This is a genomic window from Klebsiella sp. D-Nf1, from assembly GCF_002810515.1.
Classification (GTDB): Bacteria; Pseudomonadota; Gammaproteobacteria; order Enterobacterales; family Enterobacteriaceae; genus Klebsiella; species Klebsiella variicola.
In genome coordinates this window covers 1-220,400 of sequence record NZ_PIOK01000007.1, presented here as the reverse complement: position 1 = coordinate 220,400, position 220,400 = coordinate 1, and the positions used below count along the sequence as shown (strand labels likewise).

The window sequence follows — 220,400 nt, the reverse complement described above, 5'->3', positions numbered from 1 at the left end:
AGCAAGCTCTCTGTGCTACCGCTCGACTTGCATGTGTTAGGCCTGCCGCCAGCGTTCAATCTGAGCCATGATCAAACTCTTCAATTTAAGTTTGATGCTCGTGAATTAAACTTCGTAATGAATTACGTATGTTCACTCAGAGACTTGGTATTCATTTATTGTCCGAAGACATTAAGAATCCATGTCACTTTGAGTGCCCACACAGATTGTCTGATAAATTGTTAAAGAGCAGTTGCGACGCGCTTTAGCGCTCTGTCGCGAGGTGGCGTATATTACGCTTTCCTCTTTCAGAGTCAACCCTGAATTTCAGGATTTTTCTCTTCAACCGAACCGGTTGTTTGCGTGAAGTGATTCACATCTGCCGTGTCGATGGAGGCGCATTATAGGGAGCTCTCCGTGAATGACAAGCGGAAAAATACAATTTTATTTCAACCGCTCATCTTTTAAACGCAACGCTTATTTTTGCTGCTTTTTAATCGCCGCGGGCAGCTCTGCCAGGCTATTTAGCACCCAGTCAGCCGCTTTTTCCGCCTCTTCAGTAAGGGGCTTACCGGTACGCACCAGCACTTTAGTACCGATATCCGCTGCGGCGGCGGCCTGCATATCTTCCAGTTTGTCCCCTACCATATAGGAAGCGGCCATATCGATATGCAGAAAATCACGTGCAGAGATCAGCATCCCCGGATGTGGTTTACGGCAATCACAGGTCTGGCGGTACTCCTCCACCGTACCCTGCGGATGATGCGGGCAATAGTAGATACCATCCAGGTCGACACCACGGTCCGCCAGAGACCAGTCCATCCATTCGGTCAGCGTTTCAAACTGAGCTTCGGTAAATTTGCCGCGAGCAATACCGGACTGGTTAGTGACCAGCACCAGCGCGTAGCCCATCTCTTTTAGTTCGCGCATCGCGTCAATGACGCCATCGATAAATTCAAAATTGTCGATTTCGTGGACGTAACCATGATCGATATTAATCGTGCCGTCACGGTCGAGAAAAATTGCGGGTACTGACTTTGCCACCGGTTTGCTCCTGAAAAAGGCTAATGCCGTTAGTATCGCATGTTTCGGCATGCAAGAAAGTGCTCATTATAAAGAGTCAGATTGATTTAGACGTCTGGATGCCTTAACATCCATTTCATTGACAGGCATCGCCTGGATACGGCAGAAGAAAATGCCACGGCAAACGGCTAAACGATAATAAATAACTGATGATTAAACTTTCCAATATCACCAAAGTGTTCCAGCAGGGGAATCGCAGCATTCAGGCGCTGAATGACGTCAGCCTGCATGTCCCTGCCGGACAAATTTATGGCGTTATCGGTGCCTCCGGCGCCGGTAAAAGTACGCTGATTCGCTGCGTCAACCTGCTGGAGCGCCCGACCGAGGGCAGCGTACAAGTTGACGGTCAGGAATTGACTGCTCTGTCGGAAAAAGAGCTAACCCGCGCGCGCCGTCAGATTGGCATGATTTTCCAGCATTTTAACCTGCTGGCTTCCCGGACCGTTTTCGGCAACGTGGCGTTGCCCCTGGAACTGGATAACACCCCGCAGGCTGAAATCAAACGTCGTGTCACCGAGCTGCTGGATCTCGTCGGCCTGGGTGATAAGCACGACAGCTACCCGGCTAATCTCTCTGGTGGCCAGAAACAGCGCGTCGCCATTGCCCGCGCACTGGCCAGCAACCCGAAGGTATTGCTGTGCGATGAAGCCACCAGCGCTCTCGACCCGGCCACCACCCGTTCCATTCTCGAACTGCTGAAAGACATTAACCGGCGTCTGGGATTGACCATTCTGCTGATCACCCATGAAATGGATGTGGTGAAGCGCATCTGCGACTGCGTGGCGGTGATTAGCAACGGCCAGCTTATTGAGCAGGACACGGTGAGCGAAGTCTTCTCCCATCCGAAGACGCCGCTGGCCCAGCAGTTCATTCAGTCGACTCTGCACCTGGATATTCCGGATGACTACCAGGCACGCCTGAAACCTACCGCCGCAGCGGACAGTGTACCGATGCTGCGCATGGAATTTACCGGCCACTCCGTCGATGCGCCGCTGCTCTCTGAAACCGCGCGTCGTTTCAATGTGAATAACAACATTATTAGTGCGCAGATGGATTACGCCGGTGGCGTGAAGTTCGGCATCATGCTGACCGAAATGCACGGTACACAGGAAGACACTCAGGCGGCCATCGCCTGGCTGCAGGAACACCATGTAAAAGTAGAGGTATTGGGATATGTCTGAGCCAATGATGTGGCTGCTGTTGCGCGGCGTATGGGAAACGCTGGCAATGACCTTTGTCTCCGGCTTCTTCGGCTTTGTCCTTGGTCTGCCGGTGGGCGTGCTGCTGTATGTCACGCGCCCTGGGCAAATTGCCGCCAATGCCAAACTGTATCGTACCTTGTCGGCGGTGGTGAATATTTTCCGTTCCATCCCGTTCATTATCCTGCTGGTCTGGATGATCCCGTTTACTCGCATAATCGTCGGTACCTCGATCGGCCTGCAAGCGGCGATCGTGCCGTTAACAGTCGGCGCCGCGCCGTTTATCGCCCGCATGGTGGAGAACGCCCTGCTGGAGATCCCGACCGGGCTCATCGAAGCTTCCCGCGCGATGGGCGCTACACCGCTGCAGATTGTCCGCAAGGTCCTGCTGCCTGAGGCGCTGCCGGGTCTGGTCAACGCCGCCACCATCACCCTCATTACTCTCGTGGGCTATTCCGCCATGGGTGGTGCGGTGGGCGCCGGTGGTCTGGGGCAGATTGGTTATCAGTACGGTTATATCGGCTACAACGCCACCGTGATGAATACCGTACTGGTATTACTGGTTATTCTGGTTTATCTAATTCAATTCTCTGGCGATCGTATCGTCCGGGCTGTGACTCATAAATAACGTTATTGGCAGACAACACTCATTCTTACAGGAAGGAAATAACATGGCCTTTAATTTCAAAACCTTTGCGGCAGTTGGCGCGTTAATCGGTTCTCTGGCGCTGGTGGGTTGTGGTCAGGATGAAAAAGATCCGAATCATATTAAAGTCGGCGTTATCGTCGGGGCGGAACAGCAGGTCGCTGAAGTTGCGCAGAAAGTGGCAAAAGAGAAGTATGGCCTCGACGTTGAGCTGGTCACCTTTAACGATTATGTGCTGCCAAACGAAGCGCTGAGCAAAGGCGATATCGACGTGAACGCCTTCCAGCATAAACCGTATCTCGACCAGCAGATTAAAGACCGTGGCTATAAGCTGGTCTCCGTTGGCAACACCTTCGTTTATCCGATCGCGGGTTACTCGAAGAAAATCAAATCGCTGGACGAACTGCAGCCGGGCTCGCAGATCGCCGTCCCTAACGATCCGACCAACCTCGGCCGTTCCCTGCTGCTGCTGCAGCAAGTGGGTCTGATTAAACTGAAAGAAGGTGTAGGCCTGCTGCCAACCTCTCTGGATGTGGTAGAGAACCCGAAAAACCTGAAGATTGTTGAACTGGAAGCGCCGCAGCTGCCGCGTTCTCTGGACGATGCACAGATTGCGCTGGCTGTCATCAACACCACTTACGCCAGCCAGATTGGCCTGACCCCGGCGAAAGACGGTATCTTTGTTGAAGGCAAAGAGTCTCCTTACGTGAACCTGATTGTGGCGCGCGAAGACAATAAAGATGCTGAGAATGTGAAAAAATTCGTTCAGGCTTACCAGAGCGATGAAGTTTACGAAGCAGCGAACAAGATCTTTAACGGCGGCGCAGTGAAAGGCTGGTAATCTTTTCTCACCGTAATATCATTCAGGACGGGCTTCACGCCCGTCTTGTCATTTATGCAAGCACCTGATTCAATAACGCCCTGTTTTTTATTCATTGAGGAAATACTATGCGTGCTTTACCGGTCTGTTTGTTAGCACTCATGTTAAGCGGTTGTTCCATGCTAAGCAGATCCCCTGTTGAACCTGTTCAAAGCACTGCAACCCCCCCGGTTAAATCTGAGCCGAGCAAACCACGCGTAACCCGTCCGGCGCCGGTACGTATTTATACCGATGCGTCAGAGTTGGTGGGAAAACCGTTCCGCGATCTGGGTGAAGTGACTGGTGAGTCATGCCAGGCCTCAAATCAGGATTCCCCACCGAACATCCCAACCGCCCGCAAGCGTCTGCAGGTGAATGCGGCACGCATGAAAGCCAATGCCGTCCTGCTTCACCGCTGCGAAGTGACCAGCGGCACGCCAGGCTGCTACCGTCAGGCGGTTTGTCTGGGCTCGGCGCTTAACGTTTCGGCACAATGAGTGCATTCCAGTTCGCGCAGATAGGCGTTATCCGCTCGCCGTATAAAGAGAAATTTGCCGTTCCTCGCCAGCCTGGGCTGGTTAAGCACGGCGGCGGAGAACTGCATCTGGTCGCGCCCTACAATCAGGCCGACGCCGTGCGTGGCCTGGAAAACTTCAGCCATCTGTGGGTCCTGTTTGTGTTTCATCAGACCATGGAAGGCGGCTGGCGTCCGACGGTGCGCCCTCCCCGACTGGGAGGCAATGCGCGGATGGGCGTCTTTGCCACCCGTTCGACGTTTCGCCCCAACCCCATCGGCATGTCGCTGGTTGAGCTGAAAGGCATTCGTTGTCAGAAGGATCAGGTGATCCTGGAACTCGGTAGCCTCGATCTCGTCGACGGAACCCCGGTAGTCGACATCAAACCGTATCTGCCCTTCGCCGAAGCCCTGCCGAGCGCCAGCGCCAGCTATGCACAGCTGGCGCCGCTGGCGGGTATGAACGTCAGTTTTACACCGGAAACAGAAGCACAGTTACTGACCCTGGAAAAACGCTACCCGCATATCAAAGCGTTTATTCGCGAAGTATTGGCACAGGATCCGCGCCCGGCCTACCGTAAAGAGGAAGAGGCAGGAAAAAATTACGCCGTCTGGCTGCTGGATTTCAACGTCCGCTGGCGGGTTATCGCTTCCGGTTTTGAAGTCTTTGCCCTCGAAGCGCGCTAATTTTATTTTCCTCTCTTTTGGCATCTTTGCCACACTGGTAAACTAAACCACTTTTTTTGTTTCAGGCTGGGCAACCAGCCTGTTCCGCTCGTTTAACTGGAACCGTTACAACATGCGTACTAGCCAATATCTGCTCTCCACTTTGAAGGAGACACCTGCCGACGCCGAGGTAATCAGCCATCAGCTGATGCTGCGCGCCGGGATGATCCGCAAGCTGGCCTCCGGGTTATACACCTGGCTGCCGACCGGCGTGCGCGTCCTGAAAAAAGTCGAAAACATCGTGCGTGAAGAAATGAACAACGCCGGTGCGATCGAGGTGTTAATGCCGGTCGTTCAGCCATCTGAACTGTGGCAGGAGAGCGGTCGCTGGGAGCAGTACGGCCCGGAACTACTGCGCATTGCCGATCGTGGCGATCGCCCGTTCGTCCTCGGTCCAACCCACGAAGAGGTCATTACCGATCTGATCCGCAACGAGCTGAACTCCTATAAGCAGTTGCCGCTGAACTTCTATCAGATCCAGACCAAATTCCGCGACGAAGTGCGCCCGCGTTTCGGCGTGATGCGCTCCCGTGAATTCCTGATGAAAGATGCTTACTCTTTCCATACCTCTCAGGAATCGCTGCAGGAAACCTACGACGCGATGTATACCGCTTACAGCAAAATCTTCAGTCGTATGGGGCTGGATTTCCGTGCGGTACAGGCTGATACCGGTTCTATCGGCGGCAGCGCCTCTCATGAATTCCAGGTGCTGGCGCAGAGCGGCGAAGACGATGTGATCTTCTCCGACAGCTCCGACTACGCGGCAAACATCGAGTTTGCCGAAGCCGTTGCGCCAAAAGAGCCGCGCGCAGCCGCCACCCAGGAGATGACCCTGGTTGATACGCCGAACGCCAAAACCATCGCCGAACTGGTTGAGCAGTTCAACCTGCCGATCGAAAAAACCGTGAAGACCCTGCTGGTGAAAGCGGTTGAAGGTAGCGCCTTCCCGCTGGTTGCCCTGCTGGTGCGCGGCGATCACGAGCTGAACGAAGTGAAAGCGGAAAAACTGCCGCAGGTCGCCAGCCCGCTGACCTTCGCCACCGAAGAGGAGATCCGCGCTCTGGTGAAAGCCGGTCCGGGCTCCCTGGGTCCGGTGAACCTGCCGATCCCGGTGGTTATCGACCGTACCGTTGCGGTGATGAGCGATTTCGCCGCTGGCGCCAACATCGATGGCAAACACTACTTCGGCATCAACTGGGATCGCGACGTTGCCACGCCGGAAGTCGCCGATATTCGTAACGTCGTCGCTGGCGATCCGAGCCCGGACGGCAAAGGTACCCTGCTTATCAAGCGCGGTATCGAAGTGGGTCACATCTTCCAGCTGGGTACTAAGTACTCTCAGGCGATGAATGCCGCAGTTCAGGGCGAAGATGGCCGTAACCAGATCCTGACCATGGGCTGCTACGGTATTGGGGTGACCCGCGTGGTGGCCGCCGCTATCGAGCAGAACTTCGACGATCGCGGGATTATCTGGCCAGACGCCATCGCGCCGTTCCAGGTGGCGATTCTGCCGATGAATATGCACAAGTCCTATCGCGTGCAGGAGCTGGCCGAGAAGCTGTACGCCGAGTTGCGTGCGCATGGCATCGATGTGCTGATGGACGACCGTAAAGAGCGTCCTGGCGTGATGTTCGCTGATATGGAGCTGATCGGTATCCCGCACACTATCGTGCTGGGCGATCGGAACCTCGATAACGATGATATCGAATACAAGTATCGTCGCAACGGTGAGAAGCAGCTAATTAAAACCGGTGATATCGTGGAATATCTGGTTAAAGCGATAAAAGGCTAAGCACCCACCTCAGGGCCCTGAACGGATGTCAGGGCCTTTTTTTTACAAGGACAGTACTCATGACTGCACCTATTCTTAGCAGCGGACTGCTTACTTCCGCCCTGCTACTGCTTACCGCCTGCACCGTAGACGTCGGCCGCAGCGCCCCTTCCGTATCCGCTACCGATGGCCGCTCCCCGCCATGGGCTGTCACTCTCCAGCGTCAAAGCTCGATTGCCGGCAGCGGGCTCCACGAAATTAGCGAAAGCGACCTCCGTTCCGGCGACCTGCTCTTCTCCTCCAGCCTGGGCGTCACTTCGCTTGGGATCCGCGCCTTCAGCGCCTCTTCCGTTAGCCACGTCGCGCTGTATCTTGGCGAGGGTCAGATCGCGGAAGCCACCGGCGCCGGCGTGCAGGTGATTTCTGTTCAGCAGGCGCTGGCGCACAGCGATAAACTCTTTGCCCTCAGGGTGCCCGACCTGACGCCGGACCAGGCAACGGCGATGAAAAGTTTTGCCTGGCAGGTCAAAGACAGCGGGTATAACTATCGCGGTATTATTCAGTTTATCCCTTATATGGTCACCAAACCGCTCTGCTCGCTCAACCCTTTCTCGCGTAACTTTCGTCAGCAGTGCGTGAGCGGCCTGGCCAAAGCGCAACTGGGCGATGCGGCAAGCGCCGACAAGAAAGCGTGGTTTTGCTCGGAGTTTGTCAGCGAGGCCTTCGTCAGAGCCGGGCATCCACTGACCCTGGCGCAGGCGGCGTGGATCAGTCCTTCTGATTTGCTGCACATGCGGGAAGGAGACGTCGCCACGTTTAAACCCGAAACGCAGTTGCAGTATGTCGGGCATCTGAAACTGGGCGTTTATCTTCAGGCCGGCAAGCTGGTGGGTCTGAACAAATCGAAGACAGATGCGGAGTGAAAAAACGATTTGCGCTTTTCCGCCAGCCAGACCCACGCTCACTCTTGATGTGACAGGGCGAATAGCAGGAGCAAGCTGGTGGTAGCAGGGGGGATCATCCCCTGCCCGCTCCCGGGCAGGGGCCTGACAATCAATGGCTGCAGTCTTTACCGGGAATAAATTTGCCGGCCTGGTCGGTCATCAGCGTCTTCATCATTTCGCCGGTGTCCGGGTTCGCCTCGAGGGTAAAGTGCCCCTCCATCACCAGCAGCACCGGTCGTGAATCATTGCCGCGGGCAGCGGCATAATCCCGCTCAAGCTGGGCATTGTTCGCCACCGCGACGCGTTTACCGGTCGCGCAATCGGTAAAGGTTGCCGCATCGGCCATATAGAAATACATGCCGCGCATCGCCATCGGGGTGGTCGGCAGGCTGGCCTTCACCGGCTCCAGGGTATAATTGAGAGGAGACTGAACGGGGCTCCCGCTGCGGTCAAGCATCTCCAGCTTGTCGCCCTTCGCGCGAAAATATGATTTCTCACCTTTGCTGTCGGTCAGCACCAGTTTATCCGCTGTGCGAGCCCAGGTGCCATAAGAGGCAAAAGATGACGGTTCACGACGAGCGCCCTGGTAGTGCTCGTTCATCACCCAGGTACCGTCTTTTTCCAGGAACAGCGAGGTTTCAATACCTTCACAATCCGCGCAAGGCAGCACCCCACGCCAGCTTTGCTGCATCGGCTTGAGCTCTTCCATCGCCGCTGGCTGTACGGTGTCAGTCTCGGCGCGATGGTTACAACCAAACAGCGCGAACAGCGAACAGGCCGCTATCACGGAGAATACGATTTTTTTCACTTTGCTTTCCTTATCATCCATTCCACCCGTTCACCATCGCCTTCACTGGCGAACTTTCCCACGCAGCGCTTTAACTGAGGACTTTTGTGCCTTGGAAGCAAGGCGTCGCTCTTTGGATGCCCGAGTCGGTCGCGTCTCCCGGCGACTTTTTTGCACTGCGGTTAATTCTTTTATGAGGGCCACCAGCCGGGCAATCGCCGCTTCGCGGTTCATCTCCTGGCTGCGGTATTCCTGAGCCTTAATGATAACCACACCGTCAGCAGAAATTAAGTGGTGGCTGGCGGCGAGCAGGCGCTCTTTGTAAAACTCCGGCAGGCTTGAAGCTTTAATATCAAAGCGCAGATGGATTGCCGTCGACGCTTTGTTCACATGCTGGCCCCCGGCTCCCTGGGCACGAATGCCTTCCAGCGTGACTTCATCATCGGCAATGGTCACGCTGCGGCTAATGGTAATCATGTTGATGCTTGCCAGGCCGTTAAATGAATTTCCAGATTATTCCGAGCGTCGGATAACCAGATACCGCCGTCCTGCAGAGTGGCCTGCAGCGTCATGGTGCGATCGGCAAAGGCGCTAAGCTGCGCCAGTTGCGCATCATCAAGATACCAGATGGTCAGCTTCGGGTACGCCGCAAGCTTGTTCTGATTCTGCTGCCACCAGATTTCAGCGGCCCGGCTATTATAGGCGAACAGCGCCACCGCCTGCGCCCGGGAGCAGGCTTTCTTGAGACGTTTCTCGTCCGGCAGCCCCAGTTCAATCCACAGATCGATGCCCAAATGGTCGTTTAGCTGCCACAGTTCCGGTTCATCATCCGAGGATAACCCCCGGGTAAACTGTAGCCGCTCATCGGCATATTTGATCCACGCCAGCAGGCGCAACATCATGCGCTCCTGGGTTTCCGAGGGGTGCTGCGCCAGCGTCAGGTTAGCATCCAGAAACTGGTTGCGATCCAGATCGGCTACATTTACCGCGGCTTTATATATCGTCGCTTTCAGCGCCATGAATAAACTCCTGAAAAGAATGGCGTACATTGTAGCGAAACTGGCGGCAAAAGGCTGTCGTCAATCGCAGCAACCTGTTTCATCCTGCTGAAATTGCTTAAATGACTATGATATAGTTCCCTTGCTAAACAGAGTTTATCTTCGTAGGCTTAAACTTGCATCCCACGGTTGAGTCAGAACGCTGACAGGAGGGCATGTGGACCACTATTGTGAGTTAATACGCAAGCGGTATGCGGAAATAGCCAGCGGAGACTTAGGGTATATCCCGGATGCGCTGGGTTGCGTGTTGAAAGTATTGAATGAGATTGCGGCGGATGAGGCCCTTTCGGAGTCAGTCAGGGAAAAGGCCGCTTATGCGGCAGCAAACTTACTGGTGAGCGATTATGTCAATGAATGATACTTATCAACCCATTAACTGCGACGATTACGACAACCTGGAACTGGCTTGCCAGCATCACCTGGTGCTGACGCTGGCGCTGAAGGATGGTGAACAGCTGCAGGCGAAGGCCAGCGATCTAATCTCGCGTAAAAATATCGAGTATCTGGTGGTCGAACTCGCCGGCAACGTCCGCGAGCTACGCCTGGATAAAATCGCCAGCTTCAGTCACCCGGAAATCGGCACCGTGGTGGTGAGCGAATCCTGAATCAAAACGGGCTTAACCGCCCGTTTTCCTCCATGCCAGCCTGACCCCTTCCCCTTCCATGACGGCACCTTCTTTGGCCACAAACAGATCGTCCGCTGCGGCAATCAGCGTTTCGCCGTAAAACAGCAGCGGCGTGGTGTCTCGTCGCCACGGAGCAACGCCCAGCTCCTGCCAGATCTTCTTCAGCTTACGTCCGCCGTGGCGCCCGACGATATGCAGGTGGCCGCTGGCGCGAAAGCGGATAGTGACCGGCTCATCCGCAGACGGCGGGCGCAACGTCCCGCCGGGCTGCAGCATCAGCTCGCCGAGACCGTCTGCCAGCCGCAGCGGCTGGCGCCAGTTGGGCCACTGCTGGACACTTTCCGTCTGGCCGGGAAGATACTTCACCCAGTACAAACGCTGTTGAAAACGACGGACGGTAAATTCCCCCAGCCGCAGACAAGGGCTGGCATCTTCCCGCGCTAGCGCCACCTCATGCCAGAGGCGCTCTGGCACCTCGCGGGCCGGCATCGGCGCCTGATGCCCGGCGAGCCAGCGACGTAGCAACGCCGCGCGACGGGGTGGGCTCATCGACGTCAGCGGCGTGATAGCCAGCGAGCCATCTTCAGCCACCAGCGACGCCAGCTCCGCCGCCAGCATCTCGTCCAGCAGTTGTTCCTGCTCGGCGCACAGGCTGGCGCTGCGGGCGACGGCCTCGCTAAAGTGCGGCCAGCGCTCGCGCAGGAGCGGGATCACCCGCAGGCGCAGAAAGTTGCGGTCATAGGTATCGTCCTGATTACTCTCATCTTCAATCCACGAGAGCTGATGGGCGAGTGCCCACTGGCGTAGCGATTCGCGGGTTTCATTGAGGAGAGGACGCAGTAGTCGGCTGCCGGCAAAGGCAGAGGATGCCGCCATCGCCGACAGACCGGTAGGACCGCTGCCGCGTTTTAACGCCAGCAGCAGCGTTTCGCACTGGTCATCCTGGTGCTGGGCGGTCACTAACACCTCGCCGGCGTTGAGCGTATCCTGAAAAGCCTGATAGCGCGCCGCACGGGCATGGGCCTCCACGCCCAGACCGCCCCGGGCTAACGTCACGTGATGCACCACCAGCGGTACCTGCCACTGCTGGCAAATCTGCCGACAATGCGCCACCCAGTCGTCTGCATGGGCGCTCAGGCCGTGGTGAACATGCACTGCCCGCAGCGTCAGCGAAGGATCCTGCTCCCGCAGCAGCACCAGCTGGTGCAGGAGAACCGTCGAATCCAGACCGCCGCTGAAGGCCACCAGCAGCTGGCGATGGGGATGAAGCGTATGCGCAATATCAGCCGTCATATCCACGAACATACCGAGAAGTGATGGCCCGGCACGTTACCGGGCCAGGGTCGCGCTGGCAAGGTTTACTGCTGATATATTTCCAGCGGCAGGTCGTCCGGATCGCTAAAGAAGGTAAAGCGTTTGCCGGTAAAGGGATCGACGCGAATCGCTTCGCACTCGACGCCATGGGCCGTCAGATGCGCCACCGCAGCGTCGATATCATCCACGCTAAAGGCCAGATGACGCAACCCACAGGCTTCGGGGCGACTGGGTCGGGCCGGCGGAAACGGGAACGAAAACAGCTCAATCACGTACTCGCCATTGAGCGCCAGATCGCCCTTCCAGGAGTCGCGCTCGGCGCGATAAAACTCACTTTGCAGCGTAAACCCCAGAATATCGCAATAGAACGCTTTACTGCGGGCGTAGTCCGTCGCAATGATGGCAATATGGTGAACCCGTTTCAAACCCAGCATGGTCAAACTCCTTCTGTTAAGCCAGCCACGTTACTCGTGCGCGCCGTTAACGCGCAAGCCTTTCGTCATTTTTTAAGACTCGTACCCGATACACGCCGTCCTCATCGCGCTTCGCACCGTGAATATCAGTCTCAAAGCCCGGGTAATGACGGCCGATGGAGCAGAGCATCAGCAGGAAATCGAGCACTGCCCGGCTTTCCTCCGTGATCATCTCTCCCGGCATCAGCAGCGGTACGCCCGGTGGATAAGGGAGGATCATGTTGGCCGAAATCCGGCCCACCAGGTTCTCCAGTTCAATGGTTTCCACCTCACCCTTGATCTGGCGCTGCCAGGCGTGATGCGGCGTCATTTTCATTTCCGGCAGGACGTCAAAGGCGCTGAGCATCAGCTGCGGCAACTGGTGCTGACGGATCAAGCGGTGGATCCCCTGCGCCAGGTCCTGGATCCGCATGTTGCGGTAGAAGTCGGGATCTTCCGCGTACAGATCCGGCAACATATTTTTCACCCGCAGATTGAGATCGTAGGCGCGTTTGAACTCTGTCAGACCGCGCAGCAGCCCCATCGCCCGGGTTTTATCAATACCGATGCTGAACAGGAACAGCAGGTTATAGGGGCCCGTTTTTTCCACCACCACGCCCCGCTCGTCGAGGAACTTCGCCACCAGCGCCGCCGGGATCCCCTCTTCATCCATATTCCCCTGCTCGTCCATGCCCGGCGTCAGAATGGTGACCTTCACCGGATCGAGATACATATGATCCGCATCGGCATCTTTGAAACCGTGCCAGTCTTCGCCAGGCGCCACCGGCCAGCACTCGGCTTTATCCACGGCTTCCGGCTGCCAGATATCAAAGAACCAGCCGTCCGACTCCTCGCGCAGTCGCTGCACCTCTTTGCGGAAGTCCAGCGCTCGCTCAATGGAGCGCTGGATCAGACGCTTACCGGAGTTACCTCGCAGCATCGCCGCTGCGGTCTCAATTGACGCGACGATGGGATAGCTCGGCGACGTAGAGGTATGCATCATAAAGGCTTCATTAAAGGTCTCTTCATCATAGTTGCCCTTAATGTGGATCAGCGAGGCCTGCGACAGCGCGGCCAGCATCTTATGCGTGGACTGCGTCTCGAAGATGACTTTCCCGGGGATCCGCTCACCGCTCATGCCGCTTTTCCCCTGATATATCGGATGGAAATGGGTATACGGCACCCAGGCGGAATCGAAATGGATCGACGGGACGTCGAGCGTCTCCTTAAGCCAGGTGGTGTTATAGAGCAGGCCATCGTAGGTGGAGTTAGTGATCACCGCATGCACGGGCCACTGCGCCCCGCCCGTGTCGCGCACTTTCTGGTGAATGCTGTCGCGGGTAAATTCGCGCCGGGGGATACCGCCGAGGATCCCCAGCGCGTTGCGGGTCGGCTTCAGCCACAGGGGAACCACATCGCTCATCATCAGCAGATGGGCCAGTGATTTGTGACAGTTACGGTCAATCAGCAGCGTGCTGCCGGCGGGCGCCGAGTACATACCGACAATTTTATTGGATGTCGAGGTGCCGTTGGTCACCATGTAGCTCTGTTCAGCGCCAAAGGCGCGGGCAATATACTCCTCCGCCTCCAGATGCGGGCCGGTATGATCCAGCAGCGACCCCAGCTCGGTTACCGAAATCGAAACATCCGCCTTTAACGTATTCCCGCCAAAGAAATCATAGAACAGGCAGCCCACCGGGCTTTTCTGATAGGCGCTACCGCCCATATGGCCCGGTGTACAAAAGGTATACTTCCCCTCCTGCACATAGTTGAACAGGGCGCGGGTAAACGGCGGGGTGATATTGTCCAGGTACTCGCGCGTGTACTGCCCGATGCGGGTGGCGATCTCTTCGGAGAGTCCCAGCGCATATTCGAAGAACCACAGCGTCATGCGCAGATCCTGACTGCTGACGTCCATCGTCGAGTGGGCGTTAATAAAGGCGTACAGGGGCAGATATTCATTGAGCTGATTAATGTCGCTGCACAGATCGACACTGTATTCATCCCAGTCGAAAATCACCCCACAGATGCGCGGGTTGTGCTCAATAAACTGCAGCAGGTCGGCGCTGTTTTGCGGCCAGATGGTCTGAAAGCCCTGGCGTTGCAGCGCCGCTTCCAGTTCTTTGATCGGTTCGTCTTTGTGATAGACGCCGTGAGGCCCCATGATGGCGATGATATTCACGCTTTCCTCCTGGTATTCACCTAAGTCAAGCATCATAGCAATCCCCTCGGCGCATCGCACATAAAAAAAGGGCCGGAAAATCCGGCCCTTAGTGTTTTGCGCTCGCGAAAAACTTAGGCGTAACCGTAGCTCATCAGGCGCTGATAGCGGCGGTTCAGCAGCTCTTCTTCGCTGAGCAGATCGAGATCGGCCAGGTCTGCCAGCAGCTGCGCTTTCAGGCTCGCTGCCATCACTTCCGGATTGCGGTGCGCGCCACCCAGCGGTTCCGGAACGATAGAGTCAATCAGCTTCAGCTCTTTCAGACGCGGCGCGACAATACCCATCGCTTCCGCGGCCAGCGGTGCTTTATCCGCGCTTTTCCACAGAATGGACGCGCAGCCTTCCGGCGAAATGACCGAATAGGTGCTGTACTGCAGCATGTTAACCTTGTCGCCCACGCCAATCGCCAGCGCGCCGCCGGAGCCGCCTTCACCGATCACGGTGCAGATAACCGGCACACTCAGACGCGACATTTCACGCAGGTTGCGAGCAATCGCTTCAGACTGGCCACGCTCTTCCGCACCAACACCCGGGTAGGCGCCAGGGGTGTCGATGAAGGTGATGATCGGCATTTTAAACCGCTCAGCCATCTCCATCAGGCGCAGCGCTTTGCGGTAGCCTTCCGGGGCCGGCATACCAAAGTTGCGACGGATCTTCTCTTTGGTTTCGCGACCTTTCTGGTGGCCGATGATCATCACCGGACGACCATCAAGACGCGCAATACCGCCGACAATCGCTTTATCGTCAGCGTAGGCGCGGTCACCGGCCAGTTCGTCAAACTCGTCGAACGCCAGGCGGACATAATCCAGGGTATAGGGACGACGTGGATGGCGCGCCAGCTGGGCTACCTGCCATGCACCAAGATCGGCGAAGATTTTGCGCGTCAGCTCTACGCTTTTCTCGCGCAGACGATGCACTTCTTCGTCGATGTTAATATCCAGTTTCTCATCCTGACGGCTTACCGCAGTCAGGGAATCGATTTTCGCTTCCAGCTCTGCAATCGGCTGTTCAAAATCTAGGAAATTCAGACTCATAGTATTCCTGTATTAGTCAAACTCCAGTTCCACCTGCTCCGAGCCGATAAGGCCACGCAGATCGTTAAGCAAACGATCGCTCGGAGAGACGCGCCATGTTGCGCCGAAACGCAACCGCGCGCGTGCATCCGCCCTCTGATAGTAGAGGTGCACTGGAATGGTTCCCGAACGGTGGGGTTCCAGAGACTGACGGAGTCGGTTTAAAAGCTGGTCATCAATTTGCCTGTCCGTCAGCGAGATAGCAAGCCCGCGAGCATATTTTTCCCGGGCTTCGTCAATGTCCATGACTTCGCGGGCGGTCATTTTAAGCCCCCCGCTAAAGTCATCAAAGCTGACCTGTCCGCTGACGATAAGTATGCGGTCTTTTTCCAGCAACTGCTGATATTTATCCAGCGCGTCGGTGAACAACATCACCTCCAGACGCCCGGAACGGTCATCCAGCGTACAGATGCCGATACGATTGCCGCGCTTGGTGACCATTACCCGCGCCGCAATCACCAGCCCCGCCGCCGTAGTCACTTTACCACGATCGGTCGGATGCATGTCTTTGAGCCGCACGCCACCGACGTAGCGCTCGATCTCTTTCAGGTACTGGTTAATCGGGTGCCCGGTCAGATACAGCCCCAGGGTTTCCCTTTCACCATCCAGCACCACCTGCTCAGGCCACGGCTGGCAGCTGGCGTAGGACTGTTCAATTTGCTCAGGCTCTTCCGCCAGCACGCCGAACATATCGGCCTGGCCAATGGCCTCCGCTTTCGCGTGCTGGTCGGCGGCTTTCAACGCATCGCCCAGCGAGTTCATCAGCGCCGCGCGATGCGGACCGAGACGATCGAACGCCCCGGACATAATCAGTTTTTCCAGCACCCGGCGGTTGAGCTTTTTAATATCGGTCCGCGCGCAGAGGTCAAACAGCTCGCGGAAATAACCGCCATTGTTGCGCGCCTCAATGATCGCTTCGATCGGCCCTTCGCCAACGCCTTTGATGGCGCCGATGCCGTAGACGATCTCACCGTCATCATTGACGTGGAAATGGTACAGGCCGGAGTTAATATCCGGGGGCAAAATTTTCAGCCCCATGCGCCAGCACTCATCCACCAGGCCAACCACCTTCTCAGTGTTGTCCATATCGGCGGTCATTACCGCCGCCATAAACTCAGCCGGATAGTGCGCCTTAAGCCATAGCGTCTGGTAAGAGACCAGCGCGTAGGCAGCGGAGTGCGATTTGTTAAACCCGTAACCGGCGAATTTCTCCACCAGGTCGAAGATTTTTATCGCCAGTTCACCATCAACACCGTTTTTCCTCGCCCCTTCTTCGAAAGTGCCACGCTGCTTGGCCATCTCCTCCGGTTTTTTCTTACCCATCGCACGGCGCAGCATATCCGCGCCGCCGAGGGTATAACCGGAAAGCACCTGGGCAATCTGCATGACCTGTTCCTGATACAGGATAATGCCGTAGGTCGGCTCCAGCACCGGTTTCAGGCTCTCATGCTGCCACTGTACGTCCGGGTAGGAAATCTCTTCGCGGCCGTGCTTACGGTCGATAAAGTTATCTACCATCCCCGACTGCAGCGGGCCCGGACGGAACAGAGCCACCAGCGCGATCATATCTTCGAAGCAGTCAGGCTGCAGACGCTTAATCAGATCTTTCATGCCGCGTGATTCAAGCTGGAAGACCGCGGTGGTTTCCGAGCGCTGCAGCATGTCGAAGCTTTTCTTGTCATCCAGCGGGATAGCGGCAATATCCAACGGCCCTTCGCCGTTCTTCGCCCGCCGCTTGTTGATCATCTCCAGCGCCCAGTTAATGATAGTGAGCGTACGCAGACCGAGGAAGTCGAATTTTACCAGCCCGGCGTATTCGACGTCGTTCTTGTCAAACTGGGTAACCGGATGCAGCCCCTGCTCATCGCAATACAGCGGCGCAAAGTCGGTGATTTTAGTGGGAGCGATAACCACCCCACCGGCGTGTTTACCGGCGTTTCGCGTCACCCCTTCCAGCTTACGCGCCATGTCGATCAGCGCTTTAACTTCTTCGTCCGCCTCGTAGATTTCCGGCAGCTGCGGTTCGGCTTCAAACGCTTTCGCCAGCGTCATGCCCGGATCGGGCGGCACCAGCTTGGAGATACGGTCGACAAAGCCGTACGGGTGACCCAGCACACGGCCCACGTCGCGGATAACCGCTTTCGCCGCCATGGTACCGAAGGTGATGATCTGCGATACCGCATCGCGGCCATACATGTCCGCCACGTGCTCAATAACCTGGTCGCGTTTCTCCATGCAGAAATCGACGTCGAAGTCGGGCATCGAGACACGCTCCGGGTTAAGGAAACGTTCGAACAGCAGATCAAATTCCAGCGGATCAAGATCGGTGATTTTCAGCGCGTAGGCCACCAGTGAACCGGCGCCGGAACCACGGCCCGGGCCAACCGGTACGCCGTTATCCTTCGACCACTGGATAAACTCCATGACGATCAGGAAGTAGCCCGGGAACCCCATCTGGTTGATGACCTGGAGTTCAATATCCAGACGCTCGTCATACGCCGGGCGCTTTTCAGCACGTACGGCAGGATCCGGGAAGAGGAATTCCAGACGCTCCTCCAGACCCTCTTTCGATTTCATGACCAGGAAATCTTCGGTGGTCATATCGCCCGTCGGGAACTGCGGCAGGAAATATTCACCAAGCCGCACGGTGACATTGCAGCGTTTGGCGATCTCAACGCTGTTTTCCAGCGCTTCCGGGATATCGGCGAACAGCTCGCACATCTCCTCCTCACTGCGCATATATTGCTGCGGCGAGTAGTTGCGCGGCCGTTTCGGGTCGTCGAGCGTGAAGCCGTCGTGGATCGCGACGCGGATTTCATGGGCGTCGAAATCGCTGGTGTCGAGGAAGCGGACATCGTTGGTCGCCACCACCGGCAGGCCACGCGCTTCCGCCAGCGCCACCGCGGCGTGGAGATAGGACTCTTCATCCTGACGACCGGTGCGGATCAGCTCAAGAAAATAACGGTCCGGGAAATGCTCTTCATAGAACGCGACGCACTGTTCCACTAACGGCATATTGCCGCGGATCAGGCTAACACCAACGTCGCCTTTACGGCCGCCGGAGAGCAGAATCAACCCTTCCTGATGTTCTACCAGCCAGTCGCGGTCAATCCACGGCCCCAGCGCGCCGTAGCCGCGCTGGTAGGCACGGGAAATGAGCAGCGTCAGATTCTGATAACCCGCATTATTCGCCGCCAGTACAGTCAGCTCGGTAAACTCGTCGCCGAGCAGGTCGCACTGCACGTGAAAGTCGGCGCCGACAATCGGCTTAATGCCCGCGCCGTGTCCCGTCCCGTAGAACTTCACCAGCCCACACAGGTTGGTGAAATCGGTGATCGCCAGCGCAGGCATGCCAAGCGAGGCCGCCTTTTTCACCAGCGGCCCGGTCTTTGCCAGCCCATCGATCATGGAATAGTCGCTGTGCACCCGCAGGTGTACGAAACGTGGTTCAGCCATCTTTAGATCCCGGTGACTTAGTTGGACGCCAGGCCCAGGGCACGCTTCACCGGGCCAAAACTGCGCCGGTGATGCTCTGTTGCGCCGTGTTCCTGCAGCTTCTGCAGGTGAACAGCGGTGGGATAGCCTTTGTGCTGGGCAAAACCGTAGTGGGGAAATGCGAGATCCAGCGTGGCCATTTCGGCGTCACGAGTGACTTTTGCCAGAATAGACGCTGCGCTGATTTCTGCCACCCGGCTGTCGCCTTTCACCACCGCCAGGGAGGGCATCGGCAGCGACGGACAGCGGTTGCCATCGATCAGGACAAACTCAGGAACAATGCTCAGGCCGGCGACGGCGCGCTGCATCGCCAGCATAGTGGCATGCAGAATATTCAGCTCGTCGATTTCGTGCGGCTCGGCGCGCCCCAGGCTCCAGCACAGCGCTTTCTCTTTAATCTCATCGCACAGCGCCAGACGACGCTTCTCGCTGAGTTTTTTGGAATCATTCAGACCCACAATCGGCTTCGCCGGATCGAGGATCACCGCCGCGGTCACTACCGCGCCAACCAGTGGCCCGCGGCCAACTTCATCAACGCCGGCAACCAGATGGGTATGCGGATAGACGAACTCCATCATTGTTTTGCTAACTCCAGTACGGCGTCCGCGGCCTGCTCATCGGCGTTGCAGCGGATCTGCTGATGCAGCGCGCGGAACGTCTCATGCATTTCGTGGCTGGTTTTGCCATCGGCCAGCAGCGGCTTCAGGGCGGCAGCCAGCGCCTGCGGCTCGCATTCATCCTGCAGCAGCTCTTTGACCAGCTCGCGCCCGGCCAGCAGATTCGGCAAGGAGACGTAGTCGGTTTTCACCAGACGCTTTGCCAGCCAGAAGGTGAACGGCTTCATGCGGTAGCCAACCACCATCGGGCACTTCGCCAGCATGCACTCCAGCGCCGCCGTCCCGGAGGCCAGCAGCGCGGCGTCGCTGGCGATCATCGCATCGCGCGCCTGACCATCCAGCATATGCACGATCATATCCGGCGCCGTCTCCGCTTTGATTCGCTCAAACTGCTCCCGCCGTTTGGCATTGACCAGCGGCACCACCACCTGCAGATCGGGATAGGTGACGCGTAACAACTGTGCGGTTTTCAGAAAGTCCGCGCTGAGCATTTCGACTTCCGCGCCGCGGCTGCCGGGCAGCAGCGCCAGACAGCGCACATTGTGCGGGATCCCTAACCGGTCACGCGCAGCGTTCTTGTCGGGATCCAGCGGCATCGCATCCGCCATGGTATGGCCGATAAAGCGGCAAGGGACGTTAAATTTGTCATAAAACGCTTTTTCGAAAGGCAGAAATGCCAGCACCAGATCGGTCGATCTGCCGATTTTGAAAACGCGTTTTTGTCGCCAGGCCCAGACCGACGGGCTGACGTAGTGAATCGTTTTGATGCCCTGCTTTTTCAGATTCCCTTCGAGGGTAATATTGAAGTCAGGGGCGTCGATGCCGACGAAGACATCGGGGCGCAGCTCGCCAAAACGGCGGGTTAAATCGGCGCGAATATGCAGTAAGCGGCGTAAGCGACCTAGCACTTCAACAATGCCCATCACCGCCAGCTCTTCCATTTCGTACCAGGCTTCGCACCCTTCCGCCTGCATCAGCGGCCCCGCCACGCCGACAAAGCGTGCATCAGGGATGCGCGCTTTGAGAGCCCGGATGAGGCCTGCACCAAGAATATCGCCGGAGGTTTCTCCGGCGACCAGGGCAATCGTCAGGGGACGCGGTTCAGCCATTAACGAATCAAGCCGCGAGTGGAACGGGCAAAGAAATCGACAAACGGCTGAACTTCAGGATACTGAGTCGCCAGTTCGGCGATTTCCGGTTTGGCTTCGTCCAGCGTTTTGCCGCTGCGGTACAGCAGTTTATACGCGTTACGAATCGCGGTAATCGCCTCACGGCTAAAGCCGCGGCGTTTCAGCCCTTCGATGTTCACGCCAAACGGGGTGGCGTGGTTACCCTGGGCAATCACGAACGGCGGAACGTCCTGCGCCACGCCGGAGCAACCGCCAACCATGACGTGTGCGCCGATGATGCAGAACTGGTGTACTGCAGTCATGCCGCCGATGATGACGAAATCATCCAGAGATACGTGACCAGCCAAGGTTGCGTTATTGGCCAGAATGCAGCGATCGCCAAGCGTACAATCGTGCGCCACGTGGGCGTTGATCATCAGCAGGTTATCGTTGCCCACCTTTGTTAATCCACCGCCCTGTACTGTGCCGCGATGAATGGTGACGCTTTCGCGGATGCGGTTGCGATCGCCAATTTCCACCCGGGTCGGTTCGCCAGCATATTTCAGATCCTGGTTAACTTCGCCGATGGAAGCGAACTGATAGATCTCATTGTCACGGCCGATTTTGGTGTGACCGTTAACGACGACATGAGACTTCAGTACGGTGCCTTCGCCAATTTCGACGTTAGCGCCAACAATACAAAACGGACCAATGTGAACGTTAGCGCCAATGACGGCACCTTCTTCTACAATGGCGGTAGGATGAACAAAAGCGGTTTTATCAATCACGTATCAGGCCTCCCGGCTACGCGCACACATCATCGTCGCTTCGCAAACCACTTTACCGTCAACCATCGCGACGCCCTTAAAGCGGGTCAGGCCACGACGGGTTTTCTCGAAAGTGACTTCCATAATCATCTGATCGCCTGGTACTACCGGACGTTTGAAGCGCGCTTCGTCGATGCCCGCGAAATAGTACAGCTCGCCTGGCTCCAGTTTCCCGACGCTTTTAAATGCCAGAATCCCGGTGGCCTGCGCCATCGCTTCCAGAATCAGCACGCCCGGCAAAATCGGCTTACCAGGGAAGTGCCCCTGGAAAAACGGCTCGTTTACAGAAACATTTTTTACTGCGCGCAGAAAACGACCTTCTTCAAAATCCAGCACGCGGTCTACCAGCAGGAACGGGTAACGGTGAGGCAGAAGTTCCAGAATCTCTTCAATGTGCAGAGTATGAGTGTCAGTAGTCAAAATACTCTTCCTGTCTAAATGTACTAAAAGGCAATAATAACACGGCCTGCGGCAATCTTTTAGCGAATGCAACAGGCCGGAAATGTCATGTGACCAAATGATGAATTAGTCTTGTTGATTAACCTTGCGCTCAATCGCTTTCAGGCGCTTGCTCATCTCGTCAATATTCATCACCAGCGCCGCAGTTTTACGCCACGCCTTGTTCGGCTGCAGCGGAATACCGGAGGAGTATACGCCAGGTTCAGAAATAGGACGCATAACCATCCCCATCCCCGTGACGGTGACTTTATCGCAGATTTCCATATGGCCATTAATCACGCTGGCGCCGCCAATCATGCAGTAGCGGCCAATTTTCAGGCTTCCGGCCATGATCACACCGCCGGCAACCGCGGTATTGTCGCCAATCACCACGTTATGCGCAATCTGACACTGATTATCGATAATGACGCCATTACCGATAAGGGTGTCATCCAGCGCGCCGCGATCGATAGTGGTACAGGCGCCGATCTCCACGCGATCGCCAATAATAACGCGACCAAGCTGCGGGATCTTTACCCAGTTGCCACGATCGTTAGCGTAGCCGAAGCCATCCGCGCCGATCACCGTGCTGGACTGGATCAGGCAATTCTCGCCGATCTCAATCTCATGGTAAATGGTCACGTTGGCCCACAAACGCGAGCCGGCACCAATTTTCGTATTTTTCCCAACGAAGCAGCCTGCGCCGATCACCACGTTATCGCCCAGCACAACACCGGATTCGATAACGGCGTTAGCACCGATCGCCACGTTGTTACCCAGCTTCGCCGACGGATCGATAACCGCGCTCGGCGCGATATCCTGTGCCGGCTGCGGCGTGGTATCAAGAATTTGAGCCATGCGCGCGTAGGTCAGGTAGGGATTACGCACTACCAGCGCGGCGCTATGGGCAAAAGGCAAATCATCCTGCGTCATGACAACGGCAGAAGCCTGACAAGCGGCCAGGTGTTCACGGTACTTAGGGTTGACCATGAAAGTGATTTGGCCCGTTTTCGCGCTCTGCATGGACGCAACGCCGGTGATGACGATATCGCCATCACCGTGTAATTCTGCATCCAACTGCTGCGCGAGATCAGCCAGTCGAATTGAAGGCATTACTTATTTAACCTGTTTCAGCACATCAGCGGTGATGTCTTTTACATCGCTGCTGTTGTATGCAACGGCATTTGCGTCAACCACCAGATCGATGCTCTGATCTTTCGCTACGCTCTGTACAGCAGTCTGGATGCGGGTAACCAGTTTGCCACGCTCTTCGTTAGAACGACGTGCGCGATCTTGCTCAAATGCCTGCGCTTTCTGGGAGAAGCTCTGGCGCTGAGCCATCACGTCTTTTTCCAGTTTGGTACGATCGGCGCCCGGCTTCATGGACTGCAGACGCTGCATTTTTGACTGCAGGTCGCCTTCCATACGCTGCAGTTCGCTAGCGCGGCCTTTGAACTCGTTTTCCAGCGTGTTGGAAACGCCAGTTTTCTGGGCAACCTGTTGGAACAGGCTGTTCATGTTCACCAGGGCAATTTTATCTGCCGCCTGAGCGGAAGTAACCATTGCCAAACCCAGACCTGCAGCTAATAACCACTTTTTCACAATAAACTCCTTACCATCCCATGAGTACCCAGGGGTACCGTTATTTGCGTGGCGAGGCGATAAACGCATTATCGCCTACAGTCAGCGCTATACTGCACTTGCATTCCGTTGCCACCTACAATTACCAGGTTTTACCAATGTTAAACTGGAACTGTTCGGCTTTGTCTCCATCGTACTTTTTGAACGGTTGGGCGTAGGAGAAGACCAACGGCCCCAACGGCGACATCCACTGCACGGCAATACCCGCAGACATACGGATGTTGCTCGGATCACTGTAATCCGGGTAGCCGCCATAGGCGTTCGAATCCCAGTGAGTATCCCATACGGTACCCATATCCCAGAAGAAGGAAGTACGGACCGAGTTCGCATATTTGTCACTAATAAACGGTGTCGGGGTAATCAGCTCCAGGCTGGCCACCGCCATTGCGTTACCGCCCACCGCATCATCAGATTTACACGGTGCGGATTCGGTGCTCTTACAGTCATTGGTATAACCGCTATCGCCATCATGACGGCTGCTCGACGGGAAGTATACCGCCTTCGGACCAATGGTGTTCGACTGGAAACCACGCACGGTGCTGGAACCACCGGCATAGAAGTTCTCATAGAACGGCATCTCTTTGCCGCCGATACCATCGCCATAGCCAAAGCGGGTACGCCCCAGCACTACCCACTGGTGATCGTTGTCGATCGGCACGTAGGTCGCCGTATCCAGCGTCGCTTTGTAGTATTCGTTGTCTGAGCCCGGAATGGTCACCTTACCGTTCAGGTTGACGCGCGAACCTTCCGTTGGGAAGAAGCCGCGGTCAAGCTTGTTATAGGTCCAACCGTAGTTGAAGGTGAAGTCATTCGCACTGAACGAGTTCCGGTCGTTGGTGTTGTCCGGATACTGGCCCATCGAGTTCAGGTAACGCCACATCGCCACCTGCGGCTGCATATTGGACAGGGAGTTATGGACATAACCGACACCGGCGCGCAGCGTATTGTATTCGTTGACCGGGAAGCCCAGCGTGACGTCTGTACCATAGCTTTTGTTGGTATAGTCAGACAGATCCGCATCGTTCGCATCAAAGTCATTATAGAAGATACGACCGCCGAGGCTCACACCGTCTACGGTGAAGTACGGGTTGGTCACCGACAGTTCGGTATAGGTCTGGTAGTCGTTTTTGGTGCCGTTGATCCCGACAGCATAACCCGTACCTAACCAGTTATCCTGCTGGACGCCCGCCTGGAAGCTGACGCCGCTTTCGGTACCGTAGCCGATACCGAAGTTGAAGCTACCGGTATTACGCTCTTTCACCTTGTAGACAACGTCGACTTGGTCCGGGCTGCCCGGCACGCGTTGGGTATCGGTATCCACCGTTTCGAAGAAGCCTAAACGGTTGAGACGGTCTTTACCCTGATCGACGAGATCGCTCCCCAGCCATGCGCCTTCCATCTGGCGCATTTCGCGGCGCAGTACGGCATCTTTGGAGGTGTCGTTGCCTTCGAAGCGAATTTTACGCACGTAATAGCGGTTACCCGCATCGACGTTGACGTGCAGTTTGACGGTCTTATCGCTGTCGTTGATTTCCGGCTGCGACTGAACGCGCGGGTAGGCGTAACCATAACGACCCAACAGTTTCTTGATGTCGTTTTCCATCTTGGTTACTTTCGCGCCGTTGTACAGTTCGCCCGGCTCGACTTTGGTCAGCGCTTCGATTTCGGCCGAATGGCCCGCGAGATCGCCCGTTACCTGCACCCCGGAAAGCTTGTACTGATCGCCTTCGGTGATGTTGACGGTAATGTAGATCCCTTTCTTGTCCGGCGTCAGGCTAACCTGAGTAGAATCGATGTTGAAACGGGCATAGCCGCGATCCAGATAGTAGCTGCGCAGGGTTTCAAGGTCGCCCGCAAGCTTCTGCTTCTGGTATTTACGGTCGCCGACCACGTTCCACCACGGTACCTCATCGCGCAGCTGGAAGTGGGAGATCAGTTCATCGGTCGAAAACGCATGGTTGCCGACGATATTGATCTGCTGAATTTTTGCGGAGACGCCTTCCTGGAAGACCAGCTTCAGATCGACACGGTTACGCGGCAGCGGCGTAACGACCGCTTTGACGCTGGCGCTGTATTTACCGACGCTGTAGTAGAAATCCTCAAGACCCTTCTCGATATCCGCGATGGTCGTGCGGTCAAGCGACTCGCCCACCCGAACACCAGAAGCCTCAAGGTTCTGCTTGAGCATGTCATCTTTCACCGACTTGTTGCCGGAGAAGGTGATGCTGGCGATCGTCGGACGCTCTTTCACCTGCACCAGCAGGGTATCACCGTCGCGCAGGACGCGAACGTCCTCGAAGTTGCCAGTGGCAAACAGCGCGCGAATAGTGTTACTGATATCATCGTCGGTCACCGTATCGCCAGGACGCACTGGCATACTGAGGAGGGCCGCACCAACAGCGACACGCTGCAAGCCTTCGAAATGAATGTCCTTCACCACGAACCCTTCAGCACCGTATACAGTCGCGCTGCTAAACAGCAGCGACGCTATGAGCAACTTTTTCATCGCCATCGTTATTATGCGTTCTTCCTAACAAACTCTCTTATAACCGAGAGAAATCATTGAAAAGTGCAAGCCCCATTAACAGCACCAGCAATATTGAGCCAATGCGATAACTAAAGTCTTGAACTCGCTCGGATACCGGCCCGCCCTTCAGCTTTTCAATCGCCAAAAACAGCAGATGTCCCCCATCCAGTACGGGCAGTGGGAACAGGTTGATGATTCCGAGGTTCACGCTAATCAGCGCAAGGAACATCAGATAATAAATCAACCCAAACTCCGCTGACATTCCAGCCCCCTGAGCGATAGAGATCGGCCCACTGAGGTTGTTCAGTTTGACATCACCGGTTATCAATTTACCCAGCATCCTGACCGTCAGTGACATCAGCTGCCAGGTTTTATCCGTGGCTTCAGCGATGGCGGCAAACGGTCCGTACTGACGTACTGTCTTGTATTCCTCAGGTAGCGGGATGACCTTTGGCACCACCCCTGCGAACCCTTCTGCCTTACCTTTTACCGTTTTCGCATCCGGCGTCAGGGTTAACGGCAGCGCACTCCCCTGCCGTTCAATCTCCAGCGCCAGCGCTTTGCCCGGATTATCTCGCACCAGATTAACAAACGTCATCCACTGCGTTAACGGTTGACCATCGACTTTAACGATCCGGTCGCCCGCTTGCAAACCCGCTTTCTGGGCCGCCGAGCCCGCCTGGACTTCCGCCAGCACCGTATCTATCTGCGCGCTGCGCGGCTGGATCCCCAGCGAGGTCACGGGATCTTGCTTATCTGGCTCAAACGCCCAGTGCCGCAGATCGACGATTTTATCCTGGCGCTGATTGGTCCCGAAAGGGGCGACGGTAAGTATTGTTTGCGAGTTGCCGATTTTGGCCACCAGCTGCATACGCACCGCATCCCAATCAGGCGTTTCGATACCATCTATCGCTTTAAGTTCCGTTCCTTTTGCAATTTGTGCTTGCGCGGCAACCGAATTGGGCGTTATTTCACCCACCACCGGCCGCACGCCGGGAACGCCGATGATAAAGACCAGCCAGTAGGCAAAGATTGCGAAAAGGAAGTTAGCGATGGGGCCTGCGGCAATCACCGCCGCACGCTGGCCGACGGTTTTATTGTTGAAAGCGTAGTGGCGCATCTCCGGCGCTACCGCCTCGACGCGCTCGTCCAGCATCTTGACGTAGCCGCCCAGCGGGATCAAAGCAATGACGAACTCCGTGCCCTGCTTATCCATCCGCCGCCACAGCGCTTTGCCAAAGCCAATAGAAAAACGCTCAACCCGGATGCCGCAGCGGCGCGCCACCCAAAAATGGCCAAACTCATGCACCGTAATCAGTACGCCAAGCGCAATGATAAAAGCTGCCAGATTCCAGAGCACGCTCAGCATATAACCTTCCGTCAAATCGTCCTGAAGACCAACAGTAGCAGACAGGCGAAGACCGGTACCGCCGCCGTCAGGCTGTCGATACGATCGAGAATACCGCCGTGTCCGGGAATCAAGTGCCCGCTATCCTTAATGCCGGCCTCGCGCTTAAACATACTTTCCGTCAGGTCGCCCAGCACGGAAGCCAGGGCCGCCACCACGGAACAGACCAGTAGCACCGTCGGCGTGACGTCAAGATGCGCCCACACCCCGTAAGCCCAGGAGATCACGGCCGCCGTCAGCAAACCGCCAAAAAAACCCTGCCAGGTTTTTCCCGGTGAAACCTTCGGCGCCAGCTTATGCTTACCGAACATTTTACCAAACATGTAGGCGCCCGAGTCGGCACCCCAGACCAGGATCATGACGTACAGCAGCCACACCGCACCGCTGTAGTGGTTATCGGTATAGTGCCAGGCGCGCAGCGCCAGCATGCCCCAGAAAAACGGGACGATGGTCAATATGCCGAAGATAAGGCGCAGCACTTTGGAATGGCGCCAGAATGCCGCCGACGCTGGGTACGATAACACCAGCAACAGGGCGACGATCCACCAGGCGAACGAGGCCCAGAGTGAACCTTCAACCATCGGTTGATGAACGTCATAATGGTATTCAGGCAGCAGAAAAAGCATGGCAGCCAGCAGAAGGCCGCACAGCACCGCCAGCCAGACCCGCTGCGACGTTGAGTTGAAACCGCTCAGTTGCCCCCACTCCCACGCGGCGAGCATACAGACCACGAGGGTCACGATAGCAAACCCCATCGGCGGCAATAAGAACAGCGCCGCAATGACGACGGGAATTAAGACGAAAGCAGATATCAGGCGATACTTCAGCAAAAGTGACCCCCATCAGGCATGACTGCCACCCGGCTCAGTGCCGCCGAAACGACGCTCTCGATTAACAAAGGCATGGAGTGCACCTTCAAAGTCCTGTTCAGCAAAATCGGGCCAAAGAACATCCGTAAAGTAAAGTTCGGCATAGGCAATTTGCCAAATCAAAAAGTTACTTATTCGGTGCTCTCCCCCGGTCCTAATAACTAAATCAACGGGAGCCAGTTCATGCATGCAGACCTGCTGACTCAGCATCTCTTCCGTGATCTCTTCAGGCAGCAGCGTCCCGTCCTGCACTTGTTTGGCCAGCAGACGAACGCCCTGGGTAATATCCCAGCGACCACCGTAATTTGCCGCAATGTTCAGCGTTAAGCCGGTATTGTTTGCGGTCAACGCTTCCGCTTTGCGGATGCGTTCCTGCAGGCGTGCATTGAAGCGCGTGGTGTCGCCAATCACCCGCAAACGCACATTGTGTCGGTGCAGACTTTTGACTTCGCTATCCAGCGCCCAGACGAACAGTTCCATCAGCGCGCTGACTTCCTGAGCCGGACGGTTCCAGTTTTCGCTGCTGAACGCGTATAACGTTAACGCCTCAATTCCATTATTCGCCGCAAAGGAGACCGCACGACGCACGGATTTCGCACCGGCCTTGTGCCCGAAAGCGCGAATTTTACCTTGCCGTTTCGCCCAACGGCCGTTGCCATCCATAATAATGGCGACATGACGGCAGCCATGTGTTGGCGATATTTCGCTGACAGTTTGATTAGCAGACAACATCACGCGTTTTAAGTCCATAATAAGGATTAACTAGCCACCAAACAGAGGCCACCGGGCCGCGCTGGATACGCATTTTTATCCGATGCCGGGGCTGCAGCCAATCGCAGAGAACAACCAAAAGCTTTACGCAAAAAAGCCGTGTTTTGCCACGGCCACCGTAATCTTTAACAACAAAATGCAACGATCGGGTGGCGCAGACTATATCACCGAAGCCTTTCGCCCACAAATACCACCGCGTTACGCCTGCGCGCCCAAACGCTTCAGCTGCTGGTGAGCTACCGCACGAGCGTCAGCGTCGATAACCAGAACGTCATCAATGCTTTGCGGCTCCTGCAGGTTCATCTTATCCAGCACCGCCAGATTCACCGCCGCAATATCGGTAAAGCGGATATCGCCATGCAGAAACGCGGCAACCGACTCTTCATTGGCCGCATTCAGCGCCGTGGTGGCCGCCTGGCCGACATCAAACGCGTCCATCGCCAGCTTCAGGCAGGGATAGCGGGCGTAGTCCGGCGCGGAGAAGCTCAGGTTGCTCAGCTGGCAGAAGTCCAGCGGTTTGGCCCCGGAGGTCAGGCGCTGCGGCCAGCCCATGGTATGGGCAATCGGCGTGCGCATATCCGGCTCCCCAAGCTGGGCCAGCACGCTGCCGTCCTGATAGCGAACCATCGAGTGGATCACCGACTGCGGGTGGATCAGCACTTCCATCTGCTGCGCCGAGGCATTGAACAGCCAGCGCGCTTCAATATACTCCAGACCTTTGTTCATCATCGTGGCTGAGTCGACGGAGATCTTACGTCCCATTGACCAGTTTGGATGGCGGCAGGCCTGATCCGGGGTCATCGCCGACAGTTCAGCCACGTCCGTCTCGCGGAAAGGGCCTCCTGAACCAGTCAACAGAATCGACGAAACGCCATTCTGGGTGAGGTCAGCGTATCCCAGATGCTGTTGAATTGTCTCCGGCATACTCTGAAAAATAGCGTTATGTTCGCTATCGACCGGCAGTAATCGCGCCCCCGACCGCTGAACGGCCTCCATGAACAAGCGACCGCAGGTCACCAGCGATTCTTTATTCGCCAACAACACCGTTTTCCCGGCGCGGATCGCCGCCAGCGTCGGCACCAGTCCCGCCGCGCCGACGATAGCCGCCATCACCTGATCGACCTCATCCAGCGCCGCGACCTCAGCTGCCGCCTGCTGGCCGCTCAACACCTCGGTACGGCAGCCATGCTCATGCAGACGGGTGCGCAACTGCTCAGCGCTTTGCGCATCATCCATCACCGCGAAGCGAGGGGTAAATTCCAGGCATTGTTCAACCATGCGGTCAACGTTTTTCCCCGCGACCAGCGCGGCGACGGAAAAGCAACCAGGGTTATGGCGTACCACGTCCAGCGTGCTACAGCCAATGGATCCGGTCGAACCGAGAACGGTTAATTGCTTCATGAGACGTCCAGAAGAAAGGAAACAGAATAAAAAGCAAAACGCCGCCAGCAAGCCCCTACGCGACAACTATCGGGGATAAGACGGCGGCATCAGGCCTTCAACTTAGCGCTAAAGGCTACAAGGCCAGCCGTCTCAACGCAATCCCGAGAATTGAGCGTACAGTCTTCTGTACGGCGTTTCAGATTTTACTCAGGCCAGGAAGTGTCGGCCCGAGCAACAGCAGAGCATCAGAACTGCATCAGTTCCGCTTCTTTATCTGCCAGCGCCGCGTCAACTTTCTTGATGGCGGCGTCAGTCATTTTCTGCACGTCGTCCTGAGAACGGCGATCGTCATCTTCGCTGATCTCTTTCTCTTTGAGCAGAGCTTTAACTTTGTCGTTCGCATCACGGCGAACGTTACGCACGGCGACACGCGCCTGCTCCGCTTCGCCACGCACGATCTTGGTCAGATCTTTACGACGTTCTTCGGTCAGCGGCGGCAGCGGAACACGAATATCGCTGCCGGCAGAGCTTGGGTTCAAACCGAGGTCGGACGCCATGATTGCTTTTTCAACGGCCGGGCTCATGGAGCGGTCAAAGACGTTGATTTTCAGCGTACGGGAGTCTTCTACCGTAACGCTGGCCAGCTGGCGCAGCGGGGTCGGGGTACCGTAGTATTCAACAATAATCCCGTCCAGCAGGCTTGGAGAAGCACGACCCGTGCGAATTTTGCTGATTTGGTTTTTGAATGCTTCAACGCATTTTTCCATGCGGATTTCAGCATCTTTTCTGATATCGCTAATCACGTTACGAATCCTTGAAAACTTGTCTCAGTCAGACCAGACGGGGCACCCGTCGGAAAATGAGCTAAGTATAGTCAGATTTAATGAAAATCACCGGGCAATATCCCCGCGAAAGTAAAGCGGAATATTACCCGGATTTGGCGCTGACGGGAATTATTCCGTGATCAATGTGCCTTCTTTTTCGCCCATCACCACGCGACGCAGGGCGCCGGGTTTGTTCATGTTGAAGACGCGAATCGGCAATTTGTGGTCACGCGCCAGGGTGAAGGCCGCCAGATCCATCACTTTCAGCTCTTTATCCAGCACTTCGCTGTAGGTCAGCTGATCGTACATGGTGGCAGAAGGATCTTTTGCCGGATCCGCGGTAAACACACCGTCAACCTTGGTCGCTTTCAGCACCACGTCGGCTTCAATTTCAATACCACGCAGGCAGGCTGCGGAGTCGGTGGTAAAGAACGGGTTGCCGGTACCCGCGGAGAGGATCACCACGCGGTTGTTGCGCAGCAGGCTGATCGCCTCTGCCCAGCTGTAGTTGTCGCACACGCCGTTCAGCGGGATGGCGGACATCAGACGAGCGTTCACATAGGCGCGGTGGAGCGCATCACGCATTGCGAGGCCGTTCATGACCGTTGCCAGCATGCCCATGTGGTCGCCCACAACGCGGTTCATACCCGCTTTCGCCAGACCAGCACCACGGAACAGGTTACCGCCACCAATTACTACGCCAACCTGAATACCCAGCTCAACCAGCTCTTTGATCTCCTGAGCCATGCGGTCAAGTATGCTTGCATCAATACCGAAGCCTTCTGAGCCCTGCAGCGCTTCGCCACTTAATTTCAGCAGAATACGTTTGTAGACGGGTTTTGCATTGGTAGCCATGTTTCTTTCCTGAGACTGTCAACGAGTGAGATATGAGAATTCTGGCGACATTGTATGTCGCATTTCAGCGCGGTCACTATACGCAGTTGGCTGAATTTACAAAATGGGCGCAAAAAGAAGCCGCCCTCAGGCGGCTCCTTGTAAAAATTAAGACTGCTTGGACATCGCAGCAACTTCTGCTGCAAAGTCAGTCTCAACTTTCTCGATGCCTTCGCCCACTTCAAAGCGGATGAAGCCAGTCACGTCAGCATTATGCTCTTTCAGCAGCTGACCAACAGATTTGCTCGGCTCCATAACGAAAGGCTGACCCGTCAGAGAAACTTCGCCGGTGAATTTCTTCATGCGGCCTTCAACCATTTTCTCTGCGATTTCTTTCGGCTTACCAGACTGCATCGCGATGTCCAGCTGAACCTGGTACTCTTTTTCTACGACTTCAGCAGACACGTCTTCCGGCTTAACGAATTCCGGCTTGCTTGCTGCAACGTGCATTGCCAGCTGCTTAACCAGCTCTTCGTCAGCGCCTTTAGCGGCAACCAGAACGCCGATGCGCGCACCGTGCTGGTAGCTACCCAGAACGTCGCCTTCCAGAACAGCGATACGACGAATGTTGATGTTCTCACCGATTTTAGCAACCAGCGCAACACGTTCTTCTTCGAACTGCGCTTTCAGAACTTCAACGTCGGAGATTTTACCAGCAACAGCTGCGTCCAGTACTTTGTCAGCAAATGCCTGGAAACCACCATCTTTAGCAACGAAGTCAGTCTGGCAGTTAACTTCCAGAATGTAACCGTAGTTGCCTTCGATTTTGGTTTTGATCACGCCGTCAGCAGCCACGTTGCCTGCTTTCTTCGCCGCTTTGATCGCGCCGGATTTACGCATGTTTTCGATTGCCAGCTCGATGTCGCCATTCGCTTCAGTCAGCGCTTTTTTGCAATCCATCATGCCTGCGCCAGTACGTTCGCGCAGCTCTTTTACCAGGGAAGCGGTAATTTCAGCCATTCTAAAATCCTCGGGAGATGTGGATACTGCCCGGCCAGCGGCCAAACAGCGTAAATTGAAAAAAGGGGCCTGTAATGGGCCCCTATTCATACACGGTACTAATAAGGGCTTAAACCTTATTATTCAGCTTCTACGAAGCTTTCTTCCGCCTGAGAAGCCAGGTCCTGAGAGCGGCCTTCACGAACGGTAGCAGCAACAGCGCCCAGGTACAGGGTCACTGCGCGGATTGCATCGTCGTTACCCGGGATAACGAAGTCTACGCCGTCCGGATCAGAGTTGGTATCAACGATAGCAAATACCGGGATACCCAGGTTGTTTGCTTCTTTGATAGCGATGTGCTCGTGGTCAGCGTCGATAACGAACAGTGCGTCCGGCAGGCCGCCCATGTCTTTGATACCGCCCAGGCTGTTTTCCAGCTTGTCCAGCTCACGAGTGCGCATCAGCGCTTCTTTCTTGGTCAGCTTCTCGAAAGTACCGTCCTGGGACTGAGTTTCCAGATCTTTCAGACGTTTGATGGACTGACGAACGGTTTTCCAGTTAGTCAGCATACCGCCCAACCAGCGATGGTTCACGAAGAACTGGTCGCAGCTGTTAGCAGCTTCTTTTACCGCTTCGCTTGCAGCGCGCTTAGTACCAACGAACAGGATCTTGCCTTTACGGGCAGAGATTTTGTTCAGCTCAGCCAGAGCTTCGTTGAACATCGGTACCGTTTTCTCAAGGTTGATGATGTGAACTTTGTTACGCGCGCCGAAGATGAAAGGCTTCATTTTCGGGTTCCAGTAACGGGTCTGGTGACCAAAGTGAACACCAGCCTTGAGCATGTCGCGCATGGAAACAGTTGCCATGTTTAAAACCTCTATAGATTAAATTGGGGTTATGCCTCCACGTATCCCATATTACCGACCCCGAAGGGCACCCCGGAATATGTGCCGATACGTGTGTGTTATTTACACAATATGAGTATGTCGCTTACGTCCATCCTTGTGTATCTGAGATGGAACGGAAGTCCGGCGCGCTTTATACCACAAAATCAATCCAGACACCAACTCTTGTTGACGTCACGTGCTGTTAATGATTCTCAATTTGGCACCAGCCTGCCCGGACTGTTACCATTGGCAGGACTTACTCTATTATTGTCGAAAATATCGACACTGCTGGACATACTCCATGGCTATCTCTATCAAGACATCTGAAGACATTGAAAAAATGCGCGTTGCCGGCCGCCTGGCCGCTGAAGTGCTGGAAATGATCGAACCCTGGGTTAAACCGGGCGTCAGCACCGGCGAACTGGACCGCATCTGTAACGACTATATCGTTAACGAGCAGAAGGCCATTTCCGCCTGCCTCGGCTATCACGGCTATCCGAAGTCCGTCTGCATTTCGGTCAACGAAGTGGTTTGCCACGGTATCCCTGACGACGGCAAGCTGCTGAAAGATGGCGATATCGTTAACATCGACGTGACGGTCATTAAAGATGATTTCCATGGCGATACCTCCAAAATGTTTATCGTCGGTAAACCGACGATTCTCGGCGAGCGCCTGTGCCGCATCACTCAGGAAAGCCTGTATCTGGCACTGAAAATGGTGAAGCCGGGGATCAACCTGCGCACCATCGGCGCTGCTATCCAGAAATACGTTGAAGCCGAAGGTTTTTCCGTGGTGCGCGAATACTGCGGTCACGGTATTGGCCGCGGCTTCCATGAAGAGCCGCAGGTGCTGCACTACGACTCACCGGAGACCAACGTTGTACTCAAACCCGGCATGACCTTCACCATCGAGCCGATGGTCAACGCCGGTAAAAAAGAGATCCGCAGTATGAAAGACGGCTGGACGGTGAAAACTAAAGACCGGAGCTTGTCTGCGCAGTACGAGCATACTATTGTGGTGACAGACAACGGCTGCGAAATTCTGACGCTACGCAAGGATGACACCATCCCGGCGATAATCTCGCACGATGAATGATGAAAAGCCGGCGCCCGCCGGCTTTTTTATTAGATAGTTTTTTCTTATGGTGACGCGATGAGCAACTCATTACCTGACACAGCCTCCCCTCTTCTGCCCGTCCCGCCGGAACATCCGGTGAGCTGGCCGCAGGGCGATCTGAACTGTGCTGCAATTAAGGCGCACATCGATACCTTCCAGCACTGGCTGGGTGAGGCGTTTGACTCCGGCATCGCTGCGGAGCAGCTCATTGCGGCGCGCACCGAATTTATCGACCAGCTGCTGCAGCGGTTGTGGATAGCCTGCGGCTTTGAATCCGTCTGCGATCTGGCGCTGGTCGCCGTCGGCGGCTATGGCCGCGGCGAGCTGCATCCGCTCTCTGACGTCGACCTGCTGATCCTCAGCCGCAAAAAGCTGCCGGACGACCAGGCGCAAAAGGTCGGCGAACTGCTGACGCTGCTGTGGGACGTTAAGCTGGAGGTGGGCCACAGCGTACGTACCCTCGAAGAGTGTCTGCTCGAAGGCCTCTCGGATCTCACCGTCGCCACTAACTTGATTGAATCGCGCCTGCTGATCGGCGACGTCGCGCTGTTCCTTGAGCTACAAAAACATATTTTTAGCGACGGCTTCTGGCCATCGGAAAAGTTCTTCGCCGCCAAGGTCGAAGAACAGAACGTCCGTCATCAACGCTATCACGGCACCAGCTATAACCTGGAGCCGGACGTGAAAAGCAGCCCCGGCGGCCTGCGCGACATCCATACGCTACAGTGGGTAGCTCGCCGCCATTTTGGCGCCACCTCGATGGATGAGATGGTCGGCTTCGGCTTTCTGACCGAAGCCGAGCGCAATGAGCTCAACGAGTGCCTGCACCAGCTGTGGCGCATCCGTTTCGCGCTGCATCTCGAGCTCACGCGCTATGACAACCGCCTGCTTTTCGACCGTCAGCTCAGCGTCGCCCGCCGGCTCGGCTATGAAGGCGACGGCAACCAGCCGATTGAGCATATGATGAAGGACTTCTTCCGCGTCACCCGCCGGGTGAGCGAGCTGAACCAGATGCTGCTTCAGCTGTTTGAAGAGGCTATTCTCGCCCTGACCGAGGATGAAAAACCGCGCCCGATAGACGATGACTTCCAGCTGCGCGGCACCCTTATTGATCTGCGTGACGACACGCTGTTTATTCGCGAACCGCAGGCCATTCTGCGCATGTTTTATATGATGGTACGCAACAGCACCATCACCGGCATCTACTCCACGACGTTGCGCCATCTGCGCCATGCCCGGCGCCATCTGACCCAGCCGCTGTGCTATATCCCGGAGGCGCGTACGCTCTTTCTCAGCATGCTACGCCATCAGGGGGCGGTAAGCCGCGGACTACTGCCGATGCATCGCCACAGCGTGCTGTGGGCCTATATGCCGCAGTGGTCACATATCGTCGGCCAGATGCAGTTCGACCTGTTTCACGCCTACACCGTCGATGAACACACCATCCGCGTGATGCTGAAGCTGGAGAGCTTTGCCAAAGAAGAGACCCGCAGCCGCCACCCGCTGTGCGTGGAGCTATGGCCGCGCTTAACGCACCCGGAGCTGATTTTAATTGCCGCCCTGTTCCACGACATCGCAAAAGGGCGCGGCGGCGACCACTCGATCCTCGGCGCGCAGGATGTGCTGAAGTTTGCCGAGCTACATGGGCTGAACTCCCGCGAAACGCAGCTTGTCGCCTGGCTGGTGCGTCACCATCTGCTGATGTCGGTCACCGCCCAACGGCGCGACATTCAGGATCCGGAGGTGATTAAGCAGTTCGCCGAGGAAGTGCAAACGGAAAATCGCCTGCGCTATCTGGTGTGCCTGACCGTCGCCGATATCTGCGCCACCAACGAAACGCTGTGGAACAGCTGGAAGCAGAGCCTGCTGCGCGAACTCTATTTCGCTACCGAGAAGCAGCTGCGTCGCGGCATGCAAAGCACCCCGGATATGCGCGAACGGGTGCGTCATCATCAGCTGCAGGCGCTGGCCCTGCTGCGGATGGACAATATTAATGAAGAGGCGCTGCATCAGATCTGGAACCGCTGCCGCGCCAACTATTTCGTGCGGCATACGCCGACGCAGCTCGCCTGGCACGCCCGCAACCTGCTGCGCCACGATCTGAATAAGCCGATGATCCTGCTGAGCTCGCAGGCCACCCGCGGCGGTACGGAGATTTTTATCTGGAGCCCGGATCGCCCTTATCTGTTTGCCGCGGTGTGCGGCGAGCTGGACCGCCGCAACCTCAGCGTCCACGACGCGCAGATCTTCACCACCCGTGACGGCATGGCGATGGATACCTTTATTGTCCTCGAACCCGACGGCAGCCCGCTTTCCGCTGATCGCCACGAAGCGATTCGCCACGGTCTTGAACAGACGATAACTCAGCGCAGCTGGGAGCCTCCGGCCCCACGTCGTCAGGCGGCAAAACTGCGTCACTTCTCCGTGGTCACCGAGGTGAATTTCCTGCCAACACACACCGACCGAAAATCGTTTCTGGAGCTGATTGCGCTCGATCAGCCCGGGCTGCTCGCCCGCGTCGGACAGGTGTTCGCCGACCTCGGTATTTCGCTTCACGGGGCGCGAATTACGACAATTGGTGAGCGAGTAGAAGATTTATTTATAATCGCCACCGCCGACCGGCGTGGCCTTAATAATGAGCTACAACAAGAAGTGCAACAACGGTTGACAGAGGCCCTCAATCCAAACGATAAAGGGTGACGTATTTTTTTTAGTGAATGGAAAGAAACAATGCAGCAGTTACAGAACGTTATTGAGTCCGCCTTCGAGCGTCGCGCCGACATCACGCCGGCCAATGTGGATACCGTGACCCGCGAAGCGGTAAACCAGGTTATCGCCCTTCTGGATTCCGGCGCGCTGCGCGTCGCTGAGAAGATCGATGGTCAGTGGGTGACGCATCAATGGCTGAAGAAAGCGGTACTGCTCTCTTTCCGTATTAACGATAACCAGGTTATCGATGGTGCGGAAAGCCGCTACTTCGATAAAGTACCGATGAAATTCGCTGACTATGACGAAGCGCGTTTCCAGAAAGAAGGTTTCCGCGTGGTGCCGCCGGCAGCGGTACGTCAGGGCGCATTCATCGCCCGCAACACCGTGCTGATGCCGTCCTACGTTAACATCGGCGCCTACGTTGACGAAGGCACCATGGTTGATACCTGGGCTACCGTCGGCTCCTGCGCGCAGATCGGTAAAAACGTTCACCTGTCCGGCGGCGTCGGCATCGGTGGCGTACTGGAGCCGCTGCAGGCGAACCCGACCATCATCGAAGACAACTGCTTCATCGGCGCGCGCTCTGAAGTGGTTGAAGGGGTGATTGTTGAAGAAGGCTCCGTGATCTCCATGGGCGTCTACCTGGGTCAGAGCACCAAAATCTACGATCGCGAAACCGGTGAAGTCTTCTACGGCCGCGTACCGGCTGGCTCGGTGGTCGTGTCAGGCAACCTGCCGTCGAAAGATGGTAAATACAGCCTGTACTGCGCGGTAATCGTTAAGAAAGTCGATGCCAAAACCCGCGGCAAAGTCGGCATTAACGAACTGCTGCGCACCATCGACTAAAGCAAATAAAAAGCGGGAGATATCCCGCTTTTTTTATATTTGATGCTGGCGAAAATGGATTTTTTCGTTAATTATTCAATGGTTATGATGCTATCAAAGGTACCGTTATGTACGATAATCTGAAAAGTCTTGGCATTACCAACCCTGATGAAATCGATCGCTATAGCCTGCGGCAGGAAGCTAACAACGACATCCTGAAAATCTATTTTCAGAAAGACAAAGGCGAATTCTTCGCCAAGAGCGTGAAGTTCAAATACCCGCGTCAGCGCAAAACCGTCGTCGCCGACGGCGTCGGCCAGGGCTACAAAGAGGTCCAGGAGATCAGTCCGAACCTGCGCTACGTCATCGATGAACTGGATCAGATCTGTCAGCGCGATCGCACTGAAATCGATCTCAAGCGTAAAATCCTCGACGACTTACGCCATCTGGAAAGTGTGGTCACCAACAAGATCAGCGAAATCGAAGCCGATCTGGAAAAGCTCACCCGTAAGTAACAGCGTTCCCGGCGGCGCACCGCCTGACCGGGCAAACGATATAATCTGCCGCTTACGCCATGCATCCTCCAGGCCGGGTAAGGCGAAACCGCCTCCCGGCATTTTTATCTCAATTCCCTATCGTTGTTCATCCAGCTGCAGGGCAATATAGAGCAGCAGCCGATCGTCAAAGCTGCCGAGATCCAGACCGGTCAGTTCCGAGATACGGTTTAACCGATACTCCAGGGTATTGCGATGAATAAACAGCGCTTTTGACGTCGCCAGCGGCTGCACGTTATGGCGAAACCACGCCTGCAGCGTACGTCGCAGCAAACCGTTGTTATCCATTGCCTTCAAACGCGCCAGTGGACGAGCCAGTTCATTGGCCTGCCAGCCGCCGCGCAGGCTGTCGAGCAGCACCGGCAGCATCAGATCCTGATAGAAATAGCTGCGGCTCTCCGGCATCCGCTGCTTACCCACCATCATTGTCGTCCGTGCGGTACGGTAAGAACGGGCGATGCTCCCGGGGCCGGTGAAGAAGTTGCCCAGCGCCACGCGAAAGCGGAGCTGGCCATTCTCTTTCATCCTGGCGATAAGCTGCTCGACGCGCCGGACGTGATCGTCGGCATCCCAGCGACCAAAGCTGTTCAGCGCCGGTTTTAGCACCACCATTTCCGTGAGTGACACAATGGCCACCAGGTTATTGCGATCGGGGGTGGTCAGCGCGTTCTGCAGCTGCTGCAATTCAGCCATCGCACTGTCCACACCGAGCTGGCCGCTGTCCACCTCAATCATCGCCACCACCCGCGGCTGATTGAGATCGATACCTAACCGCTGAGCCCATTCGTTCAGCGCCGGGGTATGCTCTTCCGCCTGAATCAGGTTCATCACCAGCTCTTCGCGCAGTCGGCTGTCCTGCGCCAGGAGATGCATCAGTCGCGACTGCTCCAGCATCATCTCTGCCGTCATGCACACCAGCTCGCCATATTTTCGTAACGATTCAGGCTCGCCCGTCAGGCCGATCACCCCGACGATTTCACCTTCGAGACGCAGCGGCAGGTTGATCCCCTGGCGCACTCCGTGCAGATGGCGAGCGACCGCGTCGTCGATATCCACTACCCGCCCCTGGGAGAGCACCAGCAGCGCGCCTTCGTGCAATTCACCAATCCTTTCGCGATCGCCGCTGCCGATAATCCGCCCGCGGGCATCCATCACGTTGATGTTGGTATCGATGATGCGCATCGTCCGCGCCACAATATCCTGCGCCATTTTGGTATCAAGATGCCAGCCAGCCATGTAATCCTCCCCTATGCAGGGGACCAGCATAAAAGAGTCATCGCCCTGCTGCATTGTGCATATGCCCGAAGGCGGGGCGAGATATGCGGAGTTGTGGAAGCGGTCACAGAACGAAAAAAAGCCCCTGCCCTCGACGAGGGAAGGGGCTATGGTGCTCGCGCTGACGATTACTGCAACAGCAGGTAGATAGAGGCGTCGCCGCGCTGAATGTTCAGCGCCAGTACTGACGGTTTGGCGTCGAAGATTTTCCGCAGATCGGCGATATTTTTCACCGGCTGCTGGTTCGCCCCGACAATAATATCGCCTTTCTTGAGGCCAATCTGCGCCGCCGGAGTACCGGCTTTCACATTATTGACCACCACGCCCTTGTCCTGACCCTTGTTGCTCATTTCCGCCCCTTCAATCCCGTTGAAGATGGTGCTGGAATCAACCTGGGTCTGGTTGCTCTGCTGCAGTTCGACGGTAACGGTGACCGGTTTGCCGTCGCGCAGCAGGCCAAGCTCAACTTTGCTACCGATAGGCATAGTGCCGACCTGAGCACGCAGCGCGGCGAAGCTGCTGATCGCCTTGCCGTTGAGGGTAGTGATCACATCGCCGGCTTTAATACCCGCTTTCGCCGCAGCCGAACCTGGCATCACCTGGCTGACGAAGGCGCCGCGCTGGGCGTCGACTTTCATCGCTTTCGCCAGTTCAGAGTTCAGTTCGGTACCCATGATGCCGAGCTCACCGCGTTTCACCTGGCCATATTTCACCATCTGCTCGGTCAGGTTTTTCACCATGTTGCTCGGGATAGCAAAACCGATACCGATGTTGCCGCCGTCCGGCGCCAGGATGGCGGTGTTAATGCCGATCAGCTCACCGTTGAGGTTCACCAGCGCACCGCCGGAGTTCCCGCGGTTAATCGCCGCATCGGTCTGGATAAAGTTTTCGTAGTTTTCCACGTTCAGGCCGCTACGGCCCAGCGCGGAGACAATCCCGGAGGTCACGGTTTCGCCCAGACCGAACGGGTTACCGATAGCCACGGTGTAGTCGCCAACGCGCAGCGCGTCAGAATCAGCCAGCTTAATCGCCGTCAGGTTTTTCGGATCCTGAATCTGAATCAGCGCGATATCGGAGCGCGGATCTTTACCCACGACTTTGGCATCAAACTTACGGCCATCGCTCAGTTGAACCTTAATCGTGGTGGCGTTGTCCACAACGTGGTTGTTGGTCACCACATACCCTTTGGCCGCATCAATGATGACGCCGGAGCCCAGCGCCATAAATTTCTGCTGCTGGCCGCCGTCAGGCTGACCGCCCTGTCCACCGCCCTGGCAAAACGGTGAACTTTGGAAAGGAGAACCATCCTGGCAGAACGGCGAGTTATCGCCAAAGAACTGCTGGAAGTTACGCGGCATCCGTGGGGTATTAACGGTGGTGCTACCTTCAACGTTAATGCTCACCACCGATGGCATCACCTTCTCCAGCATCGGGGCCAGGCTTGGCATCTGCTGCGCATTAGTCGCCGAAGATGCCGTTTCTGCCGCGCTCGCAGAGAGCGGGGACAACGCCAGACCTAAACTCAGAGCCAGTGCACTCATTGCTAACGTGGTTTTTTTCATCAGTTTCAATCTCAATATCAGATAACGAAAGTTGCTGTGTACGTGACTATCAGAGTCATTTTATAGCGCTAAGTTCCGGAATTAAGTTTCTGGAAAAAGTAAAAATTTATTGTCCATCTTTACAAAACTCCAGCCTATTCCACCGCCATCAATCGCCGATATTCATCCCACGCATACAAATCCGTCATTCCGCTGATATAATCCTGGATCAGACGGCAGCGATAATAGTATTCCATCAGCGCAAATTCGGGCGCCGTGCGCACCAGCTTATTTACTGCTTCAACATAGGCCAGCCGGTGACGGGTTGAAAGTTTCTGATACAGCCGGGAGGCAATGGGTAACCGCCGTACCCGCTCCTGCGCCACTAATTCGCTGAAATCCTCCAGCGATAATTTCAGCAGCGGCTGATAGATATCCAGCAGGCCGCTAATCACCCGGTAGCCCTGCAATTCCAGCTGCTCGACATCCGGATGGCTAAAGACCTGTTTCATCGCTACATTTTTATAGAGTTCCAGCAGCTGGCTGCAATCGCTATCGTCCTCGAGCAGCGCATGATTAAAGTCGCCAGTGAAGATGGCCGGCAGGTTATCAATAAATCGGCGCGCCGCGTAGGGCACCAGCTTATTCAGCGTGTTTACCCGCAAATACATAAAGAACTGATCTTCCGCGCTCTGTCGCAGGTAATTAGCTCGCGATTTTTCCCAGGCATTTTCCACCACCTGAGAGAATAACGATCCTTTTTCATGGTTGCCCCAGGCATCGTAAAGATGCTGATAAAGCTGCTCGGCGCTGAAAATACGTTTTTCAACCGCGTCCTCGAGATCCGCGACGCAATATGAGATGTCATCCGCGGCCTCCATAATCCAGGTTAATGGGAATCGATTGTAAGGTGCCAGATCCAGTTCTTTACGCAGGCGCGCGACATACTCTTCTTCGGCTAAATAATAGCCAGGCTTCTTCATTAAATAACTGTGACTGGCTGGCGTCGCCTCGAACCACCACGCCGGTCGGGTATATTTCAGGATACAGCCCACCTGCGCCCAGGTCAGATTCATCCGCATCAGCGTGTGGACCAGACGAATCCCCTGCGCGTTGCCCTCAAAGCTGCAGAGATCCTGGCGCACTTTGCGCCGCAGCGCATTCAGCGCCGTTTCCCCTTCATGCAGGCGTAACGCCTGCACCTCGCAGCGATCGTCGGTCAACGGCTGGCCGAGCGCATCGCCGGGGGCCAGGCGCTGGCGAAACCAGTCGTTAATCGCTGCCTCGCCAAAGTGGCCAAACGGCGGGTTGCCAATGTCGTGCATCAGGCAGGCCATCTCTACCACGCTCTCGAATGGCCCGGTCAGCTCTTCGAGACCATACTCTTCCAGCAGCTTCTGCTCTTTCAGCCGGCTCAGCACCTCTTTGGCGATATAGCGCCCCACCTGCTGCACCTCCAGCGAGTGGGTCAGGCGGGTACGCACCGCTGCATTGCGCTCCAGCGGGAAGACCTGAGTTTTTTGCTGTAAGCGGCGGATGGCCGGCGAGTTGACGATCCGTCCCCGATCGCTTTCGAAGATCCGCAGGATGTCGCGCTCCGTCTCCACCCGCGGCGGCGAACGGAAGCGTCGATGCCAGTTTATCTTGTTGCGAAAATCAATCTTTGCCATAGCCTCTCCCGCGCGAGCAATACGCTTCCCCTTAAGCGCATGATAGACTATGCAACTAAACCTGACACATCGCGAGTAAATCTATGAAAATTGGCATTATTGGCGCTATGGAAGAGGAAGTTACCCTCCTGCGCGACAAAATCGAAAACCGCCAGACCATCACCATTGGCGGCAGCGAAATCTATACCGGCCAACTTCACGGCGTTGACGTCGCTCTGCTGAAGTCTGGTATCGGGAAAGTGGCGGCGGCGACGGGCGCGACCCTGCTGCTGGAGCGCTGCCAGCCAGACGTGATCATTAATACCGGTTCTGCCGGCGGCCTCGCGCCGACGCTGAAGGTCGGCGATATCGTCGTCTCCGATGAAGCGCGCTACCACGATGCCGACGTCACCGCCTTCGGTTATGAGTATGGCCAGCTGCCTGGCTGCCCGGCGGGCTTTAAAGCGGACGATAAGCTGGTGGCCGCCGCCGAAGACTGCATTAAAGCGTTAGATCTCAATGCCGTTCGCGGCCTGATCGTCAGCGGCGATGCCTTCATTAACGGCTCCGTCGCACTGGCGAAGATCCGCCATAATTTCCCGCAGGCAATCGCCGTGGAAATGGAAGCGACCGCCATCGCTCACGTCTGCCATAACTTCAAGGTTCCCTTCGTGGTGGTTCGCGCCATCTCCGACGTGGCCGACCAGCAGTCCCACCTCAGTTTTGAGGAGTTCCTTGCGGTCGCCGCCAGACAGTCCACCCTGATGGTGGAGAATCTGGTACAGAACCTGGCACGTGGCTAAGTCGCTATCCTTCGCGCTTGCCGCGCTGCTGTTACTCGCCCCGGCGTGGCTACTGGCCGCGCCGCGGGTGGTCACCCTCTCCCCCGCCAATACCGAACTGGCCTTTGCCGCCGGGATCACGCCGGTCGGCGTCAGCAGCTATTCCGATTATCCTCCGCAGGCCAAAACCATAGAACAGGTTGCCAGCTGGCAGGGGATGAACCTGGAGCGCATCGTGGCGCTAAAGCCAGACGTGGTGCTGGCCTGGCGCGGGGGCAATGCCGAACGCCAGGTTAACCAGCTGCAGTCGCTGGGTATTCACGTCCTCTGGGTGCAGACCTCGACGATAGAAGAGATTATCGCCACCCTGCGTCAGCTGGCGCAGTGGAGCCCGCAGCCGGAAAAAGCGCAGCAGGCGGCACAGGCGATGCAGCAGGAATACGATGCGCTGAAAGCGCGCTATGCCAATGCGCCGAAGAAACGCGTCTTCCTGCAGTTCGGATCCACGCCGCTGTTCACCAGTGGTCCCGGTTCGATTCAGGATCAGGTGCTGAGGCTGTGCGGCGGCGAGAATATCTTTGCCACCAGCCGTGTTCCCTGGCCGCAAGTGAGCCGCGAACAGGTGCTGGCCCGCCAGCCGCAGGCGATCGTGGTGACCGGCGACGCCAGCCGCATTGCCGAAGCGCAGCGCTTTTGGCAACATCAGCTCACCATTTCGTTGATTGCGTTACACAGCGACTGGTTTGAACGCGCAAGCCCACGTATTATCCTCGCCGCCAAACAACTTTGTGCGGCGCTTGACCAGGTAAAATAATCATCCGGCACACCGGATGTTCAGTGGGAATCAACGATGCTTGTCTATTGGCTGGATATTATTGGCACGGCTGTCTTCGCGATCTCCGGCGTTCTGCTGGCGGGAAAATTACGCATGGACCCATTCGGCGTGCTGGTGTTAGGCGTGGTGACGGCGGTGGGCGGCGGAACCATCCGCGACATGGCGCTGGCGAATGGCCCGGTATTCTGGGTCAAAGATCCCACCGATCTGGTGGTGGCGATGGTCACCAGCATGCTGACCATCCTGCTGGTCCGCCAGCCGCGTCGGCTGCCGAAATGGATACTGCCCGTTCTTGATGCCGTCGGTCTGGCGGTGTTTGTCGGCATCGGCGTCAATAAAGCCTTTCTCGCCGGCAGTGGTCCGCTGGTGGCGGTCTGCATGGGGGTGGTCACCGGCGTCGGCGGCGGGATTATCCGTGACGTGCTGGCGCGCGAAATTCCCATGATTCTGCGCACCGAGATCTACGCCACCGCCTGTATTGTCGGCGGCATTGTCCACGCTACAGCGCACGACACCTTTCATCTCCCGCTGGAGAATTCGGCGATGATGGGCATGGTGGTGACACTGGTGATCCGTCTGGCGGCGATCCGCTGGCACCTGAAGCTGCCGACGTTTGCCCTGGACGATAACGGAAGGTAATAAAAGCAAAACGGTAACCGTAAGGTTACCGTTTTTCGCGTTGACTCCCTCTCTCTGTGGGAGAAGGCAATCGGCCGTACTCTCGTTAAACGCTGAACGAGGACCCGCAGCCGCAGGTGCTTTTCGCATTCGGGTTGGTCACGATGAAACGCGAACCTTCCAGCCCTTCGGTATAATCGACGGCGCCGCCAACCAGATACTGCAGGCTCATTGGGTCGACCACCAGGCCGACGCCCTGTTTCTCGATGGTCATATCGCCTTCGTTGATCTGATCGTCAAAGGTGAAGCCATACTGGAAACCGCTGCAACCGCCGCCGGTGATATACACGCGCAGTTTCAGGTTCGGATTATCTTCATCCGCAATCAGGTGTTTTACTTTGTTGGCTGCGGCTTCGGTAAACTCCAGCGGCAACGCTACGTCATCACTCATTTTTTGCTCCCATTGATACTTCCGGCCGGTTAAAGAATAACCGGACCTTTTGAGCCATTATCTAATACCCTGGTAAATCGTTCAAGTATTCTCCCGGGGTGGCTGCTGCGCTTTTGCCGCCTGCTCGGCCTCCTGCTTCGCCAGAGTACGTTGCAGAATGGTCGAATACAAAGGCTTACCGCCGAGGAATTGCGCCAGTAGTGTTGCGCCAAGGCAGGTAATAATCATTGGCAAAATGAGCTGATAGTTATCCGTCATCTCCAGCACCAGCACAATTCCGGTCAGCGGCGCGCGCACCGAGGCGGCCAGCAGTGCCCCCATCCCGGCGATAGCGAAGGTGCCAGCATCCAGATGGTAGGCCGGAAACAGCGGAATAGCCGCCATGCCGAACGCCGTGCCCAGCAACGTGCCCAGCGCCAGCATCGGCGCGAAAATGCCCCCCGGCGCGCCGGAAGAGAAGCAAATCAGCGTAGTCACCACGCGGGCGACAAAGATAAACAGCAGCAGACCGACGGAGAAGTTACCGGCGGCAGCGATAGGGATCAGGTTAAAGCCACCCCCCACCGCGGAAGGCTGCATCAGCCCCAGCAGGCCGCAGATCCCACCGATTACCCCGCCCATCAACACCCATTTTTTGATATTGCCGCCGTGGATGCGTTGGAACAGATCCTGGGTGCGCAGCACCAGAAAATTAAACAGTGGGCCAAAGCAGCCAAAAAGCATGCCCAGCACCAGATACAGCCACAGAGTATTCACCGGGGCGTTGCTCAGCTTGCCCACCTCAATGATCGCCGCTTCGCCATTGAAAATACGAAACACAATGCTCGACATGATCACGCCGGTAAATACCGCTTTAATGGAGATCAGGTTGTAGCGAAACTGCGGGCGCATCTCTTCGATGATAAACAGAATACCGGCCAGCGGCGCATTAAAGGCCGCCGAGAGCCCCGACGCCGCACCGGTCGCCAGCAGCGTGTGCCGCGCTTCCGCACTGCGCATGCGGAAGATATCCAGCACCATGCGTCCAATGTTGCCGCCAAGCTGCACCATCGGCCCTTCACGTCCCAGCACCATTCCGGCGCCCAGGGTCCCCATGCCGCCGATGAATTTCACCGGCAGCACGCGCCACCAGCGCACCGGCCGCAGCTCCTCCAGCGCCCCTTCGATTTCCGGGATCCCGGAGCCGCCCGCCTCTGGCGCAAAGCGGCGCACGAGGAAATAACCGACCATTGCCAACAGCGCCGACAAGATAAACGCCAGCGGCCAGACCAGATACCAATGATCGGCCACCTGCGCCAGCGCGCCGATCCGCTGGTTCTGCACCCAGTTCACGCTCTTTTCAAACGCGACGCCCACCAGACCGGCCAGCGTGCCGACCACCGCCGCCATAAACAGGACCGCCAGCGGCGTTTTATCGCGCTGAATCAAACGGCGCACCGCATCGCCGCGACGCACCCGCACGAACTGATGTGCTTCAAAAGAGGGAGTATCTGCTTTCATGCCATTATCAATTATTGGTAATACAAATGAAGAGAGAGGCATTTTAGCCGCCCCGGCGCGCTGCGTCGTCAAAAAAATGCCCTTGCGGCACATTGTTTCAATTGGGCAAAACTTTCATAACCATCCTGGAATAACTTAGAATAGCCGATAAAACATTTTTCACGAACCAGGACCCTGGCCATGAGCAAATCTGAAAATCTGTACCATGCTGCGCGCGAACTGATCCCCGGCGGCGTTAACTCGCCGGTCCGCGCCTTCACCGGCGTCGGCGGCACGCCGCTGTTTATTGAACGCGCGGATGGCGCCTACCTTTATGACGTGGATGGGAAGGCCTATATCGATTATGTCGGCTCCTGGGGTCCGATGGTGCTGGGCCACAACCACCCGGCTATCCGCAATGCGGTGATCGAGGCGGCGTCCCGCGGCCTGAGCTTTGGCGCGCCGACCGAAATGGAAGTGAAAATGGCGGCGCTGGTGACCGAACTGGTACCGACCATGGATATGGTGCGGATGGTGAACTCCGGCACCGAAGCAACCATGAGCGCCATTCGCCTGGCGCGTGGCTTCACCGGCCGCGACAAGATCATTAAGTTCGAAGGTTGCTATCACGGCCATGCCGACTGTCTGCTGGTGAAAGCCGGTTCCGGCGCGCTGACCCTCGGCCAGCCAAATTCGCCGGGCGTGCCAGCCGATTTCGCCAAACATACCCTGACCTGCACCTATAACGACCTCGCCTCGGTACGCGCGGCGTTCGAGCAGTATCCGCAAGATATCGCCTGTATCATCGTCGAACCGGTGGCCGGCAACATGAACTGCATTCCGCCACAGCCGGAGTTCCTGCCGGGCCTGCGCGCGCTGTGCGATGAGTTCGGCGCGCTGCTGATTATCGACGAAGTGATGACCGGCTTCCGCGTGGCGCTGGCGGGCGCCCAGGCTTATTACGGCGTGGAGCCGGATCTGACCTGCCTCGGGAAAATTATCGGCGGCGGGATGCCGGTGGGCGCCTTCGGCGGCCGCCGCGAAGTGATGGACGCGCTGGCGCCGACCGGCCCGGTGTACCAGGCTGGCACGCTCTCCGGTAACCCGATCGCCATGGCCGCTGGCTTCGCCTGCTTAAGTGAAGTGGCGCAGCCGGGTGTGCATGAAACCCTGACCGATCTGACCAACCAGCTGGCGGATGGCCTGCTGAACGCGGCGCGCGAAACCGGGATCCCGCTGGTGGTCAATAACGTTGGCGGCATGTTCGGCATCTTCTTTACCGATGCCGAAACCGTCACCTGTTATCAGGACGTGGTGAAGTGCGATGTCGAACGCTTCAAGCGCTTCTTCCACCTGATGCTGGAGGAAGGCGTGTACCTGGCGCCGTCGGCGTTTGAAGCCGGCTTTATGTCCATCGCCCATAGCGAAGAGGACATTAATAACACCATCGACGCCGCCCGTCGGGTGTTTGCCAAACTGTAAGGTGCTTGAATGCCTGGCGGCGCAGGGATTTTCCCGGATGCGGCGCATTGCGCCTTATCCGGGCTACCAAATCGCACAGCGCTGTAGCCCCGGTAAGCGATAGCGCCACCGGGGAGTTTCCCGGAGGCGGCGCATTGCGCCTTATCCGGGCTACCAAATCGCACAACGCTGTAGCCCCGGTAAGCGGTAGCGCCACCGGGGATATTGAAACCATCCAGGATCGTTAACGGCTCTGCTTTCTCAGCAAATAGATAAAGTACGGCGCGCCGATAAAGGTCGACAACAGCCCTGCCGGGATCTGGTAGGGGAACATAATCATTCGCCCGCACCAGTCGGCAAAGACCAGCAGCATCCCGCCCGTCAGCCCGGAAATCACCATATGCGGCATCGTCCGGCGGAATCCCAGCATCCTCGCAATGTGCGGCGCCATCAGGCCAACGAAACTTAACGGCCCAATGGTGAGCGTCGCCGTCGCCGTCAGGCTCGCCGCCAGCAGCAGCAACCCGATACGCGATGGCGTCAATGCCATTCCCACCGCCCGCGCCGCCTCGCCGCCCAGCGGCAGGATGGTCAGCCAGCGGCGGCAGAGCGGCGCCAGCGCCAGCAACGCCAGCATCACCACACCGCTACGCAGCACCATCTCCGGCGTCGCGCTATAGGTCGAACCGGACATCCACGTCAGGATCTGCGCCATGCGCGGATCGCCGCTGGCCTGCAGCATCATCAGCAGCATGGTGAAAGCGGTACTCAGCGCCATCCCCGCCAGCAGCATCCGGTGCGGCGAGAAACCACCGCGCCCGGCGGCGATCAGGATAACCAGCAGCGTCGCCGCCGCGCCAAGACTGCCGGCAGGCAGCAGCCAGACAAAGGCGTTGCCCGGCACGAAGAACAGCATCAATACCACGCCAAATGCCGCGCCAGAGCTGATGCCCAGTACTTCCGGGCTGGCCATTGGGTTGCCGGTCAGGCGTTGAATGATGCAGCCCGCGACCGCCAGCATCACCCCGGCGAACAGCGCCGAGAGCACTCGTGGCCAGCGCCAGGGCATCAGTTGCGCCAGCAGATCGCCGCTGGCCCATTGCCAGCTATGGGCATCGCGGCCAAAGGTTAGCGCGGCGGTTATCGCCAACAGCAGCAGCGCTAAGCCGCCCAGCGCGAACCACGGCACGTGGCGGCGCTCGATCAGCGCTTTATCGCCGCCGTTCATCACCGGGGCGCTGATGCTGCGCAGCCGCGGCAGCAGCCACAGCAATAAAGGCGCGCCAATCAGCGCAGTGACCGAACCGGTCGAGACTTCCCGCCAGACCCGGCTGAGCCAGAGAATAATTTGGTCAGAAAGCCACAGGATCAGCGCGCCGATCAGCGCCGCCAGCAGCAGCCGCGGCAGCAGGCGGCGGGCGCCGAGCATTTTCGCCAACAGCGGCGCGAACAGACCGATAAAGCCGATAATGCCGACCGCGTTAACCAGCAGCGCGCTAATAACAATCGCCAGCGTCAGCACGCCAAGCCGCGCCAGAGACAGCGCCAGCCCAAGGTTACGCGCCACGCCATCATCGAGCCCCATCAGGGTTAACGGGCGTAGCAACAACAGCGTCAACATCGCGCCGCCGAGCAGCTGCGGCCACAGACGCTGCACCACACTCCAGTCGGTCTGCGTCAGGGTGCCGGTACTCCACAGGAACATGCTTTGCAGCTGGTCATGATGGAAAATCACCATCAGCTGATTGACCGCGCCGCAATAGAGACTCACCACCAGACCGGCCAGAATCAGCGTCACCGGCGACAAACGTTTGCCCCACGAGACGCCGAACACCAGCGCCCCCACCAGACAAGCCCCAGCCAGCGCGGCAAACTGCGATGCCAGCACGCCGGGGATCGCCCATAATGTGGTGACCGTCATTCCCAACTGCGCGCCGGTGGCGACGCCAAGCGTGGTCGGCTCCGCCAGCGGGTTACGCAGCACCTGCTGGAACAGCACGCCGACGAGGCCCAGCCCGGCGCCGACCAGCAGCGATATCGCCAGCCTCGGCAGCAGGCTGTAATGGAACAGCATCTGGGCGATATTATCGATATCCGGCTGCCACAGCGCCTGACGCCATTGCGCGTAAGGTAAAGCAACATTGAGGTTGACGATGCTCAGCGCGAAAGCGGCAACCAGCAGCCCGGTTAGCAGGAGAATGGCTAACGGCGAGAGACGTGCGCTCATACCGCCCTCCCCTGCGCATCGGCCAGCACGCGGGCGAAATGCATCGCCGACAGCGTCGCGCCATAGAACCACACCGCCGGAACCCGCTGGAAACGCCCCGCGCGCACGAACGGCATCGCCTGCCACAGCGGAGTCGCCAACAGCTGGGCCATCTCCCGATCGTTGCCATGATCGAAACAGATCACATCGGCCTCGTTAAATGCCGCCAGCCGGTCAATACCGACGGTGATGCTGCCCCAGAACGCCGCTTCGCCGCGCCAGGCGTTTTTAATGCCAAAGCGATCGAGCACTTCCTGGAACAGGCAGTTCTCACCGAATACCAGTACGTGGCGGGCATCGAGCAGCGAAATCATCAGCAGTGGGCGATCAGCACGCCCGGCAAAACGCGGACGCAGGTTCTCCATCAGCGCGTCGAACTCCGCCAGGTGGTGCTTCGCCTGCTGTTGTTTACCCAACAGGTCGGCCATTTCCAGCAGCGAACGCTGGGCCATCGCCAGCGGCCGTTTGCCGTCGCTGAAGGTGAAGCCGCGGCCGGGCGCGATACGCGCCAGCTTTTCCGGCGACGGGCCATAGCCTGCCGACCAGACGATAAACGACGGTTTCATCTGCGTCAGCAGCTCAAGATTGGGTTCGGTGCGCAGGCCGACATCGATCACCGACGCGGGCAGCTCGGGTTCGTTCACCCACAGGCGATAGTTGGGAATGTCGGCCACGCCGTAGGGCGTGACGCCAAGCGCCAGCAGCAGTTCGGCCGGCAGCCACTCCAGCGCGACGACGCGCTGCGGATCAATGTTCGCCGCCTGCGCGCCGCGCATCTGCCACAGCAGCGGCGAGAGCGCCATCGCCGTCAGCAGGCGGCGTCGGGTTATCAGAGTTGGGTTCATCATCAATAGACAAAACTTACCGGCGCCGCGCCCGCCGGGTGCGGCAGGATCCCCATCGGGATGCCGTAGATTTGTTCCAGCGTTTCGCTGCGCATCAGTTCTGCTGGCGTCCCCTGGGCGATCATCTCCCCACCGCGCAGCGCGACCAGATAATCGCAGTAGCGGGCAGCCATATTGATATCATGCAGGACCGCGATCACCGTCAAGCCACGCTGCTGGCTGAGACGATGCACCAGCGCGAGCACATCAACCTGATGGGCGATATCCAGCGCCGAGGTCGGTTCATCAAGCAGCAGGCAGCGGCTATCCTGCGCCACCAGCATGGCGATCCACGCCCGCTGACGCTCGCCGCCGGAGAGGCTGTCCACCAGCCGCTGCGCCAAAGGCTTCAGCCCCACCAGCGCGATCGCCTCTTCCACCTTTTCGCGATCCGCCGCGCCGAAGCGCCCCAGCGCGCCGTGCCACGGGTAGCGACCTATCGCCACCAGCTCGCGAACTGTCATCCCTTCCGCCGCTGGCAGCTGCTGCGGCAGATAGGCCACTTTGCGGGCAAACGCCTTGCTGCTCCAGCTCTCCAGCGGCTGGCCGTCCAGCAGCACATCGCCTGCGGAAGGCGGCTGATGGCGGCCGAGCATTTTCAGTAAGGTGGATTTGCCGGAACCATTATGGCCTATCAGGCCAGTCACTTTTCCTGCCGGGAAGGTTAACGAAAGGGGGTGAAGCAGCGTGCGACCTGGTACGCGAAAGGTCACGCCATTTAACGCAAAGGTGGTCTCAGAGTGCGGAGTCTGTTCCTGCATAGCAACAACCTGATGTTGGGCGCGGCGAACCGCGCCCGTGAGTAGTTAGAAGCGGAAGGTTGCGGTCGCGACAACCTGACGTCCCGCACCCCAGTAGCAGGCGTATTCGCTATAGCAGCTGGAGACATATTCGCGGTCAAACAGGTTGTTGACGTTGACGCCGACCGAAGAGCCCGGCAGGCCAAAGCGCGCCAGATCGTATTTCACCGTCGCATCCATCAGCGCATAACCGGCCACATTGAAGGCATCATTTTTGTTACCGGTGCTGGTGTCGTTTTTGTAGTAACTGACCGTTGAACCGATATAGCGTGCCCCGGCGCCGACCGTCAGACCGCTGAGCGCGGTTTCGTGGAAGGTGTAATCCGCCCACAACGACGCCATGTTACGCGGCACTTCCGCCGGACGCTTGCCGTTGAATACCGTATCGTGAGTGTATTCCGCATCGGTGTAGCTGTAGGCCGCGGTGACGTTGATATTAGCGTTCACCGCCGCTTTCGCCTCCAGCTCAAGGCCGCGGGAGCGGATCTCGCCGGTCTGGATGCTGAACGCCTGGTTAGCCGGATCCGCCGTCAGGTTCTTATCTTTGGTCAGCTGATAGACCGCCGCGGTGACCACCACCGGCATGTCTTTCGGCACATATTTCACGCCAGCTTCATACTGCTTGCCACGCGACGGATCGAACGGCTGGCCGTTAAGCCCGGAGCCCGATACCGGCTCGAAGGATTCGCTGTAGCTGAAGTACGGAGAGATGCCGTTATCAAACAGGTAATTGATACCGCCGCGCCAGGTGAACTGCTGGTCGTGATTCTCCGCCAGGCTGTTACTGGAGCGAGTTAACGTTGAGGTGGTGGCGTAATCGTAACGGCCGCCCAGGGTCATGACCCACTTATCCCACTCCATCTGATCCTGCGCGTACAGGCCCGTCTGCTCCATTCGGTTGAGGACCGCGTACGGGAAAGTTACCTGAATATTCGGGTTGCCGTATTGCGGGTTGCTCATGCTGATAGGATCTGCCGTCCCGTAGTCGGCATCCACATCGTTGCGCATCCGCGAGTAATCCACGCCGGTCAGCAGCGTATGGCTGACCGCGCCGGTGGCGAAAGCAGACTGCAGCTGGGTATCGACGGTAAAGGTGTTCAGGTGCTCATCAGAACGCACATAGGCGCGATTCATGTAGCCCGGGGCGACATAGCCATTCCCGTACACCGAGCGATACAAGGTATCGACTTCGGCATAGCGCAGGTTCTGCCGCACGGTAAAGGTGTCATCAAACTGATGGGAGAAGCTATAACCCACCATCTTTTGGCGGCGCGAGATCTTATTATCCGCCTCGCCTTCGTTGAAATCGGTCGGCAGCTTGTGCGCCTTCCCGTTGGCGTCGTAATACGGCACCACGGTGCCTTCGCGTGGCAGCCAGCCGTAGTAGCCCGCATCCGGGTCATTCTGGAAGTTGCTCAGGAAGGTGAAGTCGGTTTTATCGTCTGGGCGCCAGCTAAAGGACGGCGCCACCGCATAGCGGGTAGACTTCGCCATCTGCTGCTGGGTATCCTGGCTGCGGCCCAGGCCAGTCAGGCGATAGGACCAGACGCCGGCATCATCAATGGCGTCGCTGAAGTCAAACCCGGTCTGCCACAGGTTGTCGGTGCCCATCTTGAACTGCACTTCTTTCAGCGGCTCAGTGGTCGGGCGTTTGCTGACCATGCTGACGATACCGCCCGGGTTGCTGTTGCCATACAGCACCGAGGTTGGCCCGCGCATCACTTCCACGCGCTCGAGGAAATACGGGTCCATGGAGACTTCAGAGTAGTTATTTCCCTGCAGCTTCATGCCGTCCAGATACTGGTTGGTATTGACGGTCGTCGAGGTAGTGAAACCGCGGATGGTGACCACATCATAGGTGGTCGAGCTACCGCGGGTGGAGAAGACGCTCGGCGTATAGGAGAGCGCCTCTTTTACCGTGGTCGGCTGGCGCATCTCCATCTCCTGGCGCGTGACCACCGAGACAGACTGCGGCGTTTTTTCAATCGGGGTATCGGTTTTCGTCGCCGTGGCAGAGCGTTTTGCCGCGATGGTCGGCGCCGGTCCCCAGGCGCTTTCCTGGGCGGCCGGTGCCGCAACGACGGTGATAGTCTCTTCTTGTTTCGGTTGTTCCGCAGCCTGTGCATAGACAGACATGCCGCTAACCGCCGTGGCTACTACAACTGCGATTTTACGCAGCGAGTGATTTGGCTGAGCAGTTTTTGGACGCGCCATGGGTATATCTCTGATGAAAGTGAATGATAACGTAAACGATAATTATTATTATGACGGGCGATATAATAGGCGAAACGCCGAAGGCAAGGCAAGCGATATGCCCGCCTGGAGAAACCGAAGGCCGAATTAATAACCAGATAGTTATTATGGAGTTAAAGAGGCGTTAACTTTTTTACAGGTATAAAAAAACCCCTTAATACTTTCGTACTAAGGGGTCGGGTCATGCGGCCGAAATCAGTTACTACCGAACATATCCTTGATCCAGCCCGCGACGCCGTCGCTCTTTTCCTGCTGCTTCGGCGGCTGTTGCTGCTGTTGTTGCTGCTGCTGCGGCTGCTGTTGCCCGGACTGATTAAACGGGTTGTTCGCTTCCTGCTGCTGCAACTGCTGCTGCTGCATCATCTCGCCCTGGCGGCACAGCGCATCCGGCTGCGTCGTCCAGACCGGCAGCGAACGCACGCCACCGCTGCAGACGAGGTTGCCGTTGCTGTCCACGCCCATGTCGACCACGTCTTCCGGCGCCGTCAACGCCAGCGGCGTTGGCGTCTGGTTCGCCAGATAGCGCTGGTAAATCGACATCGCGCCGCTGGCGCCGTACAGTTTGGTCGGCTGGTTGTTGTCGCGGCCCACCCAGGTAATGGTCACCTGGCTACCGTCGATGCCGGCGAACCAGGTATCGACGTTATTGTTGGTGGTCCCGGTTTTCCCCGCCAGATGCAGGCCCGGATACTTCGCGCCCAGCTGACGCCCCGTCCCGCGCTGCACCACCTGCTGCATGGTCCACAGCGTCATGTAGGCCGCCTGGGCAGGCACAGCGCGTTCCGCCTGCGGGTAGCTCTGATACAGCACCGTGCCATCTTCCGCAATCACCGAACGCAGCGCCGACAGCGTCGCGCGGTTACCGCCGCTGGCAATGGTCTGGAAGGCCTGCGCCACTTCAATCGGCGTCAGGTTCAGCGCGCCAAGCAGCATCGCCGGTACGGCGTTGAGCTGATCTTTCGGCGCGCCCAGCTTCGTCCAGGTATCGACCACCGCCGGCAAGCCCAGCGCCATCCCAAGGTTAACCGTCGGGACGTTCATCGAGCGGGTCAGGGCATCCACCAGCATCACCTGACCGCTGAAGCGACGATCGTCGTTCTGCGGAGACCACGTCTGGCCGTTGGACAGGCGAATGGTCACCGGCGCATCGGCGATCCAGGTGTTCAGGCGATACTGATTCGGCTGGCTCAGCGCGGTCAGATAGGTCGCCGGCTTGGCCAGAGAACCAATTGACCGGCGGGCCTGCATCGCGCGGTTGTACCCCGCGAACTGCGGCTCCGCGCCGCCGACCATTGCCCGCACTTCGCCGGTGAAGCGGTCAACCACTACCATGGCGGTTTCCAGGTCTGCCAGCTTGCGCTGTTTCTTCAGTACCGGGATCCCTTCAGAGGCCGCTTTTTCCGCCGCATCCTGGGCTACCGAGTCGAAGGTAGTGAAGATCTTCACGCCGGAGAGATCTTTCATTTTATCGCCCAGCTTCGCCTGCAGCTCCTGACGAACCATCTGCATAAACGCCGGCTGCGGTGAAATCACCCCACCGCGCGGCTGCACGCCCAGCGGACGCGCGCTCAGCATGTCGTACAGCTCCTGGTCGATGACCTGCTGCTGCTGCAGCAGACGCAGTACCAGATTGCGTCGCTCAAGGGCCAGTTTCGGGTTGCGCCACGGGTTATATACCGACGCCCCTTTCACCATCCCCACCAGCAGCGCCTGCTGATCGAGGCTCAGCTCTTCCACCGGACGGCCGAAGTAGTACAGGCTCGCCAGCGGGAAGCCGCGAATTTCGTTATCGCCGCTCTGGCCGAGGTACACCTCGTTCATATACAGCTCAAGAATGCGATCCTTGCTGTAGCGGGCGTCGACGATCAGCGCCATATACGCTTCGTTGGCTTTACGCCAGTAGGAGCGCTCGCTGGAGAGGAACAGGTTTTTCACCAGCTGCTGGGTCAGGGTACTCGCCCCCTGCACCGTACGACCTGCCGTCAGGTTCGCCAGCACGGCGCGGCCGATGGAATACAGGCTGATACCATCGTGCTCGTAGAAGTGGCGGTCTTCGGTCGCCAGCAGCGTATCCACCAGCAGATCCGGGAAGCCACTGCGCTTCACGAAAAGACGCTGCTCACCGTTCGGCGACTGCAGCATGGTGATAAGCCGCGGATCGAGGCGGAAGAAACCGAACTGGCGGTTATTATCCATATTCTCGATGGTATCCAGATGATCGCCATCGAAGGTCAGACGCGCACGCACCTGCCCTTCTTTACTGTCCGGGAAATCGAACGGACGACGGATCATCTCGATGCTGTTGGCCTGCACGGTGTATTCGCCCGGGCGCGTCATCGCGCTGACCTGACGATACTGGGTGGCATTCAGCAGACGCACCATCTCGTTTTTGCTGATCTGCATGTCCGGCTCAAGGTTCACCATCCGGCCATAGACCGCGGCCGGCAGCTCCCAAACTTTACCGTCAATGCGGCTACGGATTTTCTGATCGAGGTAGACGCCATAGGCGGCAATTAGCACCGCAAAGACAATCCCCAGCTTGACCAGCAGCCACAGCCAGCGGCGCTTACGACGAGGTTTGCTGCCGTTGCCTTTTCCTTTTCTCGGCACCGGTTTCTCATCCTCATAATCATCGTCATCATACTCGTCGTCGTAGTCCTCTTCCCGGACCCGGCGACGGGTGACTTTTTGTTTTGTCGGACGCGAGGGTCTCCCCTTACGTCCGATAGGCTCGCGGTCATCTCCCGCCATGCTTTTTCTCCGCAACGTTCAGGCGCAAAGGCCTGATTCTCAATACTTCCCCTGCACAGAGGAAGAAGAAATCTCTCAAATTAACGTCCAGGCTGCTTATCCTTCGGACGACAACCTGCTGGCAGGCAGGACATGCCGCCAGCCTTTCATGAGGTTGGTTTGCTTCGTTTTACATGATATTAACAATAAAAATTCACCATAAAATCATTATGTTAAACGCATCACCAGCAGAAATGGTCAGAACATAGCACGTAATGTTCAGGGCATACAGGATAGCACTAAAATGCGACATTCTTAACCAGCATTTTACCTCCTGCGCACGTAACAAGATGGGAAAGAGTATGTTTTTTAATAACATAAAAAATGACGCTCGCCATGATGCCAAACGCACTGGCCTCATCTCCGACTGAAAATATATTTCCCGGACGAAAGCATTTATTATTGAGAGAAGTAAAGGGGTTTAACTGATTTTCTGCTGATAAAAATGCGAGCCTGTTAACATTTATGCCGAATAATATTTTATGATGACACCAGGGGAATATTTGTTAAACTAGCGGCCAGTGATTCATTATTTTGATTACTCTACTATGCGCATTCCGTTTATATTTTCGCTTTGCGTGGTCGCCATGCTCTCTGGCTGCCAACAGAAACCCGCCTCAACGCTCAGCCCGGCCATCAGCAGCCAGGCGCAGCTGGAGCAGCTCTCGTCGGTAGCGGCCGGGACGCGCTATCTCAAGAATAAATGTAATCGTAGCGATCTGCCCGCCGATGAAACGATATATCGGGCAGCGGTGAATGTCGGCAAAGCGCGCGGATGGGGAAATATTGACGTGGCGACGTTAAGCCAAAATAGCGACCGGCTTTATCAACAACTTTTGCAGGACAGCACTCCGGAAGCCACACAGTGTAGTCAATTTAATCGCCAGCTCGCTCCCTTTATTACCAGTTTGCGCAGCGACTAAGCAAAATATTCTCAACGCGCATATTATTGCGCGTGCCCCTTATTCCCCTTTCGGCTCCTCGTCAATTTTCCCGCCGGGCCAGTCATCCAGCGCCGCCAGGGTAAATGTTGTGCCGTTGAAGCTAAAAATCGTCACATCCTGCTGGATCTGCTCCACCACCAGATTGGGCAGCGGGGAATCGCCCTCCGACCACGCTTTGCCGTTTAACACAATGCTGCGCTTTTCCGGTAGCGAGGCGTAGACATGGGCGCTGTAGCGCAGGGGCGGCAGCGTATCGCTGTCCACTACCGGCGCCGCAGGCGCGCTGGGTTTTACCGCCGGCGACGGTTTTTTTGGCGCGGTCTCCCCGGCGGCGGTTAACGGCAAAAGCGCCGCATGAGCCACCGGCAGAGGCAGCGTTTGCGGCGGTGACGGATGGCGCCACTGCTCGCCGCCAAACCAGCCGAGCGCGATAAATAATCCGGCGTACAGCGGGATAATCCAGCCGGGGACCTGCACCATCCGGCCGCAGCTTACCGGCGCGTCTGCCTGCGCGGACGGCGGCTGATGCGCCACCAGCGACGGGATCCCTCTTTCACTATCATCACGAACAATCACAACCGTCTCCTGTTCCCCCACGGTGCAGAGAAGGCGCCCTTACGGGCACCCCACGTCACCTTATTTACTGCTCACCGGCAGGCCAGCGCCCTGCGATTCGCCCTGCGGCAGCTCGAGGACCGCTACCGACCAGGCTGGCAGCGTGACCGAGCCGTCAGCGGCAACCTGCACGCCGCTCGCCAGCGAACGGTCGCCTGCCGCCTGCTGGATGGCGCTCAGCTGCAGCGATGTGCCGGCGAAGTCCTGCAGCGTCCGGCTTTCCGGTGCGGCGTTGATCGCCACCACGATGGCGTCGACACGGCTGTCCAGACTGGCGCCAGCCTGCATCCCGTCATCGATGGTCATCACCAGCAGACCCGTCTGCTGATCGGCGCCGGTGTTGCGGAAGTCCACGCGCTTCATCACCGTCGCGCCGTCACCGAGGGTAAACAGCGGAGACGATTTACGCAGCGCGGTCAGCTCCTGATAAAACGCGGTCATCTGCTTGAGCTCCGTTTCACCCGGAGTAGCCACCGCGTCTTTCACCCGGGCGATAATGTCATAGTTGCTGCCATCATCGCTGCTGCGCGGCATACCCACGTTGTAGTTGTTGTCCTGCAGGGAGTAATCCACGCGGTTAAACCAGTCACCGGAATCATACGAATCGCGGGTAAAAGATTTAGAGCGCAGCAGCTCCGAGCCCTGCTGGTCAAAGGCGATCCCCTGGCCGAGCATCACCGTCGCCAGCGACACCGCCTGCATCCGGACGCGGGTATCGAGATCCGCCTCCTGAGCAGCTTTGTAGCTGATCATGTCCCACAGCGTTTGGTTGTCGTGTTTTGACACATAGTTCACGACTTCCGTCGGGTCAGCCGCATAGCCGCCAGGCGCGCCGTTATAGTCAATCTCGCTGCCTTTCTTCACCGCGCCGTCTTTGTCGATCAGCACGAAGTCCGCAAGGTTACCGGCCATGCCCAGACGGGTCAGATCGGCGAGGTGGCGCGCCTGATCGTCGGTCATGCTGGTCAGCTCATTCGGCAGAACGCCGGCGCCGCTGCCCACCCCCTGATTCTGGCGCAATGCATCGCCGGAATCGAACGGCCCGCCGCCGCGCACGGCGTCACGCAGACGATCGGAGAACGTGCCGATCCCGGTGCCTTTCAGATTGATTTGCGAGGCAATTTCAAAGCGATCGCTCTGGTTGGAATCCCAGCCTTCACCAAAGAAGTAAATGTCCGGGTTCAGCGCTTTAATACGCTCCCAGGCCGAGAGGATCTGCGCTTTCGGATGGTAGCCCATCAGGTCGAAGCGGAAGCCATCGATCTTATAATCGGTGGTCCATACCGCCAGTGAATCGGCGATAAGCTTGGCGAACATCCGGTGCTCTGGCGCCGAGTCGGAGCAACAGGTAGCCGATTCCACGCTGCCGGTGGTTTCATTCAGGCGCTGATAGTACCAGGGGACGATCTTATCCAGCACCGAGGTGCGGTCGGTCGGGCCGGCGGCGTTGGTGTGGTTATACACCACGTCCATGATGACGTTCATTCCCAGATCCTGCTTGATCGCCTGAATCATGGTGCGGAACTCTTTAATGCGCGCCGTGCCTTCCGGATCGGTGGCGTAGGATCCTTCCGGCACCGTGTAGTGGAACGGATCGTAGCCCCAGTTATAGGAGTCGGTCTGCGCCACCAGCGTATTCAACGCCTGCACCTGCGGGTTATCCTTGCTGTCGTTCTGCTTCAGCTGGGTCAGCACCTCTTCGACCGTCGAACCGCTGTCGCAATAGCCCGCGAACTCGCTGCTCTTCACCGCGCTGTTGATCTCGCACAGGCGACTGAACGGCTGCTGAATATCGGCGACTTTGTCGCTGAACTCATTGACCGTCGCCAGATCGAAGACCGGCAGCAGCTCAATATGCGTCACGCCCGAGGCCGACAGCTGTTTCAGATGCTGGACCATATTGCTCTCCTGGGCGGTGAGCGCCAGATATTTACCGCGCAGTTCAGCGGGAACGGTTTGATCCCAGGCGGAGAGATCGCGAATATGCGACTCGTGGATCGTCATTTTCGCCAGGTCGGCTTTGGTTTTCTGCGCGTGCGGCATCGTCAGCCCGTCCCAGCCTTCCGGCTTCAGCGCGCTGTCGTTGAGATCGACCACCTGGCTGTACTCCGAGTTGGTCGACAAACTATGGGCGTAGGGATCGGTCACTTCGTACTGCTCGACTTTACGCGACTGCGGGTGGTAGACCGTCATCGCGTAGCGGTAGAACGCGCCCTTCAGGTCGCTTCCCCCCTGCCATGACCAGGCGCCGGAGGCGCTGTCGCGGGTCATCGGATGGCTGGCCACCACTTTCTTGTCGGCGCTGTAGACCACCAGTTCGACCTGCTGCGCCGTGGGTGCCCAGACGCGGAAGGTCACGCCGCTATCGGTTAGCTGGGCGCCGTAGCTCAGTGCCTCGGCGGCGGCGGCATAGGTATCGTCCAGCACGCCAGCGGTCTGCACCTGGGTGGCGGAGCTCAGGATCCCATCGCTTTCCGCAGATATCGCCACCGCCTCGCCCTGCAGCAATTCATCGACGTTGACATCATCCGGCAGCTTAAAGGCAGGATAGCTGGCGAGATGCGGGAAGCGCATGCTCACCTGCTGACTGACAGTGGTGGGGGTCAGCTTGACATATTTATCGGTAAATTCGCCCTTGCTGTCGGCGGCCACCTTACTGCTGTGGCTGTAGTAGAGACGAACAATCGGTTTATTCTCTCCGCCCGACCACAGCAGGGTGGTTTTATCGACCCAGTGCGCATCGGCCAGCGCCACGCCAAAGGCGGCGCGGAAAGCGTCGGCGCGGGAGTCATAGACCGCGCTGTTGCCGGCGATGACCGATACCGTGCGATCGGTGAAATCGCCAAAAGAGACGCGCAGGTCGCTGTCGATCAGCTTATTGGTGCCATCGCGCACGATAACGTTGATACATCCGCTCTCTTTAGTCAGCGGGATCACCCAGTAAGGGCCATATTTGTCGCTGCCGGTCGGCGTGGTGCTGACATCATTCCAGTCCGCCACCGGCGCGCTCAGCGCATTACAGGTTTCGTTATTCCACAGATAGAGGTTTTTAGTCGCATAGTCGGCCGGCGTGCTGCTGGTGATGCCGGCGATATCGACAAGGTGAATGACAGCCTGGTTGGCGGAAGCCTGCACCGCTTCGCCAGGGACGGCAACGTCCGGTAAGCGGACGACCACATCCTGCGGGTCGGGCGTGCCGGGAGTACCTGGGTTGCCAGGATTGCCTGGTGAACCCGGTGAGCCAGAGGGTGAAGAGGAAGAGCTGTTATCACAGCCACTCAATAATACTAACGATCCAAGAAATAGGGCATGACAGGTATATCTGAGCATTCGATAGTCCCTAATATGCTTATTAAATTATAAAAGGTAAGAAAGGATGAATATCTTTACAGCGCGCTAATTAGATATTTTTGCTTTCCGGGGCGCAATCATCCCCCACAAATGAGAGGGGGGCGTAGGAAGCCGGGGGAGTAAATCAATAAAGGGAATGACGACCCGAAACCGCAAACTGATTATGATTCGCCACGCTTATCGCCACTCTCCGGCAATAAATAATTCAAAAGCCAATAATCACCTACCTGTTTCGGTAGGGTATTACGCCAACGTGCAGAAAAATAAATTAGCAAAGGAATTAAAATGCCAGTTTCTGTGATGGGGTTAACAAATATAAATAAAGGGATAATTAAATTATTACCACAAATTGTGACGCTCATCATATTAATAACCGCTATCCCCCAGTTGGCGAAATTAACCTGGCGCGTGGTATTCCCTGTCAGTCCTGAGGATATTTCTGCCCTGCCATTAACCGCTTCTCCAATGGCGGAGTCGGAATTAAAAACCGAACGGCCCGTATTTACCCTGTTTGGTCTGGCGGCAAAAAACAGCCCTGCGCCAACGGATGCAACCCACCTCAATCAGGTGCCGGTTTCCAGCCTGAAACTACGCCTTACGGGTCTGCTCGCCAGCAGTAACCCGGCGCGATCCATCGCCATTATAGAAAAAGGAAATCAGCAGGTTAGCCTTAGTTCCGGCGATACTGTCCCGGGGTACGATGCGCGGATCGTCGCTATTCTTCCCGACCGGATCATCGTTAACTATCAGGGACGCAAAGAGGCCATTTTGTTATTTAACGATACCCGCGCGCCGTCGTCATCGCCCGCTACAGCGGCCACTCCGCCTCTTGTGAAGCAACTCCGCGAACAGCCGCAAAATATCCTCACTTATTTATCTATTTCGCCGGTGCTCAGTGGCGACAAACTGCAGGGCTATCGCCTTAATCCAGGCAAAGACGCCGCGCTATTTCGTCAGTCTGGCCTGCAGGAAAATGATTTAGCCATTGCCCTAAACGGCATTGATTTGCGCGATCAGGCGCAAGCACAGCAGGCGCTGCAACACCTGAATGAACAGACCGAAATAACGCTGACCGTTGAGCGAGAAGGTCAACGACACGATATCGCTTTCGCGCTGGGGGATGAATAATTGCCAACCATAAAACGACTGCGGAAAATGCTGACTGTTCTGCTGATATTAACGCCGCTGCTATTTCGCCCGGCCATCGCAGAAGAATTTTCCGCCAGCTTTAAAGGCACCGATATCCAGGAGTTTATCAATACCGTTAGCAAAAACCTGAATAAAACGGTGATTATCGATCCCAGCGTGCGCGGCACCATTACCGTACGCAGTTACGATATGCTCAATGAAGAGCAATATTATCAATTCTTCCTTAGCGTGCTGGATGTGTATGGCTTCGCCGTGATCAATATGAATAACGGCGTACTGAAGGTGGTGCGTGCTAAAGATGCGAAAACCTCGGCCGTCCCGGTCGCCAGCGAGGCTGCACCGGGCGAAGGCGATGAAGTGGTCACCCGGGTGGTGCCCCTGACCAACGTCGCCGCCCGCGATCTCGCCCCGCTGCTCCGCCAGCTGAACGATAACGCCGGCGCCGGCAGCGTGGTCCATTATGAGCCCTCCAACGTGCTGCTGATGACCGGCCGCGCAGCGGTCATCAAACGCCTGCTGACCATTGTCGAGCGCGTCGACAACGCCGGGGATCGCAGCGTGGTGACCGTTCCCCTCTCCTGGGCCTCCGCCGCGGAGGTGGTCAAGCTGGTTACCGAGCTCAATAAAGACAGCAGCAAGTCGGCGCTGCCGGGCTCGATGGTGGCGAACGTGGTGGCCGATGAGCGCACCAACGCGGTACTGGTCAGCGGTGAGCCGAACTCGCGCCAGCGCATTATCGCCATGATCAAACAGCTCGACCGCCAGCAGGCGGTACAGGGCAACACCAAAGTCATCTACCTGAAGTACGCCAAAGCCGCCGATCTGGTGGAGGTCCTCACCGGGATCAGCAGCTCGCTGCAGAGCGATAAGCAAAGCGTCAAGCCAGTGGCCGCGATCGACAAAAATATCATTATCAAAGCCCACGGCCAGACCAACGCCCTGATCGTCACCGCGGCGCCGGACGTGATGAACGATCTCGAGCGGGTGATCGCCCAGCTCGATATCCGCCGCCCGCAGGTGCTGGTGGAGGCGATTATCGCCGAAGTGCAGGATGCCGACGGCCTCAACCTCGGTATCCAGTGGGCCAATAAAAACGCCGGCATGACCCAGTTCACCAACAGCGGGCTGCCGATCTCCACGGTTATCGCTGGCGCCAATCAGTACAACAAAGACGGTACCGTCAGCAGCTCGCTGGCCAGCGCTCTGGGCTCGTTTAACGGTATCGCCGCTGGCTTCTATCAGGGGAACTGGGCGATGCTGCTCACCGCCCTCTCCAGCAGTACCAAGAACGATATTCTGGCCACCCCCAGCATCGTGACCCTCGACAACATGCAAGCCACCTTTAACGTCGGCCAGGAAGTTCCGGTATTAACCGGCTCGCAAACCACCTCCGGCGACAACATTTTTAATACCGTCGAGCGCAAAACCGTCGGCATTAAGCTGAAGGTGAAACCGCAGATTAACGAAGGCGATGCCGTGCTGCTGGAAATTGAGCAGGAGGTATCGAGCGTCGCCGACTCGGCCTCCAGCACCAGTAGCGATCTCGGCGCGACCTTCAATACCCGGACGGTGAATAACGCCGTGCTGGTCGGCAGCGGTGAAACGGTGGTGGTTGGCGGGCTGCTGGATAAAAGCGTCACCGATACCGCCGACAAAGTGCCGCTGCTCGGCGACATCCCGGTGATCGGCGCCCTGTTCCGCTCCGAGAGCAAGAAAGTGTCGAAACGCAACCTGATGCTGTTTATCCGCCCGACCATCATTCGCGATCGTGATGAGTACCGTCAGGCCTCTTCCGGCCAGTACACCGCATTCGACAATGCGCAAACCAAACAGCGGGGCAAAGACAGCAGCGAAGCGACGCTCAGCAACGATCTGCTGCACATCTATCCCCAGCAGGAGACCCAGGCCTTCCGCCAGGTCAGCGCCGCCATTGACGCCTTTAACCTCGGAGGCCGCCCATGACGCCAGTCGCCGAACGCCGTCCGCTGCTACCCTTTGCCTGGGCCCGCGCGCATCATCTTGTGCTGCTCAGCGACGGCGAACGCTGCGAAGCGCTGTGCCGCGCTGATACCGCCGCCCGGGCGCTGCTGGAAGCGCGTCGCCTGGCAGACGGGCCGATGAGCGTCAGCCGTCTGGCGCCGGACGCGTTCGAGAAAGTGCTGGTGCTCAGCTATCAGCGCGACTCGGCGGAAGCGCACCGCATGATGGCCGATATCGGCAATGAGCTCGACCTCTATACCCTCGCCGAAGAGCTGCCGGACACCGACGATCTGCTCGACAGCGAGGACGACGCGCCGATCATCCGCCTGATCAACGCCATGCTCACCGAGGCCATCAAAGAGAAAGCCTCGGATATCCATATCGAAACCTATGAGCGCCATCTGCAGATCCGCTTTCGCGTCGACGGCGTGCTGCGCGAAATCCTGCGCCCGCAGCGGCGGCTGGCCGCGCTGTTAATTTCGCGTATCAAGGTGATGGCCAGCCTGGATATCGCTGAAAAACGGATCCCTCAGGATGGGCGGATGGCGCTGCGCATCGGCGGGCGGGCGATCGACGTCCGCGTCTCCACCCTGCCCTCCAGCCACGGCGAACGCGTCGTCCTGCGCCTGCTGGACAAAAACAGCGTCAACCTGGATCTGCTGACGCTGGGCATGCCCCCGGCCCTGCTCGATCGGGTCGACGCGCTGATCGCCCGGCCACACGGCATTATTCTGGTCACCGGGCCGACCGGGTCGGGGAAAAGCACCACCCTGTATGCCGCCCTCAGCCGCCTCGACGCCCACGAACGCAATATCATGACCATTGAAGATCCGGTGGAGTATGAGCTGGAGGGCATCGGCCAGACTCAGGTCAACGCCAAAGTCGATATGACTTTCGCCCGCGGCCTGCGCGCCATACTGCGCCAGGATCCGGATGTGGTACTGGTGGGGGAAATCCGCGATGGCGAAACCGCCCAGATCGCCGTCCAGGCCTCGCTGACCGGACACCTGGTGCTGTCGACCCTGCACACCAACAGCGCGCTGGGCGCCATTTCCCGTCTGCAGGATATGGGCGTAGAGCCCTTTTTACTCTCAACTTCGCTGCTGGCGGTGATGTCGCAGCGGCTGGTGCGCCAACTGTGCCCGCACTGCCGTCAACCCACGCAGGCGGATGCCGACACCGCCCGGCAGATGGCGGTCCCTACCGGCACGCCGCTGTGGCAGCCAACAGGCTGCGCGGAGTGTAATTTCACCGGCTATCGCGGGCGTACCGGGATCCATGAACTGCTGCCCATCGACGACCGCGTCCGCGCCGCCATCCACCGCGGCGAGAATGAGATCACCCTGATCCAGCAGCTGGGGCCAGCCTGGCAGACCCTGCGTCATGCCGGACGTGACAAAGCGCTGGCGGGGATCACCAGCTGGGAGGAGGTGATGCGGGTCACCGAACAGCAAACGACGGAAAGCCTCTGAGATGGCCCTGTTTCGCTATCAGGCGCTGGACCCGCAGGGTAAAACCCGCCGCGGCGTTCAGCAGGCCGACTCCGCCCGCCACGCCCGCCAGTTGCTGCGGGACAACGGCTGGCTGGCGCTGGAAGTGACCGCCGCCGACCCGGCGCGCTGGCTGTGGCGCAGCGGTTCCCTCACCCGGCGTACCAGCGCCGGTGATTTAGCCCTGCTCACCCGCCAGCTGGCCACCCTGGTCGCCGCCGGGATCCCGCTGGAAAAGGCGCTCGATGCCGTCGCCCAGCAGTGCGAAAAGGCGCCGCTGAGAACGTTAATGGCCGGGGTGCGCAGCAAAGTACTCGAAGGCCATTCGCTGGCAGAGGCGATGCGCGGCTATCCCGCCTGCTTCGACGGGCTGTTCTGCGCTATGGTGGCGGCTGGCGAAACCTCCGGCCATCTCGACGGCGTGCTGAACCGGCTGGCGGACTATACCGAGCAGCGCCAGCAGCTTCGCACCCGCCTGCAGCAGGCAATGATCTATCCCATCGTGCTAACGCTGGTCGCCATCAGCGTGATCGCTATTCTGCTCTCCACTGTGGTCCCAAAAGTCGTTGAGCAGTTTGTTCATCTGAAACAGGCCCTGCCGTTCTCCACCCGGCTGCTGATGAGCCTGAGCGATATCGTGCGTAGCGCGGGGCCCTGGCTGGTGCTGCTGTCGCTACTGGCGCTGCTGACGCTGCGTTATCTGCTGCGCCAGCCCGCCCGGCGGCTCGCCTGGGACCGGATGCTGCTGCGCCTGCCGGTCATCGGCCGCGTGGCCCGCAGCGTGAACAGCGCACGCTACGCCCGCACCTTAAGCATTCTCAATGCCAGCGCGGTGCCGCTACTGCTGTCGATGCGCATCAGCGCCGGCGTCCTCAGCAACGCCTGGGCGCGCAGCCAGCTGGCGGCGGCCAGCGAATCGGTACGCGAAGGCGTCAGTCTGCATCGGGCGCTGGAATCCACCGCCCTGTTCCCGCCGATGATGCGCTACATGATCGCCAGCGGAGAGCAAAGCGGCGAGTTGACCGCGATGCTGGAGCGCGCGGCGGAGAACCAGGACCGGGAGCTGAGCGCGCAGATCCAGATGGGCCTCAGTCTGTTTGAACCCCTGCTGGTGGTCACCATGGCCGGCATGGTGCTGTTTATCGTGCTGGCCATCCTGCAGCCGATCCTGCAACTGAACACCCTTATGAGTATGTAACTGTATTAATGGAGAAAACTATGCAACGGCAACGCGGTTTCACGTTACTGGAAATTATGGTGGTGATCGTCATTCTCGGCATTCTCGCCAGCCTGGTGGTGCCCAACCTGATGGGCAACAAGGAGAAAGCGGACCGCCAGAAAGTCGTCAGCGATCTGGTGGCGCTCGAGGGGGCGCTGGATATGTATAAACTGGACAACAGCCGCTACCCCAACACCGAGCAGGGACTGCAGGCGCTGGTGACCGCCCCGGCCGCCGAGCCGCACGCCCGCAACTACCCGGAAGGCGGCTATATCCGCCGCCTGCCGCAGGACCCGTGGGGAAATGAGTATCAACTGTTAAGCCCGGGTCAGCATGGCGCCATCGACGTCTTCAGCGTCGGTCCGGACGGGATGCCCGACACCAATGACGATATCGGCAACTGGACCCTCGGGAAGAAATAGTGTCTCAGCGCGGTTTCACGCTCCTTGAGATGATGCTGGTCCTGCTGCTGATTGGCGTCAGCGCCAGCATGGTGCTGCTGGCGTTTCCCTCCGCCCGCACCCAGGAGGCCACACAGATCCTGGCGCGCTTTCAGGCGCAGCTGGATTTTGTCCGTGAGCGCGGGCAGCAAACCGGTCAGCTCTTCGGGATCGTCATCCACCCTGACCGCTGGCAGTTTATGCGCCTGCAGCCTGCCGACGAAGACGCTCCGGCGGCGGCTGACGACCGGTGGGGCAACGCGCAGTGGCTGCCGCTGCAGGCCGGACGCGTCACCACGGCGGAAACCCTCCCCCGGACCAGGCTGACGCTGCGCTTTCCCGACGGCCAGGCGTGGACGCCAGGCGAGCAGCCCGACGTGCTGATCTTCCCAGGCGGCGAAGTCACACCGTTTCAGCTGCGGATTGACGCCGCGACGGGCATCACCATCGACGCCCAGGGTGACAGCCAGCCGCTGGCGGCGCGGGAGCAGCCATGAAACGCCAGGCCGGGATGACGCTTATCGAAGTGATGGTCGCGCTGGTGATTTTCGCCCTCGCCGGTCTGGCGGTGATGCAGTCCACCCTGCAGCAGACGCGCCAGCTTGGGCGTATGGAAGAGAAAATCCTCGCCAGCTGGCTGGCGGATAATCAGCTGGTGCAGCTGCGGCTGGAGAAACGCTGGCCCGCCCTCAGTTGGTCCGAAACCACCGTGGAAGCCGCCGGAACGCGCTGGTTTGTCCGCTGGCAGGGAGTGGAAACCGCGCTGCCGCAGCTGCGGGCGCTGGACGTGGAGGTCCGGCGGCAAAAAAGCGATCCCGCGCCGCTGGCGACCCTGCGCACCTGGGTGACGCCGCCATGATAACCAGGATGCGCGGTTTCACCCTGATTGAAACGTTGCTGGCGCTGGCTATCCTCGCCGTCCTTAGCGCCGCCGCCGTGATGGTACTGCAGAACGTCATCCGTGCCGATGGCCTGACCCGCGAGAAGAGCCAGCAGATCGCTGCCCTCCAGCGCGCCTTTCGCCAGATCGCCGACGATGTCACCCACATCATTCCCCGTCGCGCCAGAAACAGCGACACGCTTTTCTTCGCCGGACGTTTCCAGTTGCAGAGCGACGACTGGGGGCTGGCCTTCAGCCGCAGCGGTTGGCCGAACCCGCTGGGGATCCTCCCGCGCTCGGAGATCCAGAACGTCAGCTACCGTCTGCGTCAGCAGCAGCTTGAGCGACTGAGCTTCGATCAGCAGGATCCGCTGACCGGCAGCCAGCCGACGGTTCGGGTGGTATTGCGCGAGGTGACAGCGTTTCGCCTGCGGTTCTACGCCGACGGACGCTGGCAGGAGACCTGGGATCGCTCGCAGACGCTGCCGCAGGGGCTGGAGATCACCCTGACGCTGGCGAAAAGCGGGGAGATCACCCGCCTGTTTTTACTCACCCCGGGAGGCAGCCAGTGAAAAATCGGCAACGCGGCGTCGCGCTCCTGATGGTGCTGTTCATCCTCGCCCTGATGATGATCCTCGTCAGCGCCATGACCGAACGCACCGCGGTCATGTATCAGCATACCGCCGTGACCCTCGATAATCTGCAGGCCAGATGGTATGCCCTGGCGGCGGAAAATATGGCCGCCGCGCTCCTGCAACGCGACGCGCTGGACTCACCCAGTCAAACGAACCTGGCGCAAAGCTGGGCGCAGGAGGGGCGCCGCTTTACCCTCGACGATGGCGAAATCCTCGCGACGATCCGCGACGGGCACGCCTGCTTTAACCTCAATGCCATCAATCATCGCGCGGATGAAACCAGCAGCGGAACGCCCTACCCGACCGACGTCTTCGTCCGGCTGCTGGCGCTGCTCGGCGAGTCACCGCTGCGCGCCAGCCAGATCGCCGCCGCCCTTGGCGACTGGACGGACAGCGACGGCCAGCCGCGGCTGAACGGAGCAGAGGATGAGGTCTATATGGCGCAAACCCCAGGCTATCTCGCCGCCAACCAGCCGATGCAGGATGTCAGCGAGCTGCGCCTGCTGGCGGGTATGGACGCCGCGCTCTATCAGCGCCTGCTCCCCTTCGTCTGCGTCCAGCCGGATGACGCGCTGCAGGTCAATGTCAACACCCTGCGGCCCTCCCAGGCCGCTCTGCTGGTGGCCCTCTTTCCCGGCGAGCTGACGCTGCAGGAGGCGCAACAGCTGCTGCACAACCGCCCACGAACCGGGTGGAGCAGCGTCGCTGCGTTTCTCGCGCAGCCGACGCTGCAGAAAACCGATACCACGCTTGCCCGCCCCTGGCTGACGGTGCACAGCACGCGCTTTATCGCCGCCTTTACCGTGGTGACCGGCAATCTTCGCTTTCAGCTGCACAGCGTCCTGCAACAGGAGGGGCGCACGTTTACCGTCGTCCAGCGGCGATATGGACTTTCTATGGTGGTCGATGAATAAGTTTAACGCTTCTCCCCAGGCCACGCTGATCGTGCGCTTCGCCCCCGGGCAGGCGCCGCTGCACTGGCAACTCTTCGCCCCCGGCGAGCCGCACCACGAGGCCAGCGGCCGGTGGCCGGCTGACGACGCCAGCCCTTTCCCGGCGCTGGCGGCGCACTACCCCGCCTGGGTGCTAATCCCGGCCAGCGACTGCGCGTTTCACTCGCTCACCCTGCCGGCGGGCTTGCGTAAACCGCCGCTGCAGGTCGCCCCATTCCTGCTGGAAGAGCAGCTGGCCGACGATGTCGAAGCCACCCATTTTGCCCTGCTCCACCGCCAGCAGGCGCAGTGCGAGATCGTCGCCGTACAGCGGCAAAAAATGCGTGACTGGCTGGCCCGCTGCGAGTCGCTCTCCCTTCGGCCCCTGGCGTTGACGCCCGACGTGCTGGCCCTGCCCTGGCATCCGCCCGCGTGGAGCGCGGTGCAGGTGGACGAACAGTGGCTGATCCGCCACCAGCAGTGGGGCGGCATGGCGGCGGAAAACGTCTGGCTGACGGAGCTGCTGCAGAGCGAGGCGGAAGAGCAAGTCATCGACAGCTATTCACCGCCGCCCGCAGCGCCGGGCGTCTGGCGGGCGCAACCTGCGCAGACATTGCTGCCCCTTGCCGCACGCCATCCGGCAGCGCAGAAGCTCAGTCTGCTGCAGGGGGAATTCGCCGTCCGTCGGCGGCGGCCTGCACAGGCGACCTGGCGTTCGGCGCAGTATGCCGCGCTGGCTCTGGCGTTACTGGTGGGGACAAACAGCGTGCTGGACCATCTCGATCTGGCGCGTCAGGCCGAGGCGGCGCAGCAGGCCAGCCGGGCCTTCTATCACCGCTGGTTTCCGACGGAGAAAAAGGTGATTAATCCGCGACTGCAGATGCAGCAACACCTGCAAACCCTCGCCCGTCAGGCGCAGCATGCCCCCCTCGTCGATCGCCTCAGCGCGCTGCAAAACATCCTCAGCGACACGCCGGGGATCCGCCTGCGGGCGCTGAGCTGGGATGCCGCGGGCAACCGTCTGCAGCTGGATATCGCCGCGGTCTCTTCCCGGGCGCTGGAGCAGTTCACCCAGCGGGCGCAGCCGCGGTTTCGCGTCCGGCCAGGCGACATGACCACGAAACCGGATGGCATTGAGGGACAACTGACGCTGGAGGAAAACAATGGCTAATCTGCTTATCTGGTGGCGGCAGCGCACGCCGTCCGAGCAGCGCCTGCTGCTGTGCCTCGCGGGGCTGCTGGTGGTATGCGCTCTCTGGTACGGACTGTGGCAGCCCTGGCGAGCCCGTGAGGCGCAGTGGCGACAAACCCTGATGAAAGAGCAGGCCAGCCTGCGCTGGATGACGCAGCAGACTCCGCGCCTGCAGCAGCTCAGCCAGCAGCCCACGCCGGCGGCAAAAGAGGCGCTCACCGCCCTGGTGATGCGCGAGGCGGCGAGCCACGGGCTGGCCGTCGCCCGCCTGCAGCCGCAGGGAAAACGTCTGCAGGTCACCCTCCAGCCCTGCACCTTCCAGGCGCTGATGGCGTGGCTCGACGCCCCGGCGATGCGCGGCGTCAACGCGATCTCCCTGTCCGTGACCAGGCAGCCGTCGCGGCCGGGCTGGGTCACGGTCAACCATCTGCTGCTGGAGCGCGACGATGAAAGCTAAAGGGATCGCGGTGGCGCTGCTGCTGGCGCTCTATCTGCTGTGGCTGGCTGCTACCGCCCCGGCGCGCCTGCTGGTCCCGATGCTGCCGCCCGGCGTACAGGTGGGCAGCCTTAGCGGCAGCGTCTGGCGCGGCGCGGCGCAGCCGGTCTACTGGCATGGCGAACGGCTTGAACGACTGGCGTGGTCGCTGACCTTGGCTGGCTGGCAGGTCTCTCTCAGCGATCCCCGCGGTGTGGAGGGTCAGGCCCGGCTGTGGGGCCTGCGCGATCTGCGCCTGCAGGAGGGGCGGCTCACCGCCCCCGCCAGCCTGCTCAGCCGCTGGCTGATGTCGACCATGCCCGTCAGCGCCGCGGGAGAGGTCACTTTCAGCCTGGCCGAAGCGCACTTCAGCGAGGGGCGCTGCCAGCAAATCACCGCCGGAGGCGCGCAGTGGCGGCAGGCCCGACTGCATTCCCCGGTCGGCAGCCTGGAGCTGGCCCAGGTCAATGGCACCTTCCGCTGTACGGCAGACGGCGCCGTGGCGCTGACCCTCCGCCAGGACTCTCATCAGCTGAGCCTCAGCGGTCAGGGCACCCTGTCGCCCGATGGCCGCTATCTGTTTCGCGGTACGCTGCAGCCCCGGCAGGGGATGCCGCCCCTGCTGGCGCTGCTGGTCACGCGCCCCGCCGCTAAAAACGAGTCGGGCCGCACACCGTGGCAGATTCAGGGAAAATGGTTACACCAGGAGTAAAAATGACGACATTAACGGCATTATCGCTGCATTTCCCTCTTATCTGGTATGGCTTCCTGCTGCTGTTCGGCCTGGCGCTGGGCAGCTTTTACAACGTGGTGATCTATCGCCTGCCGCGCATGCTGACCCAGACCGCGGACGACGAGCGGATAACCCTCAGCACCCCGGGCTCATCCTGCCCGCAGTGCCGCCAGCCGATCGCCTGGCGGGACAATATCCCGCTGCTCAGCTTTCTCTGGCTGGGCCGCCGCGCCCGCTGCTGTCAGGCGCCCATCGCGTGGAGCTATCCGCTGACCGAGCTGGCCACCGGCCTGCTGTTTATGCTTGCCGGGGCATTGCTCGCGCCGGGCCTGCCGCTGGCGGGCGGCCTGGTGCTGCTTTCGTTCCTGCTGATGCTGGCGCGGATTGACGCCCGGACCCAGCTGCTGCCTGACCGTCTGACTCTGCCCCTGCTGTGGGCCGGGCTGCTGTTCAATCTTAACGAGGTGTACATTGCGCTGCCGGACGCGGTCGCCGGGGCGATGGCCGGTTATCTGGCGCTGTGGTCGGTCTACTGGCTGTTCCGCCTGCTGACCGGAAAAGAGGCGCTGGGCTATGGCGATTTTAAGCTGCTGGCGGCGCTGGGCGCCTGGTGCGGCTGGCAGGTCCTGCCGCAGGTGCTATTGCTCGCTTCGGCCAGCGGACTGGTGTGGACCCTGCTGCAACGCCTGTGGTCCCGGCAGTCGCTGCAGCAGCCGCTGGCCTTCGGCCCCTGGCTGGCGCTGGCCGGAGGGGGAATTTTTCTCTGGCAGCAGATGGTCTAGCGGCTACGAATATTTTTTGCTGCGGCGGGTCGGGGCGGTGTTAGCCGGATCGTCCGGCCAGACGTGTTTCGGGTAGCGTCCCTTCATCTCTTTCTGCACCTCGCGATAGCTCCCCTGCCAGAAGGCGCTCAGATCGCGGGTGATCTGCAGCGGACGCTGGGCGGGCGACAGCAGCTCCAGCACCAGCGGCACCCGCCCTTCAGCGATAACCGGCGTCGCGGCCTCGCCGAACATCTCCTGCATACGCACCGCCAGCGCCGGCGGGTTCTCCGCATGGTAACGGATCGCCAGACGGCTGCCGGTCGGCACGGTATAGTGCGTCGGCAGCTCGCGATCCAGCTTCTGGCGCAGCGGCCACGGTAGCCAGTCCTGTAGCGCCTGACGCAGATCCAGCGCCTTCAGCGCCCGCAGCGAGTGAACGCCGTTCATCTGCGGCAGCAGCCATGCCTCCAGCGAGGCCAACAGCGAAGCGTCATCCACCGCGGGCCACGCCTCTTCCGGCAGCCACTGCGCCGCACACTGTAGCCGCAGGCGCAGCTGCTCAGCCTCTGGCGTCCAGTTGAGCACACTGAGGCCTTTCTCACGAATCCCGTTGAGCATCGCCTGATGCAGCTCCACCTCAGAGGGTTTCGCCAGCGGCTGGGTCTTGATCACCAGCTGGCCTATCACCGTCCGCCGCCAGGCTTTCAGGGTCCCCTGCGCTTCATCCCACTCCACCGTGTCGGAACTTTTCGCCAGTTCAGGACGGGCGGCGATCAGCTCACCGATATCCACTGGCAGAGCCAACAGCATGCGGGCATCCGGCGAGGCGCTGCCCTGCAGCAGCAACGGAGCGATCAGCCACTCATGGCGGCCCAGCGCGTCGTCGGCGTCCAGCATCGCGCCCATGCCGTTCGCCAGCTGGTAGCGCCCCTCCTGACCGCGGCGGCGGGCGATGCGATCGGCGAAGGCCGACGCCAGCAGCCCCGCTAATCGTCCGGCATCGGGCTGGCCGCTGCGGCGGGCCAGACGCTTCATCAGCTGCTGCGCCCGCTGCTGCCAGTTGGCCTGCTGACGGGAAAAGACGGCGCCCAAATCCGCCACCCCGCCGCGCGGCGGCTCCTCGAGGATCGCTGCCAGCTTTGCCGCCGTTGCCACCTCGTCATCGGTCTGCGCGGCGGCCAGCATCGCCGCCAGTCGCGGCTCGTTGCCAAGGGTCGCCATTTTGCGGCCAAACGCCGACAACCGATCGCCGTCCAGCGCCGAGAGCGCCGCCAGCAGGCGGCGCGCGGCGGCCAGGTTGACCGCCGGCGGCTGATCCAGCCAGGCCAGCGCGGACGGATCGTGGCAGCCCCACTGCAGCAGCTCCAGCAGCAGCGCCGACAAATCGCTGTGCAGGATCTCCGGCTCGCTCTGCGCCGCCGCCCGTTCGGCCTGTTCTTTGCCGAGCAAATGCAGGCAGATCCCCGGGGAGAGACGACCGGCGCGTCCGGCGCGCTGCGTCATTGATGCCTGGCTAATGCGCTGCGTCACCAGCCGGGTCAGCCCGGTGCGCGGGTCAAAGCGGGCGACCCGCTCCTGGGCGCTGTCGACCACCAGGCGGATCCCCTCGATGGTCAGACTGGTCTCGGCAATGTTGGTGGCCAGCACCACTTTGCGCTTCCCGACCGGCGCCGGGAGGATCGCTTTACGCTGCTCGCTTAAAGGCAACGCGCCATACAGCGGGCAGAGGATGACATCCTCCGCCACGCGCTCCGTCAGCTGGTCGAGAACGCGCTGGATCTCGCCGACGCCGGGTAGAAACAGCAGCATCGACCCCTGTTCATGACGCAACAGCTCCGCTGCCGCCACCGCCACGGCCTCATCAAAACGCTGGTGCGTGGGAAGCGGGTTGAAACGGCGCTCCACCGGATAAGCGCGCCCCTCCGAGACCACCACTGGCGCCTCAGGAAGCAGACGCTGCAGGCGATCGTTGTCGAGGGTCGCCGACATGATCAGCAGCTTGAGATCGTCACGCAATCCCTGCTGGACGTCGAGCAGCAAGGCCAGCGCCAGATCCGCCTGCAGGCTGCGTTCGTGAAACTCATCGAGGATCACCAGCCCCACGCCCGCCAGCTCCGGATCGCGCTGGATCATGCGCGTCAGGATCCCCTCCGTAACCACCTCAAGGCGGGTCTGCGGCCCAACGCAGGTTTCGGCGCGCATGCGGTAACCCACGGTCTCGCCCGGCTTTTCGCCAAGTACTTCAGCCAGCCGCTGCGCGACATTACGCGCCGCCAGGCGCCTCGGCTCCAGCAGGATAATGCGTCCCGCGATGTTGCCCTCGGCGAGGATCTGCAGCGGCAGCCAGGTCGATTTCCCGGCGCCGGTCGGCGCGTTAAGCAAAACCTGCGGCGCGTGCTGCAGGGCGGATAACAGTTCTGGGAGGACGGCGGCAACCGGCAATAAGGACACAAAAGGCTCCGGGGGTTAACATTCAGGGGCTCGCATTGTAGCATCCCCCTAATTCATTACCGAGTCTCTATCATGTCTGAGCCGAAAAGGCTGTTTTTTGCGATTGAACTGCCGCCTGCCGTCCAGAAACAGATTGTCCAGTGGCGGGCAAGCCACTTCCCCGAGGATGCCGGCAGGCCCGTCGCGGCGGATAACCTCCATCTGACGCTGGCGTTTCTCGGCGAGGTGAGCGCGGAAAAACAGCGGGCGCTGGCCGCCCTCGCCGGCCGCCTCCGTCAGCCGGGCTTTACCCTGACGCTGGACGATGCCGGACAGTGGCTGCGCTCGCGGGTGGTCTGGCTCGGAACCCGTCAGCCGCCGCGCGGCCTGCTGCAGCTCGCCAGTATGCTGCGCGCTCAGGCGGCACGCAGCGGCTGCTATCAAAGCCCGCAGCCGTTTCATCCACATATTACCCTGTGGCGCGATGCCCGCCAGGCGGTGCCGATCCCGGCCCCCGGCTTTCACTGGTCGTTTCCGGTGAACGAGTTCGTGCTCTATGAGTCCAGCTTTGGCCGCGGGCGCACGCGCTACACGGCGCTGGAACGTTATCCGTTTCATAAGGAAAGTTGATGCAGTTTGATCCGCCGTTACAACCCGCTATTTTGCTTAAACGTTACAAACGATTTCTTGCTGACGTGGTTACCCCCGATGGCCGTGAGCTGACGCTTCACTGCCCCAATACCGGCGCAATGACCGGTTGCGCCGCCCCGGGCGACACCGTCTGGTATTCCACTTCTGACAATGCGAAGCGCAAATATGCCCATACCTGGGAATTAACTGAAACGCAGCAGGGTGCGGTTATTTGCGTCAATACACTGCGCGCGAATTCGCTGGCAAAAGAGGCGATTTCCGCCGGAATAATCCCTGAGCTTTCAGGCTATAACCAACTGAAAAGCGAAGTGAAATATGGCGAAGAGAATAGCCGTATCGATATTATGTTGCAGGCAGATGACCGACAAAACTGCTATATTGAAGTGAAATCGGTTACGTTGGCGGAGAAAGAATACGGTTATTTTCCCGATGCGGTGACCACGCGCGGCCAGAAGCACCTGCGGGAGCTGATGGCCGTCGCGGCGAATGGCGACCGTGCGGTGATTTTATTTGCCGTTTTGCATTCGGCAATTGACCGTTTCTCCCCCGCGCATCATATTGATGCCAGATACGCACAGCTGTTAACAGAAGCCCGCGACAAGGGGGTGGAAATTCTCGCCTGGAAGGCGGAACTTTCTACGACGAAGATGACTCTGAATAAGCCGATTGCCGTGGTGTTAAACCCCGGTAAATAAGTGGCTAAATAGTGTTCGGGTCGCAAGCGCGAATACGCTTTTCTTCACAGGGTTGTCAAGTGTAACGTTTAGATAATTGCTATCCGGAAAAGCATCTGCTATTTATAGCGGCCTGATTTTCCCCCACATGGGGATCGATAGTGCGTGTTAAGGAGAAGCAACATGCAAGAAGGGCAAAACCGTAAAACATCGTCCCTGAGTATTCTCGCCATCGCTGGGGTGGAGCCGTACCAAGAGAAGCCGGGCGAAGAGTATATGAACGAAGCCCAGCTGGCGCACTTCAAGCGTATTCTTGAAGCATGGCGTAATCAACTCAGGGATGAAGTGGATCGCACCGTAACGCACATGCAGGATGAAGCTGCCAACTTCCCGGATCCGGTAGACCGTGCCGCCCAGGAAGAAGAGTTCAGCCTGGAACTGCGTAACCGCGACCGCGAACGTAAACTGATCAAAAAGATCGAGAAAACGCTGAAAAAAGTTGAAGATGAAGACTTCGGCTACTGCGAATCCTGCGGCGTGGAGATCGGCATTCGCCGTCTGGAAGCGCGTCCGACTGCGGATCTGTGCATTGACTGCAAAACCCTGGCGGAAATTCGCGAAAAACAGATGGCGGGCTAATCCCCTGCTGCCTCACTCTCTGGCGGGAGTCTCTCCCGCCTGGTTCTGTTGTCCGTAACATGACTGACTCACGCTATATTGGGCGCTTTGCTCCCTCCCCCTCCGGTGAACTCCACTTCGGCTCTTTGATTGCCGCGCTCGGCAGCTACCTGCAAGCCCGCGCGAACCAGGGTATCTGGCGCGTTCGTATTGAAGATATCGACCCGCCGCGCGAAGTCCCCGGGGCCGCCGACACCATTCTGCGCCAGCTTGACCACTACGGTCTGCACTGGGACGGCGACGTGCTCTGGCAGTCGCAACGACATGAAGCTTACCGCGAGGCGCTGGCCTGGCTGGGTGAACAAGGGCTGAGCTATTACTGCACCTGCACCCGCGCGCGGATCCATGCCGTAGGTGGGATCTACGATGGTCACTGCCGCGACCTCGGGCTGGGGGCGGAAAACGCCGCGCTGCGTCTACGCCAGACCCGTCCGGTGTTGCAGTTCACCGATCGCCTGCACGGTACGCTCATCGCCAATGAGCCGCTGGCGCGCGAGGATTTTATTATCCACCGTCGCGACGGCCTGTTTGCCTACAACCTGGCGGTGGTGGTTGATGACCACTTTCAGGGGATCACCGAGATCGTCCGCGGCGCTGACCTGATTGAGCCGACGGTCCGGCAGATTTCACTGTATCAGCATTTTGGCTGGCAGGCGCCGGACTACCTCCATCTGCCGCTGGCCCTCAATGCTGACGGGAATAAACTCTCTAAACAAAACCACGCACCGGCGCTGCCGGAAGGCGATCCGCGCCCCGAAATTGTCCGGGCGCTCCGGTTTCTTAATCAGGACATCGCCCAGGACTGGCAAGCCCTGAGCATTGACGATTTACTCAGTCAGGCCGTCGCCAACTGGCAGCCCGCAAAAATCGAGCATTCTCAAATGGCTCCCGCTGAGCTATGATTAGCCGCTATTTTTATACTGTACAGTTGATCTGAAGTCCGTCTGACACTACGAGGTGCACCATTTTTACCCGAGTCGCTAATTTTTGCCGTAAGGTGCTAAGCCGTGAGGAGCGCGAGGCAGAAGCCGCCGTCGAACCCATGCCTATGACGGTGATCCCGCGTGAGCAGCATGCTATTTCCCGCAAAGATATCAGTGAAAACGCCCTCAAGGTCATGTACCGCCTCAACAAGGCAGGCTACGAATCCTGGCTGGTCGGCGGCGGTGTCCGCGACCTGCTGCTTGGCAAAAAGCCGAAAGATTTTGACGTCACCACCAACGCCACGCCGGATCAGGTGCGCAAGCTGTTCCGCAACTGCCGTCTGGTCGGGCGACGTTTCCGCCTGGCACACGTCATGTTCGGGCCGGAAATCATTGAAGTCGCCACCTTCCGCGGCCATCACGAAGGGCACACCACCGATCGCGTGACCTCCCAGCAGGGCCAGAACGGCATGCTGCTGCGCGATAACATCTTCGGCTCGATCGAAGAGGATGCCCAGCGTCGCGACTTCACCATCAATAGCCTTTATTACAGCGTGGCTGACTTTACCGTTCGCGACTACGTCGGCGGCATGAAGGATCTGCAGGACGGCGTGATCCGCCTGATCGGCAATCCGGAAACCCGCTATCGCGAAGATCCGGTGCGCATGCTGCGCGCGGTGCGCTTTGCCGCCAAGCTGGATATGAGCATCAGCCAGGAAACGGCTGAACCGCTGCCGCGCCTGGCCACCCTGCTCCACGACGTGCCGCCGGCACGCCTGTTCGAAGAAGTGCTTAAGTTGCTGCAGGCCGGGTATGGCTACCAGACCTATATGCTGCTGCGGGAATACAACCTGTTCCAACCGCTGTTCCCGACCATCACTCGCTACTTTACCGAGCGCGGCGACAGCCCGATGGAGCGGATCATCAGCCAGGTGCTGAAGAACACCGATACCCGCATTCATAACGACATGCGCGTCAATCCGGCTTTCCTCTTCGCGGTGATGTTCTGGTATCCACTGCTGGAGACGGCGCAAAAAATCGCCCAGGAGAGCGGTCTGGCGTACTATGACGCCTTCGCCCTGGCGATGAACGATGTCCTGGACGAAGCCTGCCGTACGCTGGCGATCCCTAAACGCATCACTACCCTTATTCGTGATATCTGGCAGCTGCAGCTGCGCATGTCCCGTCGTCAGGGCAAACGCGCCTGGAAGCTGATGGAACATCCGAAATTCCGTGCCGCCTACGATCTGCTGGAGCTGCGTGCCGGGGCGGAAAACAACAGCGAACTGCAGCGCCTGACCAAATGGTGGGGCGAATTCCAGGTTGCCGCGCCGCCGGAACAAAAAGACATGCTCAACGACCTCGGGGACGATCCGGCGCCACGCCGTCGCCACCGCCGTCCGCGCAAACGCGCGCCGCGTCAGGGTAACGCATGACTCTGGTCTATATCGCGCTTGGCAGTAACCTTGCTTCTCCGCTGGAGCAGGTGCAGGCGGCCATCCGCGCGCTGGGCGATATTCCGCACAGCCGCGTGTTGAACGTCTCTTCGTTCTACCGCACGCCGCCGCTAGGCCCGCAGGATCAGCCGGACTATCTCAACGCCGCCGTCGCGCTGGAAACCACCCTGGCGCCCGATGCGCTGCTCGATCACACTCAGCGCATCGAGCTGCAGCAGGGTCGGGTGCGCAAAGCTGAACGCTGGGGACCGCGCACGCTCGACCTCGACATCATGCTGTTTGGCGATGAGGTCATCAATAGCCCGCGCCTGACCGTTCCGCACTACGATATGAAAAACCGCGGCTTTATGCTCTGGCCGCTGTTCGAGATCGCCCCGGATCTCCATTTTCCTGACGGCCCTGCGCTGCGCGCCGTGCTGGATAATCTGGGCGCGGAAAAACCCGCGAGCTGGTAATCCCCTCTCCCTTTTTTAGCATTTGCGGCGATCGTCGTAATCGGTTGCCCAAAATCATTGCCCCTCTGAATGCTGCTGTTAGAATGCCGGTTAATATGACTTTCATCATCAGGAAATGTTATGAAACCGACCACCATTGCCCTGCTGCAGAAATGCAAACAGGAAAAGAAGCGCTTTGCCACCATTACCGCCTACGACCATAGCTTCGCGAAGCTGTTCGCCGATGAAGGCATTAATGTGCTGCTGGTGGGCGATTCCCTGGGAATGACGGTACAGGGTCACGACTCCACCCTGCCGGTCACCGTGGAAGATATCGCCTATCACACCCGCGCCGTCCGCCGCGGTGCGCCGAACAGCCTGCTGCTTGCCGACCTGCCTTTCATGGCCTACGCCACTCCCGAACAGACCTTCGAAAATGCGGCCATCGTGATGCGCGCTGGCGCCAATATGGTCAAACTCGAAGGCGGCGCCTGGCTGGCCGATACCGTGAAGATGCTGGCGGAACGCGCGGTGCCGGTTTGCGGCCACCTCGGCCTCACGCCGCAGTCGGTAAACGTATTCGGCGGGTATAAAGTGCAGGGGCGCGGCGATGCGGCGCAGACCTTGTTTGAAGACGCGTTAGCGCTGGAAGCGGCTGGCGCGCAGCTGCTGGTGCTGGAGTGCGTGCCGGTAGAACTGGCGAAACGCATTACCGAAGCCCTGACCATTCCGGTGATCGGCATCGGCGCGGGCAACGTCACCGACGGGCAGATCCTGGTGATGCATGACGCATTCGGGATCACCGGCGGCCACATCCCTAAATTCGCCAAGAATTTCCTTGCCGAAGCGGGCGACATCCGCGCCGCGGTACGGCAGTATATTGCCGAAGTTGAATCCGGGGTCTATCCGGGCGAAGAACACAGTTTCCATTAAGGAGTCTTGTTGTGCTGATTATTGAATCCGTGCTGCTGCTGCGTCAGCATATCCGCCGTCTGCGTCAGGAAGGTAAGCGTATCGCGCTAGTTCCGACGATGGGCAACCTGCATGATGGTCATATGAAGCTGGTTGATGAGGCTAAAGCCAGCGCGGACGTGGTGGTGGTCAGTATTTTCGTCAATCCGATGCAGTTTGACCGCGCCGACGACCTGGCACGCTACCCGCGTACCCTGCAGGATGATTGCGAAAAGCTGAACAAGCGCCATGTCGACTTTGTCTTCGCACCGACGCCGGCGGAAGTCTACCCGCAGGGCACCGAAGGCCAGACCTACGTCGACGTCCCAGGCCTGTCCACTATGCTGGAAGGCGCCAGCCGCCCGGGCCATTTCCGCGGCGTGTCGACCATCGTCAGTAAGCTGTTCAATCTGGTTCAGCCGGACGTCGCCTGCTTCGGCGAGAAAGACTTCCAGCAGCTGGCGCTGATCCGCAAGATGGTCGCCGACATGGGCTACGATATCGAGATTATCGGCGTGCCGATCGTCCGCGCGAAAGATGGCCTGGCGCTGAGTTCGCGCAATGGCTACCTGACCGCCGACCAGCGCAAAATCGCTCCCGGCCTGTACAAGGTGCTGAGCACGGTGGCGGAAAAACTGGCCGCCGGCGATCGCCAACTCGACGAGATCATCGCTATCGCTGAACAGGAGCTGAATGAAAAAGGCTTCCGCGCCGACGACATTCAGATCCGCGATGCCGACACCCTGCTTGAGCTGACGGATGCCAGCCAGCGCGCGGTGATCCTGATGGCCGCCTGGTTAGGGCAGGCCCGCCTGATCGACAACCAGATCGTCACGCTCGGTCAGTAGACAGCGGGTAAAAATCGGGCAATACTTGCCCGGGCTTTTCTCAGGGCGGACGACCTGTCCGCTCTGCTACATTAAGGTTGAAGGGTAGAAGTTATGATGCGTAATATGCTGCAGGGCAAGCTCCACCGCGTAAAAGTCACGCAGGCTGACCTGCACTATGAAGGTTCATGCGCCATTGACCAGGATTTCCTGGATGCGGCCGGTATTCTGGAGAATGAAACCATTCACCTCTGGAACGTCACCAACGGCAACCGTTTCTCCACCTACGCCATTGCCGCCGAACGGGGTTCCAGAATCATCTCCGTCAACGGCGCCGCCGCGCACTGCGCCAGCGTCGGCGATATCCTGATCATCGCCAGCTTCGTCACCATGTCGGACGAAGAGGCGCGCACCTGGCAGCCCAACATCGCCTACTTCGAAGGCGACAACGAAATGAAGCGCCAGGCGAAAGCCATTCCGGTTCAGGTCGCCTGATGACCGCGGCGCTGCGCTCAGGCACAGCGCCGGTGTTACCCCTGCGGCTGGTTACTGATCAGCCGCGACATCGTCTCCAGCGAATCCGTCCGTAAGATATATAACCGCTTCAGCAGAAACGGATTGTCCCCCGGCTTCACCTTCCCCCGCACCGTCGTCACCGCCATATGAAACCCGGCGTCATTCGCCGCCTGCACCGCCGTGGCGTTATAGCCGCCGAAGGGATAGGAAAGGTAGAGAACATGCGGATTAAACTGGCTGAGCGCCCGGCGCGAGTGGGCGAAATCAAACAGAATATTATGGTAATTGCGGCTGAATAAAATCGGCCGGCGGCTGGCGTCAACCCGATGCAGGAAGTGGGTATGCGACTGAATATCAAAAACATCCTGGATCTGCCGTAGCTCAGAAATACTCATGAACTGCAGCGATTTCGGATCCCATTTCTGCGGATGGCGCTTAATACGCGAGGAGATAATAAATGCAGTGGCATGGAAGCCGTACTGTTTCAGCACCGGATAGGCGTAACGGTTTACCGACTTCAGGCCGTCATCGAAGGTAATGACCACTGCCCGCGCCGGAAGGTTGATTTTATTACGCACATAGCCTTCCAGTTGATACAAGGTCAGCGTGGTATAGCCCTGATCGCGCAGCCAGGTCATCTGGTTGTTGAAGGCGCGTACCGAGGTGGTGGTCGAGGTATGGCGGAAACGGGTGTTCTCTTCGTCGCGCAGAATGTGGTGATAGGTCAGCACGGGAATACCGTTATCTTCCTGCGCATCCAGACTGCTGACCCACGCCAGCCGGTCGCCAATGCGGATCTGAAACCAGGTCTGATTGAGCCGGTCTTTCAGCTTGCTGAGGATCGGATAGCGCAGATTAGTGGCCAGCGTACCAAACGGCACGCTGCTCACTGAAGGAGCATCATAGAGCGGAGTATCTTTCCAGGTGAGTAAATTCTGGTTACTCAACGGTTTATTGAGATCCCCCAGTCGGTCCTCCACTCGCTGTTTACCCTGTACCGGCTCGAGGTGGCCTTTATCAATAAACCCGGTGCCGAAGCCGAAGCGAAATTCATAATAGTCAGCCGCCGTCGGGACGACCGCGAGGATCTGCCCGGCACGCACATTGCCGACGCTGACCACACGGTTCCCCACCTGCGCCCAGATGACCGCATCTTCGGTAGTCTGCATATAGCGTACAGGCTTGCCCTGCTGGCTAAGCAGGCTGGCGGAAGCGCTGAGCGAGGTCAGTAAAAAAAGAAACGTAAAAAATCGGGCAAGCATGCGCATCGAACCGGTAAACCATAAACGGCAGCTATTGTAACAAAAGCAGCATCTGTCACGCTGCTTAATTTCCGAAGGTATCATGGCGCAAGCGGAACGGGGGATTCTTCTGCTGCTGATGCCACAAGCTGCTCACCATCGGCCCGCCCGCACTGACGATAGTCTGACGGAACGCATCGCTGCTTAACGTGCCCCGCAGCAGATACATTCGCTCAAGTAATGAATAGCTGACGCCGGAGATCACTTCGCAGTGGGTATGTTTGTGGCTCATCAGCGCCGCGGCCCGATAAGGCGCCGCGCCGGTTCTGTCGGTCAGGAAAATGACGCCATCCCCGGAGTCGGTGGCATGCAGCGCATCGCACATCATCCGGCTCAACATATTACTGCTGAGATTGCGCCAGTAATTGACCGCCCGGCACTGGGCCAGCGGACCAAATTTTCGTTCAAGACGATCCAGCATCTCCTGCGCCAGCTCATCGTGGCAGGTAATGACCCAACCAAGCATGCTTCCCTCCTTAGCCAGCCAACAATGTAGCAAGGGGAGGATGACGTATCGGTGATGGCGGTCAAAGATAAGCGGTTAGCGCTTCGCGTATTGGCATCAGGAAGCGCTAACCGTGATGAGCATCAGCTGCGCAGGCCGCGGCCGCGCTGGATTAACGACCAGCAAAGCAGATAGAAGGCGACGATGAAGACCACCAGCACCGCAAAGGTGGTCACCAGCGGCACATCGTTGATACCCAGGAAGCCGAAGCGGAAACCGCTGATCATGTAGACGATGGGATTCAGATGCGACAACCCCTGCCAGAACGGCGGCAGCAAGGTCAGCGAGTAGAACACCCCGCCGAGGTAGGTCAGCGGCGTCAGCACAAAGGTCGGGATCAGGCTAATGTCGTCAAAGGTCTTGGCAAACACCGCGTTCAACAGACCCGCCAGCGAGAACAGCACCGCGGTGAGGATCAGCGTCAGGGCGACAAACAGCCAGGAGTGAACCTGGAACGGCACAAAGAACAGCGATACCGCCGTCACCAGGATCCCCACGCACAGTCCGCGCGCCACGCCGCCGCCAACGTAGCCAGCGATGATCACATGCGTCGGCACCGGCGCCACCAGCAGCTCTTCAATATTGCGCTGAAACTTGGCGCTGAAGAACGACGAGGCGACATTGGCGTAAGCGTTGGTGATCACCGCCATCATGATCAGGCCCGGCACGATAAACTGCATATAGGTAAAGCCATGCATCTCGCCGATGCGCGACCCGATCAGGTTGCCAAAAATCACGAAGTACAGGGTCATGGTGATCACCGGCGGCACCAGCGTCTGGATCCAGATGCGCATAAAACGGTGGATCTCTTTGGTCCAGATGCTTTTCAGCGCGACCCAATAAAGCTGCATCATGCTGACTCTCCTTTTCGCTCATGCACCAGCGTGACAAACAGCTCTTCCAGGCGGTTAGCTTTGTTACGCATACTCAGTACCTGCACCCCCTGGGCGCTCAGTTGGGCAAAGACGCTGTTAATCCCCTGCTCGCGCAGAACCTCGACTTCCAGCGTCGAGGTATCGACCAGCTGGTACTGGTAGCCTTCGAGCTTCGGTACCGGGCTTTTTGGCGCGAGGTCGAGAATAAAGGTCTCAGACTTCAGCTTCGACAGCAGCGCTTTCATCGAGGTGTTTTCCACCAGCGCGCCGTGCTGGATGATGCCGATGTTGCGGCACAGCATTTCGGCCTCTTCGAGATAGTGGGTGGTCAGGATAATGGTGGTCCCGCGATCGTTCAGATCCTTGAGAAAGCCCCACATTGAGCGACGCAGTTCAATATCGACGCCAGCGGTCGGTTCGTCGAGGATCAGCAACTTCGGCTCATGCATTAACGCGCGGGCGATCATCAGGCGACGCTTCATCCCGCCGGAGAGCATCCGCGCGCGTTCGTTGCGTTTTTCCCACAGATCGAGCTGTTTTAGGTATTTTTCGCTGCGGGCGACGGCTTCTTTGCGTTCCACGCCGTAGTAGCCCGCCTGGTTAACGACAATCTGCTGCACGGTCTCGAACGGGTTGAAGTTAAACTCCTGCGGCACCAGGCCAAGCTGACGCTTGGCGTTGACGACATCTTTTTCCAGATCGTAGCCAAAGACATTGACCTGACCGGAGGTTTTATTCACCAGCGAACTGATGATGCCGATAGTCGTGGATTTTCCGGCCCCGTTCGGCCCCAGCAGGGCATAGAAATCCCCCGCCTCGACCTGCAGGTCGATTCCCCGCAGCGCCTGAACCCCGCCGGGGTAGGTTTTTTTGAGCTGTTTTAATTCCAGAGCAATGGTCATTAAATATCTCTTCTCGTGTCGTGACACGTCATTAACCCGCCTGACTCACGTTTGCATTCTACTGGCGCTGGCGCCGCCAACGCATCGGTAGCCTGAAGTATCACGGGTTAAGATGGTTTTAAAAAAGGTGAGCTTACCCTATATTAGCGCAACGCACTTACTTGGTTACAGGCCGATAACGTCCATGAATGATATAGATACACTCATCAGCAATAATGCACTATGGTCAAAAATGCTGGTGGAAGAGGACCCCGGCTTTTTTGAGAAACTGTCGCAGGCGCAGAAACCGCGCTTTCTGTGGATTGGCTGCTCTGACAGCCGCGTTCCCGCTGAGCGACTTACCGGCCTGGAACCAGGCGAACTGTTTGTCCATCGTAACGTCGCCAATCTGGTGATCCACACTGACCTGAACTGCCTGTCGGTAGTGCAGTATGCCGTCGATGTCCTCGAAGTCGAGCACATTATCATCTGCGGCCATTACGGCTGCGGCGGCGTGCAGGCGGCGGTGGAAAACCCGGAGCTGGGGCTCATCGACAACTGGCTGCTGCATATCCGCGATATCTGGTTTAAGCACAGCTCACTGCTGGGTGAAATGCCGGAGGAGCGCCGTCTGGATACCCTTTGCGAACTGAACGTGATGGAGCAGGTATACAACCTGGGACATTCGACGATTATGCAATCGGCGTGGAAGCGCGGACAGAAGGTCACCATCCACGGCTGGGCATACGGCATTCACGACGGGCTGCTGCGCGATCTGGATGTCACCGCTGTGAGCCGGGAAACCCTCGAACAGCGCTATCGCCACGGGATCTCCAACCTCAAGATCAAGCATATCAACCACAAATAGCCTTCAGGCTTAGCCACCCTGGAGAGCGCGGCGCGCGCTGTCCAGAGTGGGATATCTCTTACTCGTCCAGCAGGGTGACTTTGCCAATATACGGCAGATGACGGTAGCGCTGGGCGTAGTCGATACCGTAGCCCACCACGAACTCGTCCGGAATGGCGAAACCGACGAACTCAACCGGGACGTTGACTTCACGACGGCTTGGTTTATCCAGCAGCGTACAAATGGCCAGCGATTTCGGCTCGCGCAGGCTGAGGATCTCACGCACTTTAGACAGGGTATTGCCGGAGTCGATGATGTCTTCCACGATCAATACGTCTTTACCACGGATGTCTTCATCCAGATCTTTGAGGATTTTCACATCACGGGTAGTGGACATGCCGCTGCCGTAACTGGAGGCGGTCATAAAATCGACTTCATGCGGCACCTGCACTTCACGGCACAGGTCGGCCATGAACATAAATGAGCCGCGCAGCAGCCCCACCAGCACCATTTCGCTGCCGCTGTCCTGGTAATGTTCGTTGATTTGACGACCCAGTTCCGCGATGCGCGCTTTGATCTCGGTTTCCGGGATCATCACTTCTACAGTATGTTTCATAAGACTAACCATTTGATTCTAAATATAAATCATCAAAGCCGCTGCTTTCGCCCCGACGATGACCGGCAAGCCATCCAGTATACCAGCAAATAGAAATCTTCGGTGCAGGGATTAATAAAGCCATATTTGTGATTCCGATCACACTTGTTAAAACCTATAATTAATTGCAGTTAAAAAATTAACAAACATACGAGTAACTTTCTATGGCTGAAACAAAGTCTCAACAATCAAGGCTCCTGGTGACGCTGACTGCGCTATTTGCAGCGTTCTGCGGCCTCTATCTTTTAATCGGCGGAGCATGGCTGGTCGTGCTTGGCGGCTCCTGGTACTACCCCATCGCCGGTCTGGTGATGCTGGGCGTGACCGTGATGCTGCTGCGCGGCAAACGCGCTGCGCTGTGGCTGTACGCCGCGCTGCTGCTGGCGACCATGATCTGGGGCGTCTGGGAAGTCGGCTTCGACTTCTGGGCGCTAACGCCGCGTAGCGACATCCTCGTCTTCTTTGGTATCTGGCTGATCCTGCCCTTTGTCTGGCGCCGTCTGCCCTCCCCTTCCACTGGCGCCGTAGGCGCGCTGGTCGTCGCCCTGCTGATCAGCGGCGGCATGCTGACCTGGGCCGGCTTTAACGACCCGCAGGAAGTCAACGGTACCCTGAGCGCCGACGCCACCCCGGCCGCGCCGATCTCCACCGTCGCCGACGGTGACTGGCCGGCGTATGGGCGTAACCAGGAAGGCCAGCGCTTCTCCCCACTGAAGCAGATTAATGCCGACAACGTGAAGAACCTGAAGGAAGCCTGGGTATTCCGTACCGGCGACCTGAAGCAACCGAACGACCCGGGTGAAATCACCAACGAAGTGACGCCGATTAAAGTCGGCGACACGCTCTTCCTGTGTACCGCCCACCAGCGTCTGTTCGCGCTGGACGCGGCCACCGGTAAAGAGAAGTGGCATTTTGACCCGCAGCTGAACGCCGATCCGTCGTTCCAGCACGTCACCTGCCGCGGCGTCTCTTATCACGAAGCCAAAGCGGATAACGCTCCTGCCGACGTCGTCGCCGACTGTCCGCGCCGTATTATCCTGCCGGTGAACGATGGCCGCCTGTTCGCGGTGAACGCCGACAACGGTAAGCTGTGCGAAACCTTTGCCAATAAAGGTATTCTCAACCTGCAGACCAACATGCCGGTCACCACGCCGGGTATGTATGAACCCACTTCTCCGCCGATTATCACCGATAAGACCATCGTGATTGCCGGCGCGGTCACCGATAACTTCTCTACCCGCGAGCCATCTGGCGTGATCCGCGGCTTTGATGTGAATACCGGTAAACTGCTGTGGGCCTTCGATCCGGGCGCGAAAGATCCGAACGCCATCCCGAGCGATGAGCATCACTTCACACTCAACTCACCGAACTCCTGGGCGCCTGCCGCCTACGACGCTAAGCTGGATCTGGTCTATCTGCCGATGGGCGTGACCACCCCGGATATCTGGGGCGGCAACCGTACGCCGGAGCAAGAGCGTTACGCCAGCTCGATTGTGGCGCTGAACGCCACCACCGGTAAGCTGGCCTGGAGCTACCAGACCGTCCACCACGATCTGTGGGATATGGATATGCCCTCCCAGCCGACGCTGGCGGACATTGAGGTTAATGGTAAAACCGTACCGGTCGTCTATGCCCCGGCGAAAACCGGCAACATCTTCGTACTGGATCGCCGTAATGGCGAGCTGGTGGTCCCGGCCCCGGAAAAACCGGTTCCGCAGGGCGCTGCCAAAGGGGATTACGTCGCCAAAACTCAGCCGTTCTCCGATCTGAGCTTCCGTCCGAAGAAAGATCTGACCGGGGCGGACATGTGGGGCGCCACCATGTTCGATCAGCTGGTGTGCCGCGTGATCTTCCACCAGATGCGCTATGAAGGTATCTTCACTCCGCCATCTGAGCAGGGCACTCTCGTCTTCCCGGGTAACCTGGGGATGTTTGAATGGGGTGGTATCTCCGTCGATCCGAACCGTCAGGTGGCTATTGCCAACCCGATGGCGCTGCCGTTCGTCTCTAAACTGATCCCACGCGGCCCGGGCAACCCGATGGAGCCGCCGAAAGATGCGAAAGGCTCTGGCACCGAGTCCGGCGTGCAGCCACAGTACGGCGTCCCGTACGGCGTGACCCTGAACCCGTTCCTGTCGCCGTTCGGTCTGCCGTGCAAACAGCCAGCCTGGGGCTATATCTCCGCGCTGGATCTGAAAACCAACGAAGTGGTATGGAAAAAACGTATCGGTACTCCGCAGGACAGCCTGCCGTTCCCGATGCCGGTTAAGCTGCCGTTCACCATGGGGATGCCGATGCTTGGCGGCCCGATCTCCACGGCCGGTAACGTCCTGTTCATCGGCGCGACCGCAGATAACTACCTGCGCGCGTACAATATGAGCAACGGCGAGAAGCTGTGGGAAGCCCGTCTGCCAGCCGGCGGTCAGGCCACCCCAATGACCTACGAAGTGAATGGCAAACAGTATGTTGTCATCTCTGCCGGCGGTCACGGCTCGTTCGGTACCAAAATGGGCGACTACATCGTCGCCTATGCGCTCCCGGATGACGCAAAATAAAACGCAAAACGGCAACGAAAGTTGCCGTTTTTTTTGTGTTTATTCCTTCTCCCCATGGAAGATGGCAGCAGGCTGCAGAGCTCTAAACCGTGAATCCCAACATCATCCCGGTGTCTTCATGCTCCAGCAGGTGGCAGTGGGCCATATAGGCAAACTCCTTCGGCGCTGGATGATCAAACTTCACCAACACTTCACTGACGTCACCTTCCACGCGGACGGTATCTTTCCAGCCGCTGCGGTGCGCGGCTGGCGGCTTGCCGTTCTCGCTGAGGATGCGGAACTGGGTGCCGTGGATATGGAACGGATGCAGCATCATGTCGCCCTTACCCGATATCACCCAGCGCTCGTACTGGCCTCTGGCTGCGGCAAACATCGGCACATTCATGTCGAAGGCTTTGCCGTTGATGCGGTTGGCGTTATGGAAATCAAATCCCTTGCCTGACGACATGCCATGATCCCGACCAGCCCCGTGGTTCATATTGCTCATATCGCTCATGTCGCCGTGGTGCATATTGCTCATGTCGCCCATGCCACCATGCCCCATCATGCCGTGGTCCATTCCCGCCATCGCCTGGTCGCCATACTTCTCCATCAGCGCCTGCATGCCCATCCTGTCGAGCATCGGATCCATCGACAGCTGGAGCTGACGCTGCGTCAGCCCCGTCAGGGACGGTAGCGCTGGCAGCGCGGCCAGCGTATCCAGCAGTTTGCCGGAGGCGGGAATGACCAGTGGCTGAACGCGCAGCACCGGCTGCGGTTTATCAAAAGGCGCAATAGCCATGCCCATCTGGCTCACCGGCAGGGTCACCAGATCGAAAGGTTTACCGTCGCTGGTGTCCACCAGCACCTCAAAGCGTTCCCCCATCAATACCGGCAATTCATCGACCTTGACCGGCTCGGCCAACAGACCGCCGTCACTGGCCACCACGTACAGCGGACGCTTATCGCTGGTGGCAAAATTGAGGGAACGGGCATTACAGCCGTTTAGCAAGCGCAGACGGAGCCAGCCGCGCGGGGCGGCATGTTCGGGATAGAGAGCGCCATTGGTCAGCAGCGTATCGCCAAACCAGCCGACGGCGGCGCTCATCACATCCAGCTGGTAGTCGATCTCGCCGGCGGCGGTGAACTTCTTGTCCTGGACAATCACCGGCACATCATCAATTCCCCATTGCTTAGGCAGCAGCAGGCGTCCGCTCTCTTCATCCTCGATCAGCACCAGGCCGGCCAGCCCCATCGCCACCTGCCGCCCGGTGGTCCCGTGTTGATGCGGATGAAACCAGCAGGTGGCCGCCCGCTGCGTCGGCGTGAAGCTCACCGTACGGGTGGCGCCCGGGGCGATAACGCCCTGCGGCCCCCCGTCGACCTCGCCCGGGACCTCCAGACCATGCCAGTGCAGCGTGGTCTCTTCCGCCAGCTGGTTGGTAATGTCCACCGTAATGGCCTTCCCCTGCGTCAACTGTAGCGCAGGACCCAGCAGCGAACCGTTATAGCCCCAGGTGGTGGCGTGCAGAGCGCCAAACTGCGTTTTGCCCGCCTGGATCGTCAGGGCGATACGGTTGCGCGCATCGGCCGTCAACAGCGTCGGTATCGGCAGAGCCGGGCGACTGGCCGCAAAAACCGCACGGCTCCATAGCGGTAATGCACTGGCCACGCTGACCGCGGCGGTCAGTTTGAGGAAGTCTCGACGTTGCATATTCACATCCTTTTTATTCTGCGGGCGAATATTTGAGCTTAAACCCTACCGTAACGGGAAGGTCAAGCAGAAGAGTAAGAATAAAGATCGGCGCTGTGTAAAGAAGTATGCTAATTTGAAGCGTCGGTGATCTAATGGTAGAAAAAATGAAGACGCTTTTCAGAACAATGGTACTCGGCAGCCTGCTTGCTCTCTCCGCCAACAGCTACGCGCTCAGCGAATCAGAAGCAGAAGATATGGCTGATTTAACCGCGGTTTTTGTGTTTCTGAAAAACGACTGTGGCTACCAGAACCTGCCCAATACACAGATCCGACGCGCGCTGGTGTTCTTTGCCCAACAGAACCAGTGGGACCTGAGCAACTACGACAGCTACAACATGAAAGCGCTTGGCGAGGACAGCTACCGCGATCTCAGCGGTATTAACATCCCGACGGCGAAAAAATGCAAAGCGCTGGCCCGCGATTCGCTCAGCCTGTTGGCTTACGTCAAATAATCTCCTGCGCGGACAGTCACGCTCCGCGCTGTTACCGTTTCATTTGTCACCTATCAATATTTATATTTATTATTGTATATAAACAAATCTTATTTAATTGCAAACCCATCAATTCGCCAAATAAATTAAACCCCTAATAATGATGAATGACTAAAAAACTAATAAAATATCATTACTCATATATTGCAAAATAAAAAGCACCCTTCTAGAATCCGGTGAAAATATACCTACTTCATGGACTGAAATTGTGAATATCTCTCCGACTCTCCGTATTATCCCGCTCGCCGCACTTTTATTAGTGGGCTGTAGCAATACCTCATCTCGCCAGCAGGTAAAACCGATCACCACGCCGCTCACATCACAGCAGCAGGCTGAGCAGGAGCGAGCGGCCAGCGAACAGGAGCGTATTGAGTCCTGCCGAAAGGCGCTGGATTCACTTAAAGAGGTGAACCCGCAGCAGGCAACTAAACTCAGCAATGAGTTCAATGCCCTGGTGCGTTCGGCATCGCAATACAACAACGTGCGCGAGAAAGTGGCCGATCCCACCCGACTGGGCATTGACTCCATGTATCAGTTTAAATCCATCAAACTGTGTTCCGATATCCAGAAAACGCTGATCGATACCCTGGTACAGCGTGGTGAAAACAAACTGCCATGAACAAACCCGCCACGCTGACCCCTAAAGCACCACTGCTGATGCTCGTCGCGGCGCTGGCGCTTTCAACCTCATTCTACGCCGGTGCTACGCCGGCTTTTCTCGATTACGCCCAGCAGCAAACTCAGCAAGCTCAGGCGCAAGAAGAGAAAAGCTCTGCGGCCACAGCAAAGCAAGCGTCAGACGCTCGCCAGAACGCGGACAATAAAAAAACGACGGCCAATAACGCACAGTTGCAAAAAAGAATCGCCAGCCAACAGGCAACGATTGCGCAAAAAGATAAAATTATCCAACAATTAAAAAAACAGCTTACCGCCACACCAGCCACGGATACATCCATTGCGAATGAGCAAGCGGCGTTAAATAATAAAATAAAGCAATTACAGCTCGCCTTAACCGCCGCCACGGCGGAAAATGAGGCGTTAATTAAAAAGGAAGCGGTTGCCCAGAATAATACTCTGCAACAGAGCCAGGCTGCCGCACTTAAGCAGATCCAACAATTAACGTCGCAGCTTCAGAGCGTCGAAGCGGAAAATAAACGGCTCAGCGCCAGCCTCACCACGCTGAATACGGATAAACAAACGCTGACCACCCGGCTGGCCGCCACGGAAAAAGCACAGCAGACCGCGCTCGGCCAGCTCAAAGCCCTCGACACAGACAAGCAGTCACTCACCGCCCGGCTGATGGCTGCGGAAAAAGAGAAACAGACCGCCCTCGACCAGGCCAAAGCCCTTAACGCCGACAAACAGCCGCTGGCCACCCGACTGGCCGCGGCGGAAAAAGAGAAGCTGTCCGCTCTCGAACAGGTCAAAGCGCTGACCACCGATAAGCAGTCGCTGACTATCCGGCTCGACGCCGCGGAGAAAACGCAGCAGGCCGCTCTAGACCAGGTCAAGGCGCTAAACGCCGACAAGCAGTCGTTGACTACCCGACTGGCCGCCGCGGAAAAAGCGCCAACAACCCGCCCTGATCCAGCCGCAGCGCCAAAAAATGAGCCACCGGAGATGGCGGCGGTTGTTGCGGCCTACCGCCTGCAGGCGGACAAAGACAACGCCCAGCTACGGATGAAAGAAGATGAAATCCAACTGCTGAGAACACAGCTTTCTGTACAGTCCAAAACGCGTAGCGGCGAGAGCGCCAACATCAAACTCAGCGCATCCGGAGAACAGCAGGCTTATGCGATCGGCGCCTCGATGGGAACAGAAGCCCTTAACGTCCTCACCACCCGTCGCACTCAGGGGATTACCGTCGACGCCGGGCTGGTGCTACGGGGTATCGAAGATGCCTTTAGCGGCCAGCTTCGTCTCGGAGAACAAGAGCGTAACAAGGCGCTGTTTGACGTCTCACAGCAGGTTTTCCAGAACCTGAATAAAATCGAGCAGAAAAACATCAGTGCCGGTAAGAAATATCAGCAGACGTTTGCGCGCAAAAAAGATGTGGTCTTCAAAGATGGCGTCTACAGTCGTATCGATTATCCAGGCAAAGGAAAAATAAGCGGTAACGATCTGGTCACCGTAGTAATCAAAGAGATGCTGACGGACGGGACAGTGATCAACGATATGGAAGCGAAAGATCAGGCGCTCACCCAGAAGCTGGATGCCTATCCCCCGGTGTTTCGCGGACCGCTGCAACGTCTGCAGAACCATGGATCCTTGACGCTGGTCGTCCCGCCCGAAAAAGCCTATGGCAGTAAAGGATTGCCACCGAAAATCCCGCCTGGCGCCACCATGGTTTATTCCGTGCGGATAGTCGATACCCAACCCGCACCGGCGAAATAATCTCGTCCACCTCACCGCCCTCCCCGGGCGGTGGCGGTTATTCCTGCCGCATTGCTGCAATAACCGCCGTGCATCCTCATCTATAGTTGTCTATGATGTTGCACTCGTTTTACGGGTGTAACAGATGTTAACGAAGAGGAGCCTCACCGTGGCCGATAATCCACTGTGGCATGAAACGCTGCATGACCATTTTGGTCAGTACTTTAGCGTTGATAACGTGCTGTACCACGAAAAAACCGATCATCAGGATTTGATCATCTTCGACAACCGCGCCTTTGGCCGGGTGATGGCGCTGGATGGCGTCGTACAAACCACCGAACGTGATGAGTTTATCTATCACGAAATGATGACCCACGTGCCGCTGCTGGCCCACGGCAACGCGAAGCATGTCCTGATCATCGGCGGCGGCGACGGCGCGATGCTGCGCGAAGTCTCTCGTCACCGTAGCATCGAAACCATCACCATGGTGGAAATCGATGCCGGGGTGGTCTCATTCTGCCGTCAGTACCTGCCCAACCATAGCGCCGGGGCCTACGACGATCCGCGCTTCACGCTGGTGATTGATGATGGCGTCAATTTTGTTAACCAGACGACGCAAACGTTTGACGTGATCATTTCGGACTGTACCGACCCTATTGGTCCGGGCGAAAGCCTGTTCACCTCGGCTTTTTATGAAGGCTGCAAACGCTGCCTGAACCCGGGGGGCGTATTCGTTGCGCAAAACGGCGTTTGTTTCCTGCAGCAGGACGAAGCGGTCGGAAGCCATCGCAAGCTGAGCCATTATTTTCGCGACGTCAGCTTCTACCAGGCAGCCATCCCAACCTATTACGGCGGGATCATGACCTTTGCCTGGGCGAGCGACAACGAGGCGTTGCGCCATCTCTCCAGCGAAATCATTCAGGCGCGCTTTCACAAAGCCAACCTGACCTGCCGTTACTACAATCCGGCAATTCATACGGCGGCCTTCGCCTTACCACAATATCTGCATGATGCTCTGTCCGCACCGTGACGCGAAGTAAGGGGGTGAACTAAATTGAAAAAATTGAAGCTGCACGGCTTTAACAACCTGACCAAAAGCCTGAGTTTTTGTATCTACGATATCTGTTACGCCAAAACGGCGGAAGAGCGCGACGGCTACATCGCCTATATCGACGAACTCTATAATGCCAATCGCCTGACGGAGATCCTGACAGAAACCTGTTCTATTATTGGCGCCAATATCCTGAATATCGCCCGTCAGGATTATGAACCCCAGGGCGCCAGCGTGACCATTCTGGTCAGCGAAGAGCCTGTCGATCCCAAGCTTATCGACCAAACCGAACATCCAGGTCCGCTACCGGAAACCGTGGTCGCCCATCTCGATAAGAGCCATATCTGCGTGCATACCTACCCGGAGAGCCATCCGGAAGGTGGCCTGTGCACCTTCCGCGCCGATATCGAAGTCTCTACCTGCGGGGTCATTTCACCGCTCAAAGCGCTGAACTATCTGATCCACCAGCTGGAATCGGACATTGTGACCATTGACTACCGCGTGCGCGGCTTCACCCGCGATATCAATGGGATGAAGCATTTTATCGATCATGAAATCAATTCGATTCAGAACTTTATGTCCGATGACATTAAGTCGTTGTATGACATGGTCGATGTGAACGTTTATCAGGAAAATATCTTCCATACCAAAATGTTGCTCAAGGAGTTTGACCTTAAGCACTACATGTTCCATACCCGACCGGAAGAGTTGACCGCCGAAGAGCGCAAGGTCATTACCGACCTGCTGTGGAAAGAGATGCGCGAGATTTACTACGGCCGCAATATTCCTGCCGTGTAATATTGGAAATGCCCGGTGGCGCTTGTGCTTGCCGGGCCTGTGGTACTGCGCCGCCTGGTCGCCCGGGTAAGGCACCAGCCGCTACCCGGGGATTTCCCCTGCTCACGCTACGCTTAGCAGGGCTACGGTCTTGCACCACCCGGCATAATTAACGCTGCTGCATAAATTCACGATAAGCGGCAACGACCTGCAGGAAATCCTCCACGCCGCAGAGAGAGAGGCTTTCTTCGTCGTAGTAGCTCATCCCCTCCTCGATTTCATCGCCAGAAAATTCCAGCTGATTGGCGCGGATCATCACCTCTTCGCCATCCAGCCACAGCGTATATTCATGGCCAGCCCGCTGCCAGGAACGTTCACTGCCCTTCACGGTGCGTGCAGCCTGCTCTACTTCATCAAGCAGGGCAAGATTGTCTTTCACCTCTTCGTTGAACCAGTGGCCAATCGCCTCGTGATCCATCGACATTCGCACCTTTACCACTCCGGTAATATCGCGCAGAAATTCGTAGTCCATAGTCTTTTCCTCTGCAAGGGCAATGCGTCACCGCTGCACTGTACCCATGCAGTAATTATCGCAGCAGACAGAAAGAAAAAAAGCGTAACGGGCAGGAGGTTTGGAAATAAAAATGCCCGGTGATGCAATGTTCACCGGGCATTGGGGAGTTTGTCGCCAAACGGTCAGCCGGGCTGACCGAATGGTTTTACACCGCGGTCTGGAAGATCACGCCGTCAGCTTTTTCAGTGTACTGATCCAGCTGGTTGAAGTTCAGATAACGGTAGGTATCTTCCGCTGTCTTATCCACCTGCGCCACGAAGGTCTGGTACTCTTCCGGCGTCGGCAGTTTGCCGAGCAGAGAAGCCACCGCTGCCAGCTCGGCAGAGGCCAGATAGACGTTAGCGCCGGTACCTAAACGGTTCGGGAAGTTACGGGTAGAGGTGGAAACCACCGTTGCACCGTCGGCCACGCGCGCCTGGTTACCCATACACAAGGAACAGCCAGGGATTTCGATACGCGCTCCGCTCTTACCAAACACACTGTAGTAGCCTTCTTCGGTCAGCTGCGCGGCGTCCATACGGGTTGGCGGCGCCACCCACAGGCGAGTCGGCAGCTGGCCTTTGTGGCTGTCCAGCAGCTTACCGGCGGCACGGAAGTGGCCGATGTTGGTCATGCAGGAACCGATGAACACTTCGTCGATCTTCTCGCCCTGCACGTCAGACAGCAGGCGGGCATCGTCCGGATCGTTCGGCGCGCACAGGATTGGCTCTTTGATATCCGCCAGATCGATGTCGATCACTGCCGCGTATTCCGCGTCAGCATCGGCTTCCAGCAACTGCGGATCCGCCAGCCATTTTTCCATACCCTGGATACGACGCTCCAGCGTACGGCGGTCGCCGTAGCCTTCGGCGATCATCCACTTCAGCAGGACGATGTTGGAGTTCAGATACTCAACGATCGGCTCTTTGTTCAGCTTGATAGTACAGCCGGCAGCAGAACGTTCAGCGGACGCATCGGTCAGTTCAAATGCCTGCTCGACTTTCAGATCCGGCAGACCTTCGATCTCCAGGATACGGCCAGAGAAGATGTTTTTCTTACCTTTCTTCTCAACGGTCAGCAGGCCCTGCTTGATGGCATACAGCGGGATGGCGTGAACCAGGTCGCGCAGAGTGATACCCGGCTGCATTTTCCCTTTGAAGCGCACCAGCACCGATTCCGGCATATCCAACGGCATCACGCCGGTCGCAGCGGCGAAGGCCACCAGACCAGAGCCCGCCGGGAAGGAGATACCGATTGGGAAACGGGTGTGGGAGTCACCGCCGGTACCCACGGTATCCGGCAGCAGCATACGGTTCAGCCAGGAGTGGATAACGCCATCGCCCGGACGCAGAGAAACACCGCCGCGGTTCATGATGAAGTCCGGCAGGGTATGGTGCGTGGTCACGTCAACCGGCTTCGGATAAGCCGCTGTATGGCAGAAGGACTGCATCACCAGGTCAGCGGAGAAGCCCAGACACGCCAGGTCTTTCAGTTCATCACGGGTCATTGGACCGGTGGTGTCCTGAGAACCGACGGAGGTCATCTTCGGCTCGCAGTAGGCGCCCGGACGGATACCGGCAACGCCGCAGGCGCGGCCAACCATTTTCTGCGCCAGAGAGAAGCCGCGGTTGCTTTCCGCCACGTCTTTCGCCTGACGGAATACGTCGCTGTGCGGCAGACCCAACGCTTCGCGCGCTTTGGTGGTCAGGCCGCGGCCGATGATCAGCGGAATACGGCCACCGGCGCGCACTTCGTCGATCAGCACATCGGTTTTCAGCTCGAAGCTGGCCAGCAGTTCGTTGGTCTCGTGGTTACGCACTTCGCCTTTGAACGGGTAAACGTCAATCACGTCGCCCATGTTCAGGTTGTTCACGTCCACTTCGATAGGCAGCGCGCCCGCATCTTCCATGGTATTGAAGAAGATTGGGGCAATTTTGCCGCCCAGGCACAGGCCGCCGCCGCGCTTGTTCGGCACGTTCGGGATATCGTCGCCCATAAACCACAGCACCGAGTTGGTGGCGGATTTACGCGAAGAACCGGTACCGACAACGTCGCCGACGTAGGCCAGCGGGTAGCCTTTCTGCTGCAGCGCTTCGATTTGTTTAATCGGGCCGACCGCACCCGGCTGATCCGGCTCAATACCTTCGCGGGCGTTTTTCAGCATCGCCAGCGCATGCAGTGGGATATCCGGGCGAGACCAGGCATCCGGCGCCGGAGACAGGTCATCGGTATTGGTTTCGCCGGTGACCTTGAAGACGGTAACGGTGATTTTCTCTGCCAGCTGCGGGCGGTTCAGGAACCACTCAGCATCAGCCCAGGATTGCATGACCCGTTTAGCATGCTCATTGCCTGCTTTTGCTTTCTCTTCTACGTCGTAGAAGTTATCGAACATCAGCAGAGTATGCGACAGCGCTTTCGCGGCAATCGGCGCCAGTTTCGCGTCGTCCAGCGCATCAATCAGCGGGTGAATGTTGTAACCGCCCTGCATGGTGCCCAGCAGTTCAATGGCTTTTTCAGGGGTTACCAAGGGGGAGGTCGCTTCGCCTTTGGCGATCGCGGCAAGGAATCCAGCTTTAACATAGGCGGCTTCGTCAACGCCCGGCGGTACACGGTTAATCAGCAGGTCTAACAGGAATTCTTCTTCGCCCGCAGGCGGGTTTTTCAGCAGTTCTACCAGCGCGGCCATTTGGGTTGCATCTAAGGGTTTGGCAACAATCCCCATGGCGGCACGCTCAGCTACGTGCTTACGGTATTCTTCTAGCACGACGGTTCTCCTCGCTTCTCATTGTCATAATGCGGCCTACACGTCTTCAATCAATCTGCTTCGGTATTGGCAGTTTGCCGCCTTGACGCATCTTGAAGGATTTAGTGGCTGGGCGATTTTCTTCACGCTCCTGTGAGACAGCAGTTTGTAGGGTAAATGCCCGATACCGCGTCGGCAGCATAGCAGGATTTTTGAAAGGTGTTAATCTGTTTACAAAAAAGCAACATTAAAATTTAGCTGAATCGTTAAGGGCAGGATATTGCAGGCTTTCTGTTCAAATCCCGCGACAAAAATTCCTTTCCGCGTACAACTCCCCGGGCCGATCCCAACAATAATCAATAAAAAGCCATACCGCTTACTTATACTCAGCAAACGCGCCGTTTTCGCCGATACTTTAGCGAGATGGGTTACTTTTTGGGTCAGGAGCTTCTATGTCACTGCCGTTCAAACCCCATATCATCGCCCTGCTCTGTAGCGCTGGCTTACTCGCGGCGGCGGGAACACTCTATGTGCAAAGCCGTACTCCAGAGACGGTCACTGAGGCGGCGGCGCAGCCTGCACCGACACCTGCGCCAACCCCAGCCACGCCACCTGCCACCGCGCAACCGGCAGCCACCACCTATACGCCGGCGCAGATTGATCAGTGGGTCGCACCCATCGCGCTTTATCCGGACAGTTTGCTGTCGCAGGTGCTGATGGCCTCCACCTATCCGGATAACGTCATGCAGGCGGTGCAGTGGTCCCAGGACAACCCTACCCTGAAAGGTGACGCGGCCGTGCAGGCGGTGACCAGCCAGCCGTGGGATCCCAGCGTCAAATCTCTTGTCGCCTTCCCAGCCCTGCTGGCGATGATGGGCGAGAACCCGCCGTGGGTAGAAAACCTCGGCAACGCGTTTTTGGCCCAGCCACACGATGTGATGGACTCGGTGCAGCGCCTGCGCACCATTGCCCAGCAGACCGGGACGCTGAAATCCACGCCGCAGCAGAAAGTGATTGTCACCGCTGCTGCGCCTGCACCGACCACTACTGCAAAAAGCAACACCGTATCAACGTCAACCACTACCGCGGCGGCGCCCGCGCCGACCCAGGTCATTAAAATAGAACCGACCGACCCGCAGGTGGTGTATGTCCCGAACTACAACCCTGCCTCGGTCTATGGCACCTGGCCGAATAGCGCCTATCCGCCGGTCTACCTGCCGCCCCCTCCCGGCGAGCAGTTTACCGACAGCTTCGTCAAAGGCTTTGGTTACAGCCTCGGCGTCGCCACCACCTGGGCGTTGTTTAGCAGCATCGACTGGGATGATGATGACTACCACCATCACGATGACGACTACCACCGCGGCGACTACTCGCACAATGGCGATAACATCAATATCAATGTGAATAATTTCAACCACATTACCGGGCAGAATCTGCCAGGCAACCGCGTTAACTGGCAACACAACCCAGCCTATCGCGGAAACGTGCCTTATCCCGATAATACCGTCGCCCAGCGCTTCCATCAGACCAACGTTGCCGGTGGACTGAGTGCCACCCAGCATACGCCGGTCGATCGCGATGCGCAGCGCCAGGCGGCAATAACCCAGCTTCAGCAGCGCAATGCGCCGGCGGCCACAGCGGGTAACCTGGCGGCAAACAATCCCTCGCGTGATGCCCAACGTCAGGCAGCCTCGGCGCAATTAAAACAAGCTACCCAGCGCAGCAACTATCGCGGTTACGACAGCACACCGACCCAGCAGCAGCGTCGCGATGCGGCAAAAACGCAGTTGAAAAATCCCACGCCGCAGCAACAGCAGCGTCGAGAAACCGTCAAAAGCCGCGAGCAGAACCCGACACCTCAGCAGCAACAGCGTCGGCAGCAGCAGGTTAGTCATTTACGTACCAGCGCTCTTAGCGGCAACGAAAGCCGCGCCCCCTCCTGGCAAGCGCAGCAGGAACGGGGACTGCAAAGCCGCCAGTTTTCCGGCGTAAACCGCGAACAGCGCAACGGCGCCAGAGAACGTTCTTCCGAACACCATGAACTGCGCCGCCGCTGAGGATGAGCAGAATGAGAAATCTATTACCTATTGCCCTGTTCACATTGATGCTGTCACCGTTAGCCGCGTTCGCCCAGCAGCAGTTTTCTACCCCGGAACAGGCCGCGAGCGCGCTGGCTGAGGCGCTCAGCCAGCAAAATGAAGCGGCGCTGAGCAAGGTGCTCGGCGATAACTGGCAGCAATTTTTACCGCCCGATGGGATCGACCCCAGCGCCGTCGACCGCTTTCAGCGCGACTGGCAGGTGAAACATGTCATCGTGCAGCAGGGTGATAACGCCTGGCTCGACGTCGGCAGCGAGGCATGGCGGCTGCCTGTGCCTATCGTAAAAACGTCTCAGGGCTGGCACTTTGATATGGCCGCAGGCGAAGAGGAGATCCTCACCCGCGCCATCGGTCGCAATGAGCTGTCAGCGATAGCCGCCATGCACGCTTACGTTGATGCCCAGCAGGATTACTACCAGCTGAACCACCGCTGGGCGCAGAAAATCATCAGCAGTGAAGGCAAAAAAGATGGGTTGTACTGGCCGACGTCGCCGGGTGAAACGCCCAGTCCGCTGGGGCCAGCATTCAGCCCGACGGAGCCCGGTGCCGGTTATCATGGCTATCGTTTCCGCATTATCGCAGGCCGCGATGACCAGGATGCGGCCTTGCTCGCCTGGCCTGTGGAATGGGGTGAAACCGGAGTGATGAGCTTTATGATCGATCAGCACGATACCGTTTATCAGGCTAATCTCGGTGAAGAGAGCGCCGCAAAAGCGCAGGCCATCACGCGCTTTGCCCCCAATGCTGACGCCGGCTGGCAGGTTGTCAAACCATAAAAAAACGCCAGGTTGCCCTCAAGCAACCTGGCGTTTCTATTCGCTTAGCCCTTCGCTTAGCCCTGATGGGGCATCAGAGACGGGTCGCCGGTAAAAATCGGCTTTGTGCTGGATAATGCTGCTTCATCAGCGCTGATGCTTCCGGAGTTCGCCGCCCATACCCCTTCATTGCTCTTTGTCACCTGCTGATGCTGGGCATTCAGATCCTGGCCCATCGCCGCGATATGGGTCGTTTCCGTACCACCGCTGTTGTCCGCCCAGGGAATGGTCACGTCAGCCGCGCAGGCCACACCGGATAAGCACGTTGCAGCAACCAGCGCTGCGGTTAAAAAGCGTTTCATCTCACACCTCAATCATATCGTTAACTGCCTATAAGTTTATGGCGTGACTATTTTCAAAGTATGTATAAGGTGTAGCGGTTTATGAACGGTGACATAGTTCTAAACATCAGGCATAAAAAAAGCGGCTCCGGGAGCCGCTTATGCTTTTTGCCTGAAAGAAAAAGTTACTTTTTCTTCGCTTTGGCGTTTGGCAGATCGGTGATGCTGCCTTCGAAGACTTCTGCCGCCAGGCCAACGGACTCGTGCAGAGTCGGGTGAGCGTGGATGGTCAGCGCGATGTCTTCAGCGTCACAGCCCATTTCAATAGCCAGACCGATTTCACCCAGCAGCTCGCCACCGTTGGTGCCGACAATCGCGCCGCCGATAACACGGTGGGTCTCTTTGTCGAAGATCAGTTTGGTCATACCGTCTGCGCAGTCGGAAGCGATAGCACGGCCGGAAGCAGCCCACGGGAAGGTGGCGGTTTCGTAGCTGATGCCTTTCTCTTTCGCTTCTTTCTCAGTCAGACCAACCCATGCCACTTCTGGCTCGGTGTAGGCGATGGACGGGATCACTTTCGGATCGAAGTAGTGTTTCAGACCAGAGATAACTTCTGCGGCAACGTGACCTTCATGGACGCCTTTGTGCGCCAGCATCGGCTGACCGACGATATCGCCGATAGCAAAGATGTGCGGCACGTTGGTGCGCATTTGTTTGTCAACGCGAATGAAGCCACGATCGTCCACTTCCACGCCAGCTTTGCCTGCATCAAGGTTTTTGCCGTTCGGTACGCGACCGATAGCCACCAGCACGGCGTCGTAACGCTGTGCTTCAGCCGGCGCTTTTTTGCCTTCCATGGAAACGTAAATACCGTCTTCTTTCGCTTCAACGGCAGTCACTTTGGTTTCCAGCATCAGGTTGAATTTCTTGCTGATGCGTTTAGTGAAGACTTTCACCACGTCTTTATCGGCCGCCGGGATAACCTGGTCGAACATTTCAACCACGTCAATCTCTGAACCCAGCGCATGGTATACGGTACCCATTTCCAGACCGATGATACCGCCACCCATGACCAGCATGCGTTTCGGTACGGATTTCAGTTCCAGAGCGTCGGTGGAATCCCATACGCGCGGATCTTCATGCGGGATAAACGGCAGCTGAATCGGACGGGAGCCCGCCGCGATGATCGCGTTGTCGAAGTTGATCACGGTTTTACCGTTTTCGCCTTCCACTTCCAGGGTGTTGGCGCCGGTAAATTTACCCAGACCGTTAACCACTTTCACTTTACGGCCTTTGGCCATACCAGCCAGGCCGCCGGTCAGTTGAGTGATAACTTTTTCTTTCCAGGTGCGGATCTTGTCAATGTCGGTTTTCGGTTCGCCGAAAACGATACCGTGATCGGCCAACGCTTTCGCTTCTTCGATAACTTTTGCCACGTGCAGCAGCGCTTTAGACGGGATACAACCCACGTTCAGACAAACACCACCGAGGGTGCTGTAACGTTCTACGATGACGGTTTCCAGACCTAAATCAGCGCAACGGAAGGCTGCAGAGTAACCTGCGGGGCCTGCCCCAAGTACCACGACCTGAGTTTTGATTTCAGTACTCATCATGACCTCTGTAATTTATATCCGGCGGGTCTGACGCTATTATTCTTACGCCCAAGTCCACCGGGACGTTCTATCCGCGTGTATTTTACAAAATTGTTAACAATTTTTAAACAACAAACGGCAAACGATTTTGTCCTTTGTTGCTGATAATCCCCAACAGCCTGAGATTATCAGAAAAAAGCCGGCCGTCAGGCCGGCTTTTTCGATTACATCACCAGGCGGCGAATGTCGCTCAAGGTGTTGTTAATGATGGTAATGAAGCGGGCACCATCAGCACCGTCGATGACGCGGTGGTCGAAGGACAGAGAGATCGGCATCATCAGACGCGGAACGAACTCTTTACCATTCCATACTGGCTCCATCGCGGACTTAGACACGCCCAGGATGGCCACTTCCGGCGCGTTAACAATCGGCGCGAAGTGGGTGGTACCCAGGCCGCCGATGCTGGAGATGGTGAAGCAACCGCCCTGCATTTCGCCAGCCGTCAGCTTGCCATCGCGCGCTTTCTTCGAGATGGTGGTCAGTTCACGAGACAGCTCGGTGATGCTCTTCTTATTCACGTCTTTGAAGACCGGAACCACCAGACCGTTCGGGGTATCAACCGCCACACCGATGTTGATGTATTTCTTCAGCGTCAGGCGCTGGCCATCTTCGGAGAGCGAGCTGTTGAAGCGCGGCATCTGCTCAAGCGCAGCGGCAACGGCTTTCATGATGAAGACCACTGGGGTGAATTTCACGTCCAGTTTACGCTTCTCAGCTTCGGCGTTCTGCTGCTTACGGAACGCTTCCAGATCGGTGATATCGGTTTTGTCGAAGTGGGTAACGTGCGGGATCATCACCCAGTTACGGCTCAGGTTAGCACCAGAGATTTTCTGGATACGACCCAGTTCCACTTCTTCGATTTCACCAAACTTGCTGAAGTCAACCTTCGGCCATGGCAGCATGCCCGGGATACCGCCGCCAGCGGCAGCCGCCGGTGCGGATTCAGCGCGTTTAACCGCGTCTTTCACATAAGCCTGAACGTCTTCGCGCAGGATACGACCTTTACGGCCGGTGCCTTTCACTTTCGCCAGGTTAACGCCGAACTCGCGCGCCAGGCGGCGAATCAGCGGAGTCGCGTGAACGTAAGCATCGTTTTCAGCGAATTCGGTTTTGCCTTCTGCTTTCGCAGCCGGTGCAGCGGCAGGCTTAGCAGCCTGAGCCGGTGCAGCAGCCGGTGTCGGAGCAGCAGCTTGAGCCGGAGCGGCGGCAGGCGCAGCGCCTTCCACTTCGAAGACCATGATCAGGGAACCGGTTTTGACTTTATCGCCGGTGCTGATTTTGATCTCTTTGACGGTGCCTGCGAACGGCGCCGGCACTTCCATAGACGCTTTATCGCCTTCGACGGTGATCAGGGACTGCTCGGCAGCCACTTTATCGCCGACTTTAACCATCACTTCAGTGACTTCAACTTCATCACCGCCGATGTCCGGGACGTTAACGTCTTTCGCGCCAGCGGCGGCAGCCGGTGCCGCGGCAGCCGGAGCGGCAGCTTGTGCCGGAGCAGCGGCAGGCGCAGCGCCCGCCACTTCGAAGATCATGATCAGGGAACCGGTGGACACTTTATCGCCGGTGTTGATTTTGATCTCTTTCACGGTACCCGCGAACGGCGCCGGCACTTCCATAGAGGCTTTATCGCCTTCTACGGTGATCAGGGATTGCTCAGCGGCGATGGTGTCGCCCACTTTAACCATGATCTCGGTGACTTCAACTTCATCGCCGCCGATATCCGGGACGTGAACTTCTTTCGCTGCCGCGGCAGCTGCTGGCGCAGCCGCAGCCGGAGCGGCTTCTTTCTTCTCTTCCTGCGCAGGTGCAGCGGCTGCTGCACCCTCGGCGGAATCGAAAATCATAATCAGTTTGCCAGTCTCGGTTTTGTCGCCGACGGAGACTTTAATCTCTTTCACGACGCCAGCCTGCGGAGACGGGACTTCCATAGAGGCTTTATCGCCTTCTACGGTGATCAGCGACTGTTCAGCTTCTACTTTGTCGCCAACTTTGACCAGGATCTCGGTGATTTCAACTTCATCAGCCCCGATGTCCGGTACTTTGATTTCGATAGCCATTATTCTTTTACCTCTTACGCCAGACGCGGGTTAACTTTTTCTGCATCGATGTCGAATTTAGCGATAGCGTCAGCCACCACTTTCTTATCGATTTCACCACGTTTAGCCAGTTCGCCCAGCGCCGCAACGACCACATAGGAAGCATCGACTTCGAAGTGGTGACGCAGGTTTTCACGGCTGTCGGAACGACCGAAGCCATCGGTACCCAGTACACGGTAATCATCGGCCGGTACATAAGTACGAACCTGCTCGGCGAACAGTTTCATATAGTCAGTGGATGCCACGGCCGGAGCGTCGTTCATCACCTGAGCGATGTACGGCACGCGCGGGGTTTCCAGCGGGTGCAGCATGTTCCAGCGTTCGCAATCCTGGCCATCACGCGCCAGTTCGGTGAAGGAGGTGACGCTATAGACGTCAGAGCCCACGCCGTAGTCTTTCGCCAGGATCTGCGCTGCTTCACGAACGTGACGCAGGATAGAACCGGAGCCCAGCAGCTGAACTTTACCTTTGCTACCTTCGATGGTTTCGAGTTTGTAGATACCTTTACGGATACCTTCCTCGGCGCCTTCCGGCATGGCCGGCATATGGTAGTTTTCGTTCAGCGTCGTGATGTAGTAGTAAACGTTCTCTTGCGCTTCGCCGTACATACGTACCAGACCGTCATGCATGATGACCGCCACTTCGTACGCGTAAGACGGGTCGTAGGAGATGCAGTTCGGGATAGTCAGCGACTGAATATGGCTGTGGCCATCTTCGTGCTGCAGACCTTCGCCGTTCAGCGTTGTACGACCGGAAGTACCACCGATCAGGAAGCCGCGAGCCTGCTGGTCGCCTGCCTGCCAGCACAGGTCGCCGATACGCTGGAACCCGAACATCGAGTAGTAGATGTAGAACGGGATCATCGGCAGGTTGTTGGTGCTGTAAGAGGTCGCCGCAGCCAGCCAGGATGCGCCTGCGCCCAGCTCGTTGATCCCTTCCTGCAGAATCTGGCCTTTCTCGTCTTCTTTATAGTAGGCAACCTGCTCACGGTCCTGCGGGGTGTACTGCTGGCCGTTCGGGCTGTAAATGCCGATCTGACGGAACAGACCTTCCATACCGAAAGTACGCGCTTCGTCGGCGATGATCGGCACGAGGCGGTCTTTGATGGATTTGTTCTTCAGCATCACGTTCAGGGCACGAACGAACGCGATAGTGGTAGAGATCTCTTTATTCTGCTCTTCCAGCAGCGGAGCGAAATCTTCCAGCGTCGGCAGCTCCAGCTTCTCAGAGAAGTTCGGCTGACGGCTCGGCAGATAGCCGTGCAGTTTCTGACGCTGGGCGTGCAGATAGGTGTGCTCTTCGGAACCTTCCGGGAAGGTGACGTACGGCAGTTTTTCGAGATCGGCATCGGCAACCGGCACGTTGAAACGATCGCGGACGTAACGAACGCCGTCCATGTTCATTTTCTTAACCTGGTGGGCGATGTTTTTACCTTCAGCGGTGTCACCCATGCCGTAACCTTTAATGGTATGGGCGAGGATTACGGTCGCTTTGCCTTTGGTTTCCTGCGCTTTTTTCAGTGCAGCGTAAACTTTCTTCGGATCGTGGCCGCCGCGGTTCAGGGCCCAAATCTGCTCGTCAGTCCAGTCGGCAACCAGCGCCGCGGTCTCCGGATATTTACCGAAGAAGTGCTCGCGGACGTAAGCGCCGTCTTTGGATTTGAAGGTCTGGTAATCGCCGTCAACGGTTTCTTCCATCAGCTGAATCAGCTTACCGCTGGTGTCTTTACGCAGCAGCTCATCCCAACGACCGCCCCAGATAACCTTGATAACGTTCCAGCCAGCACCACCGAAGATGCCTTCCAGTTCGTTAATGATTTTGCCGTTACCCGTCACCGGGCCGTCAAGGCGCTGCAGGTTACAGTTGATAACGAAGACCAGGTTGTCCAGCTTCTCACGGGTGGCGATGGTGATCGCACCTTTAGATTCCGGCTCGTCCATCTCACCGTCGCCCAGGAAAGCATAAACGGTTTGTTTGGAGGTGTCTTTCAGACCACGGTGTTCCAGATATTTCAGGAACTTAGCCTGATAAATCGCCCCGATTGGGCCCAGGCCCATCGAAACGGTCGGGAACTGCCAGAATTCCGGCATCAGTTTCGGGTGCGGATAAGAGGACAGACCTTTACCGTGAACTTCCTGACGGAAATTGTTCATCTGCTCTTCAGTCAGACGACCTTCCAGGAAAGCACGCGCATATACGCCCGGAGAGATGTGACCCTGGAAGTAAACCAGGTCGCCGCCATCCTGCTCGTTGCGTGCACGGAAGAAGTGGTTGAAGCACACTTCGTAGAAGGTTGCAGAAGACTGGAAGGACGCCATGTGGCCGCCCAGTTCGAGATCTTTTTTCGATGCGCGCAGAACGGTCATGATGGCGTTCCAGCGGATCGCAGAACGGATACGACGTTCCAGATCCAGATTACCCGGGTATTCCGGTTCATCTTCAACGGCAATAGTGTTTACGTAACCGCCGGTCGATGCGCCAGCAGCCACTTTCACCCCGCCTTTGCGGGCTTCAGAAAGGAGTTGGTCAATAAGATACTGAGCACGCTCAACACCTTCTTCACGGATGACCGATTCGATCGCCTGTAGCCAGTCGCGAGTTTCGATCGGATCCACGTCATTTGGTAAACGTTCTGACATGGGGGGTATTCCTTATCTATCTAATCGTTGATTAATCTGGAACCTGTCCCATTGAACTCTTTGCTCTTCACGTTTGAACAACCAAAAATTCAATAAGACAGGTTCTGCGTTTAGTTGCCGCGCTCTAAAAATGGCGCTTAAGAACCGGAGTTCTCGTCCTTTCGTTGCTGTAAACGACGCAGTGAGCGTTCTCTACGACTCTGCTCACGGCTACGGTCCAGCAAAATTTCCTCAATGAACGCCAGGTGACGGTGCGACGCCTCACGCGCCTGCTCCGGCTCCCCGGCCATTATCGCCTCGAAAATGCGAGTACGATGGTTGCTGACCAACGGGAGCATCTCCCGGCGGGCATACAGCAATTCAAAGTTCTGACGAACGTTTTGTGCCAGCATCGGCTCCATACACCTTAGCAGATGGAGCAAAACCACATTGTGTGCCGCCTCGGTGACGGCGATTTGATACTGGACGACGGCGCCGGACTCAGCGTCCAGATCGCCCGACTGCTGAGCGCGTTCAATAGCCTGATGCAGCTCGCGGATACGATCGCGATCTTCATCATTGCTGCGCAGCGCCGCGTAATAAGCCGCGATGCCTTCCAGCGCGTGACGGGTCTCTAGCAGATCGAATTGGGATTCAGGGTGATCGGACAGCAGCTCGACCAGCGGATCGCTGAAGCTCTGCCACAGGCGGCTCTGAACAAACGTTCCACCTCCCTGACGACGAAGCAACAAGCCCTTGGCTTCGAGGCGTTGAATCGCCTCACGCAGCGAGGGGCGGGAAACGTCGAACTGTTTGGCCAGTTCGCGTTCAGGCGGAAGTTTTTCACCGGGGCGCAAGGTCCCCTCAAGGATCAGAAACTCCAGCTGCTGCTCTATCACATCGGATAATTTTGGTTGGCGGATTTTGCTGTAGGCCATATTCCCTGTCTCTGCCATTAGCCCGGAGTCAATTGGTCTTACCAATTTAAAGTTCGTAGCGCTAAAGTAACAAAGTATTTACCTTCTGTCCATACAGGTTTTGATTGAAATCAGTAAACCACGGACATTTTAACAACCTTACAGAAATAACATTTCAGAAATGTAACCTTGCACAAATGTTACGTTTACTCACAAAGGGGTAGCGTTAACTTTATGGAAACGAAAAATTACGCTATCTGAACCGATTCAACTGCGCCATAAATGAATATAAAATCATTTTAATAGAATAAATAACCACTACAGGGTAGTGCGGCGGAATAATACAGAATATGTCTATTGATGTCTTTTTAGACACATCGTCATCATCCCTTCATAAAGCAGGTGCATTCGGTCGCGCTTAACACTATTCTCCCTCAGACGAAAGGCCTTTTTCTGAATTACCGCACCGCCTTCCGTAAACAAAACAATACAGAAACGGAAGTCGCTAAATACACAAACACAACAATATGTGCGCGACATCACTCAGATAAAACGCGGGCCATTTCGCCCAAATTTTCGCTGGCTATGCTTTCTGGCAGGGACAGCAGTGAAGCAGCAATCTGACGGATGACGTACACAAAAAATAACCACACACGAGGTTTCATATGGAAGGTCAACAGCACGGCGATCGGCTGAAGCGCGGTCTGAAAAACCGCCACATTCAGCTTATCGCGCTGGGCGGGGCTATCGGCACCGGCCTGTTTCTGGGGAGCGCGTCCGTCATTCAGTCCGCCGGCCCGGGTATCATTCTTGGTTACGCTATCGCCGGTTTTATCGCCTTTCTGATCATGCGTCAGTTGGGTGAAATGGTGGTGGAAGAGCCGGTAGCTGGTTCATTTAGCCACTTCGCGTATAAATACTGGGGCGGCTTTGCCGGCTTCGCTTCCGGCTGGAACTACTGGGTACTGTATGTCCTGGTGGCCATGGCGGAACTGACCGCCGTCGGCAAATACATCCAGTTCTGGTGGCCGGAAATCCCGACCTGGGCCTCGGCGGCCGTCTTCTTCGTCGCTATCAACGCCATTAACCTGACCAACGTAAAAGTGTTCGGTGAAATGGAGTTCTGGTTCGCGATTATCAAAGTGGTCGCCGTAGTGGCGATGATCCTGTTCGGCGGCTGGCTGCTGTTCAGCGGCAACGGCGGCCCGCAGGCGACGGTTCGTAACCTGTGGGATCAGGGTGGCTTCCTGCCGCACGGCTTTACCGGACTGGTGATGATGATGGCGATCATCATGTTCTCCTTCGGCGGTCTGGAGCTGGTGGGGATCACCGCGGCGGAGGCTGATAATCCGGAGCAAAGCATTCCGAAAGCCACCAACCAGGTTATCTACCGTATTCTGATCTTCTATGTTGGTTCGCTGGCGGTACTGCTCTCCCTGCTGCCGTGGACCCGCGTCACCGCAGATACCAGTCCGTTCGTCCTGATCTTCCATGAGCTTGGCGATACGCTGGTGGCAAACGCCCTCAACGTCGTGGTGCTGACGGCGGCGCTGTCGGTTTATAACAGCTGCGTCTACTGCAACAGCCGTATGCTATTCGGCCTTGCGCAGCAGGGTAACGCGCCGAAAGCGCTGCTCAGCGTCGACAAACGCGGCGTACCGGTAAATACCATCCTCGTCTCTGCCCTGGTGACCGCGCTTTGCGTGCTGATCAACTATCTGGCGCCAGAATCCGCTTTCGGCCTGCTGATGGCGCTGGTGGTCTCGGCCCTGGTCATCAACTGGGCGATGATCAGCCTGGCGCACATTAAATTCCGTCGCGCCAAACAGCAGCAGGGCGTCACCACTCGCTTCCCTGCCCTCTTCTACCCGCTGGGTAACTGGGTGTGTCTGCTGTTTATGGCGGCAGTGCTGGTGATAATGCTGATGACCCCGGGGATGGCGATTTCCGTCTGGCTGATCCCGGTATGGGTTGCGGTGCTGGGCGTGGGCTATCTGTTTAAACAGAAAGCCGCCGCCGCCATAAAAGCACAATAATACATCTCATAAATACTTCTCTTTGCTCTGCGCTCCTCCCTGAATAACGGGCGCAGAGCATTGTTACCTGCTTCACACTTTCCCCTCCATAGCTGATATATCCATATCGTTAACGAGTTCCTGCAACGTATTTCCCTCGATAGCGGCCAATAATTCTCTCCATACTGCAACGGAGAGACCGCACATGGCAGACAATAGACTATCAATAAAGGAAAAGATTGGTTACGGGATGGGTGATGCCGGATGCAATATCATCTTTGGCGCCATCATGCTGTTTGTGAACTATTTTTATACCGATATCTTCGGTCTGGCGCCGGCGCTGGTCGGCGTACTGCTGCTGTCGGTGCGTGTCATCGATGCGGTGACCGACCCGATTATGGGCGCCCTTGCCGACCGTACCCGCAGTAAATATGGCCGCTTTCGTCCATGGTTACTGTGGATTGCCTTCCCCTACGCCCTGTTCAGCGTGCTGATGTTCACTACCCCTGAGTGGACCTATAACAGCAAAGTTATTTATGCGTTTATCACCTACTTTCTGCTGTCGGTAACCTATACCGCGATTAACATCCCCTACTGCTCGCTGGGAACGGTGATGACCGCTGATCCGAAAGAGCGCGTTGCCTGCCAGTCCTATCGTTTTGTGATGGTGGGTATCGCCACGCTGCTGCTGTCATTGACGCTGCTGCCAATGGCCGACTGGTTCGGCGGCGCCGATAAAGCGAAGGGCTACCAGATGGCGATGACCGTGCTGGCCTTTATCGGCATGTGTATGTTCCTGTTCTGCTTCGCTACCGTGCGTGAACGCATACACCCGGCGGTGCAGACGAATGATGAACTGAAAAAAGATCTCAAAGACGTGTGGAAAAATGACCAGTGGGTGCGCATCCTGTTGCTCACGCTGTGCAACGTCTGTCCAGGCTTTATCCGCATGGCCGCCACCATGTATTACGTCACCTGGGTGATGGGACAAAGCACCCATTTTGCTACCCTGTTTATCAGCCTCGGCGTGGTCGGGATGATGATTGGCAGCATGCTGGCGAAAGTCCTCACCGACCGCTGGTGCAAACTGCAGGTCTTCTTCTGGACCAACATCGCGCTGGCGATTTTCTCCTGCGCCTTCTACTTCTTTAATCCACACGCCACCACGCTGATTATGGTGCTCTACTTCCTGCTCAACATCCTGCATCAGATCCCCTCCCCGCTGCACTGGTCACTGATGTCCGACGTTGATGACTACGGAGAGTGGAAAACCGGCAAGCGCATCACCGGCATTAGCTTCTCCGGCAATTTGTTCTTCCTCAAGGTTGGCCTGGCGGTCGCCGGGGCAATGGTCGGTTTCCTGCTGTCATGGTACGGCTACGACGCCGGTGCCAAAGCACAAAGCGCCTCCGCGCTGAACGGCATCGTGCTGCTGTTCTCGGTCATCCCCGGCGTCGGCTATCTGATCACCGCCGGCGTGGTGCGCCTGCTCAAGGTTGACCGCACCCTGATGCGCCAGATTCAGAGCGATTTAGAGAAGCGCCGCAGCAACTACAGCGAGCTGAACGAATACCAGGAACTGAAAACCAGTGAACACGTAAGGAAAGCCTGATGAACAACTGGCCAAACCCCTTTATTGAACAGCGTGCAGACCCCTTTATTCTGCGCCATCTTAGCCACTACTACTTTATTGCCTCGGTGCCGGAATACGACCGGCTGGAGATCCGGCGCGCGACAACCCTTGAAGGATTGCGCGATGCTGAACCAGTGGTGGTCTGGCGCGCGCCGCAAAGCGGGCCGATGAGCCAGCTGATTTGGGCGCCGGAGCTGCATGAAATAGACGGTAAGTGGTATATCTATTTTGCCGCTACCCATACCCACGATCTGGATGCGCTGGGGATGTTCCAGCATCGCATGTTCGTTCTCGAGTGCGCCGACAGCGATCCGCTGACCGGTCGCTGGCAGGAAAAAGGCCAGGTGGTCACGCCTTTCGATACCTTCGCCCTCGATGCCACTACTTTTATCCATCAGGGCAAACGCTGGTATCTGTGGGCGCAAAAATCCCCGCATATTGAAGGCAACTCAAACCTGTATCTTGCTGAAATGGCCAACCCGTGGACGCTAAAAGGCGAGCCGGTCATGCTGAGCAAGCCGGAGTTCGACTGGGAGTGCCGGGGATTTAAGGTCAACGAAGGTCCTGCGGTGCTGGTGCATGGCGATAAGCTGTTCATCAGCTATTCCGCCAGCGCCACCGATGAAAACTACTGCATGGGGTTACTCTGGATCGATCTGCAGGCCGATCCGCTGCAACCGACGAACTGGCATAAAGCCCCGCAGCCGGTCTTTCGTACCAGCTATGAAAACCACCAGTATGGCCCAGGCCATAATAGTTTTACCCAAACGCTGGAAGGAGAAGATGTGCTGGTGTATCACGCGCGGAATTACACCGAGATAGAAGGCGATCCGCTGTATGACCCCAATCGCCATACGCGGTTAAAACTCGTCAGCTGGAGGGAGGACGGGATGCCCGACTTCGGCATCCCGCCGGCGGATACGCTGTAGCGGTTCGCTATGACACCCGCTGGCGCGGGTTCTGCAGGCCGGGTCAGGCGCAGCCGCCACCCGGCAACAAGAGTCCCGCTGGTGCGTGCATCGTGGCAGGCAGAGTGCGGGCTCAGGCCGTTAAACCAGGGTACCGTAAATCGTCAGCAGCGCCATGATCACCACCACCACCAGCGAGGTTTTCTTGGCCATCGATACCGCGGCTTTTGGCGTCGCCACTTTATCCACATGCGGTTCACGGGCCAGGGAATACTGCGCCAGGCGGGTCAATACCTGATACTGCGACGAATGGCGGTCACCTAGCGAGGCAAACCACGCCGGAAGGGCTTTCTCACCATGTCCCACCAGGGCATAGACCACCCCCACCAGACGCACCGGCAGCCAGTCCACGATATGCAAGATACCATCGATTCCGGACTGCAAACGGTGATGCGGCGTCTGGTAGCGCGCCAGCCACGTCTGCCAGGCCCGCAGTACGCTGTAAGCGATAAGCGTCAGAGGGCCCCACGCCCCACCCACGACAAACCAGAAAAGCGGCGCCAAATAGTAGCGATAGTTAATCCACAGCAGCGCATTTTGCAGTTCGCTAAGGTATTCACGCTCATCACAGCCCGGCGGTACGCCGTGGATCAGCGTCAGCTCGCTGGCCATGGCATCGCAGGCTCGACTGTCATTGCGCGACGCCGCTTTCAGATAGGCATGATAATGCAGCCGAACCTTGCCTGCCCCGATGCACAGCAGGCCCAGCAAGATCCAGAACACCAGCAATGGTATGTTAAATAGCTGCCCTTGCAGCAGGCGCTGAATGAGATACACCACCACGACAGCCACCACCGTCATCAGCAGCGTGCCCAGCAGCGAAAAGTGTTTTATCCGGCGGAACACCACCTCCAGCCGATGATCAAGCTGCCAGTGTTCGCCCAGCTTAAACAGCCGTTCGGCGATAAGCACCAGCAGCGTCGTAAACAGCGTCATGAGGTCTCCTTATCTGACGGCGCACTGAGTAGCGCCCGGAATTTTATCCAGTCAAAGGCCGGTCCTGGATCGGTTTTCCGCACGGGCGCGATATCGCTGTGGCCCGCGATGTTTTCGGCAATAGCAGGATAAATCGTGATAAGCAGTTCCGTCACCGCCGCCAGCTGCTGGTACTGCGCATCGGTATACGCCAGGGTATCCGTGCCTTCCAGCTCAATGCCGATGGAAAAGTCATTGCAGCGTTCGCGCCCCTGATAGCAGGAGACCCCCGCATGCCACGCACGCTTATCGAAAGGCACATACTGCACGATTTCGCCATCACGGCGAATCAGACAATGTGCCGAAACGCGCAGATGAGCAATCTCGGCAAAGAAAGGATGCGCATGCGGATCCAGGGTGCCAGTGAACAGCGCATCAATCCACGGACCACCAAATTCACCCGGTGGCAGGCTAATGTTATGCACCACCAGTAAGGAAGGGGCTTCTTCATCCGGACGGCAGTCATGGTGCGGCGAGGGAACCCGACGCGCGCCGACCAGCCATCCCTCGTTCAACTGCATGCGGGATCTCCTTTCGCGAACTCATGCTTCCGGGCCACACGCCGGCCCAAAGGATGAAGTGTGTATGGTACTGAAACGTCGTTCAGGTTAGCATGTTTCCCACTTCTGAATCTTATCTATCTGGAGCTTTATCATGTCGCCTCGTCGTTACAACCCCGACCGCCGCCGTGACGTGCTGCTGGAACGTATTAATCTCGATATTACCGATGCTGTCGCACACTCCCTGCGGGAAGATTTGGGCGGCGAAGTCGACGCCAACAACGATATTAGCGCGCAATTATTGCCGCAGGATGCACACTCCCATGCGGTGGTCATTACCCGCGAAGATGGCGTCTTCTGTGGCAAACGTTGGGTGGAAGAGGTCTTCATTCAGCTCGCCGGTGACGACGTGAACATCACCTGGCACGTGGCCGACGGCGATGCGGTCAAAGCCGATCAGCCGCTGTTTGAACTCGAAGGTCCGTCGCGTATTCTGCTCACCGGCGAACGAACGGCGCTGAACTTTGTGCAAACCCTCTCCGGCGTCGCCAGCGTCGTCCGTCGCTACGTCGACCTGCTGGCCGGGACCAAAACCCAACTCCTGGATACGCGTAAAACGCTGCCAGGGCTGCGTACTGCGCTAAAATACGCGGTACTCTGCGGCGGCGGCGCCAACCATCGACTGGGCCTGTTCGACGCTTTCCTGATTAAAGAAAACCATATCATCGCCTCCGGCTCGATCCGTCAGGCGGTGGAAAAGGCGTTCTGGCTACATCCTGATGTGCCGGTGGAAGTGGAAGTGGAAACCCTGGATGAGCTGGAGCAGGCGTTAAAAGCCGGGGCCGATATCATTATGCTCGATAACTTCACCACCGATCTGATGCGCGAGGCGGTGAAAATCACCGCAGGCCAGGCGGCGCTGGAGGTCTCCGGTAACGTCACCTTTGACACCATCCGCGAATTTGCCGACACCGGCGTCGACTATATCTCTGTCGGTGCCCTGACCAAACATGTGCAGGCGCTCGACCTGTCGATGCGTTTTCGCTAAGCAATTGGCCTTCACGCCTCCGGGCGTGAGGGCCTGAATTTGCGAGCCGACTCGCAGCCGTTCATGCCCACCATGTAATCAAAGTAAAAACCCTGGAATCTGGTTTCCCGGATCGTTTTCGCCTTCTCGCCTGACATCCCGAATCCCGTCACAGTGCTCCTGTCACAACAAGGAGCAACTTATGGATAAACAACGTGGTTTCACCCTGATTGAACTGATGGTGGTCATTGGGATCATCGCTATTCTCAGCGCCATTGGCATCCCGGCCTACCAGAACTACCTGCGTAAAGCCGCCCTCACCGACCTGCTGCAGACCTTTGTCCCCTATCGGACGGCCATCGAACTTTGCGCGCTGGATCATGGCGGCCTGACGGTATGTGACGGCGGCAGCAACGGCATTCCCTCGCCGACAACCACGCGCTACCTCTCCGCCATGAGCGTAGCCAAAGGGGTCGTCACCCTCACCGGCCAGGAAAGCCTGAACGGACTAGGCGTCACTCTGACGCCGACCTGGGATAACGCCGAGGGCGTCACTGGCTGGCAGCGCGTCTGCACCATCACCAGCAACAGCGCCCTTCAGCAGGCCTGCGAAGACGTCTTCCGGGTGAAGTAAGGGAAAACACATGAAAACAGAACAACTGATCCCTCTCTGCCGCCGCTATCACGCCATGCTGCTGCATAGCGACGAGCAGACAATAGCCATTGCGGTGGTCGATACCCCACCGGCGGAGCTGATGGAGGCGCTGCGCTTCGCGACGCAAAAGCGAATCGATATTGAATGCTGGAGCCAGGAACAGATGGACAAGCGCCTGCAGGCCCAGGAAAAGCAGGCGCAACTGGCGCAAAACGCGGGGCCAGAGAATATCGCCGAACGGGTCAACCAGATCCTCGAACAGGCTCTGCGTCAGCGGGCGTCCGATATTCATATCGAACCCACGGAAACGCACTTGCGCATCCGCCTGCGGGTCGATGGCGTCCTTCACGCCCTGCCGTTGCTGGCCCCCGAGCTGGCCGCACCGGTTATCGCGCGACTCAAGGTGATGGCCAGTCTGGATATCGCCGAGCATCGTTTACCACAGGATGGTCAGTTCGCGCTGAACCTCGGCGGTCGACCACTCTCCTTTCGCATCGCCACTCTGCCCTGCCGCTATGGCGAAAAAATTGTTCTGCGTCTTCTGCATCAGGTTGACCAGGCCCTGGATCTGGAGGGCCTCGGGCTCTCCTCTTCCCAGCTGGCGGCCTTTCGCCAGGCGCTGAATCAGCCGCAGGGTCTACTGCTGGTCACCGGCCCTACCGGAAGCGGTAAAACGGTGACCCTCTACAGCGCCCTGCAGGCCAGAAACCAGGAGCAAGTGAACATCTGTAGTGTGGAGGATCCGCTGGAGATCCCCATTGCCGGGATGAATCAGACGCAAATTAATCCGCGTTCCGGACTCACCTTTCACAGCGTACTTCGTGCCCTGTTACGCCAGGATCCGGATATTGTCATGGTAGGCGAGGTCCGCGATGCCGAGACCGCTGAAATCGCGCTCAAAGCCGCTCAGACCGGCCACCTGGTGCTTTCCACCTTGCACACCAACTCCACCAGCGAAACCCTTACTCGCCTGCAGCAAATGGGCATTGCCCGCTGGATGATATCTTCAGCGCTCTCGCTGGTTATCGCCCAGCGCCTGGTCCGCAAGCTGTGCCCCCACTGTCGGCGCAATGTCGGTAGCGCCGCCGACCTGCCGCACAGCCTGTGGCCGCGCCCGCTGCCGCGCTGGCAGGCGGCTGGCTGCGAACACTGTTATCACGGTTATCACGGCAGGCTGGCGCTGTTTGAGGTCATGCCTGTCACCCCCGGGTTACGCCAGGGAATAGTCCAGGGGCTGAATGCCATTGAGATTGAATCTCTGGCGCGAGCCGCGGGGATGATGACGCTTTTTGAAAGCGGTTGTCAGGCTATCGAACAGGGGCTGACCAGCCTTGAAGAGGTGGTGCGGGTGCTGGGGATCCCCCATGGCGACTAAACGTCTCTGGCGCTGGCGCGGTATCGATGCGCACGGCGCCCCGAGCCAGGGGATGCTATGGCAAACCAGTCGTCTGGAGGTGCTGCATCACCTGCAGCAGCAGCATGTCATGCCGCTGGCCGTGCGCCGCTGTGCAGTGAAGTTGAGCCTCTGGCACCCTCGCTACAGTAGCGAAACGATCCGTCAGCTCGCCACCTTGCTGCAGGCTGGCCTGCCGCTGGCGGACGGTTTATCGCTACTGGCGCAGCAGCAACCACACCCGCAATGGCAAGCCCTGCTTGAGGCCCTGGGCCGCGAGCTGGCTCAGGGTGTAGCTTTCTCTACCGCGCTGGCGCAGTGGCCGCAAGCCTTTCCGCCACTTTATCTGGCGATGATTAGCACCGGCGAACTGACGGGCAAGCTCGATATCTGCTGCCTGCAGTTGGCCAACCAACAGCAGGAGCAGCAGCGGCTCGCCGGCAAGGTCAAAAAAGCGCTGCGTTACCCGCTGATTGTGCTCGCCCTGGCGCTGCTGGTGGTGCTGGGGATGCTCTATTTTGTCCTGCCCGAGTTCACCGCCATCTACCAGACGTTCAGTACGCCGCTGCCGCTGTTGACGCGGATGGTCGTTGCGGCAGGCGACATGCTCAGTCGCGGCTGGCCGCTACTGCTGGCCCTTTTCCTGAGCCCGCTGCTGCTCAACCAGCTGGTCCGGCGGCGTAGCGACTGGTTGCTGCGTCGCCAGCGGCTGCTGAACGCGCTCCCTCTCATCGGCCCCCTGCTCGGCGGCCAACAGCTGAGCCTGATCTTCACCGTCCTGGCGTTAACCCAAAGCGCCGGTATTAGCTTTCTGCAGGGGCTGCAAAGTGTGGAAGCAACCCTGTCGTGTCCGCTCTGGCGCCAGCGCCTGGCGCAAGCCCGTGCGCTGATAGCCCAGGGGGAACCGATTTGGCAGGCGTTAAGCCGGTGCGGCGGTTTTACTCCGCTGTGCCTGCAGCTCATCCGTACGGGTGAAAGCGCGGGGGCCCTGGATCAGATGCTGGAAAATCTGGCGCGCCATCATCGAGAGCAAACGCATCAGCGAGCCGACAGTCTGGCTGCGCATCTCGAACCCCTCATGCTGGTGATAACCGGCTCACTGGTCGGCATCCTGGTGGTGGCGATGTATTTGCCTGTTTTTCATCTGGGCGATGCCATTGGTGGGGCGGGAGGGTGAGAAACGCTGGCGCAGCACAGGCGCCAGCGAAGCCGATTACAGGCTATTGAATATCCGGTTCTCTTGTTCCTGAACGCGGATAAAGGTCGTCCGTTTGGTCAGCTCTTTCAGACGCGAAGCGCCAACATAGGTGCAGGCTGAACGCAGGCCGCCAAGGATATCGCGAGCAGTATTGTCCACCGGGCCACGCAGCGGCAGCTTAACGGTTTTCCCTTCCGCCGCGCGGTATTTCGCGACACCGCCCACATGGCGCGTCATCGCCGACTCGGAGCTCATGCCATAGAACAGCATGAATTTTTCCCCGTTCTCTTCAACGATAGTTCCGCCGCTCTCCTCATGGCCCGCCAGCATGCCGCCGAGCATCACGAAATCGGCGCCGCCGCCGAAAGCTTTCGCCACATCGCCCGGCATGGTGCATCCGCCGTCGCTAATGATCTGGCCGCCCAGGCCATGTGCCGCATCAGCGCACTCGATCACGGCGGAGAGCTGCGGATAGCCGACGCCAGTTTTGACGCGGGTAGTGCAGACGGAACCCGGGCCAATCCCGACTTTCACAATATCGGCGCCGGAGAGGATCAGCTCTTCGCACATTTCACCGGTGACCACGTTCCCGGCGATAATGGTTTTCTGCGGCCAGGCTTCACGGGCTTTCGCCACAAACTGCACAAAGTGCTCAGAGTAGCCGTTAGCCACGTCGATGCACACAAAGTTCAGTTGCGGATTCTGAGAGAGGATCTGTTGGGTCTTTTCGAAATCGGCATCGGAAGTGCCGGTGGAAACCATCACATGCTTGAGGACGTCTGCGGATGCGCCCTGTACAAACGCCTGCCATTCCTCAACGGTGTAGTGCTTGTGTACCGCGGTCAGAATACCAAAAGTGGCCAGCGCTTTCGCCATACTGAAGGTGCCGACGGTATCCATGTTGGCCGCAATAATTGGCACACCGGACCAGGTCTGGCCTGAATGTTTAAAAGTGAATTCACGTTCTAGCTCAACATCAGAACGGCTTTTGAGAGTAGAGCGTTTCGGGCGGATAAGAACGTCTTTGAAACCAAGCTTCAGATCTTCTTCAATACGCATGTGCGAATTCCTGGGGTTAATTGCATTATTGTGAGAGCACAACTCCAGTGACGTTATCATACGCACGAATCAGGCCTGCGCAAGACTGCGATTTTCACTTTTTTTACGCTACAATCGTATAAATTTACCTGGTGAATGGAGAAAAAAGCACTTATGCCTTTCCCCGCCAGCGTATTATTTTTAACCATTTGATTTGCTTGATTAAAAGAAACAGAATAGCGGGCGGCGATCCCGGTTGACACGTGACTATCACGATATGATCACTATCACCTCTCCGACGTGCGGCCAGTCATCGCTGTCTGAATGCAAAAAATACGAGCAATCCGTTTCAGGGTCAGAAGATATGGGGTACACAGTCGCGTTAACAGGTGGGATCGGCAGCGGTAAAAGCACTGTCGCCGACGCCTTCGCGCAGCTCGGGGTTAACGTTGTTGATGCCGATGTTATCGCCCGCCAGGTGGTCGAACCTGGCACCCCGGCGCTCCAGGCCATCGCCAGCCACTTTGGGTCGCAGATGATTGCCCCCGACGGCACGCTGAACCGCCGCCTGCTGCGGGAAAAAATTTTTGCTCACGTGGAGGATAAAGCCTGGCTTAACGCGCTGTTACATCCGCTGATCCAGCAGGAAACGCGCCGCCAGATGCAGGCTGCTACCTCCCCTTATCTCCTCTGGGTCGTACCTTTGCTGGTCGAAAACCGCCTGTCCGGCCAGGCCGATCGCGTACTGGTCGTCGATGTGCCAAAAGAAACGCAGATCGAACGCACCATGCTGCGTGACAAGGTCAGCCGCGAACATGCTGAACATATTCTTGCCGCTCAGGCCACGCGCGAGCAGCGCCTGGCCGTCGCGGACGATGTTATTGAAAACACTGGCACGCCGGATGCAGTGGCATCGGATGTTGCCCGCCTGCACGAAAAGTATTTAACGCTGGCATCGCAGGCCGCCTCACAGGAAAACTCGTAATGCATACCCCCGTTCTGTTTGAACATCCTCTTAATGAGAAAATGCGTACCTGGCTGCGCATCGAATTTCTGATCCAGCAGATGGCTTTCCATCCGATGATTGCCACTCATGCCGATGCGCTCCATTTTTTCCGTAACGCCGGCGATCTGCTGGATGTGCTGGAGCGTGGCGAGGTGCGTACCGACCTGGTTAAAGAACTGGAGCGCCAGCAGCGCAAGCTCCAGTCCTGGGCAGAAGTGCCGGGCGTCGATCAGGAGCGTATTAACGAGCTGCGCCAGCAACTGAAACAGTCCTCCAGCACCCTGATGGCCGCGCCGCGTATTGGTCAGTTTCTGCGGGAAGATCGCCTGATTGCGCTGGTGCGTCAGCGCCTGAGTATTCCAGGCGGCTGCTGCAGCTTCGATTTACCGACCCTGCATATCTGGCTCCATATGCCACAGGCGCATCGAGACGAGCAGGTGGCCAGCTGGCTTACCAGCCTCGATCCGCTGGTACAGTCCCTGAACCTGATCCTCGACCTGATCCGTAACTCTGCGCCGTTTCGTAAACAGACCAGCCTCAATGGTTTTTACCAGGATAATGGCGATGATGCTGACCTGCTACGCCTGCGTCTCGATCTGGCTCACCAGCTGTATCCGCAGATCTCCGGCCATAAGAGCCGTTTCGCCATCCGCTTCATGCCGCTGGATAGTGAGTATGGGATCGTGCCGGAGCGCTTTGATTTTGAACTGGCCTGCTGCTAAGGAGATAACATGTCTGAAGAGACCATCGTCAACTGCCCGACCTGCGGCAAAAACGTGGTGTGGGGCGAGCAGAGTCCCTTTCGTCCATTCTGCAGCAAGCGCTGTCAGCTGATCGACCTGGGAGAATGGGCCGCAGAAGAGAAGCGTATCCCCAGCGCGGGCGATCTCTCCGACAGCGATGAATGGAGTGAACAGCAGCCCTGATTTACCGACATGCTAACCCGATATATATATCGGGTTAGCATCGTAGCCTGATGCTCAGCCCTGGGCGATGAGTTTGCTGATAACCGGTTCATTCGCCGGGGGGAACGCCTCTGGATCCAGTGTTTGTCCCGCCATCCACCGCCCCGGCTGCCCCTCTTTCCCCCATGGCTCACCTTGCCAACTTTCCACGAGGAAAAACCACAGCGTAATATGGCGGTCGGGGAACTGATATTCCAGCTTATCAAATAGCGTTGCAGACCTTACCGTAATCCCAACCTCTTCCTGCAGCTCGCGAATCAGTGCCTGCTCCGGCGTCTCATCAGATTCAATCTTCCCCCCCGGGAACTCCAGCTTATTCGCCATATGGGCATCGGCGGCGCGCTGGGTAATAAAGATTTCGCCTTGCGGATTGCGAATTATCCCGACGGCGATTTGCAGTTTTTTCATTGAATCAGCTCCATAAAAAAGGCGCAGAATTCTGCGCCTTTGTTTTTTTATCAGGCCTTAGCTCAGACGGCCGTGGCACTGTTTGTATTTTTTGCCGGAACCGCACGGACAGGGATCGTTACGCCCCACTTTACGCTCGCCGGTTTGTGCCGCCAGATCTTCGGCAGCGGCCTCATCATCGCTCTGATGACTGAGCTGCTGCATCTGCGCCAGGCGCTCGGCCTCTTCACGACGCTGCTGCTCCATCGCTTCAACTTCTTCCGGCATCCGCACCTGAACTTTGCTCAGGGTGCTGATCACTTCATACTTCAGTGACTCCAGCATCGCAGCAAACATAGAGAACGATTCGCGCTTGTACTCCTGCTTCGGATCTTTCTGCGCATAGCCGCGCAGATGGATACCCTGACGCAGATAATCCATCGCTGCCAGATGCTCTTTCCACAGGGAGTCCAGAGTCTGCAGCATCACACCTTTCTCGAAGTGGCGCATCATCTCGGCGCCGACCACTTCTTCTTTACGCTGGTAGGTTTCTACCGCGCTCTGCAGAATACGTTCACGCAGGGTCTCTTCATGCAACTCCGGCTCTTTATCCAGCCACTCTTTGATCGGCAGATCGAGGTCGAAGTCGTTTTTCAGACGCTCCTGCAGGCCTTCAATATCCCACATCTCTTCCAGCGACTGCGGCGGAATATGCGCATCGATAGTCGCTTTAAAGACGTCTTCGCGGATGCTGTTGATGGTTTCGCTGACATCAGACACGTCCAGCAGTTCGTTACGCTGAGTGTAGATCGCGCGGCGCTGGTCGTTGGCCACATCATCATATTCCAGCAGCTGCTTACGAATATCAAAGTTACGGCTTTCCACTTTACGCTGGGCGTTGGCGATAGCCTTAGTCACCCACGGGTGCTCGATGGCTTCACCCGGTTTCATCCCCAGTTTGCGCATCATGCCGGACACACGATCGGAGGCGAAGATACGCATCAGGGCATCTTCCATCGACAGGTAGAAGCGGGAAGAACCGGCATCACCCTGACGACCCGCACGGCCACGCAGCTGGTTATCGATACGGCGTGATTCATGACGCTCAGTACCGATGATGTGCAGACCGCCTGCGGCCAGAACCGCATCATGGCGCACCTGCCAGTCCGCTTTGATTTTTTCAATCTGTTCCGGCGTCGGATTTTCCAGCGCGGCGACTTCCGCCTGCCAGCTACCGCCGAGCATAATATCGGTACCACGACCCGCCATGTTGGTAGCAATGGTCACCGCGGCAGGGTAACCCGCCTGAGCAACGATGTCCGCTTCGCTGGCGTGGAACTTGGCGTTCAGGACGTTGTGCTTAATGCCGGCTTTGGTCAGCTCGCGCGAAACCACTTCTGATTTTTCGATCGAGATAGTACCGACCAGCACCGGCTGACCGGCAGCGGTACGATCTTTAATATCTTCGATTATCGCCTGAATTTTTTCCGCTTCGGTCATATAGACCAGATCCGCCATGTCCTTACGGATCATCGGACGGTTGGTCGGCACGACAACGGTATCCAGCTTATAGATAGAGCTGAATTCGAAGGCTTCGGTATCCGCTGTACCGGTCATCCCCGCCAGTTTCTCGTACAGGCGGAAGTAGTTCTGGAAGGTGATGGATGCCAGAGTCTGGTTCTCATTCTGGATCTCCACCCCTTCTTTGGCTTCTACCGCCTGGTGGAGGCCATCGGACCAGCGACGCCCTTGCATCGTACGGCCAGTGTGCTCATCGACGATGATAACTTCGCCATCTTTAACGATGTAGTCAACGTCGCGGGTGAACAACGCATGGGCACGCAGCGCGGCGGTCACGTGGTGCATCAGCATGATGTTGGTCGGGGAGTACAGCGACTCACCTTCTTCCATAATGCCTTCCTGCACCAGCAGCTCTTCGATCAGCACCAGACCGCGTTCGGTCAGGTTAACCTGGCGGGCTTTCTCATCAACGGAGAAGTGGCCTTCACCGGTGAAGGTATCCGAATCCTCTTTTTCCTGACGGATCAGGTGCGGGATGATTTTGTTTACCTTGCGGTACATTTCAGAGCTGTCTTCCGCCGGGCCGGAGATGATCAGCGGGGTACGCGCTTCGTCGATCAGGATGGAGTCCACCTCATCCACCAGCGCATAGTGCAGTTTACGTTGAACGCGCTCTTCCGGGCTGAAGGCCATGTTGTCGCGCAGGTAGTCGAAGCCGTATTCGTTGTTGGTGCCGTAGGTAATATCGGCAGCGTAGGCTTCACGCTTCGCCGGCGCTGGCAGACCGGACATATTGATGCCCACGCTCATGCCAAGGAATTCGAACAGCGGACGGTTGTTTTCGGCGTCACGCTGCGCCAGGTAGTCGTTGACGGTGACCACGTGAACGCCTTTACCGGTCAACGCGTTGAGATACGCTGGCAGGGTCGCAGTCAGGGTTTTACCTTCACCGGTACGCATCTCGGCGATGCAGCGATCGTTAAGCACCATACCGCCCAGCAGCTGGACGTCGAAGTGGCGCATGCCGAACACGCGCTTACTGGCTTCACGAACGACGGCAAAGGCTTCCGGGATCAGGTTTTCCAGCACTTCGCCTTTTTCCAGGCGCGCGCGGAATTCAGCAGTTTTCGCTTTCAGCTCGTCATCAGAGAGTTTTTCCATCGCCGGTTCCATACCGTTGATGATATTGACAACTTTGCGCATACGACGCAGCGTACGGTCGTTACGGCTGCCGAAAACCTTGGTTAACATTTTAATAAGCATAATAAAATCTCAAACGCCCCGCAGTGCGGAGTCACAAAAAATAGGATGGTCCGTGGTTATTTTCAGCTGAGACGTTGAGGCCCTGCGCGGATCCCCGCCACCTGGCTAATCCAGGCACTCACGCGGAACGCAGAATATGAGGAAGGGATGTAAGCCACCTGGCGGATCACCACCGGCGGCGTACTGTCCTGGGTCAGCAGCGCGCTGAGCGTATCGAGCAGCGCCAGATGCTGGGCCTGCAGCGGGGACGACTCTTCCGCCACCGGCAACGCCTGCGGCGCCATCGCGAAGGAGAGATGACGAATGACGGTGCGAATGGCGTGCTGATGCCAGTAGTCGACGGTGAAGTTCGGCCGACGATTGCTCTCCAGCAGCGCCAACTGGGAGAAATTAACTTTGCTCGGATTGTGGTTGCTGGCCGTCGCCTTCGCCGGCGTCGCGGTTTCATGGCTGTTGCTAAGCGCGGGCAGGCCAAAGCTGGCCGCGACCATCCCCAACAGGAGATGCGGCCAAAAATACCGTCTGCCAAACTGTCGCCAGCGCGTCAGCAATCCACTCACTTTTATTACCTTTCGTTGGTATACCCGTTATCGTTCAGGCTGCCTCTTAATTAGCGTTTTTTGCAGGACAACCTGACATCCACGGGGTAAAGCAACCCGGAGAAATAATTTTGCGCTCAAATACTAACATTATTACCGCGCTGAGGCAGCATGAATGAAGGCGATTGCCCGGGGAAAACGCTTAATAAAACAGCGAACGCACGCTAATTATTGCCCGGCAATCACTGCGAAAAATAACTGGAAGGGGTTATAAAAGAAAAACGACTGGTTCCCTGGTCGGAGAGAGTACCAGGTTACCAGTCGAATTTACTGAATGGTCAGGCTTACGCCAGAACCATCGACGGTGCGCGGAACGCCATAGGCAGTTTTGCGTCGTCTTCGAAGGTCACATACTCCCAGGCTTCCTGTTTTGCCAGGACCGCCTGCAGCAGTTTGTTATTCAACGCGTGACCCGATTTGTACGCCGTGAATGCGCCGATAATGTTGTGACCACACATAAACAGGTCACCGATCGCATCCAGCATTTTGTGGCGAACAAATTCGTCTTCAAAGCGCAGACCGTCTTCGTTCAGTACGCGATAATCGTCAACAACGATGGCACAATCGAAGCTGCCGCCCAGACACAGGCCGCGGGACTGCAGATATTCGATATCGCGCATGAAACCGAAGGTACGCGCACGGCTAATCTGACGCATGAACGCATCGGCCGAGAAGTTCAGCGTATAGCGCTGGGTGCTGGCATCAATCGCCGGATGGTTAAAATCGATGGTGAAATCCAGCGAAAAACCATTGTACGGTTTGAATTCAGCCCATTTGTCGCCATCTTCGACGCGAACAGTCTCTTTGATACGGACAAATTTCTTGGCGCAGTTCAGTTCATCGATGCCGGCGTCCAGCAACAGATAAACGAACGGAGCCGCACTACCGTCCATAATCGGGATTTCCGGTGCATCGACTTCAACAATAATGTTGTCGATACCCAGGCCAGCCAATGCGGCGTTCAGGTGTTCAACCGTAGAAATCCGCACGTCATGCTCATTAACCAGGCAAGTACAGAGCATGGTATCACGCACAGATTTGGCATCAGCCGGAAAATCTACCGGTGGATTCAAGTCGGTGCGACGATAGATGACCCCGGTATTTGCCGGCGCAGGGCGTAACGTCAGTGTGACTTTCTTGCCGGTATGCAAACCGACACCAGTCGCCTGAACGATACGTTTAAGAGTCCTTTGTTTGATCATCGTATAATCTCGCCAATTTACCTATCCAACCGAAGTGTACACCACTATCGGGAGGCCAGTTTAGCACAAAGAGCGCAGATGCCCAACTTCCAGTCGATTCTTAATCGGCTTGCTTACGCAGGAAGGCTGGGATATCCAGATAATCCGGCTCTTTCGCGGTTTGCGGCGTATTGTCGTTCACCACTTTTGCTGCCGGCTTCTGCTCTTGCGTCAGCGGCGACATACCGTGCTGCTGGTAGCGATCCATCACTGGCTGCTGAACCTGTTTGTTGGTCACCAGGGTAATTTCCGGACGCTTGTCCATGCCGATACCGGTCGCCACCACGGTCACACGCAGCTCGTCGTTCATATCCGGGTCCAGAGAGGTACCGATAACCACGGTCGCGTTATCCGACGCAAAGGCACGGATGGTGTTACCCACGGTTTCGAACTCATCCAGACGCAGGTCGAAGCCCGCAGTGATGTTAACCAGTACGCCGCGCGCGCCGGACAGATCGATATCTTCCAGCAGCGGAGAAGAGATAGCCATTTCAGCCGCTTCTTCCGCACGGTCTTCACCACTCGCCACGCCGGAGCCCATCATCGCGTAGCCCATTTCTGACATCACGGTACGGACGTCCGCGAAGTCGACGTTCATCAGGCCCGGACGCGTAATCAGTTCGGCGATACCCTGCACCGCGCCTTTCAGTACATCGTTTGCCGCGCCGAACGCGTCGAGCAGAGAAATACCACGGCCGAGTACTTTCAGCAGCTTGTCGTTCGGGATGGTGATCAGTGAGTCAACGTGCTTGGACAGCTCGGTGATCCCCTGCTCAGCAAACGCCATGCGCTTCTTGCCTTCAAAATTAAACGGCTTCGTGACCACCGCAACGGTGAGGATACCCAGATCCTTCGCCACTTCCGCAACCACTGGCGCCGCACCGGTACCGGTACCGCCGCCCATGCCTGCCGCGATAAACACCATGTCTGCGCCATCAAGGGCCGCACGCAGCGCTTCGCGGTCTTCGTCCGCCGCATTACGGCCGACTTCCGGGTTCGCGCCAGCGCCCAGACCTTTGGTAATACCGCTACCGATCTGGATAGTCTGGCCAACAGCCGTTTTACGCAGCGCCTGCGCATCGGTGTTCACCGCGAAGAATTCAACACCCTCAATGCGCTCGCGCACCATGTGTTCAACGGCGTTACCGCCGCCGCCACCGACGCCGATGACTTTAATCACCGCGTCGTTGGTCAGTTCCATAGGTTCAAACATAGTTTCTCTCCGTCTTGTGCCTGTCGCCTGAGAACGCTAATTGTCTGCGTTCTCTTAAAAAATTAAAACTCTTTTCGCAGCCAGCTGTTGAGTCGTTTAATCCACGAACCCACTGACGCCGTCACGCGTTTTTCGACTTCCGCTTCACCACTCAAATGTGACTCTTTGCCGTAGTGCAGCAGCCCAACCGCCGTCGAATAATACGGCTCCTGGGCGTAATCCGTTAAACCGGTGATGTTCAGCGGCGCGCCAATACGCACCTGGGTATGGAACACCCGCTGCGCGCAGGCCGCCAGGCCTTCAATTTGCGCCGCGCCGCCGGTTAACACAATCCCTGCCGCCAGATGATGTTTGACACCCTGCTGGCGGAGCTGTTCCTGCAGCTGCAGGATCTCTTCGTTGACCAGATTAAGCAGCTCGGTATAGCGCGGTTCAATCACCTCTGCCAGCGTCTGACGCTGCAGGCTGCGCGGCGGACGTCCGCCTACGCTCGGGACTTCGACGTTTTCGTCTTTACCGACAATGGAACCTAATGCGCAACCGTGACGAACCTTAATCGCTTCGGCATCGCTCGGCGGCGTACCAAAGGCATAGGCGATATCGCTGGTCACCACGTTCCCGGCATACGGGATCACTTTGGTATGACGCAGCGCGCCGCCGGTATAGACGGCGATATCCATTGTACCACCGCCGATGTCCACGACGCAGACGCCCAGCTCACGTTCGTCTTCTGTTAATACCGAATAACTGGCCGCTAACCCGGCGAAAATAAGTTGGTCAACTTTCAGACCGCAACGTTCCACCGCTTTAACAATGTTTTTCGCCATATCGTTATGGCAGGTAATCAGATGCACCTTCGCCTGCATACGCACGCCGGACAGCCCTACCGGGTTTTTAATCCCTTCCTGGTAGTCGATGGCATATTCCTGCGGAATGACGTGCAGGACGCGATGTTCATCGCGGACGCGAACCGACTTCGCGGTGTGGACCACGTTCTCAACGTCATCCAGCGTCACTTCTTCTTCCGAAATCGGTACCATCCCGATTTCATTCTGACAGCTTATATGTTTACCCGAAAGTGCCAAATAAACTGATGAAATCTGGCAATCCGCCATCAGTTCGGCCTGGTCGATGGCGCGCTGTACGCATTTCACCACCGACTCGAGGTCGTTCACACCGCCTTTATCCATACCACGTGATGGGCAACTGCCCACGCCGATGATATTAATCATGCCGTCGGGCAGAACTTCCCCTACTAAAGCGGCCACCTTAGCGGTGCCAATCTCCAGTCCAACTACCAGTTTTCTGTCCGTCGCCTTGATCATTGTTGTTCTGCCTGTGCCTGATTCTGTTGTTGATTAGTTTCCTCTGCGGGAGCAGGTACCCAGCCCACTGCCGCACCCGAGTCATAACGCAAATCAACGTAGCTAATCCGTTTGCCGTCGGTCTGCGCCTGCTGCTGAAGAACCGGGTAGAGTTCCATAAAGCGCTGAAGCCGTTTCATGGTATCGCCACGGCCAAGGTTGAGCTTAATGTCATTATTAAGCGTCAACTGCCAGGAGCGACGGGCGGTCATCGCCGCCACTTTCAACGTGAATTTATCCTTTGCCAGCACCTGCCCCATGTCACGATACCCTTGCAGCACTTCGTTCTCACTGCCTTCCGGGCCGTATAACATCGGTAAATTCTGTTTACTGGTGCGATCCGCCGGTACGCTGAAGGCATTTCCTTCTGCATCCACCATATGTTGATCATTCCAGCGCGCAATCGGCACATATTCAACCAGATGAATCTTCAATTCATCGGGCCACTGCTTACGGACGCTCGCCTGCTTAATCCACGGCAAGCGTTCAATTTGACTCTGAATGATGTTCACATCCTGAGTCATGAAAGTACCCGGTGAACCCAACGCCAGAATCGCCTGGCGGATGTCATCATTGCGCGTATAGTGACGCTCGCCGGTCACCACCATCTTCGACAGCGGCAAGCGCTGCGCATCTTCCATCCAGCCAAGAACCATCCACCCGCTGACCAGCACGGTAAACAGCACCGCCAACAGGAAAACGATCCCTGCCAGCCGCGTTCCATTACTCCGACGCGAAGAAGAAACGTCCTCTTCATGGTTCCGCGTATTCAGCGCAGCCTGCGACATATCACCCCGCCAGGTCCAGAATTCGTACAACAAGCTGGGAGAAGCTCATTCCTGCCTGACGCGCCGCCATCGGTACAAGGCTATGGCTGGTCATGCCCGGGGAAGTATTTGCTTCCAGCAGATAAAACTGGCCATCGCTGTCCAGCATCACGTCAATACGACCCCAGCCTTTACAACCCAGAACATTCCAGGCTTTAAGCACCAGGCTCTGGATGTCTGACTCACGCGCGGGATCTTCAAATCCAGGGCAGAAATATTGCGTCTCATCAGACAGATACTTCGCCTCATAATCATAGAAGGTTCCCGCGACCTGGATACGTATTGACGGTAAAATTTCTTCACCGACAATGGCGACGGTAAATTCCGGCCCACTAAGCCATTTTTCGACCAAAACTTCATCATCATGCTGAAAAGCCAGCGCCAATGCACTCGGTAAATCGCAGCTTTCACTGACTTTCGACATCCCGACGCTGGAGCCTTCACGGCTCGGCTTGATGATGACCGGCAGGCCCAGCGCCGCAATCTGTTGTTCAACGGCAGCAGAAAGTCCTGCAGTAAACTGTGCGCGGGTCAGCGCGACCCACGGCGCGACCGGTAATCCCGCCCCCTGCCACAGCCATTTGCTGCGCAGTTTATCCATCGACAGCGCGGAGGCCATCACCCCGCTGCCGGTATAAGGCAACTGGATCAGATCCAGCAACCCCTGCAGCGTGCCATCTTCCCCGCCGCGGCCGTGGAGGGCAATAAACGCTTTCTTAAAGCCCAGATTTTTTAACTGGGTAATATCGACGTCGCGCGGGTCGACCGGATGGGCATCCACCCCGCCTTCACGCAGCCCGGCCAGCACCGCGGCGCCTGAATTCAGCGACACTTCACGTTCAGCGGAGGTTCCACCGAAAAGCACCGCGATTTTATCAGCCATGGCGCTCTTCCTCCGTTTTTTGCGGAGCCAGTTTGATTTCAGCCAGGTGACGGGCAATTTTTCCGATATTGCCAGCGCCCTGCACCAGCACTAAATCGTTACCGGTCAGTACCGACGCCAGCATCTCCGCGGCCTGGGCCGGGTCAGAGACCAGAATCGGGTCAACTTTACCGCGACCGCGAATGGTACGACACAGTGAGCGGCTATCGGCGCCCGGGATCGGGGCTTCACCTGCCGGATACACATCCAGCATCAGCAGCGCATCGACCTGGGTCAGCACGTTGGCGAAATCGTCATACAGATCGCGGGTACGGGTATAACGGTGCGGCTGGAACAGCATCACCAGATTTTTATCCGGCCAACCAGCGCGCGCGGCTTTGATGGTGGCGTCCACTTCCGTCGGGTGATGTCCGTAGTCATCTATAAGCATCGCGCTGCCCGGCTTGCCGTTGACTTCCGCCAGCGGAAACTCGCCAAGAAAATCAAAGCGGCGTCCAGTTCCCTGGAAACTTTCCAGCGCGCGCAGGATTGCCTGGTCGTCAATCCCCTCTTCCGTCGCCACGGCCACCGCCGCGGCCGCGTTCAGCGCGTTATGGCGTCCCGGGGCATTGAGCGTGACCTGCAGGATCTCTTTATCCTGACGCACCAGGCGGAAATGACCTTGCGCCCCGACCTGACGGTAATCCTCAACGCGAACGTCGGCGTCGTCGCTAAAACCGTAGGTGGTGATCTGCCGGCCGACGCGCGGCAGCAGTTCACGGATCACAGGATCGTCCACGCACATCACCGCGCGTCCGTAGAACGGCAGGTTGTGCAGGAAGTTAATAAAGGTCTGCTTCAGATTCTCGAAGTCGCCATGGTAGGTATCCATATGGTCGGCTTCGATGTTGGTCACAATCGCGACCATCGGCTGCAGATGCAGGAACGACGCATCACTCTCATCCGCTTCCGCAATCAGGTAACGGCTATGGCCGAGACGGGCATGCACGCCCGCCGCTTTCACCAGCCCGCCGTTGACGAAGGTCGGGTCAAGTCCGGCTTCCGCGTAAATACTTGAAACCATCGCGGTGGTGGTGGTTTTGCCGTGGGTTCCGGCAATCGCGATCCCGTGACGGAAGCGCATCAGCTCCGCCAGCATTTCCGCACGGCGGATCACCGGGATGCGCGCTTCGTGTGCGGCAACGATTTCCGGGTTATCCGCAGAAATCGCGCTGGAAACGACGACAACGCTGGCATCGCGCACGTTTTCCGGGCGATGGTTGAAATATATGGTGGCGCCAAGCTGCGACAGCTGTTGGGTTACCGGATTCGGCGCCAGGTCGGAGCCGCTGATCTGGTAACCTTCATTAGCCAACACTTCGGCAATACCGCCCATACCGGCACCGCCGATGCCGACAAAGTGAATGTGCCGGACGCGACGCATCTCGGGCACTATGGAACGCAGTTTTGCCAAATCTTGTGTATTCATTCTTTACGCCATCAACTTCTGTCATTCGGGCGGTGAAAATCACCGCAATTAGCGCGCCAAAGCTACGGCGCTGACCTCTTCTGCTACTCGCTCGGTAGCGTCCGGAATCGAAGCGCCACGCGCTCGTTCCGCCATATCCAACAGCGTTTCCCGATCCCAGCTCGCCAGGGTAGAGGCAACCGCCTCTACCGTGAACTCAGGCTGTTCGAGAATTTTCGCCGCGCCGGCTTTCTCCAGCGGCAGCGCATTCCAGTACTGCTGACGATCTTTGTGCTGGAACGGTACAAACAGCGCCGGTAAACCGGCGGCAGCGATTTCGCTGACCGTTAGCGCGCCGGAACGGCAAACCACGACATCTGCCCAGGCATACGCCGCGGCCATGTCATCAATAAATTCCGTCACTTTATGCTGCGGCTGCCCCGCAGCGGCATAGGCCTGCTGCACGGTTTGCTGGCCGCCTTTACCGCTCTGGTGCCAGATGGTCACCGCATCGCCAAGCTTCGCCGCCACCTGCGGCATGGTCTGGTTCAGGACGCGCGCGCCCTGAGAGCCACCGACCACCAGCACGCGAATCGGTCCATGACGCCCCACCAGACGCTGACCCGGCAGCGGCAGCGCCAGTACGTCGGTGCGCACCGGGTTCCCGACCACGTCCGCATGCGGGAACGCACCGGGAAACGCCTGCATCACTTTCTTCGCAATCTTTGCCAGCCACTTGTTAGTCAGGCCGGCAATACCGTTTTGCTCGTGGAGGACCACCGGGATCCCCAGCGACCACGCCGCCAGACCGCCAGGCCCGGAGACATAGCCGCCCATGCCCAGCACCACATCCGGCTGGAAACGCTTCATGATCGCTCGCGCCTGACGCCAGGCGTTGAAGATACGCACCGGCGCCAACAGTTGCGCTTTTATCCCTTTGCCACGCAGGCCGGAGATACGGATAAAATCAATCTCGATGCCGTTTTTCGGCACTAAATCCGCTTCCATACGATCGGCGGTACCCAGCCAGCGAACCTGCCAGCCCTGGTCCATTAAATGGTGCGCGACCGCCAGCCCCGGGAACACATGCCCGCCGGTACCGCCCGCCATCACCATCAACCGCTTTTCCTGACCGCTCATCGAACACCCCGCGTAAACGCCTGGGCTTTTTCCAGACGCGTTTCATAATCAATTCGCAACAACAACATGATGGCTGTCGACATAATCAGCAGACTGGAACCACCATAACTGATCAGCGGCAGCGTCAGACCTTTGGTCGGCAGCATTCCCGCCGCCGCACCGACGTTAACCAACGCCTGGAAGCTAAACCAGATACCGATGGCACAGGCGAGGAAGCCGGAGAAGCGATGGTCGATCTCCAGCGCTTTACGGCCAATCGACATGGCGCGGAAAGCGACGAAGAATACCATTAAAAGCGCCAGTACCACACCGATATAACCGAGTTCTTCGCCGATAATGGCGAAGATAAAGTCAGTGTGCGCCTCCGGCAAATACTCCAGTTTTTGCACCGAGTTACCGAGGCCCTGCCCCCACATCTCGCCGCGGCCGAAGGCCATCAGCGACTGGGTCAGCTGGTAGCCGCTGCCGAACGGGTCTTCCCACGGGTTCCAGAAGGAGGTCACGCGGCGAATACGGTACGGTTCGGCGAGGATCAACAGGACCACCGCTGAGATACCCATGCCGATAATGGCGATGAACTGCCACAGCTTCGCGCCGGCGAGGAACAGCATCGCCAGCGTGGTGACGAACAGCACCACCACCGTACCGAGGTCAGGCTGCGCCAGCAGCAAGATCGCCAGCACGAAAATCACGCCCATCGGTTTTAAGAACCCGCGCAGGTTGTTACGCACTTCGTCGGCTTTACGCACCAGATAGTTGGCGATATAGCAGAACAGCGACAGCTTGGTGAACTCCGCCGGCTGAATACGCAGCGGGCCAAGGGCGATCCAGCGCGATGCCCCGTTTACCGAGCTACCCACCACCAGTACGATCAGCAGCATCACAATTGAGGCAATCAGCATCGCGGTACTGTGGCGTTGCCAGAAGTCCATCGGCAACCGCAGCGTCACCAGCGCCAGGACAAAAGCCAGCACGATGTACAGGCCATCACGCTTGGCAAAAAGGAAAGGATCGCTCGCCAGGCGCTGTCCCACCGGCATTGATGCCGAGGTCACCATGATAAAGCCGATCGCCGCCAGGCCGAAGGTCAGCCACAGCAGCATCCGGTCATACATCACCAGACTGTCGTTATCTTTCGGGCGCGAGCCCATCACCCAGCCTTTCAGCGCGGCGAACAGCCAGGCGAAGATAAACATCCCCGGCAGTCGCGGCAGTCTCAACCGAGGCAAGCTCAGCTGCGGCATTCTCAGGCGTGGGAGAGAGAAACGCATCAACCTAACTCCTTCGCCAGACGGGCAAAAATATCGCCCCGTTGTTCAAAGTTCTTAAACTGATCCAGGCTGGCGCAGGCCGGCGACAGGAGGACCATATCGCCCGCTTTCACCAGGGGAGCAATCTGACGCATCGCCTGTTCCATGGTCTCAGTTTGTACCGCCACGTCCGGACGCAGCTCAGCGAGCTCGGCGCCGTCGCGACCAAAGCAGTACAGGCGAATACGATCGCCGCCAAGGTAGCGCTTCAGCGGAGTAAAATCAGCGGACTTGCCGTCGCCGCCCAACAGCAGATACAGCGTGCCATCCAGCTGCAGGCCGTTCAGCGCCGCCTCGGTGCTGCCGACGTTGGTCGCCTTTGAATCGTTAATCCAGCGGACGCCGTTGTGATCCAGCACCAACTGGAAGCGATGCGCCAGGCCGGTGAAGGTAGTCAATGCCTTCAGGCTGCTGGCCCGAGGCAGGCCTGCGGCATCGGCCAGCGCCAGCGCCGCTAGCGCATTGCTGTAGTTATGCTGCCCGGTGATGGACATCTCTTTCACGTTGAGCACTTTCTCACCTTTGACCCGCAGCCAGGTTTCGCCCTGCTGGCGGTTAAGGTGGTAGTCACCGACATCGACACCAAAGCTGATGCAGCGATCGTCCGCGCCGCGTACCGGCATCGTGAGCGCATCGTCCGCGTTCACCACGCAGGTTTTTGCATTCTCGTAAATTCGCAGCTTCGCCGCACGATACTGCTGCAGCCCAAGCGGATAGCGGTCCATATGATCCTCAGTTACGTTGAGGATGGTTGCCGCCACAGCCTGCAGGCTGGAAGTGGTTTCCAGCTGGAAGCTGGAGAGCTCCAGCACATACAGCTCACGATCGGTGTCCAGCAGCATCAGCGCCGGCAGGCCGATATTACCACCCACGCCGACGTTAACCCCGGCCGCTTTCGCCATCTCGCCCACCAGGGTAGTGACGGTGCTTTTACCGTTAGAGCCGGTAATGGCGATAATCGGCGCCTGCGCTTCGCGGCAGAACAGTTCGATATCGCCAACGATTTCTACGCCAGCATCGGCCGCCGCGTTCAGGGAAGGATGGGCCAGCGCGATCCCGGGACTGGCGACAATCAGATCCGCTGCCAGCAGCCAGGTATCATTGAGCCCACCAATATGGCTCTCGACCGATTCGGGTAGTTTATCCAGCCCCGGAGGCGCGACGCGGGTGTCCATTACACGCGGCGTCACGCCGCGCGCCATGAAAAAGTCCACGCATGACAGGCCGGTCATACCCAGCCCAATAATGACGACTTTTTTACCCTGATAATCTGCCATGATTAACGTACCTTCAGCGTCGCCAGGCCAATCAGCACCAGCATCAGCGAAATAATCCAGAAGCGCACGATAACGCGCGGCTCCGGCCAGCCCTTCAGTTCATAGTGATGGTGAATCGGCGCCATACGGAAGATGCGCTGACCGCGCAGCTTAAAGGAGCCAACCTGCAGGATCACCGACAGAGTCTCCACGACGAAAACGCCGCCCATAATCACCAGCAGGAATTCCTGACGCAGCAGCACGGCGATAATGCCCAGCGCGCCGCCGAGCGCCAGCGAACCGACGTCGCCCATAAAGACCTGCGCCGGATAGGTGTTAAACCACAGAAAGCCCAGACCTGCGCCGACAATCGCCGTACAGACGATCACCAGCTCGCCAGCATGGCGCAGATATGGAATATGCAAGTAGTTGGCGAAGTTCATGTTGCCGGTGGCCCATGCCACCAGCGCAAAGCCGGCCGCAACGAAGACGGTCGGCATAATCGCCAGGCCGTCGAGGCCGTCGGTCAGGTTGACGGCGTTGCCGGTACCGACGATAACGAAGTAAGCCAGCAGGATATAGAGCAGGCCCAGCTGCGGCATCACATCTTTAAAGAATGGCACCACCAGCTCGGTCGCCGGGGTGTCTTTCCCCGCCAGATAGAGCGCGAACGCCACGCCCAGCGCGATCACCGACATCCAGAAATATTTCCAGCGGGCAATCAGGCCTTTGGTATCTTTGCGCACGACTTTACGGTAATCATCAACAAAGCCGATGATCCCGTAGCCGATTAATACCGTCAGTACGCACCAGACATACGGGTTGGAGGGGTAAGCCCACAGCAGAACGGAGACGGTGATCGCAGTGAGGATCATGATCCCCCCCATGGTCGGCGTGCCGCGTTTGCTGAAGTGGGACTCCGGACCGTCGTTACGTACGACCTGGCCGAAGGAGAGTTTTTGCAGACGGGCGATCATGCGCGGGCCCATCCACAACGAGATGAACAGCGCGGTCAGCAGGCTGACGATGGCGCGAAACGTCAGATAAGAAAAGACGTTAAAGCCGGAATAATATTTGACCAAATGTTCGGCCAGCCATACTAACATGTCCCAGTCTCCTGTAATGCGCGTACTACCTCTTCCATGGCGGCACTACGTGAACCCTTCACTAAAATGGTCATTATCTTGTGCTCCGCCAGCAGCTCGCGCAGGCGAGCCACTACTGCGGCTTTATCATTAAAATGTTCGCCCACGCCGCTGGCGCGGCTGATATCCGCGCTCAAGGTGCCGACGCTGAGAACGCAATCCAGCCCTGCCGCTTTCGCTGCCTCGCCGACTTCGCGATGGCAGGCCGCGCTTTCCGCGCCAAGCTCTGCCATATCGCCGACCACCATCGCCCGGAAGCCAGGCATCTCTGACAGTACCTGCACCGCCGCGGTCATCGAACCAACGTTGGCGTTGTAGGAGTCATCCAGCAGCAGCTGGCTCTCCGTCAGTCGGATCGGGAACAGACGCCCCGGAACGGCCTGCAACTGCGCCAGACCGGCTTTTACCGCCGCCAGATCAGCGCCAACCGCCATCGCCAGCGAGGTCGCCGCCAGCGCGTTAGCGATGTTATGGCGTCCCGGCAGCGGCAGCAGTACGTCAACATTGCCGGTTGGGGTCTGCAGCGTAAATTCGGTACCGTGGCTGGTGATTTGCACGTTGGTCGCCGTGAAGTCGCTGTTGGCCGCATTCGGCGAGAAGCGCCACACTTTGCGATCGCCAATCACCGTCTGCCAGTTCAGCCAGTCGTTATTGTCGGCATTGAGAATAGCGATGCCATTTTCCGGCAGACCGGTATAGATTTCGCCCTTCGCCTTCGCCACGCCTGCCAGCGAGCCGAAGCCTTCAAGGTGCGCCGCAGCGAGGTTGTTGACCAGCGCGGCTTCCGGACGCGTCAGGCTGACGGTCCAGGCGATTTCGCCCTGGTGGTTGGCGCCGAGTTCGATCACCGCGTACTGATGCTCTTTGGTCAGACGCAGCAGGGTCATCGGTACGCCGATATCGTTGTTCAGGTTACCGGCGGTATACAGTGTGTTGCCGCACTGGCTAAGGATCGCCGCGGTCATCTCTTTGACCGAGGTTTTACCGGACGAGCCGGTCAAGGCGACGACCCGGGTCGGAACCTGCTGACGCACCCAGGCGGCTAACTCACCGAAAGCCTGGCGGGTATCTTTCACGATCACCTGCGGGAGATCGCAGGCCAGCGGGCGACTCACCAGCAGTGCGCCAGCGCCAGCGGCTTTCGCCTGCTCGGCAAAATCATGAGCGTCGAAACGCTCGCCTTTCAGCGCCACAAACAGGCAGCCCGCCGTCACTTTACGGGTATCGGAGGTCACCTCGTCGATAGCGATGTCGCTACCCTGCTGTTCGCCATGAGTGATCGCGGCGAGCTGGCTTAACGTAAAGCGAATCATGCTACCGCTCCCAGCAGACGCGCGACGGTGACGCGGTCGGAATAATCCAGACGGCGATTGCCGACGATCTGGTAATCTTCATGGCCTTTACCCGCCACCAGCACCACGTCGTTCGCTTTCGCCTGCATCACAGCGTTAGTGACCGCTTCCGCGCGGCCTTCCATCACCTTCGCATGACCCGCATCGAGCATGCCGGCCAGAATATCGTTGATAATCGCCCGCGGCTCTTCAGTACGCGGGTTGTCATCAGTGACCACCACGATGTCGGCAAATTCTTCAGCGATAGCGCCCATCAGCGGACGCTTGCCTTTATCACGGTCGCCGCCGCAGCCGAAAACGCACCACAGTTTGCCACTGCAGTGCAGACGCGCGGCCTGCAGCGCTTTTTCCAGCGCGTCAGGGGTATGGGCATAATCCACCACCACGGCCGGTTTACCCGGCGCACTGAACACCTCCATACGGCCGCACACCGGCTGTAAACGCGCTGCGGTTTTCAGCAAATCGGCCAGCGGATAGCCCAGCGCCAGCAGCGTGGCCAGCGCCAGCAGCAGGTTGCTGACGTTAAAGGCGCCCATCAGGCGGCTTTCGATTTCGCCTTTGCCCCAGCTGGAGTCAAAGTGGATGGTCGCGCCGCTGTCGTGATAGTTAACCCCGGTGGCCTTCAGCCAGCGGCCGTGGCAGTTCGGATTGATATGATCTTCCATCGACACCGCCACCGCATCCGGCAGCTTCGCCAGCCAGCGACGACCGACTTCATCGTCAGCATTGACGATGGCCTGACCGCAATGGTGGGTCGAGTACAGCAGCCATTTCGCCGCTTCGTAGTGCTCCATGTCGCCATGGTAGTCGAGGTGGTCGCGGCTCAGATTGGTAAACACCGAGGCGGCAAACTGCAGCGCCGCCACGCGGTGTTGCACCAGACCGTGGGAAGAGACTTCCATCGCGCCGAAGGTTGCCCCTTGCTCGACCAGACTGGAGAGCACATGCTGAACGTCTACCGCAGAACCGGTGGTATTTTCGGTCGGCACGACTTTATCCAGCAGGCCGTTGCCAACGGTACCCATCACTGCGCTGGTTTCGCCGAGCAGTTTCGCCCACTGCGCCAGCAGTTGGGTGGTGGTCGTTTTACCGTTAGTACCGGTGACGCCCACCAGACGCAGCTGTTGCGACGGCTGATGATAAAAACGCCCGGCCAGCGCCGATAGACGTTCGTTAAGCTGGCTCAGGTAGATAACCGGTACGCCGTGCATTTCACGGATCTCACCGTCTTCAGCCTCGCCCTGCGCTTCAGCAATAATGGCAGCCACACCTTGCGCTATCGCCTGCGGGATATAACGACGCCCGTCCGCCTGATGACCCTGTACCGCGATAAAGAGATCGCCGGAAGCAGCCACCCGGCTGTCCAGCGTCATCTCTCGCAGAATGCGCTCCGGTGCGTTTGGCACCCACGGAGCGAGTAGGTCGCGCAAATTACGATCTGCCACCTGTTCCCTCGCCTTGATTAATTACAAATTCACTTTTTTCGCCCGTTGCCAGCGCATCCGGCTCGATGTTCATGGTGCGCAATACGCCGCCCATGATGGCACCGAACACCGGCGCGGAAACGGCGCCACCGTAGTATTTACCTGCCTGCGGGTCGTTGATCACCACCACCAGCGCGAAGCGCGGATGGCTGGCGGGCGCAACGCCTGCGGTGTAAGCAATATATTTGTTGATATAGCGGCCATCCGGCCCCACTTTTTTCGCCGTACCGGTTTTAATCGCGATGCGATAGCCTTTGATCGCCGCTTTCACGCCGCCGCCTCCGGGCAGCGCCACGCTTTCCATCATATGAACGACGGTACGAACGAGTGAATCCGGGAAGACACGCTCGCCCGGAACCGGTGGATCAACCTTGGTAATCGACAGCGGGCGATAGATGCCATAGCTGCCAATCGTTGCGTAGACTCGCGCTAACTGTAACGGGGTTACCATTAGCCCATAGCCGAAAGAAAAGGTGGCCCTCTCTATGTCAGACCACCGTTGTTTTTGAGGATATAAGCCACTGCGTTCTCCGACCAACCCCAAATTGGTCGCCTTTCCAAGCCCAAAACGTGAGTAAGTATCTACTAACGCTGAGGACGGCATCGCTAACGCCAGCTTAGAAACACCGACGTTACTCGACTTCTGTAGCACCCCGGTCAGGGTCAATTCGCTGTAGCGTGCCACGTCTTTGATTTCGTGGCCGTTAATTCGATAGGGAATGGTATTCAGCACAGTATTTTCGTTAACAATGCCGCGCTGAAGCGCCGTCATCACCACCATCGGTTTCACCGTTGAACCCGGTTCGAACACGTCGGTAATGGCGCGGTTACGCATGGTATCTTTGGAAGTTCCCGCGAAATTATTCGGGTTGTACGACGGGCTGTTGGCCATCGCCAACACTTCGCCGGTGTTAACGTCTACCAGAACGGCAGTACCTGACTCCGCTTTGTTAAAGGCCACGGCGTTGTTCAGCTCGCGATAAACCAGCGCCTGCAGGCGTTCGTCGATACTCAGCGCCAGGTTGTGTGCCGCCTGGCTGTCGGTAGAAGAGATGTCTTCAATCACGCGGCCATAGCGGTCTTTACGCACGATACGTTCGCCCGGCTGACCAGTGAGCCATTTATCAAAGCTTTTTTCGACCCCTTCAATCCCCTGGCTGTCGACGTTAGTGAAGCCAATGAGGTGAGCGGTTACTTCTCCGGAAGGATAGTAACGACGGGACTCTTCGCGCAGATGAATGCCTGGCAGCTTCAGCTTTTTTATGTAGTCGGCCATGTCAGGGTTAACCTGACGCGCCAGATAGATAAAACGCATCCGCGGATTGGTGTTGATGCGCGTTGCCAGCTGATCCAGCGGCATATTGAGGGCATCCGCCAGCGCCTTCCAGCGCGTATCCAGGGTGACCCCGCCGGCATCATGGAGTTCCTTCGGATCGGCCCAGATAGCCTTCACCGGCACGCTGACCGCCAGCGGCCGCCCGGAGCGGTCGGTAATCATCCCGCGCGCGGTAGACACTTCCTGTACGCGCAACGAGCGCATATCGCCCTGACGCACCAGCATATCGGGGCTGACCACCTGTAGCCAGGCGACACGCCCCAGCAGGAAAGTCAACGCCAGCAGAATACAGCCGCACAGCAACGCAAAACGCCAACTGATAAAGTTGGCCTGTTCTTCCTGACGCTTTGCTTTTGGCGTTTTTGGCGCTGCTTTCATCCGTCGCAATAATCCTTATTTCTGTACAACGATATTTTCTTGTGATGGATCGACGTGCTGCATCTGCAACTTCTCGGTCGCGATCCGCTCAACCCGACTGTGATCGCCGAGTGCGTTCTCTTCGAGGATCAGGTTGCGCCACTCAATATCCAGGGCGTCACGTTCCAGAACCAGTTGTTCACGCTGCGCGGTCAGCAGGCGCGTATGGTGCGCGGTGGTGACCACGGTAATCGCCGTAATAATGATGCAAATGAACAGGCAGAGTGGCAGTTTCCCAAACCGCAGAAGGTCGTCCCCGATCACGCCAGGCAAAGCATGGCGCTCGTTGCTTCCAATCGACCCTTTAACCTTGCTTAAGGCCTCTGTCACTCTGCCGATCATGCGTTCGTCCTCTCTGCGATACGCAGCACTGAACTACGGGCACGTGGATTCTCTGCCACCTCTTCTTCGCCCGGCATCAACTTGCCTAGTGCTCGTAACTCACGGCCGCCCAGTTTTTTGAGCTGCGCTTCGGTCATCGGTATTCCCGCCGGAACCTGCGGACCGCGGCTTTGTTCACGCATAAAGCGTTTCACAATGCGATCTTCCAGCGAATGAAAACTAATGATCGACAGCCGTCCACCCGGGGCCAGCACGCTGAGCGAGCTTTTTAGCGCCTGCTCTATCTCCTCCAGTTCACTGTTTACCCAAATGCGCACCGCCTGGAAGGTACGGGTCGCGGGATGTTTGTGCTTATCTTTTACCGGCATCGCGGCGGCGATGACCTCCGCCAGCTCTTTGGTGCGGGTCATCGGTTCAATACGATTACGTTCCACGATCGCGCGGGCGATACGTTTGCCAAACCGCTCTTCGCCAAAGGTTTTAATCACCCAGGCGATGTCCGCTTCTTCTGCGGTTTGTAGCCATTCGGCCGCAGACTGACCGCGCGTCGGATCCATGCGCATGTCCAGCGGACCGTCGCGCATAAAGGAAAAGCCGCGTTCCGCATCATCCAACTGCGGAGAGGAGACGCCAAGATCGAGCAGAATGCCGTCGATCTTACCGGTAAGATTGCGCTCGTCGACGTAGTCAGCGAGCTGTGAAAAAGGACCATGTACGATGGAAAAGCGAGGATCATCGATGGTTTTTGCGACGGCAATCGCCTGTGGATCGCGATCGATTGCCAACAAACGTCCTTCCGCTCCCAGCTGGGAGAGGATCAGGCGCGAGTGACCACCGCGGCCAAAGGTACCATCAATATAGATACCGTCTGGACGAATATTGAGGCCATTGACGGCTTCATCCAGAAGTACCGTAGTGTGTTTAAAATTTTCCATCATTTTTATAAGGACAAATCCTGCAGGCGCTCCGACAGTTCACCGGTCGCGGACTGCTCAGCGTCGATATCTTCCTTGACCCGTTGATACCAGGTCGTTTCATCCCACAGTTCAAACTTATTAAACTGCCCGACCAGCATCACTTCTTTTGTCAGCCCGGCATGCTGCCGTAACACCGGCGCGATGAGCAATCGTCCGGCATTATCCATCTGACATTCGCTGGCATGACCCAGAAGCAAACGCTGTACGCGCCGCTCAACGGGATTCATGCTCGATAAACGCGACAATTTCTGCTCGATGATTTCCCATTCAGGCAATGGATAAAGCAGCAGGCACGGGTGATGAATGTCAATGGTGCACACCAATTGACCGGCAGCGTCCTCGATCAGCCCATCGCGATAACGCGTTGGCACGGCCAGGCGGCCTTTGCTGTCGAGATTGACCAACGTTGCTCCACGGAACATGCCAGCCTCACCCCTTTTCGCCACTTTATCCCACAAATTCCCACTAGAAGGAGTTTACGGAGCGGAGGAAAAGCTTGTCAAGCAAGCACGGATGCCAACAGAGCTCAAAAACCCATTATTTACAGCCGACATTAGCCCTGATGAAAAATTCATCAACAGGCGAGGCAAATTAACGTTATGAATACGTGTAAGAAAATAACCAACAAACTCGTAACAGTTATAAACAACAAAATATCTTCGGCGGGAAAATATAAAGTGTCAGTTTGCGACGCGAGCGGCATTTTAGGCCATTATGCCGGCCGTTAACAGTACCTGTTGCTGTCTGAAGGGCGGACCAGGCGCGGGATAGGGCAGGAGAGAAAGGTCGGGGCGAACAAAATGGGTGTTAATTCAGCAATTAACCCGGTGAATGTAACAAAATAATACAATTAAAGCCCGCTTAATCATTTTTTGTGTCCCGTTTTGAGTAACAAAAATGACTGCCAGCGAATAAAACAAAATAACGCGTAAAGAAGTTTAGGGATTTGTCTGAAATATATTCAGTTTTGCATTTTTAACGTCAGTTGCCTGATTAATCGCCAAAGGCCTGCTTTCCGGCAGGCCCGCCAGGAATAATCCTGGACTCTGGCGATATAGCGCCCTTAACGGCGATTCAGGCTACCGCGACGATAAAGATTACGGCGAATACGGCTCAGGCCCGGCTTTGGCTTGCGCGGTTCATCGAGGCTGGCAAGGACGATCTCCAGCACCCGCTCAGCGACATCGCGATGGCGCTGAGCCACCGCCAGCACCGGGCACTGCAGAAAATCGAGCAGCTCATTATCGCCGAAGGTGGCGATCGCCAGCTCAGAAGGCAGTTTGCCCTCGCGGCGCAGCGTCACATCCATAACACCCTGCAGCAACGGGAAAGAGGTGGTAAACAGCGCCTGGGGCATCGGATGGGTTTCAAGCCATTTCTCAAATAGCTGAGCCGCCGCTTCGCGCTCATAGCTGTTGGCATAGAGATAATGCACCTCACGCGGATCGTCCTGCCAGGCTTTGCGGAAGCCCTGCTCGCGCAGGAAGCTCACCGACAGTTCCGGCAGCGCGCCGAGATAAAGTACCGTTTCGCCAGGGAAGGTCCGCAGCTCGGCAGCGAGCATTTCAGCGTCATCCTGATCAGCGCCGACCACACTAGTGAAATGCTCGCGGTCAAGGGCGCGGTCAAGCGCGACAATAGGAAAAGGATCGTTAGCCCAGCGTTGATAGAAAGGGTGCTCTGGTGGCAGCGAGGTGGAGACGATAATAGCGTCAACCTGGCGCTGCAGCAGATGCTCAATGCAGCGCATCTCGTTATCGGGTTGATCCTCAGAGCAGGCAATCAGCAGCTGATAGCCGCGCTGACGCGCCTGACGTTCCAGATAATTTGCAATGCGGGTATAGCTGGTATTTTCGAGATCCGGGATCACCAGACCGATAGATCGTGTGCGTCCTGCACGCAGGCCAGCAGCGACCGCATTCGGATGATAGTTGTGCTCTCGCACCACAGCCATCACCTTCTCGACCGTTTTGTCACTTACGCGGTACTGCTTCGCTTTGCCATTAATCACATAGCTCGCGGTGGTTCTTGAAACACCGGCCAGCCGGGCGATTTCATCCAGTTTCACAATTGCCCCTTGGGTAAGAAGTGCCAAACATAACCATTATTCAGGTATGGAACCCTTTTTATAACATCTAAGCGCAGAATAGTTAGCGCAGCAACCGCTTTCGCTTACAGTTCCTACTGATTTCGCAAAAAAAAAGCCCGACAGTCGCTGCCGGGCTATTTTTGCATCAGTTCCCGATCCTCAGCGCATGATTTTATCACCGCGAGACAGGCCGACCACACCGGAGCGAGCGACTTCCACGATCCGAGCGACATCGCGCAGCGAGGCCAGGAAAGCATCAAGTTTATCGCTGGTCCCGGCGAGCTGAACGGTATAGATAGAAGGCGTCACATCGATAATCTGCCCACGAAAGATTTCGGTGTTGCGCTTCACTTCTTCACGGCCATAGCCGCTGGCCTGTACCTTCACCAGCATGATTTCGCGTTCGACATGGGCCCCCTGCCCCAGCTCGCTGACCCGCAGCACATCCACCAGCTTGTGCAGCTGCTTTTCAATCTGCTCGATCGCTTTTTCATCACCCACGGTCTGGATGGTCATTCTGGAGAGCGTAGGGTCGTCCGTCGGTGCCACAGTCAGGCTTTCTATATTATAGCCGCGCTGGGAAAAGAGTCCGATAACGCGGGACAATGCGCCCGATTCGTTTTCCAGTAATACCGATAATATCCGGCGCATAATCAGGTCCTCTCCGTTTTGCTCAACCACATCTCATCCATGCCGCCGCCGCGGATCTGCATGGGGTACACATGCTCACTGCCGTCGACGGTGACATCGACAAACACCAGCCGGCGCTGACGCACCTGCTCCAGCGCTTCAGCAAGCTTTGACTCCAGCTCCTGCGGCTCGCTGATGCGGATCCCGACGTGACCATAGGCTTCCGCCAGACGCACAAAGTCCGGCAGCGACTCCATATAGGACTGCGAATGGCGTCCGGAATAGAGCATATCCTGCCACTGCTTCACCATCCCGAGATAGCGGTTGTTAAGGTTGAGCACCAGTACCGGCAACTCATACTGCAGCGCAGTAGAGAGCTCCTGAATGTTCATTTGGATACTGCCGTCACCGGTCACGCAGACCACCATTTCGTCCGGCAGAGCCATTTTGACCCCCAACGCAGCCGGTAAGCCAAAGCCCATGGTGCCGAGACCACCGGAGTTAATCCAGCGCCGCGGCTTGTCGAAGGGGTAATAAAGGGCGGCGAACATCTGGTGCTGGCCCACATCGGAAGTGACGTAGGCATCGCCCTGGGTCAGCCGCCAGATAGTTTCAATCACCGCCTGCGGTTTGATTTTATCGCTCTGATCGTCGTAGCGCAGACAATGGCGGGCACGCCACTGCTCAATCTGTTGCCACCAGTCGCGAATGTCGTCCAGCGGCTGCTGCGTCTCTTCCTGGTCCAGTAGCTCCAGCATCTGCTCCAGCACCAGCCGGGCATCACCGACGATCGGCACATCTGCCGGCACGGTTTTCGAGATCGAGGTCGGATCGATATCAATATGCAGCACCGTCGCGTTCGGACAGTACTTGGCCAGATTGTTGGTGGTCCGATCGTCAAAGCGGACGCCGACGGCGAAAATGACGTCCGAATGGTGCATGGTCATGTTGGCTTCATAGGTGCCGTGCATACCCAGCATCCCCAGCGCCTGCGAGTGCGTCGCCGGGAAAGCGCCAAGCCCCATCAGGGAGGAAGCAACCGGCAGCTTCAGCTTTTCCACCAGCTCACGCAGCTGGGGTTCGCAATGCGCATTGATCGCCCCGCCGCCGACGTAAACAACCGGCTTACTCGCCGCCGCCAGGGTCTGCAAGGCGCGTTTAATCTGTCCCTTATGGCCGCTGGTAGTCGGGTTATACGAACGCATACTCACCGCGTCCGGCCAGGCGTACGGCAGCTTTTTCGCCGGATTGAGAATATCTTTCGGTAGATCGACCACCACCGGTCCCGGGCGACCGCTGGCCGCCAGCCAGAAGGCTTTCTTCAGGACACCGGGAATATCTTCGGTCTGCTTCACCAGGAAACTGTGCTTCACCACCGGACGGGAAATTCCCACCATGTCGCACTCCTGGAAGGCATCGTAACCGATAAGCGATGTCGCCACCTGCCCGGAGAGGATCACCAGCGGAATGGAATCCATATAGGCCGTCGCGATGCCGGTGATGGCGTTCGTCGCCCCTGGTCCAGAGGTGACCAGCACGACGCCAACCTCGCCGGTCGCCCGCGCCAGGCCATCCGCCATATGCACTGCCGCCTGCTCGTGGCGAACCAGCACATGATCGATACCGCCAAGGGTATGTAACGCATCATAGATATCGAGGACTGCGCCTCCGGGATAGCCGAATACTTGCTTGACGCCCTGATCGACAAGCGATTGGACGACCATCTCGGCTCCTGACAACATCTCCATGGTTTGCCTCCAGGCTTATTGTTTTACGACAGCGGAACTCAATTTCCGCGCGCTCGCACGATGCGGAGGAGAGACCCTCCGCACTGAGGTGAATGGACTGCATGCCACTACCATAACTGCTCGCCAGCAGGCAGGCAATTCGCCGCAGGGGATGTGTTCCCCCCATAATAAGAAGAAAAGAAAGCGGAGAGGTGAAAATATGGTGGATTGCTTCAGAGATAAGAAAAGGGAATGGTAAATACTCGGAGAAAAGGCGTGATAGCAGGAATTGATCCATTTTTCACGAACCCGACGAGCGTCTCGCACAGGCCAAACAGAACAAAATTCTGCGTTATCGAATTTATATCATATAAAAAAAGGAGCCGAAGCTCCTTTCATCCTCGTTGCCATCGACTCAGCGCTTGCAAATATCCACCAGCAGCTCTTCCATCCACTGATGGCCTTTATCGCGGCCAGCCGCTTCATGCCACGAGAGATAGCAGGTCCGGCTGTTGACCTTCAACGGTAAGGGTAATATTTGCAGTGCTAATTTATCGGCAAACTCATTGGCCAACCAGCGTGGCGCAATGGCCACCATCTGGGTTTGCGATACCACGTTTAATACGCTGACCATCGCATTACCCTGATAGGCGATACGCGCCTGTTTATCGGCCGTGTCATACCACGGTAAACTGAATGAGGCATACCGATCGAGAGCCACTGTAGCATGCTCCTCACGATAAATATCCGCCTCCATCACCGGCCCGGAAATACGGGGGTGGTTGCGACTGGCCACCAAAACCATTTCGTCTTTGAATAATGGGACGCAGGCAAACTCAGGGCGACGGAACTCTTCATAACCGATCACAAATTCCGTTTCCTGATAACGTAACTGATGTTCTGTATTTTGATTCAGCGCGGATTTAAAGACCAAATGAATATTGGGCGCGATCTCCGCAACTTTATTAAAAATAACCGACGTCAGGATGTTATCCAGCGGGCTGCAGACGCACAGATTGAAAACGCGCTCACTGCTTAGCGGTTCAAAACCGGAGCCCGGCAATTCGTTTTGGACCAGCTGCAGTGCCTGGCGCACAGAACCAAAAAGCTGATAGGCCCGTGCCGTCGGCTGAATACCGCGGCCATAGCGCACAAACAGCTCATCATTAAACATCACTTTCAGACGTGAAACCGCGTTGCTCACCGCGGGTTGCGACATGCCGAGCGTATGGGCGGCACGGGTAATATTCTGCTCTTGCATCACCGCATCAAAAACGGTGAGCAGATTGAGATCAACCATCCGTAGTTGAGGTTTAACGACTTCCTGTCCGGGGGCTGTTTTATATTCTGGAGTTTCAATTAACATATCTAATTCCGCCGTCACGATGAATTCCCTTTACTAAACCACTATAATTAGCGTCGAAAATATCATTTATCATGCAAATGACATTTGCAAAATAGCAAAGGAGATTTTTAGGAATATATCAAGGCTATGATTGGCAGTGAAAAAGCGGGATTACCAGGAAAATGAACCGCTCAAACCATACCAGTTACTTAATGATGATGAGTGTAACCATAATCCGTAAAAATAAAAACAACACCAATAGTTAACTGTAACTTAAGCAATAATAAAGTATTTTAGTTTTAACACCATATTATTAACAAATATTTATCATTGAAAAATAATCCGATAATGAGCAAATACATTCACAAGAAAAATAAATATAATATTTTCATTCAGATAGCTTTTTTTTGCCGCCTCGTTCACGGCACATCGTGGGCGATGCGTTGAATGCAAAGCACTTTTTCAAATGAAACAAATGAGGACGCGCCCCCCTTTGTCCAAAATAGGATCTTCGGCAAAACAGGGCTTACATCAGCACAATTTGCTAATTCACATCGTGAGCCAATAACGCTTTTTCCGTGCCAGGGGTTGACTTTAAAACGGCTATCCAGTAACTCTAAAAGCATAACGATTTCATCTGGAGTTTGACGCAATGATTCGCACCGCTCGTATCACCAGCCTACTACTACTAAACGCATGCCATTTGCGCGGTAGGCTGTTGGGCGACGTTCAGCGTTAAGTCATCTTCCAGCAAGACTATAAAACCCGCGCCTTGGCGCGGGTTTTTTTATGCTCGTCAACAAGGCGCCAGGACACAGACTAAGGATCCAAACCATGAGCCAGCAAGTCATTATTTTCGATACGACCTTACGTGATGGCGAACAAGCGTTACAGGCAAGCCTGAGTGTCAAAGAGAAGCTGCAGATCGCTCTGGCCCTTGAGCGTATGGGGGTCGACGTAATGGAAGTCGGTTTCCCGGTCTCGTCCCCGGGCGATTTTGAATCGGTGCAAAGTATCGCGCGCACCATCAAAAACAGCCGCGTTTGCGCTCTGGCGCGCTGCGTTGAGAAAGATATCGATGTAGCAGCAGAATCCTTAAAGGTGGCTGAAGCTTTCCGCATCCATACCTTTATTGCGACCTCGCCGATGCATATCGCCACCAAACTGCGCAGCACACTGGATGAAGTGATTGAGCGCGCGATCTATATGGTGAAGCGGGCGCGCAACTACACTGACGATGTCGAATTCTCCTGTGAAGACGCCGGCCGTACGCCGATTGCCGATCTGGCTCGCGTCGTCGAAGCGGCGATCAACGCTGGCGCCACCACCATTAATATCCCGGACACCGTCGGCTACACCATGCCCTTCGAATACGCCAATATTATCAGCGGCCTGTATGATCGCGTGCCGAATATCGACAAAGCGATTATTTCCGTCCACACCCATGATGATCTGGGCATCGCCGTCGGTAACGCCCTCGCCGCGGTCCACGCTGGCGCACGCCAGGTAGAAGGCGCGATGAACGGTATCGGCGAACGCGCCGGTAACTGCGCGCTGGAAGAAGTGATCATGGCGATCAAAGTGCGCAAAGACATCATGAACGTGCACACCAACATTAATCATCATGAAATCTGGCGCACCAGCCAGACCGTCAGCCAAATCTGCAATATGCCAATCCCGGCCAACAAAGCCATCGTCGGCACCGGCGCCTTCGCCCACTCCTCCGGCATCCACCAGGACGGCGTGCTGAAGAACCGCGAAAACTACGAAATCATGACCCCGGAATCCATCGGCCTGAACCAGGTACAGCTGAACCTGACCTCCCGCTCCGGCCGCGCGGCGGTGAAACACCGGATGGAAGAGATGGGCTACCAGGAGAGCGATTACAACCTGGATCATCTGTACGACGCCTTCCTGAAGCTGGCGGACAAAAAAGGCCAGGTCTTCGATTACGATCTGGAAGCGCTGGCGTTTATCAACAAGCAGCAGGAAGAGCCGGAGCATTTCCGTCTGGATTACTTCAACGTCCAGTCCGGCTCCAGCGACATCGCGACCGCCTCGATCAAGCTGGTCTGTGGGGATGAGATCAAAACCGAAGCCGCCAACGGCAATGGCCCGGTCGACGCCATCTACCAGGCCATTAATCGCGTCACCAATTACAACATTGAATTAGTGAAGTATGGCTTAAGTGCAAAAGGCCACGGCAAAGATGCCCTGGGCCAGGTGGATATCGTCGTTGACTACAACGGCCGCCGCTTCCACGGGGTGGGTCTGGCAACGGATATCGTTGAGTCGTCAGCAAAAGCCATGGTTCACGTGCTGAACAACATCTGGCGCGCCGCCGAAGTCGAAAAAGAATTGCAACGCAAAGCTCAGAATAAAGAGAACAATAAGGAAACCGTGTAATGTCGAAGAATTATCATATTGCCGTTTTGCCGGGTGATGGCATTGGCCCGGAAGTGATGAACCAGGCGATGAAAGTACTGGAAGCCGTGCGCCAACGTTTTGCCATGCACATTACTACCAGCCAGTATGACGTCGGTGGGGCGGCTATTGACCGTCAGGGGACTCCCCTGCCGCAGGCGACCGTCGCCGGATGTGAACAGGCGGATGCTATCCTGTTCGGCTCCGTCGGTGGCCCGAAATGGGAACACCTGCCGCCCGCCGAGCAGCCAGAGCGCGGTGCGCTGCTGCCGCTGCGTAAGCACTTCAAACTGTTCAGCAACCTGCGTCCGGCCAAACTGTATCAGGGGCTGGAGGAGTTCTGCCCGCTGCGCGCCGATATCGCTGCCAACGGCTTCGACATTCTCTGCGTTCGCGAACTGACCGGCGGCATCTACTTCGGCCAGCCGAAAGGCCGCGAAGGCAGCGGTCAGCATGAGAAAGCCTTTGATACCGAGGTGTATCACCGCTTTGAAATCGAACGTATCGCGCGCATCGCTTTTGAATCCGCTCGTAAGCGTCGTCATAAAGTGACCTCCATCGATAAGGCCAACGTCCTGCAGTCGTCCATTCTGTGGCGCGAAATCGTCACTGAGATCGGCAAGGAGTATCCGGACGTTGAGCTGGCGCATATGTATATCGATAACGCCACCATGCAACTGATTAAAGATCCGTCCCAGTTCGACGTGCTGCTGTGCTCTAACCTGTTTGGCGACATCCTCTCCGACGAGTGCGCGATGATCACCGGCTCGATGGGTATGTTGCCATCCGCCAGCCTCAACGAACAAGGTTTTGGCCTGTATGAGCCGGCGGGCGGTTCCGCACCGGATATCGCCGGCAAAAATATCGCTAACCCGATCGCGCAGATCCTCTCTCTGGCCCTGCTGCTGCGCTACAGCCTCGACGCTGACGAAGCGGCGACCGCCATTGAAAGCGCCATCAACCGAGCCTTAGAAGAAGGGGTTCGTACCGGCGACCTGGCGCGCGGAACGGCGGCGGTCAGTACTGATGAAATGGGCGATATTATTGCCCGCTATGTCGCAGAAGGGGTGTAATCATGGCGAAGACGTTATACGAAAAATTATTTGATGCGCACATAGTGTATGAGGCGCAGAACGAAACCCCGCTGCTGTACATCGACCGCCATCTGGTGCACGAAGTGACCTCCCCGCAGGCGTTTGACGGCCTGCGCGCACATGGCCGCCAGGTGCGCCAGCCGGGTAAAACCTTCGCTACCATGGATCACAACGTCTCGACGCAGACCAAAGATATCAACGCGTCCGGCGAGATGGCCCGCATCCAGATGCAAGAGCTGATTAAAAACTGTAAAGAGTTTGGCGTTGAGCTGTATGACTTGAATCACCCATACCAGGGCATCGTCCACGTCATGGGCCCGGAACAGGGCGTCACCCTGCCAGGGATGACCATTGTTTGCGGTGACTCCCATACCGCCACCCACGGCGCGTTCGGTGCGCTGGCGTTCGGTATCGGCACCTCCGAAGTGGAGCATGTGCTGGCGACCCAGACCCTGAAACAGGGCCGCGCGAAGACCATGAAAATCGAAGTCCAGGGCAAAGCGGCGCCGGGCATTACCGCCAAAGATATCGTGCTGGCCATCATCGGTAAAACCGGTAGCGCCGGCGGCACCGGCCATGTGGTTGAGTTCTGCGGCGAAGCGATCCGCGATCTGAGCATGGAAGGGCGTATGACCCTGTGCAACATGGCGATCGAGATGGGTGCCAAAGCGGGCCTGGTCGCGCCAGACGAAACCACCTTCAATTATGTACGCGGCCGTCTGCATGCGCCGAAAGGCAAAGATTTTGACGATGCCGTCGCGTACTGGAAAACCCTGAAAACCGACGACGGCGCGACGTTTGATACCGTGGTGACGCTGCAGGCGGCAGAGATTGCCCCGCAGGTGACCTGGGGCACCAACCCGGGCCAGGTGATCTCAGTGACTGATAATATCCCCGATCCGGCGTCATTCAGCGATCCAGTGGAACGCGCCAGCGCCGAAAAAGCGCTGGCCTACATGGGCCTGAAATCCGGGATCCCGCTGACGGATGTGGCTATCGACAAAGTGTTTATCGGCTCCTGCACCAACTCGCGAATCGAAGATTTACGCGCCGCGGCGGAAATCGCTAAAGGGCGTAAAGTGGCGCCGGGTGTCCAGGCGCTGGTGGTGCCGGGTTCCGGTCCGGTGAAAGCGCAGGCGGAAGCGGAAGGCCTGGATAAGATCTTCATCGAAGCCGGCTTTGAGTGGCGCTTACCGGGTTGCTCGATGTGTCTGGCAATGAACAATGACCGCCTGAATCCGGGCGAGCGCTGTGCCTCCACCAGCAACCGTAATTTTGAAGGCCGTCAGGGCCGCGGCGGACGCACGCACCTGGTGAGCCCGGCAATGGCCGCAGCGGCAGCTGTTACCGGTCATTTCGCCGATATCCGTAATCTGAAGTAAGGAGACCATCATGGCAGAGAAATTTACCCAACATACCGGCCTGGTGGTTCCGCTGGATGCTGCAAACGTCGATACCGACGCGATTATTCCCAAGCAGTTTTTGCAGAAAGTGACCCGCACTGGCTTTGGCGCCCACCTGTTTAACGACTGGCGCTTTCTCGACGATAAAGGCCAGCAGCCGAACCCGGAGTTTGTGCTGAACTTCCCGCAATACAAAGGGGCGTCAATCCTGCTGGCACGTGAAAACTTCGGCTGCGGCTCCTCGCGCGAGCACGCGCCGTGGGCGTTGACCGATTACGGCTTTAAGGTCGTTATTGCGCCAAGCTTTGCCGATATCTTTTACGGCAACAGCTTCAATAACCAGCTGCTGCCGGTAACCTTGAGCGACGAGCAGGTCGACGAGCTGTTCAAGCTGGTGCAGGCCAACCCGGGCATTACGTTTGAAGTGGATCTGGAAGCGCAGGTAGTTAAAGCTGGGGATAAAACCTACAGCTTTAAGATCGACGACTTCCGTCGCCACTGTATGCTCAACGGCCTGGATAGCATCGGCCTGACGCTGCAGCACGGAGAGGCGATTTCCGACTATGAACGCAAGCTGCCGGCGTTTATGAATTAACCTTCGGGCCCGGTCATTTGACCGGGTTTTTTATTTTATCGTGGCGGAAAATTGAGATCCCGAGCACAAAAAACAATATTCTCGCGCTGGTCGCCAGACCATTACACTGACCTGTACTTAGAGATAAAGGCGAATCATTCCGCTTTCCTCCCCTTTCTCTGCGCTGTTTATGTATTATCCCTTCACTGCAAGTAAAAATAAGGTACGAGTGTTTAATATAAAAATATAAGAATGTGAAAGAAGCGTTAATCTCATAGAGAACCCCTATAGCTCAGAACAAAAAAAAGCATTATTTTTCGATTTTTCCCCTCGCTATCTTTTACCACAGAGAAATATTAACTAAGGACACGCCCGGGCCCCCGCATATCGGCCTCCCGGCCTCCTGTGGAGAGAAGAGATGAGCCACTACCCGCACCTTTTCAGTCCGTTGACCATCAACGGCATGACGCTTAAAAACCGCATTATCATGCCTCCTATGGGCACCAATATGGCCACGCTCAACGGCGAGGTCTCGCAGGAACAGCTTGAATACTACGAACTGCGAGCCAAAGGTGGCACCGGACTTATCACCATCGAAAATATCTGTATTGATTTTCCCTTCGCTTCCAATGGCACCACACAGCTGCGCATCGATAACGATCAATATATTCCGCGACTGTTTAAATTAACCGAAACCCTGCATAAACATGGCGCCTGCGTATCCATTCAGTTAAATCATGCTGGCGCTTCCGCTTATGCCTACCGCCTCGACGGTCAGACGCCGCTCTCCTCCTCCTCGACGCCCTCGAAAAAGAACGGAAATATTCCGCGCCCGATGACGCATGAGGAAATTTATCATGCCGTTGAAAAGTTTGGTGATGCCGCGGAGCGCGTTCGTCGTGCGGGTTTTGACAGCGTCGAAATTCATGCCGGTCATTCCTATTTAATTAGCCAGTTTTTATCGCCGTTATTTAACAAACGCACCGATGAATTTGGCGGCAGCGTCGAAAACCGTACCCGGATATTAAGTCTGATTATCGATAAAGTGCGCGCCTGCGTGGGGCCGCGTTTTCCGGTCAGCCTGCGCATCAGCGCCGATGACTTCCTCAAAGGTGGCAATACCCTCGAAGATTCCCTGCGGATCCTTGAACTCTGCCAGGATAAGGTCGATATCATCAACGTCTCTGCGGCGCAGAATGACAACCTGAATCTGCAAATCGACCAGATGTCGCTGGAGGATGGCTGGAAGCGCTATCTTTCCCGCGCGGTGCGCGATAAATTCCATAAGCCCACGGTCATCGCCGGCAATATTCGCTCACCACAGGTGGCCGAGGATATTCTCGCCAGCGGCGATGCCGACCTTATTGCCATTGGCCGCGGCCTGATTGCCGAGCCGGAGTGGGTGCAGAAGGTGCAAGGCGGTAAAGAGCGCCTGATGCGCAAATGCATCTCCTGCAATATCGGTTGCGCTGACCATCGTATCGCCCGCTCGCGCCCGCTGCGCTGTTCGATTAACCCAGACATCATCCACGGCGATGCCTACAAAATGCGCCGCGTCAGTCGCGAAACGAATGTAGTAGTCATCGGCGCCGGCACCGCCGGGATGGAAGCCGCCTGCACCGCGGCGGAAGTCGGTTGCCATACCTGGCTGCTGGAGGCGAAAAACCACGTCGGCGGCCTCGCCAGCGATATCTCCCGTCTGCCGGAGAAAAAGCGTATCGCCGATTTCCCGCAGTTTATGAAAAATCGCATCGCCTCGCTGGACAACCTGATGCTGCAGGTCGGCAAACGTGCCGACGTGGCCTCAGTTTCCGCCCTGCATCCGCATCTGATTGTCAACGCCACTGGCTCAACGCCGCTGCTGCCGCCCATTGAAGGCTTGCGGGAAAACATTGATACCGCGGACGGCAAAGTCTTTTCCATTACCGGCATGATCGACAACCTGGCGAAATTTACCAATATCGAAGGTAAACGCATCGCCGTCGTCGGCGCAGGCGCCGTTGGCCTCGACGTTATCGAATACTTTACGGCGCGCGGCGCGCAAGCGGTCTTAATCGAAATGCAGGACGCCGCCGGTCGCGATCTCGACATTATTACCAAAAATGCCATGTTGACCATGCTCGACGAGCACCAGGTCGAACAGCACATGAATACCCAACTGATGGCGGTCGCTGCCGACCATTTCCGGGTGAAAAATACACAGCAAACCTTCGATATCCCCTTTGACTACGGCTTTGTCTGCCTGGGGATGCGCGCCAATCGGACGGGCCTCGACGAGATCGAGCGCTGGGCTAATGCCAATAACGTCAAAATCATGAATATCGGCGACAGCCTGATGGCACGGCGCATTATCGACGGCATCCGCGAAGGCCGCAACGTGCTGGATACCCTGGAAGATATGGGTGCGCTGGGCAGCCGCGAAGCACAACGAATTCCCTTTCTAACTTATTGAGGATTTTTGTCATGGCAGAACGTATTACTGGACACACTGAGCTGATTGGCCTGATCGCCACCCCGATTCGCCACAGCATGTCACCCACCATGCATAACGAGGCTTTCGCCCATCTCGGGCTGGACTATGTTTATCTGGCTTTTGAAGTCGGTAATCAGGAGCTGAAAGACGTTGTGCAGGGCTTCCGGGCAATGAAGCTGCGCGGCTTTAATGTCTCTATGCCGAACAAAACCGAAATTTGCCAGTATCTCGATAAACTGTCGCCGGCGGCGCAGCTGGTCGGGGCGGTCAACACCGTGGTCAACGACGATGGCGTACTGACCGGTCATATCACCGATGGCACCGGCTATATGCGCGCCCTTAGCGAAGCGGGTATCGATATCATCGGCAAGAAGATGACCGTGCTCGGCGCCGGCGGCGCGGCGACCGCCCTCTGCGTCCAGGCGGCGCTGGATGGCGTGAAAGCAATCTCCATCTTTAACCGCCGCGATAAATTCTTCGCCAACGCCGAAGAAACGGTAGCTAAGATCCGCAACAACACCAACTGCGAGATCCATCTGTTCGATCTCGACGATCATGACAAGCTGCGCGCCGAAATCGACAGCAGCGTGATCCTGACCAATGCCACCGGCGTTGGCATGAAGCCGTTCGAAGGCCAAATGCTGCTGCCGAACGACAGCTTCCTGCGCCCGGATCTGATCGTCTCTGACGTCGTCTACAACCCGCGTAAAACCCACCTGCTGGAAGTGGCGGAGAAAAAAGGCTGCCGCACCCTGAACGGTCTGGGGATGATGCTGTGGCAAGGCGCGCGCGCGTTCGAAATCTGGACGGGTAAACAGATGCCGGTTGATTACATCAAGAGCATTCTGTTCTAAGAGGCGAATGATGAAAAATAAATACATCCCTACTGCGGCAGGGCTGTATCTCAACTACCTGATCCACGGCATGGGGGTGCTTTTAATCACCCTCAACATGGCCCATCTTCAGGAACAGTGGGGAACAGACGCTGCTGGCGTATCAATCGTTATCTCCTCGTTAGGTATCGGCAAGCTGGCGACTATCGTAACCGGCTTTTTGTCGGATCGTTTCGGTCGTAAGCCTTTTATTTATCTGGGGATCTTCAGCTATCTGATCTTCTTCGTCGGCATCCTGCTGACTAAAAATATCTATCTTGCCTATGTCTTCGGCATTATGGCGGGCCTGGCGAATAGCTTCCTCGACTCCGGAACCTACCCGGCGCTGATGGAGTCTTTCCCGCACTCCGCCAGCCGGGCCAACGTGCTGATCAAAGCCTTCGTTTCCGCCGGGCAGTTCCTGCTGCCGTTCATTATCAGCTTCCTGATCTGGGCGAATCTGTGGTTCGGCTATTCGTTCGTGATTGCGGCGGCGCTGTTTGTCCTGAGCGGTATCTACCTGCTCAAAATGCCGTTCCCTGATAGCCAGTCGGCGAAAAAAGAGGAAGCCTCCACGGCGCAGGCGGAAGCAACTGCCCGGCCGCAGGCCAATAAGCTGGATATGGTGGTCTTCACCCTGTACGGCTACATTGGCATGGCGACCTTCTATCTGGTCAGCCAGTGGTTGGCGCAGTATGGTCAGTTCGTGGTCGGCCTGCCCTATGCCTCGGCGATTAAACTGCTTAGCATCTATACCGTCGGTTCGCTGGTCTGCGTCTTCGTGACCGCCGCCTTCGTCAAAGAGGTGTTCAGCTCAGCCATCGCCATGATCATCTATACTGGCCTGTCGATGATTTCGCTGCTGCTGGTGTGCCTGTTCCCGACGCCGATGATGGTCACCGGCTTCGCCTTTGTCATCGGCTTTGCCGCCGCCGGCGGGGTACTGCAGTTGGGAGCAACCATCATGGCGATGAGTTTCCCGAACGGAAAAGGCAAGGCAACCGGGATCTTCTACACCGCCGGCAGTATCGCCAGCTTCACGATCCCGCTGATCACCGCAAAGCTTTCGCAGATCAGCATTGCCAGCATTATGTGGTTTGATCTCCTGATCGCCGTAATCGGCTTTGTGATCGCCCTGTACATCGGCTATCGTCAACTGCAGGCTCGGGCGGCGCAAAAAGTGTCCCGCACCGCAGTCACCGCCTGAGGTTCAACGCGAACAATAATGGATACCTACATGACAAATGCAGTAACCGTAAAGAACATCACCTTTCAGGAAGGGGAAACCCTCATTTGTGTACCGCTGATCGGCAAAACCCTGGATGAGATACTGGGTAACGCCCACGGCCTGGTCGATGCCGGGGCCGATATCATCGAGTGGCGCGTTGACCACTTTACCCAGGTCAGAGAACTGACCCAGGTGATGACCGCGCTGGCGGAAATCCGTGGCGCGCTGAAAGCGCTCCCGCTGCTGTTCACCTTCCGCAGCAAGAAAGAGGGTGGCGAAACCGAGATCAGCGATGAAGCGTACTTCGCGCTCAATCGCGAAGCCGCGCGCAGCGGACTGGTTGATGTTATCGATATCGAGCTATTCAATGATGAAGCGCAGATCCGCGCGCTGGTTGACGATGCGCATGCCGCGGGCGTCAAGGTGATCATGAGTAACCATGATTTCCACAAGACCCCCGCTCAGGAAGATATTATCTATCGCCTGCGCCGCATGCAGGATCTGGGTGCCGACCTGCCGAAGATCGCGGTGATGCCGCAGTCGCCGCAGGACGTTCTGACCCTGCTCGCTGCCACGCTGACCATGAAAGAAAAATATGCCACTCGCCCGCTGATTACTATGTCGATGGGGAAATCCGGTGGCGTTAGCCGGGTGACCGGGCGCTTGTTCGGTTCGGCGATGACCTTCGGCACCGTAGGACAGGCTTCTGCGCCGGGACAGATCGCTATCGCCAAGCTACGTGAAGTGATGGATATTCTTTCCTGATACCCGGATGGCCCGGAGATCACCTCCGGGCCAATCGCTAACAGAGATTCTGGCTGTCGTGGATAACCACATTTTTAAATGACTGTAGCGCTGGGGAAAGTAGCCGATCTTTCATTGTCGCCAGATAGATGTAACGTGGGGGGATGGTGTTTTTAATCTTCAGGATGTGAACGTTGTAATAGGAGAGCGCAGAGATACGCGGCATAATCGCGATCCCATAGTCAATACTGACCAGCCCGGCCATCGCGGTATCCTCTTCCACGTAGCAGGCGATCTCCGGTACCAGCTTTTGCTGCATAAACACATTATCGATAAACGGACGTAAACCGCTATTCTCTGAAAAATAGATATAGGGATAATGAATCGTCTCTACCAGATCGACCTCATATTCATACAAGCGGGCCAACGGATGATCCTTCGCCGTGACCACCACCAGCTCCTGCTGAATAACAGGAATAAAATCGATATCCGGCTCATCCGCAATATAAGAACAGATCGCCAGATCGACTTTGCCTGCTTTCAGCTCCTGCAATAATGTCAGTGATGTCCCCTGAGTAAAAGAAAAAGTAACATTGTGACATTCAGGTGAAAGAGAATATTGATTAATTAACTGCGGAACAACATATTCGCCCATCGTGTAAATAAAGGCGATGCGAATGTTCTCTTTATTCTCAACGCCATTTTTTTGTAGTGTCACCCGGCCATTTTCCAGCGAGGCCAGCGCATCTTCGACATATGGCAAAAAACGCTTGCCGTTTTGCGTAATTTTAACGTTCCGTCCCTGTCTGGCGAACAGCGCGACCCCTAACTCCTTCTCCAGCTCCGATATCGCATGGCTTAGCGAGGGCTGAGTGATGCACAGACTGGAGGCAGCTTCGGTGTAATGTTCGGTTTCAGACAGACGTTTAAAATAATAAAGTTGCTTTAGGTTCATTATTTTTGCCCGTATAATATAAGAATAAATGCACTGACGCTAATATACCATGCAAGCCACCAATAATGTGCGTGAGCGGGTAAATATCGGCGTTACATCAAATATTCTTTTGTGAAGCGTATGAATGTGCAACAAAGCGTTGCCATTCATAGATACTATCTATAGTTCCTGGAGATGTTTTTGCATGTGCGAATATATGCAAAAATATTTTAAACTTTAAAGGAACTCGCTATGAGTATGTCAAACTCTCAGGAAGTCCTCACTTCCTCATCGGGGACGAAAAAAAGAAGCCGCGTTCGGATAGTTATTTTACTGCTGTTGTCCGTCGGAACGATGATAAATTATCTCGATCGCACGATCCTTGGTATTGTCGCCCCACAATTAACCCAGGAAATTCATATCGATCCGGCGATGATGGGCATCATTTTCTCCGCCTTTGCCTGGACCTATGCGCTGGCGCAGATCCCTGGCGGGGTATTTTTAGACCGTTTTGGTAACAAGCTCACCTATGCTCTGTCTATTTTCTTCTGGTCGCTGTTTACCCTGCTGCAAAGTTTTACCCTCGGGCTGAAAACCCTGCTCCTCCTGCGCCTGGGGCTTGGCGTCAGCGAAGCGCCCTGCTTTCCGGCCAACAGCCGCATCGTCAGCACCTGGTTTCCCCAGCATGAGCGCGCGCGGGCGACGGCAACATATACGGTTGGCGAATATATAGGGCTGGCCGCTTTCTCGCCGCTGTTATTTTTAATCCTCGAACACCATGGCTGGAGAACGCTGTTTTTTCTCACCGGCGGATTAGGTATTTTATTTACATTGGTGTGGTGGCGTTTTTATCACGAACCGCATGAATCACGCACGGCTAATAAAGCAGAGTTGGATTACATCGGCGCAAACAACATTAACAATAAAATCCAGAACGTTCCATTTAACTGGCGTGACGCCAGGCGTCTGCTGGGCTGTCGTCAGATCGTAGGCGCCAGTCTGGGCCAGTTTGCCGGGAACACCACGCTGGTGTTTTTTCTGACGTGGTTTCCCAGTTATCTTGCCAACGAGCGCCATCTCCCCTGGCTTCACGTCGGATTCTTCGCCACCTGGCCCTTCCTCGCCGCCGCGATCGGCATCCTCTTCGGCGGCTGGATCTCGGACCGGTTGCTGAAGCGAACCGGCTCCGTCAACATTAGTCGAAAGTTACCAATAATTTCCGGTTTATTGTTGTCCAGCTGTATTATTGCGGCGAACTGGGTAAGCGCTAACAGCACCGTTATCATTATTATGTCGGTGGCGTTTTTTGGCCAGGGAATGGTCGGTCTGGGCTGGACATTAATTTCTGATATTGCCCCGGAAAATATGGCAGGCCTCACCGGCGGCATATTTAATTTCTGTGCCAATATGGCATCCATTATTGCGCCACTGATAATTGGCGTGATTATTTCCGCAACGGGTAATTTCTTTTACGCACTGATCTACGTCGGCCTGACGGCGCTGATCGGCGTGATTGCCTACATTTTTATCATCGGCGATATCAAGCGTATCGTCCTGGAGTAGTCAGCTTGCCCCGGCGACGCTGTACGCCGGGGCAAGGCGGTTTGTCAGATATCCTTCACCTTGCTGGTCAAAAACAGCGTCACCAGCGAAATCGCGGCGATCGTCCAGTAGACGCTGGCGTGGCCATAACTTTGCGACAGCGCCCCCTGCATCACCCCGGCGAGGATCACGCCGGTGGAAATACTGTTGGTGAACAGGGTGGTCGCCGCCCCCGCCCGACCCGGCATTAAATCCTGGAACCACAGCATACCGATCCCGGCGATAATGCCGATAAAGACCGCGTTAAACAACTGCAGCGCCAGCAGCGCCGTACGGCCATGAAACAGAATCAACCCGGCATAAAACAGCACACCGGCCGCGACCGCCGCCACCATCATTTTACGTTTGCCAAAGCGCTTCACGTAGTAACCGGCGAGGATCATCGCCGGTATCTCCAGTCCGGCGGCAGTGCCCATCAGGATCCCGGCCAGGCTATCGGGAAGGCCGAGATCGCTACTGATCCACAGCGGCATATCAATGATATACATCGTGTTGCAGGTCCACATCAGCGTGGAGGCGATGAACAGCATGCGTACGTTCTTATCCTGCCAGCCGCCGGCCTGCACCAGCGCCGCCGCCTCTTCCGAAGGCTGTTCCACCCGCGGGACCGAGGGCAGTTTGATGGCAATCAGCGCCAGACTAATCACAAAGATGCCCGCCGCAATGGAAAACATGGTGGTAAAGCCATAATTGAGCGCCAGCATAAAGGCCAGAGGCGGGCCAATCACCCACGCCAGCGACAGCTGGGCGCGCATGATCGAGCTGAACATCACCACTTCCCGCGCTGAGCTGTCGGCATACTCCCGCGCCAGGGCGAAGAGCTGCGGCATGGCGGCATTGGCGATGGACGCCAGCATCACGCCGCAGGTAATTAACGTCGGGTAGTGACGATTGAAGGCAAACAGCAGCGCATTGCCCACCGCCATCAGGCAGCAGAGCATAATTAACCGCCGCCGATCGCCGCGGCTATCGGAGCGCTTAGCCAACGCCAGACTCACCAGGATCCCGGCAATGGCATTCACGGTGTAGAACAGGCCCACCCAGAACGGCTGCGCCCCTACTTCGCGGCTGAGAAACAAACTCAACGTCGGCGCCTGCAACGCGCCCGCCACGCCCATCATAAAAGCAACCAGCATAAAGGCAGCATAGACGCCGTTTAGCCGTCGTCCCATCGTCATCAACCACAGCATGGAATGTCCTTAACACACGCGAAGTAAACGAAAAAAGCCAGCAGAGGATTTCTGCTGGCGGGTGATTCTATACTCTATGGGTTTCATGTTGCAGGACAAAACGGTTAACCGTTTTGCACAGCGCTTGTGCTGGCCCTGAAAGGGTGAGCGTGGCCAGAACGTTAGGCCCTGAGCGCATCGACAGCGAAACGAGCGGTCGCAGCCAACGTACCTGCAGCGTGAAAAACGACGAGTATAACACCAATACTCAGTCACACATGATGTCTGCAAGTCAATGATCAGAGGCCTTTGACATCACTCCCCACTGCATCAGCTCTCCCAGGATTTCCTGTTGTCGTCCTGCCATCAGGCGGGCCAGCCAGGACGCATCCTGCGTCGCAGAAAAATAGCGCCGGTAGAACGATTTTGCGGTAGACCTCATCATATTCACCTCCTCGCTTCATCGGGATTCATTATTGGCTTAATATGGGGAGTAATAAATTGCTGAGTTTTGCGCAGGAGTTCCCCTTTTATGTCTTCCAGCCGTCTGCAACAACAGTTCATCCGCTTATGGCAGTGCTGCGACGGCAAGTCGCAGGAGACCACCCTCAACGAGCTGGCGGAAATGCTGAGCTGCTCGCGCCGTCATATGCGCACCTTGCTCAATATGATGGAGTCCCGCGGTTGGTTGGCCTGGGAGGCGGAGGCAGGCCGCGGCAAGCGTTCGCGGCTGACCTTTCTCTATACCGGTCTCGCCCTGCAGCAGCAGCGTGCCGAAGATCTCCTCGAGCAGGATCGCATCGATCAGCTGGTGCAGCTGGTCGGCGATAAGGCCGCCGTCCGCCAGATGCTGATCTCTCATCTTGGCCGCAGCTTTCGCCAGGGGCGGCATATCCTGCGCGTGCTCTACTACCGTCCGATGAAGAATCTACTGCCCGGCAGCGCGCTGCGGCGTTCGGAAACGCATATTGCCCGGCAAATATTCAGCGCCCTGACGCGGGTAAATGAGGAAAATGGGGAACTGGAAGCCGATATTGCCCACCACTGGCAGCAGCTGACCCCCACCCACTGGCGCTTTTTCCTCCGCCCAGGCATCCATTTTCACCACGGCCGTGAGCTGGAGATGGCGGATGTGATCGCCTCTCTGCAGCGCAGCAATGCCCTGCCGCTCTATTCACATATCGAACGCATCGAATCGCCCACCGCCTGGACCCTGGATATTCATCTGCGCCAGCCCGACCGCTGGCTGCCCTGGCTGCTGGGTCAGGTGCCGGCGATGGTGCTGCCGCAGGAGTGGCAGGCCATGAACCACTTTTCCTCCATGCCGGTCGGCACCGGCCCTTATGCCGTGGTGCGTAACAATCAGAACCAGCTCAAGATCCATGCCTTTGAAGACTATTTTGGCTACCGGGCGCTGATCGATGAGGTGAACGTCTGGGTGCTGCCGGAAATTAGTGAAGAGCCCAATGGCGGCCTGACGCTGCAGGGCAATACCGAAAGCGAAAAAGCGGTGGAGAGTCGCCTGGAAGAAGGGTGCTATTACCTGCTGTTCGACTCGCGAAGCCCGCTGGGGGCCAACGACGCGGTGCGTCGCTGGTTAAGCTATCTGTTTCAGCCCGCCAACCTGCTCTACCATGCGGGCGAACACTACCAGGGCAACTGGTTTCCCGCCTACGGCCTGCTGCCGCGCTGGCATCACGCCAGCAACCACGCCTGCGAGAAGCCTGCGGGGCTGGAGACCGTCACCCTCACCTATTACCGCGATCACGTCGAACATCGGGTGATCGGCGGGATCATGCGCGACCTGCTGGCAGCGCATCAGGTAAAGCTGGAGATCCAGGAGCTGGAGTACGATGCCTGGCATCGCGGCGAGGTGGTCAGCGATATCTGGCTCAACAGCGTTAACTTCACCTTGCCGATCGAATTCTCACTCTTCGCCTATCTGTACGAAGTCCCGCTCATTCAGCGCTGCATCCCCATTGACTGGCAGGCAGACGCTTGCAACTGGCGCGCGGGAGAGTTTAATCCGGCCACCTGGAGCCAGCGGCTGCTGGCCGGGCAACATATCGTGCCGCTGATCCACCACTGGCTGATGATTCAGGGGCAGCGCAGTATGCGCGGCGTACGGATGAACACCCTCGGCTGGTTCGACTTTAAATCCGCGTGGTTTGCGCCGCCGGAGCCGTAAGCGCTTTCCGTCATCTGACAAAATCATTACACTAAGGCCGTTCTCAACGGGGTGCTAATAAACATACGCAATATCATTCAAGTTGCATCAAGGCAGCAAGCGGGTGAATCCCCTGGAGCATAGATAACTATGTGACTGGGGTGAACGCGCGAAGCTAACGCAGATGCGGCTTGAAGGATGAAGCGTATGGGCTGAGAAAATACCCGTCGAACCTGATCCGGATAACGCCGGCGAAGGGATTTGAGGCTCACTCAAAATCCTTTGCCACCCCTTTTTTCTGAGGTGCAAAGTGTTGAAAAAATTACTCCCGCTGCTGGCGCTGGTCGCCATGCCCGCTCTGGCTAAGCCTGTCCTCACCGTCTATACCTATGACTCCTTCTCTGCCGACTGGGGCCCCGGCCCGGCGGTCAAAAAAGCCTTTGAAGCGGACTGCGGCTGCGAACTGAAGTTCGTCGCCCTGGAAGATGGCGTTTCGCTGCTGAATCGCCTGCGCATGGAAGGCAAGAACAGCAAGGCCGATGTCGTGCTTGGCCTTGATAACAACCTGCTGGAAGCCGCGGCGCAGAGTAAACTGTTCGCCAAAAGCCACGTTCCCGCCAGCGCGGTCAGCGTGCCGGGCGGCTGGGATAATGACACCTTTATCCCCTACGATTACGGCTACTTCGCCTTCGTCTATGACAAAGATAAACTGGCTAACCCGCCGAAGAGCCTGAAAGAGCTGGTTGAGAGCCCGCAGAAATGGCGCGTCATCTACGAAGATCCCCGCACCAGCACCCCGGGGCTGGGCCTACTGCTGTGGATGCAAAAGATCTATGGCGATAAAGCACCCGAGGCCTGGCAGAAGCTGGCGGCGAAAACGGTCACCGTCACCAAGGGCTGGAGTGAAGCCTACGGTCTGTTCCTGAAAGGGGAAAGCGACCTGGTCTTAAGCTACACCACCTCGCCGGCTTACCACATAATTGAAGAGAAGAAAGACAACTATGCGGCGGCGAGCTTCGCTGAAGGCCATTATCTGCAGGTCGAAGTTGCCGCGCGTACCGCCGCCAGCAAGCAGCCGGAACTGGCGGAGAAGTTCCTCAAATTTATGGTCTCGCCTGGCTTCCAGAACGCCATCCCCACCGGGAACTGGATGTATCCGGTGACTCAGGTCGCGCTGCCGGCCGGGTTTGATACCCTGGTGAAGCCGCAGACCACCCTGTCGTTTACCCCGCAGCAGGTCGCCAGCGAGCGTCAGACCTGGATTAATGCATGGCAACGCGCCGTCAGCCGCTAAACCTTAGCGGGCTATTACCGGGCCTTTTTGCCGCCACCCTGCTCTGCGCCGTCGCGCTGGCGGCATTTCTGGCGCTGTGGTTTAGCGCGCCCGGCGCGGGTTGGCAATCGGTCTTCAGCGATAGCTACCTGTGGCACGTGGTGCGCTTCTCCTTCTGGCAGGCCTCGCTGTCAGCGCTGTTCTCGGTAGGGCCGGCGATCTTTCTCGCCCGCGCGCTTTACCGGCGTCGCTTCCCGGGCCGCACGCTGCTGCTGCGCCTGTGCGCAATGACCCTGATCCTGCCGGTGCTGGTGGCGGTGTTTGGTATCCTCAGCGTCTATGGCCGCCAGGGGTGGATCGCCGCGCTGTTCCACGCGCTCGGCTGGCAGTGGGATTTCTCGCCCTACGGTCTGCAGGGCATCTTGCTGGCGCACGTCTTTTTCAATATGCCGATGGCCACCCGCCTGCTGCTGCAGGCGCTGGAGAGTATCCCTGGTGAACAGCGGCAAATTGCCGCCCAGCTTGGCATGCGCGGCTATGCCTTCTTCCGCCTCGTCGAATGGCCGTGGATGCGCCGGCACATTCCCGCCGTCGCTGCGCTGATTTTTATGCTCTGCTTCGCCAGCTTCGCCACTGTGCTGTCGCTGGGCGGCGGTCCGAAAGCCACCACCATTGAGCTGGCTATCTACCAGGCGCTGAGCTTTGACTACGATCCGGCGCGAGCGGCAATGCTGGCGCTGATCCAGATGCTTTGCTGCCTCGCGCTGGTGCTGCTCAGCCAGCGTCTGAGTAAAGCGGTGGCTATCGGCGTCAGCCATGTCCACGGCTGGCGCGACCCTGACGATCGCCTGCATAGCCGCCTGAGCGATGGACTCTTGATCGGCGCCGCCCTGCTGCTGCTGCTCCCGCCGCTGCTGGCGGTCATCGTCGACGGGATCAACCGCAACATGCTGAACGTGCTGGCGCAGCCGGCGCTCTGGCAGGCATTGAGTACCTCTCTGCGCATCGCCATCGCCGCCGGGCTGTTGAGCGTAACCCTGACGATGATGCTGCTGTGGAGCAGCCGGGAGCTGCGCGCCCGCCAGCGGCCGCTGGCCGGGCAGGCGATGGAACTGAGCGGCATGTTAATCCTTGCGATGCCTGGGATTGTGCTGGCCACTGGCTTTTTTCTGCTGCTCAGTAACAGCGTCGGACTACCGGAGTCCGCCGACGGCATCGTCATCTTCACCAATGCCCTGATGGCGATCCCCTACGCGCTTAAAGTGCTGGAAAACCCGATGCGCGACGTGACCGCCCGCTACAGTATGCTCTGCCAGTCGCTGGGGATTGAAGGCTTCACGCGGCTGCGGGTGGTTGAGCTTCGCGCCCTCCGGCGCCCGCTGGCCCAGGCGTTAGCCTTCGCCTGCGTGCTGTCGATTGGTGACTTCGGCGTGGTGGCCCTGTTCGGTAACGAGGCGTTCCGCACCCTGCCTTTCTATCTCTACCAGCAGATAGGCGCCTACCGCAGCCAGGACGGCGCCGTCACCGCCCTGCTCCTGCTGCTGCTCTGTTTCTTATTATTTACGCTGATTGAAAAACTTCCGGGGCGTGATGCTAAAACTCAATGATGTGACCTGGCTGTACCAGCATCTGCCGATGCGCTTTACCCTCGACGTCGCGCGCGGCGAGCGTATCGCGGTGCTCGGCCCCAGCGGCGCCGGAAAGAGCACCCTGCTGAATCTGATCGCCGGTTTTCTGCCGCCCGCCAGCGGCAGCCTGCGGATCAACGGCGAGACGCATAACGCGACGCCGCCGGCGCAGCGTCCGGTCTCAATGCTGTTCCAGGAGAATAACCTGTTTAACCATCTGACCATTCGGCAGAATATCAGCCTCGGGATCCACCCGGGCCTGAAACTGAGCCGCGAGCAGCAGGCGCAGGTGGCGGCGATGGCCGGACAGATGGGAATTGATCCGCTGCTGGAACGCCTGCCGGGCGAGCTTTCCGGCGGTCAGCGGCAGCGCGCGGCGCTGGCCCGCTGTCTGGTGCGCCAGCAGCCAGTGCTGTTGCTGGATGAACCCTTCTCAGCGCTTGACCCGGCGCTGCGTCAGGAGATGCTGTCCCTGGTCGCCGATGTCTGCGAGCAGCAGCAGCTCACGCTATTGATGGTCTCACACAGTGTGGAAGATGCCGCGCGCATCGCACCGCGCTCGATAGTCGTCGCCGAAGGGCGGATTGTCTGGGATGGCGCCACCGCCGAGCTGTTAAACGGCAACAGCAGCGCCTCGCATCTGATGGGCATCAGCGCGCAATAACCTTGTGCAGGATCGCCAGATAGACCGGCATCAGCGGATGGCGGCAGACCAGAGTCAGCGCCGTCGCGGCGACCACCACCATCAGCGGTGACAGCCACAGCAGTCGGCCACGCGGCAGCCAGCGGGTCAGGCGATCGCCTGAGGTTTTCGCGCTCCGCCACAGCCGCCAGCACAGCCACCCTGCCAGCCAGGCCAGCAGCGCCGCCCCCAACAGCAGCCATTTAAAGCTGGCGCTGTTTTCATCGGCCGGAATATCAATCGCCGCCCCGGCGAGAATGCCGGGCAGGAAATAGAGCGGCGGCCAGAGCAGGCAGCCGATAATATTCGGTAGCACAAACTTCGCCACCGGCAGATCGAGCATCCCGGCGACCATCGGCACCAGCGGTCGCGTCGGCCCAACAAAGCGGCCGATCAGAATGGTGATCATGCTGTGCTGATGCAACGCATGCTCGGTCTTCTCCAGCAGGGCACGGTTTTTCTTCATAAACGACCAGCGGTGCAGCGGCTTTTTAAAGCGCCAGCCGAGCCAGAATGAGATCCAGTCGCCCAGCAGACAGCCGACAATCCCCGCCAGCCACGCCTGCCAGAAGTTAACCTCACCGCTGCCGATAAGCGCCCCAAGGCCGGCCATCATCACCGTTCCGGGTAAGATAAGCCCCACCAGCGCCAGCGACTCGAGAAAGGCCACCAGCATCACGGCTAACAACGAGTAGACCGTGGATTGGGTGATAAAGTGTTCCAGCAATGCTTGCATAATGTACCCGGTTAAAAAACGAAGCCCGGATTCTCCGGAGCCATCGCGCCCTCGTCAAGCCACCAATTGTCTTAATAGTTTACTGGCTGTGATATTTAAGCGGGTCATCATTTCACTTTCTTTACTTTTTATTCACATCCTGCACGGAATTCGCTCGGGCTGGCGCCGGTGCATTTTTTAAATACGCGCGAAAAATAGAGCTGATCTTCAAAGCCAACGTTGCGCCCGACGGTGGCGATCGGCATCCGTGTCGTGCTCAGCAGCAGTTTGGCCTGGCTGATGCGCTGATCTTCCCGCCAGCCGAGCACGCTGATCCCCAACTGCTGGCGGAACAGGTGCGACAGACGCGAGGGCGACAGGCAGACGTGCTGGGCGACGCTGGCAATATCAAAATGGCTGTCCGCCAGATGGTCGCTGATGTACTGGCAGGCGTCGCGCACCCGGTTATCCAGCGGCGGATGCAGCGATTCGTTGATCGCCTCCATGCGCCGCAGCAGCAGCTGTTCCAGCAGATTTATCGCCAGCAGTTCGGAATAGCGCCCCGCCCCCTGCCCGGCATCGACGATCTGGCCGAACAGTTCGCCAAAGCGCGCCTGCCACTGTTCATCCGGACGGAAAAAGCCGGTCTGGGCGAAGATCGTCGGCCAGTTGAGCCACTCGTGCCAGTAGGCGCGTGGCCGGAAGTAGACCCACTGGTGATACCACTCGCTGGCGTCGGGATGGCGGCCGTAGTGATGGATTTCCCCTGGCGGGAACAGCAGCATATCGCCCGGCCGGCAGACGAACTGCTCGCCGTGGTTGTTGATAACACCCTCGCCGCGGATCGTCAGGTTGAGAATATAGCCTTTCATGCCCAGCGGGCGGTCGATAAAGAAATCCAGGTATCCCTGCGCCTCAATCGGCGTGAGGCCGGTGACCAGATGAGCGTTAAAAGAGTAGCCCGGCAGCAGCGGATCGTTTTGCGTTTCGGCCATACGCGTGGTTCTCCCCGAAGGTATTAGTGACACCAATTGTCCATATTCATCATTTTATCGCTCTCGGCCCTGTCGCGACTGCGACAGCGGTGGGAATTTCGCTAAAAAGCCGCACAGTAAGCGAAAAAAGCGCCAGCAGCGTGCATTCCACCGTGATATGCCGGGTAACAAAAGTGTCTATAAATACGGCAGGAAAGTCCACATCGAATATTTGCACGGCGTCACACTTTGCGAGGTGACAGCAAAATAATCCATAAGATTAGCGAATCCGGCCTGACGGATTTTGCCGGGGGTATCTACTGTTGCTGCATGAATGATTTCTGCATGGAGTAACAAGATGGCAATTGCGATTGGCCTCGACTTTGGTAGTGACTCAGTCCGCGCCCTGGCGGTGGAATGCGCGTCCGGCGCAGAGCTGGCGGCAAGCGTGGAGTGGTATCCGCGCTGGCGGGAAGGACAGTATTGCGATGGGGCTAACAACCGGTTCCGCCACCACCCGCGAGATTATATCGAGTCCATGGAAGCGGCCCTGAAAAGCGTGCTCGCTTCGCTGAGCGCCGAACAGCGCGCCGACGTCGTGGGCATTGGCGTCGACAGCACCGGCTCAACCCCGGCTCCCGTTGATGCCGAGGGCAACGTGCTGGCGCTGCGCGAAGAATTCGCTGACAACCCTAACGCCATGTTTGTCCTGTGGAAGGATCACACGGCGGTCGAGGAAGCCGAGGCGATCACCCGCCTGTGCCACCAGCCAGGTAAAGAGGATTACTCGCGCTATATCGGCGGTATCTACTCCAGCGAATGGTTCTGGGCCAAAATCCTTCACGTCACCCGCGAAGATAGCGCCGTCGCCCAGGCAGCCGCCTCGTGGGTAGAACTTTGCGACTGGGTGCCTGCCCTGCTCTCCGGCACCACGCGCCCGCAGGATCTGCGCCGCGGCCGCTGCAGCGCCGGACATAAATCGCTGTGGCACGAAAGCTGGGGCGGTCTGCCGCCGGCCAGCTTCTTCGATGAGCTTGATCCCATCATTAACCAGCATCTGGCATGGCCGCTGTTCACCGATACCTGGACGGCCGATGTGCCGGTCGGCACGCTGAGCGCAGAGTGGGCCGAGCGTCTGGGTCTGTCGCAGACTGTGGCCATCTCCGGCGGCGCCTTCGATTGCCATATGGGCGCCGTTGGCGCCGGGGCACAACCTAACGCGCTGGTGAAAGTCATCGGCACCTCCACCTGCGACATTCTGATTGCCGATAAAGAGAGCGTCGGCGAGCGCACGGTAAAAGGCATCTGCGGGCAGGTTGACGGCAGCGTGGTTCCGCACTTTATCGGCATGGAGGCAGGCCAGTCCGCCTTCGGCGATATTTACGCCTGGTTTGGCCGCATTCTCGGCTGGCCGCTGGAACAACTGGCTCAGCAGCAGCCGGCGTTGCGCGAGCAAATCAAAGCCAGCCAAAAACAGTTACTGCCGGCGCTCACCGAAGCCTGGGCCAATAATCCATCCCTCGATCACCTGCCGGTGGTGCTCGACTGGTTCAACGGCCGCCGCACGCCGAATGCCAACCAGCGTCTGAAAGGGGTGATCACCGATCTTAACCTGGCGACCGACGCGCCGGCGCTGTTCGGCGGCCTGATCGCCGCTACCGCCTTTGGCGCACGCGCCATTATGGAGTGCTTCACCGAGCAGGGGATCCCGGTTAACAACGTCATGGCCCTCGGCGGTATCGCGCGGAAAAACCAGGTCATCATGCAGGCCTGCTGCGACGTGCTGAACCGCCCGCTGCAGATTGTCGCCTCCGATCAGTGCTGTGCGCTGGGGGCGGCTATCTTCGCCGCCGTCGCCGCCGGCGTCTACGACGATATTCCAGCCGCCCAGCAGCGAATGGCAAGCCAGGTGGAAACCACTCTGCAGCCGCGCCCGGCGCAGGCACAACGTTTCGAACAACTCTATCAGCGCTACCAGCAGTGGTCGGTCAGCGCTGAACAACACTATCTCCCTTCGGCTGCAAAGACGGAAAAAGCCCCGCAATCTCAGGCAGCGCTCACCCATTAAGGATACGAAAATGACGATTTTTGATAACTATGAAGTATGGTTCGTTATTGGCAGCCAACATCTGTACGGCCCGGAAGCCCTGCGCCAGGTGACGAAGCATGCCGAACATGTGGTGAACAGCCTGAATGCGGAAGCCAAACTGCCGTGCAAACTGGTCCTTAAGCCGCTGGGCACCACCCCGGACGAGATCACCCATATCTGCCGCGACGCCAACTACGATGACAAATGCGCCGGGTTAGTGGTCTGGTTGCATACCTTCTCGCCGGCAAAAATGTGGATCAACGGCCTGACCATCCTCAACAAGCCGCTGCTGCAGTTCCATACGCAATACAATGCCGCGCTGCCGTGGGACAGCATCGATATGGACTTTATGAACCTGAACCAGACCGCGCACGGCGGCCGCGAGTTCGGTTTCATCGGCGCCCGTATGCGCCAGCAACACAGCGTGGTCACCGGCCACTGGCAGGATAAAGAAGCCCACCAGCGCATCGGCGGCTGGATGCGCCAGGCGGTCTCCAAACAGGATACCCGCCATCTTAAAGTCTGCCGTTTCGGCGATAACATGCGCGAAGTGGCGGTGACCGACGGCGATAAAGTCGCGGCGCAGATCAAGTTTGGCTTCTCAGTGAACACCTGGGCGGTCGGCGATCTGGTGCAGGTGGTCAACAGCATCAGCGACGGCGATATCAGCGCGCTGGTCGATGAATATGAAAGCAGCTACCGTCTAACCCCGGCGGCGCAGGTTCACGGCGACAAGCGCCAGAACGTGCTGGACGCCGCGCGCATTGAGCTGGGGATGAAACGCTTCCTCGAGCAGGGTGGTTTCCACGCCTTTACCACCACCTTTGAAGATCTCCACGGCCTGAAACAGCTTCCGGGTCTCGCCGTGCAGCGCCTGATGCAGCAGGGCTACGGCTTTGCCGGCGAAGGCGACTGGAAAACCGCCGCTCTGCTTCGCATCATGAAGGTGATGTCAACCGGTCTGCAGGGCGGCACCTCCTTTATGGAGGATTACACCTACCACTTCGACAACGGCAACGATCTGGTGCTCGGCTCGCATATGCTGGAAGTGTGCCCGACGATCGCTACCGCCGAGAAACCGATCCTCGACGTCCAGCCGCTGGGTATCGGCGGTAAAGCGGATCCGGCGCGCCTGATCTTCAATACCCAGACCGGCCCGGCGATTGTCGCCAGCCTGATCGATCTGGGAGATCGCTTCCGTCTGCTGGTCAACACCATTGAAACCGTCCCGACGCCGCACGATCTGCCGAAGCTGCCGGTGGCCAACGCCCTGTGGAAAGCACAGCCGGATCTGCGTACCGCTTCGGAAGCCTGGATCATCGCCGGTGGCGCGCACCATACCGTCTTCAGCCATGCGCTGAACCTCGACGATATGCGCCAGTTCGCCGAGCTGCACAATATCGAGCTGACGGTCATCGACAACGATACCCGTCTGCCGTCCTTCAAGGACGCGCTGCGCTGGAATGAAGTGTATTACGGTTCAAAACGCTAAGAGGCCGTCCCCTCACCCTTTCCCTCTCCCCGTTGGGGAGAGGGTACCGACAGGGCGCCATGCCGCCTTTCTCCCTCTCCCGCCAGGAGAGGGTCGGGGTGAGGGATACCCGACTCGCCTGCTATTCGGAGCACATTATGTTAGAAGATCTTAAACGCCAGGTTCTGGAAGCCAACTTAGCGCTGCCGCAGCATAATCTGGTGACCTTAACCTGGGGCAACGTCAGCGCCGTCGACCGCGACCAGGGCGTTCTGGTTATCAAACCCTCCGGCGTGGATTACCGCGTGATGACCGCCGACGATATAGTGGTGGTCAGTCTGGAGACTGGCGAGGTGGTGGAAGGCAACAAGAAGCCCTCGTCGGATACCCCAACTCATCGCCTGCTGTATCAGGCCTTCCCGACGCTGGGTGGTATTGTGCATACCCATTCGCGCCACGCCACCATCTGGGCGCAGGCCGGGCAATCCATTCCAGCGACCGGTACCACCCACGCTGACTATTTCTATGGCCCGGTCCCCTGCACCCGGTTGATGACTGATGCGGAGATCAACGGTGAATATGAGTGGGAAACCGGCAACGTGATTGTCGAAACCTTCCGTCAGCAGGAAATCGACCCGGCGCAGATGCCCGGCGTGCTGGTGCATTCCCACGGCCCGTTTGCGTGGGGTAAGAATGCCGAAGACGCGGTGCATAACGCCATCGTGCTGGAAGAGATCGCCTATATGGGCATCTTCTGCCGCCAGCTGGCGCCGCAGCTGCCGGATATGCAGCAGACGCTGCTCGATAAGCACTATCTGCGTAAGCACGGGGCCAAAGCCTACTACGGCCAATAATCACCCTGCTCGCCACCATCTGGTAGCCCGGATAAGGCGCAAGCCGCAATCCGGGGCCACCTTAGCGCCGCATACCTGTATAAAACCCCAGCACCTATTGAGAAACCAGGCTATAATCAGGCCTGGTTTTTTATCGGCGAGAATACCCGTGACCCAGCCACGAGCAGGTTTTTTACTCACCCGTCACTGGCGGGACACCCCGCAGGGCACCGAGCTCTCCTTCTGGCTGGCCACCGACGACGGCCCGCTGCAGGTCACACTCCCGCCGCAAGAGTCCGTTGCCTTTATCCCCGAAGCGCAGCGGGCGCAGGCTGAACGGCTGCTGCAGGGGGAGAAAGGCTTCCGCTTCGCGCCGCTGGCCCTGAAAGATTTCCATCGGCAACCGGTTGTCGGCCTCTACTGCCGCGCCCATCGTCAATTGATGCGTCTGGAGAAGATGCTCCGCGACAGCGGCGTCACCGTCTACGAGGGTGATATCCGCCCGCCGGAGCGCTACCTGATGGAGCGCTTTATTACCGCCCCGGTGTGGGTGGAAGGCGAAACGCGCGGCTCGCAGCTGGTCAACGCGCGCATGAAACCGAACCCTGACTATCGCCCGCCGCTGAGATGGGTGTCGCTGGATATCGAAACCAGCCGCCACGGCGAGCTGTACTGCATCGGGCTGGAAGGCTGCGGCCAGCGGGTGGTCTACATGCTGGGCCCCGAACCGGAAACGCCGCCAGACGTCGACTTCGAGCTGGTCTACATCGCCAGCCGCCCCCTGCTGCTGGAAAAGCTCAACGCCTGGTTTGCCGAACACGACCCCGACGTGCTGATCGGCTGGAACGTGGTGCAGTTCGATCTCCGCGTCCTGCAAAAGCACGCCGAGCGCTACCGCATCCCCCTGCGTCTTGGCCGCGGCAACAGTGAGCTGGAGTGGCGCGAGCACGGTTTTAAGAACGGCGTCTTTTTCGCCCAGGCCTGCGGGCGGCTGATTATCGACGGCATCGACGCGCTAAAATCGGCGTTCTGGAGTTTCTCCTCCTTTTCACTCGAGGCCGTGGCTCGCGAGCTGCTGGGCGAAGGCAAAGCCATCGACAATCCGTGGGATCGCATGGACGAAATCGATCGCCGTTTTCATGAAGATAAACCGGCGCTGGCAACCTATAACCTGCAGGATTGCGAGCTGGTCACGCGGATCTTTCACAAAACCGAGATCATGCCGTTTTTGCTCGAACGGGCGACGGTTAACGGCCTGCCCGCCGATCGCCACGGCGGTTCGGTCGCCGCCTTCAGCCATCTCTATTTCCCGCGCATGCACCGCCTGGGCTACGTGGCGCCGAATCTTGGCGACGTACCGCCGCAGGCCAGCCCCGGAGGCTACGTGATGGACTCCCGCCCTGGCCTGTATGACTCGGTACTGGTGCTGGACTATAAAAGCCTGTATCCGTCGATTATTCGCACTTTTTTAATCGATCCGGTCGGCCTGGTGGAAGGCCTGGCGCAACCCGATGACCAGCACAGTACCGAGGGCTTTCTCGGCGCCCGCTTCTCGCGCGACAAGCACTGCCTGCCGGGGATCGTCGGGCAGATCTGGCACGGCCGCGATGAAGCGAAACGCCAGCATAATAAGCCGCTCTCCCAGGCGCTGAAGATCATCATGAACGCCTTCTACGGCGTGCTGGGCACCAGCGCCTGCCGCTTCTTCGACCCGCGTCTCGCCTCGTCGATTACCATGCGCGGCCACGCGATCATGCGCCAGACCAAAGCGTTAATTGAAGCCAAAGGCTATGACGTTATCTACGGCGATACCGACTCCACCTTCGTCTGGCTGAAACACCCGCACAGCGAAGCGCAGGCCGCAGAAATCGGCCGCGAGCTGGTCAGCGACGTCAATACCTGGTGGGCGCAGGAGCTTGGCAAAAGCCAGCTAACCAGCACCCTGGAGCTGGAGTATGAAACCCACTTCTGCCGCTTTTTAATGCCGACGATCCGCGGCGCCGATACCGGCAGCAAGAAGCGCTATGCCGGGATGATTCAGGAGGGCGATGACCAGCGCATGGTGTTTAAGGGTCTGGAGACGGTGCGTACCGACTGGACGCCGCTGGCCCAGCAGTTCCAACAGGAGTTATACCTGCGCATCTTCCGCAACCAGCCGTATCAGGACTATGTGCGGGAGACTATCGCCAGGCTGATGAACGGCGAGCTCGACGAACAGCTGATTTACCGCAAGCGCCTGCGCCGACCGCTGGCCGAGTATCAACGCAACGTACCGCCGCACGTACGCGCGGCCAGGCTTGCCGATGAGCACAACCTGAAGCGGGGACGTGCGCAGCAGTATCAGCAGCGCGGCACCATTAAATACGTCTGGACCACCAGCGGCCCGGAGCCGGTGGATTACCAGCTGTCGCCGCTCGATTATGATCACTATTTAACAAAGCAGTTGCAGCCAGTGGCGGAAGGGATCCTGCCCTTCGTCAACGATGACTTTGCTACAATAGTGACAGGGCAGCTGGGACTATTTTGATTTTTTCTCACCCCTTCCACAGGCACAAAAGCCGAAAAATGAAGGGTGCGGAGGAGGTGACGAACGTTCCTCCATCCAGTAATATAGCGCCCTTTCCATTCCTGGCCCCAATTTTGACGCATCTCCGATTATTCATGGAGATGATCAACTATTGCCTGCAATTAAAGAACAAAGAGCCGAACACATATGCCTTTTACACTTGGTCAACGCTGGATTAGCGACACAGAGAGCGAACTAGGATTAGGAACGGTGGTAGCGCTGGATGCGCGCATGGTCACTCTCCTTTTCCCCGCCATCGGCGAAAACCGTCTGTATTCTCGCAACGATTCCCCGATCACCCGCGTGATGTTTAACCCGGGAGACACCATCACCAGCCACGAAGGCTGGCAGCTCCACGTTGACGAAGTGAATGAAGAGAACGGGCTGCTGTCCTACACCGGTACCCGGCTGGACACCGAGGAAGCTAACGTGACTCTGCGTGAAGTGCTACTCGACAGCAAACTGGTGTTCAGCAAGCCGCAGGACCGCCTGTTTGCCGGTCAAATTGACCGTATGGACCGCTTTGCCCTGCGCTACCGCGCGCGTAAGTTCCAGAGCGAACAGTACCGCATGCCGTGGAGCGGCCTGCGCGGCCAGCGCACCAGCCTGATCCCGCATCAGCTGAATATCGCCCACGACGTGGGCCGTCGTCACGCGCCGCGCGTCCTGCTGGCTGATGAAGTGGGCTTAGGTAAAACCATTGAAGCCGGGATGATCCTGCATCAGCAGCTGCTCTCCGGCGCCGCCGAGCGCGTGCTGATCGTGGTCCCGGAAACCCTCCAGCACCAGTGGCTGGTGGAAATGCTGCGCCGCTTCAACCTGCGCTTCTCACTGTTCGACGACGAGCGCTATGCCGAAGCGCAGCACGATGCCTACAACCCGTTTGAAACCGAACAGCTGGTGATCTGCTCTTTAGACTTCGTGCGCCGCAGTAAGCAGCGTCTGGAGCACCTGTGCGACGCCGAGTGGGACTTGATGGTGGTCGATGAAGCGCACCATCTGGTGTGGAGCGAAGAGGCGCCGAGCCGTGAATATCAGGCGATCGAACAGCTGGCCGAACGCGTGCCGGGCATTCTGCTGCTGACCGCGACGCCGGAACAGCTGGGTATGGAGAGCCACTTTGCGCGTCTGCGTCTGCTGGATCCAAACCGCTTCCACGATTTCGAGCAGTTTGTTGAAGAACAGCAAAACTACCGCCCGGTCGCCGACGCCGTCGCCCTGCTGCTGGCAGGCAACACGCTAAGCGATAACGAACTCAATACCCTTGGCGATCTGATCGGCGAGCAGGATATCGAACCACTGCTGCAGGCTGCTAACAGCGATCGCGAAGACGCTCAGGCTGCACGGCAGGAGCTGGTCTCGATGCTGATGGACCGCCACGGCACCAGCCGCGTGCTGTTCCGTAACACCCGTAACGGCGTCAAAGGCTTCCCGAAACGCGAGCTGCACACCATTCGTCTGCCGCTGCCGACCCAGTACCAGACGGCCATCAAAGTCTCCGGTATTATGGGCGCCCGCAAAACCGCGGAAGAGCGCGCGCGCGACATGCTCTATCCGGAGCAGATCTATCAGGAATTTGAAGGCGATACCGGTACCTGGTGGAACTTCGACCCGCGTGTCGAGTGGCTGATGGGCTACCTGACCAGCCATCGCTCGCAGAAGGTACTGGTGATTTGCGCCAAAGCCGCCACCGCGCTACAGCTGGAGCAGGTGCTGCGCGAGCGCGAAGGCATCCGCGCCGCCGTATTCCATGAAGGGATGTCGATTATTGAACGCGACCGCGCCGCGGCGTGGTTTGCCGAAGAAGACACCGGCGCCCAGGTGCTGCTGTGCTCCGAAATCGGCTCCGAAGGACGTAACTTCCAGTTCGCCAGCAACCTGGTGATGTTCGATCTGCCGTTTAACCCGGATCTGCTGGAGCAGCGTATCGGCCGTCTCGACCGTATCGGCCAGGCGCACGATATCCAGATCCACGTTCCATACCTGGAAAAGACCGCGCAGTCGGTGCTGGTGCGCTGGTATCACGAAGGGCTCGACGCCTTCGAACATACCTGCCCGACCGGCCGCACCGTCTACGACAGCGTCCATGATGAACTGATCAACTATCTTGCGGCGCCAGAATCCACCGACGGCTTTGACGATCTGATCAAATCCTGCCGCCAGCAGCATGACGCCCTGAAAGCGCAGCTGGAGCAGGGCCGCGACCGTCTGCTGGAGATCCACTCCAACGGCGGCGAGAAAGCGCAGGCGCTGGCGGAGAGCATCGAAGAGCAGGATGACGACACCAGTCTGATCGCCTTCTCGATGAACCTGTTCGATATCGTCGGCATCAACCAGGACGACCGCGGTGAAAACCTGATCGTCCTGACCCCTTCCGACCATATGCTGGTCCCGGACTTCCCGGGCCTGCCGGAAGACGGTTGCACCATCACCTTCGAGCGTGACGTGGCGCTGTCGCGTGAAGATGCGCAGTTCATCACCTGGGAACACCCGCTAATCCGCAACGGTCTGGATCTGATCCTTTCCGGCGATACCGGCAGCAGCACCATTTCGCTACTGAAGAATAAGGCGCTGCCGGTCGGCACCTTGCTGCTGGAGCTGATCTACGTGGTCGAAGCGCAGGCGCCGAAACAGCTGCAGCTTAACCGCTTCCTGCCAGCGACGCCGGTCCGCATGTTGCTGGATAAAAACGGCAACAACCTCGCCGGCCAGGTGGAGTTTGAAAGCTTCAACCGCCAGCTGAGCGCGGTTAACCGCCACACCGGCAGCAAACTGGTCAACGCGGTGCAGCAGGACGTTCACGCGATTCTGCAGCAGGGCGAAGCGCAGATCGCCAAAGCGGCGCAGATGCTGATCGACGCGGCGCGTCGCGAAGCCGATGATAAACTGACAGCGGAACTGTCGCGCCTGGAAGCGCTGAAGGCAGTGAACCCGAACATCCGTGACGACGAACTGGCGGCGATCGAAAGCAACCGTCAGCAGGTGCTGGAGGCGCTGGGACAGGCCGGGTGGCGTCTGGACGCGCTGCGTCTGATCGTCGTCACCCACCAGTAACGGAACGCGAAATGGCGATGGAAAATTACAATCCGCCGCAGGATCCCTGGCTGGTGATCCTGTATCAGGATGAGCACATCATGGTGGTCAACAAGCCAAGCGGCTTGTTGTCCGTACCCGGTCGTCTTGATGAGCATAAAGACAGCGTGATGACGCGCATTCAGCGCGACTTCCCGCAGGCCGAATCGGTGCATCGCCTTGATATGGCCACCAGCGGTGTGATTGTGGTGGCGCTGAATAAGGCCGCGGAGCGTGAACTGAAACGCCAGTTCCGCGAGCGCGAACCAAAAAAGCAGTACATCGCCCGCGTCTGGGGACATCCGCAGCCGGCGGAAGGTCTGGTGGATTTACCGCTGATTTGCGACTGGCCGAACCGGCCAAAGCAGAAGGTGTGCTACGAAACCGGCAAAGCGGCGCAAACCGAGTATGAGGTGCTGGAGTACGCGGAGGATAATACCGCCCGCGTACGCCTGAAGCCGATTACCGGACGTTCGCACCAGCTGCGCGTGCATATGCTGGCGCTGGGGCATCCGATTCTCGGCGACCGCTTTTACGCCACGCCGGAGGCGCTGGCGATGGCCCCGCGTCTGCTGCTGCACGCCGAGACGCTCACCATCACCCACCCTGCCTACGGCAACGCGATGACCTTTCGCGCGCCGGTCGACTTTTAGGACGTCCCCGGTAGCGCCTTGCCGCCGGGGAATACTGACCCGTTAGTCGCGGGCAAACCACGCATCAATCATCTGCTCAACGCGCGCCACGACGAGATCGGTGTCGTGTCGACGGCTGCGCGCGCAGGCGTGCGCCGGCTCATCACACAGCAGACAGCGGCGCTGCGACTCACCCAGCGACTGACGACCTACCTGCCCGTTCTGTGGACAGATCACATCGATATCCCACAGGCGTCCCAGCGGATGGCTCTGCTCCAGCGTACTGCACATCGCTTTGATTTCGCTGGCCGGGTGCGCCACGCACCACAGCGCTTCGGGCCCGGTCGGCAACCACAGCACCTGACGATCCAGCGCTTGCCAGCGGTGCTTCCACAGCAGCTGGTCGCAGGCCTGGAGGGCAACGCCCATCATGTTGCGATAGCGAATGCTGTCTTTCACCGCCCCCGGGGTCACCAGGGTCAGGGAAATAACAGGCTGCTGATAATGGGCCAGCCAGTCAGCCTGGCGGGCTGCACGCTGCTCTTTCGCCGCCAGCAATGCATCGATGCTGACGCCCGCCTGGGCGGGAGTATCCACTGACATTAATTCCTCTCCTACATATGATAAATGCGACAGCGCCTGGGCTGTCATGATGATGGATGCGATAGCCGATCGCGCGCTGATTGTAACGCTAAATGAGGAGCATTTAGGATACAGAACGCAGATATTTTCTGCGTTCTGTAGCGGAAAATGGCAGATTTATCGCTTAGTGCAGCGTTTAATCACGCCAGATAGTGGCTGAGGAACAGCAGTCCCAGCGAGACATTTATCGCACCGCCGATCCGGGTAGCGATCTGCGCGAACGGCATCAGGCTCATGCGGTTACCGGCGGTCAGGATCGCCACATCGCCGGTGCCGCCCTGCCCGCTCTGGCAACAGGAGACAATCGCCACATCGATCGGGTGCATCCCTATTTTTTTACCCACAAAGAACCCGGTCGCCACCAGCGCCGAGACGGTACTGACGATCACCAGCAGGTTGGTCAGCGTGAAGGCATTTACCAGCTCCTGCCACGGGGTGATCGCCACGCCGACGGCAAAGAGGATCGGATAAGTGACCGCGGTGCGGAAGAATTTATACACCATCTGCGATCCCTCCTGCAGGCGCGGCGACACCACGTTAGCCAGCTTTAACAGCACCGCGAGGAACAGCATGCCCACCGGCGCCGGCAGGCCAATCAGTTTGTGGCCAAGCATCCCCATCATATACAGCAGCACCGCCAGCAGCGCGCCGGAGGCCAGAGTCCCGACGTCGGTTTTGCCGCTCACGCCTTCGCTCTCGCCGAGGCTACGGGTTTCATTGCTGCGGTTCGGCATCAGTTGTCCTTCACCGGTGAGATGCGGGGAACGCTTGCCGAGCTGGTTGAGGCAGCCGGAGATAACGATCGCCGTCAGACTGCCGAGCATCACCATCGGCAATATCCGGCCCAGCGCCACGCCCTGCTCCATATGCATCAGCGCGGCGTAACCCATCGACAACGGGATCGCCCCTTCCCCCACGCCACCGGCCATGATCGGCAGCACGATAAAGAAGAACACCTGGAACGGCTCCATGCCCAGCAGCGTGCCGACGCCGATGCCCACCAGCATGCCAACCACTTCGCCGCACAGCATCGGGAAGAAGATCTTCAGAAAGCCCTGAATCAGCGTAGTACGGTTCATACTCATGATGCTGCCGACGATGATGCAGCAGATGTAGAGATAGAGGATGTTGGTGGATTTATAGAATTTAGTCGTGGATTCCACGACCACGTCCGGCAGCAGGCCGTAGTGGACCAGCGCGGAAGGAATAAAAGTGGCGCAGATCGCCGCCGCGCCGAGTTTCCCCAGCACCGGCAGGCGCTTACCAAACTCGCCGCAGGCGAAGCCAAAGAAAGCCAGCGTGGCCACCATCACCACGATATCGCTCGGCAGTTTACCGCCAAGGCAGTCGAGGGCAATCAGCCCCCCAGCCAGCAAAAACAGCGGCAGCGGGACGATCCCTACCTTCCAGTTATCCATGATGTGCCACCAGCGCTGCTTCAGCGTGGTTTTCGGCGTATTGATCGGTTCAAGGGTTGCAGAGAATGCATTGTCTGTGGTGCTCATAAATTCAGCCCTGTCGTTATTATTCATTTTCAGCGTAAAGGGACAGCGGCGTCGTTAATGTGAAGCTCCCCAGATTAAAAAAGAAGTTTTAATGGTCACTATGGTTTTTATGGTTTCTATTCGCGGAACCGCGAAGGGGTGATATATCTCTGATTTATTGTCGTGGTTTTTATGGTGTTTATTCTCCCTGAGGCGTTATTTCCGTCGAGCCTCCCGCCGACAGTCTGCGCCTGCGCCTGCGCAGGCGATCACAACTTTTCCTTAACATTTACGTCACGTGACAGAAAAATGATAGAGTGCCGGTATGGTGAATACGCTGTCCGGGACCTATGAAAGTATCTTTTCAATATAAGCTGTTTATTTCGCTGGTCGCCTTTTTCTCGGTCCTCTTTATTGCGCTGGGCATTTATTATTATTTTGATGCCAGCCGCCAGCTGTATCAGGAAATGAGTGGCCGGGCCAAAATTCAGGCCGAAGAGATAGCCCTGATGCCTAATTTACGTCAGCAGGTCAGCCAGCACGATCCGCAGGCGATCCGGGCGTTTATGCAGCAAATCGCCGCCCATAGCGATGCCAGTTTTATCGTCATCGGCGATCGTCAGGGCGTGCATCTGTTTCACTCCGTCCATCCGGAGTGGGTTGGCACGCGGCTGGTCGGCGGTGACAACCAGGCGGTACTGGAGGGGCACACCATCACCACCATTCGCAAAGGCGGTCTGGGCGTCTCGCTGCGCAGCAAAACGCCCATCGTCGATGACGAGGGGCGGGTGATCGGTATTGTCTCTGTTGGCTACCTCACCAGCTATCTCGACAGCATCACGCTGACCAAAGTGATCAATATTTTTATCGCCGCCGTCCTGCTGCTCATCGCCCTGTTTATCTTCTCCTGGTACTTTACCCGCAGCATCAAGAAGCAGATTTTTTCGCTCGAGCCGCGGGAGATAGGCCTGCTGGTACGTCAGCAAAAGGCAATGATGGAGTCTATCTTTGAAGGGGTGATCGTCATCGATCACCAGCGGCGCATTGAGGTGATTAACCATGCCGCCCGCAGCCTGCTGGAGCTCAGCCAGCCTGCCCGCCAGCTGCGCGGCCAGTCGATCGACAGCGTCATTTCGCCACAGCCGTTTTTCGCCAGCGACGACATGCTCGAGCGTGACACCCATGACGAACTGTGCCGCTTCAACCAGCTGACCGTGCTCGCCAGCCGGGTGCGCATTATGCTGGAGAATACGCTGCAGGGCTGGGTGATCACCTTCCGCGACCGCAACGAAATCAATGCCCTCACCGCCCAGCTCAGCCAGGTGAAGCGCTATGTCGACAACCTGCGCATCATGCGCCACGAGCAGCTCAACCGGATGACCACCCTCTCCGGCCTGCTGCATATGGGCCACTATGACGAAGCGATCCGCTATATTCAGGCCCAGTCGGAGCATGCCCAGGAGCTGCTGGATTTCATCTCCTCGCACTTCCACTCACCGACGTTGTGCGGCCTGCTGTTGGGCAAGGCCACCCGTGCTCGCGAAAAAGGGGTTGAACTGAGCTTCGACCCGGCCTGCCGTATCGATCGTCCGCTGCCGTCGTTGAAGGAATCCGAACTGATCTCCATTATCGGCAACCTGCTGGATAACGCCATCGAAGCCACGCAGCGCGCCGAGCTTCCGCACGAGCCCGTGGAAGTGCTGATTCAGCTCAACGCCCGGGAGCTGATCATCGAAGTGGCCGACCGCGGCGTCGGCATCCGTCCTGATATTCGCGACCGCATTTTTGAGCGCGGCGTGACCACTAAAACCCGTGGCGATCACGGCATTGGTCTGTATCTTATTGAACATTATGTCACTCAGGCGGGCGGCACCATCGAAGTCGCTGACAACGCGCCGCGGGGAGCCATCTTCACCCTGTTTATCCCGGCCGACGCGCCCGCCTGTCCGCAAACGGAGGCCCACGATGCATCATGACCTGGTCGATGTGCTGATCATTGAAGATGAGAGCGAGCTGGCGCGCCTGCACGCCGAGCTTGTGCAAAAACACCCGCGACTGCGGCTGGCAGGCATGGCGGCCTCCCTCGCCCAGGCGCGGCAACTGCTCCATGCCAGTCCGCCGCAGCTGGTGCTGCTGGATAACTATTTACCGGACGGCAAAGGCGTCACGCTGATGACCGACCCGGTGCTGGCGACCACCCATTGCTCGGTGATCTTTATCACCGCCGCCAGCGATATGGAAACCTGCAGCCTGGCGATCCGTAACGGCGCCTTCGACTATATCCTCAAGCCCGTTTCGTGGAAGCGGCTGAGCCAGTCGCTTGAGCGCTTTATCCAGTTTTACGATCAGCAGCGGGAATGGAAAATCGTCGATCAGCAGAACGTCGATTCGCTCTATCAACTGCAGGCAAAGAACTATCGCGTGGATAATGGCAGTAAGGGCATTGAAGAGAAGACGCTGGCGCTGGTGCAGGGGCTGTTTAGCGGTCGGGAAGCGCACTGTTTTTCCGTCGATGAGGTGGTCAGCGCCGCCGGGCTCAGCAAAACCACCGCCCGGCGCTATCTGGAACACGGCGTTGAGACCGGCTTTCTGGAAGTGGAGATGCTGTACGGAAAAATCGGCCATCCGCGGCGGCTGTACCGACGCGCGCAGCCTAAAAGCTAAAGCCCCTCGCCGGACGGGAGGGGCAGGAAAACTCAGAAGCCGCGCTGCTCTTTGATCAGCTCCCAGGCCTTCTGGATCTCCTGGGCTTTCTGTTTGGCCATCTCCATCATTTCCGGCGGCAGCCCTTTTGCCACCAGCTTGTCCGGGTGATGTTCGTTCATCAGCTTACGATAGGCGCGCTTCACCGTCGCCGCGTCATCGGTCGGTTTCACTCCCAGCACATTGCAGGCATCTTCGAGGGTTGGCCCACGCTGCGCCTGCTGCCAGCCGGCATTGCCGCCGTGCTGACCATGAGATTGCTGCTGCGCACCACCGCCGAACTGGGCGCCGCCCTGCATCATCCGCAGGAACTGATCGAACTGGGCGCGGGAGATGCCAAGCTCGTCAGCGATGACGAACAGCACTTCACGTTCGTTGGGGTGCAATTCGCCATCAGCAAACGCGGCCTGCAGCTGAATTTCCAGAAACATCCGAATCAGATCGAAGCGGCCAAAGCAGACGCTGCGCAGCTGACGCATCTTCTCGCGCAGCGGATAGTTGTCGGCTTTACCGTCGCGAAACGCCTGCTGTGCCGCCGTACGCGATGCGCCGTGCAGGTTCATGCGATCCATCAGCACATTGGCGACATGAATATCGGCTTCGGTGACGCGGCCCTTGGATTTGGTCAGATGCCCCATCACTTCAAAAGTGGTGGAAAAGAAGAGCGACTGGCGTTCCTGTTGATTGGCGAAGAGATTCAACCGGCGGCTGCGCGCCCGGTCAAACATATGGCCCACCAGGAAGCCGAGCACGACGCCCCAAAACCCACCGCCCATCAGCAAAGCCACCGCCACGCCAATCACTTTACCCAAATACTGCATAGACTCCCCAACTGTTTATCGCCGTTAAGCTCGAATATGACCGCACGTTACCCGGCACTCGCGCCTCGGTCAATTGTGGGACATAGCCTATAATTTGCTTTATCATACTCGTCATTCAACAGGGTGCCTAACGCTCGGGCTCGAAACGGGCAGGATTAACACTAGCGTGATAAAGTTGAGTAAGTTAGGCTCTGACCGTTTGCAAGCCGCTGCCACAAGATGATGGAACAATAAATACAACGTATGAAAAAACGTATTCCCAGCCTCCTGGCTACGATGATTGCCAGCGCCTTGTATAGCCAACAAGGCCTCGCTGCCGATCTCGCAACGCAATGTATGCTTGGCGTGCCAAGCTTTGATCGTCCGCTCGTGGAAGGGAGACCTGGCGAGTTGCCGGTGACGATTAATGCCGATCATGCGAAGGGCAACTACCCTGATAATGCCGTCTTCACCGGTAACGTCGACATTAATCAAGGGAACAGCCGCCTCCGTGCCGACGAAGTTCAGCTGCATCAGCAGCAGGCAGCAGGCCAGGCGCAACCGGTGCGAACGGTGGATGCGCTGGGCAACGTCCATTACGACGATAACCAGGTGATCCTCAAAGGGCCTAAAGCCTGGTCAAACCTGAACACCAAAGACACCAACGTCTGGCAGGGCGATTATCAAATGGTCGGACGCCAGGGGCGTGGCACCGCCGATCTGATGAAACAGCGCGGCGAAAACCGCTATACCATTCTGGAAAACGGCAGCTTTACCTCCTGTTTGCCGGGCTCAGACACCTGGAGCGTCGTGGGCAGCGAAGTCATCCACGACCGTGAAGAGCAGGTTGCCGAGATCTGGAACGCCCGCTTTAAGCTGGGCTCGGTACCGATTTTCTACAGCCCTTACCTGCAGTTGCCAGTGGGCGATAAACGTCGTTCCGGTTTCCTGATCCCGAACGCTAAATACAGTACCAAAAACGGTGTGGAATTCTCCCTGCCGTACTACTGGAATATCGCGCCGAACTTCGATGCCACCATCACCCCGCACTATATGAACAAACGCGGCGGCGTGATGTGGGAAAACGAATTCCGCTATCTGACCCAGCTCGGCAGCGGCTTAACCGAATTCGACTACCTGCCATCGGATAAAGTCTACGAAGACGACCACTCCAAAGACAGCAACAGCCGCCGCTGGCTGTTCTACTGGAACCACTCCGGGGTTATCGATCAGGTGTGGCGTCTGAACGCTGACTACACCAAGGTGAGCGATCCAGACTATTTCAGCGATTTCAGCTCGAAATATGGTTCCAGTACCGATGGCTATGCGACGCAGAAATTCAGCGCCGGTTACGTCAACCAGAACTTTGACGCGACGGTATCGACCAAGCAGTTCCAGGTCTTTAACCGGGAATCGAGCAACTCCTACTCGGCTGAGCCGCAGCTGGACATCAACTACTACCAGAACGATGTCGGTCCGTTCGATACCCATCTGTACAGCCAGGTCGCCCACTTTGTTAACTCGAATAACAACATGCCGGAAGCGACCCGTGTTCACTTCGAACCGACGATCAACCTGCCGCTGTCCAACGGCTGGGGTAGTCTGAATACTGAAGCCAAGCTGCTGGCGACCCACTACCAGCAGAGCAACCTCGATGATTACAACGCCGCCAACGGTACCAACTACAAAGAGTCCGTCAGCCGCGTAATGCCGCAGTTTAAAGTCGACGGTAAAATGGTCTTTGAGCGCGACCTGCAGGAGGGATTCACTCAGACGCTGGAACCGCGGATGCAGTATCTGTACGTGCCGTACCGCGATCAGAGTGAAATCGGCAGCTACGACTCCACGCTACTGCAGTCAGACTACAGCGGCCTGTTCCGCGACCGTACCTACAGCGGTCTGGACCGCATCGCGTCAGCCAACCAGGTCACCACCGGCATCACCTCTCGCGTGTATGATGCCGCCGCCGTGGAACGTTTTAATATTTCCGTTGGTCAAATCTACTATTTCACCGAGTCACGCACCGGTGATGACAACATCAACTGGGAAAATAATGACACCACGGGTTCACTGGTATGGGCCGGCGATACCTACTGGCGCATCGCCGATGACTGGGGCTTACGCGGGGGGATCCAGTACGACACCCGTCTGGATAACGTCGCCACCGGTAACGGCACCATTGAATACCGTCGTGATGAAAACCGCTTAGTCCAGCTTAACTATCGTTACGCCAGCCCGGAATATATTCAGGCTACACTGCCGTCATATTCCACGGCGGCACAATATAAACAGGGTATTTCGCAAGTGGGGATGACCGCCAGCTGGCCGATCGTCGATCGCTGGTCCGTGGTCGGGGCATACTACTTCGATACCAATACCCGGAAAGCAGCAAACCAGATGTTGGGTGTTCAGTATAACTCCTGCTGCTACGCCATCCGTCTTGGCTACGAACGTAAAGTCAACGGCTGGGATAGCAACAACAACGGCGGCGAGAGCAAATACGACAACACCTTCGGAATCAATATTGAATTGCGCGGTCTGAGCTCTAACTACGGCCTCGGCACCCAGCAGATGCTGCGTTCGAACATTTTACCGTACCAGAGCTCCCTGTGATGCGGCTGGTTTACAACATCGTCCGCATTTGCGGTTAATTGAAATGGAAAAAGTATGAAGAACTGGAAAACGCTGCTTCTCGGTATCGCCATGATCGCGAATACCAGTTTCGCTGCCCCTCAGGTGGTCGATAAAGTAGCGGCCGTCGTCAATAATGGCGTCGTGCTGGAAAGCGACGTCGATGGTTTGATGCAATCAGTTAAGCTCAATGCGGGTCAGGCTGGCCAACAGCTGCCGGATGACGCGACACTGCGCCATCAAATCCTCGAAAGACTGATCATGGACCAGATCGTATTGCAGTTGGGGCAGAAGATGGGCGTGAAGGTCTCTGACGACCAGCTCGATCAGGCCATCGCCAACATCGCTAAACAAAACAATATGACCATGGATCAGATGCGCAGCCGTCTGGCCTATGAAGGCATCAACTACAACACCTACCGTAGCCAGATCCGCAAAGAGATGCTGATTTCGGAAGTGCGTAACAATGAAGTGCGTCGTCGTATCACCGTGCTGCCGCAGGAAGTCGAAGCGCTGGCAAAACAGATTGGCGACCAGAACGATGCCAGCACCGAGCTAAACCTGAGCCACATCCTGATCCCGCTGGCGGAAAACCCGACCGCGGATGAGGTTGCCGCAGCCCAGGAGCAAGCGAATTCCATCGTTGAGCAAGCGCGTAACGGCGCCAACTTCGGTAAACTGGCCATCACCTACTCCGCTGACCAACAGGCGCTGAAGGGAGGCCAGATGGGCTGGGGTCGTATCCAGGAGCTGCCAGGTATTTTCGCCCAGGCGTTAAGCACCGCCAAAAAAGGGGATATCGTCGGCCCGATTCGCTCTGGCGTCGGCTTCCACATTCTGAAAGTCAACGACCTGCGCGGCGGGACTCAGAACATCTCCGTCACCGAAGTCCATGCCCGTCATATTCTGCTTAAGCCGTCGCCGATCATGAACGATGCCCAGGCCCAGGCCAAGCTGGAACAGATCGCGGCTGACATTAAGAGCGGGAAAACCACCTTCGCCAAAGCGGCGAAAGCGTTCTCTGAAGATCCGGGCTCGGCGAACCAGGGCGGTGATTTAGGTTGGGCGACACCGGATATCTTCGATCCGGCATTCCGTGATGCGCTGATGCGTCTGAACAAAGGGCAGACCAGCGGACCGGTGCACTCTTCCTTCGGCTGGCATCTGATCGAACTGCTGGATAGCCGTCAGGTCGACAGAACCGACGCCGCGCAGAAAGATCGTGCATACCGCATGCTGATGAACCGCAAATTCTCTGAAGAAGCGGCAACCTGGATGCAGGAACAGCGCGCCAGTGCGTATGTTAAAATTCTGAGCAACTAATATCGATGCCTGAAATCCGTAAAGTTGTCATCACTCCCGGCGAACCCGCCGGGATTGGCCCTGACCTGGTCGTGCAGCTTGCCCAGCGCGACTGGCCAGTTGAGCTGGTGATCTGCGCCGACGGCGCCCTGTTAACTGACCGAGCCCAGCGGCTCGGTCTTCCTTTATCTCTCCTCCCATACGATCCTGCGCAACCGCCCGTTCCGCAACGCGCTGGTACGCTGACGCTGCTTAACGTACCGCTGAACGTTCCCGCGGAACCCGGCGTGCTGAACGTGCAAAACGGCGCCTATGTCGTGGAAACGCTGGCGCGCGCTTGCGACGGCTGCCTTAGCGGCGAATTTGCGGCGTTAGTGACCGGCCCGGTGCACAAAGGCAACATCAACGACGCCGGCATCGCCTTCACCGGTCATACCGAGTTCTTCGAAGAGCGCGCGAAGGCCAGCAAAGTGGTGATGATGCTGGCGACCGAGGAGCTGCGGGTGGCGCTGGTGACGACCCATCTGCCGTTGAAAGCCATCAGCGAAGCGATAACGCCCGAGCTGCTGCGCGAGATCATCACCATTCTCGATCACGATCTGCGCACGAAATTTGGCATTGCCCAGCCGCATGTCCTGGTTTGCGGGCTTAACCCGCACGCTGGCGAAGGCGGCCATATGGGCACGGAAGAGATAGACACCATCATTCCGGTGCTGGAAGAGATGCGCGCGAAGGGGATGAACCTCAGCGGTCCGCTGCCGGCAGACACCCTCTTTCAGCCCAAATACCTTGATCATGCCGATGCGGTACTCGCGATGTACCACGATCAGGGCCTGCCCGTGCTAAAATACCAGGGCTTTGGCCGTGGCGTGAACATTACGCTCGGTTTACCTTTTATTCGTACCTCCGTCGACCACGGCACCGCACTGGAATTAGCGGGTCAGGGAAAAGCGGACGTCGGCAGTTTTATCACGGCGCTTAATCTCGCCATCAAAATGATTGTTAATACCCAATGAATAATCGAGTCCATCAGGGCCATTTAGCCCGTAAACGCTTCGGGCAGAACTTCCTCAACGATCAGTTTGTGATCGACAGCATCGTCTCGGCGATTAATCCACAGAAAGGCCAGGCGATGGTTGAAATCGGCCCGGGTCTCGCCGCGCTGACCGAGCCGGTCGGCGAACGTCTTGACCAACTGACCGTTATCGAACTGGACCGCGATCTGGCAGCTCGCCTGCAGACGCACCCGTTCCTCGGACCGAAGCTGACCATCTATCAGCAGGATGCGATGACCATGAACTTCGCTGAACTGGCGGAGAAAATGGGCCAGCCGCTGCGCGTCTTCGGCAACCTGCCGTACAATATCTCGACGCCGCTAATGTTCCATCTGTTCAGCTATACTGATGCCATTGCCGATATGCACTTTATGCTGCAGAAGGAAGTGGTCAATCGTCTGGTTGCCGGGCCGAACAGTAAGGCGTATGGTCGGTTAAGCGTGATGGCGCAATATTATTGCCAGGTGATCCCGGTACTCGAAGTGCCGCCGAGCGCGTTTACCCCGCCGCCTAAGGTCGACTCCGCGGTGGTTCGCCTGGTGCCGCACCGCACCATGCCGTATCCGGTAAAAGAGATCCGGGTACTGAGCCGCATCACCACCGAAGCCTTCAACCAGCGCCGTAAGACCATCCGCAATAGTCTCGGCAATCTGTTTAGCGTTGAAGTGCTGACCGAGCTGGGCGTCGACCCGGCAGTGCGTGCGGAAAATATTTCTGTAGAGCAGTACTGTAAGATGGCCAACTGGTTATCCAACAATCTGCCTTCGAAGGAGAGCTAACCATGATTAATTCGCCTCGTGTTTGCGTTCAGGTGCAAAGCGTCTATATCGAATCGCAGTCTTCTCCGGAAGAAGAGCGTTACGTCTTCGCTTATACGGTCACCATTCGCAATCTGGGGCGGAGTCAGGTTCAGCTGCTTGGCCGCTACTGGCTCATCACTAACGGCCACGGTCGTGAGACTGAAGTGCAGGGTGAAGGGGTGGTCGGCGAGCAACCGCATATTCCCGCTGGCGGTGAATATCAATATACCAGCGGCGCGGTCATCGAAACGCCGCTGGGAACCATGCAGGGTCATTATGAGATGATCGATATCGACGGCGCGCCGTTCCGTATCGAGATCCCTGTGTTCCGTCTCGCAGTTCCAACGCTCATTCATTAAAACAATGTCAACATACCTTATTGGCGACGTTCACGGTTGCTACGATGAACTGATCGCATTATTAGCGCAGGTTGAATTCGACCCGAGCAGCGATACGCTATGGCTGACCGGCGATCTGGTGGCCCGTGGCCCGGGGTCACTGGAGGTCCTGCGCTATGTCAAATCTCTGGGCGACTGTGTGCGACTGGTGCTGGGCAACCATGACCTCCACCTGCTGGCCGTCTTCGCCGGTATCAGCCGTAACAAGCCGAAGGATCGTCTGAAATCCTTGCTGGAAGCCCCGGATGCCGATGAGTTGCTCAACTGGCTGCGTCGCCAGCCGCTGCTGCAGGTGGATGAAGAGAAAAAGCTGGTGATGGCCCACGCGGGCATCACGCCGCAGTGGGATCTGGAGACCGCCCAGCAGTGCGCGCGCGATGTAGAAGCGGTGCTCTCCAGCGACTCCTACCCTTTCTTCCTCGATGCCATGTACGGCGATATGCCGAATCACTGGAGCAACGAGCTGAGTGGTCTGGCGCGCCTGCGCTTTATCTCTAATGCCTTTACCCGCATGCGCTACTGCTTCCCGAACGGCCAGCTGGATATGTATTCGAAAGAGGCGCCCGAGGACGCCCCGGCGCCGCTGAAGCCGTGGTTTGCCATTCCTGGCCCGGTCAGCAATGCCTACAGCATTGCCTTTGGCCACTGGGCTTCACTGGAGGGACGCGGTACGCCGGAGGGGATTTACGCCCTGGATACGGGCTGCTGCTGGGGCGGTGAACTCACCTGCCTGCGCTGGGAAGATAAGCAGTACTTCACCCAGCCGTCGAACCGCCAGAAAAGCCTCGACGAAGGCGAAGCTGTCGCGTCCTGAGTCTTCCCGGATGGCGGCGCGTTGCGCCTTATCCGGGCTACATTTCCTTGCGATTTGTCGCCCGGGCAGCGCTCCCGAAAGACGAAGCCCGCGATCAGAAACATGACGCAGTCCCGTAGGCCCGCGCAAGCGCAGCGCCGCCGGGCAAGAACGGCGGGCGCGGAGCCACTTTTGTGTCGGGTGGCGGCTCACGCCTTACCCGACCTACATTTCCTTGCGATTTGTCGCCCGGACAGCGCTCCCGAAAGACGAAGCCCGCGATCAGAAACATGACGCAGTCCCGTAGGCCCGCGCAAGCGCAGCGCCGCCGGGCAAGAACAGCGGACGCGAAGCCACTTTTGTGTCGGGTGGCGGCTAACGCCTTACCCGACCTACATTTCCTTGCGATTTGTCGCCCGGGCAGCGCTCCCGAAAGACGAAGCCCGCGACGGGAAATATGACGAGATACTGAGTGCGCAATCGTCGCGGAATTCACGCAAAAGAAAACCCCGGTGACGCCAGACGCGACCGGGGTTTTTTCATAGTTATCCTTCCCGCTTAACGGCGTTCGAGGATCTCAAAGCAGTAGCTGTGGGAGTTCTGCGCGTCAGCGTCATGAAACTCGCTGAACACCGACTCCCACTCGTCCGGATCGTAATCCGGGAAATGGGTATCGCCTTCCACTTCCGCATCAATGTGGGTCAGATAGAGCTTATGCGCTTTCGGCAGGAACTGCTCATAAACGCGGCCGCCGCCAATCACCATAATCTCTTCCACATCACCGCAGGCAGCAATCGCTTCCTCCACTGAGGAGACCCACTGCACGCGATCGTCGCTGCCGGGTTTGCTGCTGATCACGATATTTTTACGCCCCGGCAACGGGCGCCCAATGGATTCCCAGGTCAGACGCCCCATCACCACCGGCTTATTTAACGTGTTGCGTTTGAACCAGGCGAGATCGGCAGGCAGGCTCCATGGCATGGCGTTTTCCATACCAATGACGCGATCTACCGCTAACGCCGCAATCAGACTGATCATTCATTCATTCCCGAGTGCAAAAAATTGTCGCCACTATACGGAAAGCGTACTACTTCGTCGACTGGCCGGAAGGTAAAGAATAAGAAAATTTTCTGATTTGCTGGCAAGCCCACGTTCACACCGTGGGCCGCCAGAACCGGTTCTAAACGGAAAACAAAATGTTACTGGCGAGCGTCAGGCTGAGGGCTTATTTTCCGGCTCATCGGCAATATCCCCGGTGTGCCTGCCCTCTTCCGTCCCCTGCCAGCCGTGACGCTGCACCAGCGACAGATGATGACGATCTTCGTTAATGATGCCAGTGAGCATATCGCTGGTCCGCTTGAAGACCGCCACCCGCGACGCTGCGTCGTTTTCCGCCATCGCCACCATCTCTTCAACCATCTGCAGGTTGAAACGACGGAACAGATCGGCCCGCTCGCGGGCTTCATACGCGCCGAGCCCCAGCGCCTCCAGCGTCATCCGGCCGGACTTCAGCGCCGCCTCAAAGGTTTCACGCTCCGGGGCCTCGACGCCAGCCTGGCGCAGCTTGATGTAATGATCGACATCGCGGGCGCGGGAGATAATCTGCAGATGCGGAAAATGCTCTTTCACCCTCTCCACCAGCTCAAGGCTGACGTGCGGATCGTCGATGGCATTGATCAGCACTTCCGCCTTTTCAGCGCCGGCCGACTCCAGCAGGTCGACACGGGTGGCATCACCGTAGAAAACCTTCATATCAAATTTGCGCAGGGTATCAACATGGTCCGGGTCGTGATCGAGGATCACCATTTTCACTCCGCTGGAGAGCAGCACACGACCGGCTATTTGCCCGTAGCGACCAAAGCCGGCGACAATCACCCGCGGCTGCTCTTCATCAATCTCGTCAGCATCGCGCGCCTGGCCGCTGGCCGATTTCTCCAGGCGAGTCAGCAGGACCAGCAGGACTGGCGTTGCCGCCATCGACAGCGCTACCGCCAGGGTCAGCGCCTTTGCCCATTCACCGTCCAGCACATCCGCCATCCGCGCGGCGCCAAAGACCACAAACGCGAACTCGCTTCCCTGTCCCAGCAGCACCGCAAACCAGCGGCGCTGGGCGCGTGGCACGCCCAGCGGCCTGGCGATAAGCCACAGCATCAGCATTTTTATCGCCAGGAAACCGACCAGCAAAATAACGATACGCAGCGGATGGGTCACGAGAGTGCCGAAATCAATCGACATGCCGACGCCAATAAAGAACAGCCCCAGTAGCAGCCCTTTAAACGGCTCGATATCGCTCTCCAGCGCATGGCGATACTCGGAGCTGGCCAGCAGCACCCCGGCGAGAAACGCCCCCATCGCCATCGACAACCCGACTTCCTCCAGCAGCAATCCAAAACCGAAGACCAGGAACAGCGCCACGGCGCTGAACACTTCGCGCAGGCCGGAACGGGCGACAAAGCGCAGCAGCGGACGGGTCAGATAGCGCCCCAGAGCCACCACCAGCGCCAGCGCCGCGGCCACCTTCAGCGCGGAGATAGCAAACGCCACCAGCGAAGTGGCGCCGCCGCTGGCCGCCAGCAGCGGGATCATCGCCACCAACGGGATCGCCGCGATATCCTGGAACAGCAGCACCGCGAAGGCGCTCCGCCCCATCTGCGAGACCGTCAGATTGCGCTCATTCATCGCTTGCATCGCAATGGCAGTGGAAGAGAGCGCCAGGGTCATGCCTATCAGCTCGGCCACCTGCCAGCGCAGGCCCAGCAGCATACAGAACAGGCCAATCAATACCCCGCAGGCCACCATCTGCAGTGCGCCGCCACCGAACACCGAGGCGCGTAGCTTCCACAGCCGCTGCGGATCCAGCTCCAGACCAATCACGAACAGCATCAGTACCACGCCGATCTCGGCAAAGTGCAGAATCGACTCGGCATCGGTCACCAGCCGCAGCCCCCACGGGCCGATAATACAGCCAGCGATCAGATAGCCCAGCACCGACCCCAGCCCCAGGCGGACGGCGATGGGCACAATCAGCGCCGCGGCGCCCAGGTAAATCAGCGCTTGTATCAGGGTATGGCTATCCATTCTGGTGTGCCTCCTGCCAGTCGATTAAGCGTTGACGATAGTGGCGGGCCTGCGCCTGCAGCGTTTCGTCATCGCAGATAAAGGTGCAGTGCATGGCGAACGGCGGCAGCCATTTCATCCCACAGTAAAGCGCGGTTGCCTGCAACGGCTGCGCCAGCACCGGAAAACCAGGGAATGAGCCGATGTCAAAGTGGCCTTCACCGCCGCCGGTGGTCACCGCCCACATCAGCGATTTACCGCGCAGGGCAATACCGTTGTGACCATAGGCCCAGCCGTGCGCCAGCACTTTATCCATCCACAGCTTCAGCAGCGGCGGCACGCTATACCACTGCATGGGATGCTGCCAGATAACCAGATCGGCACGAGCCAGCGCCGCCTGCTCGGCGGCGACATCGATATTAAAGTCGGGATAGAGTTGATAGAGGGAGCGTATCTCTACGCCTTCAAGCGTCCCTGCCTGTTCAAGCATTCGCTTATTCGCATGAGAATGCTGCGGATAAGGATGCGCATAAATTATCAGAATCATTGATTGGCCTGCGTTTGCTCTTGTCATAATCAGCAAGAGTGTAGACAGTTAAGCCAACGGCTTACAATGATAACTGTGATTTATGTCGCAGTGGGTTACGCATTTCGGGGTTGATTCTTGATCGCCACATCAGAATCGCTGTCGACCAGATCGCATTGCTTCGGTAGCAGAAAGGTCATTGTGCCGGCGATAATCAACGAACCGGCCAGGGCGCAGACCGCCACATTCTGGCCGTAGAGATACATCATCACGCCCACCAGATAGGGGCCACAGAATCCGCCGAGATTGCCCAGGCCATTGATCACCCCGCGTGCGCTGCCCGCCACCTCCGGCGAAGCGATACGCCCCGGCATCGACCAGAACGGACTGGTAGCCGATTTGAGAAAGAAGCCGCAGATCACCAGCGCGATATAGGCCGCCACCATATGGTCGCGCAGCACCACCGACGCCACCAGCGCTGCCGCAAAACTGTAGAGCGAGAAGCGAACCCACAGACGACGCTTACCGCTGTGGTCGCTGAACAACGAAATCACATAGATCCCGGCCAGCGTGGCGACAAACGGCAGCACCGCCAGGAAGCCAACGCTGGCCATGTTGCCGCCGGTTAACCCCTTCAGAATGGTCGGCAGCCACAGCGTGTAGCCATAATCCCCGGTCTGGTAGAAAAAATTGAGGATCACCAGCTTCATCAGTCCGGCATTACCAAACACATCCTTCACCGGGGCCTTGCTGACTGGGGCTTCGGCCTGCTTCGCCGCACGCTCGGCGGCCAGGGTGGTCACCAGATAGTCACGCTCGCGGGCGGGCAACCAGTGGGCCTCTTGCGGACGGTCGCTGATCATAAACCACCACACGACCAGCACCACCAGCGACAACAGCCCTTCGATGATAAACAGCCAGCGCCAGTCTAGCGCCGCAATAATGGCGCCGGAGACCGGCGCGGTGAGCATGCCGCCGAGCGGGGCAAACATCATCACAAACGCGTTCGCGCGACCCAGCTCTTTTTCCGGAAACCAGTTACTGACCATGGTCAGCACTACCGGCAGCATTCCCCCTTCCGATACCCCGAGAATAAATCGCAGCACCAGCAGTTGATATTGATGAGTCACAAACCCTGTCGCCACGGAAACGATAGCCCAGGCTACCAGCGACCAGGCTATAAATTTTTTACCGCTGCCGTTAACCGCAATTCGCCCACCGGGAATTTGCAAAAATAAATAACCAATAAAAAAGATACCGCTGGCCACGCCGGCCATTTGGCTGGTAATGCCTAAATCGGCCTCCATGCCGCCTGGCAGGGCAAAGCTAATATTAACCCGGTCCATAAATGACATAATGCAGGCAATTAACACCGGCACAATGATACGCAGCCAACGGGTGCTGGGAATTTTCTCGTTCATATATTTGCACTCTCTATGCAGAGGTTATTGTTTTGATTGAGATCGCGCGGGTACAAAAATAAAAAGCTAATTAATCGATAGCGTTTGGCAGCACTGAGCCGGCAAACCAGGCGGCGACGTTAGCAAAAACCACTTCGCTCATTTTCTGTCGTGTCTCCTGCGTGGCACTGGCGACATGCGGCTGCAGCACCACGTTATCGAGGGCGATCAGCGCCGCCGGGACCTGGGGTTCCTGCTCGAACACATCGAGCCCGGCCCCGGCGATAACGCCGTTTTGTAACGCGTGGATCAACGCCTTTTCATCCACCAGCGAACCGCGGGCAATATTGATAAGCCAGGCATGCGCCGGCATTACGTTAAACACCGAGGCGTCGATGATGCCGCGGTTCGCCTCGCCGCCGGATGCGGCAATCACCAGAAAATCGCTCTCATGCGCCAGGGTATGCAGGTCGGCACACCACTGATAATCGAGGCCCGCTATCTTTTTACGGTCGGTATACAGCACCTGCATATCAAAACCCCGCGCCCGGCGGGCGATCGCCTGGCCAATATTCCCCATGCCCAGCAGGCCGATACGCTTCCCGCTCACCTGAGTCGCCAACGGCATGCCGCCGCTCAGCCAGCGTCCCTCGCGGACAAAGCGATCGCCCTGACAGAGCTGACGGGAACCGGCGAGCAGCAGCCCCATCGCCAGGTCAGCAACATCATTCGTCAACACCCCGGAGGTGATGGTGACGGCAATTTGCCGCGAACGGGCATACGCCAGATCCACCGCATCGGTACCGACGCCAAAGATGGCAATCAGCCCAGCCTGAGGCAGCAACTCAAGGACGCTGTTTGCTACGCCGACGTCGCCGCGAGTGACCACGACGGCAATGTTCTCTCCTTGTTCACGCAGAAAGGTGATCGGATCGTCCTGCTCGTAGAGACGCAGCAGCGGGAAATGCTGCGCCAGCTGCAGCTGCAGGGTTTCAATTACGGGGGCCACTAAAAGGACGGCGCGGGGAATAACACTCTTCATCAGATCACCTGTTTGACGTTTGGTTACGACGGTAGCCACTATCAAACGGGTTTTTACCGGGGGATTTTGCGATCTGTATCACGCTGAATCGTGTTAAAAATGCGTGTTACCGGACGCGTGATCGTGAAGACAAAACGGCGACCAGACAGGCGATGGACCGCGCGCGCATTAACCTTTCGCTAACACGCGGCAGGCGCTGGCTGGTGGCCGTTAAATCGTTTCGCCCATCGACAGGCGGTAGTGGAGGTCCACTTTTTCAATGGTGGGCAGTCCTTTGATTTTCTTTATTAAAATCTCTGTCGCCACCTTACCCATCTCGAAGCGCGGCGTCAGGACGCTGGCCAGCCGGGGAGAGACGATCTGACCGATCTCCAGGCCATGAAAGCCCGCGATAGCCAGCTCCTGGGGCACGCTGATACCGGATGCCAGGCACTCCTGTAACACGCCCACCGCCAGATCGTCATTAGTGCACAGGATACCGTCCATATCGGCGTACATTTGCCGCGCCAGGGTCATCATGCCGGTGCCAATGGAAACCGACGAGACTTTATTCGGCGCAATGCGCCCCACCGCCAGCCCGGCATTCTCCATCGCCCGACAGTAGCCCAGATAACGCTGCTCGTCGCGGACGTCGGACATCGAGCCGAAGTAGATGATCCGTCGTTTACCGCTGGCCAGCAGCATGGTGGTCATATCGAAGCCGGCCTGGAAGTTATCGAATCCGACGTTGATGCGTCCCGGATTCTCCGCCAGCCCCATCACTTCAGCGATCGGGATCTTCGCGGCATTCAGATACTTGTCCGCCCGCAGGGAGTGCACCGACTCGGTCAGCAGCAGCCCTTTCACGTTAAATGCCAGCACGGCGGCAATCTGCTCCTCTTCACGCTGGCGATCGTAGTCGTAATTCACCACCAGCGTCTGGTAGCCATGCCCGGCGGCGACAGATTCGATGCCGGCCAGCAGATCGGCAAAAATTTGATTATGAAAGGAGGGAATGAGTACGCCAATCCGCGGCACGGCGACGCTGGTCATCGCCGGATTATCCGGGTCGGGCTGATAGCCGATCTCCGCTATCACGCTGGCAATGCGCTCCGCCGTCTCCGGTTTCACCTTTTCCGGGGTGCGTAAATAGCGGCTAACGGTCATCTTGGTTACGCCAGCCAGCTCGGCAATATCATGGAGCGTAATGCGTTGTGCTTTCATCTGTGTGTCCGCCAAATACCTGACTGCTTCAGGCCATTATGCCTGTCGGGGGGTAAAAAGAGAATGCCCGCCCGTAACCGTTAACCCGTTGAGTCAGCGAGATTTACCGGCAGCGTCACGTTTAAGGTAACCCCTTTTTGTAACACGGTTTCGAGTGATCTTCATCACAGTTTCCGCCGGTAAAAATCCGTGAGATAGGGCACAGGTTTTCTTCAGCCGCTAATCAGGATATCGAGATGAACGATCTTTTCAGCTTACAAGGTAAACGCATTTTAATTACGGGTGCAGGACAGGGGATCGGTTTTGTCATGGCCCAGGGTCTGGCGCAATATGGCGCAGAAATCATTATTAATGACCTTTCTGCCCCGCGAGCGGACGATGCGGTGATGAAGCTCCGCGATGAAGGCGCCATCGCCCATGCTGCGGTATTTAACGTGACCGATGCCGAGGCCGTTGAAGAGGCCATTGCCGATATCGAAGCGCATATTGGCCCAATCGACGTGTTATTCAATAACGCTGGGATCCAGCGTCGACACCCGTTTACCGAATTCCCGGTGCAGGAGTGGAATGACGTGATTTCGGTTAACCAGACGGCGGTGTTTCTCGTCTCTCAGGCCGTCGCGAAGCGCATGGTTGACCGCCAGCAGGGAAAAATCATCAATATCTGCTCCATGCAGAGCGAGCTGGGGCGCGACACCATCACCCCTTACGCCGCCGCCAAAGGCGCGGTGAAGATGCTAACCCGCGGGATGTGCGTTGAGCTGGCGCGGCACAACATTCAGGTCAACGGCATTGCCCCGGGCTACTTTAATACGGCGATGACCCGGACGCTGGTTGAGGATAAGGCGTTTACCGACTGGTTATGCAAACGCACCCCTGCCGCCCGCTGGGGCGATCCGCAGGAGCTGGTCGGCGCTGCCGTCTTTTTATCGTCAAACGCGTCGAATTTCGTCAACGGCCATCTGCTGTTCGTTGATGGCGGCATGCTGGTCGCGGTCTGAGAGAAGGAGCGCATGATGGCAGGACAATGCATTATTTTGATGGGCGTCTCCGGGACCGGCAAATCCACCGTCGGTCAGGCATTGGCCCACGCGCTGGGGGCGAAATTTATCGACGGCGACGACCTTCATCCACGCAACAATATCGTCAAAATGGCCACCAGCCAGCCGCTAAATGATGAGGATCGTCAACCGTGGCTGACGCGTATCGCCGACGTTATTTTCAGCCTTGAGCAGAAAAACGAGTCTGGTGTATTGGTCTGTTCCGCATTGAAGAAGCGCTATCGCGACCGCCTGCGTGAGGGGAACGCGAAGCTACGCTTCCTGTGGTTGACCGGGGATTATGACTGCATTTTGCAGCGTATGCGCCAGCGTAAAGGCCACTTTATGCCAGAGGCGCTACTGCGTAGCCAGTTTGCCGCCCTGGAGACGCCAGACGCCAGTGAAAGCGATGTTCTGGCCGTCGATATTACCCCCGACGTCGCCAGTATTGTCGCTCACTCATTAACGTTACTTCATTCGCAACAACCGCAGAGGATCCCGGCATGATTATCGATACCTTAACCGCCGCCGCCGAAAATGAGCTCTATCCGCCGGTGATTCGCCAGGCGCTGCAGGCCGTATTACAGCAACAACCGCACGCGCTGCCGCCGGGGAAATATACCGTCGAGAGTGATAATGTGTTTTTTACCGTCGTCGAAGGTCACACCCGGCCGCTGAGCGAGCAACGCCCGGAATATCATTGTCAATATCTCGACATTCACATTGTGCTGAAAGGCGAAGAGATCATCGGTGCCGGGAATAAAGGGCTGCCGCTCGTTGAAGATGGCCCCTTCAACACGGCGCAGGATATCGGTTTCTGCCAGGCTATCGACAGCGAAACGCTGATTCATCTCCACCCGGAAGAGCTGGCGATCCTCTTCCCCGGTGAATTACACCGCCCGATGGCCTGCCTCGATCAAGGCGCAGCGTTGCGCAAAATCGTGGTCAAAATCGATCGCGCGCTGCTGTAACGCGATCGTTCGGCCCCGCACGCTCCCCGCGGGGCCTGGGATAACCACTTAGTTATCCAGCTCATCCATGGATTTTACCTGGTCGCGGTTAATCTGCTCCACGCGGCCGGTTTCGGCATTTTTGTATGAGACGAGGCCGGTGTCATCATCCACCTGCGGTTTGCCGCTGGTGACAATGGTCTTGCCATCGGTGGTTTTGATCGACTGATTCGATGAGCAGCCGGCCACGAACATGATTGCCGTCGCTGCCAGTGCGGATGCCACCAGAATATTGTTCCGCATTGTATCCTCCTGTCTTTTCATCAATAGGTATCGTTATGGTGCTAACTATAGTTAGCCTGACCCGACAGGTGGTTAAAAGCAGAACTCTCCGAAGATGACCGTAGCCAAAAAAAAGGGCTGACGATGTCGTCAGCCCAGGCTTGTTGTTATCCGGCCAGGCCGGTGCGCTTATTTGGTGATTTGCGCGTGCATTTCCTGAACCGAAATCACCTTCTCGGTGGCATCAGCATTCAGCGCCATCGCAGTGGCAAAGCCGCCGTTCAGGGTGGTGTCGTAATGCACCTTGTACTGCAGCGCGCTGCGGCGAATCAGCTTGGAGTCTTCAATCGCCTGGCGACCTGCGGTGGTGTTGATGATGTAGGTGTATTCGCCATTCTTGATACGGTCCTGAATGTGCGGACGACCTTCATGCACCTTGTTCACCAGACGCGGGTTGATGCCCGCTTCGCCCAGTACAATCGCCGTACCGTGGGTCGCATCCAGCTCAAAGCCAAACTTCAGCAGCTTCGCCGCCAGGTCGACCACGCGCTCTTTGTCGCCTTCGCGAACGGAGAGCAGTGCACGACCCTTTTTCTTCATGGTCGAGTTGCTGCCCAGCTGCGCTTTGGCGAACGCTTCGGCAAAGGTGCGACCCACGCCCATCACTTCCCCGGTAGAGCGCATTTCTGGCCCTAACAGCGGGTCAACGCCCGGGAATTTGTTGAACGGCAGGACCACTTCTTTCACCGAGTAGTACGGCGGGATGATCTCTTTGGTCACGCCCTGCTGCGCCAGCGTCTTACCGGCCATCACGCGCGCCGCGACTTTCGCCAGCGGGACGCCGGTGGCTTTGGAGACGAACGGTACGGTACGCGCCGCACGCGGGTTCACTTCAATCAGATAAACTTCGTTATCTTTCACCGCGAACTGGACGTTCATCAGACCACGAACCTGCAGCTCGAAAGCCAGCTTCTGCACCTGCTCGCGCATCACATCCTGAATTTCCTGGCTCAGCGTATACGCTGGCAGGGAACAGGCTGAGTCGCCGGAGTGTACGCCCGCCTGCTCGATATGCTCCATGATGCCGCCAATCAGCACCATCTCGCCGTCGCAGATGGCATCGACATCCACTTCAATCGCGTCGTCGAGGAAGCGATCCAGCAGTACCGGTGCATCGTTGGAGACGCTAACCGCGGTCTGGAAGTAGCGGCGCAGATCCTGCTCGTCGTAAACAATTTCCATCGCCCGGCCGCCAAGCACGTAAGACGGACGAACCACCAGCGGGTAGCCAATCTCTTTCGCTCTCTCTACCGCCTGCTCAATGGCGGTGACGGTGGCGTTCGCCGGCTGCTTCAGCTTCAGACGGTCAACCGCGTGCTGGAAACGCTCACGGTCTTCCGCGCGGTCGATAGCGTCCGGGCTGGTACCGATAACCGGTACGCCTGCGGCTTCCAGGGCGCGCGCCAGCTTCAGCGGCGTCTGGCCGCCGTACTGGACGATTACGCCCTTCGGCTTCTCGATGCGTACGATTTCCAGCACGTCTTCCAGGGTCACCGGCTCGAAGTACAGACGGTCGGAGGTGTCATAGTCGGTAGACACGGTTTCCGGGTTACAGTTGACCATGATGGTCTCGTAACCGTCTTCGCGCAGCGCCAGAGAGGCGTGTACGCAGCAGTAGTCAAATTCGATACCCTGGCCGATACGGTTCGGGCCGCCGCCGAGGACCATGATTTTATCGCGGTCAACGGACGGGTTGGACTCACACTCTTCTTCATAAGTGGAGTACATGTAGGCGGTATCGGTGGCGAATTCGGCGGCGCAGGTATCCACGCGCTTGTAGACCGGATGCAGGTCATACTGGTCGCGCAGCTTGCGAATTTCCGCTTCACGCACGCCAGCCAGTTTCGCCAGACGCGCATCGGCAAAGCCTTTACGCTTCAGGGTGCGCAGGAAGTCGGCGTCGAGGCCGTTGATGCCCACTTCCACCACTTTCTCTTCCAGACGCACCAGCTCTTCAATCTGCACCAGGAACCAGCGGTCGATATTGGTCAGGTTGAAAACGCCGTCTACCGAGAGACCGGCGCGGAAAGCATCCGCGATGTACCAGATACGCTCAGCGCCAGCGTCTTTCAGCTCGCGGCGGATTTTGGTCAGCGCTTCCGGGTCGTCGAGGCTCACTTTCGGGTCGAAGCCGGTAGCGCCCACTTCCAGGCCGCGCAGCGCTTTCTGCAGCGATTCCTGCTGGGTGCGGCCAATCGCCATCACTTCGCCGACGGATTTCATCTGGGTGGTCAGACGGTCGTTAGCGCCGGCGAATTTTTCGAAGTTAAAGCGTGGAATTTTGGTAACCACGTAGTCGATGGACGGCTCGAAGGAAGCCGGAGTGCGGCCGCCGGTGATGTCGTTCATCAGCTCGTCGAGGGTGTAGCCCACCGCCAGCTTGGCCGCCACTTTAGCAATCGGGAAGCCGGTGGCTTTCGAGGCCAGCGCCGAAGAGCGGGAGACGCGCGGGTTCATTTCGATAACGATCAGGCGACCGTCTTTCGGGTTCACCGAGAACTGCACGTTAGAGCCGCCGGTTTCCACACCGATTTCACGCAGGACCGCCATCGAGGCGTTACGCATGATTTGGTATTCTTTGTCGGTCAGGGTCTGCGCCGGGGCAACGGTGATGGAGTCGCCGGTATGGATCCCCATGGCATCGAAGTTTTCAATCGAGCAGACGATGATGCAGTTGTCGTTCTTATCGCGCACCACTTCCATCTCGTACTCTTTCCAGCCGATCAGCGATTCATCGATCAGCAGTTCGTTGGTCGGAGAGAGATCCAGGCCGCGTTCGCAGATTTCTTCGAACTCTTCGCGGTTATAGGCGATACCGCCGCCGGTGCCGCCCATCGTAAAGGACGGACGGATAATGCACGGGAAGCCAACGTCGGCGGCAACCGCCAGCGCTTCTTCCATGGTGTGGGCGATGCCGGAGCGCGCGGTGTCGAGGCCGATTTTCTTCATCGCCACGTCGAAGCGACGACGGTCTTCCGCTTTATCAATCGCGTCGGCAGTGGCGCCGATCATGGTCACGCCGAACTCTGCCAGCACGCCCTGACGTTCCAGCTCCAGCGCACAGTTCAGCGCCGTCTGGCCGCCCATGGTCGGCAGCACCGCATCCGGGCGCTCTTTTTCGATAATTTTACGTACCACTTCCCAGTGAATCGGCTCGATGTAGGTCGCATCGGCCATTTCCGGGTCGGTCATGATGGTCGCCGGGTTGGAGTTCACCAGGATAACGCGGTAGCCCTCTTCTCGCAGGGCTTTACAGGCCTGCGCGCCGGAGTAGTCAAACTCACACGCCTGACCGATAACAATCGGGCCCGCGCCCAGAATCAGGATACTTTTTATGTCTGTACGTTTTGGCATGGCTCTTTTACTCCTGATTATTTCGCGGACTGACGGTATTGCTCAATTAACTCGATAAAATGGTCGAACAGCGGCGCGGCATCGTGCGGCCCCGGGCTCGCTTCAGGGTGCCCCTGGAAGCTAAACGCCGGTTTGTCGGTACGATGAATTCCCTGCAGGGTGCCGTCGAACAGTGACTTGTGAGTCACGCGCAGGTTGGCTGGCAGCGTGGCTTCATCAACCGCAAAACCATGGTTCTGAGCGGTAATCATCACCACGTCGTTATCAATATCTTTAACCGGGTGGTTGCCGCCGTGGTGGCCGAACTTCATCTTAATGGTCTTCGCACCGCTCGCCAGCGCCAGCAGCTGATGGCCAAGGCAGATGCCGAATACCGGAATATCGGTCTCAAGGAATTTTTCAATCGCGTCGATAGCGTAATCGCACGGCGCCGGGTCGCCTGGGCCGTTAGAGAGGAAAATACCGTCCGGATTCAGCGCCAGGACATCCGCCGCCGAGGTCTTCGCCGGTACCACCGTCAGGCGGCAGCCGCGATCAACCAGCATGCGCAGGATGTTGCGTTTTGCGCCGAAGTCATACGCCACGACGTGGAACGGCAGCTCGCTTTCCGCTTTCGCTTCCGGCAGGTCGCCCGCCAGGGTCCAGCTGCCTTGCGTCCAGCTGTAGGTCTCTGCGGTGGTCACTTCCTTCGCCAGATCCATGCCGTTCAGGCCCGGGAACGCTTTCGCTTTTTCCAGCGCCAGTTGAGCATCCGGGTTGTCGCCCGCGATGATGCAACCGTTTTGCGCCCCTTTCTCACGCAGCAGACGCGTCAGCTTGCGGGTATCAATATCGGCAATCGCCACGATGTTATGGCGCTTCAGATAAGAAGAAAGATCTTCCGTATTGCGGTAGTTGCTGGCAATCAGCGGCAGGTCGCGAATAACCAGACCCTGCGCGTGTACCTGAGAAGATTCTTCATCGGCGGCGTTGGTGCCGACATTACCAATATGAGGATAAGTAAGAGTGACGATTTGGCGGGAATAGGAAGGATCAGTGAGGATTTCTTGATAACCGGTCATTGAAGTATTGAAAACGACTTCCCCAACCGCCGTGCCGGTTGCCCCGATGGCCCGACCGTGAAACTGGGTTCCGTCTTCCAGAACCAATAGCGCTGACTTAATCAAAACACCCTCCAGAGAATATCCACTCACTTTATTTGCATATTAATTCATAAACACGATCTGAATCAATGCAAATCTGTTGCCCGCAGAATTTTGGCAAACGGCGGCATTCTGGAGAGATGTCGGATAAAAGTCAACTTAAAGCGGAGATTTTTAATGTCATTTTACGCCACTGGCGCATAACACGTGATTTTTACGCCAAAAAGATCAACAAACCTGGCTGAGAAAACGCTTGCGGACAAGGAAGAGTGTAAAATTAAGCGTCGCACTGCAAAAAAGTGGACCAAATGGTCAAAATTTACATTTCATTCACCAAAAACAGCAGGAAAATGATACTTTATAGCCAACTCATTGAAAAACACAAACCAAACCCATAAAAAATAAAAAAGGGCAACAATATATTGCCCCTTGCATCAATGACTTATTGATTGCAATAACCACATCACGATGGGTAATAATCGTTATAAACTGTTCAAATCCAGCACATCACGCATGTCAAAAAGACCACTTTTCTTATCTTTAAGCCATAATGCCGAACGAACTGCACCATTAGCAAAGGTCATGCGGCTGGACGCTTTATGGGTGATTTCAATACGCTCGCCAATATCGGCAAACATTGCCGTATGTTCGCCGACGATATCGCCCGCACGGACGGTCGCGAAGCCAATGGTGCCCGGAACGCGTTCGCCGGTATGACCTTCACGACTGTAGACGGCGCAGTCCTTCAGATCTTTGTTCAATGCTCCGGCGATCGCTTCGCCCATCGCCAGCGCGGTGCCTGACGGTGCATCCACTTTATGCCGGTGGTGCGCTTCGATAATTTCGATGTCGGTGTAGTCGCCCATCACCTTTGCCGCCTTCTCCAGCAGCTTTAACAGGACGTTGACGCCGACGCTAAAGTTAGCGGCGAAGACAATGGCAATCTCCTGCGCGGCGTCGCGAATCGCCTGCTTGCCAGCGTCGTCAAAACCGGTGGTGCCGATGACCATCCCTTTGCCATGCTCGCGGCAAAACGCCAGATGGTTCAGCGTGCCTTCCGGGCGGGTAAAATCGATCAACACGTCGAAATCATCTTTTACCGCCGTGAGGCTGCTCTGCACCGCGACGCCCGCTTTGCCGGCGCCCGCCAGCTCCCCGGCGTCGCTGCCCATCAGGCTTGACCCTTCGCGCTCCAGCGCCGCGCCCAGCGCCACGCCTTCCATCTGCAGCGCAGCCTGAATTAACTGGCGTCCCATCCGGCCGCCCGCGCCGGCGATGGCCACGCGGATTTGTGCATCATGCATAGCTATTCTCTTTTGTTAACATTACGTAAATTGTTTTCAGAGTAACCAGCCCGTCAGCGGGCCGCTACTCAAAAACGCCGATAATTAGAAATTTATGACAAACGGCGGACGATATCAGTAAAAACTATACGATTGTGCCGTAATTCCACGTTGACGTAGTGACAACCGGGAAGGCTAATGATGGCGCCTTCGCCCGCACAATGCGGGCGAAGGCGGTGTTGCTGTGGGTTATAGCGGGAAAAGCGCCCCAGAGGGAAACGCGGATAAAAACCAGGTCACCGCCAGCAGATCGGCGCTGCCGCCGGGGCTGAGATGGCGGGCAATCAGCTCGTCGTCAAACTGGCGCAGCGCCTCCAGCCCGCCGTCAGCCAGCACACCGCCCTGCCACAGCAGTCGCTGCGCCTCCTGCTGGACAAAGTTCAGCCCGGCAAGCCCGCCACGCGAGACCAGGTTAGTGTCATCATTCCACGCCATCAGATGCAGCAGGGTTTGCAGCAGCGCCAGATTGCTGTCGCCGGTCTCTTCCATCATGCGGGTAAAGACCGGTAATGCCTGGGTACGCACCGTCAGGAAACCGCTCTCCGCCTCGCCACGGGCCCCGGAGAGGCCATAACGCAGAAAATGGGCCTCACCTTTACTGAGCCGTTCCCCACTCGCGGCGGACAATTCCTGCATAACCATGCCGCGACAGAAGCGCGCCACCTGGTCACAAAGCCGGTGTTGTTCAATCGGCTCACCTTTCGACACCAGCCTTCCCGCCGCCGCGCTCAGCAAACCGAAAGCGAAGATCGCCCCACGATGGGTATTCACCCCGCCGGTGGCCTCCAGCATATCGTTTTCACAGGCCATCCCTACCGGGCGCAGCATCATCAATACCTGCTCTGGCGCAACCGCCGCGGTATCGTGACCCATGATAAAAAACTTCTCCATCCACGGCGCCACCACCGCAGTGCTGGCCTCAAACGAGGCCAGATCCATATCCCGGTGCGCGCCAGCGTTACGAATATCCACCAGCCCGGGCTTGGGGGTCAGGCGAACTTCGGTCAACAGCGCGCGCTCTACCGCGCTGACCACCTCTTCGGCGCTCAGTGGCTTCGCGCGCCGCACACGCGCAGGATTCATTAACACGTCGCTCATGGCCTTTCCCCTCTGCGTTTAGTCGCTGTTTTTCACCTGACGAATCACATCGATGACTGAACCGTCGCGATAGCGCACGACCGCCACCACCCGATCGGTAAATTCGATCGGCTGCGGCTTGCCGGTCAACAGCTCTGCACGCTGCTGCAGCTCCTCAATAGTCATCAGCGGAATACCCGCGTTGCGTAAATTGTCGATCAGGTCCTGCCGCGCCGGGTTTACCGCAATGCCGTGGTCAGTGACCAGCACATCCACGCTGGCTCCAGGCGTCACACGGGTCAGCACTTTTTCCACGACGCAGGGAATACGGCCGCGAACTAACGGCGCGGTAATGATGGTCAGATCCGCGCCGGCGGCAGTATCGCTATGTCCGCCGGATGCACCGCGCAGCACGCCGTTGGAGCCGGTCATCACGTTGACGTTAAAGTCGGTATCGATTTCCAGCGCGCTGAGCATTACCACGTTTAAGCGCTCGCAGGAGGCGCCTTTAGAGCCTGGGCTGGCATACTGATTGGTGGAGATCTCGACGTGGTTCGGGTTCTGCGCCAGCGAACGCGCGGCGTCGCCATCGAACGACTGGGTATCGAGCAGCGTTTTGATCAGCCCCTTTTCGTGCAGATCGACCATCGTGCCGGTGATGCCGCCAAGGCCGAAGCTGGCGGTGATGCCGTTACGGCGCATTTTGTCTTCGAGGAAGCGGCTGACAGCCAGCGAGGCGCCGCCGGTGCCGGTCTGCAGCGAGAAGCCGTCTTTAAAGTAACCGGAATGCTCGACCACCTTCGCCGCCTGACGGGCAATCAGCAGCTCACGCGGGTTGCTGGTCAGACGGATCGCGCCAGCGGTAATTTTTTCCGGATCGCCGACTTCGTCCACCTGGACTATCAGATCTACCTGATCCTGGGCGATACTGGCCGGATAGTTTGGGTAATCCACCCACGCTTCGGTCAACAGCACCACGCATTTGGCATGTTCCGCATCAACGCGCGCATAGCCCAGCGAACCGCAGCGCGACTTACCGCTAAAGCCGTTGGCATTGCCAAACTCATCGCAGCAAGGGACGCCAAGGAACGCCACATCAATCGACAGTTCGCCGCTTTGAATCAGCTGTACGCGACCGCCGTGAGAGTGGATCTGCACCGGGTTTTCCATCAGGCCGGCGGAGATCTCCTCGCCCAGCTTGCCGCGCAGACCGGAGGTGTAGATCTGGCGGATCACGCCATTTTTAATATGCTCGATCAGCGGCCAGTGGGCGTCGATCAGCGAACTGGATGCCAGGGTCAGATCGCGAAAGCCCATTTCCGCCAGCTTCGCCACCACCATATTGACCACTTTGTCACCGCCGCGAAACGCGTGGTGGAACGAGATAGTCATGCCGTTTTGCAGGCCGGAGCGACGGATTGCCGTTTCCAGCGAGTCGCAGATTTTACGCTGGCGCTTTTCTGTTTCACTGGCCAGCCATGGGCTTTTCGCCGTCACGCCGCTATAAGGGGTCAGTCCTTCCGGCATCACGTACTGCTGATTAAGCATTGCTACAGTCTCTTTCATCTTGTTCCCCTTAATCACGAATACCGGAAGCCGAGAGCGCCACCACTTTGCGAGCGTGGTCGATAATCGGTCCGTCGATCATCTTGCCGTTCAGCGACACCACGCCCAGACCGCGCGACTCTGCCTCTTCCGCTGCGGCAATCACCTCCAGCGCATGGTCGACCTCTTTGCGCGTCGGGGCATAGACCTGATGCAGGAGTTCAATTTGTCGTGGGTTGACCAGCGATTTACCGTTGAAGCCGAGGTTTTTCGCCAGATTCGCTTCCGCGAGGAACCCCTCTTCGTTGTTGATATCCGACCACACCACGTCATAGGCGGCGATGCCGGCAACGCGCGCGGCATGCAGTACCGCACAGCGGGCATAGAACAGTTCAGTGCCGTCGCCGCGGGAGGTGCCCATATCCATAACGTAATCGAAGGCCGCCAGCGCAATCGCGGCCAGACGCGGGCTGGCGCGGGCGATCTCCACCGCGTTCACCACCCCCAGCGCCGACTCAATAGCCGCCATGAGTTTGGTGCTACCCACTTCCCGGCCGCACTCGCGTTCAATCCGCTCAACGTGCGCTTCCAGCTCATGGATATCTTCTTTGCTGTCGGTTTTCGGCAAACGCACCATGTCCACACCCGCGCGTACCACCGCTTCAAGATCGGCCAGACCAAACGGGGTGTTCAGCGGGTTAATACGCACCACGGTTTCGATATCCTGATACAGCGGATGCTGCAGCGCCTGATACACCAGCAGACGGGCGGTATCTTTCTCCCGTAACGAGACGGCATCTTCCAGGTCGAACATCACCGCATCGGCACCGTAGACGAATGACGTGCTTAACATGGCGGCGTTGGCGCCAGGGATGAACAGCATACTGCGACGTGGTTTCATAGCTGGCTCCATTGCAATTGAGACTGTTGCGCCGCGCGCAGCGCCGCGGCCTGTACGCGGGCTCGCAAAACACACTCCAGGGCGCCTTTATCATCGACCACCACGTTGGCCTGCTTCACGCCAAGCTGCGCCAGCGTTTCTCTGACCACCTGCTCGATCGCGGCGCCAAACTGTTGTTTCACAATGCTGTCGATTTCCAGCTGAATGCCCGGCTGTGCCGCCGGTCCAATCCTGACCATCACATCGCTGGACTCCAGCGTGCCGGCCAGGGCGTCAATCTTCATTTCCATAGGGGAAAATCCTTAGTTAGGGCGTATAAATCAGGCGGTTTGATGTTCGCTCTCCGCCAGTTGCATCAGAAAAGAGAGGGTTCCCGGCGGCACCAGCGCCGCGACGGCTTGCCAGTTGCGATGTCGGTACAGCTCGCGCACGCGAGAAGCGGATATCGGCCCGCCGTTTTTTTCGATACGCGCCAGCTCAACCACTTCAACAGGCGGCGCGTCACCGGGCGCTTCCAGCAACGCTTTCATGCGCTGGTTGTAGCTGCGGGTCAGCGAACACAGCGGCTCGGTGCCGACAAAGCGATGGGTTATCTGCAGCGCCGGGGCCAGGCGTTCGCGGAAGATCTGCAGGTCGATCTGGCTGTGGCAGTCATCGACCACGCCCTGCTCTTTGAGGAAGTAGCCGGGGAACGTCGCCCGTGAGATGAGGTACGCCGAACCGGGATGCAGCGTCACCTTGTCAATGCCGGCGATACCTTTTTCGATAAGCGTAAAGCGATCGTGATAGGAAAAGCAGGAGGCATCTTCCTTCACGACAAACAGATGTAACCAGTCGCACTGGCGTGCCGCCTGCTCCACCAGCCAACGGTGGCCGAGGGTAAACGGGTTAGCATTCATCACGATGGCGCCGATTTTGCGTCCCGGCTGACGGTACATCGCCAGCTGTCGGCAGTAGCGGGTCAGCCGTTCGCGGCTATTTTCCATTAATACGGCGCGATCGCCCGCCTGGGCAATTGGCCAGAAGCCTGCCCCGGAAAATAGCGCAGCGTTACTGGGTTTAGTGAATAAAAACAGCTCGCTGCGCCCCAGCTCATAGGCCAGCGTCAGGAGCTCGGTCAGTAATTTAAGGCTCAACCCCTCCCCCTGCAGCGAGGGAGCGATGGCGATGCATTTCAGCACATTGCCGGCGATAGCACCGCAGCCGACCAGCCGCTGCTGATACTCGGCGATAATCGCCATTTCGCAGTCGGCCTCTAACGACAGTTGATGCTGGCGGAGAAACCGATCGATCGCCTCTCGCCGCGGTTTATCTTTTAATAGCTGAACGCGTTTTAATATCAGTGTCATTTTTTAGCGCTTCATCATTTCAAAACGACCTGTATTTCGCCAGCGTTCGGCTATGGATTCTTGTATTTAAGTCACAGTTTTTCTCGTGGCTTAATTGGCTTTATGGTTTTTATGTTGTTAATTAATTCAGAATCATAAAACCAATTAAATTAATAAAAAACACGAGTATTCAGTGAAGGTAATCACACCTTACCACTGGGTCTATTTATTACTATGCGCCGGTCTTAATACTCCACCGATAAACAGGATAACGTTTATGACTAACATGAGTCAGGCTCCGGCAACGGAGAAGAAGGGCGTTAGCGACCTGCTGGGATTTAAAATCTTCGGCATGCCGCTACCTCTTTACGCGTTTGCATTAATTACACTATTACTTTCACATTTCTATAATGCTTTACCCACCGACATTGTCGGCGGTTTCGCCATCATGTTTATTATCGGCGCCTTGTTCGGCGAAATTGGTAAGCGCCTGCCAATATTCAATAAATATATCGGTGGCGCACCGGTGATGATTTTCCTGGTGGCAGCCTATTTCGTTTATGCCGGTATTTTCACGCAGAAAGAGATCGATGCCATCAGCAACGTGATGGATAAGAGTAACTTCCTTAACTTGTTCATCGCAGTATTAATTACCGGTGCGATTCTGTCGGTGAACCGCCGCCTGCTGCTGAAATCGCTGCTCGGCTACATCCCAACCATCCTGATGGGCATTATCGGCGCGTCGATTTTCGGTATCGCTATCGGTCTGGTGTTCGGGATTCCGGTTGATCGCATCATGATGCTCTACGTTCTGCCGATCATGGGCGGCGGCAACGGCGCGGGCGCGGTACCGCTGTCGGAGATTTATCACTCCGTCACCGGCCGCTCACGTGAAGAGTATTACTCTACTGCCATCGCTATCCTGACCATCGCCAACATCTTCGCCATCGTCTTTGCCGCGATTCTCGATATCATCGGTAAAAAGCACACCTGGCTGAGCGGTGAAGGCGAACTGGTGCGTAAAGCCTCATTCAAAGTGGAAGACGATGAAAAAGCGGGACAAATCACCCATCGTGAAACCGCCGTCGGCCTGGTGCTTGCCACTACCTGCTTCCTGCTGGCGTACGTCGTCGCCAAGAAAATCCTGCCCAGCATTGGCGGCGTTTCGATTCACTACTTCGCGTGGATGGTACTGATCGTTGCGGCGCTAAACGCCTCCGGCCTGTGCTCACCAGAAATCAAAGCCGGCGCCAAGCGTCTGTCTGATTTCTTCTCTAAACAGTTGCTGTGGGTACTGATGGTCGGCGTCGGCGTCTGCTACACCGACCTGCAGGAAATCATCAATGCCATTACTGTCTATAACGTTGTTATCGCCGCCGTAATCGTTATCGGCGCAGTGCTCGGCGCGGCGATCGGCGGCTGGCTGATGGGCTTCTTCCCAATTGAATCGGCGATCACGGCGGGCCTGTGTATGGCCAACCGCGGCGGCTCCGGCGACCTGGAAGTTCTCTCTGCTTGTAACCGTATGAACCTTATCTCTTATGCGCAAATCTCCTCCCGTTTGGGCGGCGGTATTGTGCTGGTCATCGCCAGTATCGTGTTCGGCATGATGGTTTAACCCATTTGCACGGTGGCGCGTTGAACTGACGAGGTAAATGGCCTATCAGGGTCCAATGCCGGGAGCGGCAGAGGGAAATCCACCCTACTCCTTAGCCGGAAACGCCAGAAACGTCGCCAGGCAGCGCGCCATCGTGCCCCTATTTGAGATGTACCAATGACTGACAATGCCGTCCTGTTAGGCGAAGGCTTCACCCTGATGTTTCTCGGCATGGGCTTTGTGCTGGTGTTCCTGCTGCTGCTCATCTTTGCCATTCAGGGAATGTCCCTCGCCGTGAACCGTCTGTTCCCTGAGCCGCCTG

At 57.6% G+C, this 220,400-nt stretch carries 193 protein-coding genes, 1 rRNA gene and 1 riboswitch; of the genes, 93 read left to right on the top strand and 101 right to left on the bottom strand.

The window, feature by feature from the left end:
* Together CWM54_RS23495 and gmhB are read right to left on the bottom strand one after the other, a co-directional pair.
* A 16S ribosomal RNA gene (locus CWM54_RS23495) occupies window positions 1-87 on the bottom strand; the annotation flags it as partial.
* Window positions 88-456: 369 nt separating this feature from the next.
* Window positions 457-1,023: a D-glycero-beta-D-manno-heptose 1,7-bisphosphate 7-phosphatase gene (gene gmhB, locus CWM54_RS23490; RefSeq protein ID WP_061155682.1), complete on the bottom strand. Its 567-nt coding sequence runs from the start codon at window positions 1,021-1,023 to the stop codon at window positions 457-459.
* A gap of 188 nt (window positions 1,024-1,211) precedes the next feature.
* Here gmhB and metN point away from each other — a divergent pair, with 188 nt between their 5' ends.
* The 7 genes from metN to CWM54_RS23455 all read left to right on the top strand — a co-directional run bounded on the left by metN (window position 1,212) and on the right by CWM54_RS23455 (window position 7,700).
* A complete protein-coding gene (metN, locus tag CWM54_RS23485; RefSeq protein ID WP_061155683.1) occupies window positions 1,212-2,243 on the top strand; it encodes a methionine ABC transporter ATP-binding protein MetN in 1,032 nt (343 codons plus the stop codon).
* Complete coding sequence (locus CWM54_RS23480; protein WP_061155684.1) at window positions 2,236-2,889, top strand: methionine ABC transporter permease MetI; 654 nt, start codon at window positions 2,236-2,238, stop codon at window positions 2,887-2,889. The genes metN and CWM54_RS23480 overlap by 8 nt, the downstream gene beginning before the upstream one ends.
* A 43-nt stretch (window positions 2,890-2,932) precedes the next feature.
* Entirely contained in the window at window positions 2,933-3,748 is an 816-nt protein-coding gene (gene metQ / locus CWM54_RS23475; protein WP_074386822.1) for a methionine ABC transporter substrate-binding lipoprotein MetQ, read from the top strand.
* Between the two features lie 107 nt (window positions 3,749-3,855).
* Window positions 3,856-4,263 (top strand): Rcs stress response system protein RcsF, encoded by a 408-nt coding sequence (rcsF, locus tag CWM54_RS23470; protein WP_061155686.1) that lies wholly within the window; start codon window positions 3,856-3,858, stop codon window positions 4,261-4,263.
* Window positions 4,260-4,967, top strand: a complete 708-nt coding sequence (gene tsaA / locus CWM54_RS23465) for a tRNA (N6-threonylcarbamoyladenosine(37)-N6)-methyltransferase TrmO (protein WP_061155687.1) — start codon at window positions 4,260-4,262, stop codon at window positions 4,965-4,967. Before rcsF ends, tsaA begins: the two co-directional genes overlap by 4 nt.
* Window positions 4,968-5,079: 112 nt before the next feature.
* Window positions 5,080-6,798, top strand: a complete 1,719-nt coding sequence (gene proS / locus CWM54_RS23460) for a proline--tRNA ligase (protein WP_061155688.1) — start codon at window positions 5,080-5,082, stop codon at window positions 6,796-6,798.
* A 59-nt stretch (window positions 6,799-6,857) separates the two neighbouring features.
* A complete protein-coding gene (locus CWM54_RS23455) occupies window positions 6,858-7,700 on the top strand; it encodes a YaeF family permuted papain-like enzyme (RefSeq protein WP_100698650.1) in 843 nt (280 codons plus the stop codon).
* A gap of 130 nt (window positions 7,701-7,830) precedes the next feature.
* Here CWM54_RS23455 and nlpE read toward each other — a convergent pair whose 3' ends face one another.
* From nlpE to CWM54_RS23440, 3 genes are read right to left on the bottom strand one after another with little or no spacing between them, the layout of a single operon-like run.
* Entirely contained in the window at window positions 7,831-8,529 is a 699-nt protein-coding gene (nlpE, locus tag CWM54_RS23450; RefSeq protein WP_100698654.1) for an envelope stress response activation lipoprotein NlpE, read from the bottom strand.
* A gap of 42 nt (window positions 8,530-8,571) precedes the next feature.
* A complete protein-coding gene (gene arfB, locus CWM54_RS23445) occupies window positions 8,572-8,985 on the bottom strand; it encodes an alternative ribosome rescue aminoacyl-tRNA hydrolase ArfB (protein WP_100698648.1) in 414 nt (137 codons plus the stop codon).
* On the bottom strand, window positions 8,982-9,527 hold the full coding sequence (locus CWM54_RS23440) for a YaeQ family protein (RefSeq protein WP_100698646.1): 546 nt from the start codon (window positions 9,525-9,527) through the stop codon (window positions 8,982-8,984). Before CWM54_RS23440 ends, arfB begins: the two co-directional genes overlap by 4 nt.
* Before the next feature lie 196 nt (window positions 9,528-9,723).
* Between CWM54_RS23440 and CWM54_RS23435 the strand changes: the two genes are divergently transcribed.
* Both CWM54_RS23435 and rof read left to right on the top strand, forming a co-directional pair.
* Window positions 9,724-9,924 carry a YaeP family protein gene (locus CWM54_RS23435; protein WP_002889429.1) on the top strand — a complete coding sequence of 67 codons (201 nt, stop codon included), beginning with the start codon at window positions 9,724-9,726 and terminating at the stop codon, window positions 9,922-9,924.
* A complete protein-coding gene (gene rof, locus CWM54_RS23430) occupies window positions 9,911-10,171 on the top strand; it encodes a Rho-binding antiterminator (RefSeq protein WP_002889424.1) in 261 nt (86 codons plus the stop codon). Before CWM54_RS23435 ends, rof begins: the two co-directional genes overlap by 14 nt.
* A 12-nt stretch (window positions 10,172-10,183) precedes the next feature.
* Here the strand turns inward: rof and tilS are convergent, their stop codons facing one another.
* From tilS to rpsB, 20 genes are all read right to left on the bottom strand, one after another.
* Window positions 10,184-11,497 (bottom strand): tRNA lysidine(34) synthetase TilS, encoded by a 1,314-nt coding sequence (gene tilS, locus CWM54_RS23425; protein WP_165785957.1) that lies wholly within the window; start codon window positions 11,495-11,497, stop codon window positions 10,184-10,186.
* Window positions 11,498-11,550: 53 nt separating this feature from the next.
* Window positions 11,551-11,940, bottom strand: coding sequence for a VOC family protein (locus CWM54_RS23420; RefSeq protein WP_002889387.1), 390 nt, complete (start codon window positions 11,938-11,940; stop codon window positions 11,551-11,553).
* A 46-nt stretch (window positions 11,941-11,986) separates the two neighbouring features.
* The gene (locus tag CWM54_RS23415; protein WP_061156413.1) at window positions 11,987-14,140 is read right to left on the bottom strand and encodes a lysine decarboxylase LdcC; all 2,154 of its coding nucleotides are present in this window, start codon (window positions 14,138-14,140) and stop codon (window positions 11,987-11,989) included.
* 113 nt (window positions 14,141-14,253) lie between these two features.
* Window positions 14,254-15,213 (bottom strand): acetyl-CoA carboxylase carboxyl transferase subunit alpha, encoded by a 960-nt coding sequence (gene accA, locus CWM54_RS23410; RefSeq protein WP_061155694.1) that lies wholly within the window; start codon window positions 15,211-15,213, stop codon window positions 14,254-14,256.
* 12 nt (window positions 15,214-15,225) lie between these two features.
* The gene (dnaE, locus tag CWM54_RS23405) at window positions 15,226-18,708 is read right to left on the bottom strand and encodes a DNA polymerase III subunit alpha (protein ID WP_061155695.1); all 3,483 of its coding nucleotides are present in this window, start codon (window positions 18,706-18,708) and stop codon (window positions 15,226-15,228) included.
* 17 nt (window positions 18,709-18,725) lie between these two features.
* Complete coding sequence (gene rnhB, locus CWM54_RS23400; RefSeq protein WP_012542806.1) at window positions 18,726-19,325, bottom strand: ribonuclease HII; 600 nt, start codon at window positions 19,323-19,325, stop codon at window positions 18,726-18,728.
* Window positions 19,322-20,473: a lipid-A-disaccharide synthase gene (gene lpxB / locus CWM54_RS23395; protein WP_074386828.1), complete on the bottom strand. Its 1,152-nt coding sequence runs from the start codon at window positions 20,471-20,473 to the stop codon at window positions 19,322-19,324. Before lpxB ends, rnhB begins: the two co-directional genes overlap by 4 nt.
* Window positions 20,473-21,261, bottom strand: a complete 789-nt coding sequence (gene lpxA, locus CWM54_RS23390; protein ID WP_061155697.1) for an acyl-ACP--UDP-N-acetylglucosamine O-acyltransferase — start codon at window positions 21,259-21,261, stop codon at window positions 20,473-20,475. Before lpxA ends, lpxB begins: the two co-directional genes overlap by 1 nt.
* Before the next feature lie 3 nt (window positions 21,262-21,264).
* Complete coding sequence (fabZ, locus tag CWM54_RS23385; RefSeq protein WP_061155698.1) at window positions 21,265-21,720, bottom strand: 3-hydroxyacyl-ACP dehydratase FabZ; 456 nt, start codon at window positions 21,718-21,720, stop codon at window positions 21,265-21,267.
* A gap of 105 nt (window positions 21,721-21,825) precedes the next feature.
* On the bottom strand, window positions 21,826-22,851 hold the full coding sequence (gene lpxD, locus CWM54_RS23380; protein WP_008807350.1) for a UDP-3-O-(3-hydroxymyristoyl)glucosamine N-acyltransferase: 1,026 nt from the start codon (window positions 22,849-22,851) through the stop codon (window positions 21,826-21,828).
* Window positions 22,852-22,854: 3 nt separating this feature from the next.
* Window positions 22,855-23,340 (bottom strand): molecular chaperone Skp, encoded by a 486-nt coding sequence (skp, locus tag CWM54_RS23375; protein ID WP_100681580.1) that lies wholly within the window; start codon window positions 23,338-23,340, stop codon window positions 22,855-22,857.
* Window positions 23,341-23,461: 121 nt separating this feature from the next.
* Complete coding sequence (gene bamA / locus CWM54_RS23370) at window positions 23,462-25,891, bottom strand: outer membrane protein assembly factor BamA (RefSeq protein ID WP_061155700.1); 2,430 nt, start codon at window positions 25,889-25,891, stop codon at window positions 23,462-23,464.
* Window positions 25,892-25,922: 31 nt separating this feature from the next.
* The gene (rseP, locus tag CWM54_RS23365; protein ID WP_061155701.1) at window positions 25,923-27,275 is read right to left on the bottom strand and encodes a sigma E protease regulator RseP; all 1,353 of its coding nucleotides are present in this window, start codon (window positions 27,273-27,275) and stop codon (window positions 25,923-25,925) included.
* 11 nt (window positions 27,276-27,286) lie between these two features.
* Window positions 27,287-28,144, bottom strand: a complete 858-nt coding sequence (gene cdsA / locus CWM54_RS23360; RefSeq protein ID WP_061155702.1) for a phosphatidate cytidylyltransferase — start codon at window positions 28,142-28,144, stop codon at window positions 27,287-27,289.
* 12 nt (window positions 28,145-28,156) lie between these two features.
* A complete protein-coding gene (ispU, locus tag CWM54_RS23355; RefSeq protein ID WP_012968905.1) occupies window positions 28,157-28,915 on the bottom strand; it encodes a (2E,6E)-farnesyl-diphosphate-specific ditrans,polycis-undecaprenyl-diphosphate synthase in 759 nt (252 codons plus the stop codon).
* A 237-nt stretch (window positions 28,916-29,152) separates the two neighbouring features.
* Window positions 29,153-30,355, bottom strand: a complete 1,203-nt coding sequence (gene ispC, locus CWM54_RS23345) for a 1-deoxy-D-xylulose-5-phosphate reductoisomerase (RefSeq protein ID WP_100698644.1) — start codon at window positions 30,353-30,355, stop codon at window positions 29,153-29,155.
* Window positions 30,356-30,582: 227 nt separating this feature from the next.
* Window positions 30,583-31,140, bottom strand: a complete 558-nt coding sequence (gene frr, locus CWM54_RS23340) for a ribosome recycling factor (protein ID WP_061155704.1) — start codon at window positions 31,138-31,140, stop codon at window positions 30,583-30,585.
* Between the two features lie 150 nt (window positions 31,141-31,290).
* On the bottom strand, window positions 31,291-32,016 hold the full coding sequence (pyrH, locus tag CWM54_RS23335) for a UMP kinase (RefSeq protein ID WP_004098747.1): 726 nt from the start codon (window positions 32,014-32,016) through the stop codon (window positions 31,291-31,293).
* 147 nt (window positions 32,017-32,163) lie between these two features.
* Window positions 32,164-33,015 (bottom strand): translation elongation factor Ts, encoded by an 852-nt coding sequence (tsf, locus tag CWM54_RS23330; RefSeq protein ID WP_004151930.1) that lies wholly within the window; start codon window positions 33,013-33,015, stop codon window positions 32,164-32,166.
* A gap of 119 nt (window positions 33,016-33,134) precedes the next feature.
* A complete protein-coding gene (gene rpsB, locus CWM54_RS23325) occupies window positions 33,135-33,860 on the bottom strand; it encodes a 30S ribosomal protein S2 (protein ID WP_061155705.1) in 726 nt (241 codons plus the stop codon).
* A gap of 322 nt (window positions 33,861-34,182) precedes the next feature.
* Between rpsB and map the strand changes: the two genes are divergently transcribed.
* From map to CWM54_RS23305, 4 genes are all read left to right on the top strand, one after another.
* Entirely contained in the window at window positions 34,183-34,977 is a 795-nt protein-coding gene (gene map / locus CWM54_RS23320; protein ID WP_004204446.1) for a type I methionyl aminopeptidase, read from the top strand.
* A gap of 57 nt (window positions 34,978-35,034) precedes the next feature.
* Window positions 35,035-37,698 carry a bifunctional uridylyltransferase/uridylyl-removing protein GlnD gene (glnD, locus tag CWM54_RS23315; protein WP_061155707.1) on the top strand — a complete coding sequence of 888 codons (2,664 nt, stop codon included), beginning with the start codon at window positions 35,035-35,037 and terminating at the stop codon, window positions 37,696-37,698.
* A gap of 30 nt (window positions 37,699-37,728) precedes the next feature.
* Window positions 37,729-38,553, top strand: coding sequence for a 2,3,4,5-tetrahydropyridine-2,6-dicarboxylate N-succinyltransferase (gene dapD, locus CWM54_RS23310; protein ID WP_002889295.1), 825 nt, complete (start codon window positions 37,729-37,731; stop codon window positions 38,551-38,553).
* 107 nt (window positions 38,554-38,660) lie between these two features.
* A complete protein-coding gene (locus CWM54_RS23305; protein WP_002889292.1) occupies window positions 38,661-39,047 on the top strand; it encodes a DUF3461 family protein in 387 nt (128 codons plus the stop codon).
* Between the two features lie 117 nt (window positions 39,048-39,164).
* On the opposite strand, the gene cdaR is transcribed toward CWM54_RS23305, so the two are convergent.
* The 3 genes from cdaR to dgt form a co-directional block, all read right to left on the bottom strand.
* A complete protein-coding gene (cdaR, locus tag CWM54_RS23300; RefSeq protein WP_002889289.1) occupies window positions 39,165-40,322 on the bottom strand; it encodes a DNA-binding transcriptional regulator CdaR in 1,158 nt (385 codons plus the stop codon).
* Between the two features lie 167 nt (window positions 40,323-40,489).
* Window positions 40,490-41,923, bottom strand: a complete 1,434-nt coding sequence (gene degP, locus CWM54_RS23295) for a serine endoprotease DegP (protein WP_008807359.1) — start codon at window positions 41,921-41,923, stop codon at window positions 40,490-40,492.
* Window positions 41,924-42,057: 134 nt separating this feature from the next.
* A complete protein-coding gene (gene dgt / locus CWM54_RS23290) occupies window positions 42,058-43,572 on the bottom strand; it encodes a dGTPase (protein WP_061155708.1) in 1,515 nt (504 codons plus the stop codon).
* An 83-nt stretch (window positions 43,573-43,655) separates the two neighbouring features.
* On the opposite strand from dgt, the gene mtnN reads away from it, so the two are divergent.
* From mtnN to CWM54_RS23275, 3 genes are read left to right on the top strand one after another with little or no spacing between them, the layout of a single operon-like run.
* Window positions 43,656-44,354, top strand: coding sequence for a 5'-methylthioadenosine/S-adenosylhomocysteine nucleosidase (gene mtnN, locus CWM54_RS23285; protein ID WP_008807361.1), 699 nt, complete (start codon window positions 43,656-43,658; stop codon window positions 44,352-44,354).
* Window positions 44,347-45,147 carry a vitamin B12 ABC transporter substrate-binding protein BtuF gene (gene btuF / locus CWM54_RS23280; protein ID WP_061155709.1) on the top strand — a complete coding sequence of 267 codons (801 nt, stop codon included), beginning with the start codon at window positions 44,347-44,349 and terminating at the stop codon, window positions 45,145-45,147. The genes mtnN and btuF overlap by 8 nt, the downstream gene beginning before the upstream one ends.
* A 36-nt stretch (window positions 45,148-45,183) precedes the next feature.
* Entirely contained in the window at window positions 45,184-45,807 is a 624-nt protein-coding gene (locus CWM54_RS23275; protein WP_002889277.1) for a TRIC cation channel family protein, read from the top strand.
* 85 nt (window positions 45,808-45,892) lie between these two features.
* Here CWM54_RS23275 and erpA read toward each other — a convergent pair whose 3' ends face one another.
* Both erpA and clcA read right to left on the bottom strand, forming a co-directional pair.
* The gene (gene erpA, locus CWM54_RS23270) at window positions 45,893-46,237 is read right to left on the bottom strand and encodes an iron-sulfur cluster insertion protein ErpA (protein WP_015368181.1); all 345 of its coding nucleotides are present in this window, start codon (window positions 46,235-46,237) and stop codon (window positions 45,893-45,895) included.
* 81 nt (window positions 46,238-46,318) lie between these two features.
* Complete coding sequence (clcA, locus tag CWM54_RS23265) at window positions 46,319-47,737, bottom strand: H(+)/Cl(-) exchange transporter ClcA (protein WP_100681584.1); 1,419 nt, start codon at window positions 47,735-47,737, stop codon at window positions 46,319-46,321.
* Between the two features lie 180 nt (window positions 47,738-47,917).
* On the opposite strand from clcA, the gene hemL reads away from it, so the two are divergent.
* Complete coding sequence (gene hemL, locus CWM54_RS23260; RefSeq protein WP_016160319.1) at window positions 47,918-49,198, top strand: glutamate-1-semialdehyde 2,1-aminomutase; 1,281 nt, start codon at window positions 47,918-47,920, stop codon at window positions 49,196-49,198.
* Between the two features lie 223 nt (window positions 49,199-49,421).
* Here the strand turns inward: hemL and fhuB are convergent, their stop codons facing one another.
* The 5 genes from fhuB to mrcB form a co-directional block, all read right to left on the bottom strand.
* Entirely contained in the window at window positions 49,422-51,404 is a 1,983-nt protein-coding gene (gene fhuB, locus CWM54_RS23255; protein WP_100681585.1) for a Fe(3+)-hydroxamate ABC transporter permease FhuB, read from the bottom strand.
* Window positions 51,401-52,291 carry a Fe(3+)-hydroxamate ABC transporter substrate-binding protein FhuD gene (gene fhuD / locus CWM54_RS23250; protein ID WP_100698642.1) on the bottom strand — a complete coding sequence of 297 codons (891 nt, stop codon included), beginning with the start codon at window positions 52,289-52,291 and terminating at the stop codon, window positions 51,401-51,403. The genes fhuB and fhuD overlap by 4 nt, the downstream gene beginning before the upstream one ends.
* Window positions 52,291-53,088 carry a Fe3+-hydroxamate ABC transporter ATP-binding protein FhuC gene (fhuC, locus tag CWM54_RS23245; protein WP_061155713.1) on the bottom strand — a complete coding sequence of 266 codons (798 nt, stop codon included), beginning with the start codon at window positions 53,086-53,088 and terminating at the stop codon, window positions 52,291-52,293. Before fhuC ends, fhuD begins: the two co-directional genes overlap by 1 nt.
* Before the next feature lie 45 nt (window positions 53,089-53,133).
* Window positions 53,134-55,341 carry a ferrichrome porin FhuA gene (fhuA, locus tag CWM54_RS23240; RefSeq protein ID WP_061155714.1) on the bottom strand — a complete coding sequence of 736 codons (2,208 nt, stop codon included), beginning with the start codon at window positions 55,339-55,341 and terminating at the stop codon, window positions 53,134-53,136.
* A 234-nt stretch (window positions 55,342-55,575) separates the two neighbouring features.
* Window positions 55,576-58,131, bottom strand: a complete 2,556-nt coding sequence (gene mrcB, locus CWM54_RS23235) for a bifunctional glycosyl transferase/transpeptidase (protein ID WP_100698640.1) — start codon at window positions 58,129-58,131, stop codon at window positions 55,576-55,578.
* Window positions 58,132-58,718: 587 nt separating this feature from the next.
* Here mrcB and gspS point away from each other — a divergent pair.
* Window positions 58,719-59,093 (top strand): type II secretion system pilot lipoprotein GspS, encoded by a 375-nt coding sequence (gene gspS / locus CWM54_RS23225; protein ID WP_100681646.1) that lies wholly within the window; start codon window positions 58,719-58,721, stop codon window positions 59,091-59,093.
* Between the two features lie 39 nt (window positions 59,094-59,132).
* Here gspS and gspB read toward each other — a convergent pair whose 3' ends face one another.
* Window positions 59,133-59,690, bottom strand: coding sequence for a type II secretion system assembly factor GspB (gspB, locus tag CWM54_RS23220; RefSeq protein WP_100698638.1), 558 nt, complete (start codon window positions 59,688-59,690; stop codon window positions 59,133-59,135).
* Window positions 59,691-59,750: 60 nt separating this feature from the next.
* Window positions 59,751-63,059: a pullulanase-type alpha-1,6-glucosidase gene (gene pulA, locus CWM54_RS23215; protein ID WP_100698636.1), complete on the bottom strand. Its 3,309-nt coding sequence runs from the start codon at window positions 63,057-63,059 to the stop codon at window positions 59,751-59,753.
* Between the two features lie 184 nt (window positions 63,060-63,243).
* Here pulA and CWM54_RS28840 point away from each other — a divergent pair, with 184 nt between their 5' ends.
* The 14 genes from CWM54_RS28840 to CWM54_RS23150 are packed head-to-tail and all read left to right on the top strand — an operon-like array spanning window position 63,244 to window position 74,987.
* A complete protein-coding gene (locus tag CWM54_RS28840) occupies window positions 63,244-63,381 on the top strand; it encodes a hypothetical protein (RefSeq protein WP_004219434.1) in 138 nt (45 codons plus the stop codon).
* Window positions 63,366-64,208, top strand: a complete 843-nt coding sequence (gspC, locus tag CWM54_RS23210; RefSeq protein ID WP_100698634.1) for a type II secretion system protein GspC — start codon at window positions 63,366-63,368, stop codon at window positions 64,206-64,208. The genes CWM54_RS28840 and gspC overlap by 16 nt, the downstream gene beginning before the upstream one ends.
* Window positions 64,209-64,217: 9 nt before the next feature.
* On the top strand, window positions 64,218-66,191 hold the full coding sequence (pulD, locus tag CWM54_RS23205; RefSeq protein ID WP_165785959.1) for a GspD family T2SS secretin variant PulD: 1,974 nt from the start codon (window positions 64,218-64,220) through the stop codon (window positions 66,189-66,191).
* On the top strand, window positions 66,188-67,681 hold the full coding sequence (gene gspE, locus CWM54_RS23200) for a type II secretion system ATPase GspE (RefSeq protein ID WP_100698630.1): 1,494 nt from the start codon (window positions 66,188-66,190) through the stop codon (window positions 67,679-67,681). Before pulD ends, gspE (CWM54_RS23200) begins: the two co-directional genes overlap by 4 nt.
* A 1-nt stretch (window position 67,682) precedes the next feature.
* On the top strand, window positions 67,683-68,897 hold the full coding sequence (gspF, locus tag CWM54_RS23195; protein WP_100698628.1) for a type II secretion system inner membrane protein GspF: 1,215 nt from the start codon (window positions 67,683-67,685) through the stop codon (window positions 68,895-68,897).
* A gap of 20 nt (window positions 68,898-68,917) precedes the next feature.
* Window positions 68,918-69,340, top strand: coding sequence for a type II secretion system major pseudopilin GspG (gene gspG / locus CWM54_RS23190; RefSeq protein WP_002889054.1), 423 nt, complete (start codon window positions 68,918-68,920; stop codon window positions 69,338-69,340).
* Window positions 69,340-69,855, top strand: coding sequence for a type II secretion system minor pseudopilin GspH (gene gspH / locus CWM54_RS23185; protein ID WP_008807378.1), 516 nt, complete (start codon window positions 69,340-69,342; stop codon window positions 69,853-69,855). The genes gspG and gspH overlap by 1 nt, the downstream gene beginning before the upstream one ends.
* Complete coding sequence (gspI, locus tag CWM54_RS23180) at window positions 69,852-70,217, top strand: type II secretion system minor pseudopilin GspI (RefSeq protein WP_004894160.1); 366 nt, start codon at window positions 69,852-69,854, stop codon at window positions 70,215-70,217. Before gspH ends, gspI begins: the two co-directional genes overlap by 4 nt.
* Window positions 70,214-70,810, top strand: a complete 597-nt coding sequence (gene gspJ, locus CWM54_RS23175) for a type II secretion system minor pseudopilin GspJ (RefSeq protein WP_074386843.1) — start codon at window positions 70,214-70,216, stop codon at window positions 70,808-70,810. Before gspI ends, gspJ begins: the two co-directional genes overlap by 4 nt.
* Entirely contained in the window at window positions 70,807-71,787 is a 981-nt protein-coding gene (gene gspK / locus CWM54_RS23170; RefSeq protein ID WP_100698626.1) for a type II secretion system minor pseudopilin GspK, read from the top strand. The genes gspJ and gspK overlap by 4 nt, the downstream gene beginning before the upstream one ends.
* The gene (gspL, locus tag CWM54_RS23165; RefSeq protein ID WP_100698624.1) at window positions 71,780-72,976 is read left to right on the top strand and encodes a type II secretion system protein GspL; all 1,197 of its coding nucleotides are present in this window, start codon (window positions 71,780-71,782) and stop codon (window positions 72,974-72,976) included. The genes gspK and gspL overlap by 8 nt, the downstream gene beginning before the upstream one ends.
* Complete coding sequence (locus tag CWM54_RS23160; RefSeq protein WP_100698622.1) at window positions 72,969-73,454, top strand: type II secretion system protein M; 486 nt, start codon at window positions 72,969-72,971, stop codon at window positions 73,452-73,454. Before gspL ends, CWM54_RS23160 begins: the two co-directional genes overlap by 8 nt.
* A complete protein-coding gene (locus tag CWM54_RS23155) occupies window positions 73,444-74,184 on the top strand; it encodes a type II secretion system protein N (protein WP_100698620.1) in 741 nt (246 codons plus the stop codon). The genes CWM54_RS23160 and CWM54_RS23155 overlap by 11 nt, the downstream gene beginning before the upstream one ends.
* 2 nt (window positions 74,185-74,186) lie before the next feature.
* Window positions 74,187-74,987: a prepilin peptidase gene (locus CWM54_RS23150; RefSeq protein ID WP_100698618.1), complete on the top strand. Its 801-nt coding sequence runs from the start codon at window positions 74,187-74,189 to the stop codon at window positions 74,985-74,987.
* A 3-nt stretch (window positions 74,988-74,990) separates the two neighbouring features.
* Here the strand turns inward: CWM54_RS23150 and hrpB are convergent, their stop codons facing one another.
* Window positions 74,991-77,420 (bottom strand): ATP-dependent helicase HrpB, encoded by a 2,430-nt coding sequence (hrpB, locus tag CWM54_RS23145; RefSeq protein WP_100698616.1) that lies wholly within the window; start codon window positions 77,418-77,420, stop codon window positions 74,991-74,993.
* A gap of 72 nt (window positions 77,421-77,492) precedes the next feature.
* Here hrpB and thpR point away from each other — a divergent pair, with 72 nt between their 5' ends.
* The 9 genes from thpR (at window position 77,493) to panD (ending at window position 84,489) form a co-directional block, all read left to right on the top strand.
* Window positions 77,493-78,029: an RNA 2',3'-cyclic phosphodiesterase gene (thpR, locus tag CWM54_RS23140; protein WP_061155729.1), complete on the top strand. Its 537-nt coding sequence runs from the start codon at window positions 77,493-77,495 to the stop codon at window positions 78,027-78,029.
* On the top strand, window positions 78,029-78,745 hold the full coding sequence (gene sfsA, locus CWM54_RS23135) for a DNA/RNA nuclease SfsA (RefSeq protein ID WP_008807388.1): 717 nt from the start codon (window positions 78,029-78,031) through the stop codon (window positions 78,743-78,745). Before thpR ends, sfsA begins: the two co-directional genes overlap by 1 nt.
* A 162-nt stretch (window positions 78,746-78,907) precedes the next feature.
* Window positions 78,908-79,363, top strand: coding sequence for an RNA polymerase-binding protein DksA (gene dksA / locus CWM54_RS23130; protein WP_007749299.1), 456 nt, complete (start codon window positions 78,908-78,910; stop codon window positions 79,361-79,363).
* A 59-nt stretch (window positions 79,364-79,422) separates the two neighbouring features.
* Window positions 79,423-80,304 (top strand): tRNA glutamyl-Q(34) synthetase GluQRS, encoded by an 882-nt coding sequence (gene gluQRS, locus CWM54_RS23125; RefSeq protein ID WP_061155730.1) that lies wholly within the window; start codon window positions 79,423-79,425, stop codon window positions 80,302-80,304.
* A 62-nt stretch (window positions 80,305-80,366) separates the two neighbouring features.
* Window positions 80,367-81,761, top strand: coding sequence for a polynucleotide adenylyltransferase PcnB (gene pcnB / locus CWM54_RS23120; protein ID WP_071839121.1), 1,395 nt, complete (start codon window positions 80,367-80,369; stop codon window positions 81,759-81,761).
* The gene (folK, locus tag CWM54_RS23115; protein WP_100698614.1) at window positions 81,758-82,237 is read left to right on the top strand and encodes a 2-amino-4-hydroxy-6-hydroxymethyldihydropteridine diphosphokinase; all 480 of its coding nucleotides are present in this window, start codon (window positions 81,758-81,760) and stop codon (window positions 82,235-82,237) included. The genes pcnB and folK overlap by 4 nt, the downstream gene beginning before the upstream one ends.
* A gap of 120 nt (window positions 82,238-82,357) precedes the next feature.
* The gene (gene panB, locus CWM54_RS23110; protein ID WP_025714105.1) at window positions 82,358-83,149 is read left to right on the top strand and encodes a 3-methyl-2-oxobutanoate hydroxymethyltransferase; all 792 of its coding nucleotides are present in this window, start codon (window positions 82,358-82,360) and stop codon (window positions 83,147-83,149) included.
* Window positions 83,150-83,160: 11 nt separating this feature from the next.
* Window positions 83,161-84,015 carry a pantoate--beta-alanine ligase gene (panC, locus tag CWM54_RS23105; protein WP_100681603.1) on the top strand — a complete coding sequence of 285 codons (855 nt, stop codon included), beginning with the start codon at window positions 83,161-83,163 and terminating at the stop codon, window positions 84,013-84,015.
* 93 nt (window positions 84,016-84,108) lie between these two features.
* Window positions 84,109-84,489 carry an aspartate 1-decarboxylase gene (gene panD, locus CWM54_RS23100; protein ID WP_008807395.1) on the top strand — a complete coding sequence of 127 codons (381 nt, stop codon included), beginning with the start codon at window positions 84,109-84,111 and terminating at the stop codon, window positions 84,487-84,489.
* Between the two features lie 35 nt (window positions 84,490-84,524).
* Here panD and CWM54_RS23095 read toward each other — a convergent pair whose 3' ends face one another.
* From CWM54_RS23095 to CWM54_RS23080, 4 genes are all read right to left on the bottom strand, one after another.
* Window positions 84,525-85,778, bottom strand: coding sequence for a polysaccharide deacetylase family protein (locus CWM54_RS23095; protein ID WP_100698612.1), 1,254 nt, complete (start codon window positions 85,776-85,778; stop codon window positions 84,525-84,527).
* Between the two features lie 58 nt (window positions 85,779-85,836).
* Window positions 85,837-86,277, bottom strand: a complete 441-nt coding sequence (locus tag CWM54_RS23090) for a PTS sugar transporter subunit IIA (RefSeq protein WP_100698610.1) — start codon at window positions 86,275-86,277, stop codon at window positions 85,837-85,839.
* 122 nt (window positions 86,278-86,399) lie between these two features.
* On the bottom strand, window positions 86,400-87,170 hold the full coding sequence (locus CWM54_RS23085) for an ABC transporter permease (RefSeq protein WP_008807398.1): 771 nt from the start codon (window positions 87,168-87,170) through the stop codon (window positions 86,400-86,402).
* Window positions 87,167-88,093 (bottom strand): ABC transporter ATP-binding protein, encoded by a 927-nt coding sequence (locus CWM54_RS23080; RefSeq protein WP_008807399.1) that lies wholly within the window; start codon window positions 88,091-88,093, stop codon window positions 87,167-87,169. The genes CWM54_RS23085 and CWM54_RS23080 overlap by 4 nt, the downstream gene beginning before the upstream one ends.
* A gap of 184 nt (window positions 88,094-88,277) precedes the next feature.
* On the opposite strand from CWM54_RS23080, the gene can reads away from it, so the two are divergent.
* The gene (can, locus tag CWM54_RS23075; protein ID WP_012542834.1) at window positions 88,278-88,940 is read left to right on the top strand and encodes a carbonate dehydratase; all 663 of its coding nucleotides are present in this window, start codon (window positions 88,278-88,280) and stop codon (window positions 88,938-88,940) included.
* A 58-nt stretch (window positions 88,941-88,998) separates the two neighbouring features.
* On the opposite strand, the gene hpt is transcribed toward can, so the two are convergent.
* Together hpt and CWM54_RS28835 are read right to left on the bottom strand one after the other, a co-directional pair.
* Complete coding sequence (hpt, locus tag CWM54_RS23070) at window positions 88,999-89,535, bottom strand: hypoxanthine phosphoribosyltransferase (protein WP_023322073.1); 537 nt, start codon at window positions 89,533-89,535, stop codon at window positions 88,999-89,001.
* A 4-nt stretch (window positions 89,536-89,539) separates the two neighbouring features.
* A complete protein-coding gene (locus CWM54_RS28835) occupies window positions 89,540-89,659 on the bottom strand; it encodes a hypothetical protein (RefSeq protein ID WP_162677996.1) in 120 nt (39 codons plus the stop codon).
* 79 nt (window positions 89,660-89,738) lie between these two features.
* Here CWM54_RS28835 and CWM54_RS23065 point away from each other — a divergent pair, with 79 nt between their 5' ends.
* Window positions 89,739-92,129 carry a glucose/quinate/shikimate family membrane-bound PQQ-dependent dehydrogenase gene (locus CWM54_RS23065; RefSeq protein WP_061155736.1) on the top strand — a complete coding sequence of 797 codons (2,391 nt, stop codon included), beginning with the start codon at window positions 89,739-89,741 and terminating at the stop codon, window positions 92,127-92,129.
* Between the two features lie 82 nt (window positions 92,130-92,211).
* Here CWM54_RS23065 and cueO read toward each other — a convergent pair whose 3' ends face one another.
* Window positions 92,212-93,822, bottom strand: coding sequence for a multicopper oxidase CueO (cueO, locus tag CWM54_RS23060; protein WP_100698608.1), 1,611 nt, complete (start codon window positions 93,820-93,822; stop codon window positions 92,212-92,214).
* 146 nt (window positions 93,823-93,968) lie between these two features.
* Between cueO and CWM54_RS23055 the strand changes: the two genes are divergently transcribed.
* From CWM54_RS23055 to speD, 5 genes are all read left to right on the top strand, one after another.
* Window positions 93,969-94,316 (top strand): YacC family pilotin-like protein, encoded by a 348-nt coding sequence (locus tag CWM54_RS23055; protein ID WP_002888808.1) that lies wholly within the window; start codon window positions 93,969-93,971, stop codon window positions 94,314-94,316.
* 247 nt (window positions 94,317-94,563) lie between these two features.
* Entirely contained in the window at window positions 94,564-94,974 is a 411-nt protein-coding gene (locus CWM54_RS23050) for a hypothetical protein (protein ID WP_061155738.1), read from the top strand.
* 560 nt (window positions 94,975-95,534) lie between these two features.
* Entirely contained in the window at window positions 95,535-96,749 is a 1,215-nt protein-coding gene (locus CWM54_RS23045; RefSeq protein WP_165785958.1) for an FKBP-type peptidyl-prolyl cis-trans isomerase, read from the top strand.
* A 148-nt stretch (window positions 96,750-96,897) separates the two neighbouring features.
* The gene (gene speE / locus CWM54_RS23040; RefSeq protein ID WP_008807405.1) at window positions 96,898-97,758 is read left to right on the top strand and encodes a polyamine aminopropyltransferase; all 861 of its coding nucleotides are present in this window, start codon (window positions 96,898-96,900) and stop codon (window positions 97,756-97,758) included.
* Between the two features lie 24 nt (window positions 97,759-97,782).
* Window positions 97,783-98,577, top strand: a complete 795-nt coding sequence (gene speD / locus CWM54_RS23035) for an adenosylmethionine decarboxylase (RefSeq protein ID WP_008807406.1) — start codon at window positions 97,783-97,785, stop codon at window positions 98,575-98,577.
* 148 nt (window positions 98,578-98,725) lie between these two features.
* Here the strand turns inward: speD and yacL are convergent, their stop codons facing one another.
* The gene (gene yacL, locus CWM54_RS23030; RefSeq protein ID WP_004204373.1) at window positions 98,726-99,088 is read right to left on the bottom strand and encodes a protein YacL; all 363 of its coding nucleotides are present in this window, start codon (window positions 99,086-99,088) and stop codon (window positions 98,726-98,728) included.
* Between the two features lie 187 nt (window positions 99,089-99,275).
* The gene (gene acnB, locus CWM54_RS23025; RefSeq protein ID WP_074386855.1) at window positions 99,276-101,873 is read right to left on the bottom strand and encodes a bifunctional aconitate hydratase 2/2-methylisocitrate dehydratase; all 2,598 of its coding nucleotides are present in this window, start codon (window positions 101,871-101,873) and stop codon (window positions 99,276-99,278) included.
* Window positions 101,874-102,304: 431 nt separating this feature from the next.
* Between acnB and CWM54_RS23015 the strand changes: the two genes are divergently transcribed.
* Both CWM54_RS23015 and CWM54_RS23010 read left to right on the top strand, forming a co-directional pair.
* On the top strand, window positions 102,305-103,909 hold the full coding sequence (locus CWM54_RS23015) for a DUF3300 domain-containing protein (protein WP_100698604.1): 1,605 nt from the start codon (window positions 102,305-102,307) through the stop codon (window positions 103,907-103,909).
* Window positions 103,910-103,920: 11 nt separating this feature from the next.
* Window positions 103,921-104,727 carry a DUF2950 family protein gene (locus CWM54_RS23010; protein WP_061155742.1) on the top strand — a complete coding sequence of 269 codons (807 nt, stop codon included), beginning with the start codon at window positions 103,921-103,923 and terminating at the stop codon, window positions 104,725-104,727.
* Between the two features lie 56 nt (window positions 104,728-104,783).
* Here CWM54_RS23010 and CWM54_RS23005 read toward each other — a convergent pair whose 3' ends face one another.
* From CWM54_RS23005 to pdhR, 5 genes are all read right to left on the bottom strand, one after another.
* Window positions 104,784-105,068, bottom strand: a complete 285-nt coding sequence (locus CWM54_RS23005; protein WP_061155743.1) for a hypothetical protein — start codon at window positions 105,066-105,068, stop codon at window positions 104,784-104,786.
* Between the two features lie 164 nt (window positions 105,069-105,232).
* The gene (gene lpdA / locus CWM54_RS23000; protein ID WP_061155744.1) at window positions 105,233-106,657 is read right to left on the bottom strand and encodes a dihydrolipoyl dehydrogenase; all 1,425 of its coding nucleotides are present in this window, start codon (window positions 106,655-106,657) and stop codon (window positions 105,233-105,235) included.
* 206 nt (window positions 106,658-106,863) lie between these two features.
* Window positions 106,864-108,762: a pyruvate dehydrogenase complex dihydrolipoyllysine-residue acetyltransferase gene (gene aceF, locus CWM54_RS22995; RefSeq protein ID WP_061155745.1), complete on the bottom strand. Its 1,899-nt coding sequence runs from the start codon at window positions 108,760-108,762 to the stop codon at window positions 106,864-106,866.
* Between the two features lie 14 nt (window positions 108,763-108,776).
* Window positions 108,777-111,440 carry a pyruvate dehydrogenase (acetyl-transferring), homodimeric type gene (gene aceE, locus CWM54_RS22990; RefSeq protein WP_061155746.1) on the bottom strand — a complete coding sequence of 888 codons (2,664 nt, stop codon included), beginning with the start codon at window positions 111,438-111,440 and terminating at the stop codon, window positions 108,777-108,779.
* Between the two features lie 137 nt (window positions 111,441-111,577).
* Complete coding sequence (gene pdhR, locus CWM54_RS22985; RefSeq protein WP_002888699.1) at window positions 111,578-112,357, bottom strand: pyruvate dehydrogenase complex transcriptional repressor PdhR; 780 nt, start codon at window positions 112,355-112,357, stop codon at window positions 111,578-111,580.
* Window positions 112,358-113,001: 644 nt separating this feature from the next.
* Here pdhR and aroP point away from each other — a divergent pair.
* The 3 genes from aroP to CWM54_RS22970 all read left to right on the top strand — a co-directional run bounded on the left by aroP (window position 113,002) and on the right by CWM54_RS22970 (window position 116,913).
* Window positions 113,002-114,372, top strand: a complete 1,371-nt coding sequence (gene aroP / locus CWM54_RS22980; RefSeq protein WP_061155747.1) for an aromatic amino acid transporter AroP — start codon at window positions 113,002-113,004, stop codon at window positions 114,370-114,372.
* A 184-nt stretch (window positions 114,373-114,556) separates the two neighbouring features.
* Complete coding sequence (locus tag CWM54_RS22975; protein ID WP_100631618.1) at window positions 114,557-115,963, top strand: glycoside-pentoside-hexuronide (GPH):cation symporter; 1,407 nt, start codon at window positions 114,557-114,559, stop codon at window positions 115,961-115,963.
* A complete protein-coding gene (locus tag CWM54_RS22970; protein ID WP_100698602.1) occupies window positions 115,963-116,913 on the top strand; it encodes a family 43 glycosylhydrolase in 951 nt (316 codons plus the stop codon). Before CWM54_RS22975 ends, CWM54_RS22970 begins: the two co-directional genes overlap by 1 nt.
* A gap of 120 nt (window positions 116,914-117,033) precedes the next feature.
* Here the strand turns inward: CWM54_RS22970 and ampE are convergent, their stop codons facing one another.
* Both ampE and ampD read right to left on the bottom strand, forming a co-directional pair.
* The gene (ampE, locus tag CWM54_RS22965) at window positions 117,034-117,888 is read right to left on the bottom strand and encodes a beta-lactamase regulator AmpE (protein ID WP_061155750.1); all 855 of its coding nucleotides are present in this window, start codon (window positions 117,886-117,888) and stop codon (window positions 117,034-117,036) included.
* Window positions 117,885-118,448, bottom strand: coding sequence for a 1,6-anhydro-N-acetylmuramyl-L-alanine amidase AmpD (gene ampD, locus CWM54_RS22960; protein ID WP_008807417.1), 564 nt, complete (start codon window positions 118,446-118,448; stop codon window positions 117,885-117,887). Before ampD ends, ampE begins: the two co-directional genes overlap by 4 nt.
* A gap of 133 nt (window positions 118,449-118,581) precedes the next feature.
* Here ampD and nadC point away from each other — a divergent pair, with 133 nt between their 5' ends.
* From nadC to hofC, 4 genes are all read left to right on the top strand, one after another.
* Window positions 118,582-119,475: a carboxylating nicotinate-nucleotide diphosphorylase gene (gene nadC / locus CWM54_RS22955; RefSeq protein WP_061155751.1), complete on the top strand. Its 894-nt coding sequence runs from the start codon at window positions 118,582-118,584 to the stop codon at window positions 119,473-119,475.
* 181 nt (window positions 119,476-119,656) lie between these two features.
* Complete coding sequence (gene ppdD / locus CWM54_RS22950) at window positions 119,657-120,088, top strand: prepilin peptidase-dependent pilin (protein WP_100698600.1); 432 nt, start codon at window positions 119,657-119,659, stop codon at window positions 120,086-120,088.
* 10 nt (window positions 120,089-120,098) lie between these two features.
* A complete protein-coding gene (gene gspE / locus CWM54_RS22945) occupies window positions 120,099-121,484 on the top strand; it encodes a type II secretion system protein GspE (RefSeq protein ID WP_100681612.1) in 1,386 nt (461 codons plus the stop codon).
* On the top strand, window positions 121,474-122,679 hold the full coding sequence (hofC, locus tag CWM54_RS22940; protein ID WP_100681613.1) for a protein transport protein HofC: 1,206 nt from the start codon (window positions 121,474-121,476) through the stop codon (window positions 122,677-122,679). Before gspE (CWM54_RS22945) ends, hofC begins: the two co-directional genes overlap by 11 nt.
* A gap of 36 nt (window positions 122,680-122,715) precedes the next feature.
* Here the strand turns inward: hofC and CWM54_RS22935 are convergent, their stop codons facing one another.
* Window positions 122,716-123,759, bottom strand: a complete 1,044-nt coding sequence (locus CWM54_RS22935) for a GMP reductase (RefSeq protein ID WP_008807421.1) — start codon at window positions 123,757-123,759, stop codon at window positions 122,716-122,718.
* Window positions 123,760-124,102: 343 nt separating this feature from the next.
* Here CWM54_RS22935 and coaE point away from each other — a divergent pair, with 343 nt between their 5' ends.
* The 3 genes from coaE to yacG are packed head-to-tail and all read left to right on the top strand — an operon-like array spanning window position 124,103 to window position 125,670.
* Window positions 124,103-124,723 carry a dephospho-CoA kinase gene (gene coaE, locus CWM54_RS22930; RefSeq protein ID WP_061155756.1) on the top strand — a complete coding sequence of 207 codons (621 nt, stop codon included), beginning with the start codon at window positions 124,103-124,105 and terminating at the stop codon, window positions 124,721-124,723.
* Window positions 124,723-125,466, top strand: coding sequence for a cell division protein ZapD (gene zapD, locus CWM54_RS22925; protein ID WP_061155757.1), 744 nt, complete (start codon window positions 124,723-124,725; stop codon window positions 125,464-125,466). Before coaE ends, zapD begins: the two co-directional genes overlap by 1 nt.
* 9 nt (window positions 125,467-125,475) lie before the next feature.
* Entirely contained in the window at window positions 125,476-125,670 is a 195-nt protein-coding gene (gene yacG, locus CWM54_RS22920) for a DNA gyrase inhibitor YacG (protein WP_061155758.1), read from the top strand.
* A gap of 54 nt (window positions 125,671-125,724) precedes the next feature.
* Here the strand turns inward: yacG and mutT are convergent, their stop codons facing one another.
* From mutT to leuO, 23 genes are all read right to left on the bottom strand, one after another.
* Complete coding sequence (gene mutT / locus CWM54_RS22915) at window positions 125,725-126,117, bottom strand: 8-oxo-dGTP diphosphatase MutT (RefSeq protein WP_061155759.1); 393 nt, start codon at window positions 126,115-126,117, stop codon at window positions 125,725-125,727.
* Between the two features lie 57 nt (window positions 126,118-126,174).
* On the bottom strand, window positions 126,175-128,880 hold the full coding sequence (secA, locus tag CWM54_RS22910) for a preprotein translocase subunit SecA (RefSeq protein WP_061155760.1): 2,706 nt from the start codon (window positions 128,878-128,880) through the stop codon (window positions 126,175-126,177).
* 62 nt (window positions 128,881-128,942) lie between these two features.
* Window positions 128,943-129,440: a secA translation cis-regulator SecM gene (secM, locus tag CWM54_RS22905; protein WP_061155761.1), complete on the bottom strand. Its 498-nt coding sequence runs from the start codon at window positions 129,438-129,440 to the stop codon at window positions 128,943-128,945.
* Window positions 129,441-129,763: 323 nt separating this feature from the next.
* Window positions 129,764-130,681, bottom strand: coding sequence for a UDP-3-O-acyl-N-acetylglucosamine deacetylase (lpxC, locus tag CWM54_RS22900; protein WP_002888632.1), 918 nt, complete (start codon window positions 130,679-130,681; stop codon window positions 129,764-129,766).
* Window positions 130,682-130,781: 100 nt separating this feature from the next.
* Window positions 130,782-131,933 (bottom strand): cell division protein FtsZ, encoded by a 1,152-nt coding sequence (gene ftsZ / locus CWM54_RS22895; RefSeq protein ID WP_002888628.1) that lies wholly within the window; start codon window positions 131,931-131,933, stop codon window positions 130,782-130,784.
* Window positions 131,934-131,995: 62 nt separating this feature from the next.
* Window positions 131,996-133,258: a cell division protein FtsA gene (gene ftsA / locus CWM54_RS22890; RefSeq protein ID WP_004204343.1), complete on the bottom strand. Its 1,263-nt coding sequence runs from the start codon at window positions 133,256-133,258 to the stop codon at window positions 131,996-131,998.
* Window positions 133,255-134,085 carry a cell division protein FtsQ gene (gene ftsQ / locus CWM54_RS22885; RefSeq protein WP_004204342.1) on the bottom strand — a complete coding sequence of 277 codons (831 nt, stop codon included), beginning with the start codon at window positions 134,083-134,085 and terminating at the stop codon, window positions 133,255-133,257. Before ftsQ ends, ftsA begins: the two co-directional genes overlap by 4 nt.
* A 1-nt stretch (window position 134,086) precedes the next feature.
* Window positions 134,087-135,007: a D-alanine--D-alanine ligase gene (locus CWM54_RS22880; protein ID WP_100698598.1), complete on the bottom strand. Its 921-nt coding sequence runs from the start codon at window positions 135,005-135,007 to the stop codon at window positions 134,087-134,089.
* Complete coding sequence (gene murC / locus CWM54_RS22875; RefSeq protein ID WP_100681616.1) at window positions 135,000-136,475, bottom strand: UDP-N-acetylmuramate--L-alanine ligase; 1,476 nt, start codon at window positions 136,473-136,475, stop codon at window positions 135,000-135,002. Before murC ends, CWM54_RS22880 begins: the two co-directional genes overlap by 8 nt.
* 48 nt (window positions 136,476-136,523) lie before the next feature.
* Window positions 136,524-137,594, bottom strand: coding sequence for an undecaprenyldiphospho-muramoylpentapeptide beta-N-acetylglucosaminyltransferase (gene murG, locus CWM54_RS22870; RefSeq protein ID WP_008807432.1), 1,071 nt, complete (start codon window positions 137,592-137,594; stop codon window positions 136,524-136,526).
* Entirely contained in the window at window positions 137,591-138,865 is a 1,275-nt protein-coding gene (gene ftsW, locus CWM54_RS22865; RefSeq protein ID WP_061155763.1) for a cell division protein FtsW, read from the bottom strand. Before ftsW ends, murG begins: the two co-directional genes overlap by 4 nt.
* The gene (gene murD, locus CWM54_RS22860; protein WP_061155764.1) at window positions 138,865-140,181 is read right to left on the bottom strand and encodes a UDP-N-acetylmuramoyl-L-alanine--D-glutamate ligase; all 1,317 of its coding nucleotides are present in this window, start codon (window positions 140,179-140,181) and stop codon (window positions 138,865-138,867) included. The genes ftsW and murD overlap by 1 nt, the downstream gene beginning before the upstream one ends.
* 2 nt (window positions 140,182-140,183) lie before the next feature.
* The gene (gene mraY / locus CWM54_RS22855) at window positions 140,184-141,266 is read right to left on the bottom strand and encodes a phospho-N-acetylmuramoyl-pentapeptide-transferase (RefSeq protein ID WP_008807434.1); all 1,083 of its coding nucleotides are present in this window, start codon (window positions 141,264-141,266) and stop codon (window positions 140,184-140,186) included.
* Window positions 141,260-142,618: a UDP-N-acetylmuramoyl-tripeptide--D-alanyl-D-alanine ligase gene (gene murF, locus CWM54_RS22850; RefSeq protein WP_100698596.1), complete on the bottom strand. Its 1,359-nt coding sequence runs from the start codon at window positions 142,616-142,618 to the stop codon at window positions 141,260-141,262. The genes mraY and murF overlap by 7 nt, the downstream gene beginning before the upstream one ends.
* Entirely contained in the window at window positions 142,615-144,102 is a 1,488-nt protein-coding gene (murE, locus tag CWM54_RS22845) for a UDP-N-acetylmuramoyl-L-alanyl-D-glutamate--2,6-diaminopimelate ligase (RefSeq protein ID WP_100698594.1), read from the bottom strand. Before murE ends, murF begins: the two co-directional genes overlap by 4 nt.
* A complete protein-coding gene (locus CWM54_RS22840) occupies window positions 144,089-145,855 on the bottom strand; it encodes a peptidoglycan glycosyltransferase FtsI (RefSeq protein ID WP_061155767.1) in 1,767 nt (588 codons plus the stop codon). Before CWM54_RS22840 ends, murE begins: the two co-directional genes overlap by 14 nt.
* 15 nt (window positions 145,856-145,870) lie before the next feature.
* Complete coding sequence (gene ftsL / locus CWM54_RS22835; protein ID WP_002888550.1) at window positions 145,871-146,236, bottom strand: cell division protein FtsL; 366 nt, start codon at window positions 146,234-146,236, stop codon at window positions 145,871-145,873.
* Window positions 146,233-147,174 carry a 16S rRNA (cytosine(1402)-N(4))-methyltransferase RsmH gene (rsmH, locus tag CWM54_RS22830; RefSeq protein WP_061155768.1) on the bottom strand — a complete coding sequence of 314 codons (942 nt, stop codon included), beginning with the start codon at window positions 147,172-147,174 and terminating at the stop codon, window positions 146,233-146,235. Before rsmH ends, ftsL begins: the two co-directional genes overlap by 4 nt.
* Before the next feature lie 2 nt (window positions 147,175-147,176).
* On the bottom strand, window positions 147,177-147,635 hold the full coding sequence (mraZ, locus tag CWM54_RS22825; RefSeq protein WP_012542858.1) for a division/cell wall cluster transcriptional repressor MraZ: 459 nt from the start codon (window positions 147,633-147,635) through the stop codon (window positions 147,177-147,179).
* 641 nt (window positions 147,636-148,276) lie between these two features.
* The gene (cra, locus tag CWM54_RS22815) at window positions 148,277-149,281 is read right to left on the bottom strand and encodes a catabolite repressor/activator (protein WP_004145952.1); all 1,005 of its coding nucleotides are present in this window, start codon (window positions 149,279-149,281) and stop codon (window positions 148,277-148,279) included.
* Window positions 149,282-149,461: 180 nt separating this feature from the next.
* Entirely contained in the window at window positions 149,462-149,953 is a 492-nt protein-coding gene (ilvN, locus tag CWM54_RS22810) for an acetolactate synthase small subunit (RefSeq protein WP_002888536.1), read from the bottom strand.
* A gap of 2 nt (window positions 149,954-149,955) precedes the next feature.
* Window positions 149,956-151,680 carry an acetolactate synthase 3 large subunit gene (ilvI, locus tag CWM54_RS22805; protein ID WP_061155769.1) on the bottom strand — a complete coding sequence of 575 codons (1,725 nt, stop codon included), beginning with the start codon at window positions 151,678-151,680 and terminating at the stop codon, window positions 149,956-149,958.
* A gap of 394 nt (window positions 151,681-152,074) precedes the next feature.
* On the bottom strand, window positions 152,075-153,043 hold the full coding sequence (gene leuO / locus CWM54_RS22795) for a transcriptional regulator LeuO (RefSeq protein ID WP_074386869.1): 969 nt from the start codon (window positions 153,041-153,043) through the stop codon (window positions 152,075-152,077).
* 613 nt (window positions 153,044-153,656) lie between these two features.
* On the opposite strand from leuO, the gene leuL reads away from it, so the two are divergent.
* The 9 genes from leuL to aroD all read left to right on the top strand — a co-directional run bounded on the left by leuL (window position 153,657) and on the right by aroD (window position 163,837).
* Window positions 153,657-153,743 carry a leu operon leader peptide gene (gene leuL, locus CWM54_RS22785; RefSeq protein ID WP_004222662.1) on the top strand — a complete coding sequence of 29 codons (87 nt, stop codon included), beginning with the start codon at window positions 153,657-153,659 and terminating at the stop codon, window positions 153,741-153,743.
* 95 nt (window positions 153,744-153,838) lie between these two features.
* Window positions 153,839-155,410 carry a 2-isopropylmalate synthase gene (leuA, locus tag CWM54_RS22780; protein WP_061155771.1) on the top strand — a complete coding sequence of 524 codons (1,572 nt, stop codon included), beginning with the start codon at window positions 153,839-153,841 and terminating at the stop codon, window positions 155,408-155,410.
* Window positions 155,410-156,501, top strand: coding sequence for a 3-isopropylmalate dehydrogenase (leuB, locus tag CWM54_RS22775; protein WP_008807444.1), 1,092 nt, complete (start codon window positions 155,410-155,412; stop codon window positions 156,499-156,501). The genes leuA and leuB overlap by 1 nt, the downstream gene beginning before the upstream one ends.
* A gap of 2 nt (window positions 156,502-156,503) precedes the next feature.
* The gene (gene leuC / locus CWM54_RS22770; RefSeq protein ID WP_100681621.1) at window positions 156,504-157,904 is read left to right on the top strand and encodes a 3-isopropylmalate dehydratase large subunit; all 1,401 of its coding nucleotides are present in this window, start codon (window positions 156,504-156,506) and stop codon (window positions 157,902-157,904) included.
* Between the two features lie 10 nt (window positions 157,905-157,914).
* Window positions 157,915-158,520, top strand: a complete 606-nt coding sequence (gene leuD, locus CWM54_RS22765) for a 3-isopropylmalate dehydratase small subunit (RefSeq protein ID WP_061155773.1) — start codon at window positions 157,915-157,917, stop codon at window positions 158,518-158,520.
* A gap of 397 nt (window positions 158,521-158,917) precedes the next feature.
* Window positions 158,918-160,951, top strand: coding sequence for an FAD-dependent oxidoreductase (locus CWM54_RS22760; RefSeq protein ID WP_074386870.1), 2,034 nt, complete (start codon window positions 158,918-158,920; stop codon window positions 160,949-160,951).
* 11 nt (window positions 160,952-160,962) lie between these two features.
* Window positions 160,963-161,826, top strand: a complete 864-nt coding sequence (locus CWM54_RS22755; RefSeq protein WP_008807448.1) for a shikimate dehydrogenase — start codon at window positions 160,963-160,965, stop codon at window positions 161,824-161,826.
* A 10-nt stretch (window positions 161,827-161,836) separates the two neighbouring features.
* Window positions 161,837-163,051, top strand: coding sequence for an MFS transporter (locus tag CWM54_RS22750; protein WP_100681622.1), 1,215 nt, complete (start codon window positions 161,837-161,839; stop codon window positions 163,049-163,051).
* 30 nt (window positions 163,052-163,081) lie between these two features.
* Window positions 163,082-163,837 (top strand): type I 3-dehydroquinate dehydratase, encoded by a 756-nt coding sequence (gene aroD / locus CWM54_RS22745; RefSeq protein ID WP_100698589.1) that lies wholly within the window; start codon window positions 163,082-163,084, stop codon window positions 163,835-163,837.
* 37 nt (window positions 163,838-163,874) lie between these two features.
* Here aroD and CWM54_RS22740 read toward each other — a convergent pair whose 3' ends face one another.
* Window positions 163,875-164,771 carry a LysR family transcriptional regulator gene (locus CWM54_RS22740; RefSeq protein WP_100698587.1) on the bottom strand — a complete coding sequence of 299 codons (897 nt, stop codon included), beginning with the start codon at window positions 164,769-164,771 and terminating at the stop codon, window positions 163,875-163,877.
* Window positions 164,772-165,002: 231 nt separating this feature from the next.
* Here CWM54_RS22740 and CWM54_RS22735 point away from each other — a divergent pair, with 231 nt between their 5' ends.
* Window positions 165,003-166,313 carry an MFS transporter gene (locus CWM54_RS22735; protein WP_012542864.1) on the top strand — a complete coding sequence of 437 codons (1,311 nt, stop codon included), beginning with the start codon at window positions 165,003-165,005 and terminating at the stop codon, window positions 166,311-166,313.
* A 44-nt stretch (window positions 166,314-166,357) separates the two neighbouring features.
* Here CWM54_RS22735 and CWM54_RS22730 read toward each other — a convergent pair whose 3' ends face one another.
* Both CWM54_RS22730 and sgrT read right to left on the bottom strand, forming a co-directional pair.
* Window positions 166,358-167,542, bottom strand: coding sequence for a sugar efflux transporter (locus CWM54_RS22730; RefSeq protein WP_100698585.1), 1,185 nt, complete (start codon window positions 167,540-167,542; stop codon window positions 166,358-166,360).
* Window positions 167,543-167,813: 271 nt separating this feature from the next.
* Window positions 167,814-167,966, bottom strand: coding sequence for a glucose uptake inhibitor SgrT (gene sgrT / locus CWM54_RS22720; protein ID WP_100698581.1), 153 nt, complete (start codon window positions 167,964-167,966; stop codon window positions 167,814-167,816).
* 87 nt (window positions 167,967-168,053) lie between these two features.
* On the opposite strand from sgrT, the gene sgrR reads away from it, so the two are divergent.
* The 4 genes from sgrR to thiQ all read left to right on the top strand — a co-directional run bounded on the left by sgrR (window position 168,054) and on the right by thiQ (window position 173,253).
* Window positions 168,054-169,709, top strand: a complete 1,656-nt coding sequence (gene sgrR / locus CWM54_RS22715; protein WP_100698579.1) for an HTH-type transcriptional regulator SgrR — start codon at window positions 168,054-168,056, stop codon at window positions 169,707-169,709.
* A 37-nt stretch (window positions 169,710-169,746) separates the two neighbouring features.
* Window positions 169,747-169,966, top strand: a riboswitch (TPP riboswitch).
* Between the two features lie 32 nt (window positions 169,967-169,998).
* Window positions 169,999-170,982, top strand: coding sequence for a thiamine ABC transporter substrate binding subunit (gene thiB / locus CWM54_RS22710; protein WP_100698577.1), 984 nt, complete (start codon window positions 169,999-170,001; stop codon window positions 170,980-170,982).
* Window positions 170,958-172,568 (top strand): thiamine/thiamine pyrophosphate ABC transporter permease ThiP, encoded by a 1,611-nt coding sequence (gene thiP / locus CWM54_RS22705; protein WP_100681628.1) that lies wholly within the window; start codon window positions 170,958-170,960, stop codon window positions 172,566-172,568. The genes thiB and thiP overlap by 25 nt, the downstream gene beginning before the upstream one ends.
* Entirely contained in the window at window positions 172,552-173,253 is a 702-nt protein-coding gene (gene thiQ, locus CWM54_RS22700; protein WP_100698575.1) for a thiamine ABC transporter ATP-binding protein ThiQ, read from the top strand. The genes thiP and thiQ overlap by 17 nt, the downstream gene beginning before the upstream one ends.
* Here thiQ and CWM54_RS22695 read toward each other — a convergent pair.
* Window positions 173,240-174,007, bottom strand: a complete 768-nt coding sequence (locus CWM54_RS22695) for a DedA family protein (protein WP_008807458.1) — start codon at window positions 174,005-174,007, stop codon at window positions 173,240-173,242. The two genes, thiQ and CWM54_RS22695, sit on opposite strands and share 14 nt — an antisense overlap.
* Before the next feature lie 128 nt (window positions 174,008-174,135).
* Window positions 174,136-174,981 (bottom strand): arabinose operon transcriptional regulator AraC, encoded by an 846-nt coding sequence (gene araC / locus CWM54_RS22690; RefSeq protein ID WP_004204301.1) that lies wholly within the window; start codon window positions 174,979-174,981, stop codon window positions 174,136-174,138.
* A 337-nt stretch (window positions 174,982-175,318) separates the two neighbouring features.
* Here araC and araB point away from each other — a divergent pair, with 337 nt between their 5' ends.
* The 6 genes from araB (at window position 175,319) to rluA (ending at window position 185,644) form a co-directional block, all read left to right on the top strand.
* The gene (araB, locus tag CWM54_RS22685; protein WP_100698573.1) at window positions 175,319-177,028 is read left to right on the top strand and encodes a ribulokinase; all 1,710 of its coding nucleotides are present in this window, start codon (window positions 175,319-175,321) and stop codon (window positions 177,026-177,028) included.
* A 10-nt stretch (window positions 177,029-177,038) separates the two neighbouring features.
* Window positions 177,039-178,541, top strand: coding sequence for an L-arabinose isomerase (gene araA / locus CWM54_RS22680; RefSeq protein ID WP_074386880.1), 1,503 nt, complete (start codon window positions 177,039-177,041; stop codon window positions 178,539-178,541).
* A 137-nt stretch (window positions 178,542-178,678) separates the two neighbouring features.
* The gene (araD, locus tag CWM54_RS22675) at window positions 178,679-179,374 is read left to right on the top strand and encodes an L-ribulose-5-phosphate 4-epimerase (protein ID WP_100698571.1); all 696 of its coding nucleotides are present in this window, start codon (window positions 178,679-178,681) and stop codon (window positions 179,372-179,374) included.
* Window positions 179,375-179,522: 148 nt separating this feature from the next.
* Window positions 179,523-181,880, top strand: a complete 2,358-nt coding sequence (gene polB, locus CWM54_RS22670) for a DNA polymerase II (RefSeq protein WP_100698569.1) — start codon at window positions 179,523-179,525, stop codon at window positions 181,878-181,880.
* Window positions 181,881-182,066: 186 nt separating this feature from the next.
* Window positions 182,067-184,973, top strand: a complete 2,907-nt coding sequence (gene rapA, locus CWM54_RS22660; protein WP_100698567.1) for an RNA polymerase-associated protein RapA — start codon at window positions 182,067-182,069, stop codon at window positions 184,971-184,973.
* Between the two features lie 11 nt (window positions 184,974-184,984).
* On the top strand, window positions 184,985-185,644 hold the full coding sequence (gene rluA, locus CWM54_RS22655; RefSeq protein WP_100698565.1) for a bifunctional tRNA pseudouridine(32) synthase/23S rRNA pseudouridine(746) synthase RluA: 660 nt from the start codon (window positions 184,985-184,987) through the stop codon (window positions 185,642-185,644).
* A gap of 42 nt (window positions 185,645-185,686) precedes the next feature.
* Here the strand turns inward: rluA and citX are convergent, their stop codons facing one another.
* Together citX and CWM54_RS22640 are read right to left on the bottom strand one after the other, a co-directional pair.
* On the bottom strand, window positions 185,687-186,226 hold the full coding sequence (gene citX, locus CWM54_RS22650; protein ID WP_008807466.1) for a citrate lyase holo-[acyl-carrier protein] synthase: 540 nt from the start codon (window positions 186,224-186,226) through the stop codon (window positions 185,687-185,689).
* A 179-nt stretch (window positions 186,227-186,405) separates the two neighbouring features.
* Complete coding sequence (locus CWM54_RS22640; protein ID WP_008807467.1) at window positions 186,406-187,770, bottom strand: 2-hydroxycarboxylate transporter family protein; 1,365 nt, start codon at window positions 187,768-187,770, stop codon at window positions 186,406-186,408.
* A gap of 329 nt (window positions 187,771-188,099) precedes the next feature.
* Between CWM54_RS22640 and CWM54_RS22635 the strand changes: the two genes are divergently transcribed.
* Window positions 188,100-189,725, top strand: coding sequence for a sensor histidine kinase (locus tag CWM54_RS22635; protein WP_061155789.1), 1,626 nt, complete (start codon window positions 188,100-188,102; stop codon window positions 189,723-189,725).
* On the top strand, window positions 189,715-190,413 hold the full coding sequence (locus tag CWM54_RS22630; protein WP_074386884.1) for a response regulator: 699 nt from the start codon (window positions 189,715-189,717) through the stop codon (window positions 190,411-190,413). Before CWM54_RS22635 ends, CWM54_RS22630 begins: the two co-directional genes overlap by 11 nt.
* A gap of 32 nt (window positions 190,414-190,445) precedes the next feature.
* On the opposite strand, the gene djlA is transcribed toward CWM54_RS22630, so the two are convergent.
* Window positions 190,446-191,273: a co-chaperone DjlA gene (djlA, locus tag CWM54_RS22625; RefSeq protein WP_100698561.1), complete on the bottom strand. Its 828-nt coding sequence runs from the start codon at window positions 191,271-191,273 to the stop codon at window positions 190,446-190,448.
* 243 nt (window positions 191,274-191,516) lie between these two features.
* Between djlA and lptD the strand changes: the two genes are divergently transcribed.
* Genes lptD through apaH form a run of 6 tightly spaced genes read left to right on the top strand, consistent with a single transcriptional unit; the run spans window position 191,517 to window position 198,252 of the window.
* On the top strand, window positions 191,517-193,865 hold the full coding sequence (gene lptD / locus CWM54_RS22620) for an LPS assembly protein LptD (protein WP_061155792.1): 2,349 nt from the start codon (window positions 191,517-191,519) through the stop codon (window positions 193,863-193,865).
* Between the two features lie 54 nt (window positions 193,866-193,919).
* On the top strand, window positions 193,920-195,206 hold the full coding sequence (gene surA, locus CWM54_RS22615) for a peptidylprolyl isomerase SurA (protein WP_061155793.1): 1,287 nt from the start codon (window positions 193,920-193,922) through the stop codon (window positions 195,204-195,206).
* A gap of 5 nt (window positions 195,207-195,211) precedes the next feature.
* A complete protein-coding gene (gene pdxA / locus CWM54_RS22610; RefSeq protein ID WP_012542876.1) occupies window positions 195,212-196,201 on the top strand; it encodes a 4-hydroxythreonine-4-phosphate dehydrogenase PdxA in 990 nt (329 codons plus the stop codon).
* Window positions 196,198-197,019, top strand: coding sequence for a 16S rRNA (adenine(1518)-N(6)/adenine(1519)-N(6))-dimethyltransferase RsmA (gene rsmA, locus CWM54_RS22605; RefSeq protein ID WP_061155795.1), 822 nt, complete (start codon window positions 196,198-196,200; stop codon window positions 197,017-197,019). Before pdxA ends, rsmA begins: the two co-directional genes overlap by 4 nt.
* Window positions 197,020-197,021: 2 nt before the next feature.
* Complete coding sequence (apaG, locus tag CWM54_RS22600) at window positions 197,022-197,399, top strand: Co2+/Mg2+ efflux protein ApaG (RefSeq protein WP_004204274.1); 378 nt, start codon at window positions 197,022-197,024, stop codon at window positions 197,397-197,399.
* Window positions 197,400-197,403: 4 nt separating this feature from the next.
* Window positions 197,404-198,252 carry a bis(5'-nucleosyl)-tetraphosphatase (symmetrical) ApaH gene (gene apaH, locus CWM54_RS22595; RefSeq protein WP_100681639.1) on the top strand — a complete coding sequence of 283 codons (849 nt, stop codon included), beginning with the start codon at window positions 197,404-197,406 and terminating at the stop codon, window positions 198,250-198,252.
* A 537-nt stretch (window positions 198,253-198,789) separates the two neighbouring features.
* Here the strand turns inward: apaH and folA are convergent.
* From folA to CWM54_RS22560, 6 genes are all read right to left on the bottom strand, one after another.
* Entirely contained in the window at window positions 198,790-199,269 is a 480-nt protein-coding gene (gene folA, locus CWM54_RS22590) for a type 3 dihydrofolate reductase (RefSeq protein WP_100698559.1), read from the bottom strand.
* Window positions 199,270-199,443: 174 nt separating this feature from the next.
* Window positions 199,444-201,309 carry a glutathione-regulated potassium-efflux system protein KefC gene (gene kefC / locus CWM54_RS22580; protein ID WP_061155797.1) on the bottom strand — a complete coding sequence of 622 codons (1,866 nt, stop codon included), beginning with the start codon at window positions 201,307-201,309 and terminating at the stop codon, window positions 199,444-199,446.
* Window positions 201,302-201,835: a glutathione-regulated potassium-efflux system oxidoreductase KefF gene (gene kefF, locus CWM54_RS22575; RefSeq protein ID WP_100698557.1), complete on the bottom strand. Its 534-nt coding sequence runs from the start codon at window positions 201,833-201,835 to the stop codon at window positions 201,302-201,304. Before kefF ends, kefC begins: the two co-directional genes overlap by 8 nt.
* Window positions 201,836-201,930: 95 nt before the next feature.
* Window positions 201,931-203,235: an MFS transporter gene (locus tag CWM54_RS22570; protein ID WP_032756190.1), complete on the bottom strand. Its 1,305-nt coding sequence runs from the start codon at window positions 203,233-203,235 to the stop codon at window positions 201,931-201,933.
* A 70-nt stretch (window positions 203,236-203,305) separates the two neighbouring features.
* The gene (locus CWM54_RS22565) at window positions 203,306-204,256 is read right to left on the bottom strand and encodes a 2-hydroxyacid dehydrogenase (RefSeq protein ID WP_100698555.1); all 951 of its coding nucleotides are present in this window, start codon (window positions 204,254-204,256) and stop codon (window positions 203,306-203,308) included.
* 210 nt (window positions 204,257-204,466) lie between these two features.
* Complete coding sequence (locus CWM54_RS22560) at window positions 204,467-205,459, bottom strand: LacI family DNA-binding transcriptional regulator (protein ID WP_008807481.1); 993 nt, start codon at window positions 205,457-205,459, stop codon at window positions 204,467-204,469.
* Between the two features lie 236 nt (window positions 205,460-205,695).
* On the opposite strand from CWM54_RS22560, the gene idnO reads away from it, so the two are divergent.
* Genes idnO through CWM54_RS22545 form a run of 3 tightly spaced genes read left to right on the top strand, consistent with a single transcriptional unit; the run spans window position 205,696 to window position 207,470 of the window.
* On the top strand, window positions 205,696-206,460 hold the full coding sequence (gene idnO, locus CWM54_RS22555) for a gluconate 5-dehydrogenase (RefSeq protein ID WP_025713774.1): 765 nt from the start codon (window positions 205,696-205,698) through the stop codon (window positions 206,458-206,460).
* Between the two features lie 15 nt (window positions 206,461-206,475).
* Entirely contained in the window at window positions 206,476-207,006 is a 531-nt protein-coding gene (locus tag CWM54_RS22550) for a gluconokinase (protein WP_008807483.1), read from the top strand.
* Complete coding sequence (locus CWM54_RS22545; RefSeq protein ID WP_100698553.1) at window positions 207,003-207,470, top strand: YhcH/YjgK/YiaL family protein; 468 nt, start codon at window positions 207,003-207,005, stop codon at window positions 207,468-207,470. Before CWM54_RS22550 ends, CWM54_RS22545 begins: the two co-directional genes overlap by 4 nt.
* 48 nt (window positions 207,471-207,518) lie before the next feature.
* Here CWM54_RS22545 and CWM54_RS22540 read toward each other — a convergent pair whose 3' ends face one another.
* The 9 genes from CWM54_RS22540 to citC all read right to left on the bottom strand — a co-directional run bounded on the left by CWM54_RS22540 (window position 207,519) and on the right by citC (window position 218,502).
* Window positions 207,519-207,752, bottom strand: a complete 234-nt coding sequence (locus tag CWM54_RS22540; protein WP_002888059.1) for a YgdI/YgdR family lipoprotein — start codon at window positions 207,750-207,752, stop codon at window positions 207,519-207,521.
* Between the two features lie 168 nt (window positions 207,753-207,920).
* Window positions 207,921-211,145, bottom strand: coding sequence for a carbamoyl-phosphate synthase large subunit (carB, locus tag CWM54_RS22535; RefSeq protein ID WP_061155801.1), 3,225 nt, complete (start codon window positions 211,143-211,145; stop codon window positions 207,921-207,923).
* A 17-nt stretch (window positions 211,146-211,162) separates the two neighbouring features.
* The gene (carA, locus tag CWM54_RS22530) at window positions 211,163-212,311 is read right to left on the bottom strand and encodes a glutamine-hydrolyzing carbamoyl-phosphate synthase small subunit (protein WP_100698551.1); all 1,149 of its coding nucleotides are present in this window, start codon (window positions 212,309-212,311) and stop codon (window positions 211,163-211,165) included.
* 458 nt (window positions 212,312-212,769) lie between these two features.
* Entirely contained in the window at window positions 212,770-213,591 is an 822-nt protein-coding gene (gene dapB, locus CWM54_RS22520) for a 4-hydroxy-tetrahydrodipicolinate reductase (RefSeq protein ID WP_100698549.1), read from the bottom strand.
* Between the two features lie 228 nt (window positions 213,592-213,819).
* Window positions 213,820-214,728 carry a triphosphoribosyl-dephospho-CoA synthase CitG gene (citG, locus tag CWM54_RS22515; protein ID WP_100698547.1) on the bottom strand — a complete coding sequence of 303 codons (909 nt, stop codon included), beginning with the start codon at window positions 214,726-214,728 and terminating at the stop codon, window positions 213,820-213,822.
* An 18-nt stretch (window positions 214,729-214,746) separates the two neighbouring features.
* Window positions 214,747-216,273, bottom strand: a complete 1,527-nt coding sequence (citF, locus tag CWM54_RS22510) for a citrate lyase subunit alpha (protein ID WP_061155805.1) — start codon at window positions 216,271-216,273, stop codon at window positions 214,747-214,749.
* 10 nt (window positions 216,274-216,283) lie between these two features.
* Window positions 216,284-217,153: a citrate (pro-3S)-lyase subunit beta gene (gene citE, locus CWM54_RS22505; protein ID WP_012968960.1), complete on the bottom strand. Its 870-nt coding sequence runs from the start codon at window positions 217,151-217,153 to the stop codon at window positions 216,284-216,286.
* Window positions 217,150-217,443 carry a citrate lyase acyl carrier protein gene (citD, locus tag CWM54_RS22500; protein ID WP_012542888.1) on the bottom strand — a complete coding sequence of 98 codons (294 nt, stop codon included), beginning with the start codon at window positions 217,441-217,443 and terminating at the stop codon, window positions 217,150-217,152. The genes citE and citD overlap by 4 nt, the downstream gene beginning before the upstream one ends.
* Window positions 217,444-217,473: 30 nt before the next feature.
* On the bottom strand, window positions 217,474-218,502 hold the full coding sequence (gene citC / locus CWM54_RS22495; protein WP_100698545.1) for a [citrate (pro-3S)-lyase] ligase: 1,029 nt from the start codon (window positions 218,500-218,502) through the stop codon (window positions 217,474-217,476).
* Between the two features lie 256 nt (window positions 218,503-218,758).
* Here citC and citS point away from each other — a divergent pair, with 256 nt between their 5' ends.
* Both citS and CWM54_RS22485 read left to right on the top strand, forming a co-directional pair.
* A complete protein-coding gene (gene citS, locus CWM54_RS22490; RefSeq protein ID WP_100698543.1) occupies window positions 218,759-220,099 on the top strand; it encodes a citrate/sodium symporter CitS in 1,341 nt (446 codons plus the stop codon).
* Window positions 220,100-220,255: 156 nt separating this feature from the next.
* Window positions 220,256-220,400: OadG family transporter subunit (locus tag CWM54_RS22485; protein ID WP_100698541.1), on the top strand; the 145-nt coding region annotated here is incomplete at its 3' end.

Bases quoted from the DNA above. Each gene is read 5' to 3' on its own strand.
- mtnN (WP_008807361.1), top strand. From the start codon at position 43,656: ATGAAAATTGGCATTATTGGCGCTATGGAAGAGGAAGTTACCCTCCTG.
- pdhR (WP_002888699.1), bottom strand. From the start codon at position 112,357: ATGGCCTACAGCAAAATCCGCCAACCAAAATTATCCGATGTGATAGAG.
- CWM54_RS22935 (WP_008807421.1), bottom strand. From the start codon at position 123,759: ATGCGTATTGAAGAAGATCTGAAGCTTGGTTTCAAAGACGTTCTTATC.
- gspL (WP_100698624.1), top strand. From the start codon at position 71,780: ATGAATAAGTTTAACGCTTCTCCCCAGGCCACGCTGATCGTGCGCTTC.
- CWM54_RS22880 (WP_100698598.1), bottom strand. From the start codon at position 135,007: ATGGCTGATAAAATCGCGGTGCTTTTCGGTGGAACCTCCGCTGAACGT.
- lpxC (WP_002888632.1), bottom strand. From the start codon at position 130,681: ATGATCAAACAAAGGACTCTTAAACGTATCGTTCAGGCGACTGGTGTC.
- fhuC (WP_061155713.1), bottom strand. From the start codon at position 53,088: ATGCAGGAACAGACTCCGCACTCTGAGACCACCTTTGCGTTAAATGGC.
- araA (WP_074386880.1), top strand. From the start codon at position 177,039: ATGACGATTTTTGATAACTATGAAGTATGGTTCGTTATTGGCAGCCAA.
- metN (WP_061155683.1), top strand. From the start codon at position 1,212: ATGATTAAACTTTCCAATATCACCAAAGTGTTCCAGCAGGGGAATCGC.
- CWM54_RS22560 (WP_008807481.1), bottom strand. From the start codon at position 205,459: ATGAAAGCACAACGCATTACGCTCCATGATATTGCCGAGCTGGCTGGC.
- pyrH (WP_004098747.1), bottom strand. From the start codon at position 32,016: ATGGCTACCAATGCAAAACCCGTCTACAAACGTATTCTGCTGAAATTA.
- murD (WP_061155764.1), bottom strand. From the start codon at position 140,181: ATGGCAGATTATCAGGGTAAAAAAGTCGTCATTATTGGGCTGGGTATG.
- CWM54_RS23480 (WP_061155684.1), top strand. From the start codon at position 2,236: ATGTCTGAGCCAATGATGTGGCTGCTGTTGCGCGGCGTATGGGAAACG.
- ispU (WP_012968905.1), bottom strand. From the start codon at position 28,915: ATGTTGTCTGCTAATCAAACTGTCAGCGAAATATCGCCAACACATGGC.
- tsf (WP_004151930.1), bottom strand. From the start codon at position 33,015: ATGGCTGAAATTACCGCTTCCCTGGTAAAAGAGCTGCGCGAACGTACT.
- CWM54_RS23055 (WP_002888808.1), top strand. From the start codon at position 93,969: ATGAAGACGCTTTTCAGAACAATGGTACTCGGCAGCCTGCTTGCTCTC.
- sgrR (WP_100698579.1), top strand. From the start codon at position 168,054: ATGTCTTCCAGCCGTCTGCAACAACAGTTCATCCGCTTATGGCAGTGC.
- metQ (WP_074386822.1), top strand. From the start codon at position 2,933: ATGGCCTTTAATTTCAAAACCTTTGCGGCAGTTGGCGCGTTAATCGGT.
- degP (WP_008807359.1), bottom strand. From the start codon at position 41,923: ATGAAAAAAACCACGTTAGCAATGAGTGCACTGGCTCTGAGTTTAGGT.
- gspJ (WP_074386843.1), top strand. From the start codon at position 70,214: ATGATAACCAGGATGCGCGGTTTCACCCTGATTGAAACGTTGCTGGCG.
- leuC (WP_100681621.1), top strand. From the start codon at position 156,504: ATGGCGAAGACGTTATACGAAAAATTATTTGATGCGCACATAGTGTAT.
- tsaA (WP_061155687.1), top strand. From the start codon at position 4,260: ATGAGTGCATTCCAGTTCGCGCAGATAGGCGTTATCCGCTCGCCGTAT.
- citE (WP_012968960.1), bottom strand. From the start codon at position 217,153: ATGAAACCACGTCGCAGTATGCTGTTCATCCCTGGCGCCAACGCCGCC.
- CWM54_RS22550 (WP_008807483.1), top strand. From the start codon at position 206,476: ATGGCAGGACAATGCATTATTTTGATGGGCGTCTCCGGGACCGGCAAA.
- CWM54_RS23160 (WP_100698622.1), top strand. From the start codon at position 72,969: ATGGCTAATCTGCTTATCTGGTGGCGGCAGCGCACGCCGTCCGAGCAG.
- CWM54_RS23420 (WP_002889387.1), bottom strand. From the start codon at position 11,940: ATGCTGGGTTTGAAACGGGTTCACCATATTGCCATCATTGCGACGGAC.
- CWM54_RS22695 (WP_008807458.1), bottom strand. From the start codon at position 174,007: ATGCAAGCATTGCTGGAACACTTTATCACCCAATCCACGGTCTACTCG.
- dgt (WP_061155708.1), bottom strand. From the start codon at position 43,572: ATGGCAAAGATTGATTTTCGCAACAAGATAAACTGGCATCGACGCTTC.
- gspC (WP_100698634.1), top strand. From the start codon at position 63,366: ATGCCAGTTTCTGTGATGGGGTTAACAAATATAAATAAAGGGATAATT.
- CWM54_RS22545 (WP_100698553.1), top strand. From the start codon at position 207,003: ATGATTATCGATACCTTAACCGCCGCCGCCGAAAATGAGCTCTATCCG.
- gspE (WP_100698630.1), top strand. From the start codon at position 66,188: ATGACGCCAGTCGCCGAACGCCGTCCGCTGCTACCCTTTGCCTGGGCC.
- CWM54_RS23005 (WP_061155743.1), bottom strand. From the start codon at position 105,068: ATGAAACGCTTTTTAACCGCAGCGCTGGTTGCTGCAACGTGCTTATCC.
- CWM54_RS23150 (WP_100698618.1), top strand. From the start codon at position 74,187: ATGACGACATTAACGGCATTATCGCTGCATTTCCCTCTTATCTGGTAT.
- CWM54_RS23440 (WP_100698646.1), bottom strand. From the start codon at position 9,527: ATGGCGCTGAAAGCGACGATATATAAAGCCGCGGTAAATGTAGCCGAT.
- aroP (WP_061155747.1), top strand. From the start codon at position 113,002: ATGGAAGGTCAACAGCACGGCGATCGGCTGAAGCGCGGTCTGAAAAAC.
- CWM54_RS23010 (WP_061155742.1), top strand. From the start codon at position 103,921: ATGAGAAATCTATTACCTATTGCCCTGTTCACATTGATGCTGTCACCG.
- accA (WP_061155694.1), bottom strand. From the start codon at position 15,213: ATGAGTCTGAATTTCCTAGATTTTGAACAGCCGATTGCAGAGCTGGAA.
- apaH (WP_100681639.1), top strand. From the start codon at position 197,404: ATGTCAACATACCTTATTGGCGACGTTCACGGTTGCTACGATGAACTG.
- gspS (WP_100681646.1), top strand. From the start codon at position 58,719: ATGCGCATTCCGTTTATATTTTCGCTTTGCGTGGTCGCCATGCTCTCT.
- yacL (WP_004204373.1), bottom strand. From the start codon at position 99,088: ATGGACTACGAATTTCTGCGCGATATTACCGGAGTGGTAAAGGTGCGA.
- rcsF (WP_061155686.1), top strand. From the start codon at position 3,856: ATGCGTGCTTTACCGGTCTGTTTGTTAGCACTCATGTTAAGCGGTTGT.
- CWM54_RS22635 (WP_061155789.1), top strand. From the start codon at position 188,100: ATGAAAGTATCTTTTCAATATAAGCTGTTTATTTCGCTGGTCGCCTTT.
- citS (WP_100698543.1), top strand. From the start codon at position 218,759: ATGACTAACATGAGTCAGGCTCCGGCAACGGAGAAGAAGGGCGTTAGC.
- coaE (WP_061155756.1), top strand. From the start codon at position 124,103: ATGGGGTACACAGTCGCGTTAACAGGTGGGATCGGCAGCGGTAAAAGC.
- mrcB (WP_100698640.1), bottom strand. From the start codon at position 58,131: ATGGCGGGAGATGACCGCGAGCCTATCGGACGTAAGGGGAGACCCTCG.
- mutT (WP_061155759.1), bottom strand. From the start codon at position 126,117: ATGAAAAAACTGCAAATCGCCGTCGGGATAATTCGCAATCCGCAAGGC.
- ftsW (WP_061155763.1), bottom strand. From the start codon at position 138,865: ATGCGTTTCTCTCTCCCACGCCTGAGAATGCCGCAGCTGAGCTTGCCT.
- CWM54_RS22970 (WP_100698602.1), top strand. From the start codon at position 115,963: ATGAACAACTGGCCAAACCCCTTTATTGAACAGCGTGCAGACCCCTTT.
- idnO (WP_025713774.1), top strand. From the start codon at position 205,696: ATGAACGATCTTTTCAGCTTACAAGGTAAACGCATTTTAATTACGGGT.
- gspF (WP_100698628.1), top strand. From the start codon at position 67,683: ATGGCCCTGTTTCGCTATCAGGCGCTGGACCCGCAGGGTAAAACCCGC.
- folK (WP_100698614.1), top strand. From the start codon at position 81,758: ATGACTCTGGTCTATATCGCGCTTGGCAGTAACCTTGCTTCTCCGCTG.
- fhuA (WP_061155714.1), bottom strand. From the start codon at position 55,341: ATGGCGCGTCCAAAAACTGCTCAGCCAAATCACTCGCTGCGTAAAATC.
- dapD (WP_002889295.1), top strand. From the start codon at position 37,729: ATGCAGCAGTTACAGAACGTTATTGAGTCCGCCTTCGAGCGTCGCGCC.
- secA (WP_061155760.1), bottom strand. From the start codon at position 128,880: ATGCTTATTAAAATGTTAACCAAGGTTTTCGGCAGCCGTAACGACCGT.
- CWM54_RS23080 (WP_008807399.1), bottom strand. From the start codon at position 88,093: ATGACCATTGCTCTGGAATTAAAACAGCTCAAAAAAACCTACCCCGGC.
- araC (WP_004204301.1), bottom strand. From the start codon at position 174,981: ATGGCCGAAACGCAAAACGATCCGCTGCTGCCGGGCTACTCTTTTAAC.
- panB (WP_025714105.1), top strand. From the start codon at position 82,358: ATGAAACCGACCACCATTGCCCTGCTGCAGAAATGCAAACAGGAAAAG.
- pulA (WP_100698636.1), bottom strand. From the start codon at position 63,059: ATGCTCAGATATACCTGTCATGCCCTATTTCTTGGATCGTTAGTATTA.
- citF (WP_061155805.1), bottom strand. From the start codon at position 216,273: ATGAAAGAGACTGTAGCAATGCTTAATCAGCAGTACGTGATGCCGGAA.
- arfB (WP_100698648.1), bottom strand. From the start codon at position 8,985: ATGATTACCATTAGCCGCAGCGTGACCATTGCCGATGATGAAGTCACG.
- rsmH (WP_061155768.1), bottom strand. From the start codon at position 147,174: ATGATGGAAAATTTTAAACACACTACGGTACTTCTGGATGAAGCCGTC.
- folA (WP_100698559.1), bottom strand. From the start codon at position 199,269: ATGATCAGTCTGATTGCGGCGTTAGCGGTAGATCGCGTCATTGGTATG.
- CWM54_RS23090 (WP_100698610.1), bottom strand. From the start codon at position 86,277: ATGCTTGGTTGGGTCATTACCTGCCACGATGAGCTGGCGCAGGAGATG.
- yacG (WP_061155758.1), top strand. From the start codon at position 125,476: ATGTCTGAAGAGACCATCGTCAACTGCCCGACCTGCGGCAAAAACGTG.
- gspI (WP_004894160.1), top strand. From the start codon at position 69,852: ATGAAACGCCAGGCCGGGATGACGCTTATCGAAGTGATGGTCGCGCTG.
- ppdD (WP_100698600.1), top strand. From the start codon at position 119,657: ATGGATAAACAACGTGGTTTCACCCTGATTGAACTGATGGTGGTCATT.
- apaG (WP_004204274.1), top strand. From the start codon at position 197,022: ATGATTAATTCGCCTCGTGTTTGCGTTCAGGTGCAAAGCGTCTATATC.
- glnD (WP_061155707.1), top strand. From the start codon at position 35,035: ATGAGCAACTCATTACCTGACACAGCCTCCCCTCTTCTGCCCGTCCCG.
- citD (WP_012542888.1), bottom strand. From the start codon at position 217,443: ATGGAAATGAAGATTGACGCCCTGGCCGGCACGCTGGAGTCCAGCGAT.
- citC (WP_100698545.1), bottom strand. From the start codon at position 218,502: ATGACACTGATATTAAAACGCGTTCAGCTATTAAAAGATAAACCGCGG.
- CWM54_RS28835 (WP_162677996.1), bottom strand. From the start codon at position 89,659: ATGGCTTTATTAATCCCTGCACCGAAGATTTCTATTTGCTGGTATACT.
- rseP (WP_061155701.1), bottom strand. From the start codon at position 27,275: ATGCTGAGCGTGCTCTGGAATCTGGCAGCTTTTATCATTGCGCTTGGC.
- rapA (WP_100698567.1), top strand. From the start codon at position 182,067: ATGCCTTTTACACTTGGTCAACGCTGGATTAGCGACACAGAGAGCGAA.
- ilvN (WP_002888536.1), bottom strand. From the start codon at position 149,953: ATGCGCCGGATATTATCGGTATTACTGGAAAACGAATCGGGCGCATTG.
- gspE (WP_100681612.1), top strand. From the start codon at position 120,099: ATGAAAACAGAACAACTGATCCCTCTCTGCCGCCGCTATCACGCCATG.
- map (WP_004204446.1), top strand. From the start codon at position 34,183: ATGGCTATCTCTATCAAGACATCTGAAGACATTGAAAAAATGCGCGTT.
- CWM54_RS22975 (WP_100631618.1), top strand. From the start codon at position 114,557: ATGGCAGACAATAGACTATCAATAAAGGAAAAGATTGGTTACGGGATG.
- erpA (WP_015368181.1), bottom strand. From the start codon at position 46,237: ATGAGTGATGACGTAGCGTTGCCGCTGGAGTTTACCGAAGCCGCAGCC.
- ftsQ (WP_004204342.1), bottom strand. From the start codon at position 134,085: ATGTCGCAGGCTGCGCTGAATACGCGGAACCATGAAGAGGACGTTTCT.
- leuL (WP_004222662.1), top strand. From the start codon at position 153,657: ATGATTCGCACCGCTCGTATCACCAGCCTACTACTACTAAACGCATGC.
- fhuD (WP_100698642.1), bottom strand. From the start codon at position 52,291: ATGATGAACCCAACTCTGATAACCCGACGCCGCCTGCTGACGGCGATG.
- CWM54_RS23155 (WP_100698620.1), top strand. From the start codon at position 73,444: ATGAAAGCTAAAGGGATCGCGGTGGCGCTGCTGCTGGCGCTCTATCTG.
- lpxB (WP_074386828.1), bottom strand. From the start codon at position 20,473: ATGGCTGAACCGCGTCCCCTGACGATTGCCCTGGTCGCCGGAGAAACC.
- sgrT (WP_100698581.1), bottom strand. From the start codon at position 167,966: ATGATGAGGTCTACCGCAAAATCGTTCTACCGGCGCTATTTTTCTGCG.
- bamA (WP_061155700.1), bottom strand. From the start codon at position 25,891: ATGGCGATGAAAAAGTTGCTCATAGCGTCGCTGCTGTTTAGCAGCGCG.
- CWM54_RS22730 (WP_100698585.1), bottom strand. From the start codon at position 167,542: ATGCTGTGGTTGATGACGATGGGACGACGGCTAAACGGCGTCTATGCT.
- fhuB (WP_100681585.1), bottom strand. From the start codon at position 51,404: ATGAGCGCACGTCTCTCGCCGTTAGCCATTCTCCTGCTAACCGGGCTG.
- CWM54_RS23305 (WP_002889292.1), top strand. From the start codon at position 38,661: ATGTACGATAATCTGAAAAGTCTTGGCATTACCAACCCTGATGAAATC.
- araD (WP_100698571.1), top strand. From the start codon at position 178,679: ATGTTAGAAGATCTTAAACGCCAGGTTCTGGAAGCCAACTTAGCGCTG.
- CWM54_RS28840 (WP_004219434.1), top strand. From the start codon at position 63,244: ATGATTCGCCACGCTTATCGCCACTCTCCGGCAATAAATAATTCAAAA.
- gspG (WP_002889054.1), top strand. From the start codon at position 68,918: ATGCAACGGCAACGCGGTTTCACGTTACTGGAAATTATGGTGGTGATC.
- CWM54_RS22735 (WP_012542864.1), top strand. From the start codon at position 165,003: ATGAGTATGTCAAACTCTCAGGAAGTCCTCACTTCCTCATCGGGGACG.
- proS (WP_061155688.1), top strand. From the start codon at position 5,080: ATGCGTACTAGCCAATATCTGCTCTCCACTTTGAAGGAGACACCTGCC.
- CWM54_RS22630 (WP_074386884.1), top strand. From the start codon at position 189,715: ATGCATCATGACCTGGTCGATGTGCTGATCATTGAAGATGAGAGCGAG.
- clcA (WP_100681584.1), bottom strand. From the start codon at position 47,737: ATGAAAGCAGATACTCCCTCTTTTGAAGCACATCAGTTCGTGCGGGTG.
- ampE (WP_061155750.1), bottom strand. From the start codon at position 117,888: ATGACGCTGTTTACGACGCTGCTGGTGCTTATCGCCGAACGGCTGTTT.
- CWM54_RS22565 (WP_100698555.1), bottom strand. From the start codon at position 204,256: ATGAAGAGTGTTATTCCCCGCGCCGTCCTTTTAGTGGCCCCCGTAATT.
- ftsA (WP_004204343.1), bottom strand. From the start codon at position 133,258: ATGATCAAGGCGACGGACAGAAAACTGGTAGTTGGACTGGAGATTGGC.
- rsmA (WP_061155795.1), top strand. From the start codon at position 196,198: ATGAATAATCGAGTCCATCAGGGCCATTTAGCCCGTAAACGCTTCGGG.
- thiQ (WP_100698575.1), top strand. From the start codon at position 172,552: ATGCTAAAACTCAATGATGTGACCTGGCTGTACCAGCATCTGCCGATG.
- CWM54_RS22540 (WP_002888059.1), bottom strand. From the start codon at position 207,752: ATGCGGAACAATATTCTGGTGGCATCCGCACTGGCAGCGACGGCAATC.
- citG (WP_100698547.1), bottom strand. From the start codon at position 214,728: ATGAGCGACGTGTTAATGAATCCTGCGCGTGTGCGGCGCGCGAAGCCA.
- ispC (WP_100698644.1), bottom strand. From the start codon at position 30,355: ATGAAGCAATTAACCGTTCTCGGTTCGACCGGATCCATTGGCTGTAGC.
- CWM54_RS22840 (WP_061155767.1), bottom strand. From the start codon at position 145,855: ATGAAAGCAGCGCCAAAAACGCCAAAAGCAAAGCGTCAGGAAGAACAG.
- araB (WP_100698573.1), top strand. From the start codon at position 175,319: ATGGCAATTGCGATTGGCCTCGACTTTGGTAGTGACTCAGTCCGCGCC.
- kefC (WP_061155797.1), bottom strand. From the start codon at position 201,309: ATGGATAGCCATACCCTGATACAAGCGCTGATTTACCTGGGCGCCGCG.
- murG (WP_008807432.1), bottom strand. From the start codon at position 137,594: ATGAGCGGTCAGGAAAAGCGGTTGATGGTGATGGCGGGCGGTACCGGC.
- CWM54_RS22755 (WP_008807448.1), top strand. From the start codon at position 160,963: ATGGCAGAACGTATTACTGGACACACTGAGCTGATTGGCCTGATCGCC.
- surA (WP_061155793.1), top strand. From the start codon at position 193,920: ATGAAGAACTGGAAAACGCTGCTTCTCGGTATCGCCATGATCGCGAAT.
- aroD (WP_100698589.1), top strand. From the start codon at position 163,082: ATGACAAATGCAGTAACCGTAAAGAACATCACCTTTCAGGAAGGGGAA.
- lptD (WP_061155792.1), top strand. From the start codon at position 191,517: ATGAAAAAACGTATTCCCAGCCTCCTGGCTACGATGATTGCCAGCGCC.
- dksA (WP_007749299.1), top strand. From the start codon at position 78,908: ATGCAAGAAGGGCAAAACCGTAAAACATCGTCCCTGAGTATTCTCGCC.
- djlA (WP_100698561.1), bottom strand. From the start codon at position 191,273: ATGCAGTATTTGGGTAAAGTGATTGGCGTGGCGGTGGCTTTGCTGATG.
- cueO (WP_100698608.1), bottom strand. From the start codon at position 93,822: ATGCAACGTCGAGACTTCCTCAAACTGACCGCCGCGGTCAGCGTGGCC.
- leuD (WP_061155773.1), top strand. From the start codon at position 157,915: ATGGCAGAGAAATTTACCCAACATACCGGCCTGGTGGTTCCGCTGGAT.
- panD (WP_008807395.1), top strand. From the start codon at position 84,109: ATGATGCGTAATATGCTGCAGGGCAAGCTCCACCGCGTAAAAGTCACG.
- nadC (WP_061155751.1), top strand. From the start codon at position 118,582: ATGTCGCCTCGTCGTTACAACCCCGACCGCCGCCGTGACGTGCTGCTG.
- rof (WP_002889424.1), top strand. From the start codon at position 9,911: ATGTCAATGAATGATACTTATCAACCCATTAACTGCGACGATTACGAC.
- CWM54_RS23065 (WP_061155736.1), top strand. From the start codon at position 89,739: ATGGCTGAAACAAAGTCTCAACAATCAAGGCTCCTGGTGACGCTGACT.
- CWM54_RS22760 (WP_074386870.1), top strand. From the start codon at position 158,918: ATGAGCCACTACCCGCACCTTTTCAGTCCGTTGACCATCAACGGCATG.
- ilvI (WP_061155769.1), bottom strand. From the start codon at position 151,680: ATGGAGATGTTGTCAGGAGCCGAGATGGTCGTCCAATCGCTTGTCGAT.
- CWM54_RS23455 (WP_100698650.1), top strand. From the start codon at position 6,858: ATGACTGCACCTATTCTTAGCAGCGGACTGCTTACTTCCGCCCTGCTA.
- hofC (WP_100681613.1), top strand. From the start codon at position 121,474: ATGGCGACTAAACGTCTCTGGCGCTGGCGCGGTATCGATGCGCACGGC.
- CWM54_RS23085 (WP_008807398.1), bottom strand. From the start codon at position 87,170: ATGATGCAGCTTTATTGGGTCGCGCTGAAAAGCATCTGGACCAAAGAG.
- hpt (WP_023322073.1), bottom strand. From the start codon at position 89,535: ATGAAACATACTGTAGAAGTGATGATCCCGGAAACCGAGATCAAAGCG.
- thiP (WP_100681628.1), top strand. From the start codon at position 170,958: ATGGCAACGCGCCGTCAGCCGCTAAACCTTAGCGGGCTATTACCGGGC.
- can (WP_012542834.1), top strand. From the start codon at position 88,278: ATGAATGATATAGATACACTCATCAGCAATAATGCACTATGGTCAAAA.
- sfsA (WP_008807388.1), top strand. From the start codon at position 78,029: ATGCAGTTTGATCCGCCGTTACAACCCGCTATTTTGCTTAAACGTTAC.
- CWM54_RS23015 (WP_100698604.1), top strand. From the start codon at position 102,305: ATGTCACTGCCGTTCAAACCCCATATCATCGCCCTGCTCTGTAGCGCT.
- rluA (WP_100698565.1), top strand. From the start codon at position 184,985: ATGGCGATGGAAAATTACAATCCGCCGCAGGATCCCTGGCTGGTGATC.
- pdxA (WP_012542876.1), top strand. From the start codon at position 195,212: ATGCCTGAAATCCGTAAAGTTGTCATCACTCCCGGCGAACCCGCCGGG.
- leuA (WP_061155771.1), top strand. From the start codon at position 153,839: ATGAGCCAGCAAGTCATTATTTTCGATACGACCTTACGTGATGGCGAA.
- CWM54_RS22570 (WP_032756190.1), bottom strand. From the start codon at position 203,235: ATGAACGAGAAAATTCCCAGCACCCGTTGGCTGCGTATCATTGTGCCG.
- leuB (WP_008807444.1), top strand. From the start codon at position 155,410: ATGTCGAAGAATTATCATATTGCCGTTTTGCCGGGTGATGGCATTGGC.
- tilS (WP_165785957.1), bottom strand. From the start codon at position 11,497: ATGTTCGTGGATATGACGGCTGATATTGCGCATACGCTTCATCCCCAT.
- rpsB (WP_061155705.1), bottom strand. From the start codon at position 33,860: ATGGCAACTGTTTCCATGCGCGACATGCTCAAGGCTGGTGTTCACTTT.
- CWM54_RS23095 (WP_100698612.1), bottom strand. From the start codon at position 85,778: ATGCGCATGCTTGCCCGATTTTTTACGTTTCTTTTTTTACTGACCTCG.
- rnhB (WP_012542806.1), bottom strand. From the start codon at position 19,325: ATGATGGAGTTCGTCTATCCGCATACCCATCTGGTTGCCGGCGTTGAT.
- aceE (WP_061155746.1), bottom strand. From the start codon at position 111,440: ATGTCAGAACGTTTACCAAATGACGTGGATCCGATCGAAACTCGCGAC.
- thpR (WP_061155729.1), top strand. From the start codon at position 77,493: ATGTCTGAGCCGAAAAGGCTGTTTTTTGCGATTGAACTGCCGCCTGCC.
- aceF (WP_061155745.1), bottom strand. From the start codon at position 108,762: ATGGCTATCGAAATCAAAGTACCGGACATCGGGGCTGATGAAGTTGAA.
- CWM54_RS22750 (WP_100681622.1), top strand. From the start codon at position 161,837: ATGAAAAATAAATACATCCCTACTGCGGCAGGGCTGTATCTCAACTAC.
- dapB (WP_100698549.1), bottom strand. From the start codon at position 213,591: ATGCATGATGCACAAATCCGCGTGGCCATCGCCGGCGCGGGCGGCCGG.
- ampD (WP_008807417.1), bottom strand. From the start codon at position 118,448: ATGCAGTTGAACGAGGGATGGCTGGTCGGCGCGCGTCGGGTTCCCTCG.
- murC (WP_100681616.1), bottom strand. From the start codon at position 136,475: ATGAATACACAAGATTTGGCAAAACTGCGTTCCATAGTGCCCGAGATG.
- ftsZ (WP_002888628.1), bottom strand. From the start codon at position 131,933: ATGTTTGAACCTATGGAACTGACCAACGACGCGGTGATTAAAGTCATC.
- mraZ (WP_012542858.1), bottom strand. From the start codon at position 147,635: ATGTTCCGTGGAGCAACGTTGGTCAATCTCGACAGCAAAGGCCGCCTG.
- CWM54_RS23275 (WP_002889277.1), top strand. From the start codon at position 45,184: ATGCTTGTCTATTGGCTGGATATTATTGGCACGGCTGTCTTCGCGATC.
- gluQRS (WP_061155730.1), top strand. From the start codon at position 79,423: ATGACTGACTCACGCTATATTGGGCGCTTTGCTCCCTCCCCCTCCGGT.
- lpxD (WP_008807350.1), bottom strand. From the start codon at position 22,851: ATGCCTTCAATTCGACTGGCTGATCTCGCGCAGCAGTTGGATGCAGAA.
- carB (WP_061155801.1), bottom strand. From the start codon at position 211,145: ATGCCAAAACGTACAGACATAAAAAGTATCCTGATTCTGGGCGCGGGC.
- hemL (WP_016160319.1), top strand. From the start codon at position 47,918: ATGAGCAAATCTGAAAATCTGTACCATGCTGCGCGCGAACTGATCCCC.
- mraY (WP_008807434.1), bottom strand. From the start codon at position 141,266: ATGTTAGTATGGCTGGCCGAACATTTGGTCAAATATTATTCCGGCTTT.
- ftsL (WP_002888550.1), bottom strand. From the start codon at position 146,236: ATGATCGGCAGAGTGACAGAGGCCTTAAGCAAGGTTAAAGGGTCGATT.
- zapD (WP_061155757.1), top strand. From the start codon at position 124,723: ATGCATACCCCCGTTCTGTTTGAACATCCTCTTAATGAGAAAATGCGT.
- lpdA (WP_061155744.1), bottom strand. From the start codon at position 106,657: ATGAGTACTGAAATCAAAACTCAGGTCGTGGTACTTGGGGCAGGCCCC.
- cdaR (WP_002889289.1), bottom strand. From the start codon at position 40,322: ATGGCTGGCTGGCATCTTGATACCAAAATGGCGCAGGATATTGTGGCG.
- dnaE (WP_061155695.1), bottom strand. From the start codon at position 18,708: ATGGCTGAACCACGTTTCGTACACCTGCGGGTGCACAGCGACTATTCC.
- citX (WP_008807466.1), bottom strand. From the start codon at position 186,226: ATGTCAGTGGATACTCCCGCCCAGGCGGGCGTCAGCATCGATGCATTG.
- CWM54_RS22640 (WP_008807467.1), bottom strand. From the start codon at position 187,770: ATGAGCACCACAGACAATGCATTCTCTGCAACCCTTGAACCGATCAAT.
- kefF (WP_100698557.1), bottom strand. From the start codon at position 201,835: ATGATTCTGATAATTTATGCGCATCCTTATCCGCAGCATTCTCATGCG.
- CWM54_RS22740 (WP_100698587.1), bottom strand. From the start codon at position 164,771: ATGAACCTAAAGCAACTTTATTATTTTAAACGTCTGTCTGAAACCGAA.
- murF (WP_100698596.1), bottom strand. From the start codon at position 142,618: ATGATTCGCTTTACGTTAAGCCAGCTCGCCGCGATCACTCATGGCGAA.